We start from the raw sequence: 226,178 nt of genomic DNA, 5'->3' as shown, positions 1-226,178 counted from the left end.
TGAGTTCCGGATCGACCACCGCGGCATGGCGGCCGACCCGGATGATGGGGTGAATGGCCGGCCAGCTGTCGGCGGTTCGCCGAAGCCACGCCGCGATCGCCTCCGGCGTGCCGTCGGCGACCGTGGCGACGAGGCCCTGCGCCGTCGAGCCGTGCTCGGGGGAACCGACGCGCTGCAGCGCCTCGTTGAGCTGCTCGTCGATGAGTGCCTTCATCAGTTCGCTGCGGGAAGGGAAGTACGCGTAGAAGGTCACGCGCGTGGTGCCCGCAGCGGTCGCGATGTCGTCGACCGTGGTGGCGGCGTACCCCTTGGTCTTGAACAGCTCGAGTCCTGACTCCAGCAGCAGACGGCGCGTCATCTGCTTCTGTGCCTCACGAAGGTTCGCCATGACTGGATCCTAACGCGCCACTGTACGTCGAACGCACATACCGAATTCATGCAATACGCATTGCATTAAATTCTTACGCGCCGTAAACCGACGTGTCGCCCTTCAGGCGCTCACCGGTGGTGCCGGTGAGTCATGGGAGCAGGTCGACGGAGAGTCGTTCCCGCAGCTCAGCCACCGTGATGCCGTACGTCTCCAGGACCCGGACCCCGTCCGGGCCGGGAGCGAAGATGCCGTGGTCGGTGTAGACGAGGCTGACGCAGGCGGTGCCGGTGAGCGGGCAGGTGCATGCGGGGACGAGCTTGGGGGCGCCGTCCCGGGTGAACAGCTTCATCATCACCAGGACCTGCCGCGCTCCGACGGCGAGATCCATCGCGCCGCCCACGGCGGGGATGGCGTCGGGATCACCGGTTTGCCAGTTGGCCAGGTCACCGTGGGCCGAGACCTCGAACGCCCCGAGGACGCACACGTCCAGGTGACCGCCGCGCATCATCGCGAAGGAGTCTGCGTGGTGGAAGTACGCCGCCCCGGGCAGCTCGGTGACCGGTACCTTTCCGGCATTCGTGAGGTCGGGGTCCACCTCCTCCCCCACCGCGGCCGGGCCCATGCCGAGCATGCCGTTCTCGGTGTGCAGCACGATCCCCGCGTCCGGCGACAGGTGCTCGGCGATCCTGGTCGGCTGCCCGATGCCGAGGTTGACATAGGAACCGGACGGGATGTCCCGGGCGATGCGGGCCGCGAGTTCGTCGGTGGTGAGCGGACCCCGGTCGACATGCTCCACGGGGCCCGTGCCGGGTGTGGTGTTCGTGGCCGTCATCAGCGGGCTCCTTGCACGGTGAGTCGTCGGGCCTCGGCCCGTACGAGGCGGTCGACGTAGATGCCGGGCGTGACCACGGTCTCCGGGTCGATCTCCCCGACGGGCACGATGTCGGTGACCTGGGCGACGACCGTCGTGGCGATGGTTGTCCTGCTCACCCCTGGCTCACCTCATCCGTCACGTTCTCCAGGACCACGGCGAGGGCCTGGCCCACGCCGATGCAGATGGCCGCGACGCCCCAGCGTTCGCGCCGCGTCCGGGGCCTTGGCCAGTACGCCTGTCAGCGCGGTGGCCGCCAGGTCATCGGGGCGTACGCCGGCCAGTGCGCCGTTGAACCGGCCGAACGGTGTCCTGGCGGCCGCGTACAGGAAGGCGTCGCTCACTGGGTGACGCCTCCCGCGAGCACGGTGTCGTCCGCGCCCTCGGTGTCCGTCTCCTCGAGCCGGGCCGAGGACAGCGGGATCGGGGTGAACATCGCGGGTTCCTCGTCCGGGGCCAGCGCGGTGGGGCCGTACACCCAGTCGGTGAAGCCGTAGTCGTGGGCGTCCCGGTCGCGCATGATCGCGTTGCGCTGCAGCCGCTTCTCGCCGTCCAGGTGCCACAGGTCGCCCCACGCGCGGGCGGTGGACTGCACCCGTCGGCAGTGCTCGACGCGGACCGCCTCGTAGGAGGCGAGTACGGCGTCCCAGTCCGGTGCTCCGGCGTTCCCGGTGGACTGGCGGGCGACGTGCTGGGCGAAGACCCAGCCGTCCTCGATCGCCATGATCGCGCCCTGCGCCATGTACTGCAGCGGCGGGTGGGCGGCGTCGCCGAGCAGTGCGATCCGGCCGTGCACCCATGTCTCGATCGGGTCCCGGTCGAGCATCTGCCACCAGCGGTCCCGCCACATCAGCGGGATGCCCTTGCGCACGGTGTCGCAGGTGGCCGCGAAGGCCGCGTCCAGCTCGTCGGGCGTGCCCCAGTCATCCTTCCCGGCCAGCGCCTTCGGCGACTCGAACACGGCGACCTGGTTGAACATGTCGCCGCCGCGCAGGGCGTACTGCACGAAGTGGCAGCGCGGGCCGACATACACGGTGACGTCCTTCTCCGCGATGTCGTTGTCACGCACCTCATCGATCGGGACGGCCGCGCGATAAGCAACGTAGTCGGAGCTGACCACGTCGTCGCCGACCAGTTTGCGCCGGGCCACCGAGTGCAGGCCGTCGGCGGCGATGATCACCGGCGCCTCCTCGGTCCGGCCGTTCTCCAGGCGGATCCGGGCGCCGCCGTCGGTGTGCTCGTAGTCGATCACCGTCTGGTCGGTCAACAGCTCCACACCGACCCGCTGACAGGCGCGCAGGAAGATGCCGTGCAGGTCGCTGCGGTGGATCACCATGTACGGGAAACCGTAGCGCCGCTCCACGTCCCGCAGGTCGAGCCGGGTCAGCTCCCGGGAGTCGAGGGCGTCGCGCATCACCATGTTCTCCGGGAGCACGCCCAGCTCCTTGGCCTCGTCGAGCAGGCCGTACTCGTCGAGGATGCGAGTGCAGTTGGGCGCGATCTGGATGCCGGCGCCGACCTCGCCGAACTCCGGGGCCCGTTCGAGGACGCGCACGCGCAGCCCCTGCCGGGCGAGGGCGAACGCGGAGCTGAGGCCACCGATGCCTCCTCCCACGTTGATCACGTCGGGTTTGTCGCCGGTGGGAGGGGTCGCAGGGTTCATCGTCTTCCTCGAATCGCAGGAGTCGTCGAGTGGCAGGGGCGCCGGTGGGCGGGCGGCGTCGCGGGCCCCGGCTCGTACGTGACGGGGCAGGGCCGACCGTCACTGCGCCGGGGGGGTGTGCTCGTAGTCGATCACCGTCTGGTCGGTCAACAGCTCCACACCGACCCGCTGACAGGCGCGCAGGAAGATGCCGTGCAGGTCGCTGCGGTGGATCACCATGTACGGGAAACCGTAGCGCCGCTCCACGTCCCGCAGGTCGAGCCGGGTCAGCTCCCGGGAGTCGAGGGCGTCGCGCATCACCATGTTCTCCGGGAGCACGCCCAGCTCCTTGGCCTCGTCGAGCAGGCCGTACTCGTCGAGGATGCGAGTGCAGTTGGGCGCGATCTGGATGCCGGCGCCGACCTCGCCGAACTCCGGGGCCCGTTCGAGGACGCGCACGCGCAGCCCCTGCCGGGCGAGGGCGAACGCGGAGCTGAGGCCACCGATGCCTCCTCCCACGTTGATCACGTCGGGTTTGTCGCCGGTGGGAGGGGTCGCAGGGTTCATCGTCTTCCTCGAATCGCAGGAGTCGTCGAGTGGCAGGGGCGCCGGTGGGCGGGCGGCGTCGCGGGCCCCGGCTCGTACGTGACGGGGCAGGGCCGACCGTCACTGCGCCGGGGGGTGCCCCTATCTGTTTCGTCAACCCTGTCAGGGTCGGTTCGTGGGAGTTGGTGCTGGTTTTTGGGAACGTCCCGCGAAGCGGGACGTTCCCGGCGGATCGGGTGCCTGATGGGCAGCCCGGTGGCCGGCACGGCGGGGGTGGCCGTGCCGGTGCGCGCGTGATGGGGTCAGGAAGGTAGGGACGGTGGTGCTGTCAGGCCGCGAGGCCGATGTCGCCGGGGGTTCGTGGTTCGTAGAGGGCCCCGGTGCGGATCATCGCGTGGATGACGTTCACACGTTGGCGGGCCAGGCGGAGGATCGCTTGGGTGTGGGTCTTGCCGCGTGCGCGTTGACGGTCGTAGTAGGTGCGGGAGGAGCGGTCGGATTTGCAGCCGATCGCGGCGAACGCGGCCTGGAAGAGGGCGCGTTTGAGGAGCCGGTTGCCGCGGTGGGGTGCGTGCTCGCCACGGATGGAGGTGCCCGAGGACTTGGTGGCGGGGGCGAGTCCGGCGTAGGAGGCGAGGTGTCCTGCGGTGGGGAAGGTGGTGCCGTCGCCGATGGCGACGATCACGGCGGCGGTGGTCCTGACGCCCATGCCGGGCATGGAGGTCAGGAGGTGGAAAAGAGGGAGGGCCTCCAGCAGGGCGGCGATCTCCTGCTCGGCCTGGCGGCGCTGGGTGTGGGCGGCGGCGAGCTGGGCGGCAAGTCCGGGCACGATCAGCGCGCTGGCCTCGGTGCCGGGCACGATGACGGTCTGCTCGGCAAGCGCGTCGAAGATCTCCGCGGTGAGGTGGCGGGCCTTGCGCGAGCCGTGCGCCTTGAGCAGGGCCTCGCAGCGGGTGCGGCCCAGTTTCTTCAGCCTGGCCGGGGAGCCGTGCCGTTCAAGGAGGGCCAGGATGTAGGGGTAGCCCAGCCGGGGGCCGACCACCCGCTCCAGGGTGGGATGGATCTGGGAGAGCAGGCCGCGCAGCCGGTTGGAGGTGCGGTTGACCTCGCCGGCCAGGTCGTTGTCGTAGCCGGTGAGCATGGTCAGCTCGGCCAGCTTCTCGTCGTCGCGGTCCACCACGCGCAGGGTGTGCGGCATGGTCCGGGCGGTGTCGGCGATGACGAAGGCGTCGCGGGCGTCGGTCTTGGCTTCGCCCGGGTAGAGGTCGGCGGCCCGGCGCATCGAGAGTCCCGGCAGGTAAGCGACCCGGCAGCCGGTCGCGCGGGCCACGGTCAGTGGCAGCGCGCCGATGTTGGCGACCTGGTCCACGATCACCAGGACGGTGCCGAACTTGGCCCTGAGCTTGTCGAACAACTCCCGCAGGCGGGCCTCGGTGTTGGGCAGCTTCTTGTCGTGGACGGTCTTGCCCTGCCCGGTCAGGCCGCGGGCGTGGTGGAACTCCTTGCCCAGGTCCAGGCCGAGGAACAGACCTATGCCGGAGATATCGATGACGGTGTCGGCCATGCGCGATGCCCCTCTTCGGTCGTGCCTTTCGCATCCGTCCCGGCCGTCCCTGCGGCACCACACGCCGGCAACCACGTTACGCAGACATCCCGCCCGTGAAGCGGTCCGGCGTTGCACCGGACCAGGCAGTCGTCAGGCCCCTCATCAGCGGTCAAGCGGTGCCCCGAAGCCCGGCGGCAACACCCCCCAGGTCATCGACTTCGACAGGGGGCACACAGCCATACCGGACCCGGGGGCCAGGCGCCCCATTTCGGGGCCACAGAAAAGGTAACGGGGGACCGGCCGTCACAACCTGGACGGCCGGTCCCGGTGTGGCCCAGTGATCAGAGCCAGGGAGCCAGGGACGGCGCGGGCCCGCCGTCGGAGACTGTGAGGGCGTGGCTCCGCCCGGTGAGATAAGCCGTGATCTCGTGGAGGGCTCCGACGAGCACGGTCGGCTCGCCCTCCCCGGGGAGCTTCCAGAAGGCACCGGTGCCTGTCACCTCCAGGACCAGCGCCGGGCCGCGATCCTTGGTGCGCTTGGCGACGACGTCGTCGCAGAGCGCGGCAAGGAAGCCGGTCGGCAGGTCGGCGAAGGTCAGGCCGGTGCCCAGGTCGATCGCGTGGACGCACACCTCGCGGGAGCGCATCCAGGGCAGTTCGCTGGCGGGCACGGTGCGGCCCTGTGCCGTCACGACCGGGGACTGCCGTTGCTCGTCGCTGAGCGAGGCCGTCGACGCGGCGAGCTTCTCCGCGGAAGAACGCAGCCACGCGGTCAGTTCGGCGGCCGACATCCCGGCGCCCCGTTCGATACCGGCGGCGCGTTCCTCGGGGGAGGAGTACATCGGCGTGCGATCGCCGGTGGCGGCCCAGTGGACGAGGTTGCCCAGGGCGTCGGCGTTGGCGGCGATGTGTGCGACCAGGTGCTTGCGGGTCCAGCCGGGCAGCGTGCTCGGCGCGTCCATCCCGGTGTCACCGAGGTCCGCCGCTTGGACGAACAGGGCGGTGCCGAGCTGCGCCCAGCGGCGTGCGTCCTCGAACGTGCGGGACATCAGGCGGACTTCTCCTTGACTACACGGTTCTCCAGGCGGCCGATGCCGTCGATCTCGGCGACGACCGTCTCGCCGCCCAGCAGATAGCGCCCCGGCTTGCGGGCGTGCCCGACACCGCCCGGGGTGCCGGTGGCAATGATGTCGCCCGGATTCAGGCGCACGATCGTCGAGACGTACTCCACCAGGTGCACCGGATCGAAGAGAAGGTCGGCCGTGGAGTCGGACTGCATGACCTCACCATCCACGGTCAGCTGGACGTCGAGGGCGGGACGTACGCCGCCGGGCAGCTCATCGGGGGTGACCAGGTAGGGGCCGACCGGGGTGCTGGAGTCCCACATCTTGCCCTGCAGCCACTCACGGGTACGGAACTGCCAGTCCCGGCAGGTGATGTCGTTCAGGACGGTGAACCCGGCGATCGCCTGCTCGGCCTCCTCGCCCCGGGCGCGGCGCACGCGCTTGCCGACGACCACCGCGAGCTCCACCTCCCAGTCGAACTGGTCAGTCTCCTCCGGCCGGAGGATGTCGTCGCCGGCGCCGATCAGCGCGTCGGCGAATTTCGCGAACAGGGTGGGGTGCTCGGGCAGGTCCCGGCCCATCTCCTTGATGTGGTTGCGGTAGTTGAGTCCGACGCAGATCACCTTCGAGGGCTGCGGGACCACGGGCGCGTACTCGGCGGCGTCCGCGGCGTACGTCTCAGCGTTCTCGGCGGTGGCCGCGGCGGCGCGCTCGGCCCAGTCGTCCTGGCCCAGCAGGGTGCCCACGTCCGGGGCCCCGAGATCGACCAGGACGTCACCGTCGAGCCGGACGGCCCTGGTGGAGTCGCCGGTGCGGAGGGTGGCGAGCTTCATCGGGTGGTTCCTTCCACATGGGTACGGTCGAGCCGGAGGGCCTCGAAGATCGGGGAGTCGCTGAAGCGGAACAGGTCCAGGGCGCCGGAGTCGGAGTCGGTGGTGCCGGCCTCGGAGCGCACGGACAGCGGCTGCCAGGAGGGGACGACGAACAGGTCGCCGCGCGTCACGGTCCAGGACTTCTCCCCGACGGTGACGGTGCCGGAGCCGTCGAAGACCTGGTAGACCGACGAACCGGTCTCGCGGACCGGCGCGGTCTCGGCGCCGCGCGCGACGCGGTGCATCTCGGCGCGGATGGTGGGCAGCACGTCGGCACCGGTCGCGGGGTCGGTGAACCGAACGGCGGCGTGGCCGGGCTCGACGGCGCCGCCGAAGCCCTCCAACTCCAGGGCGAGCTGGTCGCTGAGTGCGCGGTCGGTGTACTCCCAGCGGTACGCCAGAAGGGGCGAGCCGGGGGCGGTCACACCGGCCGAGACCGGGCGCAGTCCGGGGTGTCCCCACAGCCGCTCGGCGCGCGAGCGGTCCGGGGTGATGCGTTCGGCGTCGCTGATCTCGTCGCGGCCGAACTCGAAGAACTGGGTCTCATTGGCGTACTGGAACGGGATGTCGAGACCGTCGATCCAGGCCATCGGCTCGGTGGTGGCGTTGTGGTGCGCGTGCATGTTCCACCCGGCCTGCGGCAGGAAGTCGCCGCGCCGCATGGCCACCGGATCGCCGCCGACGACCGTCCACACGCCCTCGCCCTCGACGACGAACCGGAACGCGTGCTGCGTGTGGCGGTGCTCCGGGGCGTCCTCCCCGGGCATGAGGTACTGGATGGCGGCCCACAGGGTGGGCGTGGCGAACGGCCTACCGCCCAGCGAGGGGTTGGCCAGCGCGATGGCGCGGCGCTCACCGCCACGGCCGACCGGGACAATTTCGCCGGCCTGCGCGGCCAGTGCCCGCAGCTGTTCCCAGCGCCACAGGTGCGGGACCGCGCGCGAGCGGGGATGGGCGGGCATCAGGTCACCGATCTCGGTCCACAGCGGGACGAGAAGTTCCTGTTCGAAGCCCCGGTACAGCTCCTCGAGCGCCGGGGTGACCTCGGGCTGACCCACTGCGGAAACGGCCTGCAGCCGGACGGGGAAACCCGTAGCGATGTCTTGAGTGAGGGAGGACTGAGTCACGCGCTCAGCGTGCGCCGGTTTCGCATAGAAGACATGTAGATTCTGGAGAGCAGAACCGCGACCGCCAAGCTACGGCCGCGAGGCTGGGCCGGAACGAAGATGCACCGGACGCCCAGCCGGAAAGCCGCACCAGGAGGCCCCGTGGACAAGCCGCTCAAGACGCCGCCGCCGTATCCCATCGCAAGCGTCGACCACGCCCTCAGGGCGGCGACCATGCTTCAGCTGGAGGGCGGGGCGACCGTCTCGCAGATCGCCGAGCGGCTGGGGGTCGCCCGATCCACCGCCCACCGGCTCCTGGCGATGCTCGTCTACCGGGACTTCGCCGTGCAGGACGAGAACCGCGTCTACCGGGCGGGCCCCGTCCTCGAACTGGCAGCGCACTCACAGTCGCAGGTGTCCCGGCTGCGGGTCGCCGCGCTCCCCCATCTGCGCCGACTGGTCAACCTCCTGGACGAGACCGCGAACCTCACCATCCGCACGGGGGACACGGCCCGGTTCATCGCCAGCGTCGAGAGCGGACAGGCACTGCGGGTCGGCTCCCGGGAGGGGATGGTGTTCCCGGCCCACCGCACAACCGCCGGCCTGCTCCTCCTCTCCGAACTCGACGACGCCGAACTGGCGGAGGTCTACTCCGCCGTGCGCTATCGCGACCGCCCCGCGGACCGGCCGGACCTCGCACAGCTGCGGAGCGAGCTGGAGCTCATCGGCCGCAACGGATTCGCCGTGAACCAGGAGCGCTCCGAGCGCGGACTCGTCGCCGTCGGGGTGCCGGTGCGCGACCGGGACGGGACGGCACAGGCGGGCCTGTCGGTGTCGATGCCCAGCGTGCGCTACGACCCCCACGGTCTTCGGTCGCTGATCGCCGCACTCAGCGTCGCGGCACGCGCGCTGGAGGCGGACCTGGCCGCGGCGTACTGAGCCCTGCCCGCACCGCCGCCCGCAAAAGGTGTCGCTCCGCCGAGGAAGTCCGACCCTTACGTCGAGGAAATTTCACTTAAACGACGAACATTTCATTGACGTGACGTAAAGCGAGATGCCATTCTCCCGGCACCGCGCCTGACTCCTGCTGTGCCCCTCCACCTCGAGTACGGCAGCGGCTCGCCACACCTGTCCCTACAGGACAGGCCCGCAGCGCTCGACGAGAAGCCCGTCGGCGTGCCCGGGTCCCGGCGAGAACGGTGGGCGACCGCAACGCTCACCCTCTCCTCGCTTCGGCAGTCGGCCGAAGCTGGTCCCGCCCGACGGCGGGGCACTTCACCTTCCCAGCCAGGGAGAAGCAATGACGCTCAACAACGGGACGGCGACGTCCCACGGCCCCACCGCGGGGGCAGCCCGGACACCGGGCTACGCGGGAACACTGGCTGCCGCCTGCGGCGCGGTCTTCGTGGCCCAGGTCGCGAACGCGCTGCCGGCCTCGCTCCTCGGGCTCTTCCAGGAGGACCTGCACACCCACGGGTCCCAGCTCACTTGGATCACCGCCGCGTTCATGATCGCCGTGGTCTGCTTCGAGTTCACCTTCGGCGTCCTTGGTGACCTCTTCGGACGGCGAAGGCTCGTCGCAGCCGGCACGGCCCTGGTCGCCGCAGGCAGCACCGTGGCCGCGCTCGCGCCCACCGTCCAGGTGCTGTGGATCGGCGCCGCCCTGAACGGACTGGGCGCCGGCGCCATGTTCCCCGGCTCGCTCACTGCGATCACCGCCGTCACCCGCAGCATGCGGGAACGGGCACACGCGGTGGCGCTCTGGAGCGGCTTCCTGTCCGCCGGCGCAGCGGTCTCACCCCTGCTCGGCGGCATGTTCGCCAAGATCGGGTCGTGGCGCGGTTCCTTCTGGGTACTCGTCGGACTCGCCCTGGTCAGCATGGTGCTCACCCTGGTGCTGGCCACGGAGTCGAAGGCGCCCGATGGCCGCAAGTTCGACGTACCCGGTCAGATCACCTTCGCCATCGGTCTCATCCTGGTGCTGTACGGCGCCGTCGAGGGGCCCGAGTCAGGCTGGACCACCCTTCCCGTCATGCTCGCCTTCGCCTTCGGCATATGCTTCCTCGCGGGGTTCGTCGTGGTGGAGCTGGGGGCCGAATCGCCGATCTTCGACCTGAAGCTGTTCCGCAACCGGGCCTTCACCGTGTCGTCCGTCGTCGCGGTCATCGGCATGCTCGCCTTCCTCGGCGCCTGCTTCGCGATGAGCATGTGGATGGGCCCGGTGCAGCACCAGGACCCGATCCGCGTCGCGGTCCTGTTCCTGTTCCTGCAGGGACCCGCTTTCCTGCTCATCCCAGTCGTCTCGCGGCTGCTCCACCGGGTCGCCGCATCCTGGCTGTTGACCTCTGGATTCGTCCTGATGGCGATCGGCTGCCTGCTGTTCACCCGCCTGGATGTCACCGACCCGGGACTCGGCGCGTTCGTCGCGCCCGCCCTGCTGATCGGCATCGGTTTCGCCCTGACCATCAGCTCGGTGACGGCCGTGGCGCTGAACAGCGTGCCCCTGAACTTGGCGGGCATGGCCAGCGCCACCACCAACATGCTGCGCGACCTCGGCTTCGTGCTCGGCCCGGTCGTCGTCGGCGCGGTCGCTCTCAGCAACGCGGGGTCGGCGTTCGCGGCAAACCTGTCCGGCGCGAACCTGCCGGCAGGTCAGATGGCCGCGGCACGCGAGGTCGCCGCGGCCGGAGGGCCCATCGCGGTGAACAGCCTGCCGCCCGGCGCCCCGGGATCCGCGGCGCACGGTCTGGCCCTGGACGCCCTGGGCAGCGGCTTCAGCACCGCGTTCCTGGTGTGCGGTGTGGCGGCCGCCGTCGCTGCGGCGCTGACCACCTTCGGCATGATCGGGGTCCACTCCCACCATTCAGCCGAGAACGATGTGCCCGCACCCCTGCCGCCCGGACACGACAGCAGACCGGAATCGGCCCTCACCAAATAGGCGGCCAGGCCGCAGGGCTCCCTGAGCGGACCTGCGCACGCGGCACGGCACCGGTCACGACGGCCGGTGCCCTCCACGCTCCCGACCCCCGCAGGTCCTTCCCCGCTCCGACAGGCATACCGGCGTTCGCTCTCTCGTCCCCGGCCGTACTTGGTCGGCACTGTCACGGGCCTACCTGGCCGCATCCGCCTCTTCCCCGCAGAGCCACAACCCACGAGCCAGCACGCGAGCCCGAAGAGCGCGTCGTTTCCCGCAGCAATAGCTGGGACCGGTGAGTGGCGTCTCGGCAGATCTCGTGGGTGACCGCACTACCCACCGGTGGGCGGAGGCGTCCGGGACAGGAGCGCGTTGTGCGCGTCGGCCAGCGCTTCGTCGGTCGACAGCTTCACCACCAGGCAGTGTCCGTGCTTGAACGTCGCCGCAAACGTGTTGAGCCGCAGCACCTACTCCTCGATCTCCCCGGCCCCCTGGGCGCCGCGCACATGTGCGCGGTGGTAGGGGTGGCCTCGGTGGTGCGGTGGTCGAGCTCACGGTGTGATGCCTTGAAACAGCCGCTGGTGATCAGCTGGCGGTTCCCATCAGGGGGCGCCCACAGGCGCAGGATGACGTAAGTGTCGGGCTGATCGATCTCCGCGACCAGGCGCCCGTGTCAGCCGTCGCCGTCCGCCACACCAACGCCACTTCTGGCGGCGTCCTGGCGATGACTCAACTCGACTATGTCGCCCTGTACTGGGGCGAGTCCGGCTGGAAGCTCACTCGCAAGCTGATGCCCGAGGAGCTCGCTGACAGCCGGCAGGGCCTCCTTGAAGGCTAGTGCTGTGACCGCATAGATTCGACGAGGCCGGCTGCCTGGGCGCGTGAATCCTTGCGCTCCGCGAGCAGGAACAGGACGGCACCAGCGGCGCCGAAGGCGAAGCCGACGTACATGCAGGCCCTGACCGTCTCGAAGGAGGCGTCGGCAATCCGGGCGATGCTGTTGATGAGCGTGAGGGCGTAGACGCACAGGAAGCCGTAGGCGCGAAGCCGCATCCCTGCCTGCCGCTTCCGCATCCACGGCGGCGTCCACCCTGCCAGCATCGCCACCGGGACCGGCAGCATGAGCGCCGTCGACACGGCCAGCCCAATCCAGTGGTACAGCGGATTGCCGTTCACCCCGCGCCCCCTTCATAGGCGGTCGACAGTCAAGTGACCGGTAATGACCAGCGGTTGGTGCAATTGCTGTGCGTCGCTCGATCTGTTACATAGGCTCGGCCGACATGGAAGCACCGATGTCCTTCATCCATCACCTGGGCGTGTTCGCTTCAGACTTCGAGGCGAGTGAGCGATTCTACACCGCTGCGCTGGAGCCGCTCGGAATCACCGCCGGCTATCAGGCCGATGGCGTGGCCGAGTACTGGAATCCGGCGAGTGACACACCATCGCTGTCCCTGGAGCGTGCAGAGCGCGCGCCTGCTACCACGAAAGGGATGCACATCGCGTTCACGGCAGGCAGTCGGGATGCGGTGGACGCCTTCCATGCGGCTGCGCTGGCGGCCGGAGGCACATCCCGGCACGCTCCTCGCTCATGGAGCGAATACCGCGCCTACTGTTCCTTCGTCAGCGACCCGGACGGCAACAACATCGAAGCCGTTCACAAGGAGGTCCCGTAGCGGTCCGGTCCTGGTCAGGCAGCTTCGGTAACTGGGCGTCCTCCCCAGCGGATGCCCTTCTCGCTGCGGATGCGGGCACGCTCCTTGCGCTGGGAGGCCAGCACGTCGGGATGGCGGGCATTGGCGTTGCGCCAGCGCAGGCAGCGGTGCAGGGCCCGGGTCTGCGCGGGATGGCTGCGATGGTGAGAGTTGGCCAGGGTGAACTGCCGCAGCGGGCCGAAGTGAGCCTCGATCGGATTGGCCCAGGAGGCGTAGGTCGGGGTGAAGCACAGCTCGACCTTGTTCTTCTTCGCCCAGCGCCGGATGTCCGCGCCGGTGTGCGCGGAGAGGTTGTCCAAGATGATGTAGATCGGCGCGCCGTCGGGCCGGGCGGCGCGGATCGACTTCAGCGCGGCCAAGCTGTTGGCGGTCCCCTTGCGGCGGTGGTTGACGCCCCACAGCCGGTCGTCGCCGACGGAGTAGCAGCCGTGGAAGTAGGTGACGCCGTGGATGCGACGGTAGGTCGCCGGAAGCCGGTCCGGTTTGCCCTGTTCGGCCCAGCAGGAGCCCGCAGTGGGCCGGATCCCCAGGGGCCCGAACTCGTCGAAGGCAAAGACCCGGTCCGGGAAGCGCTCCAGTACCTGCTCGATCCGGTCCAGCTTGGCGTCGCGCTCGGGGTCGGGCGACTCCTTCCAGGTCTTGGTGCGCTGGAAGGTGATGCCGCGGCGGGCGAGCAGGCAGCGTAAGGCTCGCGGCCGATGCGGATGACGCGTCCGTGCACGCGGCGCAGGTAGGCGGCGAGTTTGCGGATCGACCAGCGGGTGAAGGGCTGGCCGAGCTTGGTGGGGCGGGCAGTGGCCGTCTGGACGACGAAGTCCTCGTCGTCAGGGGTGAGCTGGCGGGGACGGCCTCCCGCCCACCGAGGGTCCAGGCAGGCCGGACCGATCTCGTTGAACCGGTGGATCACGTCCCGCACCGTGTCCTCGTCAGCTTGGACCAGCTGCGCGATCACCGGAACGCGGTTCCCGCCGGCGGACGCCAGCAGCATCACGGGCGTAACCGGTCGGCCGCCCAAGAGCCGCACCTGGGGCCGGCGCGGGATCACCCCGACGGTGCGTGTGCCCGGGTGCAGCCGTGGCCGCCTCTCGGTGGCCGGGATGCTGTGAATCAGGCCGGGCCTGCCCACCCGCCTGTGCTACCAGCTGCGTCGACACGCCGGCCGCAAGGGCGAGCGCCGCTCGCTGAGCGAGACGGACTGCATCCGCCTGCTCGACGGCGCCCACCGGGACTGCGCCAGGTCCAGTACCGGCCCGACCTTATTGACGGATGCCTTGCCGGCACTGGACTCACCCTGACGACACCACGCCTACGAGCTCAGTGACTGCCGACCTCGATCACGTAGTCGCGCTGCGCTGTCGGCTGACCGGAGCTCTGGTACGCCGTGACCGTGAACCGCGCCGCTCCCGCAGTGACCGGTGTCCCCACGATTCCGCCGGTATCGGCATTGAGTACGAGCCCCGCGGGCAAGGCCCCCGAGGTCACCGCGTATCGCGTGGTCGCCGGCGTGTTGGTCTTCACGATCGCCTCGTACAGGGCTCCCTTGGCTGCCGCGGGCAGCGGTCCGGCGTCGAGCTCCGGGGTCGGAGCGACGACGGCCTGGGGGGCGCCGACCGGCTTGCCGTCAGCGTCCAGCTCCTGCAAGGACCAGCGCTTGCCCGGCTCGACCACGCTCAGGTGCCAGTTCGTCTTCAGGTCGCGGAACCGCGCCTGCTGCTCCGCGGTGAACGCGCCCAGGTTGCGTGCCGTCTCCCATTGCTGAATGGCCTCGAGCAGCCGCGTCGTGTTCTCCCCGCCCGACTCGAGGCGGGAGACCGAGCTCTGGAAACCTGTCCCGGCGTTCAGGCCGGCGCCTCGGGCCAGCTTCCACTCCATGGTGAGCAGACTGTCCGAGCCTTTGAGGCTGATCCAGCCGAGCATGCCGGGGAGGTAGTTCGCCTGGAGGTACTTGTTGTTGGTGAACACCTGCTCCATCGAGGTGCTGCCGACTTCACCCCAGCTGGCCCGGGTCAGCGCGTCCCAGGTGTTCGAGGTCATCCGGCTGGTCTCGGAGATGAATCCGTCCTTGGCATCGATGCGCCGGAACGTCTTGTTCACGAGGTGAGCCATGCCGTAGGCGCCCCAGCCCGACTCCGATGCCGACTCCAGGCCGTCCCACGACATACCGTTGATGCCGGTGGTGTTCCAGGCGGTGGTCAGCCTGTCGCTGATCTCGTCAATGACGGCATGGCCGCCGATCGCGCCGCCGTAGCTGTTGGCCATGACTCGGGCGGTGTGGTCGCCCTCAGGGTGCGAGACCGCGACCGATCCCCATCGCGCGCGCTGCACGCCGGTCAGCTTCCACTCCTTCCCGACCTGCTCGGCCGCTCCGTAGCTGACGAACTCGTCCCCGATGCGCAAGTAGCTGTAGCTCGGTCCCGCCGCGAGCAGCGCGCCGTCGTCGAGGTACACGGTGGTGTCGCCGGCCGTCAGCGGACGGGTGAGCGAGGCGGTGCCTCCCATCGCGAGCCGGTCGTCGGCGGGCGGCGTGAGGTAGGCGTCCCGCGGGAACCAGGCCCAGTTGTAGGGCTCGTCGCCAGTGCTGATGAAGTCCGACAGGGTGTGTACGCCGAGCTGTACACCGTTCGCCTTGGCGATGTCCACGGCCGCTGCGGCCCCGGCGTCGCTCCCGCCCAGACTGGAGTCGAACTGGTAGTGGCCGCTCGACTCCCATGGGCCGTAGTTGCTGGTGAGTGAGTAGATGCGGTTCATGCCGGCCGCCTTGGCGAATCGGGCCGCCGCCGGAATGTTGCCGGTCTCCAGGTCTCCGAGCACCAGCCATGACTGGCTGCTCGCCTGGGAGGCCTTCTGCCACTGCCCGTTCAGCTTCGGGTAGGGCAGCTTCTCGCCCTTCGCGATGTTGGACAGGATCGTCGGCGTCGCCTCGGGCGAGGCTCCGAAGAGTGCGATCTTGGAACCGGCGATCCTGCCGTCGCGGCCGGGCAGCGGTCCGACCGGGATCGGATAGCCGCGTACCTTGCGGTGGCGTTCCTTGGTGTAGTCGAAGGTGAAGGCGCGCAGTACGGAACCCCAGGGGGTCACGCCTGCCGCGCTCCACTCCTCCAGGGAACCCACGCTCACATGGTCCGTATTGCGGTCGACCTCGCTCTCCCAACCCATGTCCTGGTCCTCCTGCGGCCAGGCGCCTTCGGTACGGTCGGTCAGCGGTCGGAGCCCGATGGCGAAATCGTCGTCGCGGACCACGCCCACCGATGTGCCGACCGTCTGGGAGATCGACGTGGCCAGTGGACCCCAGAGCAGGGTCTGCACATCGACGCCCTTCGGCGCGTCGACGGCGACCGCTTCGAACGTGGTGTAGCCGCCGCGACTGCTGACCAGCTTCACCTGGATCTTCCAGTGCGCGGCCTTGTTCCGGAACGTGAGCATCTGGCCACCGGGTCCGGAACGGTCAACCGTGGTCGGCCTCTGCTGCTTGCCGTCGACGACCAGGCTGACCAGGGAGGCCGCACGACCGGGCGCGAGGTGGTCGACCCCGGTCCTGACGTCCTCCAGTCCCACGACCGTCCCTGTCCTGTCGAGCTCCAGCTCCAGATAGCCGGCCTGGATCTCGATCGACGGATTCGCTCCGCCAGGTCGTGCTTGCGCCGACTGTGCGCCGACCGCGGGCAGGATGCCGGCGGTCAGCATCACGAATGCCACGGAACCGGCCGTACGCCGACGCCGTTCGGACCTTCTCCGAGGGGGCTGCGATCTGACTATGAGTTCTGAGAACCGCATGATGTTGCTCCTGTCACTCTCGACGAAAACTGCTGCACCGGCCGCTCGTGCCGGTCATCCCTTCGTGGCCCCCCCTGTCAGACCACGGACGAACTGCTTCTGGAAGGCGAGATAGAAGGCCAGGACGGGCAGGGTGGCCAACAGCATGAAGGCGAACACCGCCCCGAAGTCCTGCTGGTAGGGGCCGATGGAGCGGAAGATCCCGACCGTCACGGTGTTGCCGGCTCCGGGGCCCAGGACGAGCAGTGGGGTCAGGAAGTCGTTCCAGACCCATACCCCGAGGAAGATCAGCACGCTGGCCGACGCGGGCCGCAGCAGCGGGAAGACGACCTGCCAGAAGATCCGGAAACGGCCGGCGCCGTCGACTGCCGCGGCCTCTTCGAGTTCGCGCGGGATCGAGCGGATGAAGCCCATGAAGACGAACACGGCGAACGGCAGGTAGTACCCGACGTCGACCAGCACGGCGCCCGGCATCGAGTGCAACAGGCCGATGGCGTCGAGGATCCGCGTGATCGGAAGCATGATCACCGCGGGCGGGATCATCAGGCCGGACAGCATGACGCCGAGGACGGCACGGCTCCACCAGCGGCCCGACCGCACGAGATGGTACGCGGACATCGCGGCCAGCACGGTGGTGATGAGGATCGACGCCGCGGTCAGGGTGACGGAGTTGACGAGGCCGTACCAGAACAGCCCGTCCGGCCGGCTCAGTACGTGTTCGAGGTTGTCGAGGGTCGGCGGAAGCGGGAGCGCCAACGGCGATGTCACGACCTCGGAGCTGGGCTTGAAGACGTTGACCAGCGCCACGTAGAGCGGCATGCAGAAGACGGCCGCCACGCCGGTGGCCAACAGCGGCCGCATCCACGGCATTCGGGAGTTCACAGATTCACCTCTCGTCGTTGCAGGAGCCTGAGCACGGTCACGCTCGCGACCGAGACGACGACGAGCATGATCCCGGCCATCGCGGACGCCACTCCCGGACGTTGCTCGGAGAAGGCGGTGCGGATCACCGCGAAGGCCACGGTGGCCGTGCCGTCGGTGCCGGGGCCGCCGTTGGTGAGCACGGCAATCTGGTCGTAGACCTTGAACGAGCTGATCATCAGCATCACGGTGTTGATCGTCAGCGCGGGCGCGAGCAGCGGCCAGGTGATCGCACGGAACTGCTGCCAGGGGCCGGCGCCGTCGAGGCTCGCCGCCTCGTCGAGTTCGGCGGGGATCCCCGCGAGCCCGGCGAGGTAGACCACGACGGCAAAGCCGAGCAACTGCCAGACCATGATCCCGGAGACGGAGTAGATCGCGTACGACGGATCCGTGAGCCAGCCCGGCGGGTTCTCGACCCCCAGCGAGACGAGCGTGCTGTTCAGCAGGCCGTCGTCCGCCAGGATCGAGCGCCCGATCACCGACACCACGACAGCGGAGAGGATCACCGGTGTGAAGTAGACGCTGCGGAGCAGGCTGTAGAGCCGTCCCGGCCGGCGCAGCAGCAGGGCGATCGCGAGACCGAGCAGGTTCGTCAGCAGCACCACGATCACCGTGATCACCACGGTGTTCCACAGGGAGTGCCGGAACTCCTCGTTCCCGAGGAGGAATCCGTAGTTGTCCAGGCCGACGAACGAGGTCTCCGAGCGCGTGGCGCGCTCATCGGTCATCCCGGTGTAGAGGGTCCACAGGATGGGCGCCAGGACCATCGCGGTGAAGATCGCGAGGGTCGGCATGACGAAGACGGCGCCGGCTCCCACCGACGACCACGTCCAGGTGCGGCGCTGGTGCGGCCCACCCGCGCGCCCGGACGGGGCCGAAGTAGCCGGCGGCCGGTCGGACAGCGGCTTCCCTCCGGCGGCGTCGGTCCCCGTCCGGGCGGGCGAGGGGCGCGTCACTTCGCGAGCTCCTTGAACTTCGTGTTCAGCGTCGCGACGAACTTGTCCACGTCCGCACGGCCGTTGAGGAGATCGTTCAGTGCAGCGTCGACCTTGGGTATGAAGCCCGACGGCAGGGCCGGGACACCGCTCTCGTTTCCGAAGCTCGGCGTCACGGTTCCACCGGCCTGGGCCTTCTCGTAGAGATCGAGGGTGGTGTTGTACAGCGGCGGCAGGCCGGCCGGCGGCTTGTAGCCCTTGAGCGCCGCGAACAGGCCGTCGTACCGCGCCCCGCCGTCGGCGTTCAGCTTCGAGAACTCGATGGCCCACTGCTTGGCCTTCGCGACGTCAGGGGACTTGGCGCTCACCGACAGTCCACCGCCGGTGTACACGGGCAGGACGAGCGAGCCGTCCTGCGTGGGCATGGGGAAGGCGCCGAACTCCTTCTGCTGCGCCTTGTCCGGGGCCGCCGGGAACCACGAGCCCATCGGGTACATGGCGCCCTTGCCCTTGAGGAAGGCTTCCTGCGCCTGTGCGTAGGTGGCCGACAGGTTGTCGACGTTCTCCTTGCCCGCCAGTGCCTTCATCTTGGTCGCCGCGTTGACGAACAGCGGGTCGCTGAAGTCGGTCTTCCCCGCGGTCAGCTTGTCGAGCCACTTCGGGTCCTTGGCGTAGACCTCGTCGGCCACCAGCTGGGCGAAGGTCCATCGCGGGCCGAGGCCGTCCGGTGCACCGCCGCCGATGACGAACGGCTTGATCTGCGCCGCCTTCAGCTTGTCGACCGCGGCGAGCAGGTCGTCCCACTTCTTCGGAGGAGTGGTGATGCCCGCCTTCTCGAAGTCCGCCTTGCGGTAGTAGATCTGCCAGGTCTGCGAGTTGGTGGGCAGCTGGTAGATCCTGCCGTTGAAGCTGTTCGCGGTCGGGCTGGTCCAGTCCGCCAGTTCCTTCTCGCTGAACTGGGCGAGCTTGCCGCCCTCCGCCAGTCCGGCGGGGTCGATCGCGACCATGATGTCGGGCAGTGCGCCGGTCGAGTCGAGCTGGCGCGTGTACTCGTTGCGCTGTTCGGCGCTCGGCGCGACGAGTTTCTTGATCTTCACCCCCGGCACCTTGGCGCTGGTCCTGGCGATGATGTCGTCCCAGTAGGAGGCGGTGAGGTTGGGAGTCTCGAAGGTGAGCAGGCTCAACGTCACGTCATCGCCCGAACCGCTCCCGCCTCCGCTCCCACCTCCGTTCCCGCCACCGACGGCACAGCCGGTCAGCGCGACCAGTCCCAACGACACTGCTACCGCACCCCAGTTGGCCCGCTTGATCATGAGGCCCTCCTTGCTGGTCGAACCCACCGGGGGAGGTCGCTCGGCCAGAATTTAGATAAGTAAGTTTCTTGTCAATATTGCTGTTGCGGCGTCAATTTAGATACCGTGCCGCCGTGAGTCAAGACTTCGGTGAAACCCGGCGCAGCACGACTCCCGCAGGCCGTGCGGGCGATGCCCACCTCCTGCGCAAGCTCAATCTCTCGGCCACGGCGCGGGCCTTCCTCGACGCCGCGTCGCTGACGGTCAGCGATGTGCGTTCGATCGTCGGAGTCTCCCGCCCCACCGCCGAGGATCTGGTGGCGACGCTGCTGGACGAGGGCTTCGTCCGTGAGACGCTCGACCGCCCGAACGGCGAGCGGCCGGCGGGACGGCCGGCCCGGCGCTACGAGGTCGTGGCCGAGAACTTCGCCGTCGTCGGAGTCGACATCGGCGCCCACAAGGTGGCCGTGGTCGTCTGCGACCTGCGCGGAAACGTCCTGGCGGTGCGCAGGCGCAGCGTCGACTCCGGCATCGGGCCGGCCGGGCGCATCGGGGCGGCGGCGCGTCTGGTCGAGGCGACCGTCCGGCAGACCGGGACGAGCTGGGAACACATCCGCTCGGTGGCCTGCGGCATCACCGGCGTGGCGGCCAACGGCTCGGAGGTCAAGGACATCCGCACCGTTCCTGCGGGCCAGGACCTGGACGTCTACTCGCTCCCGGGCTTCGACAAGATCGACGTGGTGTCGGAGGTGTCGGGGCGCTTCAAGCGCGACGTGCTGGTCTCCAACGACATCCACCTCGCGGCAGTGGCCGAGCAGTGGCAGGGCGCCGCCGCCGAGGCGCGCGACCTCGTCTACATGCACGCCGGCCGCCGCCTCGGGGCCGCGATCGTCATCAACGGGCAGATCCACACCGGACGGCACGGCCTGGCGGCGTCCGTCGGTTCCATGAAAATCCTGGGGTGGGCCGACGCGATGGCGCAGCTCGACCACGAGAGCCGCAAGCTTGCGGGCTCGGCCGCCGAGGAGTCCACCAGCGACGACGTCCGGGCGCTCTTCGAAGCGGCCGCGAACGGCGACCGCACTGCGGTGCGCGCCGTCGACCGCGTCGCCGAGGCCCTCGCCCTGGGCGCCTCCATCTTGGTCCACGCCGTCGACCCCGACCTCGTCGTGCTCGGCGGCGGCCTGTCCCGCGCGGGGGACGTGCTCGCCGGTCCGTTCGAGCGGCACTTGGCCGCGACCTCCCTCAACTCGCCGGAGTTCCGCGTGTCCCTGCTCGGCGACGAGTCCGTCGCCCTCGGCGCCGCCCGGCTGGCCCTCGACGATCTCAAGGCGCGCCTGCTCGCAGTGCAGGCCTGATCCGCCCCCCTCCCACCGCACCAAGGAGTCACCGAATGATCGAGCCCGGACGCGTTGCCGTGCCCGTGCCCACCGCCCCCGTGTCCCTCTCCGGTCTCGGCGGGACCGAGACCACGACGATGGTCCTGCTGCCGAGGGCGGACGGCTTGCCCGACGTCGGGTGGGTGGGGCTTTCTCTGGCGGCGACGGACGTCCGATCCCTGACGATCCCGGCCTCGGTCGAGACCACGGCCTGGAACTCCTGGCTGATCGGCTCACCGGTCAGCGTGTTGCCAGAGCACGCGCGCGGCTACCTCGGACGGCCTGCGCTGCTCGGCCACCGGGTCGGCCCCGAAGGCCCCGGGAGCGACTGGTCCACCGCGTTCGGTCCCGGCTCGGTGCGGTGTGACGACGGCTCGCTCGTGGTCCGGGCCACCGACGAGGCAGCGGGACTCGAACTGTGCTTCGAGGCCGAAGCCGTCCCGGGGGGAGGGCTCCGCCTCCGGCACCTGTTGACCAACGTCGGTGCCGGCCCCTATGTGGTCGACGCGCTCGAGGTGGTCATCCCCGTTCCGACCGGCGCGGGCGAGATCCTCGACTTCACCGGGCGATGGGCCCGCGAGCGGCAGCCCCAGCGCCGCGCCCTCGCGGACGGGCAGTGGGTCCGGGAGCACCGCCGCGGCATGCGCATCCTCGACGGCACCGGCCTGATCGTGGTCGGTACCCCCGGCTTCGGATACGGCGACGGTGAGGTGCTCGGTGTCCACCTCGCCTGGAGTGGCAACCACCGGTATACCGTCGAGCAGCTCAGCTCCGGCGCCGCCGTCGTCCGGGCCGGCGAGTTGCTGCACCCGGGCGAGCTGGTCCTCGCCGAGGGCGAGACGTACGCGATGCCCTGGGTGCACGTGGCCGCGTCCGCGCGCGGCCTCGACGGCCTGGCGGACGCGACCCATCAGTACGTCCGGTCGCTCGCGGCCCATCCGTCCCCGCCCGCACCCGTCATGTTCAACCCGTGGGAGGCGGTCTACCTCGACCACGACCTCGACACACTGACCGCGCTGGTCGACATCTCGGCCGAACTGGGCGCCGAGCGTTTCGTGCTCGACGACGGGTGGTTCGCGGGCCGCACCTCCCTCGACGACGGCTTGGGCGACTGGACCCCGGACCCGGCGGTGTGGCCGGACGGGCTGGCACCGCTTGTGGACCGGGTGCACGAGAAGGAGATGGAGTTCGGGCTCTGGTGGGAGCCGGAGGCTGTCAACCCGAACTCCGCGGTCTACCGCGACCATCCCGACTGGATCCTGCGCACCGGCGACCGGTCGCCCGTGCTGGAACGCAACTGCTACCTGCTCGATCTCAGCCGGGAGGATGTGCGGGCACACCTGCTCGACGCCTTCGGCCGCCTGGTGGCGGCGCACCGGATCGACTTCGTCAAGTGGGACCACAACCGCGACCAGATCGACGGCGGTGACTCGCGCGGCTCCGGCCGGCCCGCGTCACGGCGGCAGACTCTTGCCTTCCGCGAGCTCCTCGACGAGCTGGCCCGCCGCCATCCCGGCATCTCGTGGGAGAGCTGCGCCTCGGGAGGCGGCAGGATCGACCTGGACGTGCTCGAGCGGGCCCAGAGCACCTGGGCCTCCGACGTCACCGATCCGCTGTCCCGCCAGCCGATCCAGCACTGGAGCGCCCAGCTCGCCCCGCTGGAGTACCTCGGCGCTCATGTCACCGCACCGGTCTCCCACCAGACCGGCCGGAGCAGCGTCCTGGACCTCCGCGCGGCCACGGCCTTCTTCGGCCAGTTCGGCATCCAGTGGGACCTCACGAAGGTGCCGACCCACGAGCTGGACCGTCTCGCGTCCTGGATCTCCCTCTACAAGCAGCACCGCGCGCTCCTGCACACGGGGCGGCTGACGCGTGTCGCACTGCCCGACGGTCTGCTCGCGCATGGAGTGGTCGCCCGGGACCGGTCGGAGGCGCTCTTCTCCTATGCCCAGCTCGATGAGATCGTGCCCGTGCCACCGCGGCTCCGTATCCCTGGACTCGACCCGGACCGGATCTACCGCGCCTCGCTCGTCGCTCCAACCGACCCGTCGGTGACCTGGGAGGTCACGGGCATCCAGGCCTCCGGCGCGGCGCTGGGAGCACTGGGGCTGCCGGGTCCTGAGCGGGCACCTCAGAGCGCGGCGCTGGTCCACCTGCGCGCCGTCTGATCCGGCATCCGTCGCCGACCCGGCCAATGACCCTGCGTCTTCCCTTCGACGAGGGCACCGGCTCATCGACCACCGAGGCGACCACCGGGACGGCGATCCCGACCGGCGACAGGACCTGGTCGACGGGCAAGACCGGATTCGGGAAGGGCCTGGTCTTTGGGACCGCCGCAACCGTCCCGGCCGTCGGGGCCCCCGCGGAACCGGTGATGACGTACTACTGCATCTGCGGAGGCAAGTTCGCTGACGTCATCATCAGCGACCTGTTCCGCTACACCCCGAACGGCTCGACGACAGCGTTGCAGGACGCCACCATGTCGCGCGGTTTCAACGGAACACTGTCGGCAGTCATCTCGTGCTGCTCCGGGGAGCCAAGGATGTCGGCATTGTGGGGTCGCCACAATGCCGCGCCTCCCGTAGAGGCATCCCCCACCGCCATGGAACCGGCACAGTCACCAGCACGGCCACTCCACCACTACGAGCCGGCGCGGGTCCCGACTACGTGGAGCCGACCCGCTCACCACAGTCAGCCGGCCAGCTGGAACCCGAGCCGCCAGGGACTGACGCACCGTCAGCAAAGTCGGCATTGGGTCAGCATTAGGTCGGCCTGGTCACCGTCGAGGAGCACAACGTCCTGGGCGGACTCGGCGGCGCGGTGGCCGAGACGCTCGGCGAACACGCGCCGGCCCGGCTGCGCCGCATCGGCATGCGGGACCGCTTCTGCACCCATGTCGGCGACCACGAGGCGCTCCTTCGCACCTACGGCATCACCGAAGAGGCAGTTGCAGCGGCGGCCCTCGAAGTGCTCGATGTCCCCTCCGCCACCGTTCCCGAGGAGTTGAACACCCCATGATTGCGGCACGACTGCCCCGTACCTACGACGTCGACCTGCTCCAGCGGGACCTGGACAGCCTGCGCGCGCTGCCGCAGGCGCCCCAGCCAGGCCCCTACCACGACGGCGAGTGGACCGGCCTGACCCTGTACGAACAAGGCGGCGGCGTCGGCGGTGAGGCCGCGCGGCTGCTGCCCTACGCGCCGACACCCGCGCTGGAACGCGCGCCCTACCTGGCCGAACTCCTGGACGGTCTCGATTGCCCCAAGCTCCTGGTGCGGCTGCTCACCCTGCCGCCCGGCGCCGACATCGGCGAGCACAACGACGCGGGATCCACCTTCCAGTTCGGCTCCCTGCGCCTGCACGTGCCCCTCGTCACGCACGACCAGGTCGTCATGGTGATCGACGGCGAGCGCATGTCCTGGAAGCCCGGCGAACTGTGGTGGGGCGACTTCTCGCGCCCACACTGGCTGCGCAACGACAGCGATTTGACGCGGGTCCACATGGTCATCGACGTCGAGATCAACGACTTCGTCCTCGGCCTCTTCCCGAGCGAACTCGTGGCGGACAAGCGAGCCACGCACAACGGCATCTCGATGTACCACCCGCCACTGCCCGCCGAACAGCGCACCGACGCCGAACTCGCCCCGTTCGCCCGTGTCTTCGAGCTGGTCCCGCAGCTGATGCCGCTGTTCGGAGGGGGCGGGAAACTGCAGGACCTGGCCCGGTCGGCGACCGCACGGTGCCGCCCCGAACAGGGGCGCCTGATCGTCACGCTCGACGGCGAGCCGTCCGTCGCCCTGGAACGGGTGGCGGAGCGCAGGTTCCGCGTCGTGGGCCAGCCGCAGGGCGTCTGAGTCGAGTACGACGACGCACGGCACCCCACCAAGGCGGACATCGTGGTACGCGGTGTTCCCGAGGACCTCTACGCCGCCCAACTCGGCTTCCAGCGAGAGTCGGTCGTACCCGAGCAGCGTTTTCCGCTCGATCTCACGGACACACCGTCAGCGGTCGGCTGATGCGACGGCGGGGGTGGGTACGATCATCGCCCCTCGGCCGTTCCTAGGAGTGTGGTGGACGAGATCACGGTGCGGCCCGCGGCCGCCGACGACTGGTGCGCGGTCGAAAAGGTCCTCGACGCCCGAGGATCGGTCAAGGGCTGCTGGTGCATGTTCTTCCGGCAGACCCCGCAGCAGCGCCGCACCGAGTGGGGGGACGGCAACCGCCGTGCCCTCGCCGATCTCGTCCGGGCCGGCGCGAGACCGGGCCTGGTCGCCTATCGTTCGGACGCTCCGGTCGGCTGGGTCTCCGTCGCCCCGCGCGAGCAGTACTCCCGCCTGGAGCGCTCCCCCGTGAGCAAGCCCGTCGACGAGCGACCCGTCTGGTCACTGGTGTGCATCTACGTCGCCAAGGAACACCGCGGCACCGGCGTCGCTCGTGCACTGGTGCGTGCCGCCGTCGAGTTCGCCGCGGAGCAGGGCGCGGACACGGTCGAGGCCTACCCGGTGGACGACACGATGGGGCCGGTACCGACCGACGCCGCCTATCACGGCCTGGTGACACTCCTGCGCTCCGAGGGATTCGACGAGGTCGCCCGGCGCAGCCCCAGACGCCCGGTGATGCGATGGAGCCCGACCGGGGACATCGCGCGAACGGACGGCACAACAGCGACGGCAGCAACAGCACGGAAAGAGAAGTGAGGACCTGACATGTCCGGTGCCCTCTTGGACAACAGCGAGAGCCGCGCATCCACCGAGTCCGACAACCGCTGGGCGCGGTGGTGCTGCTGCACTCCTGGTTCGGTCTGACCGACCACTTCCGCGGACTGTGCACCCGGCTCGCGGAGGCCTCCTTCTCCGCGGTCGCCCCCGACCTGTACGGCGGCCCGCAGACCGACGACCCGGCGCGCGCCAAGGAGTTGCGCAAGGCGCTGCGCGACGACGAGGTGCTCGAGAGGATCTCCGCCGCCGTCGACCAGGCCCAACTGCTCGCGGGCGACAAGCCGGTGGGCCTGGTCGGATTCAGCGTCGGCGGCGAGTTCGCGATCCGCACCGGTGCCGCGCGCGGCAAGGACATCGCGGCGGTGACCACGTTCTACGGCCTGTACGTGCCCGAGGACCTGGCCGGTCTCGAGGCGCCGGTGCAGGCGCACCTTGCGGGCGACGACGAGTTCGTCGAGCCCGACGAGGCAGGGGAGTTCGTCGAGCGGTCCATGACCCTCGGCAAGTCCCTGGAGCTGTACACCTACCCCGGCACCCGGCATGCCTTCAGCAACGCCACGCGGCCCGAGTCCTACGACGCCGTGGCCGCCGACCTCGCCTGGCGGCGCACGAGGGAGTTCCTCACCCGGCACCTGGTGGGGTGAGCGGGCGCGCCCGTCCGGTCACGCGGCGACGTCGCGCACCAGACCGTCGACGAGACGGTCGATGAGCGTCCCGTCCGGGTCACGGTCCGGATTGATCTCGGTGACCACCATGGCGGACGGTGCCCTTGCCGAAAACGTCATCCATTGAGGTCATGCGGCATGTCGGTACTCGTGGAGAGTGCCGCCGAGGCGATCGCGGCGGCGTATGTCGAGGCGGGCGATCTCGTCCGGATCAGTGATCGGCGTGGGCAATAGATACAGCGGGCGGGCATTCGCGATGCCCTGATGCGGCCGATGGGAGTTGTAGAACTGTTCGAACGCGCGCAAAGCGTGGAGCAGATGCCGCTGATTCCAGATCAACGTGCGGTCCAGCAGCTCGCGCCGGCGGGTCTGCACCCACCTCTCCATAATCGAGTTCATTCTCGGCATCCGGACGCCGCTGAGCACAACCTCGATGCCCCTCGATTGTGGGGTGCAGACCGTGGCGAGCAGCGGGTGCAGGGGGCGGATGCCCTTGAACCGGCCGTACTCGGCGCCCTGTTTCGCCCGGCCGTAGACCCGCTTGTGGGTGGAGTCGACATCGATGAACGCCAGCTCGTCCGAGCCCGGCAGCAAGGGGGAGTGCGCGGCCAGTGCGGCCAGGAACCGGCGGTGGACAGCGTGGAGTTGAAGGGCATGACCGTGGGTGAACGCGCGAAGGAAGGTGCCCAGCGTGGACGGGGCACGGGCACCTGCGAACACGGCCGGCATCGCCCCGTGCCGCAGGACGTGAAGGTCGTCGATGCTGTCCGCTCCCGCGGCCATGCCGCCCACAATGCTGGTGACCTTGGCGTCCGCCGCAGCCCCCGCCCCGTTCTTCGCGCTGGTCAGCTTCACCTTCTCGGCCACCAGCCGCGACAGCCCGCACCGCTCGGCCAGCCGCAGCACCGGCAGCGCCCGGCATACGCGATCAGGTTCGGGTCATCGAACGCAGCGGAGACCGCTGCCGGAGTATGGGAAACTTGCATCTACGAGGTGCCTTGCTGATTGTGCGTGCTGGAAGCGTCAGAACTCCCATCATCGCAGGTCAGCAGGCACCTCTTCTTGATTACTCATCCACAGCACGCGAGTCACTCGGTGGATCGAGGCTTAGCGCCTTGCCGCGTCAACGGCAGGGACGCAGATCCTGCTGACTGGCAGGCCGCGGTCCGCTGTTCTCAAGACGCCCCTGGACGCGCGACGGGAGGCGCGGCGAGAGTTGGCCCCCCGCTGACCTCTTCATCCCTGAGGGCCGACAGCTGTCGGCCCTCAGGCACGACCTCAAGCTTCAACACGCTGAACTTGACAGGGAATGGCCGGCGCAAGGGCCTATCACTCGGCGGGCGGCTCAAGCCAAGGCCGGTCCGAGTGCCTGGTGACGCCCGAACAAACTGCCGAGCTCTTCCGGGCGCCGGTCTCACCCCGGTGATCCTCGACAGCCTGGAGTGCACCGCGCGCTCTTCCCGGACTGGGTGCGTCCCGTTCTGCGTCTGCGCCCCACAAGGGAGTTGCTCCCTTGTGGGGCTGGTGCGGACGATGCTGGTGAGGAAGCATGGGCGTGCGCGGTACGAGTGCCGTCCGCGCAACCGATGTGTGACACGAAGAGGGCCGATGACTGACGAGCAAGGCATCCGGACGTCGATGGACGGAATCGACACGGGCACGCCGCATTCGGCGCGGGTGTGGAATTACTGGCTGGGCGGCAAGGACAACTACGAGGTGGACCGTCGGCTCGGGGCAACGATGGAGGAGCTGTACCCGCAGATCATCGAGATAGCGCGCGCCTCGCGGGCATTCCAGGCGCGAGCGGTGCGCTTTCTGGCCGGTGAGGCCGGGGTGCGCCAGTTCCTGGATCTCGGCACAGGTCTGCCGACCGCGAACGCGACGCACGAGGTCGCCCAGGACGTCGAGCCGACGGCACGCATCGTGTATGTGGACAACGACCCGATCGTCCTGGCTCACGCGCGTGCCCTGCTGACCAGCCGGCCTGAAGGGGCGACGGACTATGTGCACGCGGACCTGACGGACGCGAAGACAGTGTTGCGCGAGGCCGCCCGGACGTTGGACCTCGACCGGCCGGTGGCCGTAATGGTGCTCTCGACGCTGGGACACGTCGCCGACTCGGGCGAGGCCGCGGCGCTGCTCCGCAGCTACTTGGACGCGCTGCCCGCGGGCAGCTACTTGATGCTGTGCGACACCATCGAGACTCCGGAGACGCAGGCCGGGTCCGACGAGTACGCCAGTGGCGGCGCCATGCCGTACATCTCGCGTCCCAGGGAGGTCATGGGGACCTTCGCGGACGGACTCGAGCTGGTGGAGCCGGGCTTCGGCTCGATCAGCCTGTGGCGCCCCGAAGAGCCTGCCGTCGGCGAACCGGTCGACCAGTGGGGATTCGTGGCCGCCAAGCGGTAGCTGCCTCCGTTCTCCGAGGCCGTGGGCGCAGCCGGCAAGGCCTCTGCCCCCTCGCCGCGGCGGCCTCCCGGACGTCCTCCTCCCCGTGCTGACGTTGCCCGGCAAGAAGGCCGACGCGGTACCGGCCGCCGCCCGGTCCCGCCTGGGCGGTAGGTGCGCCACACGCCGTACATCGGACCGGTGAACGGGCCCTTGGAGTACGAGTGCTGCTCCCCGGGCCACGGGCGTAAACCGGGGCTCTGTGCGCGAATCTTGCCGCCCGTCCGCGAGAGCACGGGCAGGGTCCCGGCGATGACGGGGCGGCGATCGCCACGTCAGCGCCCGACCGGTCGCGGTCAGCAGCCCCCGCGGTCAGCCCCCCGTGGCGGGAGATCAGGTCGGCGGCCTCGATCGCGGCGACGACTCGACCACGGACGGCCAAGGACTCCCGCTCGCCAGGGGGTGCGTTGCTTCTTGAGTGATGGGTGGGTGGCTGTGGTCACGCCGCGAGGGCGAGTTGTCCCTGGTAGCGGACGGCATGGGTGTGCAGTTTGTCGAGTTCGGTGAAGTAGCGCCAGTACCGCTCGAAGTCGCCGTTGTCGATGACGGCGCGTAGGAGGAGGACCGCCTCGGCGCCGGTCAGGCTCCACCTCGCCCCGGTCACGTCCAGGCGGTCCTTGACGAGGAAGCGGCAACTCCCTTCGATCACCCCGGTCGCGATGGGCCAGCCCATGGTGAGGGCGAGGTGGTAGCGCAGGTAGGGCTCTTTGGCCTGCAGGTAGGCGGCGGTGCGGGCGACGGCGGGCAGTTGCTTCGCGTCATCGGGGCGGGTGTGCAGGTGCTGGCGCAGTGCGGCGACGACGCGGGGGCTGTGCCCGTCCAGCACGGTGCGGGCGGTCGGCGACCCAGGCCGCGCGCGCTGCGTGGCCTGGGTGGAGGTCCTCGGCGGCCCGCCACAAATATTCGATCACATGCACGATATCCACGATCGTGTCGACATGGACGCCGCGGGCGACCGCTTCCCTTGCGATGCACTCGAGTTGGTGGTTGGCGCCGTCGACCAGGACGATCCAGCGGCGCCTTCGTTCGGGGTCTCGCTGCTCGGCATGGTCGAACATGGCGGTGACGATGGCCGCGGTGGAACGCTGAAGGGAGCCTTCCAGGTGCCGGCCCCGTGCGCGCGGGCCGTGGGTGCGGGCGGCGCGTTCGGCCGCGGTGGCCGGAAGGACGTCCGCACCGGTGCGTGGGACCGGGTCGGCATCGTAGACGGCGAAGACGGTCGCCATCCGCCGGCGACCGGTGTGCTCACGACTGGACAGCTGGGCCGAGGGCGGCTGCGGGCCGTCGGCTGCAATGACGTCTTCCGGACGGGCACCCCGCCCCATTTTCCCGGCCCCGGGATGCGGCCGACAGGCCGCGGGATGACTGGCTAGAGGCCCGGGGCACTTCGCTGGGCGGATGCGAACAAGCCCAGGTCGAGAAGTACCTCAACACGAAGCCCGCGTACCCGGAGCAGTGCTCCGCGTTCGTCCGATGGGCGGTGCGCCGGCGGTACGCCCCGGCCGACATCAAGGCCCCCGCGACCCGCTGGACAGGCCCAGCCGGTCCGCACGACGAGGACGCGCGCTGGGCGGTCGCACCCTGCACGACGATTCCCTCCCGACGGCCGATCGCGTGGCCGGTCAGCAAAGGGTCAGCAAGTGTTCGATCAGACCTGGTCACAGGTGCCAACACGTGCAACTGCCGACCGCCCGAGGAACCGACCCACGGCAGGCACAACCGCGTCCCCCCGCCGTACCGGCGAAGGGACGCAGCGAAGGCACGCGACGGGGACCGTTGGGGGACACATCGCCCCAGGTCAGCGCACCCGACCCCGCGGTTTCAGTGCCACCGGCGGCAGTGCCGGCGCAGGGAGTCGGGCCCCGTCGTAGCCCTTCACCTCGCCGAAACGGGGGCCCTCCATCCAGTCCAGGCGGGCCGCCTCGATTTCCTCGTGGGAACGGCCAATGAAGTTCCACCACATGACGATCTCCTCCTCGAAGGGCTCGCCGCCGAGGAGCATGAGGCCCGCGTCGGTGTCTGCGCGCAAGGGGAGTTCGGTGCGGCCGCAGCCGAGGTAGAGCATGGAGCCCGGCAGCATGGGTACGCCGTCGACCTCGGCCTGGCCGGACATCGAGAGCACCGCGTACTCGAAGTCGGGGTCGAGCGGCAGGCGGGCCTCGGCGTCGGCGGAGAGCGACAGGTCGGCGCCGACGATCGGGGTGTACGCGGTGCCGGGCGAGGTGGCGCCGTCGAGTTCACCCAGGATCAGGGTGGCGGTGAGACCGGCGGCGGTGACGGTCGGCAGTTCGGTGTGGTGCTGGAAGTGCGGTTCGACGTGACGGTGGGCTTCCGGCAGGGCCACCCAGAGCTGGGCGCCGTGCAGAAACCTCGCGTGGGACTTCGGGCTCTCCTCGGAGTGACTGATGGCCCGGCCGGAGGTCATCAGTCCCAGCTCGCGCGGGCGGATCGTCCGGAGGCTGCCGAGGCTGTCCCGGTGCAGGACCTCACCCTCGTGCAGCCAGCTGACCGTCTGGAGGCCCATGTGCGGGTGGGGCGGCACTTGCATCCCGGGTTCGCCGGCGATGTCGTCGGGACCGTAATGATCGACAAAGGCCCATGCGCCGACCATCCGGCGGCCCAGATTGGGCAGCAGTCTGCGGACCTCGGTGGACTCACCCAGCTGGACACGGCGAGGGGTGAGAAGTTCACGTACGGGCTCGGCGACGACGAAGCCCCGTCCTCCACAGACGGAGAGTGCGGCCTGGCGATCGAGATTGCTCATGACGCTCAACCTATTCCCGTGGGGGTCCGGGGCACCGGTACCCACGCCGATTATTTAGTGGAATATTCAACCAGTGTGCCATGTTCCAGTGACTGGAGCCTGGCCGGGCGTATGGCCGGGGCAGTGGCGGGGCGGGTCCCGGAGCGATCCGGAGGCGGTCCGCGAACGAGGAGGTCAGAGGTCAAGTGAGCGACACCTATTTCGAGTTCGGTACGGCAGCCGACCGCTGGGACCGTGCGCAGATGTTCTTCGAGGCGAAGGAGTACATGACCGCGGCCCGGATCCTGGAAGGGCTCGTCGAGGAAGTACCGGAGCAGGTCTCTCCGCGGCTGTTGCTGGCGCGGGCCTACTACCACTCGGCCCGGCTCGGCAGGGCCGAGACGGAGCTGCGGGTGGTTCTGGAGCGCGACCCGGTGGAGGCATACGCCCGGCTGATGCTCGGCCGGACGCTTGAGCGCCAGGGGCGGAGTGCGGAGGCGACGGGCCATCTGCGGATGGCGGCGGCTTTCTCCGGCGACTTCAGCGTCGATGTCGACGTCGAATCCGGCAGGACCGGGCTCCAGCCGAGGTCTCTCGCCGATGACGAGTCGGCGTAATGAGGTGTCGGCTGCCATGGCCGGCGCGCACGGACGCGGTGGCTTGCCCTGTCCGGCCACGACGTCGCGTATCCGCCGCAGCGTCTTCGCGCCGCTGAACGGCGCGGGGTGGGCGATGCCCGCCCCGCGCCCCGGGGGTTTCCGGCCCAGCTCCGGAGAATTCCGCTGCCGTCCGGCCGCCCCGCGTGATAGTCCACTCGGTCATGACCGATCTTGGGACTCCCCGTCTCCGCCTCCGCCTGATGAGCCCCGCCGACGCCCTGCACGTGATGGCCGGCAAGCCGGAAGAGGGTGCCCGCTGGGCACCCGGATATCCGTCCCCCGGCGAGATGGCCGCGGCCGAGCGCTTCCTCGAAACGTGCGCGACGACAGGTGATCCCAGCCCTTACGGTTCGTACGAGATACGCCGCCGTGACGACGGCGAGGTGATCGGCGGGCTGGGATTCCACGGCGCTCCGGACGAGAACGGGCACGTCACGATCGGCTACGGGCTCGTTCCCTCGGCGCAGGGCATGGGTTACGCCTCCGAGGCGCTGCGCGCACTGCTCCGGTTCGCCCGCGAACAGGGTGTGACCTGCGTGCACGGCGACACCGATCTGGACAACGTCGCGTCCCAGCACGTCATGACAGCCGTCGGCATGCGTCTGGTAAAGGAGGACGCGTTGCTGAAGCACTACCGGATCGACTGGGAACGGCGGGCCGACACGTGACCGACCGGTCTCCGTCGTCCGGTCGTCAGTGACGCGTCGGTCAGTGGTGCGTCGGTCAGCCGGGCGCCGTGGCCGTCCGGTTCGCGCCACCGCTTGCGGCGGTGACGGCGTCGGCCTTCGACACGAGGAGCCGTTCCGTCAGGTAGCCGAAGACGAGGCCGAAGGTGGCCCAGAGAGTGGCCTGCACGGCGAGCGTGGCCAGCCGGAACTCCCACAACAGGGCCGCCGGAAAGTCCTTTCCGACCTCGTTGAACGAAGGCAGGAACGCGTACGCGAGTCCGATCACGACGACGTAGGCGGCGGATGCGGCGATCGTCGCGTTCCAGTTGCCCAGGCGCGGTGCCAGCCGCTTGCCGAGGATGACGGCGGCGACGGCCAACAGCGCGCTTAGGGCGACCATCAGGAAGAACAGGGCGGTGCGTCGGCCGATGGTGTCGGGGTTGCCGACAGCCGGTGGGTTGGCCGGATACTTCAGGAACGGCACGACGTACACGGTCAGCAGAGCCGCACCCGCGATCAGCGCGGCCGTCGCCCGTGGGCCGAATTTGCCGATCCGGCCGAGGGCGTAGCAGAAGACGAGCGCGGCGATGCCACCGATCGCCACTCCGAAGACGAGCACACCGGTGGCAAGCCCGGCGGTGGATTGCATGGTGCGGCCGACGAGTTCCTCGCCGCCGCCGTGGTCGTGGCTGTGCGCCTCTTCGAGGGCGATGGCCGCGTCCACTCGGGACTCACCGAGGAAGTACGCGACAACCAGTGCGAGGGCGCCCGCGGCGAGGCCGGCCAGCATGCCGCGGATGAGCAGGGCCCTGACAGATATGGAGTTCATGGGTTTTCCCCTGGTTCGGACGGTACGTCAGTGGCAGGGGAAACCGAGGAGGTGGCGGCCGTCGTGGACCCACTCGTGGACACCTGTGCCGGAGATGACCGAGGTGGCGCCCTGTTCGGCGCCGACGAAGTACAGCAGAACGAGCATGAGAATGCCGAAGAAGACCGCCCAAGGAGCAATGGCCTTCCCGGAGATGGGGGTGATCGCCGGTACGGCGGTGGTGGGGGCAGCAGCAGTCTGTGCCATGGCAGAACCTCCTGAGGGAACACGCGTCCCGATCGTGGTGCCTGAGGCGAAGGTGCTGGGTCTGACTTCCCGTACGGGTACGGGTACACAGTGGCGCGACCGTGCCGGATTCTCACCGGACTTCCGTCACACCTTCGTCATGTTCCTCGGACGATACCGCCTGGGAGTGGGCACGGCCAAGGTGCCGCCGCCGGAACCGGAGGGATCGGATGCCATCGTGGGCACACAGGAGGGGCCAGAGTTCAGGGAGTTGACCGGTCATGACGGTACGGGTGATGTTGATCTCACCGGCGCTCGACGTCGCGCTGCGCGAGGCGCGGTTCGACGGTGATGCTCCGCTCGACCCGGCGGGGGTCCGCCGGGCCCGCGCCGCCGCGTCGGCGGTGCCACCGGCCGGCCGGTATGTGCGCGGGCCGTCCGCACGGTGCGCCGGAACCGCCGACGCGTTGGGATTGCGCGCGGACCCCGAACTCGCGCTCCGAGGCTGGGACATGGGGCGGTGGAGCGGGCAGCGGCTGGCGGAGGTGAGCGCGAGCGAACCGGACGCGGTGTCGGCCTGGCTGACCGACCCCTCGGCGGCTGCGCACGGCGGCGAGTCGTTGCTGGAGTTCTCTGCCCGGGTCGGCCGCTGGCTGAAGTCCGTGGAGTTCGTGGAATTCCTGGACGGTGACGGGGGCGGCCGTCTGCTGGGGGTCGTCGAGCCCGCGGTGGTGCGGGCGGCGATCGTACAGGCGCTCGCTCTGCCGACGGAGGCGTTCTGGCGGCTGGATGTCGCCCCGCTGACGCTGACCGGGCTCAGCGGACGGTCCGGACGGTGGAACCTGCGCTGCGGGCAGCCGTTGTCCCCCGCTCCGGCCGGTTGACGTCACCCGGTGGCCGTCGAATCCGTGGACCGGCCGCGGAGCAAGCACCGAGGTCGGACGGACGACGAGGTCGAACACACCCCGCAGCCGGGCGACGAGTTCAGGCACGGGCACCCGACGCAACGACAGAGCCGCGGCCTCGGTATCCCCACACCCCGCAGGACGAAGGAGGATCGGTGATCCGCAGCGCGACGCGGGATCCGGTCGCGACACCGGCCGGACCCTATGCGCCGCGGTACGCCTCCAGCAGGCGCAGCCAGATCTCGCTGATCGTCGGGTAGGCGGGGACGGCGTGCCACAGTCGGTCGATGGGGACCTCGCCCGCCACCGCGATCGTCGCCGAGTGCAGCAGTTCGCCGATGCCCGGTCCCACGAAGGTGACACCGAGGAGGAACTCCCGGTCGAGGTCGACGATCATGCGCGCGTGGCCACGATAACCGTCCGCGTACAGGCCGGAGCCGGCCACCGCCGCGAGGTCGTAATCGACGGCGCGTACGCGGTGGCCGGACTCCTCTGCCTCGGCGAGGGTGAGGCCGACCGAGGCGGCCTCGGGGTCGGTGAAGACGACCTGGGGGACGGCCGCGTGGTCGGCGGTGGCCACGTGGGCGCCCCAGCGGTCGGTCTCCAGCAGCGGGACTCCCGCGGCGCGGGCGGCGATCGCGGCGCCCGCGATGCGCGCCTGGTACTTGCCCTGGTGGGTGAGGAGCGCCCGGTGGTTGACGTCGCCGACAGCGTAGAGCCAGGTGGTGCCTTCGACGAGGCAGCTGTCGTCGACGGTGAGCCAGGAGCCGGGTGTGAGGCCCACCGTCTCCAGGCCGACGTCGTCGGTGCGCGGGGCGCGGCCGGTGGCGAAGAGGATCTCGTCGGCCTCGACGCTCCCGCCGTTGTCCAGTTCCGCGACGACCGGCCCGTCCGGGACCGCACGCCGTACGGAGGTCGCCGAGACTCCGGTACGGATGTCGGCTCCCGCCTCGGTCAGCGCCCGCGCGACCAGTTCGCCCGCGAAGGGTTCCATCTTCGGGAGGAGTCCCTTGCCGCGGATCAGCATCGTCACCCGGGCGCCGAGGGCCTGCCAGACGGTGGCCATCTCCGCCCCGACGACGCCGCCTCCGACGATCACGAGGCGGCCGGGCACCTTCTTGGCGCTCGTCGCCTCCCGGCTGGTCCAGGGACGGGCCTCGTCGACGCCGGGGAGGGCGGGGACGACGGCGCGGCTGCCGGTGCAGACGGCGACGGCCTGCCGGGCGGTGAGCCGGTGCACCGTGCCGTCGGGGGCGGTGACGGAGACGGCCTTCTCGCCGGTGAGCCGGCCCCGGCCGCGGTAGATGTCCGCTCCGATGCCCTCCAGCCAGGCGACCTGTCCGTCGTCCTTCCAGTGCGAGGCGAATGCGTCGCGGCGGGCGAGGACCGCGGCCGCGTCGAGCGGTCCCTGGACGGCGTCGCCGAGGCCGGGCAAGCGGCGGGCGTCGGCACGGGCGACGACCGGCCGCAGCAGGGCCTTGCTGGGCATACAGGCCCAGTAGGAGCACTCGCCGCCGATGAGTTCCGTCTCGACGACCGCCGTGCTCAGCCCGGCGGCACGCGCCCGGTCGGCGACGTTCTCACCCACCGGACCTGCTCCGATGACCACGACGTCGTATTCGGCGTTCAGGGAAGCTGCTGTCATGGGAACAGTCTGATCGCGGGTGTGCGCGGCGGCCACATGGGCAGGCGGAATAGCGCACGTACCGGCACGGTTGTGCCGGACAGGTCCGAGCGGGCAGAGGAAGAGGTAGAAGAGTATGAGCACCGTTGAGCTCACCAAGGAAAACTTCGATCAGGTCGTCAGTGACAACGGCTTCGTCCTGATCGACTTCTGGGCTTCCTGGTGCGGCCCGTGCCGGCAGTTCGCGCCGGTCTACGACGCGGCGTCGGAGCGCCACGACGACCTGGTCTTCGCCAAGGTCGACACCGAGGCGCAGCAGGAGTTGGCGGCGGCCTTCGAGATCCGTTCCATTCCGACGCTGATGATCGTCCGGGACAATGTGGCGGTGTTCGCTCAGCCGGGGGCGCTGCCGGAGGCGGCGCTGGAGGATGTCATCGGACAGGCCAGGAAGCTGGACATGGACGAGGTCCGCAAGTCCATCGAGAACCAGCAGAAGGAGCAGAAGTAGGCTCCACGCGCGCATGAGCGGGGTGAGGGGCCCGACCGGACCGCGGACACGGACCGGTCGGGCCCTCTTTCCGTGACATCGGCGGCCTGCGCGGCCTCAGCCCGCAGCGCTGCTGTCGGCACCGTTGTCCGGGCTGCTGTCGGCGTCGTCGTCGGCGTTCTTCTCCTTGATCCGGACCGACAGGCCGTAGTCCAGTTCGGCGCCGTCGACCAGCAGGGCCTCGACCGCGTGCGTCGCCGGGTCGATGTCCGCCACGACGCCTTCACCCGAATAGCGGGGGTAACCCGATGCTCCAGTCTCGCCGGTCGCCGCCACGACCGCCGAGCGGATGGCGCCACTGCTCCCGGCGGCTTCGGTGGTCTCCTCGACGTGTTCGGGGACCAGCAGGATCTCGTAACTCTGCGGATGGCTCATGGTCATGACGCTAGGCAAGCGGCACGCGGTACGCACGTTGCCGCGCTGCCGTGCCGTGCGGACCCGGCGGCTCAGCTGGACTCGCGGTGGACCGTCCTGGCCCGCAGCAGGTCGTGGTGCTCGGGATCACCGCCCGGGTGCCGCACCAACCGGTGGACGAGATCCGCGAGCGGCTGTGCCGCGGCCATCTCCAGCCGTACGCTGCTGAGCCGGGGCCGCAGCAGCCTGCCGAGCATCAGGTCGTCGGCGCCGATCACGGCCGTCTCGCGGGGCACCTCGATGCCCGCGTCCTGAAGGGCCCGCATCAGGAGCATCGCGTAGGCGTCGTCGTACGCGAAGACCGCGTCGAGGCCCAGGGGGCGCCAGCGGGCGGCCAGCCGGTCGGCCGACTCCTCCTCGTACCGCAGCGGCAGCGGTTCGATGACGGCCCCGTGGCTCTGCGCGGCCTGCCGGGCCCCGGTCAGCCGGGGTTCGGCGAACAGGCCGAGGCCGCCTTCCTCGGGCATGATCACGCCGATGCGACGCCGGCCGCGCGCCAGCAGATGCCCGATCGCGACGCTGCCGACCTTCCGCTGGTCCATGAGCAGCGCGTGGGCGCCGTCCACCGGTCGCGGGCCGAGGGTGATGACGGCCTTGGCTCCGGCTCGTCTGAGTACGGATATGCCCTGCGGGGTGAGAGCGATCGTGCCGGGTGCGATGACGGCGACGGGACGGAGTTCGGCCCAGGCGCGGGGGGCGTCGTCGGTGTCGAGGCCGGTGCTGCCGTACTGGACCACGGTGTAGTCGAGGCGGCGCAGCCCGGTTTCCAGTTCGTGGAAGAAGCGCTGGTGGAGCGGGTCGGCCGGGAAGTTCACGGTGGGCAGCACCACCGTGCGGGTGTGCCCGGCGCGCAGGCTGCGGGCCGCCGCGTGCGGTACGTACCCCAGCTCGGCGGCAGCCTCCCTGACCCGGCGGCGGGTGGGCTCGCTGATCCGCACGGTCGCGATGTCATTCAGTACGTAGGACACGGTGGCCCGGGAGACTCCGGCGAGCCGTGCCACGTCGGCACTGGTCGGCACGGGGCCTTCGGCAGGCTGATTCGGTAACTGGCTCATGGCGCCGGGCAGTCTTCCAGACGTGTACGGCGTGGGTACGCTCCGGGTCATGGATGACTCCTCGATGGTGGGACTGCTCGGCCGGGTGACCCGAACGGTGGGGCCGGGGCTGGTCGGCGAGGTGATCGTACGGATCCGGGGCGGCGCCGAGCACTTCCTCGCACATCCTGCCTGGACCAGCGGTGCCGGCGGGGCACCGCGACAAGGGGGTGCATGCCGATGGTCATCGGCGTCACGGCGGGACTCGTACTCGCCGCCATCATTGTGTTGATCGGCCTGTTCAAGCTGATGTGGCGCGTGGCCGAGCCGAACGAAGCACTGGTCTTCTGCGGTCCATCGTGGGCGGGTTGACCGTCGAGGAGATCGTCGAGGCGGGCGCGGGTGCTTTCAGCAGCGTCGGTCACATGGTGCTGCTGAACGGGGCCGACGGGCTGCCGGACATGTTCGCGAAGGCGTTGACGATGGGGGGCACGGGCCTGGGACTGGCCCGGCACCTGCTGGCGACGATGGGGCAGGACGCCCCGGCGCAACCGCAACCGCGGGTCAACGGGGCCGAACCGGCCGTGCCGGCCGTGCAGCCGTCGCCGTCGTCGTCGCCGCGCAAGCAGCACATTCCGGTGACGGATGAACCAGACGACTCGGGCGGGCCAGGTGTCCGGTCAGGCCGGTCAGGCCGGTCAGGCCGGTCAGGCCGGTCAGGCCGGTCAGGCCGGTCAGGCCGGTCAGGCCGGTCAGGCCGGTCAGGCCGGTCAGGTGGACGATACGCCTTCCTGACCGGTCCGGGCGGCGGTGGCCGGTGCGCGCCTCTCGGCCTCGGGCGGGCACCGGCCGCCGCTCCCGGTCTCCAAGTCGAGCGACGGCAGGGCCATGTGACGGCAGGGCCATGTCGACTACGGCGGCCGGACCGGGACGGCGCGCGCGGGCGCCCGTTCCGACTGGGGCCGTGAACCTCACCCTGAACCTCCGGTAGAGCTTCAGGGTGAGACCGGAGGTGCCCGGCCCGGCGGCCGGTTCACCGGACCCGCTCCACGAAACGGGCCGTACAGGTCCTACGGTGTGGGGATGAGCATCCAGCACCGTGACCGAAGCACCGACAGCCCGGCCGGTTTCCCCGGCCGCACCGGACCCTGCGCGACCTCCGAGGCCGACCCTCGCGACGTAGGCCCGGTCCGCACCGCGTACGCCCCCGACCGGGACGGCGACCCGGACCCCGGCGAGATCGTCTGGACCTGGGTGCCGTTCGAGGAGAACGACGGGCGAGGCAAGGACCGTCCGGTTCTGGTGGTGGCCAGGGAGGCGGTGGGCACGCTGCTCGCTGTGCAGTTGTCGAGCAAGCAGCACGACGGGGACCACGAGTGGGTGGCGCTCGGGGCCGGTCCGTGGGACAGCTCGGGCCGTCCGTCGTGGGTCGATCTGGACCGGGTGCTGCGGGTGCACGAGGACGGGATGCGGCGTGAGGCGTGCGCGCTGGACCGGGACCGGTTCGACCTGGTCGTCGGCCGGCTGCGGGAGCGCTACGGCTGGAGCTGACCGCCGAACGTCCGCTCGAAGGCGGACCGGGTGGCGGAATCGGGGCTGCGGTCGAGGATGCCGAAGACGATCTGCTCGAAGTGCCCGGCGAACCTGCCGCCGTCCAGCAGCAGCGCCCGGAACACGCCGGCCACCTGCGCCGGTTCGTTGCGGAACACGCCGCAGCCCCAGGCGCCCAGCACCAGCCTGCGGTACCCGCGTACCGCCGCGACCTCCAGCACCCGCTCGGCGCGGGACGCGAGCGCGGCGGGAATGCGGTGGGCGTCCTCGGGGGTGTGGCCGCGGATGACTCCGGCATTGGGTGCCGGGGAGGTGAGGAAGCCCGCGGTGTACGGGGTGTCGAGCAGCCGCCCCCGGTCGTCCCGGAACACCGGCACCCCGGGTGAGTGAATCACCCGGTCGGTGTAGAACGCGCTGCGTTCCGCGCGGTGGTGGGCGTAGTAGTCAGGAGCGCGCAGCAGCGTGGCGTACAGCGCCGAGCCCCGGCACAGGGCCTCTTCCTGGGCCTGTGCGCCGCCCCGGTATCCGCCGCCGGGATTGCGGGCGGAGGCGTAGTTCAGGACGGCGACCTTGCCGGGCCCTTCGGCGGTCATCCGGCGCGCCGCCGCCAGGCTGCTCTCGTCGGTGACCTCGATGACCGGTGTGCGGTCGGAGTCGAGTGCGGCGACGGGCACCGGCTCGGGGCCGTACAGCCTGGTGCCCGAGAGTGCGGTGGTCAGCGCACGTTCGATGCTCACCTCACGGCCTTGTGGCGTGCGGTAGTGGCCGGCCTCGACTATGGCCTCGGTTTCTCGCGCGATGCCGCGCAGCCGGGCGCTCATCAGTACTCCCCCGTGTGGTGCATACGGGGCATGCTCGGCCCTCCAGCGGCATGGATGCAACCGGATTTCCGACGCACAGGGGCACTCTTGTGCGATCCCCCCGCACGGGTTTGGGTGGTACGGACGAACCGAGCAGAAGGAGGTCCCGGTATGTCATCCGACGCACCCTGCGACCACGGTCCGCCCGGCCAGCCCCCGCCCCTGGGCGAGGGCGAAGCCGAGGATTTACTGCGCTGCATCTGCTTCAAGACCGGGCCGCCCCGCACGGTCGGTGTCGAACTCGAATGGCTCATCCACCACCGGGATCACCCCCGTGTCCCCGTCCCCCACCACCGTCTCGACGCAGCCGCCGCCCTCCTGCGGGCCCTGCCCCTGAGCGCGGCGCTCACCTTCGAACCCGGCGGCCAGCTGGAGCTCAGCTCGCGCCCCGCCGACTCCCTGATGGCGTGCATCGATGCCACCGCCGCCGATCTCACCGCCGTACGTGACGCCCTCGACCGGATGGGACTCGCACCCGCGGGTCTCGGCGTCGATCCGTGGCATCCGCCGCGCCGTCTGCTCCACGAGCGCCGCTACGACGCCATGGAGGTCTCGTTCGACCGGTCGGGACCGGCGGGCCGCGCCATGATGTGCACCACCGCGTCCGTCCAGGTCTGTCTGGACGCCGGAGAGGAGGAACCCGGTCCGCTCGGCTACGGGCGGCGCTGGCAGCTGTCCCATCTGCTGGGCGCCGTGCTGGTCGCGGTCTTCGCCAACTCGCCCTTCCAGTACGGCTACCCGACACAGTGGCGGTCCACCCGGCAGTCGCTGTGGGCCGGACTCGATCCGTGGCGGTCCCTGGCACCGCCCGGCCATCTGCCACCTCGCGACGCCTGGGCCACGCACGTGCTGGACACCCCGGTGATGTGCATCCGGGACGACGACGGGCCGTGGGCCGTGCCGGACGGGCTGACCTTTCGCGACTGGATCCGTACCGGCGCGCCGAGACCACCGGTGCGCGCCGATCTCGACTACCACATCAGCACCCTCTTTCCGCCTGTGCGCCCGCGCGGACACCTTGAGCTGCGCATGATCGACGCGCAGCACGGCGCGGACGGATGGCTGGTGCCGCTCGCCGTCACCACCGCCCTGTTCGACGACCCAGAGGCCGCCGAGACCGTGTACCGCACCGTCAAACCGCTGGCCGAGACGGCCGGGCCGGGCCCGGCGCCACGCAATCCGCTCTGGGAGGGCGCCGCCCGCGACGGCCTGACCGATCCCGAACTGCGGGCGGCGGCCGTCACCTGTTTCGCACTCGCCCTGGAGGCGCTGCCCCGGATGGGAGCGACCACGGCCGTGCAGGAAGCGGTGGCGGACTTCAACGACCGTTTCGTCGCCCGGGGCCGATGCCCGGCCGACGATCTTCCCGCACTGCTCGCCCTCGATTCGGCCGGCGGTTCGGACCACCACTTCGAGGGGCCCCGCTCATGACCGACTCCCCCGCACCCGACGCATCCGGTCCGGGCGGTCCGAACGGGCCGGACGGGACGGACACCGAGGCGCTGCGTCGGCGCGCCCTCGCCGCGCTGCTCACCGCCCGGGAACGCACGACGCTTCTCACCGAAAGCGTGGACGACCACGAACTGACCGCCCAGCAATCGCCGTTGATGTCTCCGCTGGTCTGGGACCTCGCGCACATCGGCAATCAGGAGGAGCTGTGGCTGCTGCGCGGGGTGGCCGGGCAGGAGGCGATGCGTCCGGAGATCGACGGGCTGTACGACGCCTTCGAGCATCCGCGCGCGGCCCGCCCCTCGCTGCCGCTGCTGGCACCCGTCGAGGCCCGGGTCTACGCCGCGGAGGTACGTGACCGGGCACTGGACGTGCTCGACGGCACGGCATTGCGCGGTGACCGCCGGCTGGTGCGGGACGGGTTCGCCTTCGGCATGATCGCCCAGCACGAACAGCAGCACGACGAAACGATGTTGATCACCCATCAGTTGCGATCCGGTCCTGCGGTCCTGACCGCGCCCGTGCCGCCCTCTCCCACCGACGCGGCCGGGCTGCCCGCCGAAGTCATGGTCCCGGGCGGCCCGTTCACCATGGGGACGTCCACCGAGCCGTGGGCCCTGGACAACGAGCGCCCCGCGCATGTGCGCGATGTACCGGGCTTCTTCCTCGACACGACGCCCGTCACCTGCGGCGCGTACCAGCGATTCATCGAGGACGGCGGCTACACCGAGCGGCGCTGGTGGGCCCCCGAGGGATGGGCGATGGTCCGTGAGCACGAGCTGACCGCTCCGCTGTTCTGGCACCGGGACGCCGGTCAGTGGCTGCGCCGCCGCTTCGGAGTGACCGAGACGGTACCCGAACACGAACCGGTGCTTCATGTCAGCTGGTACGAGGCGGACGCGTACGCTCGCTGGGCCGGGCGCCGGCTGCCCTCGGAGGCGGAGTGGGAGAAGGCGGCGCGCCACGACCCGGTGTCGGGCCGTTCGCTGCGCTATCCGTGGGGCGACCAGGACCCGAGCCCCGAGCGGGCCAACCTGGGCCAGCGTCATCTGCGACCCGCGCCTGCGGGAGCGTACGCCGCGGGCCGGTCACCGCTGGGCGTACGGCAGTTGATCGGTGACGTGTGGGAGTGGACGTCGAGCGATTTCGAGCCCTATCCGGGCTTCTCGGCGTTCCCGTACCGCGAATACTCCGAAGTGTTCTTCGGACCGGCCCACAAGGTGCTGCGTGGTGGTTCGTTCGCCGTGGATCCCGTGGTGTGCCGGGGGACGTTCCGAAACTGGGACCTTCCGGTGCGGCGCCAGATCTTCTCCGGTTTCCGCACCGCGAGGGATCTCTGATGTGTCGTCATATCGCTTATCTGGGGCCTTCGGTGGCTCTCGCTGAACTGCTGACGCGACCGCCACACAGTCTGGTGCGCCAGTCCTGGGCGCCGAGGCACCAACAACACGGGACCGTCAATGCCGACGGTTTCGGCGTCGGCTGGTACGCGGACGGTGACCCGGTGCCGGGACGCTACCGGCGCGAGGGCCCCGTCTGGGGAGACCAGACGTTCGCCGATCTGGCCCGAGTGGTACGCAGTACGGCACTGCTCGCGGCGGTACGTGATGCCACCGAGGCGGGTGCGGACGGCGAGGCGGCGGCCGCGCCGTTCGCCGCCGGAGGGCTGCTGTTCAGTCACAACGGCGCGGTGCGGGACTGGCCGGATTCCCTGGCCCCGCTCGCCGCCGCGCTGCCCCCGGCCGAGCTGCTGACCCTCACCGCCCGCTGCGACTCGGCCCTGGTCTGGGCCCTCGTACGCCACCGTCTCGCCGACGGTGACGCACTGCCGCAGGCCGTCGCCGACACCGTGCAGGACGTGGCGGCCGCGGCGCCTGGATCGCGGCTCAATCTGCTGCTCATCGACGGCACCACGATCGTCGCGACGGCCTGGGGCGACACCCTGTGGTACCTCGCCGAGCCGGGGCCGGGCACGGTCGTGGCCTCGGAGCCGTACGACGACGATCCGCGCTGGCGCGCGGTCCCCGACCGGACGTTGCTGACGGCGACCCGCGCCGAAGTTCTGCTGACCCCGCTCAAGGAGCCCACGGAGTGAGTCCCTTTCTGCTGACCCGCACCCTGCCGGTGGACGCGACGGACGCGGCGCTGCGCGCCGATGTGCTGCACGGCCTGACCCGGCATCCGAAGACGCTGCCGCCCAAGTGGTTCTACGACGCGCACGGCAGCGAACTGTTCGAGGAGATCACCCGGCTTCCTGAGTACTACCCGACCCGCGCCGAGCGCGAGATCCTGATCGACCGTGCCGGGGAGATCGCGGCGGCGTCCGGGGCGCGGACCCTGATCGAGCTGGGATCGGGGTCGTCGGAGAAGACCCGGCACCTGTTGGACGCGCTGCCCGCGCTGCACAGTTACGTGCCGGTCGATGTCAGCGAGAGCGCACTGCGCGGCGCCGCCGAGGCCCTGCTCGCGTCCCGGCCGGATCTCTCCGTCCACGCGCTGATCGCCGACTTCACCGGCGGTCTCGCGCTGCCGGCTACCCCGGGGCCGCGGCTTATCGCGTTCCTCGGGGGCACGATCGGCAATCTGCTCCCCGACGAGCGATCGGTGTTCCTGAAGTCGGTGCGGTCGTTGCTCTCCCTGGGCGACGGGCTGCTGCTCGGCACGGATCTGGTGAAGGACGAGGAGGTGCTGGTCGCCGCGTACGACGATGCGGCCGGGGTGACCGCGGAGTTCAACAAGAACGTACTGAGAGTCGTCGACCGGGAGTTGGGGGCGGACTTCGACCCGGCCGACTTCGAGCACGTGGCGCTGTGGGACCCGGAACGGGAGTGGATCGAGATGCGGCTGCGGGCCCGTGCGGCGCTCACGGTGAAGATCCCGGATCTGGATCTGGTGGTGCCCTTCGAGGCCGGTGAGGAGTTGCGCACGGAGGTGTCGGCCAAGTTCCGCAAGGAGGGAGTCCGGGCCGAACTCGCCGCGGCGGGACTGCGGTTGGACCGGTGGTGGACGGATTTGGCGGACCGGTTCGCGCTGTCGCTGGCGACGGCGGTCTGAGCGGGGCGGCCCGGGGCACCCCGGGCCGGACGCCTGCCGAGATCGGCGCAGTGCCGCCTGTCCCGGCAACTGCCCTCGGTTTCATCGCAGTTCGGTGAGTGCGAGGAAGTGGCGCAGATAGCGGGGGTCGGTGCGGCGCAGCGACAGCAGCACGTACAGGTCGGCGACGTCGAAGTCGGGGTCGTACGCGGGTGCTCCGCAGACCTGGGCGCCGAGTCGCAGATAGCCGCGGAGCAGGGGCGGGAGCATGGCGAGTCCGGTGGGTACGTCCCCTCGCCCCGAGGTGGTGGGCTGCCAGAGGCGGTGGGGAGTAACCCAGTGGTCCTCGGGTGCCAGGTGCTTCTTCCGTACGGTCTCCCATGCCCCGGCCGCGGCGACGCCGCCGTCCGCCAGAGGTATCGAGCAGCAGCCGGCCAGCCAGTTGTGTCCGGTGCGTTGCATGTAGCGGGCGAGTCCGGCCCAGATCAGTGCGATCACGGCGCCGTCCCGGTGGGCCGGGTGGACGCAGGACCGCCCGACCTCGACCAGGTCGTCGCGGATCGGGCCGAGCCGCGCGAGGTCGAACTCGCTCTCCGCGTAGAGGCGCCCGGCGATCCTCGCCCGCTCGGGCGGCAGCACGCGGTAGGTGGCGACGACGTCGCCGGTGGCCTCCTCCCGTACCAGCAGATGGTCGCAGTACGCGTCGAACGCATCGCTGTCCAGACCGGGCTCGGCGCCTTCCAGCCGGGCGCCGAGCTCACCCGCGAAGACCAGATGGCGCAGACGCTGGGCCGCACGCACCTCGTCCTGGTCCACGGCGAGGGACACCCGGTAGCGCGGCAGGGCGGACGGGACGGGCTGCGCGGGAACGACGGGCGCGGTGGCGAGTGAGGTGACGGGCAACGCGTTCATGACGGTCTCCGGGGACGGATCGGCAAGGGCGGCCGCCGGGCCGTCGCTCTGCCGCGAAAACCCGGCCCCTTACTTCTTCCGTGACCGTCTGGATTCGACATGACCGCATGGGAGAGGCGGGATGTGCGAAGGCTGAATCCCCGGTGCGCCTCGGCGCGGCCCGCAGGTGTCCGACGCGCCGGGGGGCGCACCCGGTTCAACTGCCCACCGAGCCGGGACACACCCGGTTCAACTGCCTGCCGCGCCGCGGTACCGCCCGGTTCAACTGCCTGCCGCGCCACGGTACCGCCCGGTTCAACTGCCTGCCGCGCCACGGTACCGCCCGGTTCAACTGCCTGCCGCGCCGCGGTCCCGCCCGGTTCAGCTGCCTGCGAGCAGTTCGGTGATCTTCTCCGAGGCGGCCTTCGCCTCCTTCCGGGGGTCGCCGCCCTCAAGGACCGCCGTCATGTACGACTTGATCGGGTTGTCGGCCTCGACACTCGCCCACTGGGGCGAGTTGGGCGTCGCGCGCCCCTTCGTGGCGCCCCGGGCCATCGCGGCCGTGCCCTCCTGGCCCACGATGGCACGCGCGAGGTCGGGCTTGTTGGGCACGTAGCTCATGGCCTTGGCGAGTTCTTCTTGCCACTTCCGGCCGGCCAGCGCCTTGATCACGTCGATGCCCGCGGCGCGCTGTCCCGCCTTCTCGGGAACGATCAGATCGGATCCGCCGGTGAATACGGAGCCGGGGGGCTTGGCGGTCTTTCCGGGGATCGGGAAGTAGCCCAGTTTTCCCTTGAGTTCGGGGTTCAGCTGCTCGATCTGCCCGGCGGCGCCGGGCACCGAAATGATCTGTGCGACATCACCCTTGGCGAAGACCTTGGCCTGCGGGGGCTTTTCCTCGTCCGCGTTCTTGGGGCCGTCACCGAGTGCCTGGAGTTCCTTGTAGAAGCTCATGCCGCGCAGTGCGTCGGGGCTGTCCAGGGCGCCTTCCCACTCGCCGCCCCTGTCGTCGGCCAATTGGCCTCCCTCGTCCCAGATGAATCCGGAGAGGACGTACCAGTTCTGGCCCGCGAGGTAGATGCCCTGGTTGCCGTTCCGGTTCAGCTGTTCGCTGTCCGCGATCCATTCGTCGCGGGTCTTCGGCGGGGTCTTGATTCCGGCCTGTTCGAAGAGGTCCTTGTTGTAGATCACCACTCGATTGGCCGCGTACCACGGGACTCCGTACTGGACGCCGTCGACGCTGCCCGGCTCGGCGAGACCGGGCAGCCAGTCCTCGCTGCCGAGGTCGCGCACGGACTCCAGGGTGAGGTCGCGCAGCCCGCCGCTCTCCGCGTACTGGGCGACCTGGGTGTTTCCGACCTCGATGACGTCGGGGGTGTCCTTGCCCTGGAGCGCCTCGGTGACTTTCGGTCCGATGCCGGTCCAACTCTGGATCTTGAAGTCGAGCCGGACGGCCGGGTGCTCGTCCTCGTACGCCTTGGTGAAGCGCTTGAGGAAATCGGCGGACACGCTGTTCTTCATCAGCCAGATCGTGACCGTCTTGCTGTCGGACGCCTCCGAGCCCGGGACCAATCCGCATCCGCCCAGCGCACAGGTGGAAACGAGCGCGACGGCTCCGACAAGTATGCGGTTCTTCACCAGGTTCACCTTCTGCGAAACGGCACGACGAAATCCAGAACCCGGTGTGGGGGACTGCGGGCGGTGCTCGCACGGGCGTGGCTGGATTTTGGTATGGACCAATACTCCGGTCAAGACCCGCCCGCCACACACTCTGCACACCGACCCCTCGCGCACCCGGGCCAGGTGGGGCACCGTGGTAGGGACGAGAGGAGACATAAGATGTCAAATCACACCTACCGAGTTACCGAAATCGTGGGAAGTTCCCATGAGGGCGTCGACGACGCCATCCGCAGAGGCATCGCAAGAGCTTCGGAAACGTTGCACAATCTCGATTGGTTCGAGATCACGCAGGTTCGCGGAGAGATCAAAGATGGCCGAATCGAGCACTTCCAGGTGGGCCTGAAAGTGGGCTTCCGGCTCGACGAGCCGAGTTGATCCAGCGCGACCCGCCGCACGCCGGGCCGCGACCGGCCCCGCCGGATTCAGGTACGACCCTCGCGCCCCTGCGCGTCCCTGAGCGTGGGCGACGCCTGTGCCCAGCGGGCCCGGACCACGGCGAAGCCGGCCACTTCCGCCGCATCGCAGACGAGTTCGTCGTCGTCGACCAGCATCCGCACCTCACGCTCCCGGCCCAGCCGCTCCAGGACTTCCAGCTTGGTGTGCCGGGCCGGCCTGCGGTCGTCGTTGCGGCGCATGTACACCCGCCCCTGGGCAGCCCCTGTTCCACCAGCCAGGCCACGGTGTCCCGGCGGCACCGCTCGGGCCGTCCGGTGAGATACCGGACCTCGCACTCCACGGCGCTGCTCAACACCAGCCGTACGCCTTCGAGAAGCGGCGGGTCGTCGACGGCGGCTGCGAAGAAGCCGTTCCAGTCGCGCCGCCGCCCCTCCAGGAAGTGCTGCCGATGGCCGCTGTCCGCGAGCGTGCCGCCCAAGTCGAATACGGCCAGGGGCCGGTGGTCGCTTCTCACACCGCCGGCAAATCAGACGAGTGCCACCACCAGAAGAACCAGCACGACGACCACGGCCACCACCACCGCCACCCGCAGGGAGCGGCGCCGCGACCAGATCGGCAGCACCTGGGGACCCTCACGCCCGGGAAAGACGTAGAAGACGTGGTCGGGATCGTCGGGGATCGTGACCGCGGCCAAGGACATCCAACGGATGTCGACCCGCCGGGCCACCTCGCGCTGTCGTGGCACGAGGGCCGATTCGACGGCCTTGATGTGTGCCGGGTCCAGACCCTCGGGAAGCGGGTCACCGGCCGAAACCAGGGTGACCCGTTCCCACGCGTCGGCGCGTCCGGTCTGCTGCCGGACCCGCAGCGGCGGCGCCGGCTCCGGCAGCTTCAGCAGGGACCGGTCGGGCACCTGCTTGACGGATCCCGCGGTCCACAGCGTGATCAGGCCGGTGCCGTCGCACGGGGTGTGCGCCGCCGTCCGCTCGCCCTCGCAGACCGGGCAGGGCCTGAAGCCCGTGTCGTCGCACCGCGGACACTTCTTGGCGCCCCATCCCTGACATTCCGGGCAAGCGGTGCGCGGCTTACGACACTTCACGCAGGCGATCCGCCCGGCAGCCGTGTTCTCCCGCGCCGGCTCGGCCCCCGCACGATCCTTGCGGCGCTTGCCCGTGCCGTCGCACCAGGTGCAGGGATCGACGCCCTTGCAGGCCGGGCACACGGGGCCGATGTCGCAGCGCAGCTTGCCCGTGGCCCGGCACCGCGAACACGGCTGGCGCCCGCCGTCGCAGCCGCAGGGCACCGTGCGCGCCGAGCCGCGGAGCACCAGCTCCACCGTCCGTGCCGCCGCCGGATCCTTCGGCGGCTCGACGGGGTGGTCGCGCAGTTCGCCTTCATACGTGGGCCGTCCCGATGTGTCGTACGTGCCGGGCCTGGACTCCTCCCGGGTGGTACGGGTCTCCAGGCACCGGACGACGCGCAGGTCGAGCATCGGGAGCCGGGCGATGTCGGCGCCGGTCAGTCGGGGCCCCTGTCCGGGCCGGCCGATGTGCCGGGCGATCGCTTCGAGGATGTCGGCATCGGACAGTGCGTCGGCCATGACGGCGCTTCCACCTCCCGGTCAGGCGCGCCCGCGCGCCGGACGCAGCGTACGGGCGGAGCCGTCCGGCGCTCAAGAGGGCGTCGCGGGGGCATCGCACGCGCCTCACGCGGGCCGCCCCCGGACGCCGTCACCAGACGTGCACGCACACTCGCGCGCACGGATGTGTGATCATGTCCCTACGTTTCACGCAGATCGCAAAAGTTTGTACAGGATGTGCATGGAATCAAAAGCATTCGCAAAGCTATATTCAGGTTCGTGGCATCCAACGTTAACCATGTGAAGCGAATACTCCTGCGTTCAGGGAAGAGCCCCTACGACATCGTCCCTGTCGAACGCGCTCTCCATGAGGATGTTTTCGCCACCAACTCGGGCAATCTGCTCTTCAGTGACGCCGCTCACAAGATCCTGGAGACGCCACGTTCGGAGGTGGTGTCGAACGGCACCACCACCAGGGTCGCCGACGCCGACCGCATCAACAGCGAGTACGACGTCTTCGTCATCCCGCTCGCCAACGCCTTCCGGCCGTCCTTCGAGCGTCAGCTGGAGCGTCTGACCCAGCTCATCTCGAAGCTGAAGATACCCGTCGTCGTCCCGGGTGTGGGTGCCCAGACGGGCGTCGACTACACCGCGGACCGGCTGCGTCCCATGCAGTCCACGGTCTACGCGTTCGTCTCGGCCGTACTCGACCACAGCGCCTCCATCGGTGTGCGCGGGGAGTTCACCGAGCGGTATCTGCGTGACATGGGTTTTCGCGACGTGGACGTCATCGGCTGTCCCTCGATGTTCCTCAACGGCAGCAGACTCGACATCCGGGAGGACGGCCGGCCCCTCGGACCCGAGTCGCGGATCGCCGTCAACGGATCGCACGACGCCGTACGCAAGCACAAACTGGGGCAGATCATCCGTCGCACCCACGCGCACTATCCCCACCTCCGGTTCATCGGCCAGAACCTCTCCGACGCCCGTCAGCTGCACTGGCGTGACATGTCCCACCAGAACGCCTCGGTCACCGCCATCCCCACCCATCCCGACCACCCCATGTACAGGGAGGACAAGGTCCGCGTGTACATCGACCCGGTCACCTGGATGGACGACCTGCGGGGTTTCGACTTCTCCTTCGGCTCCCGCATCCACGGCAACATCGCGGCGCTGCTGGCCGGCACGCCCGCCACCGTGCTCTGCGGCGACTCCCGGACCCTGGAGCTGTGCCGCTACTTCGACATCCCGCACCGGATGCTCGCCGACGCGCCCGCCTACCTCGACCCCGCCGACCTGTACGCCGAGGCGGACTTCGGGCCGCTGACGCGCGGCCACCGGGAACGGTTCGACCGGTTCACGAACTTCCTCGACAAGAACGGCCTGGAGAACACCTTCACCCACGGCGACAGCGGCGCGGCATTCGAGACACGGATGAGCAAACTGGCCTTCCCTGCGGGCATCCGCCCCTGGGTCGGCGCCGATGCCGCCACGATGGGCGACCGCCTCAACTGGCTCCAGTCCCAGCTGACGGAGCTCACCAAGAAGAACACCCAGCTCCAGCGGAAGCTCGCGAAGGGCTCCGCGGTGCCCTCCCAGCGCTCCACGTACCAGCGGGCCCGCAGCGTCGTGGGACGTCCCATCAAGCGCGCCCTGCGCCCCTCGCGCTAGGAGCCGCCCGAAGCCGGACCGGGGCCGGGGGCTGGAGGCCGGGGCCGGGCAGACCGGCCTCCGCTGCTCCTGGCGCCTAGAATCGGGGTGTTTGTCCCCAGGCTGTCGGCCTGCCCCGATCCGTACGGAGCCCCACGCGCATGTCCACCCCCCACGATCCGTACGTCCGGGTGCGCGGCGCCCGGGAGCACAACCTCCAGGACGTCTCGGTCGACATCCCGCGCGACACCCTCACCGTGTTCACCGGGGTGTCGGGCTCCGGGAAGTCCTCCCTCGCGTTCGGCACGATCTACGCCGAGGCGCAGCGCCGCTACTTCGAGTCCGTCGCCCCGTACGCCCGCCGGCTGATCCACCAGGTCGGCGCGCCCGCGGTCGGTGAGATCACCGGGCTGCCGCCCGCCGTCTCGCTGGAGCAGCGCCGCTCGGCGCCCGGTGCCCGTTCGTCCGTGGGGACGGTCACCACGCTCTCCAACTCCCTGCGCATGCTGTTCTCGCGCGCCGGGGACTACCCGGCCGGTGCCGAACGGCTGGACTCCGACGCGTTCTCGCCGAACACCGCCGCCGGGGCGTGTCCGCAGTGCCACGGCCTCGGCCGCATCCACCGCACCACCGAGGAACTGCTCGTCCCCGACCCCTCGCTGTCGATCCGGGACGGTGCGATCGCCGCCTGGCCGGGGGCCTGGCAGGGCAAGAACCTGCGCGATGTGCTGGACGCGCTGGGCTACGACGTCGACCGTCCGTGGCGCGAGCTGGACGCCGGGGACCGGCAGTGGATCCTGTTCACCGACGAGCAGCCGGTGGTGACGGTCCATCCGGTGCGTGAGGCGGGTCGCATCCAACGCCCTTACCAGGGTACGTACATGAGCGCCCGCCGCTATGTGATGCACACCTTCGCGGACTCCAAGAGCCGCACTCTTCGGGCCAAGGCCGAGCGCTTCCTGACCAGTGCGCCCTGCCCGGTCTGCGGCGGCAGCCGGCTGCGTCCGGAGGCGATGGCGGTCACCTTCGCCGGCCGTTCGATCGCCGAACTGGCCGGGCTGCCGCTCACTTCGCTCGCCGAGGTGCTGCGCACGGCGGGCGACGGTGACACGGCGCGGGTGCTGACGACGGATCTGCTCGCCCGGATCGAGACGGTCACGGAGCTGGGTCTCGGCTATCTCAGTCTCGACCGGACCGCTCCGACGCTGTCCTCCGGCGAGTTGCAACGGCTGCGGCTCGCCACCCAGTTGCGCTCCGGTCTGTTCGGTGTCGTCTATGTGCTGGACGAGCCGTCGGCCGGTCTGCACCCGGCGGACACCGAGTCGCTGCTGGGGGTGCTCGGCCGGCTGAAGGAGGCCGGGAACTCGGTCTTCGTCGTGGAGCATCAGATGGATGTGGTGCGCCGGGCGGACTGGCTGGTCGATGTGGGGCCGCTGGCGGGTGAGCACGGGGGGCGGGTGCTGCACAGCGGGCCCCCGGCCCAACTCGCGGAGGTGGCGGAGTCGGCCACCCGGCGCTTCCTCTTCGACAACGGGCCCGCTCCGGTGCGGGAGGTGCGTGCGCCGTCGGGGTGGCTGAGGCTGAACGGGGTCGACCGCCACAATGTGCGGGGCGTGGACGCCGAGTTCCCGCTCGGGGTGTTCACGGCCGTCACCGGGGTGTCGGGGTCGGGGAAGTCGACGCTGGTGGGTCAGGTGCTGGCCGGTGTCCTCGCCGACCGGCAGGCCTCCGCCGCCGCCCATCTGCCCGCGGACCGTCCCACGCCCGAGTGTGCGTCGGCACAGGGGCTGGAGGCGGTGGATCGGCTCGTGCAAGTCGACCAGAAGCCGATCGGCCGTACCCCGAGGTCCAATCTGGCCACGTACACCGGGCTCTTCGACGTCGTCCGGAAACTGTTCACCGAGACGGACACGGCGCGTGAACGCGGCTACAAGGCCGGACGGTTCTCCTTCAACGTGGCGGGCGGACGCTGCGAGACCTGCCAGGGCGAGGGCTTCGTCTCCGTGGAACTGCTCTTCCTGCCCAGTACGTACGCGCCCTGCCCGGACTGCCACGGCGCCCGGTACAACCCGCAGACCCTGGAGGTCACCCTGCGCGGTCTCGACATCGCGCAGGTGCTGGACCTGACGGTGGAGTCGGCGGCCGGGTTCTTCGCCGGTACGCCCGCCGCCGAGCGCAGTCTGCGGACGCTGCTCGATGTCGGGCTCGGCTATCTGCGGCTCGGTCAGCCCGCCACGGAGCTGTCGGGCGGCGAGGCCCAGCGGATCAAGCTGGCCGCCGAGCTCCAGCGCACCCGCCGCGGCCACACAGTGTATCTGCTCGACGAACCGACGACAGGGCTGCATCCGGCCGATGTCGAGGTGCTGATGCGGCAGTTGCACGGGCTGGTCGACGCGGGCAGCACGGTAGTGGTCGTGGAGCACGACATGGCCGTGGTCGCGGGTGCCGACTGGGTGATCGACCTCGGGCCCGGAGGCGGCGACCGGGGTGGCCGGATCGTCGCGGTGGGGACGCCCGCAGAGGTGGCCGGGGCGGCGGACAGCCGGACCGCGGCGTACCTGGCGGCCGCCCTCAGGTCGGCCTGACAGCCAATCAGGTCCAACTGGCCCCTTTCCACGACTACGGCCCGGCGGAAACGCTCACCACCGCTGTGAACGCTTCGGCGTCCGCGGCCCCGGCACGTACAGGATCACCGTGACGGTACCTCCGGCACGCTCACCCACTCGGCCACCTTCACACTGACGGTGTCCAGTCCGGCCGGCGGTACGGGCGCCTTGGTGAACGGCGACGTCGAGACCGTTCGCTCGCTCCCTGGAGCTGTGAGAACGGCGGCGCGGTCGTCTCCAACCCGGCGTACGGCGGCGCGCACGCACTGGCAGCCGCGGCCACCGCGTCGCAGACCGGCGAGTGCACGCAGACGCTCACCCTGTCCACACACACCACGTACACGCTCAGCGGTTGGGTGCAGGGAAACTTCGGCTACCTCGGCGTACGGGGTGACGCGACGGCCGGCACCTGGGGCTCGTCGAGCAGTTGGACCAAGCAGTCGTCTCCTTCACCACCGGCTCCACGGGTGCGGTGACGGTCTGTCTGCACGCCTGGTGCGCACAGGGCACGGTCTACGGCGACGACATCTCTGTCACCTCCTGACCGGCCGGCCATCCGGAGACCTCCTGGGGAAGGGGCGATCAGCAGAGACAGTGCCGCACACTCTAGACATCCGATCTGTCATCCGATGAAATGGCCTCGCCCTCGGCGTACGTCGGCGTATCCCCTCCATCTCTCCATTAAAGAACCGATCAATGGGCCAGGAGGTCTCTCGTGACCAATGAACCCCAACCGCAGAGACGCAGCATCCTCAAGTTCGGCGGTGCCCTCGCCCTCACACCGCTGATCACTCAGCTGACCGGGGGAATCCCTGTGGGACAGGCCGTTGCCGCCGGGGCCGCCGCACCGGCGTCCGTCCAGTGGCCGACCCTGTCGCGCAAGGCGCTGAAGTATTCGATCCCCGCCAAGGACTGGCAGTCGCAGGCCCTGCCGATCGGCAACGGCCGGCTCGGCGCCATGCTCTTCGCCAACCCCTCCGAGGAGCGCGTCCAGTTCAACGAGCAGAGTCTCTGGGGTGGTGTCAACAACTACGACAACGCCCTCGCGGGCCAGCCGGACGGCGCTTTCGACACAAGCATGACCGGCTTCGGCTCGTACCGGAACTTCGGTGACGTCGTCGTCACCTTCGCTCGCCGTGCGAAGGTCACGGCCCCGGGGGGACCGTACCGGACCTCCTCGACGGAGGGTGTCGACAAGACGTACGACGGTAACTCGAGCACCAAGTGGTGCATCGAGGCGCCCGGCTCGAAGGTGCAGTGGCAGGTCGAGCTCTCCGACCCCGTCGAGGTCGCGTCCTACCGTCTGACGAGTGCCAACGACGTGCCGCAGCGCGACCCGCAGGAGTGGACGTTCTCCGGTTCCGCCGACGGCGCCACCTGGACCAGGCTGGACAGCCGCACTCTGGCGACGCCCTTCGAGAGCCGGTACCAGACGAAGGAATTCGCCTGTGCCGACACCGCGGCCTACCGCTTCTACCGGTTCGACTTCGTTCCCAAAGCAGGGGTCAGCCACTTCCAGGTGAGCGAGATCGGCCTGTCCGGCGTCGACCTCGACGGGGGCGGCTCGATGTACCTGTCATCGCCCAGCGGGCACTCCGAGGGATCCGGTCGGGCCACGGACATCTCGAGTTCGGTGGACCGCGATCCGGCCACGGTCTGGCGGGTCGACGCCGTCGCACCGGTGGTCGTCTGGCAGGCCGACCTGTCCGCCACGGCCGCCATCACCTCGTACTCGCTGACGGCGGCCCCGGACCGTCCGCACGACGACCCCCGGCGATGGGCGCTCGAGGCGTCGCAGGACGGGCAAGCCTGGGTGACCCTCGACACGCAGAACCCCGGCGCGCCCTTCGCCGGCCGCGGCGAGACCCGGACCTTCCGGATCACCAACAGCACGGCCTACCGCACCTACCGGCTCACGTTCACCCCCGGCGAGTCGTCCACCGGCTTCCAGATCGCGGAGGTCGTCCTGGAAGGCAAGGGGTTCGACACGCGCATGCAGTCCACGTTCGTCGACTACCAGCGCGCCCTGGACTTCTTCGAGGGTGTCCATGTCACCCGTTTCGGCGAGCCGGGGCGGCGCGTCCTGCGGGAGGCCTTCGCCAGCCGGTCCGCGGACGTCATGGTCTTCCGGTACACGTCGGACAGCGACCAGGGACTCTCCGGAGCGATCTCGCTGACGTCCGGACAGGATCAGGCCCCGACGACCGTCGACGCCGGCGCCCGGCGGATGGCCTTCAGCGGTGTCATGGGCAACGGCCTCAAGCACGCGTGCGCCGTCCAGGTCGTACACACCGACGGCGACTTCAGCACCGACGGGTCGGTGCTCCGGTTCACCGGCTCCAGGACCCTGACCCTGCTCCTCGACGCCCGCACCGACTACAAGCTCGACGCCGCCGCCCGGTGGCGCGGAGCCGATCCGGAACCGGTCGTCGCCGCGGCGCTCGACAAGGCGGCCGCCCGGTCCTACGACGAGATACGCGACGAGCACACCGCCGAGATGCGCGCGCTCATGAACCGCGTCTCCGTCGCCTGGGGCACCTCCGACGACGCCGTCGTCGCCCTGCCGACCAACGCCCGGCTGGCGCGTTACGCGGCGGGCGGGGAGGACCCGACCCTTGAGCAGACGATGTTCGACTTCGGCCGATACCTGCTGATCAGTTCCTCGCGCCCGAAGGGTCTGCCCGCCAACCTCCAGGGTCTGTGGAACGACAGCAACACGCCGGCGTGGGCCTCCGACTACCACACCAACATCAACGTCCAGATGAACTACTGGGGAGCCGAGGCAACGAACCTGCCGGAGTGCCACGAGGCACTCGTCGGGTTCATCAAGCAGGTGGCGGTGCCCAGCCGCGTGGCGACCCGCAACGCCTTCGGCAAGGACACGCGCGGCTGGACCGCCCGCACCAGCCAGAGCATCTTCGGCGGCAACGCATGGGAGTGGAACACCGTCGCGAGCGCCTGGTACGCGCAGCACCTTTACGAGCACTGGGCGTTCACCCAGGACTCGGTCTACCTCCGCACCGTCGCCTACCCGATGATCAAGGAGATCTGCGAGTTCTGGGAGGACAATCTCAAGGAGCGCGAGGACGGACTCCTCGTCTCGCCGAACAGCTGGTCCCCCGAGCACGGGCCGCGCGAGGACGGCGTCATGTACGACCAGCAGATCATCTGGGACCTGTTCCAGAACTACCTCGACTGCGAGGCGGCGCTCGAGGCGGATGCCGACTACCGGGCCAAGGTCATGGACATGCAGGCGCGCCTCGCGCCGAACAAGATCGGCAAGTGGGGTCAGCTGCAGGAGTGGCAGGAGGACATCGACAGCCCCAGCGACATCCACCGCCACACCTCGCACCTCTTCGCGGTCTACCCGGGCCGCCAAATCACCCCGAAGACGCCGGACTTCGCGGCCGCCGCCCTCGTCTCGCTCAAGGCACGGTGCGGCGAGAAGGAAGGCGTCCCGTTCACGGCCGCGACGGTGTCGGGCGACAGCCGCCGCTCATGGACCTGGCCCTGGCGGGCAGCCCTCTTCGCCCGCCTCGGTGACGGGCACCGCGCCCAGATCATGCTGCGCGGACTGCTGACCTACAACACTCTGCCCAACATGTTCTGCAACCACCCGCCCTTCCAGATGGACGGCAACTTCGGCATCTCGGGCGCCGTGGCGGAGATGCTCCTGCAGAGCCACGACGGCGTCATCCACCTGCTGCCCGCCCTGCCGGACGAATGGAAGGCCAAGGGTTCCTTCACCGGGCTCCGCGCCCGCGGCGGCTACGAGGTCCGCTGTGAGTGGCGCGACGGGAAGGTCACGTCCTACAGGATCGTGGCCGACCGGGCGCGGAACCAGGGGAACGTCACCGTGCGGGTGAACGGCGTCGACACGAAGGTGAAGCCGATCAAGCCCTGACGTCGGCCGTCCGCCGAACGAAGCAGCGCGGCACGGGTCGTCGGCACAGCCGGTCTCATCACCGGCTGTGCCGACCGGCATCGGAACAGGCCCTAGCGTCGGACCTTCCGGGTCGCCCGCAGCCACTCCTTGTTCATCGCCGAGATCGACGGCAGCGGAATGCCCTTCGGGCAGGCCGTGGCGCACTCCCCGGTGAGGGTGCAGCCGCCGAAGCCCTCGCTGTCCATCTGCCCGACCATGTCGAGCACCCGGGTCTCGCGCTCGGGAGCGCCCTGCGGCAGGACGCCCAGGTGGTTGACCTTCGCCGAGGTGAAGAGCATCGCGGAGCCGTTGGGGCAGGCCGCGACGCAGGCGCCGCAGCCGATGCACTCGGCGTGTTCGAAGGCGAAGTCGGCGTCCGGCTTGGGCACCGGGGTGGCGTGTGCCTCGGGGGCCGTGCCGGTGGGTGCGGAGATGTAGCCGCCCGCCTGGATGATCCGGTCGAAGGCCGAGCGGTCGACGACCAGGTCCTTGACGACCGGGAAGGCGGAGGCCCGCCAGGGCTCGATGTCGATGGTGTCGCCGTCCCGGAACGACCGCATGTGGAGCTGGCAGGTGGTGGTGCGTTCGGGGCCGTGGGCGTCGCCGTTGATGACGAGGCTGCAGGCGCCGCAGATGCCTTCGCGGCAGTCGTGGTCGAAGGCGACGGGGTCGTCGCCGGCGAGGATGAGTTCCTCGTTGAGGGTGTCGAGCATTTCCAGGAACGACATGTCCTGCGAGATGCCGTCCACTTCGTAGGTGGACATGGCGCCGGGGGCGTCGGCGTTCTTCTGGCGCCAGACGCGCAGGGTGAGCTTCATGCGTAGCTCCGCTGAGTGGGGTGGACGTACTCGAAGACGAGGTCTTCCTTGTGCAGGACGGGGGCCTCGCCGGTGCCGGAGAACTCCCAGGCGGCGGCGTACGAGAACTCCTCGTCCCGGCGGGCGGCTTCGCCGTCCGGGGTCTGTGACTCCTCGCGGAAGTGGCCTCCGCAGGACTCGGCGCGGTGCAGGGCGTCGAGGCACATGAGCTCGGCGAGCTCCAGGTAGTCGACGATGCGGTTGGCCTTCTCCAGCGACTGGTTGAACTCGTCGCCGGTGCCGGGGACCTTGATGCGGCGCCAGAACTCCTCGCGGATCTGCGGGATCCGGTCGAGCGCCTTGCGCAGCCCCTCCTCGGTGCGGGCCATGCCGCAGTACTCCCACATGAGTTCACCGATCTCGCGGTGGAAGGAGTCGGGAGTGCGGTCGCCGTCGACGGAGAGCAGCAGGTTCAGCCGGTCCTCGGTGTCGGCGACGACCTCTTCGACAGCGGGGTGCGAGGCGTCGACCTCGTCGTGGTGCGGGTTGCGGGCCAGGTAGTCGTTGATGGTCGACGGCAGGACGAAGTAGCCGTCGGCGAGGCCCTGCATCAGCGCGGAAGCGCCGAGGCGGTTGGCGCCGTGGTCGGAGAAGTTGGCCTCGCCGATGGCGAAGAGGCCGGGGATGGTGGTCTGGAGGTCGTAGTCGACCCAGAGTCCGCCCATCGTGTAGTGCACGGCCGGGTAGATCCGCATCGGGGTCTCGTACGGGTTCTCCGCGGTGATCCGCGCGTACATGTCGAAGAGGTTGCCGTACTTCTCCTCGACCTTGGCCCGGCCCATCCGCTGGATGGCCTCGGCGAAGTCGAGGTAGACGCCCTGGCCGCCGGGGCCGACGCCGCGGCCCTCGTCGCAGACGTTCTTCGCGGCGCGGGAGGCGATGTCGCGGGGCACGAGGTTGCCGAAGGCGGGGTAGATGCGCTCCAGGTAGTAGTCGCGCTCGTCCTCGGGGATCTCGTTCGCGGGGCGGTTGTCGCCCTTTGCCTTCGGGACCCAGATCCGGCCGTCGTTGCGCAGCGACTCGCTCATCAGCGTCAGCTTGGACTGGTGGTCGCCGGTGCGCGGGATGCAGGTGGGGTGGATCTGGGTGAAACACGGGTTGGCGAAGTAGGCGCCGCGGCGGTGGGCGCGCCAGATGGCGGTGGCGTTGGAGTTCATGGCGTTCGTCGACAGGTAGAAGACGTTGCCGTAACCGCCGCTGGCCAGGACGACCGCGTCGGCGAAGTAGGTGTCGATCTTCCCGGTGACGAGGTCGCGGGCGACGATGCCGCGGGCCTTGCCGTCGACGATGATCAGGTCGAGCATCTCGGTACGGGCGTGCAGTTCGACGTTGCCGGCGGCGATCTGCCTCGACAGTGCCTGGTAGGCGCCGAGGAGGAGTTGCTGTCCCGTCTGGCCGCGGGCGTAGAACGTGCGGGAGACCTGGACGCCGCCGAAGGAGCGGTTGTCGAGGAGGCCGCCGTACTCACGGGCGAAGGGGACGCCCTGGGCGACGCACTGGTCGATGATCTCGACGGAGATCTGGGCGAGCCGGTGGACGTTGGACTCGCGGGCGCGGAAGTCGCCGCCCTTGACCGTGTCGTAGAAGAGCCGGTGGACGGAGTCGCCGTCGTTGCGGTAGTTCTTCGCGGCGTTGATACCGCCCTGGGCGGCGACGGAGTGGGCGCGGCGGGGCGAGTCCTGGAAGCAGAACTGGACTACGTGGTAGCCCTGTTCGGCCAGCGTCGCACCCGCCGAGCCGCCGGCGAGACCGGTGCCGACGACGATGACGGTGTGCTTGCGCCGGTTGGCCGGGTTGACCAGCTTGGCCTGGAAGCGGCGGGTGTCCCAGCGTTCGGCGACGGGGCCGTCGGGGGCCTTGTTGTCGACGACGGGCGCGCCCGTCTCGTAGTGCGAGTAGTCGTTCATGTCAGCTCACGACTCCGGTCATCACGGCGACGGGTACGGAGATGAAGCCCACCGTCAGCACCAGGGCGAGGACGTTGGCGATGGTCTTGAGGACACGGTCACGGGTCGCGTTGCCCGCGCCGAGGGTCTGGGCGGCGCTCCAGAAGCCGTGCTGCACGTGAAGTCCGAGGGCGAGCATGGCGACGATGTAGATCGTGTTGCCATACCAGGTGGAGAAGGTGTCGACGACGTTCTGGTACGGGTGCCCGGACTGGAATCCGCCGGAGTGCACGGTGCCCGTCGTCAGGTCCAGGATGTGCCAGACGATGAACAGGGCGAGGATGATCCCGCCCCAGCGCATGGTGCGGGTGGCATAGCTGGCCCGCGGCTTCTTGTGCACGTACTTGGCGGGGCGCGCCTTGATGTCGCGCCGGCTCAGCTGGTACGCGGAGGTGGCGTGCAGCACCACGGCGGCGACGAGCACGACGCGGACGATCCACAGGGCCCACTCGTAGTGCAGGAAGGGCTCCCCCATGGTCCGCAGCCAGTGTGCGTAGTGGTTGAACTCGCCGGCCCCGAAGAAGATCTTCAGGTTGCCGATCATGTGGACAACCAAGTAGAGGAGCATGATCAGGCCACTCACGGCCATGATCGTCTTCTTGCCGACGGACGAGTCCCAGAGCGTACGCGTCATGGACGGCCGTCGGTCCGTCCGTGTTGCCAATGCCATGGACACGAAGTTAGGACCGAAGGGCCGGATCAGTCCAAGACATGGAACGGCTGATCTTCATAGGTGTTCCCTATTGTGGCCGTTATGCTGGGTGTATGCAGTTCCAGCAGCTGACGTACTTCGTGGCCGTGGCCGAGAGCCGTCACTTCACCCGCGCCGCCGAGGAGGTGCATGTCTCGCAGCCCTCGCTGTCCCAGCAGATCAGGGCGCTGGAGAACGAGCTGGGGGCGGAGCTGTTCAGCCGGGCCCGGGGCAACATCACCCTCACCGACGCGGGCGAGGCCCTGCTGCCACTGGCCCGCCGCATCCTCGCGGACGCCGACACGGCACGCCACGAGGTGCAGGAGCTGGCCCAGCTGCGCCGGGGCCGGGTCCGGCTCGGCGCGACGCCCAGCCTCTGCACCGGCCTGCTCCCCGACGTGCTGCGCGCCTTCCACGACCAGCATCCGGGGATCCAGCTGCTGCTGGAGGAGGGCGGCTCGCTGGACCTCGTACGGGAGCTGGCGCGCGGGGCTCTCGATCTCGCCCTGGTCGTGCTGCCGCTGCCCGCCGCGTCCCCCGCACTCACCACGGTCGAGCTGCTCCAGGAGGACCTGGTCGTGGTGTCGTCGGCGCGCGCGCCGCAGCCCGGCCGGGGCGGCGGCGTACGGATCGCCGACCTTCAGAACGAATCCCTCGTGATGTTCCGGCACGGCTACGACCTGCGCGAACTGACGGTGGCCGCCTGCCGGGCGGAGGGCTTCGAGCCGTCGTTCACGGTGGAGGGCGGCGAGATGGACGCGGTGCTCGGCTTCGTCCGGGCGGGGCTCGGGATCGCGGTGGTGCCCAGCATGGTCGCCACCCGGGTCGGCCACGACCTGCGGACCACGCCGCTGGCCCGTCCCGGCCTGCGGCGCACCATCGCGCTCGCGCACCGCACGGATGTGGCGCCGCCGCGCGCGGCCCGCGAGTTGCAGCGGATGCTGCTGGAGAACCGTCCGGAGCAGGTGTAGCGGGCCGCGCGACGGCCGGACGGGCTCGATCCTTCCCCGGTCGAGCCCGTCCCGCCCTCACACCGCGTCGGCCAGCAACAGCGAGTGGATCCGGTCGGGGGCGCCGGGCCGGGCGTAGTACCACCCCTGGGCCGTGTCGCACCCCAGCTCCCGCAACTGCTCCGCCTGGGCCGCGGTCTCCACGCCTTCCACCGTGACCGCGAGGTCCAGGCTGTGCGCCAGCGAGACGATGCCCTCGACGATCTTCAGATCGACCGGGTCCGCCGGATGCCGCTGCATGCCCTGTGTGAAGGAGCGGTCCAGTTTGAGCACGCTCACCGGAAGCCGGCGCAGGTTCGCCAGGTTCGAGTACCCGGTGCCGAAGTCGTCGAGCGCTATGTCGACGCCCATGTCCGCCAGTTGCCGCAGCGGCTTGAGCAGATCGTCGTCCGCGCCGATGAGGGCGGACTCCGTGACCTCCAGACACAGCGCCCCGGGTTCCAGACCCGACCGCTCCAGCACGTCGACCGTCTCGGCGACCAGCCGCGGATGATGCAACTGGGTGGGCGAGAGGTTGACATTGATCCGCAGCGGGCCGCCGTCGCTGTGCCGCTCCTGCCAGAAGTTGGCCTGGCGCACGGACTCCTCCAGCACCCAGCGGCCGAGCGGCACGATCAGCCCGGTGTGCTCGGCGAGCGCGATGAACCGGTCGGGACCGAGCACCCCGTGCTGCGGGTGGCACCAGCGCACCAGCGCCTCCGCACCGTGCACCGTGCCGTCGCCCAGGTGCACGAGGGGCTGGTACTCGATGAAGAACTCGCCGCGGTCCAGGGCGGTCGGCAGCGCGGTGGTCAGCCCGTGCCGGGTGATGGCGCGGGCGTCCGCCTCGGCATCGGCGAGCTCGAAGCGGTTGCCGCCCGCCGACTTGGCCCGGTACATGGTGATGTCGGCGCTGCGCAGCACCTCGGCGGCGCTCCGTTCGCCGGCCGGCCCTTCGACGATCCCGATGGATCCGCGTACGGTCAGCTCACGGCCGTCCAGCCGGATCGGGGTGCCGAGCACGCCGAGGATGCGGCAGGCCAGCTCGTCGACCTCCTTCTGGGTGTCGGGGCCGGTGGTCAGGGCCACGAACTCGTCGCCGCCGAGCCGCGCCACCATCTCGCCGGGCGCAGTCGCGCAGCTCTGCAACCGGTCGGCCACCTCGACCAGCAGCCGGTCCCCCGACGCGTGGCCGAGGCTGTCGTTGATCGCCTTGAAGCCGTCGAGGTCGAGGTAGCACAGGCCGAAGCGGCTGCCGTCGTCGGCGGCGAGCGCCTTCTCCAGCCGCTCGAAGAACAGCGTCCGGTTGGGCAGGCCGGTGAGCGCGTCATGGGTGGCCTCGTACCGCAGCCGCAGGTTGAGCAGCCGGCGCTCCGTGGTGTCCTCCATCAGGGCCAGCTGATACTCCGGCTGCCCCTCTGAGTCGCGCAGCAGGGACACCGTCAGATTGGTCCACAGCACCGTGCCGTCGTTGCGGTAGTACGGCTTCTCGACCCGGTAGTGCTCGCGTTCGCCGCGTACCAGCTCGTTGTAGTACTTCCACACCTGCGGCGAGTCCTCGGGGTGCACCCACTCGTTGACCTTGTGGCTGCGCACATGGTGTTCGAGCCCGCCGAACATCCGGGTGAGGGTGTCGTTGACCTCCAGCACATTGCCGTCGAGATCGGCGATCCCGATGCCGATGGCCGCGTCCTTGAAGACGGCGCGGAAGCGTGCCTCGGTGGCGTGCAGGGCCTGCTCGGCGTCCGAGCGGGCGGTGAGCGCGGAGCGGGCGATGGCCTCCTGCTCGCCGAGGGTCCGCTCGCGCAGGGCCTGGGTGAACCCGCCCGCGAGGGCGTGCTGTATCCGGGCGCAGCGGGCCCTGCTGTCCTCGGTCGACAGCACCGTCGAGCCGTTGCCGCCGCAATAGAGCACGAGGTACGAGTCGATGACGCCGAGTGTGCTGCTGAGCGCGTCCGGGTCCGTGCAGTGCGCGGCGACGAGGGCGGCGCCAACCGCGCTCGCGGGCGCCGCGTCGAAGGGCCGCGCGTGCAGGATGTCGCTGAGCCCGCGGGCCAGCGGCAGCAGATGCTGTTCGAACTCCGTGCGCGTCATGGAGGTGGCCGTCGAGGGGAAGATGGCCCGGCTCCAGATCGTGGCGAATCTCCGGAGCCGGTCCTCGGGGCCGTCGGGCTCCGTGTCGGGCGCTTTGGACGACTGGGCGGGAATGCTCACGCCTTGCGTCCCACTCCCGCGAAGCCCGAGAAGGCGAATGGATCCTCGTGCTCCGGTGCCAGGGGGGTGTCGGGGCGCCAGTTCGGCATCGACACGAGTCCGGGCTCGACCATCGTGTACCCCTCGAAGAACCGGGTGACCTCTTCGCGCGTCCGCATGACCAGGGGGTTGCGGATGTTCCGGTAGACGTCGACCGTGCCGCCCGCCTCCTGCGGGGCGAGCGGAATCCCCTCGTACGAGGCGTGGGTGACGACGATGAGGCTGCCGGGGGCGAGGGCTCCGCGCAGTTCGGCGACGGCGCTGTGCGGGTCGTCGGAGTCCTCGATGAAGTGGAGTACGGCGACGAGCAGCAGGGCCACCGGGCGGTCCAGGTCGAGCAGTCCGGTGATCTCCGGGCTCTTCACGATCGCCCGCGGGTTACGGAGGTCCGCGGCGGCGATCACCGCCCGCTCGTTTCCTTCGAGCACGACCCGGCTGTGCGTGACGGCGACGGGGTCGTGATCGACATACGCGACGCGGGCCTCCGGGTCGGCCGCCTGGGCGACTTCGTGCACATTGCCGAAAGTCGGTATTCCGGAGCCGATGTCCAGGAACTGGTTGATGCCCTCACTCACCGCGTAGCGCACGGCCCTGCGCATAAAGGCCCGATTCGCCTGCATGATCTTGGGGAGCCCCGGCATGAACTCCATGGCCTTGCGTGCCGCTTCCCGGTCCACCTCGAAATTGTGCGATCCGCCCAGATAGAAGTCGTACATGCGAGACACGCTCGGCACCGTAATGTCTATGCCTTGCGGTGCCCAGGCGGGACGCTCCATCGATGTCTCCAACAAGTCGCCACGGCGATCCGGCCATGTTCATGGTCAGTGTTGACCAGAGGCTACTGATCGTCCGCCAAGAGGGCGAGCTGAAACGGAAATTAGCCGTCCGTTATTGGTCACACACCACTGGCATGTGCAACCGTCCGGTCGCTGCGGGTGACATCGGGCGACGAAACGGTCCCGGAGAGGCACTCCGGCGTTCTCTGGCGGCACCAACCGGTTCGGCTCCCAGGGCGCCGCGTACCATGTGCCCACAAGGGCCCGGGTGTTGGGCCTGCCGGCGGTCATTGGCTCCGGTCCTTGAGTTTCCTCGGTCCCATCGAAGGTGACAAAGCCCTGGTGGCGGCACCTTTGACGGCATTCCTTGGCAATGCGGCGACGGCGGGGCGTAAATCCTCCACCACTGCGGTCAGTTGTGTCCGATGAATTCCCCGAGCCGCAAACACCCGGCACCCCAGGTCCCCACCATCAGGGGAATCCGGGCCGTCCCGGGCGTGCCCCGCGACGGGCCGGAACATGCTCCCCGTCGTGTACGGATCACTCATAGGGCGGCTCACGGCAGCCGTCGCACTTCTCTGGCTGCTGACCGCTCCGGCGCCCGCCGTGGCGGACAACTGCGCGTTTGCCTCCATCGGTGAGAGCGGTGGGAATTCGGCGGTCGCCGCGTCGGGCAACGGCCACTGTCACGCGGGCCCGGCGCCCGAGCCGACCCGACGGCCCGCGCCACCACCCCGGCCCCCTGCACCGCCACCTCCACCGCCTCCACCTCCTCCGCCGCCTCCTCCTCCGCCCCCGCCAGTACCGCCAGCACCGCCCGCACCGCCCGCACCGGAACCGGAGCCCGTGCCACCGCCCCCTTCACCCCCACCATCGCCCTCGCCCTCGCCGTCCGTACGTCCCACGCCTCCCGCGCCCCGGCCCGTGGCGCTCCCCACCTACCGCAAGCCGCCGCGCAAGGTCCCGCGGCGCGGCACCTCCCTGGTCACCCTCACCCTGCTGATCACGGCGCCCGCGGTGTTCGCCGTCGCCGTGCTGCGTCCCCGCTCCCGATGACCTCCGGAGAAACCCATGTCGGAATGGCTTGTTCTCACCCTCGCGATGGTCGCGGCCAGCGCCGTCGTCCTGACCATCGCCGTACTCAACAACCGCCGAATCGGAGAGGATGACGACCCGTCCGAGACCCCTGACGTCATCGAGTACATGACGATGATGATCGGCGTCGTCTACGCGATCGTGCTGGGCCTCGCCATCGCGGGCGTCTGGGAGGGCCGCAGCGCCGCCCAGGAATACGTACGCCAGGAGGCGCAGGCGCTGCACGAGGTGAGCGTTCGATCCGCTGTCTACCCGGCCGAGGTGCGTACGCGCATCCGCGCCGACGTCGATGCCTACGTGCACCACGTCGTCCACGACGAGTGGCGGTCGATGACCGAGCACGGCTCCCTCGACGACGAGGGGGCCCGGCTCCTCGGCCGGGTGCGCGCCGATGTCACCGACTACCACCCGAAGAACGACCATGAGGGGCAGGCATATCAGCCACTGGTCGATCAGGTCGCCGCGGTCGACGACGCCCGCAGCGGACGCGGGCAGAGCGCCGGTGCGACCATGCCGGGCGTGGTCTGGTTCGGCCTGATCACCGGGGCGCTGGTGACCGTGGGACTGATCTTCACGCTGCAGATCCGCAGAACCTTCCGCGAACTGCTGCTGGCCGGTCTCTTCAGCGTTCTGATCGCCTTTCTGCTCTTTCTGATCTGGGACTTCGACTCCCCCTTCGGCCGGGGCATCTCGGCCACCGCCGCTCCGTTCCTCGACCTGTTCCCCGGCGCGGCGGGCGGATAGCGGTCCCGCCGAAGTCTGGTCGGAGTGCGCCGCTCGGGGGAAACCCGTGCCCCGGGCGGCGCACCCCGATCGCCGGTGAAATGTGTGACTTCTAGCGTTTGGCGGGTCGAGGTGCATTTCTGACGCTTTGTGGAAAACCGTTCCGCAACTGCTCCTCGGGGAACCGGAGGAATCAACGATGCGTGCAATAGGCGTCGCACCCGTCGCCCTGCTCGGCGTCGCCGTTCTCGCCCTGACCGCTCCGGCCGCGACCGCGTGGGCCGAGACGTCGGGAGGCGCGTCGTCCGCGACCGGATACACCGTCACTCCGTCGGTGATCGTGCCGGGGAGCCAGGTCGCCCTGGTCGCCCCGGGGGTGCACAACTGCTGGCCCAGTACCTCGTTTTGGCGAACATGGGCACGATTGAGTGAACGGAGTTCCGGTCTGTAGGTGCGCGGCGAGCTGTGCGTAGTGTGTGTGACGCGATCTGGGACGCCGGGTGTGGCGTCAGCAGTCGGGGCCCCCGTATCACCAGCGTGATGGTCCGGGGCCTCCCCGTCGCCTCTGGCCACACCCACATGGCCAGGTCGTAGGAATCCCGCCCACCCGGGACGGACCGCATACCTGATATGCGTCGCCGACCGGGACGAGAAAGCGGAGGACCAGTGCGCCCAACACCGTTCGGGACGTGCCAGTGAGACAGGACTCACTCCTGCCCACTGCCCAGGAACGGTGCTCCACAACCGCCACGGTCGGCTCTGGAGCTTTCGAGACGACCGCCATCCCCAGGGACGGCAAGGAGAAGCCCCACGCACTGAGAGCAGGGCAGTGCGGCCCGTTACGCCCGTCGCCCCGGGTCCTGTTCGCAGGACTCGGGGCGACGGGCGTATCGGGCCGGTGCCACCCGTTCGCCCTTCCCCGATCGCCGTCCGGCCGTGCGGCGCCTAGGGTTCCAGGCGTCGCGACGAAGGGAGAACCATGGGCCGGGACAGTTGGCGCGCCGAGCGGACCAGGCACGTACCGTGGGGCGCCGTCGCCCTGGTGGTGCTCACCGGTCTGGCCCTGGCGCGCAACGGTGCGGACTTCTCGCTGGGCCCTCCCCGGCCGGTCGCCGCCGCCTCGGCGGACGTCCAGGGGGCAGCCGCCGGAGCAGGTGCCGCCGCCCGGCCGCACCCGGCGGGGGCGCTGCCTCCGGGCGGCGGCCGCGCACCCACCGTCGCCGGAACACCGTGATCCGGTAGTCGCCGTGCCCGGGGCGGGCCCCGCACCGGGAGCGGATAGCCTCACTGCCGTGACAGACCAGCAGCCCCACCAGTTCGAACGTGGCACAGACGGCCCAAAGGTGATCGTCTCCGGCCTCGACGGGTCCGACTCCTCCATGCGTGCCGCGGCCTACGCGGCGGGGCTCGCCCGACGGCAGGGGGCGATGCTCGCCCTCGTCTACGTCCAGCCCGTGCTGCCCGCGGGCGCCACGCTCGGAGCGCCCATAGCCGATACGACCGGCGAGGTCGCGGAGGGACTCGTGCACGAGATCCGGCAGGCGACGGAACGGATGAAGGACATATGGGATGTGCGCTGGGAGTTCCATACCTTCCACGGTGCCCCCTACAACGGGCTCGTGACGGCTGCGGACAAGCTGAAGGCCGATGCCGTCGTGGTGGGCGCGTCGGAGTCGGCCGGGCACCGGTTCATCGGTTCGGTGGCGATCCGGCTGGTGAAGGCGGGCCGTTGGCCCGTCACGGTGGTCCCGTAACCGTCGCGGAATCCTCACCTCCGCCGGACGGCACGCCGTCTTCCGCACCGACCCCGCCTGGGTCATCATGAGCGCCCGTCAGGGACAGCCGTCAGCAAAGAGGTGACTCATGGCCAGGCTCCGAGTGGGCGAGGGTGTTCTGCGCCGCAAGCCGATCGAGCAGATCGACGAGAAAGGGCCGGCGGGCGACGTCACCACTCAGCTCACCAGAACGCTCGGCTTGTGGCAGCTCACGGCGATCGGTGTGGGCGGGATCATCGGCGCGGGCATCTTCACCCTCGCCGGCACGGTGGCGAACGGCACCGCCGGGCCCGCGGTGCTCATCTCCTTCCTGATCGCGGGTGTGGCGAGCGCGGCGGCCGCGTTCAGCTACGCGGAGTTCGCGGGCCTGATCCCGAAGGCCGGCTCCGCCTACACCTACGGATACGCGGTGCTCGGCGAACTGGTGGGCTGGTTCATCGGCTGGGACCTGCTGCTGGAGTACACGGCGATCGTCGCCGTCGTCGCGATCGGCATCTCCGGCTACTTCAGCTTCCTGCTCGGGGAGTTGGGACTGGATGTGCCGAAGTGGATGCTGGGCGCGCCCGGCACCGGGGACGGCCACCGGGTGGACCTGTTCGCCGCGCTGCTCTGTCTGCTCGTGGCGTACCTGCTGACTCTCGGCATCAAGAACGCGGCCCGCTTCGAAACGATCGTGGTCGTCCTGAAGGTCCTGGTCGTTCTGCTGGTCATCGGCGTCGGCGTGTTCCACATCAACACGGCCAACTACCACCCCTTCTTCCCGTTCGGGGTGAGCGGCGCCTTCACCGGTGCGGCCACGGTGTTCTTCGCGGTGTTCGGGTACGACGCCATGTCGACGGCCGCGGAGGAGTCCAAGGACGCGCAGCGGCACATGCCCAAGGCGATCCTGTATTCGCTGGGGATCTCCATGGTGCTGTATGTGGCGGCGTGTCTGGTGCTGACGGGAATGCAGAGCTACAAGGAGATCGACCCGGAGTCCGGCTTCTCCACGGCATTCAAGTCGGTGGGGCTGAACAGGCTCGCCGATCTGATCGCGGTGGGCGCGATCATCGGCATTCTCACCGTGATGTTCACCTTCATGCTCGGTGTGACCCGGGTGTGGTTCTCGATGAGCCGCGACGGGCTGCTGCCGAAGTGGTTCGCCAAGACCCACCCGACCCGGCACGTGCCGACCCGGGTGACGTGGATCGTCGGCGCGGCCTCGGCCGTGATCGCCGGTTTCCTGCCGATCGGCGAGGCCGCCGAGCTGACGAACATCGGCATTCTGCTGGCGTTCGTGGTGGTGTGCATCGCGGTGATCGTGCTGCGTTACAAGCAGCCCGATCTGCCGCGTACGTTCCGCACGCCCGGCATGCCGTTCGTGCCGGCTCTCGGGGTGGTGTTCTCGATCTGGCTGATCACCTTCCTGCAGTGGCAGACGTGGGTGCGGTTCGTGGTGTGGTTCCTGGTCGGCCTGGTGATCTATTTCGGCTACTCGTACCGGAAGTCGGAGATGGCGAAGACACCGGAACGGGACACGGGATCCGGAACGGGCTGACCCGACGCCCGTACGGGCACCGGCACCGCACCGCCCCACGCCCGTACGGGCACGGGCACCGCCCCGCCCGTCGCTCGCCCGCCGTACGGGCGCCCTCCCCCAACCGCCCGACCGTTCACCGCACCATTCGCCGCACTGTGCGACCGCTCGTCGCACGGAGCCGCCCATCGCCTGTTCCCCGGCGCCCCGATGCGTTCGTATACGGCAGTCGGCAGCGAAGCGGCAGGGGCCTCGGCGGAGAAGGGCGTTCACGATGACCACCACGACGACCGATGAGCGGACCCTCGCGGATCTCCAGCGGGAGCACGGCCCCGCCCTGTTCCACTTCCTGCTCGGGCTGACCTTCGGCGACCGGCAGCGGGCCGAGGACCTGCTCCAGGAGACGCTGGTGCGGGCCTGGCAGCATCCGGAGGCCTTCGACGCTCCGTACGAGTCGATGCGGCCCTGGCTCTTCACCGTCGCACGGCGTCTCGCCATCGACGCGCGACGGTCCAGGCAGGCCCGGCCGGCCGAGGTCAGCGATGTCGTGCTGGAGACCGCCGCGGGTGCGCAGGACACCGCGGAAGCCGCGGTATCGGCCCTCGACGTACGCGATGCGATGCGCGCCCTCAGCCCGGAACACCGTGCCGTCCTCGTCCAGATATATTTCCGCGGGCTGAGCGTGGGCGAGACGGCGCGGGCCCTCGATATTCCGGCGGGCACCGTCAAGTCCCGGTCCTACTACGCGCTGCGCCAGCTCTCCCGCAGCCTGCCGGGCTACTCCAGCAGGTCCTCCTCGCTCAGCAGGGCGAGGAGCGCGACGGCCTCCGCGACCTCCACGTAGTCGGCCGTGCAGCCGTCGCAGGCCAGCAGATGGCGGGAGACCGCGCGGGTCTCGCGGACCGTGAGCGCGTCGAGCACATAGGCGCCGAGCAACTGCCGCACGTGCGGGCCCTCCCCGGGATCGGCGGTCATCGCATCCTCGTGTCGTGAACGGATCCGGTCGGGACGGATCCTGTCCTTCTGGCCACGCGGGGCGCGCTCCCCCGGTTCAATGCTCCGTGAAGCCCGGTGCCGAGAAGAGAAAGAGGCGAGACGGGATGCGCCCGGAACGTCAGGATGGGACCAGTGGGGGCGGGCTGCTGGTCCCGATGGCCTGGATGTATGCCGAGTACGTCGCAGACGAGCTGCTGCGGACCGGCGATCTGATGGAGCCGTCCACGCTGGAGTACCGCGCGGGCCGCGACGCGCTCGCGCTCACCATCTTCCTCTCCGACGACGGGGCGGACGCCGCCCTGCCCGCTGCCCGGCTGGACGAGCTGCGGCTGTTGACGGCGTACGGGGCGGCCTGGGCGGGCTGGGTCCGTGACCGGCTCCACGCACCGGACGCGGCGCCGGGGCCCGTGTCAGGCGCCGCGGATCCCGATCTGGTGCTGGCCCGCGCCGCCTGGCGGTGGCTGGAGGAGACCGAGCTGCTCGCGGCCGATCTCGATGCGCTCGGCCCGCCGCCCCGGGAGCCGGCGGACGGCGGGGCGGACGCGCAGGAGGCGGCCCAGGTGTGGACGCCTGCCTGGCAGCTGGGGCTCCCGCTGGGGCATCTGGCGGTCCACCTCCACTGAGCTGCGCCAGGTTCGTCCGTCAGGAACCGTGCACTCCCGCACGGTACTTGGGCAGCCGTACCGTGATCTTCATCCCGACGCCGATGCCGGTCTCGATGACGAGCCCGTAGTCGTCCCCGTACACCTGGCGCAGTCGTTCGTCGACGTTCAGCAGTCCGATTCCGGTTGATTTGCCACCCTCGCCGCGCAGGATGTGCCGCAGCCGTTCCGGGTCCATTCCGGTGCCGTCGTCCTCGATGACGACCTCGGCCTCGGAGCCGGCGTCGAGTGCGCTGATGGTGATGCGGCTGCTGGTGACGGCTCCTTCGAGGCCGTGCTTGACGGCGTTCTCGACGAGCGGCTGGAGGCAGAGGAACGGCAGGGCGACGGGCAGCACTTCGGGGGCGACCTGGAGAGTGACGGCGAGCCGTTCGCCGAAGCGGGCCCGGACCAGTGCCAGGTACTGGTCGATGGAGTGGAGTTCATCGGCGAGGGTGGTGAAGTCGCCGTGGCTGCGGAACGAGTAACGGGTGAAGTCGGCGAATTCCAGGAGGAGTTCGCGGGCCTGCTCGGGGTCGGTGCGGACGAACGAGGCGATGGCGGCGAGGGAGTTGAAGATGAAGTGCGGGGAGATCTGGGCCCGCAGCGCCCTGATCTCGGCCTCGATGAGCTGGGTGCGGGAGCGGTCGAGTTCGGCGAGTTCCAGCTGTACGCAGACCCAGCGGGCCACTTCTCCGGCCGCTCGCGCGAGCACCGCGGATTCGCGCGGGGCGTAGGCGATGAGGGTGCCGAGGACCCGGTGGTCGACGGTGAGCGGCACGGCCACGGCCCAGCGCAGCGGGCAGTCGAGGTCGTCGCAGTCGCTGGCGAAGGCGGTGTCGCGGCCGCTGGCGAGGAGATCCCGCACCTGGTCCATGACGTGCCGGCCGTGGTGTTCGCCCGCGCCGTCCCAGACGAGCACCCGGTCGCGGTCGGTGAGGCACAGGGCGTCGGTGCCGAGCAGGGAGCGGAGCCCGCGGGCGGATTTGCGGGCGCTCTCCTCGGTGAGTCCGGCGCGCAGCGGGGGCGCGGCGAGCGAGGCGGTGTGCAGGGTCTCGAAGGTGGCGTGCTCGACGGGGGTTCCGACGTCGCTGGTGCGGACGGGGCGGGCGGTGCGGCGGCCGAGCAGGAAGCCCGCGCCGAGCAACAGAAGGACGAGCAGGACGACTGCGGCGTATCCGGTTCCGGTCATCGGTGTCTCCCCGACGTCAGTGCTTCGGGCAGGTGGAAGCGGGTCATGGCGGCGTTGGTACCGGGTGGTATGCGGCCGGGCGTGGCGAGGGACACCAGGACCATGGCGAGGAAGCCGACCGGCACCGACCAGACGGCGGGCCAGGCGAGCAGGGCGTGCGGCCAGCCGGGCGGGCGTACCGCGCCGCTGACGGTGATGGCGACGGACAGGAACGCGGAGCCGCCGCCGAGCAGCAGTCCGGCGATCGCGCCGGGCGGGGTGAGCCGCCGCCACCAGATGCCGAGGACCAGCAGCGGGCAGAAGGAGGACGCGGAGACGGCGAACGCCATACCCACCGAGTCGGCCACCGGGACCCGGCTGACCAGCAGCGAACCGGCCAGCGGTACGCACATGGCGAGGACGGTGGCGAGCCGGAAGTGCCGTACCCCGCGCGACGGGAGCACGTCCTGGGTGATGACGCCCGCGACGGCCATCGTGAGGCCGGAGGCGGTCGACAGGAACGCGGCGAAGGCGCCGCCCGCGATGAGCGCGCCGAGCAGCTCCCCGCCGAGCCCGCCGATGACCCGGCCGGGCAGCAGCAGTACGGCGGCGTCCGCGTCCCCGCCGTGGATCAGCTCGGGGGCGTACAGCCTGCCCAGGGCGCCGTAGACCGGCGGCAGCAGGTAGAACACGCCGATGAGGGCGAGGACGGCGACCGTCGTGCGGCGGGCGTCGCGGCCGTTGGGGCTGGTGTAGAAGCGGACGACGACGTGGGGCAGGCCCATGGTGCCGAGGAACGTCGCGACGATCAGTCCGTAGGTGGCGTACATCGGATGGTCGGCGCGGAAGACGGAGAGCTGTTCGTCGAAGTGGACGCGGGGCCGCCCGTCGCCCTGCCAGGCGAGCACCAGGAAGATCGCGGGGACGAGGAGTGCGGTCAGTTTCAGCCAGTACTGGAAGACCTGTACGAAGGTGATGGACCGCATTCCGCCCGCGGCGACGGCGATGACGACGACGGACGCCACGAGCACGTCGCCCAGCCAGCCGGGCGCCCCGGTCAGGATCTTGAGCGTCAGTCCCGCGCCCTGGAGCTGCGGTACGAGGTAGAGCCAGCCCGCCGCGACGACGAAGACGCTCACCAGCCTGCGCACCTGCCGCGATTCCAGCCGTCCTTCGGCGAAGTCGGGCAGGGTGTACGCCCCCGAGCGGCGCAGCGGTGCGGCGACGAAGACCAGCAGCACCAGGTAGCCCGCGGTGTAGCCGACCGGGTACCAGAGCATGTCCGGGCCGTGCACGAGGACCAGGCCCGCGATGCCGAGGAAGGAGGCCGCGGAGAGGTATTCGCCGCTGATCGCCGCGGCGTTGAGGCGCGGCCGTACGGTGCGCGAGGCGACGTAGAAGTCGGAGGTGGTACGGGAGATGCGCAGCCCGAAGCCGCCGACGAGGACGGTCGCGACGACGACGGAGCCGACGGCCGCCACGGCGTACGCGCGGCTCACGGTGCGGGGCGGCCTTCCACGAGCCGGGCGAAGTCGCGTTCGTTGCGCTCGGCTCTTCGCACGTACCACCAGGCGGTCAGGGTCAGGGGCGGATAGGCGGCGAACCCGAGGACCGCCCAGACGAGCGCGGCGCTGTGCAGGGCCTCGAAGACCAGGGGCAGTGTGCCGACGACCACCGCGAGGACGACGAAGGCGGTGAGTCCGGCGCGCAGCTGGCCGCGCATCAGCGAGCGGACGTACGCGCCGCCCAGTGCGGTCTGCTCGTCGATCTCCGACTGGGTGCGGTAACGCGGCAGCGGGCGCACCCGCCGGGGCTCCCCCGTCACCACTTCGCGCCGGGGCGTTGGCTCTGCGGACATGGGCCCGGAGTGTACGCAGCACCGGACCCTCGTGGGAAGGGGTTCGGGTCCGGGTAGTCCCTGGTCAACGGCCGGTCCGGCGCATCAGCAGATCGCGCAGCGCGCGGGCGTGGCGACGGCTCACGGCGAGCTCCGCGGTGCCGACGCGCACGCTCATGCTGCCCGCGTCCAGGCGGAGTTCGTCGATCCGGCCCAGCGCGACGAGATGGCGCCGGTGGATGCGTACGAAGCCGCGGGTGCGCCAGCGTTCCTCCAGGGTGGTGAGGGGGACGCGGACGAGGTGGCTGCCGGTGGCGGTGTGCAGCCGGGCGTAGTCGCCCTGGGCCTCGGCGTAGGCGATGTCGTCGATCGGGATGAACCGGGTCACTCCGCCGAGTTCCACCGGTATCTGGTCGCCCGCGGTGTCCAGCACGGGTGCGGAGCGGTCGCCGACCTGTTCGGCCACGCGGCGGACGGCTTCGGCGAGGCGTTCGCGGCGGACCGGTTTGAGGACGTAGTCCACGGCTTTCAGGTCGAAGGCGTGGACGGCGAATCCCTCGTGCGCGGTGACGAAGACGATGAGCGGGGGTGCGGCGAACCCGGCCAGCAGCTGGGCGACGTCGAGGCCGGTGAGACCGGCCATGTGGATGTCGAGGAAGACGACGTCGATGGCGGACGGGTCGTCGGGGCCCGCCTCGACGGCACTGCCGATGCGGCGCAGTGCCTCGGTGGCCCCGGTGGCACCCTCGGCGCTGCGGATGCGGGGATCGGCGCGCAGCAGGTAGAGGAGTTCCTCCAGGGCGGGTTCTTCGTCGTCGACGGCGAGTACGCGCAGCATGGGCGGAGTGTAGAACGTGGCTGGGGGTGCCGGGCCGGAGTGCGGGGCACCCACCGGACCGGGCTACTTGAGCAGTCGGAACAGGCGGCGGTCGGCCGGCGGTTTGCCACCGGTCTGGCAGGTGGGGCAGTACTGGAGCGAGGAGTCGCTGAACGACACCTCGCGGATGGTGTCCCCGCAGACGGGGCACGCCTCGCCGGTGCGTCCGTGGACGCGCATCCCGCTCTTCTTCCCGGCCTTGAGCTCTCCGGCCCGCAGTCCGCCGGAGCGGGCGACCGCGTCGCGCAGTGTGGTGCGCAGCGCGGTAAGGGGCGGGTCGTACGTCTTGAGGACGCTGACGGCGAGCGGCAGGACGCGGTCGGTCTCCCTGCCGACGAGGTGGTCGTCGAGGAAGACCCGCAGGGCTTCGGCTTCCGGCAGCTCGGGCATGGCTCCAGACTGCCGGAAGCCTGGGCCGGTAGCCTGTCAGAGGCCGTACACGCGCTCGGCGGTGGCGGCGAGGACGCGGTGCCGCTCGTCCTCGGTGAGGGCGTCGGTCAGGGTGCGTGCCGTGTCGACGACCTCCGGGTACGTGGCGGCGAGCCGGCACACCGGCCAGTCCGAGCCGAACATCAGCCGGTCGGGCCCGAAGGCGTCGAGGACGGTGTCGGCGTACGGGCGCAGATCGCTCACGGTCCAGGAGTGCACATCGGCCTCGGTGACCAGCCCGGAGAGTTTGCACACGGTGTTGGGGCGGGCGGCGAGGGCCCGGAGGTCGTCGGCCCAGGGGTGCAGTTCACCGGTGGCGACGGGCGGTTTGCCGGCGTGGTCGAGTACGAAGGTCAGCCCGGGGAGCAGGGCGGCGGCCTGGACGGTGGCGGGCAGTTGGCGGGCCTGGACGACGAGGTCGTAGACGAGCCCCGCGTCGGCGACGGCGGCGAGTCCGCGCCGGACGTCGGGGCGCAGCAGCCATGCCGGGTCGGGTTCGCCCTGGACCTGGTGGCGGATGCCGACGAGCCGGTCGCCGCCGGGGAGTTCACGCAGCGCGGCCAGGGTGTCGGTGATGTCCGGGGCGGTGAGGTCGCACCAGCCGACGACGCCCGCGACGAGGTCGTCTGTGTGGGCGAGGGCCAGGAACTCGGGGGTTTCCGCGGGGACGGTGACGGTCTGGACGAGGACGGTGGCGTACACCCCGGCGGCGCGTGCCTCGGGCTCCAGGTCGGCGAGGGTGAAGGTGCGCCGGAGCGGGGCGAGTTCGTCGCCGGTGATCCAGTCCTGGTCGCGTACCGACAGGTCCCACACATGGTGGTGGGCGTCGACGATCCGTTGCGGGTCGCTCATGTCACAGCTCCCAGGCGACCGGGAGACCGGCATCGGCACCGTCCGAGGAGTAGTCGTGCGCAACGTCGAGCAGCTCGGCCATCCTGGCCTGCCAGGCGACGTTGACCGGGAGTTTCTCCAGTTCGGCGAGGAGTGCGGCGTAGTCCTCGCAGTCGATGACGTGGAAGAGGTCGGTGCCGCTGCGCCAGATCGTCCAGGAGGTGGCGCCCGCCGCGCGGATCGCGGTGGTGAGCTCCGCGGGGACTTCGCGGTGCGCGGCCTCGTACTCCTCGACGCGGTCGGCGCGGACCTTGGTGTGCAGGGCGATTCTCATGTCAGTGTCCGTCCTCGGTGAGCAGTCCCTCGGCGCGCAGGTCGTCCCAGAGTGCGTCCGGGATCTCGCGGCGGAGCAGGGCGGCGGCGTCGCGCACCTCGTCCGGGGAGCGGGTGCCGACGAGCACTCCGGCGACGGCCGGGTGCGCGAGCGGGTAGTGGAGGGCGGCGGCCCGCAGCGGGACGCCGTGGCCCTCGGTGACGGCCTTGATCCGCAATGCCCGGTCCAGGAGGGCCAGGGGTGCGGCCGTGTAGTCGTACCTGGCACCGGGGCGCGGGTCGGCGAGGAGCCCGGAGTTGAAGACCCCGCCGACGACGACGCTGCGGCCGCGGGCGGCGGCCTCGGGCAGCAGCTCGGTGAGGGCGGACTGGTCGAGGAGGGTGTAACGGCCCGCGCAGAGCACGACGTCGACGTCGGTGTCGCGCAGGAAGCGGGTGAGCATGGCGGTCTGGTTCATCCCGGCACCGATGGCTCCGACGACGCCCTGTGCGCGCAGCTTCTCCAGCGCCGGGTAGGCGGCGTGGAACGCAGCCTCCGCGTGGTCGTCCGGGTCGTGCAGATAGGCGATGTCGACGCGGTCGAGTCCGAGCCGTTCCAGGCTGTCCTCGATGCTGCGGCGCACGCCGTCGGCGCTGAAGTCCCAGCGGCGGCGGTGCGTGGCCGGCACGGCGAAGCCCTCGCAGAGCCCGTCGGACATGGGCTCGGTGGCGGCGCCGGCGGGCAGCGGGTCGAGCACCCGTCCCACCTTGGTGGACAGTACGTAGGAGTCGCGGGGTCTGTCGCGCAGGGCCTCGCCGAGGCGTCGTTCGGAGAGGCCGAGTCCGTAGTGCGGCGCGGTGTCGAAGTAGCGGATGCCCTCGTCCCATGCGGCGTCCACGGCGGCGGCCGCCTGCACGGGGTCGACGGCGCTGAAGAGATTGCCGATGGCGGCGGCTCCGAAGGACAGTTCAGTGACCTCGACCGTGCTGCTGCCCAGCCTGTTGCGCCGCATGCTTCCGTCGCCCTCCCTCGTGATCGCTTCCTGCACACAGCGAATATTCATCGGATCACTTGGGCACGTCAACACTTCGGGCACCACGATCTGCGGCACTTTTCCAGAGATCTGTCCGATCTATGGCTGATCCGATACGGGCCGTTCAGCCGGTCGGCAGCAGTTCGAGCAGGTGCGCCACCTCGTCGTGGGCGCAGCTGGCCAGCCGCTCCAGATCGGGCAGCGCCTTGCCGTCGGCCACCAGCCCGACCCGTACCCGGCCGCCGTACATGGACAGGGCGATGGCCAGGGACTGGCCGCGGGCCAGCGGCGCCATCGGGTAGACGGCGCGCAGCGGGCAGCCGCCGAGCGAGAGCGCCGAGCGCGGCAGGGGCACGCTGGTGACCAGGACGTCGAAGAGCATCCGGGCCGCGTTCCCGGCGATGGGCGCGCCGAAGCGGTGGGCCAGCGAGGGCAGTTGATCGGCGAGCACGGCGACCGCGCCGGCACCGCGGAAGGGCCCCGCGGACTTGTTGCGGTCCATGGCGGTGCGGACGGCACGGAGCCGTTTCCAGGGGTCGGGTTCGCGGACCGGGAGTTTGAGGAGATAGGCGGAGAGCTTGTTCCCGGTCGCGGCGGCCTGGCCCGGTCTGCGGCGGGAGACCGGCACCAGGGCACGCGGGTCCTCGGCCGGCAGCACCTCTCCGCGCTCCAGCATCCAGCGGCGCAGTGCCCCGGCGACGACCGCGAGGAGGACGTCGTTGGTCGTGCCTCCGGCGGCGCGGCGGATCCGCTGGACCGCATCGAGGTCCAGGTCGGCGGTGGCGAGCCGCCGGGTGCCGCTGGAGCTTGCGGTGAGCGCGGGCGCGCCGCGCAGATCGAGGCGGCTGGCCCGCACCATGGAGGCGCCGACTCCGAAGGCCCGGCCGAGGTCCTCGATCCGGCCCAGCGCGAGGCCGGCGACCTGGCGCGGGCCCGGCATCCAGGAGCGGGGCGGGACCACGCGCGCCCGGCGGGTGGGGATGCCGCTGCGGGCGCGGCCTGCGGCGGAGGCAATCTCGTCGAAGATACCGGCGCCGATGGCGACCGCGCGCATTCCGTCGGCGAGCGCGTGGTGGAGCTTGACGAGCACGGCGAAGGGGCCGCCGTCCGCGCCGCCGATCACGTACATCTGCCAGGGCGGCAGGCCCCGTTCGAGCGGCCGTTCCATCAGCTCGCCCGCCAGCCGGGTGGCGCCCGCCATGAATCCGTCGTCCCCGCCGCGCGACTCCGCCTCGGTCAGCCGCACCCGCGCGATGTGCCGCCGCACGTCGAAGTCCTTGTCCACGAACCAGGCGGCGCCGCCGACCGGCAGCAGTACGTCCCTGACCCGCATCCGCAGCCGTGGAATCGCGGCGGCGCGGCTGCCCAGCAGTTCCGGCACGGTCTCGGTGCTCACGCCGTGCGCCGGATCGGGTGCCGGTGAGAAGACGGCGAGCGCGCCGAGGTGCATGGGGTGGGCATCGGATTCGAGGTGCCAGAAGGCCAGGTCGAGGGGTGTCAGCAGCTCAGTGCCCAACGGATCCTCATGTCATCGAAAGACAGGACTGACGGAAGGGCAGTCAATCGCTTGCGGTCGGTTACGGTCAAGCACAGACATGTTACGTTCTGTTACTGTCGGGTAGTGCACAGCGTCTGTCGGGCCACGTCTACGGCGTCCCCTCGGGCGATTCGCTCCATCCGCTTCATTCGTTCTCCGGAATGACGAATTCGCACCACACGCACTTGCCGACGCCCCGCGACTCCACGCCCCAGAGGTCCGCCAGCCGGTCCACCAGCATCAGCCCGCGTCCGGAGACCCCGTCCTCCCCCGCGTCCCGGCGCCGGGGCAGCGCGCTGGAACGGTCCTCGACATCGACCCGCAGGCGCCGCTCGGACCCGGTGAGCACCCGGATCGTGACGATCGCCCCGCCGTCGGTGTGCATCAGGGCATTGGCGGGTCACTCTGCCATCATTTGTCCGAATCTTCGAGCGAACCCCGTACGGGTGGGGCATTCCGGCGCCAGGCGTTCGGGGGCGGTTCCCGGACCCGTGACCGGACACCGGAGGGCACCGTCCGGGAGCGCCCGGAGAGCCGCCCGCCCGGAGAGCGCAGGCCGGCAACGGTTACCGTGTTCCGTGGAGCACGGTAGGCCCAGCCGGTCGGTCTTGCCTCTACCCTGCGCCGCACCGCCCGCTTCAGCCCGTTCTAAGGACCGCAACTCCATGACCCGCCCCGTCCGCGTCGCCATAGTCGGAGCCGGCCCCGCCGGAATCTACGCTGCGGACGCTCTGCTGAAATCCGAGGCCGCACAGGATCCGGGGGTTTCGATCGACCTGTTCGAGCGGATGCCCGCCCCCTTCGGCCTGATCCGTTACGGGGTGGCCCCCGACCACCCGCGGATCAAGGGCATCGTCCAGGCACTGCACCAGGTGCTCGACAAGCCGCAGCTGCGGCTGTTCGGCAACGTCGACTACCCCTGCGACATCGACCTGGACGATCTGCGGTCCTTCTACGACGCGGTGATCTTCTCCACCGGTGCCGACGCGGACCGCGCGCTCGACATCCCCGGCAGCGGCCTGGACGGCTCCCACGGTGCGGCCGACTTCGTCTCCTGGTACGACGGACACCCCGATGTGGCGCGCACCTGGCCGCTGGAGGCGGAGAAGGTCGCCGTGCTCGGGGTGGGCAATGTGGCCCTGGACGTGGCGCGCATGCTCGCCAAGACGGCGGACGAACTGCTGCCGACCGAGATACCCGCGAACGTCTACGAGGGCCTGAAGGCCAACAAGGCCCTGGAAGTGCATGTCTTCGGGCGCCGTGGGCCAGCGCAGGCCAAGTTCAGCCCGATGGAGCTGCGGGAGCTGGACCACTCGCCGAACATCGAGGTCATCGTCAACCCCGAGGACATCGAGTACGACCAGGGCTCCATCGAAACCCGGCGCGGCAACAAGCAGGCCAACATGGTCGCCTCCACGCTGGAGAACTGGGCCATCCGCGACGTGGGCGACCGACAGCACAAGCTGTTCCTGCACTTCTTCGAGTCCCCGGCGGAGATCCTCGGCGAGGACGGCCGGGTCGTCGGTCTGCGCACCGAGCGGACCGAGTTGGACGGCACCGGGAACGTCAAGGGCACCGGACGCTTCACCGACTGGGACGTGCAGAGCGTCTACCGCGCGGTCGGCTACTACTCGCAGGAGCTCCCGAAGCTCCCGTTCGACGTGACCTCGGGCACCGTCCCGCATGCCGCGGGGCGCGTCGTCGACGGCGCGGAGCCCATGCCCTCGGCGTACGTCACGGGCTGGATCAAGCGCGGCCCGATCGGCCTGATCGGCCACACCAAGGGCGACGCCAACGAGACGGTCGCCTGCCTCCTGGAGGACCACGCCACGGGCCGGCTGGCCGTCCCGGCACAGCCCGAGCCGGAGGCCGTCACCGCGTTCCTGGAGGAGCGCGGCGTCCGCTACACCACCCGCGAGGGCTGGTACCGCCTGGACGCGCACGAGCGGGCGCTGGGCGCGGAGCAGGGGCGCGAGCGGATCAAGGTCGTGGAGCGCGACGCCATGCTGGACGCTTCCGAGCCCCGCTCCTGAAGTACACACCGATGGCCCGGTCGGCCGCCGACGGCGGCCGACCGGAAGGGCAGCTCCGTCCACCTCGGCGGAACTGCCCGGCCCGCGATTTCGCTCAACAGCCCTGCACCGCCGTGACGTTGTCCCCGAACATCCACCCCTTCGGCCCGTCCCGGTTGAGGGACCAGGCCATCAGGCCCTTGAGACTGTTGCCGTAGTGGTTCCACGCCTGTGCGACCTGACCGGTGCCCATGTGGCCGCCTCCGGCGCCGGGTTGAGCCAAAAGTCCCGGAACCTGCTTGTCGCAGGGGACCTTGATGGTGGACACCATGTGGTGGACACTGCCCGGTGCGCTGATCGCCGGTCTGCTCGTCCATGCGATCGGGTCGGCGGGGTCCGGCGGCGGTCTGGTGCGGCTCGTGCTCGCCGGTGCGGTGCTCTCCGCCGTACTGACGGCGTTCATCCAGGCGGTGACGCCGAGCCGGCCGAAGGTCTTCGACAGCTACCGGTACTGGGTCGTCGGCGCGCTCGGCGGCCGGGACTTCGACGTCTTCTGGTCGGTCCTGCCGTTCGCGGTGTCCGGTCTGCTGATTGCGGCCCTGCTGGGGCCTGGCCTCAACACGCTCGCACTCGACGACTCGACCGCGGCGTCCCTCGGCGAATCCGGCCCTGGCGCGGGCGGGCGGGCTGCTCTCGGCCACGCTGCTGAGCGCTGCGGCGACGGCGGCCGTCGGCCCGATCGCCTTCGTCGGGCTGGCCGCTGCGCATGTGGTACGCGCCCTGACCGGTGTCGACTTCCGTATGCAGATCCTTTTCTCGGCGCCGGCCGGTCCCGCGCTGCTGCTCCTCGCGGATCTCTGCGCCCAGCAACTGCCGCTCTTCGACAACCTGCCCGTCGGCATCAACACGATGGCCATCGGGGGCGCGTACCTCGGCTGGCTGCTGGTACGGGAGTGGCGCCGGGGAGTCCTGTGAGTCCCTACGGGGCTGCCGCCCGCCGCTGAAGCATCTGAACGGGCCACGTTGCCACGGCCTCCCTTGAACGCGTTCAAGGGAGGCCGTAGAGTCGTCGCCAAACATACTTGAACACGTTCAAGTCGGGGGCTCGATGTCTGTACTGGTCAATCTGATCGTCATGCTGGGCATGTTGGTGGTGGTCCCCGCGGGGCTACGGCTGGCCGGTGCTTGCGAACTGGACCGGATGCGACGGCTGTGGCCGCTCTTCGCCGTGCCCGGCGCCGTGGCCCTGTGGCTGCCGCGCGGCGTGCCCGCCACCGCCCTGGCGTCCTGCTACGCACTCGGGGCCGTACTCCTCGCCCTGCACGCCCCACCACGGCTGTTCCGCAACCTCGCGACGTCCCGAATCCACGCCGTGACACCCGCCGAGGTCGCCCTGCTCACTGCCCTGGTCACCCCGTCGATCGCCGCCACCGCACTGGTCGCCGAACGCTCGGGGCACCCGCTCTTCGGCTTCGGGCTCGGCATCCTCGCGCTGACCGTGCCGCACTTCCACTTCGCCGGATTCGCCGCCGCCCTGGTCGCGGGACTCGTCGCGCGGGTCGCCGACAGCACCGCGGGAAGGTTCGCCGCGCTGAGCGTGCCGCTGGGCACCCTGCTCGTCCTGATCGGCTACTTCATCGGGGACCGGGCCGAACTGGCCGGAGCGGTGGTGCTGACCGCGGGCATGTGGACCATTGCCCTGCTCACCTGGCACTCGGTCCGCGCCGGGCAGCAGGACCCCATCACCCGGCTGCTGCTCGCCACCTCGTCCGCCGTACTCGCGGTCACCATGGTGCTCGCACTGAGCTGGGCGCTCGGCGAGGCCACCGGGCTCCCGCACCCCACACTGACCTGGATGGCCGCCACCCACGGCCTCGGCAACGCACTGGGCTTCGCACTCTGCTCGGTGCTCGCCTGGCGAAGGCTCCAGAACCCCACCGATCACGAAGGCAGGACCGTATGAGCGCCCTCACCTACCCCGAGGTCGGAGCCACCCGCCTCGGGCCGCTCCCCGACGGATACCACCACCTCCACCACCGGACCCGGGTCGGACGCGGCCGGGCCGACCTGGCGGCGGCGGGCACGGCGGTCACCGGCTGGCGCATGCATCGCACCAGCGGGGCCCGGGTCCGCGCGTCGGCGGGCCGCGCCGAGGCCGGGGTCTCCGTACGGGTGTCGCTGGGCGTCGGCCCGTTCCGGTTCACCGCGCCCTGCCGGGTCGTCTGGGCCGCCTACGAGGACGACCGCATCGGATTCGCCTACGGGACCGAGGTCCGACACCCGGAACGCGGCGAGGAGTCCTTCGTCGTGGATCTGGCGGACGACGGGACGGTGTGGTTCACCGTCATGGCGTTCAGCCGCCCGGCCGCCTGGTACGCGCGCCTGGCCGGCCCCGTCGTACCGGTGCTCCAGCTCTGGTACGCCCGCAGGCTCGGCACCACACTGCGCCGCATCGTCGCCGAAGGCAGGAACAAGCCCGTCTGACCGGCACGAGCCGTCTGACCGGAACGAGCCCGTCTGAAGGGCTGATCCGGGCCACCGGGCCGATACTGGAAGTGATGGACTGGTTCACCGCAGACGGGTACTGGCTCAGTCGGCTGATCTTCCAGCGGGCTCTCGCCGGCGTCTATCTCTTCGCCTTCCTCACCGCCGTGCTCCAGTTCCGGGCGCTGATCGGTGAACGCGGCATGCTGCCCGTGCCCGACTTCCTGCGGCGCACGGACTGGCGCAGCGCGCCCGGCCTCTTCCGGCTCCACTACTCCGACCGGTTCTTCGCGTTCGTCTCCTGGACCGGCTGCGCCCTCGCCGTCGCCCTGCTCGCGGGGGTGGACTCGTACGTTCCGCTCTGGGCGGCGATGCTGCTCTGGGTGCTGCCCTGGGCGCTCTATCTCTCGATCGTCCAGGTCGGCCAGACCTGGTACAGCTTCGGCTGGGAGTCGTTGCTGCTGGAGACCGGCTTCCTCGCCGTGTTCCTCGGCAACGTGCACACTGCTCCGCCGGTGCTGGTGCTGTGGCTGTTGCGCTGGGTGCTGTTCCGGGTGGAGTTCGGCGCCGGGATGATCAAGATCCGGGGCGACGAGTGCTGGCGCAAGCTGACGTGTCTGTACTACCACCACGAGACCCAGCCGATGCCGGGTCCGCTGAGCTGGTTCTTCCACCGGCTGCCGAAGCCCGTCCACCGGGTCGAGGTGGCGGCCAACCATGTCACCCAACTCCTGGTGCCGGTGCTCCTCTTCACTCCGCAGCCGGTGGCGAGCGCGGCCGCGGGACTGATGATCGTCACCCAGTTGTGGCTGGTCCTGTCGGGGAACTTCGCCTGGCTGAACTGGGTGACGATCACCCTTGCCCTGTCCGCCGTCGACTGGTCGTTGTTCACCGAACCGCCGGCGCAGTCGGCGCCGCCCCTCTGGTACGAGATCGTCGTCATCGCCGTCACCGCGCTGGTGGTGCTCCTCAGCTACCGCCCGGCGCGCAATCTGGTCTCCCGCCGCCAGGTGATGAACCGCTCGTTCGACCCGCTGCACCTGGTCAACACCTACGGCGCGTTCGGCAGCATCAGCCGGGTCCGGCTGGAGGTCGTGGTCGAGGGCACGGACGAGCCGGTGCTCCACGAGGGCACGGTCTGGCGGGAGTACGGCTTCCGCGGCAAGCCGGGCGATCCGCGCCGGCTGCCCCGCCAGTTCGCCCCGTACCATCTGCGGCTCGACTGGCTGATGTGGTTCGCGGCGCTCTCCCCCGCTTACGCGGGCCCCTGGTTCGGCCAGTTCGTGGAACGGCTGCTGGAGAACGACCGGGACACGCTGCGGCTGCTGCGTCACAACCCGTTCCCGGACGTCCCGCCCACGCATGTCCGCGCCAGGGTGTACCGCTACCGGTTCACGACCTGGCGCGAACTGCGGGCCACCGGACGCTGGTGGCACCGCACCTACGTGCGGGACTTCATGCCTCCCGTCTCGCTCGGCCCTGCCTGGCTCAGCCCGACCAGGCGACCTTGAACACCCAGGCGTGCTGCCCGGTCCTGCGCGCCGCCGCCGGTACGTCGATCACCAGCGAGCCGCCCGTGGTGCGCCGGCCGAGCGGCCGGCCGTGGCCGAGCAGGGTGACCCGGTCACCGCTGCGGATCGGCACGGGAGCCTCGACGGTGAGGGTCTGCCGAGGACCGGGGCCGAGGCTGTGCCGTCGGCGTAGTGGACCGGAACGAAACTCCTTTCCCTCAACCATCCGATGACTGGTCGGAGTTGCGGTCGGGACCGCACGATCAGCCGGAGGAAACGGACCGGGTCCTCATTTGGACTCCTCGCGGGCCCGCAGCAGTTTGGTGATCTGTCTGACGAGTTCGTCGTCGCTGGTCACGGCCTTGCCGGAGACCAGGGCACCGAGGCGCTCCGCGGTCTGGAAGTCGTAGGCGCGTTCCACCTCCGACCCGGGAACGCTGGCGTACTCGTCCTCGGCACGGAATCCGACGGTCAGCTGGACCACCTTCGCGATGAGCCAGGTGAGGATGAAGGAGAACGCGATCACGGAGACGATCGCGACGAGCTGCTTGCCCAGCAGTCCCCAGCCGCCGCCGTGGAACAGCCCCTTCTTGCCGCTGATCCGAGCGGTGGCGAAGAGGCCGACCATGATCAGTCCGACCAGTCCGCCGCCGCCTGGCCACCGCGGCCGGGTATCTGCTGCTCAGCGTCGGCGCGGGGGTCGGGCTCTCGTTCGCCGGGGCCGCGGTGGCGCAGGCGGTGTTCTGACCGGCAAACGCCCCGAAACGGCCGGACTCCGGCCCACCCGTCGAGGGGTGGGCCGGAGTCCGGGTGTGAAGGCGAGAAGCGCTCAGTCGATGCCGGGCAGGATGTGCGGCTCGGCGAGGTCGTCCTCGTACCCGGCCAGCCGGATCGGTGCGGACCTGGCCCACACCTCGATGTTCAGGAGCTTCTCGGGACCGCGGGCCCGCTCTCCGTGGCTTTCGGCCGGTCGTTTCTCGTGCTTCGTCAGTTCTGGTGTTGTCACCGCGCACTCCTTTGTGTCGCGTAGCCCCGGGCGTCACCGACGCCCCGGTCTCCCAACCGGGCGTCGACCACCCGCGAGGGCAGGGGCAGGAACAGTTCGGTCGCGGTGGCGCCGGATACGGGGCGGGACGGCGACTCGGTTGACAAGCCTGTCCCAGGACGGCCGAGGAGGGTTTTTGGACTCCCCGGTGACATCTGTTCGCATCAGAGTATCCAGATGAGCGCGTTCCCGCTCGATGGAACGTGCACCATGGGTCACTTTCAGCCACCTGGTACGGAAAAGACCCGGCCAGGAACGCTGCCCAGGCCGGGTCCACGGCGCCGCACGCGACGGCGCGACCGATGGCGGCGCCCCCACGGGGCGGCCGGTCGGCTACCAGTTGGCGGGCGCGTAGTCCTTGAGGAAGCAGCCGTACAGGTCCTCGCCCTCCTCGCCGCGCACGATCGGGTCGTAGACGCGGGCGGCGCCGTCGACCAGGTCGAGCGGGGCGTGGAAGCCCTCCTCGGCAAGGCGGATCTTGTCGGGGTGCGGCCGCTCGTCGGTGATCCAGCCGGTGTCGACGGCCGTCATCAGGATGCCGTCCTTCTGGAACATCTCCTGGGCGCTGGTGCGGGTGAGCATGTTCAGCGCGGCCTTGGCCATGTTGGTGTGCGGGTGGCCCGCGCCCTTGTAGCCGCGGCTGAACACCCCTTCCATCGCGGACACGTTGACCACGTAGGAGCGCTTGGCGGCGGTCGCGGCCATCGCCGGGCGGAGTCTGCTGATCAGGATGAACGGCGCGGTGGAGTTGCAGAGTTGGACCTCCAGCAGCTCGATCGGTTCGACCTCCTCGACCGTCTGGATCCAGCTGTTGGTGTCATGCAGGTCGGGCACGAGACCGCCCGCGTCGATCGCCGTTCCCGCGGCGATCCGCTCCAGCGAGGCGGACCCGGTGACCAGCGCGAGCTCGGTGACGTCCTGCGCGGACAGACTCTCCTTGCGGGCGGCCGGGAGAGCCGCGACGCGGTCGACGGTGCCGCTGCCGAAGGTGCCGATGACCTCGGCGGCGGGCAGCTCGCCCGCCGGAAGCGGGGCGGACTCGGCGTTGACCAGTTCGCTGTACGCGTTCGCGGAGCGGCGCACCGTCTGCGCCGCGTTGTTGATCAGGATGTCCAGCGGGCCCTCGGCCGCGACCGAGTCGGCGAGCGCGACGACCTGCGCGGGGTCACGCAGATCGATGCCGACGATCTTCAGCCGGTGGATCCACTCGTCGCTGTCCGGCATCGCCTTGAAGCGGCGGATCGCGTCGTTGGGGAAGCGGGTGGTGATGGTGGTGTGCGCGCCGTCGCGCAGCAGCCGCAGCGCGATGTACATGCCGATCTTCGCGCGGCCGCCGGTGAGGAGCGCGCGCCGGCCTGTGAGGTCGGTGCGGGCATCGCGGCGCGAACGGTTCTCCTTGGCGCACTGCGGGCAGAGCTGGTGGTAGAACGCGTCGACCTCGACGTACCGGGTCTTGCAGATGTAGCAGGAGCGGGGGCGCTGGAGGACACCCGCGATCTCGGCACGGGCCGAGGACGACGGGAGGACCCCCTGGGTCTCGTCGTCGATGCGGTCGGCCGAGCCGGTCGCGGTCGCCTCGGTGACGGTCTTGTCGTGCGCGGTCTTGGCGGCGCGGCGCTCCTGACGGCGGCGCTGCTTCACGGTCCGGTAGATCCCGGCCGTGGCGCGGCGCACCGCGATGGCGTCGGGGTGGTCGATGTCGATGGTGTCGAGTTCGTCGAGCACGCTCAGGCAGACGGCCAGCCGCTCCGGGTCGATACCGGGACCGAACCCCTCAGTACCGGAAGCGAGCTCCGGGCTGTCCTCTGTCACCGTCATTGCCGTTCCTCTGTCGCTTGTCCCTCGTGGCGCCGACCGCCGTACCTGCTCCTGCCGGGCCGAACGCCCCGGTCAAGTCTGCCATGCACGGGATGCTGCTCCGTTCGTGTGATGTCCCTCGCGCTGACGCGCGTGGAGCGGAGCCGCTACGCCCCGACGGCTCCTCCACGGTTCGGTCACATATGCTTCCCTGCGATACGGCCGGGGTTGGGCCGTGCGGTCCGTACAAGGGGGTGGACAGTGGCCGAGCTCCCGGCGGGCAGCTCTCCCGCCCGCGTCGCCCTGCGCCCGGACACCGTCCCCGTACAGAACGGGCCCGCGACGGCCGGCAACGAGTCCGCGAGCGAGAACGGCGCCGGCAACGAGTCCGGCGGCGAAACCGGCCATGGTTCGGTGTGGAAGGTCGACGCCGTGATCCTGCTGGTCGAGGACGACGCCGGTGACGCCCTCCTCGTCGAGGAGATGCTCGCGGACAGCGAGCTGGATTCCGCGCTGACCTGGTGCAGGACGCTCGCGGAGGCGCGCCGGTTCCTGGCCGGCTGCCGGACCCCGTGCTGCGTACTGCTCGATCTGCATCTGCCCGATGTGTACGGCCTGGACGCCGTGACCCGGATCGTCGAGTCGGCGCCGGATGCGGCCATCGTGGTGCTGACGGGCAGGGCCGAGGCCGATACGGGCCTGTCGGCCGTGGCGACCGGCGCCCAGGACTACCTCGTCAAGGGACGGCTCGATCCGGAGGCGCTGGGCCGCTCGGTCCGTTACGCCCTCCAGCGCAAGCAGGTCGAGCAGGCCGCGGCGGCGCTGCGCGCCAACCGGCTGATGGCGCGGGAGAACGCCCGCCTCGAACGCGGGCTGCTGCCCGTGCCCCTGCTGCACGACGACTCCTTCGAAGCGGTGGCCCGGTACGCGCCGGGCCGGGCGCACGCCCTGCTCAGCGGTGACTTCTACGACGTGGTGCAGACCTCCGACGGCACGGTGCACGCGGTGATCGGCGATGTGTCGGGGCACGGGGCCGCGGAGGCGGCGCTGGGTGTCTGTCTGCGGGTGGCCTGGCGCACGGCGGTACTGTGCGCGACCGGCCGGCTCGAACAGGTCCGGCTGCTGGAGGAGATCCTGGTCGCCGAACGCTCCGACCCGCATGTCTTCGCCACCGTCACATCACTGTCCTTCTCCCCGGACCGGCGCCGGGTGCAGGTGGTGCGGGCCGGTCACCCCGGGCTGTTGCTGCGCAGCGGCGACCGGGTGAGCTGGGTCGAGCCCGAGCCGGGGATCGCCCTGGGACTGCTGCCGGGGACGGGACGGTGGAGCGTCTCGGAGCTGCCCCTGCCCGACGACGGCCGGATCGTCCTCTTCACGGACGGCCTCTTCGAGGGGCGTACGGGGCCGGGCTCCCGGCTCGGCGAGGACGGGCTGCTCGCCCTGGCCCGCAGGCACGGGGCGCTGTCGGCCCGCGCGTTCGTGGACACCCTGGTCGACGAGGCCGCCGAGGCGGCGTCCCCGTACGGCGGTCTCGCCGACGACGTGGCCGTGCTCCATCTGGGCTGGGGCCGAAAGACGCCGCGATGAGCGGCCGGGACGCATCGCGGGAGTCCGGGTACGGCCTGATCTCGCGGCTGTCCGTGCAGAACTGGGTCCATCTGATCCTCGCCGTCTTCCTGCTGGTCGTCTGCGCGGGCCTGGCCGTCGGGGGCCTGGTCCTGTCCCGGATATCCGACCACACCACCGAACTGGTGGACCGCATCCAGCCCGCCCGCTCCTCGTCGTTCCAGTTGCAGAACGCGCTGCTGGAGCAGGAGACCGGGGTCCGCGGATTCGCGCTCACCGGCGACTCGACCTTCCTGCGGCCGTACGAGGCGGGGATGCGGGACGAGAAGCGGCGGATGGCCCGCGTACGTGCCCTCGTCGGGGACGAACAGCCCTTCGCCCGCGATCTCGACCGGATCGCCGCGGCCTCCCGGGAATGGCGCAGCGGGCATGCCGAGCCGCTCGTCGCCGCGGTCCGCCGGGGCGGCCCGGCGTCCGATTCCTCGGCCCCGATCCGGCAGAGCACGGACGAATTCGACACCCTGCGCCGCCTGTACACGGCTCAGCAAGCGCATCTCGACCTGGCACGCGACCAGGCCCGCACCGATCTGAGCAACGCCCGCACCACCCGTGACCAGGTGCTCATCTCGCTGGTCGTGGGCTTTCTGCTCGCGGTGGGCTCGCTGAGTCTGCTGCTGCACCGGATGGTGGGCCGGCCGCTGGGCCGGCTGACCGCCGCCTCCGAGACGGTCAGCTCGGGGGCGTTCCGCAAGCGGATCGAGGTCGACGGGCCGTCCGATGTGCGGGCGGTGGCGGCAGCCGTGGAGGACATGCGCCGCCGCATCGTCGAGGAGCTCGCCGAGTCCCGGGAACGCGAGACGCTGCTGGCGGAACAGACGGGGGAACTACGCCGGTCCAATGCCGAGCTGGAGCAGTTCGCCTATGTCGCCTCGCACGATCTGCAGGAACCGCTGCGCAAGGTCGCCTCGTTCTGCGGCCTGCTGGAGAAACGATACGGCGCGGAGCTCGACGACCGGGCGCGGCAGTACATCGACTACGCGGTCGACGGCGCCGGGCGGATGCAGGTACTGATCAACGATCTGCTCACCTTCTCCCGCATGGGAAGGGTGCACGACCGGTGGAAGCCGGTCGACCTGGACCGGTCCCTGGACCGCGCGCTGGCCGATCTCGCGCTGGTCGTCGAGGAGTCCGGTGCCACGGTCGTACGGGAGGTCCCGCTGCCCTCGCTGACCGGGGACGCCACGGCGCTGTCCATGGTCTGGCAGAACCTGATCGGCAACGCGGTGAAGTTCCGCCGCCCCGACGTGCCGTGCCGGATCACGGTGGGCTGTGTGCGGGAGGGCGACGACTGGCACTTCCGGGTGGCGGACAACGGCATCGGTATCGCGCCGGAGTTCTCGCAGAAGGTCTTCGTCATCTTCCAGCGTCTGCACGGCCGGGAGGAGTACGAGGGAACGGGCATCGGTCTGGCCCTGTGCCGGAAGATCGTGGAGTTCCACGGGGGCCGGATCTGGCTGGATCCGGAGACCGCCGAGGGGACCTGCATCCGGTTCACACTGCCGGTCGCCCCCGCCGCACCCGCGCACATCGTGGCGCGGCCGCCCGGCCCGGATCCCGCCGTCGAAGGGCCCGGGCATGGTTGAGATCTGCCGGATTCTCCCCGGAGTGGGACCGTTCGTCGCGGGTAGGCGAACGTCGAGAAGCTGTCATCGAACACCCCTGCGTCGCCCTGGCTGGAGCACATGAACGAACAGGTCACCTCGCGACCGGCCGACCGCCCCTGCCCGGACCGGTCCACGGAGGTTCTGCACAGCGCCGAGGTGTTCGACGGCGAACCCGGCTGCATCGCGCAGGCCCGGGACCTCGCCGACCGCTTTCTGGTCCGGCTGGCCGCCGAGTGGCTCGCGGTGTTCGGCGAGCACACCCGCAGCGATCTGATGCTGGCCGTGAGCGAACTCGTCACCAACGCGGACCGCTACAGCCAGGGCCCGTACCTGCTGGAACTGGAGGGCACCGCGGAGCGCGTCAGCGTCACGGTGTACGACAGCAGCACGGCCCTCCCGCTGTTCTACTCACCCGACCCGGCGCGCCCCGGCGGCCACGGCATGGAAATCGTCGTGGCCCTGTGCGACCGGCTGACCGCCGAGCGCGTACCCGTGGGCAAGCGCATCCGGGCCGAGTTCGGCTTGAGCACCTGACCTGTGGGGCTGGCGGGACGCCGCCCGCCCCACGACCACGGTCGGCCACCCGAACCTCGATCGGGCAGCGACTTCATGCCCGACCCGACCGGCGCAACTTCCCCGTGCTCCGGGAACGATTCACACGGATCGGGCATCTAACTCCAAGTCCCATGGACACGGACAGACACCTCACGCCTCATCCCCACCGGAACAAGGGGTGCATCCCGCATGCAGATGTCCAAGCCGGTCGCACCCACGGCGCCCACGAATCCGGGCCTCAAGCGGGAAATCGGGCTGATCGGTCTCATCTGGACCTCGGAAGGGTCCATCATCGGGTCCGGCTGGCTGTTCGGTGCGCTGCTCGCCGCGCAGGCGGCCGGCACGGCGGCGCTCATCTCCTGGGGCATCGGGGCGCTCGCCATCATCGTGCTGGCGTTCGTGCACGCCGAACTGGGGGCCATGTACCCGGTCGCGGGCGGCACCGCCCGTTTTCCGCACTATGCCTTCGGCAGTGCCGCCGGCGCGTCCTTCGGATGGTTCTCGTGGCTGCAGGCCGTGACCGTGGCGCCGATCGAGGTCATGGCGTCGCTGAACTATCTCAGCGTCCACGCCCCCTGGGTGCAGACCGGCAAGAATCACCTGACGCCCGCGGGGTACGGGCTGGCCATCGCGTTCATGGCGTTCTTCGTCGTCGTCAATTTCCTCGGCATCAAATGGCTCGCACACACCAACAGCGTGGCGACGTGGTGGAAGGTGGCCATCCCCGTCTTCACCATCATCGTGCTGGCCGCCACCACCTTTCACGGCAGCAACTTCGGCTACCAGGGCTTCGCCCCCTTCGGCGCCAAGGGTGTGCTCTCCGCCATCAGCACCAGCGGCATCATCTTCGCGCTGCTCGGCTTCGAGCAGGCCGACCAGTTGGCGGGCGAGAGCCGTAATCCGGCCCGGGACATCCCGCGGGCGGTCATCGGCTCCATCCTCATCGGCGTCCTCGTCTATGTGGCGCTTCAGGTGGTCTTCATCGCCGCCCTGCCGCACAGCGCGTTCGTCCACGGCTGGGCCGACCTCTCCTTCAGCGGAAAGGCCGGCCCGTTCGCCGGGCTCGCCACCTCCGTCGGGCTCGGCTGGCTCGCCACGCTGCTGTACATCGACGCGGTCGTGTCGCCGTCCAGTACGGGCCTGATCTACACCACCGCCACCTCTCGGGTCTCCTACGGCCTGTCCCGCAACGGCTACGTCCCGGCGGTCTTCGAGCGCACCACCAGACGCGGCGTGCCGTGGTTCAGCCTGCTCTTCGCGTTCGTGGTCGGGCTCATCGTGTTCCTGCCGTTCCCCACGTGGCAGAAGCTGGTCGGTTTCGTCACGTCCGCGAGTGTGCTGATGTACGCGGGGGCACCGCTCGCCTTCGGGTGCCTGCGCAAGCAGGACCCGGACCGGCCTCGTCCGTACCGGTTGCCCGGCGGGATGTTCTGGGCGCCCGTGGCCTTCATCATCTCGAACCTGATCATCTATTGGGCGGGCTGGGACACCCTGTGGCGGCTCGGCGTGGCCATCGTGCTGGGCTATCTGCTGCTCGGCGGCTCCGCGTTGCTCAGGCTCAACCCCAGGGTGCCGCACATGGACTGGTGGTCCGCGCAATGGCTGCCGGTGTACCTCGTGGGCATGGGGCTGATCTCCTGGCAAGGCGGATTCTGCAGCACGGGCCCGGCGTCCAAGGCGTCCTGCGGTGCGACGGACGTCCTTCCGCTGTGGTGGGACATCTCGCTCATCGCGACGTTCAGCCTGGTGATCTACTTCTGGGCCCAGGCCGTCCGGCTCCCGGACGCGGAGACCCAGGAGTACATCGGCGCCGTCGAGGTGGTGCCCGGCGGGTGACCCCGCCCTGCGCCCGGCTCCGGCGCGTCCGGGTGTCAGCGTTCGCAGGTGCTCAGCCACAGATCGTCCGGGGCGGTGTGCCGCGGGTCCCGGTGCAGGGCATCGGGCGACTCGGAGTCCTCAGGAGGGAGGACTACCGTCGGTAGGAGGACCCCGGGACCGCTCCCGTACTACCAAGGCAGTACGACGGATCGCCCCCTCAAGGACGACGACGCGGCCGCTTCGGAGGGACATCGTGGTGTACATGAGTTCCCTTGCGCTGTCCGTGCTTCTGTCACTGGTCTCCGCGGTCGCCTACGCGGCCGGGGCGATCGTCCAGGAGCGCGTGGCCGCGGCCGGCGACGGCCGCTCGCTCGCGCCCTTACGCAACCGCGTCTGGTGGGCGGCCGTGGCGCTGAACGGGGTGGGTGCGGTGCTGCATGTCGTGGCGCTGGCCTACGGTCCGCTCAGTCTCGTCCAGCCGCTCGGTGCGCTGACCATCGTCTTCGCCCTGCCGATGGCGGCGCTCTTCGTACGACGCCGGGCAGGGGCCACCGCATGGCGCGGCGCGATCATGGCGACCGTCGGTCTGGCGGGCTTGCTCGCGCTTACCGGGGACGGCGAGTCGCAGTCGCTGAGCGGCCCGGATCAGCTGATGCTCGCCGGGGTGACGTTCGGTGGGGTCGCTGCGCTCTTCCTGGTCTCCAAGGGATTCCACAGGCCGGTGGTGCGGAGCGTGATCGTGGCAGGGGCGGCGGGGGTGGCTTTCGGGATCGCCTCGGTGTTCACGAAGACGGTGGCGGTGCAGTGGACGTCCGGCGACGCGGGGGCCGGAATGCCGGCGCTGCTGGCGATCGCCGCGTTCGCGGCCGCCGGGCTGCTGCTGTCCCAGATCGCTTACCGGGGTGCCGGACTGACCGCGCCGCTGGCCACGGTGACCGTGGTGAACCCGGTGATAGCCGCGGCCGTCGGCATCACCATGTTCGACGAGGAGTTCCGGCACGGTACGGCGGGCACCATGCTCGCGCTGGCATGCGGGGTGGTCGCCGCGGGCGGGCTGATCCTGCTCACGACGGAGCGGCTGGGTGCGGAGCACCTCGCCGGGCGGAGCGCGGGAAGCGAGCAGCCGGTCGTTGCGGGGGACGGGATGGACGGGATGGACGGGATCGACGGGACGGGCGCGGCGAGCGCGGCGGGCCCGGACGGGGGGCCGGGCGTCGACGGGGAGCCGCGCGCCGACGGCGCCGCGGAACCGGCGGCCGCTCTCCGTCGGCCGGTTGGGACGCGGACGGCTGTCGCTCCTCCCGAGCCCGCCGCTGCCGCACCGGCGGCGACGTCCGCGAGGCCCGCCGCGGCCGACGAAGCCGTCGCGGAGGCCTTCTCGGCGGCCCGTGCGCTGCCCCTGCTCAGGCCGTTGAAGCGTCGGCTCGGACAGGTGGAGTTCGGGCCCGGGCTGCCGTCGCACACCCGTCCCGCCCGGCGGGACGGCGTGCCCTCCACGGGGTCCGGCGCAGCCGATGACGCCGCCGGACCGCCGGCGGCCGTTCAGACGCTGACGCCGCCCGCCCTGAGGTAGGCCAGCGGGTCGATGTCGGAGCCGTAGCCGGGGCCGGTGCGGATCTCGAAGTGCAGGTGCGGACCCGTGACGTTCCCGGTTGAGCCCGAGCGGGCAATCCGCTGGCCTGCAAAGACGTGCCGGCCCTCGCGCACGTGAAGCGCGGACAGGTGCGCGTACTGGCTGTACTTCCCGTTGCTGTGCCGGATGACGATCTGGTATCCGTATGCTCCGCCCCAGCCCGCCGAGACGACCGTGCCGGAGTCGACCGCCTTCACGGACGTGCCGGTCGGAACGGGGAAGTCGACACCGGTGTGGTAGCCGCTGGCCCAGGAACCGGCCTGGTGGTACGGCGTACCGATGCCCGCCGCGACCGGCGCGACGAGGCCGGCGTGCTTCTCCGCCCGCTCCTGCTGGTGGCTCTCGGTCTTCTTCGGGTGGGACTTCGGCTTCGCGGTCTGGTGCTGCGGCTTCGCTGCTTGGTGCTGGGGTTTCGCCGCTTCGTGCTGGGGTTTCGCCGCTTCGTGCTGGGGTTTCGCCGCTTGGTGTGGGGACGTGGCCGCTCGCTGCTTCGGCTTGGCCGTCCAATGCTGGGGCTTTGCCTCGTCGTGCGGTGCGGTCGGCGCTTTCGGCTTCGTCGTCGACTTCGGCTTCGTCGCCGCGGTCGCGCCCGCCTTGGCATCCGTTCTCGGTGCCCGGGCCGCGTCGAGGCCCAGACGCTGCCCGGGAAAGATGAGATCCGGGTCGTCCCCCACGACCGTGCGGTTCGTCGCGTACAGGTGCTGCCAGCCGCCCCGTACGTGCTCGGTCGCCGCGATCGCGGAGAGCGAGTCGCCCGGGGCAACGGTGTACGACTCGCGCTTGCCGGGCACGGTGGTCGGTGTGGCGGGCGTGGACGTCCGCTTCGTCTCCGGCTTTCCGGCGGCGGCCTGCCGCGGCGTTTTCACCTGACTGGTCCGCGCGGACTGGGCGTTGATGTCGGGGGCGTTCCCGCCACTCGTCAGCCCCACCCGCGTCGAGCAGCCCGGCCAGGCGCCGGGCCCCTGCCCTTCGAGCACCTTCTCCGCAACCGCTATCTGCTGGTCCTTGGTCGCGAGATCGGCGCGCGGGGCGTAGACCGTGCCGCCGTAGGCCGCCCAGGTCGACCGGGTGAACTGCAGGCCACCGAAGTAGCCGTTGCCGCTGTTGATGTGCCAGTTGCCGGTGGACTCACAGGCGGCGACCTTCTCCCAGACGTCCGTCGACGCGGCGCCCGCCGAGGCTGCCGCGACGAGCGGGAGAGCGATGCCCGCGCCGCCGGCGGTGACCGTGAGCGAGGCGCGGTTGAGCCGGCTGGGCTGATATCTGCGGTGCCGTCCGTTCGCGGCCATGACTTGGCTCCCCCACAGGCAGTTGGACACGTCGCAAGCGCCCAACTTATGGGCAGGCAAAGGGCGATGACAAGAGAGCGAAAACCGGCCCACCCCTCACGGACGGCCCGGACGGCCTGAACAGCACAGCCGCCGCAATGCGTGTCCGTGCACTCGTCAACCCTCGTACCGTCCCGGGCGCGGACGGAGCCATCCGGCCCATGCCGGACAGCCGTCACCCCGCCCCGTACCGATACTGAAGATCCGGCATCCCCGAGCAGATTGCAGAGCACACAGATGAGCAGCACCGCGCAGATCGGCGTCACGGGACTCGCGGTCATGGGCCGTAACCTCGCCCGCAACTTCGCCCGCAACGGCTTCACCGTCGCCGTGCACAACCGGACGACCGCGAAGACGGACGCCCTGGTGGAGGAGTTCGGCGACGAGGGTTCCTTCGTGGCCGCGCGTACTGCGGAGCAGTTCGTCGCGGCGCTGGAACGCCCGCGGCGGCTGGTCGTCATGGTGAAGGCGGGCGATCCGACGGATGCCGTGATCCAGGAGTTCGCGCCGCTCCTGGAGGAGGGCGATGTCATCATCGACGGCGGCAACGCGCACTTCGAGGACACCCGCCGCCGCGAGCGGGAACTGCGCGAGCGCGGCATCCACTTCGTGGGCGTCGGCATCTCGGGCGGCGAGGAGGGCGCGCTGAACGGGCCGAGCATCATGCCGGGCGGCTCGTCCCGGTCGTACGAATCGCTCGGGCCGTTGCTGGAGAAGATTGCCGCGAAGGCGAAGGACGGCGCCCCGTGCACCACCCACATCGGTCCCGACGGGGCCGGGCACTTCGTGAAGATGGTCCACAACGGCATCGAGTACGCGGACATGCAGCTGATCGCGGAGGCGTACGACCTGCTGCGCAAGGTGGCGGGCTACTCCCCCACGAAGATCGCCGAGACGTTCCGCGGCTGGAACACCGGCCGCCTCGACTCCTATCTGATCGAGATCACGGCGGAGGTGCTCGCCCACACCGACGCGGCCACCGGAAAGCCCTTCGTCGACATCGTGCAGGACCGGGCCGAGCAGAAGGGCACGGGACGCTGGACGGTGCAGATCGCGCTGGATCTGGGGGTGCCGGTCTCCGGCATCGCGGAGGCCGTCTTCGCCCGCTCGCTGTCCGGCCACGCGGATCTGCGCGAGGCGGCGAAGGACCTGGCGGGCCCGTCGCCCGCGGTGCTCGACGAACCGGCCGCCGCGGCCTTCGCCGACCGGGTGGAGCAGGCGCTGTACGCGTCCAAGATCGTCTCGTACACGCAGGGTTTCCACCAGATCCGGGCGGGCAGCGAGGCGTACGGCTGGAACATCGACCTCGGCGCGGTGGCGGCGATCTGGCGGGCCGGGTGCATCATCCGGGCCGCGTTCCTGGACCGGATCCGGGCGGCCTACGACACCCGCCCCGACCTGCTGAGCCTGCTCTCGGACGAGCAGTTCGCCACAGAGATCGGCGCGGCCCAGGACGACTGGCGCGCGGTGGTCGCCGAGGCGGTGCGGCAGGGCGTGCCGACGCCGGGTTTCGCGGCCGCGCTCTCCTACTACGACGGACTGCGCGCGGACCGGCTGCCCGCAGCGCTGACCCAGGGGCAGCGCGACTTCTTCGGCGCACACACGTATCGGCGCACGGACCGCGAGGGCTCTTTCCATACGCTCTGGGGCGGTGACCGGTCCGAGGTCGAAACCGGCTGATGCACGGGACGCCGCCGGGCGCTCCCACCCACAGCGGCGGGCGGCGTCCGGGAACCCTCCGCCGGTGCGCCGGTGCGCGGCATCCGGGTACCCTCCGCCGATGCGCCGGTGCGCGGCATCCGGGAACCCTCCGCCAATGCGCCGGTGCGCGGGGCGGACGGCTCATACACCTGCCGCGGCCGACCGGGCTGCCCGGCTCATCGTCGCCCGGTCGGGTGACCCGGGGTGCGGCGTCGTCGTACGTGTGCGTAAGTAGCAGCGGGCCTTCTTGTCGTGGCCCTCTTGTCGTCCCACCCGCGAGCCCGCTGCACTTCCGTACCGCTGACGCCCCATGGAGCTCCCGTATGCCTGACGCCATGCCGGAACCGGTCGCGGCCCAGCCCGTCGTCGCGCCGTTGACCAGCGCCGCGCTGATCCTGGTCGCCACGATCGAGCCCGGTGGTGAGCCCGTCGTCCGAGCGGTGCTGCCGGACCTGGCGGCGATCGCCCGTTCCATCGGGTTCCGGTTCCCGGGCGCCGGACTGGTCACGGTGACCTCCTTCGGCTCCGACGCCTGGGACCGGCTGTTCGCGGGGCCGCGTCCGGCGGGGCTCCACCCGTTCCAGGAACTGCACGGTGCCCGCCACCGGGCGCCCGCCACGCCGGGCGATCTGCTGTTCCACATCCGGGCCGAGCGGATGGACGTCTGTTACGAGTGGGCGGCCCAGCTCCTCGACCGGCTCGGCACGGCGGTGAAGGTGGTGGACGAGACACAGGGGTTCCGCTACTTCGACCACCGGGACCTGCTCGGCTTCGTCGACGGCACGGAGAACCCCGTGGGAGCGGACGCACGGTCGGCGGCCCTGGTCGGCGCGGAGGATCCGGAGTTCGCGGGCGGCAGCTATGTCATCGTGCAGAAGTATCTGCACGACCTCACGTCCTGGAACGCGCTGAGCACCGAGGCCCAGGAGCGCGTCATCGGCCGTACGAAGTTCGCCGACATCGAGCTCTCCGACGACGTGAAACCCGCCGACTCGCACGTCGCCCTCAACACGATCACCGAACCGGACGGCACCTCGCGCGAGATCCTGCGGGCCAATATGCCGTTCGGCAGCTTCGAGCAGGGCGAGTTCGGCACGTACTTCATCGGTTACGCCGCCGATCCGGGCGTCACCGAGCAGATGCTCCGCAACATGTTCCTCGGCAATCCGCCCGGCACGTACGACCGCATCCTCGACTTCTCCACGGCGGTCACCGGCACCCTCTTCTACACCCCCCGCGCCGACTTCTTCGACGCCCCGCCGCCGTCGCCCGCCATGACCGCGGCCGAGGCCCTGCCGGAGCCGGCGTCCGCGCCCGCGGTGACGCAGGCCCCGGTCCCGGTCCGGTCGGACGACGGCTCGCTGCGCATCGGCAGCCTGCAAGAAAGCGCCCAGTGATGAACAACCTCCACCGCGAACTCGCCCCCGTCACGGAAGCAGCCTGGGACCAGATCGAAGAAGAGGCTCGGCGCACCTTCAGCCGCCATCTGGCGGGCCGCCGTGTCGTCGACGTCACCGGGCCGGACGGCCCCGGACTGGCGGCGATCGGCGACGGCCATCTGCGCGAGATCGACCCGCCCACGCCGGACGTGATCGCCCGGGCCCGCACTTCGGTGCCCGTCATCGACTGGCGGGTGCCGTTCACGGTGACCCGTTCGGCCGTGGACGACGTCGAGCGCGGCTGCGACAACAGCGACTGGCAGCCCGTCAAGGACGCGGCCCGCACCTGTGCGTTCGCCGAGGACATGGCAATCATCGACGGGTACGCCTCCGCCGGCATCACCGGGCTCCGGGACGGCTCCTCGCACAGCCCGCTGCCGCTGCCGGCCGACGCCCGTGACTATCCGGCCACCGTCAGCCAGGCACTGACCCAGCTGCGGCTGGCCGGGGTCGACGGCCCGTACCGGCTGCTGCTCGGCGCCGACGCCTTCACCGAGGCGACGGAAACCTCCGACCACGGATACCCGGTGGCCACTCACCTGGCCCGCCTCCTCGACGACCAGATCCTGTGGGCGCCCGCCGTCACGGGCGGCGTTCTGCTGTCCACCCGGGGCGGCGACTTCGAACTGCGCCTGGGCCAGGATCTGTCGATCGGCTATCAGGACCACGACGCGACCAGCATCCGGCTCTACTTCCATCAGGCGTTCACCTTCCGGATGCTGACGCCGGAGGCCGTGATCCCGATCATCGCCTGACAGCCGCGACGGTCCGGGTGAACCGGCTGGCGCGTCGAACCACGGACAGAACTCGGCCGCCGATGTCACGGCACGGATGGACGGCGCGCCCTGGGGCGCGCCGTCCGAGGGGCCGGAGCCCGCGAGACGGACCGGGCGGTCAGCCGGTCGGGTGAGGTGACGGCTCCGGTTCCGGTACCGGCTCGGGGTTCGGGGTGGGCGGCTGCGGAATCGGATCCGGCGCCGGGCCGGGCGGGACGGGTCCGGGCGGCGGAGGCGGCGGCTCCGGCAGCGGCGACGGCGGCTCGGGCATCGGTCCGGGCGTGGGCGCCGGTGGGACGGGGTCGGGGTACGGGTTGGTCATCGAAGGCCTCCGAGCGGTTCGGGGTGGATCTCCTTCCACCGTCCCCCGGAGGGGCTGCCCGCGCCTGGTGAGTCCATGCCTACGGGTTCCGGATGATCTGTCCGGGTGCACCGTCCCCGCGCCGGTTCAGCGCGCGGCGGCGGCTGCCGCGGCCGCGAGACCCGTCCGGGGGCTGGCGAGTACCGGGATCCGGGTGATCGTACGGGTGCCCGCATCGGCCATGGACGCCTGCGCGAGCACGATCACATCGGCGTCCGTCACCGCGTCGGCCGCCGCCGCGACCAGATCCAGGAAGCCGTCGCGGTCCCCGGCCTCGAAGCGCGCCCAGGCCCCCTCGACCAGGACGCAGCGGATCTCGACGGGCCGGTCCGCCGCCTCTTCGGTGAGCAGGGCGAGGGTCGGCGCCAGGGTGTCGCCGAGCGCCGCGAGGACCACCACGCGATCGCGTGCCGCGGCAGCGGCCGCCATGGGACGGTCGACACGAAGCACCGGGACTCCGACCGTCGCCGCGGCCGACTCCGCGACCCCGCCGATCGTCGAACACGTGCAGAGCACAGCGGACGCGCCCTCGGCGACGACACCCGCGAGCAGCGCCCGGATCTCGTCCGACACCGCTTCCGGGCCCTCGTCCCTGGCCCGGGCGAGCAGGTCCTCGGACACGAGATGACGCAGGGCGAGTCCGGGATGATCCGCGTCCCGGAGCGCGTCGAAGACCGGGACGTGGACCGGGGAGGTGTGCAGCAGTGCGAGTGTCATCGACCGAACGTACAACTCCCCGGCCCCGATCGGATCAACGGCCGAGTGGATCCGTACAGCCCGCCGGTGCGGGTCACTTCAGCTCGGGGTGGGACGTGAGCTGCGCCTTCGCCCGCTCCACCAGTTCGGCCGGCGCCTCGGGAGCCTGGTCGGGGTGACGCTCCGCCCACTTCGCGGCGTACGGGCAGAGCGGGACGACAGGGACACCCTCACGGCCCGCCATGGCATAGAACTCCTGGACGAGGGCACCCGCGATGCCCTTGCCCTCGTGGCCGGGCTCGACGACGGTGTGCACGGCGACAAGCGCGGCGGGATCGCCGTCCATCACGAAGTACGCGATGACTCCGGCGGCCTTGCCGTTCTCGTACGCGAGGAGGTTGCCGCTCGCGCGGTCGTCGCGGATGTCGAGTTGGATCCGACTGGTCTGTTCTGCCATGACGGGTGCTCCCTCGATGGTCGAGCCCGGTCAGCGCGCCACGGGGACGGCGTGCGGGCTCCGTTCGGTGGCGGTGCCGGGTACGGGCTCGGAGGCGTCGGCGCCGAGCGCGACGATCCGGTTGTCGGCGTCGACATGCACGATACGCGGGCTCAGGCCGCGCGCCTCGGCGTCGTCGACCTGGGCGTAACTGATCAGGATGACCAGGTCACCGGGGTGGACGAGGTGGGCGGCGGCGCCGTTGATGCCGATGACACCGGAGCCGCGTTCACCCTCGATGACGTACGTCTCCAGGCGGGCACCGTTGTCGATGTCGACGATGTGCACGAGCTCGCCGGGCAGAAGATCCGCGGCTTCCATGAGTGCGGCATCCACGGTGACGGAACCGACGTAGTGCAGGTCGGCCTGGGTCACGGTGGCACGGTGGATCTTGGACTTGAACATGGTACGAAGCATGAAGAAGCTCCCATTTTATCTGCTCCCTGCCTGCTTTGTGCAGGTCAAGGGCGGTGCCCGCAGCGTACAACCATTCGCATATTCGGTCAGCTGTCGCCGGGCGCCTCAGGACTCACACTGACCCTTTGCTGACTTTTCTGATGCCCAATCATGCCGAGATCGAACTGACCCATGCCCTCGGTTCCGATCACAAGAGGGGTCGCAAGGCAAGCACCTACTTGCCATGCAGTCGCGCTTCTGCCTGTCACAGCATCCGTAACCCGTCTCACGGCGTTTCCCGCGACCTCACCGGTGCGACCGAGGGCGGAACTCGCCCAATTCGGCATACCACGGTGGTTGTTGCGATGCTACCACTGCTCGTCGAGCGTGTCCCATACACTGCCCCTCGTACGCGCTCATCGGGGTTGCACCGTCGACAAGTGGGTCGGTGTATGTGCTCATTGAGGTTCTCCAATTCGACTGTGATCGCCGGGTCCACGATGCCTAACAGCCGACACGTGGGTGAAGCAGCAGTGCGGGGGGTGCCTCTCTCGGCACTGCCGTCACGACGATGGCGTTCGATGTCACCCCGTTGGCGACTCTCACGAGCAGCGGTGGTGCGTTCATCGCCGTCCTCAGCGCGGGCATGAACGTGCTCAACCACGTGAAGCGCAACATGTAGCGCCTTCAGGGGCGGCCCGCTGGAAAGCGGGCCGCCCCTGTCTGCAGCATGCGCCACAGGCCGCGGCGAGCCTGCTGTCGCTCTCTTTGAAGCCGTGGGCCTGCAACCTCAGCTGGATGTTGCTCTCGGTGATCTCGTTCTTCGGCGAACCGGTTGACGGTAACCGGAGATCACTGCTGGAATCACTCTGCGTACACGCGGCGGGTGAGAAGAGAGACACATGGCGGCACTGGACAACGTGAAGCTCAAGGACGTACTCGCGGATGTCGCGTCCGGGGCGTTACAACTGCCCGACTTCCAACGGAACTGGAAGTGGGACGACGACCGAATCAGGGCCATCATCGCGACAGTGACGCTGGACTATCCGCTCGGCGTGGTGATGACGCTGCAGACGGGCGGTGCCACCCGCTTCCGCTCCCGCACACTCACCGGGGCCCGCCCCGAGGGCGATCCGAAGGCGGACCTCCTGCTGCTGGACGGACAGCAGCGCCTCACCTCCCTCTTCCAGGCACTGTGGCTGGACGCCCCGGTGGAGACGTCCGACTCTCGCAGCAAGCCCATCGAGCGCTGGTACTACGTCGACATCGAGAAGGCCGTCGGACCGTCCGCCGACCGCGACGAGGCGATCCTGTCCGTCCCGGCGGACAAGGTCCTCCGCACCGACTTCAACCGCACGGTGGTACTGGACCTGAGGACCCAGGAGGCCGAGTGCACGGCGGGGCTCTTCCCGCTGCACCTCGTCTTCGACGCCCAGCGCGTCAACCAGTGGAAGAAGGGCTACATCAAGGCGGACGAGGAACGGAACTGGGACCGCTGGGGCCAGTTCGACGACTTGGTCCTCCAGCAGGCCCGCGCCTTCCAGGTCCCGATGATCCGGCTGGCCGCCTCGACCTCCATGGACGCCGTCTGCGCGGTGTTCGAGCGCGTCAACACCGGCGGCGTGCCCTTGAACGTCTTCGAACTGCTCACCGCCACCTACGCCGGCGACCCCGAATACGTGGAACGGACCGGCGACTACTACCAGCTTCCCGAGGTGTGGCGGGAGATCAAGCAGGCGCTGGCTTCCAAGTACCCGGTCTTCGGCCGACTGGACAGCGGCCTGGAGAACGGCCTGAGCAGCATCGACTTCCTGCAGGCCATCGCCCTGGTACGCACCTGGGAACGCAAGGAGGCGGGTGTCGGGGCCGCGGTGTCCTGCAAGCGGCGCGACCTGCTGGACCTCCCGCTGGCCGACTTCGTCCGCCTGGCGCCCGAACTGGCCGAAGCCTTCGCCTGGGTGGGCGATTTCCTGGAGCGGCAGTGCATCGTCCGGCACAACGACCTTCCGTACAAGACGCAGCTCGTCCCGCTCGCGGCCGTGCGCGCCATCCTCGGCGACGAAACCGAGGGCCTGGGCCCGGAGGAGAAGATCGAGCAGTGGTACTGGTGCGGGGTACTGGGTGAGATGTACGGCGGCTCGACCGAGACACGCTTCACTCGGGACGTCGAACAGCTCGTCGACTGGATCCGGCGGGAGGACCGCTCGCCCGACACGGTTGCGGACGCCTTCTTCTTCGCCGAGCGGCTCGACAGCCTCACGACCCGCAACAGCGCCGCCTACAAGGGAATCTACGCGCTGCTGATCAAGCAGGGTGCGGTCGACTGGCACTACACGGACGCCTCACTCAGCCCGGGCCGGCTCGACGAGTACAGCGTGGACGTCCGGCAGATCTTCCCCAAGGCCTGGTTCCGCCGGGGCAACAGCCAGGGTCTGCCGACGAACTCGATCGTGAACAAGACCCCGCTGTCCTACCGTGCCACGATGGACATGTTGGGAGCGCCCTCGTCCTACCTTCCCACCCTGATCGCCGCCTCCGACATGCGCCCCGAGTGGTTCGACGACGTGGTCGCCACCCACCTGATCGATCCGGAGTCGCTGCGCGAGAGCGACTACAAGCGCTTCTACACCGACCGTTCCCGGCAGTTGCAGGACCTGGTGCAGTCCGCCATGGGCAAGCGCACCATGCTCCGTGATCTGTCGGAGGGCGAGGCGTGATGACCACCAGGCCCAGCGAGAAGGATCTCGCAGCGCTCAAGGGCAGCACCGTGCCCGTGCAGGGAATCCTCGACCTGTTCCAGGTACGGGTCCGCGATCACCGCACTGTGCACCTGATCTCGCAGGCGCTGACGGACTCGGGACTGACGACGCTGCCAGACTTCGCCGTCTGCGGACTGCGCAGCAGTGTCGACGTGGTCCCCATCGCCTCCGTCCCCTCGCAGACCGGGCTCGTCGAGAGCGAGGCCGGAGAGGAGGCGGACGAGTCCCTCCCCTCGCTTCCCCAGCGACTGCTGCTCGGTGACATCCCGTCGGCCAAGCAAGGCGTGCGCGGCGTCACCCTCGGAAACTCCCTGGCACACGCCACCTTCCTGATGCGCACCGAGAGTTTCTCCCAGGTGCCGGTGACCACCGGCATGGCGCAGATCCACGGCGTGGTCACCTGGGGTTCGGTGGCCAGGATGTACGAGGCGGGCAAGACCGCCACGCTGGAGAACGCAATGGAGAAGGACTCCCTGCCGGTCGCGGACTCGCGTCAGGAACTCTTCGCCGCCCTCCCGGTGGTCAAGGAGCACGGTTACTTGCTCGTGCGCGGCGACGACGGCTGCCTGTCGGGCATCGTCACCGCCGCGGACGTCACGGAGCGCTTCGAGGGATCGGCGCGGCCCTTCTTCATCGTGGGGGAGATCGAGTCCCTGCTGCGCCGCTGTCTGGGCGCGGCCCTGGACGAGGAGTCCGTCAAAGCGGTCCAGACGAACAAGAAGCCTGAACACCGCACCGGCCAGGTGTCGGACCTGATGTTCGGCGACTACCTGAGGCTCCTGGACGGCGACCAGACGAAGCGGTCGCTCGCCGATCGCGCCGATCTCAACTGGGAGGCCCTGAAGTGGCCGAACATGCCCCGGGAGCAGTTCATCGGCCGTCTGAAGCGGGTGAAGGACATCCGTAACCGGATCGCCCACTTCGACGAGAAGCCGCTCCCGGCACAGATGATCGAGGAGCTGACCGCCTTCGCCGCGCTGCTGCGGGCATTCGTCTCCTGATCGCGCGGTCCTCGCCTGACCATCCGGCTCACGACGGGTGCATGATCTCCGCCCACACGGTCTTCGTGTGGGCGTCTCGCGTCTGGCAGCCCCACTTGTCGGCATATGCAGCGACGAGGAGCAGGCCCCGGCCCGTCTCCGCCTCCAGCGCGTCGGGGCCGGTGGGCGACGTGGCTGCCGCCTTCGGGAGGCGTTCCGGGCGAGTGTCCGCGACCTCGATACGGACACCGCCCGGGAGTCGTGCCAGCCACAGCCGGAAGTCCCGGCCGGGCAACCGGCCGTGCGTGATCGCGTTCGCCGCCATTTCCGCCGTGACGGCCACGGCGGCGTGCGAGGGCTCCGAGTCGTACGGGATTCCCCAGGCGGCAAGCCGTTCAGCGGTGAGGCGGCGGGCGAGTCGGGCACTACGTCTGGTGCTGCTGAGACGGATGGTGAACTGCTCGGTGGAGGCGGAGGGTTCGAGGGCGGTGTCTGCCAGTTTCATGCGGTGACCGTCTCGTCACAGCCACCGTTCTTGCCAGGTCGGAGGGTGGTAGCCAATCACTGGTACGGCTCCGGTACGGGTTTGTACGGCTGTTGTACGGGTCCGCACCGCGCATCGGTTGAACCGAGGCGTCGTTGAGCAGGTCGCACCAGCACTGTGGCAGATCAGGGGGCGACATGGGCAGGGCAGCAGAGCGCACGTGCCAGACCACGGGCGGACGCAGGCCGGAGAAGGAACGGCCGGCCGTGTGGAGCGCCTACGGCAAGCTGCTGCGCCTGTTCCGCGAACGGGCGGGGCTGACGCAGCAGGGGCTCGCGGACGCGATCGGGTACTCGGTGGAGCAGGTGGCTTCGGTGGAGCAGGGGCGGCGGCCTGCGAAGGTCTCCTTCACCCAGGCGTCGGAACAAGTGTTGGAAGCGGGTGGCGCTCTCCGAGTTCTCCAAGATGACGTGGACCGTGCAAAGCTCCCCCTGTTCTTCCAGGACTTCGCGCTGCTGGAGTCCGAGGCCGTCAGTCGCTTCTCCTACGATCCTCTGCTGATTCCCGGCCTGCTTCAGACCCAGCAGTATGCGGAGTCCCTGATTGAAGCGCATTTCCCGCCGCTGGACGAAGAGACCATCGAGCAGCGAGTAGCAGCCCGGTTGTCCCGACAGGCGCTGCTGACGCGCAAGAACCCTCCCATCGTCTTCGTGTTCGTCGTGGAAGAGGCTGCGGTACGACGCATGGTGCGCAGCGTCGACGTGATGCGCGGACAGTTGGAGCACCTGTTGCAGTGCTCGGCCATGCGTAACGTCGAACTGCAGATCATGCCCACGGCTCAGGGCGCGCACAGTGGGTTGAACGGCGGGATGGTCCTGCTGGAGTCCGCCGACCGCAAGCAGTACGTCTATGTCGAGACCCAGGACATTGTCAGCGTCAGGTCAGACCGCCACGAGGTGAGCGAGTTCTGGCTGCGATATGGAATGCTGCGGACGCAGGCCCTCAGCACCGAGGAGTCCTCACGCCTTGTCGAGCGCATGGTAGGGGAGCTATGAGCACTGACCCGCACGCCAACCAGTTCGGTGAACTCGCTTGGTTCAGGAGCAGCTACAGCGGAACGAGTGGCGGCGACTGCGTAGAGGTCGCCACCACATCCGCCACCGTTCACATCCGGGACTCGAAGAGGCCCTTGGCGGCCTCACTCACTTTCTCCGCAGAGCAATGGAGCGCGTTCGCCGCCTACGCCAGGCAGGCATGAGCGAGCGAACCGCCTCACCTCTACCGCAGCTCGAACTGGTCCCTCAGCAGGGCCGTGTGCAGCCGAAGCGTGCGGCCGTCGGGGAGGGTTTCCAGGACCTGGACTCCGTCGTAGTTGAGAAGCTGCCGCAGGACGGCCGCGAAGCCGTCGCCCCGCGTGGGCGGCAGGCCGACGCGCTGGGCGAGGGCGGTGACCGGGAGGGTGCCCGCGCCGACGACGGTCGCGAGTGCCTTCCTGATCTGTTCCTGCGGCGGCTTGCGGGCCAGGAGTCCGAGCTGGGCCAGGTAGGTCTCAGGCCGCGGCCGCGGCGCCGTCGCCGAACAGGGCGGTGCGCCGGGTGCCGGGCTCGGCGGCGAGGCCGTGACGCAGCAGGACGGCGATGTCGAGCCGGACCGGCTCGTCGTCCGTGCGGTCCGGCGGGTACGGGGCGTCATCGTTCATGGCGGGGCCTCGGGTGTCTTGTCTCATCCGACTGGTCCGCTGCGGCTCAGTTGACGGTGACGGTGTAGGTGATGCGCTCGGGGGCCTGGGAGGGGGCGGTCGCCCCCGTGGTCGGGGTGGCGGAGGGTCCGGTCGTAGCGGGGGGCAGGGTGGAGGTGTTGCCCTGGCAGGTGGTGAAAGTGCAGTGCAGCAGCGTGAACCGGGTGGTCCCCTTGCCCTTGGCCTCGAAGGTGAAGGTGAGCCGGCCGCCGGCACCGGCCACCGGCTCGTCACCGGAGTCCGACGCGTAGTCCTGGCCGCGGCTGACCAGCACCGAGCTGTCGGGCTCGGGGGCGACCAAGTACCAGTACTCGCGGGTGGAGGCGTTCTGGTCGACGGTGAGCGTGAAGCGCTCGCCCGGCTCGGCAGTGATGCTGGTGTCCTTCACCGGGTGGCTCGTCGGGCGGCTCGCGGTGCTTGTGGCGCCGCCGGCCGGTTCGTCGGTGCCTGAGCCGCAGGCCGTGGCGAGAGCGAGGAGCGCGGCCGCCGCGATCGCGGCACCGCCCCTGCTACCGAGGAAGATAGACGCTGTACGCGTTGGGGAGATCACTGTTGGAAGCCTTGCCCATGTGGCCGTTGATGAAGTCGTCCTCGCTGACCCAGGTGGCCTGGCCTCAGGGGTTGTACACCTGAAGCATGTCACCCTCCTGGGCGATGATGGTCATCGCGTGGGCACCCTCCTTGCCCGAGACGTCGACCGGCACCGGCTGCCCCTGCGCCACCGACTTCTCGACTTCGATGAAGACCGCCCTGCGGTCGTCGGCGCTGTTGAGGTCCTGGCGCTGGTAGTCACTGCCGGTGGCACTACCGACGGCGGTGTCGTTGATCCGTTCCTGCCCCTCGGGCCCCATGCCGCCCCAGTTCTCATCTGGGTCACGGCCCGCCCGGCGGCGTTCACCGCGTCAGAGGCGAGGACGCCCGTGTCGCCGACCCGCACCTCCGCAATTCCCTTGCGGCCCACCCAATCACATGTCATCCGCCACACACCTCCTCCGCATCACCCGCCCCACGGCACGCCTGGACGCTCATCCCGGCCCAGGCGATCGGCTGCAACTCTGCGTAGGCGTGCAGCGCGTACGAGCCGACGCCGCGGGCCCACCCGCTCGTCCTCAAACCCCGAATTGACGCCTCCACGTTGCGGTCGGCCGTGTTCACGCCGACGCCGCCCGCCCGCCCGCCCGCCCGCCCGCAGCCACCGGGCCACGCAGAGGGGCGGGTCGAGCCATCGCCCATCCGGGGCGGTGCCGGAGCCAGACCCTGCAGTGCGCACCGAATCCCGCCTGATCGACGACGGACGGCTGTCCCCCAGGGCGACACCCCGATCACATGTTTCTGATGGCCGGTCAACTCTGCGATAAGGCAATCGAAAAGGCGCCGGTCGACAAATCGACGCCTATCGGCGGTGCAGCGGATGCCAGTCGTCTCCCGTTCCACGAGCGTTCAACCAGCTGTCCGTCCCTTTGTTGTGTGCGGTCCCTATGTTTCCTGAGGGTTTTGGAAGAAGGGACTCATGGACACACTCCTCGCGATCCGAGCTTGCGGGATCACCAAGTCTTTCGGCGACGTCGTCGCTCTCGACGGCATCGATCTGGATGTGACGCAGGGGCAGATTCACGGCTTGGTCGGACCGAACGGCGCCGGCAAGACGACATTGCTGGGCCTCCTGCTGGGCCTGGCCGTCGCCGACAGCGGTCGCCTCGAGATCCTGGGTACGCCCGTCGGGCGCGCGCTCGCCGTTCCCGACGGTGTCGCCGGCTTCGTGGACGGGCCTGGTCTCTACCCCTCGCTCACCGCCAGGCAGAACCTTGCCGCGCTGGCCGCTCTTCGTGGCTACGACGCGCGGACAACGGGGATCGACGACGTGCTCGACCAGGTCGGGCTCGCCGAAGTCGCCGATGACCGTGCCCGCGGCTTCTCCCTGGGCATGCGTCAGCGGCTCGGGCTCGCCGCCGCCCTGCTCACCAAGCCCCGGCTGCTGGTGCTCGACGAGCCTTCCAATGGCCTCGACCCGGCCGGCAAAAAGAACGTCCACGGTGTCCTCAACCGGCTCGCGACGGAGGGAACCAGCGTCGTGCTCTCGAGCCACCGCATGGACGACCTCGAGGCAATGTGCTCCGAGGTCACCATCGTCGCCACCGGACGGGTCGTCTTCTCCGGCCCGCTGAGCAAGCTGGCCGCCGAGAACCGCGAACTCGACTACCGGCTGCTCACCTCCGACCCGCAGGCCGCCCGCCGACTGGCTGCCGACACGGCCGGGATCCGCGTCGTCGACGCCGGGGCACGGCACGACGCCGAGGTGCTCGTCGTGCGCGCTCTGGTGCCCGCCCTCGACGAACTGGTGGTGCGGCTCGTGCACGCGGGCATCGCGGTGCGCGAGCTCGCACCCGTGGTGTCGCCGCTCGAGGCCGCGTTCCTCACCCTCACCGAGCAGCAGCAGGAGGCCGGCCGATGACCGCGACCATCGCCGACGACCATGTCGCCAGTGCCCGCCCAGTCTCGGTGGCGCGCGGCTACCGCTTCGAACTGGTCAAACTGGTCTCGCAATGGCGGATCCGCTTGCTGGTCCTCGCCTGCTGGATCGCGCCGGCTCTCTTCGTCGCCGCGGTGAGCCAGCAGAGCACGCTCCCCACCGACACCCTCTTCGGTCGCTGGATGCACGCCACGGGGTGGGCCGGACCGCTGGTGATGCTCGGTTTCGCGGGCATCTGGGCGCTCCCGCTGCTGACCTCGCTGGTGGCCGGCGACGTGTTCGCCTCCGAGGACCGGCTCGGCACCTGGCGCCACCTGCTCGTGGCGGTCCGGTCGCCCAGTCGGATCTTCGCCGCGAAGGCACTGGCCAGCCTCACCGTCATCCTGCTGCTCGTGGCCGGGCTGGCCTGTTCCAGCGTGGCCGGCGGGGTCGTGGCGGTCGGCAACCACCCGCTGGTCGGCCTCGACGGCCACCTGCTGACACCGGCGGACGCCGCGGGGAAGGTCCTGCTCGCTTGGGTCTGCGTGCTCGCCCCGACCCTGGCCCTCGCCGCGATCGGACTACTCGGGTCCGTCATGCTGGGGCGGTCCCCGATGGGACTGCTGCTGCCCGCGCTCGTCGCGCTCGCGATGCAGCTCGCCCAGATGCTGCCACTGCCCGTCGCCGTGCGCCTCGCCCTGCCCGGCTACGCCTTCATCGCCTGGAACGGTCTGTTCACCAGCCCGGCACAGCTCGGCCCGCTCCTGATCGGCATCGTGGTCAGCCTGGTGTGGGCCGTGACCGCGACCGCGCTGGCCTACCTGCTTTTCCTGCGGCGCGACTTCACCAACCCGGCCTACGACGGCTCGGGTCGCCGCGCGGTCACCGCCGGAGTCCTGCCGCTGGTCGGACTGGGCGCCCTCACCGTCGCGGTGGTCGCCGTGGCGACCCCGTCGATGGGCTCGGGAATCGAGCAGGACAAGGTCCAGCGGTCGGTCGCCACTGCCTTCGCGCACCTTTACCGCATGCAGACCAAGCAGCTCAACCGCCCCGCCGTCACCGAGGCGCAGCTGCGGGCCACGGCGGTGTGCAACAAGGGCGGCGGCCAGGTCGCCCCCGAGGGGCCGGGCAACGACTGGCGCTGCGTCGTCACCTGGCATCTTCCCGGCGTCAAGGCCACAGGGACGGCCATCTACCAGCTCGACGTCACCGCAGACGGGCGGTTCGTCGCCGATGGCGACGGACCGAAGGAAGTCAACGGCTACTTCCTGGTGCGGACCCCGATCGGGGACGCACCGAACCCGCTATGGCAGTTCGACGGCAACGTCGAACTGCTCTCCACCACCCCGAAGGGATAGTTCATGCAGGTAACACGGCAGCGTCGGATCAACGAGAAGGCTCAGATCAGCCTTTTCGGTAGGCGCGTCGGCCGCCGGACCACTCTGGTAACGGCGGGCATCGCTGTCGCCCTCGCCGTCACGGGCACCGCTGTTGCCCAGACGCACCAGTTCGGTACCCAGCAGGTCGGCCAGGTCACCGCTAACGGCCAGGTTGTCTCCGCCGACCAGTACATCGCCCCGTATGGCAGCCGCACCGTCATCAACGACGGCAAGATCATGTCGTCCTCGGTCAGCCCGGACGGCACCCACCTCGCGGCCTCGGTCACCGATGGTGGGATGGCGCTGGTCGTCATGGACCTCAAGACCGGGCAGGTGAAGCAGCGCGTCGGCAACAACGCGGCGGCGGACCTGCGCATCAGCGGCAACGACGTGGGCCAGGAAGGCCCCACGTACTCGCCCGACGGTTCGCACCTGTGGCTGGGCCAGACCGACGGCTACACCAAGTTCACCGTGAACCCGGACGGCAGCGTCGCCAACCCGACGTCCATCAAGATCCCGGCCGACGGCTCCAAGCGCGCACTGGTGGGTGCGGCGGTGTTCTCGGCCGACGGCTCCACCGTGTACTCCGCGGTCAACGGCCAGAACCGGGTGGTCGCCATCGACGCGGCGACCGGGACCATCAAGCAGAGCTGGACCGTGGGCAACGCCCCCCGTGGCATCGCCATGGTCGGCAACAAGCTCTACGTCAGCAACGAGGGCGGGCGTCCGGCCAAGGCCGGCGACACCACGATGAACTCCTACGGCACCCAGGTGCCGGCCGACCCGGACACCGGTGCCACCACCACCGGCACGGTCAGCGTCATCGACCTGGCGGACCCGTCCGCCGCCGTCGGGAGCATCGACGTCGGTCTGCACCCGACCGCGGTGTACGCCAAGAACGGGGCGGTGTTCGTCACCAACACCGCCGACAACGACGTGTCGGTCATCAACACCGCCAACGACAAGGTCGTGCAGACCATCGCCACCCGGCCGTGGCCGGAGGCGTCGGTGGGCTACGAGCCCAACGCGGTGACGCTCACCGACGACGGTCGCCTGCTGGTGACGCTCGGCCGCGCCAACGCGGTCGCCGTCTACCGGTACACCTCCCCGCAGGAGCCGGCCGGCTACGTCGGCCTGCTCCCGACGGACTACTTCCCCGCGGAGATCACCACCGTCGGCAAGAACGTGATCGTCTCCAACACCCGTGGTATCGACGCCCGTCGCCCCACCAACAAGGCCGGGCACGGCACCCACGACACGACGTCGAGCCTGACGCAGTTCACGCTGCCGGACGACGGCGTCATCAAGTCCGAGACCGGCAAGGTCTTCACCCAAAACGGCTGGCACGGCGGCTCGGTCACCCGGGGCACGGGCGACGCGAAGCCGGTGCCGGTCCCGGTGAAGCTCGGCGACCCCTCGACGATCAAGCACGTCTTCCTGCTCGTCAAGGAGAACCGGACCTACGACCAGGTCTTCGGTGACATGCCGGAGGGCAACGGCGACCCGTCGCTCGCCCAGTTCGGCGAGAACGTGACTCCGAACCAGCACGCGCTGGCCAAGCAGTTCGGGCTGTACGACAACACGTACGACATCGGCACGAACTCCGCCGAGGGCCACAACTGGCTGATGCAGGCCGACAACCCGGAGTACACCGAGTCCTCGGCCGGTGAGTACAAGCGCAGCTACGACACCCAGGACGACGCTCTCGGCCACCAGAAGTCCGGCTTCATCTGGACCAGTGCGCAGGCGGCCGGAAAGACCGTGCGGGACTTCGGCCAGTTCCAGTCGTTCGAGAGCAAGCCGGCCGGCGCGAACTGGCAGAACTTGTACTGCGACGCCAAGAACATGGACGCGACCGGGCAGAAGACCGCCTACCCCATACAAACGGGCTCGGCGATCCCGTCGCTCAACAAGGTGTCGGTTCCCGGCTTCCCGAAGTTCGACATGGACGTCCCGGACGTCTACAAGTACGAGATCTGGAAGCAGGACTTCGAGAAGAACGGTCCGGCGAACCTGAACATGTTCTGGTTCTCCAACGACCACACCGGTGGTCCGACGAACTCGGCCGCCGCGGTCGCGGACAACGACCTCGCGGTCGGCAAGATGGTTGACCAGATCTCGCACAGCAAGTACTGGAAGGACTCGGCGATCTTCGTCGTCGAGGACGACTCCCAGAACGGCCTCGACCACGTCGACGGCCACCGTGCCCCGGTCCAGATCATCAGCCCCTGGGCGCAGCACGGCAAGGTCGACAGCCGCTACTACTCGCAGATCACAATGATGCGGACCATCGAGCAGATCCTCGGGATCCACCCGATGAACCAGAAGGACAGCGCGGCCAGCCCGATGCGTGGGGCGTTCACCCAGAACGCGGACTTCACGCCGTTCAAGGCGCTGCCCAACCGGACCTCGCTGACCGATGGTCTGAAGACCCCGCCTGCCTGCGGCCTGGACACCCCGGCGCCGCAGAACCCCAGTGCGGCGGCCGCGCCGTCGGCGAAGGTGCCGACGGACAAGCAGGCGCTCGCGGCGAAGTGGGACAACTGGAAGTCGCACCAGCGGCTGACCGGGCCCCACGCGGTGCCCGACTTCGCGAACCCCGCGCAGATGAACCACCTCACGTGGTACCAGACGCACGAGTGGTCGAAGCCGTACCCCGGCGAGGACAAGATCTTCGCGCCGAATGACGTGCCCGGCGCCTACATCCCGTCGTCGGAGAACGACGGCTGACGCTGCCTGATCTCGTCAAGGGGCCCCTGGTCGACGTCACCGCTGACCAGGGGCCCCCTCTGTCCCCTGTGTGGCAAATAAAGGAGCTGGACCGTCGATGTCCGACCGAGCGGATTTCCAGTGCTGTGCCCGCATGGGTCTACCGGTTCGGGCGGCCAAGGAGAATGGCTTTCAGGCCGGCGAACCGGTGCCTCGGGATCAGCTTTCGGCGATTCTCGAAGATGCGGCCACCTGGGAGTATCCCGAAGACGGCAACTGGATTGGCGCCGAACCGCGGCCATCCCCGGCTGCGCATGCGGCACGCCCCCTTCGTGGTCGACCGGGCCGCGCACGACCCATTGCTGCGGCACACTCGGGTCGTCGTCGAGGAGCTCGGCCTGTCCGAGGAGCACGAGACGACGCTGTGGAACTACCTGACGTACGCGGCGGCGTCGATGATCAACGCGCCGGAATTTGCGCTCCACAGCCCGGATTCCGTTCATAGAACGCCGATTTCCGGTCACAATCCGGTCAAGCCCGCTTCACCATCACTGACCCCACCGCATCCGGTCTGACAACATCACCAGGGGGTCTGGCAAGGGTGACAACTGAGGCTTGGGGGAAGCCGAGTGAGGAAGCACGGGGGGCGTTTCGGGGGGCGTTCGGGGCGTGCGACGCTCGTCCTGGCGAGGGCGCGGGCGCATCGCCCGCTGATCACCGCTGCGCTCGTCACCGTCCTGCTGACCACGTCGGTGCTGGCGGCCCTGGCCGCGTACTCGACCGCGATCGGCGACGCGGCCCTACGCCACTCGCTGGCCGAACCGCGCAACACCGCCGATGCGGCGCTGGTCGTCAAGGCCGAGGTGGCGGCCGATCGTCGCCGGGCCACCGATACCGCCGTACGCGACGGAGCTCGCCGCACCTTCGACGGGCTGCCGGTGACCGTGCGGACGCTGGTGCGCTCCGGCCCGTACGCCCTACCCGCAACCACCCGGGCCGCAGCCACCCGGCCCGGTGACAAGCCCGACCTCACGCACTTCGCGGCGCTCGACTCCACGCAGGTGCGGCTCAGCGGGGGGCGTCTGCCACGCGCGGGCGCGCCGGACGTCGAGGTGGCGATGCCCGAGACCGCCGCGCGGCGGCTGCGGCTGGCGCCGGGCGCCCGCCTCACCGTCACCGACCGGCTCGACGGGCCGCCCGTGCGGATCCTCGTCACCGGCGTGTACCGGCCCGCCGAACCGGCCTCCCCCTACTGGCTGTTGGACGAACTGGGCGGTCGGGGCGTACGGACGGCCGCCTTCACCACCTACGGCCCCCTGCTGACGACGCCCTCCGTCGTCACCGGCGGCCGGGTGAGCGACGGAGGGTCGGCGTGGCTCGCCTCCGCCGACTTCGCCCGCCTCACCGCCGACCGCATCGGCGCCCTGCGCACCTCCGCGCGCACCGGGCCGGCCGCCCTGCGCAAACTGTCCACCGGGGACGACAGCAAGGGCGGTACCGTCGGCAAAACGACCGCGAGTACCGCCCTCCCCGAGGTCCTCGACCGGGTCGAGCGCTCCCTGCTCGTCTCCCGCTCCACCCTCCTGATCGTCGCCCTCCAGCTCGCCCTGCTCGCGACCTGCGCGCTGCTGCTCGTGGCCCGGCTGCTCGCCGCCGAACGCACCGGCGAGACCCAGCTGCTGCGCGCCCGTGGCGCCTCCCGCGCCGCCCTCGCCGGCCTCGCCGCCCGGGAGGCGCTGCTGCTGGCCGGGCCCGCGCTGCTGATCGCCCCGCTGCTGGCAGGCCCGCTGGTCCGGCTGCTGGCCGGGCAGGGGGCGCTGGCCCGGCTCGGACTGGAGCTGGAGGTGCCGGCCGGCGGACAGCTCGGGGTGTGGCTGACGGCGGTCGGCGTGGCGCTGGGGTGCGCGCTGGCGGTGGCCCTGCCGGCGGTCGCGCCGACCGGGTTCCGCACGTCCCGCGCCCGCGCCCTGCCCGCTCCGCTGCGGGCCGGGGCGGACCTGGGGCTGGTGGCGGTGGCCGGGGTCGCCTACTGGCAGCTGGACCGCCGCACGTCGGGCGCGGTGAGTGCGGACACGACCGGCGCCCTGGGCATCGACCCACTGCTGGTCGCCGCGCCCGCCCTCGCGCTGCTGGCCGGCGCGGTCCTGACGCTGCGTCTGCTGCCGTTGGCCGCCCGGCTCGCCGAGCGCCGGGCGACGGGCGGGCGGGGGCTGGCCGCGGCGCTGGCCGGCTGGCAGCTCAGCCGCCGCCCGGGGCGCGGCGCCGGCCCCGTACTGCTGCTCGTCCTGGCCGTCGCGCTCGGCGTACTGGCGATCGGCCAGAGCTCCTCCTGGGAGCGCTCGCAGGAGGACCAGGCCGACTTCGCGGCGGGCGCGCCGGTGCGCGTACTGGGCGCCGGCAGCGGCGAGTTGGGCCGCACTCAGGATTACGCGGCCGTGCCCCACGTGCGCGAGGCAGTCCCCGCCGTGCGGACGACCCTGCCGCTGTCCGGCGGCCGCACGACGACGGTGCTGACGCTGGACACCGCGCACGCGGCGGACACCGTCCTGCTGCGCCCCGACCTGGCGCCCGCCCCGATGAAGCGGCTGCTGGCGGGGCTGGGTCCGTCGGGTGAGTCGGCGGGCGCTCGCGTGCCCGCCGGGGCGACCCGGCTGACGCTGACGGCGACCCTGCTCAGTTCGGTGCGGGGGACAAAGAGCGCGGCGGCCGTGACCCAGACGCTGGAAGACGACCACGGCGTCCCCTACCCGTTGCCGTCCGGCGACCTCCCCGCCGACGGGCGCCCGCACGCGCTGTCCATCGAACTGCCGAGTGGTCACGGACCATTGACGCTCACCGGAGTACAGCTCGTGCTGCCCATGCCGTCCTACCACGCCGAACAGCACACCCTGACCCTCGACGCCCTGACCGCGGCAACCGCCGCCGGCACGGCACAGCGAGTGTCCCTGCCGACGTCCTGGACGGCGGCCTCCGGCACCAACGGGCAGGACTCGGCCGACCCCCGAACCTCGCCGACCCGCGCGCGCGTCCGTCCCGCCGCACACCCGACCGTGGTGTACGGCACGGGCTACGTCCCGTCCGACCAGCCCTGGCTCAGCCCGTCAATGACACTGCGCATGCAGGTGACACAGCCCAGGACCACCGCGGTGGCCGCCCTCGTCACCGACCGCTTCCTCGCCTCCGCCGGCGCCCGCCCCGGTCAGACGATGGACATCGCCTTCCAGGGGCAGAACGTGCCGGTGCGGATCGTGCGCGCCGTACGGCAGCTGCCGACGGCCCAGGGCGGGGAGGGAGACGGCGACGGCGGCGCCGTGCTCCTCGATCTGCACGCCGTGAACCGGGTCCTCCAGGCGCGCTACGGGGCCGCCCTCGCGCCCACCGAGTGGTGGTTGCGGCCGGACTCGCCCTCGAACAGCGCGGCTGTCGCCACCGCTCTGCGCGCCCGGCCCGACCTCGATCCCTGGCAGATCGTCGTGCGCGACGAGATCGCCGCCGAGCTGCGCGACGACCCGTTCGGGGCGGGTCCGGAGGCCGCGTTCACCGCGGCGGCCGGGGCGGCGGCGGTGCTGGCCGCGCTCGGGTTCGCGGTGAGCGCGGCCGGGGCACTGCGGGAGCGGAACGCCGAGTTCGCGATCCTGCGTGCCCTGGGCGCCCCACGCCGCCGGCTGGCCCGGGCCGTCGCCGCCGAGCACGGCGTCCTGGTCGCGCTGGCACTGGCCGTGGGCACGGGCCTGGGCATCGCCCTGACCCGCGCGGTGCTGCCGCTCATCGTCCTGACCGGCGAGGCCACCCGCCCGGTGCCGGATCTGCTGGTGGAACTGCCGCCGCTGCGGGTGGCCGCCCTGCTGACGGCCGTGGCCGCCGTCCCGGTCGTCGTCGTGGCGCTGCTGGCGGTGCGACAGGCCGATCCGGTGCAGGTACTGCGGGAGGGGGAGTGACGTGGTGATCCCGTTCAGGCGTGTGAAAAGTACCGCCGCCCCCTGGGTCCGCACCCGTCTGCGATCGGCCCCCGGCGCCTCTCTCGCCCTCGCGCTGCTGGTGGCGGTGACCGCCTGCCTGGCCGCCGCGTTCCCGCGCGCGCTGGAGCGGTACGAGGACGCGGGCCTGCGCCGCTCCGTCGAACAGGTGTCCCACTCCCGGAGCGTCGTCAGTCTGTTCGCCCCGGCGCCCCTGCCGGACCTGCCGCAGGACCAGCGCGAGCAAGCACTGCGCCCCGCCACCGTGAAGCGCCAGTACGACAGCATCCTCGGCACGGTCCGGCGCCCCTTCGTCCCCGACCTCAGCCAGTCGTCGTACGGCGTGACCACTTCCGTCAACCAGGAGGTGCCCGAGCCCTGGCTGCCCCGGCCGAGCGGGCTGCCCGCCCGGGTCGCCCTCGTCGCGCAGGCGGGCCTGGCCGACCACGCCCGGCTGAGCGAGGGCCGTCTGCCACGCGCGTCCGGCACGGTCACCGCGACGACGCCCGAGGTGGAGGCGGCGGTCAGCACGGAGACCGCCAAGAGCCTGCGCATCAAGGTGGGGTCGGTCCTGCACGTCCCCGGCGCGGGTCGGGACGCGCTCGCCGTCCGGGTCACCGGCATCGTCGCCCCGCACGACCGGGACGGCGCCTACTGGGCGACGGACACCCTGCTGCGCACGCCCGCGCTGATGCGGATATCGCCCTCCGACCCGGACTCGCCCCGGTACTGGCTCGGTGCCCTGCTGCTGCCGTCCGAGGCCGCCCCCGCGCTCCTGGGCATCGAGGGACTGCCCTATCGCTACTGGCGGCTGGCCCCCGACCCGAACACCCTGCACCACCGTGACCTGGGCGCGCTCAAGTCCTCGCTCGCCGCCCTGGAGTCGGGCCCTGGCCTCCAGCAGCTGCGCACGGCCATCGACCCCCTCATGGACGCCCAAACCGACCTCGACGACGTGCTCGCCTCCTACTCCCGCCTGCACTCCGGCGTCTCTGCGCTGATCTCGGTCGCGGCGTTCGGTAGCGGTACGGTCGCCGCCGTCGTCCTGGCGATGGCGGGCGGCCTGACCGCCGAGCGCCGCCGCACCGAACTGGCCCTGCTGCGCGCCCGCGGCGCCTCGCTGCCGGGCCTCGCCGCCCGCCTGCTCGCGGAGACGGCAGTGGTCGCCGTCCCGGCCGGGGCGCTCGGCCTGGCCGTGGCGGTGTGGGCCCTCCCCGGCGCCCGGGCCCTGCCCGCCGTACTGGCCGCCCTCGCGGTCACGGTCGTCGCCTGCGCCGCCCTCCCCCTGCGCGCGGCGGCCGCCCACCGGCTAGTCCGCATCCCCGCGCTCCGCCAGGACGTGACGTCCGTACGACCGTCCCGGCGACGTACGGTCGCGGAGCTGACTCTGGTGACGGTGGCCGCCGGCGCGGTGGTGACCCTGCGCCGGCAGGGCACGTCCGGCGGGTCCGGCGATCAGCTGATCTCGGCGGCGCCCGTGCTGGTGGGGGTGATCGCCGCGCTGCTGCTGGTCCGCCTCTACCCCCTTCCCCTGCGTGGCATGGCCGGCCCGGCCGGGCGACTGCGCGGTGTGGTGAGCCATCTGTCCCTGGCCCGGGCCGGTCGCAGTTCCGCGTCCGCGGTGCTGCCGCTGCTCGCCCTGCTCACCGCCCTCACCACGGCCTCGTTCGGCGGCTCGGTCCTGGCGGGCATCGCCGAGGCCCGGGACCACTCGGCGCTCCTCGCCGTCGGGGCCGACGCCCGGCTGGAGTCGATGGTGGATTCCCTGCCCGCGGGGCTGACCGACCGGGTGCGCCGGGTCTCCGGCGTGCGGGGCGTGGCGGCGGTGAGCGTCGCGTACCGGGCGAAGCCGAACGACGGGCGCCAGGAGGTGCCGCTGGTGGGCGTGGATCCCGGCGGCTACGCGGAGCTGACGAGGCGGACGGGGCTCGGTGCCTTCTCCGAAGGAGTGTTGAAGAAGGGCCGGGGCGGCCTGGGGACCGGCGCCGTGCTGCCCGCCGTGGCCTCCCCGAGCGTGGCGGACGCCCACGGCTCGGCTCCGTTCCCCGTCGGCATGGAGGACGGCAGCAGTGTCACCGTCCGCATCGTCCTCGTCCGGGACGTCACTCCGGCCGTGATGGGCGCCGACTTCCTGGTGGTGGACCGCGCCGGCCTCGGCGCCACGGCGGCCAGGCCGACGACGCTGTTGGTGACGGGCCCGGAAGCGGACGGCCGTGCCCTTCGCGAGGCGGCCGGAGACGCGGCCTCGGTCCGCCTCCGCGCCGACGAGAGAGCCCGGTACGTCGACTCCCCCCTCCAGTCCGGCGTGGAGCACCTCTACACGGCGACGGTGGCGGCAGGCGCCGGATACGCCGTGCTCGCGCTGCTCCTGTCACTCCTGCGCGCCGCTCCCGAGCGCATCGCGCTGCTCGCCCGCCTCCGCACCATGGGCCTCACCCGTCCGCAGGGCCGCCGTCTGCTCGTCCTGGAGTCCCTGCCCCAGGCCGTGCTCGCCGCGGCGGGCGGCGTCCTGACCGGCTGGGCCGCGATCCGCCTGCTTTCCCCCGGCATGGACCTGACCGCAGTGGCCCTACCGCCCTCGGTCGCTGCCCTGGAGCAGACCCCGCTGCACACCGACGCCTGGTCGCTGACGGTGCCGGCGCTGGCCGTGGTGGCTGTGACGGTGGGAATCGCCGGCGTACAGGCGTGGTGGGCGGGGAGGAGAGGAGCGGTGCGGGAGTTGAGAGCAGGTGACACGAAGTGAGAAGGGCAGCGCACCCCGTCCCCGGCGGCCCCGGCGACAAAGCCCGGCGGCCTCGGCGCCAGACCCTGGGGGCTCCGGCGCCTCCGGTCACGGCACCAGACCCCAGGGGCTCCGGTGGTTCCGGCGACTTTGGCCCCTGACCCCGGCGGACTCGGCGGCCCCGGCCCCAGGCCTTGGCGGTTTCGGTGGCCCTGGCCCCACCCTGGCGGCCCTCGGCCGCACGCGGCAGCCCCGGCGCGCACCCGGCCGGCCGCGCCCCCCATTGACCAAGGAGCCCGATGACGACGAATCCCACCCTCGCCGAACTGGCCGACAAGGCGACCGCCACCCGCGCTCGGCCCGCCTACGGCCACGACGCCCTCATCACCTGCGACCGTCTGGTCCGTATCTTCTCGGCGGACGGCGTGGAGGTGCAGGCCCTCCAGGGCCTCGACCTGCTCGTCCGCGAAGGCGAACTCATGGCCCTGGTGGGCGCCTCGGGCAGCGGCAAGTCCACCCTGATGAACATCCTGGCCGGCCTGGACACCCCCACCGCCGGGGCGGCCCAGGTGGCCGGCCACAACCTGCTGGCCATGACCGCGAAGGACCGTCTGCACTACCGGCGAAAGGTGGTCGGCTTTATCTGGCAGCAGACCTCCCGCAACCTGCTGCCGTATCTCACCGCGGCCCAGAACGTCGCCCTGCCCCTCCAGCTGGCGGGCGGGCGACGCCGCTCCCGGGCCCGCGCCGAACGTGCCCTGGAACTGATGGAGTTGCTCCAGGTCGCCGACTGCCGGGATCGCCGCCCGCATGAGATGTCCGGCGGTCAGCAGCAGCGGGTCGCGATCGCCGTCGCCCTCGCCTGCGACCCGGCGGTGCTGCTCGCCGACGAACCCACCGGCGAGCTCGACTCCCACACCGCCCAGCAGATCTTCGCCGCCTTCCGCACGGCGAACGAGGAGCTGGGCACCACAATCGTCATCGTCACCCATGACCGCGCCGTGGCCACCGAGGTTCGCCGCACGGTCGCCATCCGCGACGGCCGCACCTCCACGGAGGTCCTGCGCCGCAGCGAGGTCGACGAGACCACCGGCCACGAGACGCTGGTGGCCCGCGAGTACGCGATGCTCGACCGGGCCGGCCGCCTCCAGCTGCCCTCCGAGTACACGAGGGCGCTGGGCATGCGCGACCGGGTGGCGCTGGATCTGGAGGAGGACCACATCACCGTATGGCCGGACGACAGCGGGCACAGCTGATCGCCGGCCGTGACCGAACAGCAGGTGCGCCGGCCGCTCGCCACATCAACGCGCCTTGGCGACGGCTCGGCCTACTCCCCCGTCCCGTCCCATATCTCCCCATCGCGCAGTTCCAGCACCCGGTCGGCCAGGTCGAGCAGCGTCGCGTCATGCGTGGCCACCAGGGCGGTGACCTGTTCGCTGCGCACGACCGCCCGTAGCAGTTCCATCACGGCATGGCCGGTCTCCGCGTCCAGCTGGCCGGTGGGCTCGTCGGCGATCAGCAACGAGGGGTTGTTGGCCAGGGCGCGGGCGATGGCGACCCGCTGCTGTTGGCCGCCGGAGAGCTCGCCGGGCCGCTGGGCCGCGTGGTCGGCGAGGCCCACCAGGGACAGCAGCAGCTCGACTCGCTCCTCGCGCTCCCGTACGTCGGCCCGGCGCATGCGCATCGGCACGCCCACGTTCTCCGCGGCCGTCAGGATCGGGATGAGGCCGAAGGACTGGAAGACGAAGCCGATCCGGTCCCGGCGCAGCGCCAGCAGGCCGTCCTCGCCGAGCTCCGACAGATCCAGGCCCTCCACGGTGACCCGGCCCCGGTCCAGCGCATCGAGCCCTCCGACGATGTTCAGCAGGGTGGTCTTCCCGGAGCCCGAGCGCCCCTTGAGCGCAACGAGCTGACCGCGGGGGATGTCGAAGGAGACGCCGCGCAGGGCATGGACGGCGGCGGCTCCCTGACCGTACGACTTGTGGACGTTCTCGACGCGCACCATGGTCCCTGTGACGACCTGGCTCATGTGTCCTCCCTTGATTCCCCGTGGGCCGGGCGTCAGTATCGCGGCCTTCCGCCCGGCCCTCAATGCTTCTACGGCCCTTCACCCAACGCGGGAACCGATCTCTGATGGGAGATGCATCGGCCGATGCCACGGAGTTCCGCCGGTGCCCCATGTCCTCCGAAGGCCCCGAAAGGGGTGTCGCCCGCCGACTCCAGCGCTCAGCGCCCCGTTCATGTGCGGGTGACGGCTGTGGTGGTACGAAAAGGCCCCGCAAGACGCTGTGATGCCACCCCCGACCACCTGTTACTCCATGGCGCGACCCTGCCCTCCCGGGGGTCAGAACCAGCCACCGTCGACCTGGATGGTACGGCCGGTGACGAACGAGGCATCGTCCGATACCAGGAACGAGACCACCGCGGCGATTTCGGAGGGCTGGGCCATCCGCCCGAGCGAACTGGCGGTGCGAATGAGGTCGTGGAAATCAGTGTCGACGTCGGGATGGACGTAGTGGGAAGCCGCGTGAGCGGACATGTCGGTGACGGTTCCCCCGGGCGCGATGGCATTGATGGTGATGCCGCGCCGGCCGAGTTCGGGGCTGAGGTTGAGCGCGATGCATTCGACGGCGGCCTTACTCGACGCGTAAAGGGCGTGGTAGAAAACCGCCTTGTGGGCACTCTGCGATGACGTCAGTACGATCCTCCCTCCCTCGCCCATATGCCGTACCGCGTTCTGTACGGCGAAGAACTGGGCTCGTGTGTTGGTGGCGAAGACACGGTCGAAGTCGGCGGGGGTGACGTCGTCCAGCTTGCCGAAGTACTCAATTCCTGCGTTGCTGACGAGAATGTCCAGTCCACCAAGAGCCTCGGCGGCCTGATCGGCCAGCCGCCGGATCTCGTCCGGATCGCTGACGTCCGCCTTGATCGCGACCACGCGGCGGCCGTCGGCGGTGATCTCGGCGGTGAGTGCTTCGGCCGCGTCGCCGCTGCTCCGGTAGTTGATCGCCACGTCGGCTCCGTCAGCGGCGAGCCTGCGGGCCACAGCCGCGCCGATCCCTCGTGCGCCGCCGGTGACCAGGGCCTTCCTGCCTGTCAGCTTTCCGCTCATCGGTCCTTTCTCCTCCACGGGAATCCGGCGGTCATGCCGCATGCGGGTAACACGGTTCCAGAACTCACGGCAGCAGATGACTTTCCTCGCCCCAGTGGGCACGTCCTGGTTCCCCGCTGGGCCGTCTCCACCAGAATCGCCCCGGCCTGTGCGCCGACGCCACTCGGAGCGAAGTCCGGCCCCGAGGGGCACACCTGCCACGCCGGCACCGGTTCACCCCCCTCAGGCCAGGGCAACCCGTCCGCATTCGACGCGCGAGTACACCGCGCCGACAGAAACGTTCAGCCCCGCCGACCGGAGCGCCGGGTGACCCGCCCCGTCAAGCTCGATCTGCTACCTGTGCGGAAGGGCCGTGGGGTTGCTGAGGTGCGTTCACCGATTCCTTGTCCGGGTTTCGCCGACTGTGTCCAAAAGCGATGGAGCGTCCATCGTGCGCGTGCGTTCCCCTGCGTAGCGAGGGATCACTGCACCCCGTGCGGCCGGAACTGGATACTGATTCGCCCTCCCGCGACCCTCGCGGTCTTGGGGATGGCGTGCTCCCAGTTCCGCTGGCAGGATCCGCCCATCACGATCAGGTCGCCGTGTCCGAGTGGCCGCCGGACGACATCGCCGCCACGGCACGGGCGCAGCAGCAGGTCCCTGGGCGCCCCTACGGAGAGGATGGCGACCATCGTGTCCTCGCGGGCCCCCCGGCCGATGCGGTCGCCGTGCCAGGCCACGCTGTCGCGCCCGTCGCGGTAGTGGCACAGGCCTGCCGTCGTGAAGGGTTCGCCGAGTTCGGCGGCGTAGTGTGCGGAGAGCGCCTGCCGCGCCTCGTCGAGGACGGGGTGCGGCAGCGGTTCACCGGCGCGGTAGAAGGCGAGCAGGCGCGGCACGTCCACGACCCGCTCGTACATCTGTCGTCGTTCGGCCTTCCAGGGAACGTCCGTGGCCAGCTGTTCGAACAGGGCGTCGGCGCCACTCACCCAGCCCGGCAGGAGGTCGACCCAGGCGCCGTCGCCGAGCTCTGTTCTGCGGAGCCCATGCAGTGGGCGTAGACGCACGTCGTCGCTCTGATCGAACAGGGACCCCTGGAGCTGGTGCGATGCCATGTATGCAGCGTACCTCGCATTCGAACATCTGCACTATTAGGATGGTGCTGCGGGCGCCGGTGTTACTTGACGATCTCCAGCACTGCCATCATGCCCGCGTCCTCGTGGTTGAGGATGTGGCAGTGATAGACGGTCTTGCCGGTGTAGTTCCTGAAGCGGATCCGGACGACGAGCTGCCCCTTGGCGGGCACGCTCGCCGTGTCCTGCAGGCCGTGGCCGTGGTGCGGTCGGCCGTTGATGCTCATCAACTGGAATTTGTTGACGTGCACGTGGAACGAGTGTTCTTCGTTGCTGTTGTTGCGCACGGTCCACTCCTCGACCGTGTTCAGCTTGGACCGGATGTCCACACGGTTCGGGTCGAACTGTTTGCCGTTGATGTAGTCCTTGCTGCCGTCCTTGTTCTCGGAGAACACGACGGTGCGCCGGGCGGCTCAGGTCCACGACCGGCGCGAAGGCCGAGGGCAGGGCCACCGGTTGCGCGGAAGGTCCTTCGGACACCAAGGTCGCCAGGGTCGCCTGCGGGAACTTGTTACCGGCCCGCCCGGTGTTGTACGGGAGCGTCTGCAGCTGGGTACGGCCGGCCGGACCGCCTTGCACGAGCACGTCGAAGCGGGCGCCCGCCGCGAGGAGGAGCGAGTCGGCCGTCCGTACCGTTGCGTCGCCGGACTGACTGCTGACCGGCCGAGGTCGAAGCCCGGGTGTTGCCGGGCCGGCGCCTGGACGACAGCCTCGGCCGGACGGGCTCACTCGTCCGGGGTCGTCGGGCCTCTGATCGTGGTGGCCCAAGCGTGCCCTGCTCCTCTTGCCGTCGGTCATCCGCCGGCCATGGCCTCGCGGGCGGCCTGTCGCGTACTTCTGTCGTGATGGGGAACAACTCCTCTACGAGAGGTCGGCAGAACCTCGTGACCGCACGAGCCGACGCGCTCGGGCCATGTCCATCGCACGCCGAGTCCCACGGGCTCATGCGTACTGCCCGTGGTCGCGCCGGGGCACCGCGGGCAGTAACGTCAAACGGCCGCGTCCGAGGGCGGGACCAGGAGTCGGTGTCCCGCCCCGTCAGTCGTCGTACACGGTGAAGAAACCGCCGTCCGGGTCGCGGATGACGAAGGCGTCCTGCGCGGAACCGGCGAGTGAGGGAACCGGTGAGGATTCGCCCCCGGCGTCGATGGCGGCCGCGGCGGCTTTTTTGCTGTCCTGGACGTGGAAGTCGACCATCCACCGGGGCCTGATCTTCGGGTCCGGGGCCGTTTCGATGCCTCCGCCTCGCAGGGTGGCGACGGTGTGTCCCTCGAGCTGGACAAGGACGTGGTCCTGCGCGTAATCGACCGTGCAGCCGCCGGACGGTTGGGCCCAGTCGAAGACCTCGGCGTAGAAGATGGCGGCCTCGAACGCGTGGCGGGTCTGCAGGTCGAGCCGCGCGGGGGCGCTGCCCCGCCCCACCGACCAGGCCAGGGCCGGGCCGTCCCAGAAACCGAAGATGGCCCCGTCACGGTCGGCGGCGAGAGCGGCGCGCCCCGCGCCGAGCTTCAGCGGACCGATCGCAAGCGTGGCGCCGCGTTCCCGGACCCGGTCGGCCGTCTCGTCGGCGTCGCGGACGGCGAAGTACGGGGTCCAGACGGCGGGAGGGCCGCCGGGTGAACAGGCTCCGATTCCGGCGACGGGTTCGCCGTGCGCCATGGCGACGGAGAAGTTGCGCCCGAGGGTACTGGCACCGAATTCCCAGTCCATGACCTCGGTGTAGAAGGACTGCGCCGCATGCAGATCGCGTGCCATCAGGTTCACCCAGCAGGGCGCCCCGGCGACCGGCGTGATCCGTTCGAGGGCCGGCATTCGATGCTCCTTCCGGTGAACCAGTCGTCCAGGTGATGGGTGGCGAGGCGGCGCCGGGTCTTCAGGCTCAGGTGGTGTGGCCGCTCAGCAGGTCACGGACGCGGCATCTGCTCGACCCGGGCGTGTTCGGCGAGTTCCTCGGCCGTCGGCCCTTCGCCGTCGCGGACATCTTTGCGAACCGTCGGATACAGGTGCATCTCCTCGGCCACCGAGTGCCGCACCAGCTCCGCCGTCAGCCGGTTCGCCGGCACACGCCGCTGCGGGTGATCGACCGGCTGCACCTCGATCCGGGCGAAGAACTCCTCCACCTCACGACGATCGGCCGCGAGCTCAGAAATCACGTTGCCGCCGTGAACCATTACGGTCCCTTTCTCGGGTCAGGTTCATCGCCCCTCGGCGCGGGGTGCGGGTACTTCGGCCCTTTCCCGTGTCCCGTGACCGACCGTGCGTCTTCGCCACGCGGCCGACCAGGGGCCGTGGAGGACGATCGGCAGGTCGGTCCTATGACCTCACCGTGTACCCGGCGGAACATCACCGCACTCCGGAGCCGCTGTGTCCACGCCCGATCCCGCATCGCCCGCCCGCACGCCGGAGCCACCGGCTCGACCCCTGTCGACATCCTGTCGACGTCACCGAGTGCCGGGAACCGCCCGCCGTCTCGCCCGCACCGAGAACATCGTCACCGCCTCGATCTGCCCATGCGCTTCAGCTCCATCCGGTTGTAAAATGTCGTCCAAAGGATGACAAATGCGATGTCATGCGGATGATGACGCGCAAAGGAGGAGCGATGGCGCGGGCAGTGGGCATTGACCTGGGAACGACGAACTCCGTGGTGTCCGCGCTCGAAGCCGGCGAGCCGACGGTCATCTCGAACACCGAGGGCGCGCGGACCACTCCGTCGGTGGTCGCGTTCGCGAAGAACGGCGAGGTGCTGGTCGGCGAGGTCGCGAAGCGGCAGGCGGTGACGAACGTCGAGCGCACGGCGCGGTCGGTCAAGCGGCACATGGGGGATCCGCATTGGCGTTTCCCCGAGTCCGGCGACATCGACGGCAAGCGGTACACCGCGCAGGAAATCTCCGCCCGGGTGCTGCAGAAGCTGAAGCGGGATGCCGAGGCCCATCTCGGGGAGGACGTCACCGACGCGGTGATCACCGTCCCGGCGTACTTCAACGACGCTCAGCGCACCGCGACCAAGGAGGCCGGACAGATCGCGGGCCTGAAAGTGTTGCGGATCATCAACGAACCGACGTCCGCCGCGCTGGCCTACGGCCTGGACAAGGAGAACGACCAGACGATCCTCGTGTTCGACCTCGGTGGCGGCACGTTCGACGTATCGCTGCTGGAGATCGGCGAGGGCCTGGTGGAGGTGAAGGCGACCAACGGTGACACCCACCTCGGTGGTGACGACTGGGACCAGCAGGTCGTCGACCATCTGGTGAAGCAGTTCAAGAACGGCTACGGCGTCGACCTGTCCAAGGACAAGATGGCGCTCCAGCGTCTGCGCGAGGCTGCGGAGAAGGCGAAGGTCGAGCTGTCGTCGGCGACCGAGACGTCGATCAACCTGCCCTACATTTCGGCGTCGGCCGAGGGCCCGCTGCATCTGGACGAGAAGCTGACGCGTGCACAGTTCGAGCAGCTCACGGCGCCTCTGCTGGAGCGCTGCAAGGGTCCGTTCCACAACGCGGTCAAGGATGCCGGGATCAAGGTGTCGGACATCGACCATGTGATTCTGGTGGGCGGTTCGACGCGGATGCCCGCGGTGACCGAGCTGGTGAGGGAGCTGACCGGCAAGGACCCGCACAAGGGTGTGAACCCGGACGAGGTCGTCGCGATCGGTGCCTCGCTCCAGGCCGGTGTCCTCAAGGGCGAGGTCAAGGACGTCCTGCTGCTCGACGTCACCCCGCTGTCCCTCGGTATCGAGACCAAGGGCGGCATCATGACGAAGCTCATCGAGCGCAACACCACGATCCCGACCAAGCGTTCCGAGATCTTCACGACGGCCGAGGACAATCAGCCGTCCGTCCAGATCCAGGTCTACCAGGGCGAGCGTGAGATCGCGGCGTACAACAAGAAGCTCGGCATGTTCGAGCTGACCGGCCTGCCGCCGGCCCCGCGCGGCGTCCCGCAGATCGAGGTCGCGTTCGACATCGACGCGAACGGCATCATGCACGTCACCGCCAAGGACCTCGGCACCGGCAAGGAACAGAAGATGACCGTCACCGGCGGCTCCTCGCTGCCCAGGGACGACATCGACCGCATGGTGCGCGAGGCCGAGCAGTACGCGGAGGAGGACCACCGCCGCCGCGAGGCCGCCGAGACCCGCAACCAGGCGGAGGGTCTGGTCTACCAGACCGAGCAACTGCTGCGGGACAACGCGGACAAGATCCCGGCGGATGTGCGTTCCGAGACCGAGGCCGCCCTGGCCGAGGTCAAGGAGAAGCTCAAGGGCGACGACACCGCCGAGATCCGTACCGCCACCGAGAAGGCGGCGGCGGCCGCTCAGCGGATCGGTACCGCCCTGTACGCGCAGGCGCAGGGCGGCCAGTCCACTGGAGGCGGTACGGCCGGCGGTGGCACGCCCGGAGGCACGGACACCGGTGAGGAGGAGGTCGTCGACGCGGAGATCGTCGACGACGAGCAGAAGGGAGACACCGGATGAACAAGAACCCGCACCTTCGGCATCAGGGCGAGCGGCCACTTGTGCTGGTGCGTGACTGGCGCGGGCCCGCCCCGGTCACCCTCCCGCCCCGGCACCGCCCGGACGCGGGGCCCGATCGGGCGGAAGCGGAAGCCGAAGGTGCACGGCTGGACGAGGCACGACCGCATGATGCACGACTGCACGAAGCACGACTGCGTGAACAGATCGCGGAGTTGACCGCGGACCTGCAGCGACTGAAAGCCGAATACGACAACTACCGCAAACGGGTGCGCCGCGACCGCCTGGCGATACGGGAGATCGCCGTGGTCAATGTCCTCACCGGTCTGCTTCCGGTCCTGGATGTCGTGGAGGAGGTCCACCGGCAGGGCGACGACCACGGCGCAGCGGCGGTTCTCTCCGGCACGCTCCAGGACGGGCTCGCGGCGCTGGGCCTGCGGACCGTCGGTGCGGCGGGTGAACCCTTCGACCCCCACACCCATGAGGCGATCACGTACTGCGCCTGCGGCGTGGCCCATGAGGCCGTCTGCACCGAGGTGCTGCGGCACGGCTACCGGGTCGGCGACCACCTCCTGAGACCGGCCCAGGTGGCGGTGACGGGGCCCGACTCCGCCGCGTAGCACCGCGCGTCGGCAAATGAAAGGAGCGCTCGGTATGACCCAAGCGGAATCCTTCGACGCCGACAACGACGCACCCGACGCACCCGACGCACCCGACGCACAATTGGAGCAGCCGACCGGCGTACTGGACGCGGTCCGTGTGGCGGTGGTGGCACTGGACGCCGCCGGACGGATCGTGTTGTGGGGCCCGCGGGCCGAGGAACTGTTCGGCTACTCCGCGCCGGAGGTACGGGGCCGGAACGCGGCACAACTGCTGGTCCATGAGCCGTACATGGACCTGGTGACCGGCAAGTGCCGGCAGATGGTGGAGACCGGCGAGGACTGGGCCGGTGTCTTTCCCGTCCGGCACAAGGACGGCGGTACGCGGCCGGTCGAATTTCGCTGCGCACGACTACCGGTGGGACAGGGGGAGTTCTACACGCTGGGCATCGTCACGGACGCGTCGAAGCTGCGTGAGGTGAAACGGGACGTGGCGTTGTCCACGCAGCTGATCGACCAGTCGCCGAGCGGGTTGGAGGTGCTGGACACCGATCTACGGTACGTAGCCGTCAATCCGGCGATGGAACGGATGCACGGCCTGTCCGCGAAGGAGCACCTCGGCCGGGGTTTCCGCGAGGTCCTGCCCTCCGTCAGTGTCGACGCGTCCGAGGCGGCGGTCAGGGAGGTGCTCAGGACCGGAATCCCGCAAGTCGACAAGTACACCATTGGCCGCACCCCGGCCGACCCCGACACCGACCGTGCCTGGTCCGTCTCCGTCTACCGACTGGAGGATCCCCATGGTGAGGTGCTGGGTGTCGCCACGTCGGTGGTGGAGGTCACCGATCGGTACGGCGCGATCACAGCGGCGGCCCAGGCCCGGCAGCGCCTGGCCCTGATCGCCGAGGGCTCCGCCCGTATCGGCACCAGCCTGGAGATGGAACAGACGGCCCGTGAGCTGGCCGAGGTCGCGGTGCCCGAACTCGCCGACATCGCGGTCGTGGACGTACTCGACTCCGCCTTGGACGACCGCCGCCCAGCGACGCCTGCCCACGGCCCGGTGGTCTTCCGCACCCTCGCCGTGGAGGCCGGCTGCCTCACCGAGGCGGACCGCGCCGTGGGGAGGGCCGACGACCTGGTCAGCTACGACGCCGACCGGCTGCCCACCCGGTGCGTACGGACCGGCAGCCCCGTCATCGTGAAACACGTCGAAGAGTGGGATCTGGCGCGCATCGCCCGCGACGCCGGATCCGCCGCCGTCCTGGCCAGCGCCGGTATCCATTCGTATCTGGCGATACCGCTGGCCACCCGGGGCGGGGCGTTCGGCGTCCTGGGCCTGATGCGCGGCCGCAATCCCGCTCCCTTCACCGAGGACGACGTCACTCTGGCGGGCGAGTTGGCCGGCCGGACCGCGGTGTCCCTCGACAACGCACGCCTCTACCAGAGCGTCCGCAACACCGCGGTGACGCTCCAGCGCAGCCTGCTGCCGCAGCCGGCGCCGCCCGAACTGCTGGAGGTCGCCACCCGTTACGAGCCGGCCGGAACCTCCACGGAGGTCGGCGGCGACTGGTTCGACGTCATTCCCCTCGCGGGGGACAGGACCGCGCTCGTGGTGGGCGACGTGATGGGCAGCGGCATCGACGCGGCCGCCGCGATGGGCCGTCTGCGCACCGCCACCGCCACTCTGGCAGGCCTGGACCTGCCGCCCGCCGAGGTGTTGCGCCACCTCGACAGGATCACCGCGGGTCTGGATCCGTACATCGCCACCTGCATCTACGCCGAGTACGACCCGCACCACGACCGGTGCCGCATCGCCGCGGCCGGACACCTGCCCCCCGCCCTGAGACGCACCGGTCAGCGCCCCGAGCTGCTCGATCTGCCCACGGGTACGCCTCTCGGGGTCGGTGGCGTCCCCTTCGAGGCGGTTACCGTCCCTCTGTACCCCGGCGATCAACTGGTCCTCTACACCGATGGGTTGGTCGAAACACGCCGCGTGGCCATCGACGAGCGTCTGAACGTCCTCCTCGACGTGCTAGACGGCCCCGACCGCCCGTTGGACGAAACCTGCGACCGGCTCCTGGACACGCTGCGCGATCCGGACGATCACGACGACGTGGCCATACTCATCGCCCGGCCCCGACCGCGCCCCTGACGAAACGGCCGGAGGGACCGAGCCGACCGCCACGCGCACAAGGTCGCCCGAGCGACACCGACCAGACATTCATGATCGCTTCACCGGTAAGTCGGTCGGGACCGGGCGGCTCCCTCCCTGGGGTGCCGTCCGGTCCCTGTCCTGTCGGGTGGTCAGGTCGTGTCGGGGTCGATCACGGCCCGGCCCTTGGCGCGCCTGCCGACGACGGCCGCAGCCGAGACCGCGCTGCCCGCGAAGGCGAGGGCGACCATCCATGGTTTGTTGAAGACGTGCCGGGTGGCGTGGTCGACGGAGTACCGGCCGGGTCCGATCAGGCCGATCGCCGCGGCGGTGAAGCCGAGGAAGGCCGGGTACTCGTAGCCGCCCCCCTGGGCGAAGAATCCGGCGGGCGCGTGGACGGCCACGGCACCCGCCATGGCCCCGGCCGCGGCCGCACCGGCCGCCGGGGTGGCGAGGCCGAGTGCCAGCAGTGCGCCGCCGCCCGCCTCGCCGAGCCCGGCGGCGACCGCGCTGTGCTTCGGCGGGTGAAAGCCCATGGCCTCCATCGCTGCGGTGGTTCCTTCGACGCCTCCGCCGCCGAACCAGCCGGCCAGCTTCTGGGTACCGTGCGCGGCCAGTACCGCGCCGGTGCCGACGCGCAGGACGAGCAGACCGAGGTCACGCCGGTAGAGGCAGGCCATGGAGTCTCCGCGGGGGTTCGGGGCCGAGTGGGGCAGGGGCCCGGGGCCGCGCCTGGACCCGGGCACGCCACCCGATGCGCCGTGGCGGGCGGGTGCCGCGGTTCCACTCTCCGTGACGCGACCCGCCGACGTGTCCCGGTGTTACGCCGTCCGGGGGACGCCGCACGCGCGGCTCTGCGACGAACGCCATTGTGCAACTTGTTGCACAATGGCGTTCGACTCGTCTACAACTGGCGCAACGACACTGCGTGAGGAGCCGCCGCATGAGCCCGTACCCGAATCTGCTGAGCCCGCTCGACCTCGGGTTCACCACTCTCCCCAACCGGGTACTGATGGGTTCGATGCACATCGGTCTGGAGGAGGTCGAGCGCGGCTTCGAGCGGATGGCCGCCTTCTACGCGGAACGTGCGCGGGGCGGCGTCGGCCTGATGGTCACCGGCGGGATCGCCCCGAACGCCCAAGCCTGCTCCTTTCCCGGTGGCGCCAAGATGACCACCGAGGCGGAGGCCGAGCAGCATGCGCGGGTCACCGCCGCCGTGCATGAGGCGGGCGGCCGGATCGCCATGCAGATCCTGCATTTCGGCCGGTACGCGCACCATCCCGATCTGGTCGCGCCCAGCGCGATCCAGGCGCCGATCAGCGCCTTCACTCCGCACGCTCTTGACGACGACGAGGTCGAGGAGACCATCGAGGACTTCGTGAGGGCCGCCGAGCTGGCGCGGCGTGCCGGGTACGACGGTGTCGAGATCATGGGCTCCGAGGGCTATCTGATCAACGAGTTCATCGCCGCTGCCACCAATCGGCGCACCGACCGCTGGGGCGGCTCGTACGAGAACCGCATCCGGTTCCCCGTCGAGATCGTGCGCCGGGTCCGTGAGCGGGTCGGCAGCGATTTCATCCTGATCTACCGGCTCTCCATGCTGGATCTGGTGCCCGGGGGTTCTTCGCTGGAGGAGGTCGTGCGGCTCGCCCGCGAGATCGAATCCGCCGGCGCGACGATCATCAATACGGGGATCGGCTGGCACGAGGCCCGTATCCCCACCATCGCCACCTCCGTGCCGCGCGGCGCCTACACCTGGGTCACCGAGCGGGTGCGCGGTGCCGTCTGCGTACCGCTGGTGACGAGCAACCGCATCAACACACCCGAGGTCGCCGAGGAGATCCTCGCGTCGGGCCGGGCGGACATGGTGTCGATGGCCCGGCCGTTCCTCGCCGACCCGGACTTCGTCGTCAAGGCGGCCGAGGGCCGTGCCGACGCGATCAACACCTGCATCGGCTGCAACCAGGCCTGCCTGGACCACGTCTTCAGCGGCCGGGTCACCTCCTGTCTGGTCAATCCGCGCGCCTGCCACGAGACCGAGCTCTCCCTGTCACCGACCCGTACCGTCAAGCGGGTCGCGGTCGTGGGCGCCGGACCGGCCGGTCTCGCGTGCGCCGTTGCGGCGTCCGAGCGCGGGCACGAGGTGACCCTCTTCGACGCGGCCGAGGAGATCGGCGGCCAGCTGAACGTGGCGCGCCGGGTTCCCGGCAAGGAGGAGTTCAACGAGACGCTGCGCTACTTCCGTACCCGGCTGGCGGAGGAGAACGTCGAGCTGCGGCTCGGCACGCGGGCCACGGTGGATGTCCTCGCAGACTTCGACGAGGTCGTCCTCGCCACCGGTGTCACGCCCCGCTCCCCCGCGATACCGGGCCTGGACCACCCCAGCGTGATCAGCTACCTCGACGTCCTGCGCGACGGGGCGCAGGTCGGTGACCGGGTCGCGATCATCGGGGCGGGCGGGATCGGTTTCGACGTCGCCGAATTCCTGACCGACTCGGGTGATGCGGCGAGCCTCGACCCCGAGGTGTTCTTCCGGCAGTGGGGCGTCGACACCGGCTACCGCGACCGGGGTGGTCTTCGCGCCCCGGAGCGTCCGAAGACGCCGCGCACCGTCCACCTGATCCAGCGCAAGACCGGCAAGGTCGGTGCGGGGCTGGGGAAGACGACCGGCTGGATCCACCGCACGGAGCTGCGGCACCGCGGCGTGACGATGATCGCGGGCGCCGCCTACGACCGGATCGACGACGACGGACTGCACCTCACGGTCGACGGCGAACAGCATCTCCTGCCGGTCGACACGGTGGTGCTCTGCGCGGGCCAGGAACCGCGCCGCGAGCTCCACGAGGAGCTGCTCGCGGCGGGCCGTCCTGCCCATCTGATCGGCGGCGCCGATGTGGCCGCCGAACTGGATGCCAAGCGCGCGATCCGCCAGGGCACGGAGCTCGCGGCTTCGCTGTGACGGACCGGTGAACCCCGGCCCCGGGGGTTCACCGCCCCCGCCCGGCCCCTGCGACACGGGGCCACTGCCCGGCCGTCCCTAGGATGCACCCCATGTCACTGCCGCACGCGATCCTCACCGCCCTGCTGGAAAAGCCGTCGTCGGGGCTGGAGCTGACCCGCAGGTTCGACCGGTCGATCGGCTATTTCTGGTCCGCCACGCATCAGCAGATCTACCGCGAGCTGGGGAAGCTGGAGCAGGCCGGGCAGATCCGGGTACTGCCCTCGAAGCAGCCCGCCCGTGGGCAGAAGAAGGAGTACGAGGTACTGCCCGCGGGCCGGGAGGCGCTGTCCGCATGGGTGGCCCGCTCGGAGGACCCCAAGCAGATCCGGGATCCGCTGCTGCTGCGCATGCGAGCTGCAGCGGTCGTCGGCGCGCCCGGGCTGAACGCGGAGCTCCACCGGCATCTGGGGCTGCACCGTCGCCAGTTGGCGGAGTACCTGGAGATCGAGCAGCGGGACTTCCCTCCTGAGCGGAACTCCGAGGAGGACCGGCTGCGGCATCTGGTGCTGCGTGGCGGCATCGATCTGGAGAACTTCTGGATCGGCTGGCTGACGCGGGCACTGGCCGAGGCCGAAGAGCCGAGCCCGCCGGGCGGTTGAGGCCGGCACCGCCGGTCCGGCGGGTGAGCAGCGGGTGTTCGCACACCTCGGGTCAGCGGGGGGTTGTTTTTGTACGTGACACTTCGGCCATCGAACGTCACGTCTTCGCGCAACGCCTCAGTGCCAGGCGTCGCCTCCACGCCTCACGGCCCGCCCACCGGGGTCCGGACCGATTCCGGGTGCGGCGTCGGCTGGCCCAACGGCCGCCGGCTCCCGATCACGACCCGTGTCGGTGAACCGGTTTCCCGCTCGGGCTGAGTAGCTCGCGGACGAGGGGCGGTCGGGCAGAACTGTCCGGCTCCCGATCTGCGGGCTCGCTACCGGCGTACCTCATCCGGTGCCCCTTTGCTGACGAAGCGGTGTCGCGGCGGGCACGGTCCAGCCCATGCCATATCGATACGGAAGTGTACCGATACGCGAACGTATCGGTACATGTACGTTTCGGTACACTGGCGTATCGATGGACTCGTCGCAGAGTCGCTGAGAGGGAAAGCACATGTCGCCGCAGGAAGCCGCACAAGAACAGGTGCACTCGCCACGCCGCTCGAAGATCACGCCTGAGCGGACGCAGGAGCTCTACGCGGCCGTGCTCGACATCCTGAGAGAGTGCGGCTACGAGGCCCTCACCATGGAGGGCGTCGCCTCGCGGACGCGCTGCGGCAAGTCCACGCTCTACCGGCAGTGGGGCTCGAAGCCCGAGCTGGTCGTGGCGGCGCTGCACGGCACGCGGCGGGTGCCGCTGCCGGAGATCGACACCGGCACACTGGCGGGGGATCTGCGTGAGGCAGCCCGGGCGATCGGTACGACCGCACTCCGCGACACCCCGCTGATGCACGCGCTCAGCCATGCCGCACTGCAGAGCCCCGAGCTGCTGTGCGCGCTGCGCGAGGCACTGATCGTGCCGGAGATGGCGGCGATCGAAGCGATGGTCCGGCGCGGCGCGGCGCGCGGCGAGATTCCGGCGGACACTCCGGCCACGGAGTTCGTCTCGGTGCAACTGCTGGGCGTGATGCGCGCCAGGCCGCTGCTGGAGGGGCAGTACGCGGACGAGGCATATCTCACTCGCTTCGTGGAGGGCGCCATCCTTCCCGCACTTGGACTGGACGCGCCCGCGTCGTAGTCCCGAGAAACGTGGGTCGCCGTCCGAGCGGATGACGACGGCCCGCTCGCGCCGCACCGTGGGGACGGGGGCGGCGCACCACCCGGGCGGCCGGTGACTCCTTCGGGAGCCGCCGGCCGTCCGGGTTTCGTCACCGCCTCGATCCCAAAGTGGACGGCGGCAGCCGCCTGCAGCCAGGGTCAGCGGTGACGGGTGATGCCGCGGTGGGGCGCCGAGGCCGCGCGACGCGCAAGCGATCATTCTCGTCCCCTTGACGATATTGACGGACTCCCCTTATCGTCCCCGTGACGAGAAGAGGGGGATCCGGCATGGCCGACATCACCAGGCGCTTCGGCTGGCGCCATCTGCGCTCCGCACCCACCGCCCACATCCGCCACCACAAGCGCGGCCGACTCGCCCACGACGGACCCGGACTGAGCTTCTGGTACCGGTCACTGACCGCCACGCTCTCCGAAGTTCCGGTCAGCGACCGCGAGTTGGCGATGGCCTTCCACGCCCGTACGTCCGACTTCCAGGACGTCACCGTGCAGGCCACCGTGACGTACCGGATCAGTGACCCGGCCGAGGCCGCCGCCCGCATCGACTTCTCCGTGGCCCCGGACACCGGGGTCTGGCGCGGCGCGCCGCTGGAGCAGATCGCCACGCTGCTCACCGAGACCGCCCAGCAGCACACGCTGGACGTGCTGGCCCGGACGACGCTGGCCGAGGCACTGGTCGACGGTGTCGCATCGGTACGTCACCGGGTCGCGACGGGGCTCGACGCCGAACCCCGGCTGCCCGCCACCGGCATCGACGTGGTCGCGGTGCGGGTCGTCGCCATCCGCCCCGAGGCCGAGGTGGAGCGGGCCCTGCGCACCCCCGCCCGTGAACAGATCCAGCAGGAGGCCGACCGGGCCACCTATGAGCGCCGCGCGGTGGCCGTGGAGCGGGAACGGGCCATCGCCGAGAACGAGTTGGCCAGCCAGATCGAACTGGCGCGCCGCGAGGAGCAGTTGGTCGAGCAGCGCGGCACCAACGCCCGTCGCGAGGCCGAGGAGAACGCGGCGGCCGACGGGGTGCGCGCCGAGGCCGAGGCGGCCCGCAATGTGCGGCTGGCCCGGGCCGAGGCCGAAGCGGCACGCCAGGTCGGCGCCGCACGCGCGGAGTCCCAGGCGGCCTGGCTGCGGGTGCACGGCGACGTGGACGCCGCGACCCTGCACGCCCTGGCAGCGACCAGCCTGGCCGAGAACCTGCCGCGCATCGACAGCCTCACCGTCTCCCCCGACGTCCTCACGGGCCTGCTCGGCAAACTCGGCCGGCCCGCCCCGGATCCCCGGGCATGAGCCTCGCCCCGCGCGCGGTCCTGGTCCACCGCACCACGGAGTACGAGGAGTTGCTGGCGCGGCACGGCACCCACGGCCAGGCCGCTTTCGTCCTCTCCAGCCGCGGCCGGTCCATCGACGAGGTGGCCAGGCGCCACCGGCACACCCGGCAGGCGCTCGCCGATATCGCGGCAGCCGTACCGCTCCAGTGGCGGCAGTCGCGGGTGGAGCGCGCCGATCTCGACCGTTTCCTGTTCGCGCCGGAGGATGTCGTGGTCGTCGTCGGACAGGACGGGCTGGTCGCCAACGCCGCCAAGTATCTGTCCGGCCAGCCCGTCGTCGGCATCGATACCGACCCCGGACGCAATCCGGGCGTACTCGTACGCCACCGCCCGTCCGACGCGGCCGCCCTGCTCCGGGCAGCCGCGTCCCCCGCCGGCGCGGCGGACGAACTCACCATGGTCGAGGCCGTCGCCGACGACACCCAGCGCCTCCTCGCCCTCAACGAGATCTATCTCGGCCCGCCCGGCCACCAGACCGCCCGCTACCGGCTCGGCCCCGACCGACCCGATGACGCCCCCGCCGAGCCGCAGGCCTCGTCCGGCGTCCTGGTCGGCACGGGCACCGGCGCCACGGGCTGGCTCCGCTCACTGTGGCAGGAACGCCACAGCACCCTGCGGCTCCCGGCCCCGACCGACCCGCGACTGCTCTGGTTCGTCCGCGAGGCCTGGCCGTCGCCCACGACCGGCACCTCGCTGGTAGCGGGCGAACTGGGGCACGGACAAGGGCTGAAGCTCGCCGTCGAGTCCGACCGGCTGGTGGCCTTCGGCGATGGAATGGAGGCGGACGCGCTGGAACTGACCTGGGGCCAGACCGTACGGCTCGGCATCTCGGCGACCTCGCTGCGGCTGGCCGTCTGACGGCCGAAGCGGAAGTTGAGGCAGCCGTGACGTCCGCCGTGGGAGGGCGCCATGACGACGGCCACCGCGGCAGCGGACCGGCCCTGTGGTGTCGAGCACCCTCCGACACGCGTGCTGTCCGTCTCGGCCACCGGAGACGAACCGGACGCAACCCGCAACCCGCGACCCGCGACCCGCGACCCGCCAACGGGACACCCCCTCAGGGCGTACCACTGCCCTGCCGGCTACCACCCGCGCGCCGGCTCACCATCATCATGATGAGGCCGGTCAGCAGAAGCACGCTGCCGGCCAGGGTCCCCCACTGGCGGATGTCAGGGTCGCTGAGCACCCAGAAGAAGACCTGTTGCCAGCACAGGGCGAAGGCACCCACCAACTGGCCCCAGCCGTAGAGGCGGGGGCGGTGGACCGGCCGCCGGTTCGTGGGGAGCACCCAGCCACGCGTAATCCCCGCCACGCCGGACGCGGCGATGAGCAACGCCAGCAGAACAACAGGTACGGCGACGTAGAGCTTCACGGTCCCTCCCTGCGCACCGGACCCTCACCGGACGCCCGCGTGATCATGACACCCACCGCGCTACGCGTCCACACTCTTCCCCGCGATCCTCATGACCGGCCGGACAGGTCCTGGTCGATCCGATGGCCGCCGCGCCGGGCGACGGCGAGAGCCGATTCCGGCGCTGGTGATCGCGGCACGGCGCTGGCCCCCTGCATAATCGTCCTTTGTCCGAAAGTCCGGCGGCAGGGACCGGCCGACCCCCAGGGCTACTGACGGGTCAGCGGCGTCGGCCTGATGCGCCGGAGCACACGTGGAGCTGCGATGAGCCTTGATTCCTTACCCCGAGACCCGAGTACCGAGGGCATGCGGGACATCCCCGCCGGGGAGATCGTCCTGCGGGACGAGGGCACGAGGACGAACTGGAAGGTCGAGGTCGGGGCCTTCCGGCTGGCGCCGTATCCCGTGACCCATGAGCTGTATCGCGCGGTACGGGGCGAGGCGCCCGTGGGCTCGGCGGGGGCGCGGACGCCGGTGACGGAGGTCTCCTGGAAGGACGCCGTTCAGTTCTGCAATCTGCTCTCGCGGGCGACGGGGCTCGCACCCTGCTACTCGGTCGGTGACGACGCCGACGGGCAGGACGTGGTCTGCGACTGGGCGGCCGACGGCTACCGCCTCCCGTCCGAGGCGGAGTGGGAGTACGCGTGCCGGGCCGGGACCTCCGGCGACCGCTACGGAGAGCTGGACGAGATCGCCTGGCACCGCGGGAACTCCGGCGGAGCGGTGCACGACGTCGCGACCAGGGCGCCGAACGCGTGGGGTCTCTACGACATGATCGGCAACGTGTGGGAGTGGTGCTGGGACGTCTACGATCCCGCGGTCTACGGCCCGTACCGCGTGTTCCGTGGTGGAGGCGGCTATGACCGCCCCCGCGGATGCCGGGCCTCCTGCCGCCGCAAGAGTCACCCGACCTTCCGCATCGACGACCTCGGATTCCGGCTCGCCCGGTCCCGGTGAGCGGGGCGGCGCCGACGGTGTGCGCTAGCGGCCCTGGGCACCTGCGGTGAAGGTGACCGGCAGGTGTTCGGGGCCGCGCAGCCCGCCCGGCCGCCACCGCAGTTCCTCGGGCGGCACGGCCAGGGTGAGGCGGGGCAGCCGGCGCAGGGCGGTGCCGATGGCGATCTGGCCCTCCAGCCGGGCCAGCGGCGCACCCAGGCAGTAGTGGATGCCGTGCCCGAAGGCGAGGTGGGCGTTGTCCTGCCGGGTGATGTCGAGGCGGTCGGGCTCGGGGAAGCGTTCCGGGTCGCGGTCGGCGATGGCCGAGGCCACCAGCACGGTCGCGCCGCGCGGGATGTCCACCCCGGCGATGGTGACGTCCTCGCGCGCGAACCGGGCGATGCCGGGGTTGACCGGTCCGTCGTAGCGCAGGAACTCCTCGATCGCGCCCGGCAGCAGCGCCGGATCGTCGCGCAGCATCCTCAGCTGGCCGGGGTGGACGAGCAGTGCGGCGATGCCGCTGCCGATCAGGTTGACCGTGGTGATGTATCCGGCGACGAGCAGCAGGAAGGCCATGGCGATCAGTTCGTTCTCGTCCAGCCGCTGCTCCTCGTCCCGGGCGACGATCAGCGCGCCGAGCAGGTCGTCACCGGGGTGGGCCCGCTTGGTCTCCAGGAGTCCGGTCAGGTAGGCGCGCATGTGTCGCCACGCTGCGTCCACCCGGTCGCGGTCCGGTGGTTCGGCCCCCTGGAGGATCATGTCGTCGGTCCACCGCTGAAAGTCGTGCCGGTCGGTCACGGGCACCCCGAGCAATTCGCTGATCACGGTGACCGGGAGCGGCAGCGCGAAGCTCTCGACGAGGTCGGCACGGCCGGCCGGCACGATCTCGTCGAGCAGTCGGTCGGCGATCTCCTGGACCCGGGGCCGCAACTCCGCCACGCGGTGCGCGGTGAACGCCTTGGAGACCAGGCGGCGCAGGCGGGTGTGGTCGGGCGGGTCGGTACGCAGCATGTTGCGCAGCACGGACTCCCGGTCGGCGGCGGGCAGCCGCTCGATGAGCCGGGGATCCGACGCATCGCGGACGTCGCTGCTCAGCTGCGGGTGGGACAGCGCCATGAGACCGTCTTCGTACCGCGTGACCACCCAGGCTTCCAGCCCTCCCGCGATGACGGCGCGCCGTACCGGGCCGCCCTCGCGCAGTTGCCGGTACAGCGGAAAGGGATCCGCCACGAAGGCCGGGTCCGCATAGGGCAGGAGGACCGGTTGCTGACTCATCATGCCTCCCATGGGGCATCGCACCTCTTCGTACGTGTTTGAGCTGTTAAAGGTGATACACCCCAGCGTAGGGGTGCGGGGGTGCCATCGGAGGGACGACGGCCCGAGCCCCACTCAGCGGGTCGTGTATGGCGGTCCGTCGATCGGGATCGTCCTCGGACAGCGCCCCGGAGCAACCGTTCCTGCTCCGCGAGGCCGGCCACCATGCGCGCGAAGGCATCGGCCGCCCGCTCGTCGAGTTCCTTCAGTGGCATGCCGGGTGTCCCGGGCGAAGGTCTCGCGGAAGTTGACGTAACCCATCTGCATCACGGCCGTCCTGATTGGGGGCCGCCACCGTGTCCGCACCTTCCTGGCCGCCGTGAGCACCGTCGGCGGCAGCGTCACCTTCGGCCCGCACCACCGGCGTGAGCCTGGATGCCGCCCGAATGCCATTGACCCTGCGGTGGCCGGCCCACCGACCGCCGCGCTGCCCGGACTTCGGCAGATGAGGCTTCAGTCGGGCCCACTCCTCATGCGTTAAATCACCCCACCCCATGCTCATGCCAACGCCCCGAAGTCACGACGGTCACATGATCCGCCGGACAGTGCCTGATGAGCACCGCGGCGTGACGCCCCTGGCTCAGGCTCACCGACCGCACTGCGACCACCGCGCCGGTACGCCGCGCAAGGCGATCCACCGGATCAGTCCCTCGGAGCGAGAGCGCATCCCAAAAACCGACCAACTAGTCGATACACGCCCTGGACTGCGTTGAACGTGAACTGCGCGGAGCCAAACTCTCGATCCGGCAGCCGATGCTGCGGCCGCGATCGGTTCGATCACGCCAAGGTTCAGCAACAGAGTCATCTGATAACTTAAGCGCAAAATCGCAGGCCCGGACGGAGGTACGAGGGGCAGGTCCAACCCTTACCCGGTCAAGGGCACCCCTCAGATCACGATGTTGCAACTGCACAAGCTGGAGCGCTACAAGGACGATCAGGGAAACGAGGTCGTCTACGACGGCGAGATCCGTGAGACCAAGATCGATATCCGGTTCAAGGGGTCGAACAACAGACTCGTCATCAGCCCCAAGGCAGACATCAAGGACCTGCTCGTCACCTTCTCGGGAGACAACGGTCAGATCGAGATCGAGCAGACTACGAAGAAGCGTGCAGGTCTCCGCTTCGAACTGCGCTGCGGGCACGAGTCCCGGATCTGGATCGGCGAGAACGTGGGCTGCGCCGGCCGCGCATTCATCTCCGCCGTCGAAGGCGTGTCGGTGACGATCGGTGCCGACGTGATGTTCGCCAAGAACATCGAGGTGCGCGGCGACGACACCCACCCGATCTTCGACGTGCACACCGAGAAGCGCGTGAACCCGTCCCAGTCGATCGTCGTGGGCGAGCACGTCTGGATCGCGAAGCACGCGGTCGTGATGGGCGGCGTCACCATCGGCAACGGCTCGGTGATCGGCTTCCGCAGCATCGTCACGTCGAACATTCCCAACAACTGCATCGCGGTGGGAGCGCCGGCGCGGGTGGTGCGGCGGGACATCGCCTGGGAGCGTCCCGAGGTCGTTCCTCGCCGCCCGAATGAGCTGTATCCGCGCAAGGGCGAGAAATCCCCGCAGTACTGGAATCCCACCGATGACGACGCGGTTTCGGAGAAACCGGTGGTGCGGCCGCAGCCCAAGGCTCAGCAGCGGCGGCTGGTCCGGTACCTTCCGGCCTCGGTGCGGCGGCTGGCGAGGAAACTCCGATCCTCCTGAACTGCCCACGTTCTGCGGTTCGGTGACATTACGTCAAATTGCCTCGGGCACGGACTTTCGTCCGCGCCCGAGGCAATTTGCGTCCTGGCGATTTCCGTAGATCCGTGTCGGTGGCGCGCCGACGCGGAGTTCGCTAAAGGCCCGGGGCGCTGGACTCCAGATGGGTCACCATGCGGTTCAGCCCGGTCGGCAGATCGACCACCGGGCTCCAGCCGAGTGCAGCAAGCCGTGCGCTGTCCAAACCCTGCTTCTTCGTCAGGCTGTAGGAGCGCGCGTCGGACTCATTGGTGAACCGGAGTTGCTGCCCGCGCTCCGGGCGCACCTCGGTGAACAGCTCCGCCAGCCGCCGGATCGAGACCAGACCGGACGGGTCCGCGACGTTGTAGGCCACCTGGTCACCGCAGAGCAGCGCATAGAACAGCCCCGCGATGGCGTCGGCCACGTAGGTGTAGGTCCGTACGCCGGAACCGTCGCTGTTGAGCACGATGTCCTTGCCGGCCACCACGTTCGCCGCGAAGTCGGCCTGCACTCGCCCGTCGTCGAGCGCCATCCCCGGCCCGTAGACGTGACCGAACCTGACGACGCGGCTGTCGACGCCGTACTGCGCCTGGTAGGTCGCGCAGATCGTCTCCGCGGCGCGCTTTCCCTCGGCGTAGCAGGCCCGCGGGTTGAGGATGTCGAAGCCGCCATAGCTCTGCTCATCGATGAGCTCGGTCTCCGGGGGCTGGGCACCGTAGACCTCCGCCGAGGACATCAGCAGGAATCCGCGGCTGGCCTTCGCCACACAGAGGTCGAGCAGGTTAAAGGTGCCCAGCAGGTTCGCCTTGATCGTCATGACCGGCTGGCTGCCGTGCAGAACGGGCCGCGCGGCGCTCGCCCCGTGGATCACATAGTCGACGGGGCCGGGCAGTTCGAGCGGAGTCGCCACGTCCTGGACAACGAGGTGGAAGTCCGGGCGGTCGAGCACGTCCGCGAGCAGCCGTCTGGCCTTCTCCTCGTTCCGCACCAGACCGTGCACGGTGATGCCCGCGCCGTGCCGGTCGTTCAGTGCGAGCAGGGTGTAGACGACGTACGACGGCAGCATGCCGCTCGCGCCGGTGACCAGCACGGTGCGGCCGGAAAGCTCACTCCACGGCAGGTCACGGTCAAGGATCTCATCGAGGTCATGCGCCACGACCGGGCTGGAGACGGTGGACACTGAAATCACACACCTACGATCTGCTGGTTCTCAAGGATCTCGAAGAACGTCCGGCACAGGTAGAAGTCCTCGGCCGTCGTGATCTTGATGTTCGAGCGGGGGCCGACCACCCGGTAGATCTTGCGACCGTACCGGTGCATGAGGGAGCACGAGTCGATGGTGTCGTGCTCGTCCTCCGCGACCGCCCGGTCGTACAGCGAGAGGATCTCGCCGAGCCGGAAACTCTGCGGGGCCTGGGCAGCGTATATGTGGTCGCGCGGGATCACGTCGTCGATGTGCTCGTACTCACTCGACACCACGGTCTCGTTGAACTTGGTGCAGGTGATGGCCGAGCCGTGCTCCCGGACCGTCTCGATGTTGGCGCTGATCAACTTCGCGTCAATCAGCGGCCGCACGCCGTCATGGATCAGCACGACGGTGTCATCGGGGCAGTCCGCGGCGACCGTCTCGAGGGCTTTGTGCCGCGACTCCTGACCGGTCCGGCCGCCGTCGATGATCCACTTGACCTTCTGGATCTCGTACCGCTTCAGCAACTTCACCATGTGCTCGCGGTACTCGGCGAGTATCGCAATGGCGATGCTGTCTATCTCGGGGTGCGCCTCGAAGTGCTCAAGGGTGTGGATGATGATCGGCTTGCCGTGGACCTCCAGGAACTGCTTCGGGAGGGCGCGGGTGTTCATCCTCGACCCGATGCCGCCGGCGAAAAGCAACGCAACGTTCATAACTCATTCCTCTGACTGGTCGCTGAGCGGCTGGTCGCCCACCGTCGTGTCGTCCGGGACGGGATCGAGCCACCGGTGCTGGCCGCCCGTCTCCCTGCCACCGCGATCTCCGACCACCAGCCAATCGATCACGCGGTCCGCCGAGTTGGTGTCGACGTAGTCGAAGTTCTCCCGCCGGAACTCCTCGACCTTCGAGATGTCGAAGTCCTCGTCCTGCAGAGCCTTGAGCATCTCGTCGAAGGTCACGCAGATCTTGCCGGGGGCGACGGTGTCGTAGTCGCGGTGGAATCCGCGGATCACCGAATACGTGTCCTTGTCGTACGCGTAGAACAGGATCGGCTTGTCGAGCAGCGTGTACTCGTAGATGACCGACGAGTAGTCGGTGACGAGCACGTCGGTCACATGCAGCAGATCGTTGGTGTCGGGGAACGACGCGAAGTTCATCAGCCGGTCCGAGTACTCGGCGGGGATCGGCGGGGGCTCCTCGATGAAGTGGTGCATCCGGAAGAGCACGACGTACTTGTCGCCGCAGACCTCGTGGAGCTTCCCGAAGTCGATGCGGTCGTAGTCGTAGTGCGCGTCTCCTATGCTCTTCCCGCGAAAGGTCGGCGCGAACAGCACGATCTTCTTGCCCCGGAGTTGCGGGTATGAGGCGAAGAAGTCGTCAGTGACCTTCCGGGAACGCTCCTTGTCGAGGAACGTGTCGATGCGGGGCAGGCCGGTCGGCACGACCGCCGACTCCTCGATGCCGAACGCCTCGGCGTACACCGGCACAAGATGCTTGGACCCGGTGATGACATAGGTGTACTTGCGGTGGGCGTTGGACAGCTTCGGCGAACCGTACTTTCCGAACCGGCTGTAGCCGACCGCCTTGAAGCCGCTTCCGGCGTGCCAGAGCTGGATGATCTTGGTCTCCGGCGAAATGCTCAGGTTTCCGAGAAGCCCGAAGTAGTCGTCCATCAGCACGGTGTCCGACGTCGCGAGCTGGTAGATGAGACGAAACGTGCTCCACTTGTTCGCCGTGGCGGGTACCCGGAACGAGCGGCGGAACGTGTACTTCTTGTCGAGGCCCCGCTCGATCATCCGGTCGTGGACACGCGCCAGGTTGCCGCCGAGGGCGGTGCGCATTTCGGAGGCGAACAGAATCCGGTTGCCGCGCGGCGGATTCAGGCGGCGCGCGGCCCAGTAGAAGCGGTTGGCGATCTTGCGGCGCCGGGCCCGCGGCAGCACCTTCAGCGATATTCGCTTGCCGAGCGGCTTCTTCACCGCGTTCTTGCTCGGCCCCGCGCTGCGGAACAACTGGTACGTCCGCATAAGGAACTCGGGGTTCTCGTCGTCGTCCGAAATCCCGAACGCGATCACGTAGACGGAGCGGTTGCGGTCGTAGAGGAAGGTGCGGGAGTCGACGTCGAGCCGGTCCGCGGCATTGAGGTCGAAGGTGGCGGCAGGAAGTCGCTCATCACCGGCCACCGGGACGATCCGCCACGTACCGTTGGGCACCTGGCGCCGGTTCTCAAAGTTGGTGACGTTGATCTCCAAGCGGTGCTGTCCGGCGTCAATTTGCCGAGAGTTCACCGGGAATTCGCGCTCGTTGTCAACAATCAGGAACCGGAGAGTACTAGCATCTCCAGTGAAGCCCGAGACCGTCACAACAAGAGTAAGGTGCACACGCTCCCAGGAAATCGCCGCTATTGAGCAATCCGCCATCGTCGTCCTTCCGTTCGTGAACCGTCGTGCCTTCTATGAGGCGTGCGCGACGGCTACGGAGCCTGCCAGCGCCAGGTGTGACGGTGATCGGAGCATAGTGTACCGAGCACCTCAGCCTGAGACGGCGTCCTATGTGGTGACGGCTCGTTGGGCTGTTGATGGGGCGGGGTACGTGGGGTTGGCTTGTTCCGGACGGGCTTTGGGAGATCGCGAAGCCGTTGAGTCCGCCGTCGAAGGGTGCGTCCGCAGGGTGGCGTGACACGGGACACAGGGCACGCCTGACGAGACACTGTTCGCCGCCATCATCTACGTACTGGTGAGCGGATGCGCCTGGCGGGCCCTGCCGCCGTGTTTCGGGATCTCGAAGTCCACCGCGCACCGGCGCTTCGTCATCCGGGCCAGAGCCGGTGTCCGGGGCCAACTGCACGAGGCCATCCTCGACCGTATCGACTCCCGTCTCCAAACGCCGCAAGTCCCTCTCATCGAGGAAATCCGTCCGGCGATCGCCGAACGCATCCTCGCCGTCGGCCCCGACCCTGACGCGCGGCTCTTCACCGGCTCCCGCGGCGGGCGCATCTCCACCGCCGTCCTACGGGACGCAACCCACGGGGACGAGGTGGTCACCTCACTCGGCCACGAACACCTGCGCCGCCACGACCTCCGCCACACAGGACTCATCTGGTTCGCCGACGCCGCCGTCCCCGCCCGCGTCCTGCGCAAAATCGCCGGACACGGCTCCCGGCGCCGCTAGACCCCGTGGTCCCCAACTGGTCCCCAAGAAACACGGAAAGGCGGTACCGAATTTCTCCGATACCGCCTGCGACCTGCGAAAACACAAGTCGGGACGACAGGATTTGAACCTGCGACCCCTTGACCCCCAGTCAAGTGCGCTACCAAGCTGCGCCACGTCCCGATGCGATTCCTCCCGGTGTTCCCGGGCGGCCTCGCAGGACAAACATTACCTCACTCCGCGGACCGGATCGACGCCCATGCCTGGTGGGCGCGGTTTGCCAGGGATTCGGCGCCGCACGCGGTGGCCAGTTTGTGGGCCCTGGCGAGTTCGCGCGGGGAACGGATCGCGATGCCGTAGTCGACAAGGGCCAGGGCGTGTTCGTACGCGGACGGGGACGCCTCCAGATGGCGGACCGACTCGGCGAGCAGATGCGTCGCGTCCTCGGGGCGGGCGAACAGGGCGACACAGCGCAGGGCCTCGCCGATCGCGGTGTCCGTACCGAAGCGTTCGGCATGTGCCCGGGCCGAGGCGGCGAGTTGGGCGGCGCGGTCCGGGGCCTCCTCGGCCAGGACGCGGGCGAGGTCTCCCGCCCAGGGAGCCCAAACGCCGTTGAACCTGCCGCGGGGTTCGAGGGCCTGGCCAGCCGCTTCGAGTTCGGTGACCGCTTCCTTCGTACGGTCTTCGGCCAGCAGCAGCCGGCCGCGAACGCACGGGGCGTCGGGCAGCACCATCGCGCTGGGGTAGGGCGAGCCGAAGTCGTAGCGGTCGGCGATCTGGCGGGCCTCGGTGACCCGGCCGCGGGCGACCAGGGTGTCGATGAGCAGACAGGCCGCGTCCCAGTGGACGGGCAGTCCGCTGCCGACACGGTCGGCGAGGCGCAGTCCTTCGCGGAGGAAGCCCTCCGCCTCGGCGAGCCGGCCTCGACGGCGGTGGACCAGCCCGAGCAGGGTGTGCGCGAACGCCAGGTGCGCACCGCTCCAGCCGGAGATCTCGAAGGCGCGGACGGCCTCGCCGAACAGTTCCTCGGCCCGGTCGAGCTGGTCGGTGAAGGCGTAGGTGATGCCGACGAGCGTGGGGAGTTCGAAGCCCCACTCGGTATCGGTCCAGCCGAGCCCGCGTGCGGGATGGCCGTCGACCAGAGCGCGTTCGCAGAGGTCGACGACGAGCTGGGAGTTCTCGCCGCGCATCATGGCGTCGAAGGCGCGGATGGTGAGCAGGGCGCGTTCGGCGTTGTCACGGCCGGACAGGTGGTCGGCGTTCCGGGCGAGCCGGTCGGAACGGGCGGGGCCGTTGTCCTCGGACGCCTGCATGCCCTCCCAGAGGAAGTGGGCGGCCTGGAGCCGCATCAGGCCGGGGCCCGGGGCGGTGCGCGCGGCCTCGGCGGCGAGGGCACGTGCCGCTTCCTTCAGCTGGTTGTTGTGGGAATGCGCGGCGGCGAGCCGGTAGGTGGCGTCGACGCGCTGGTCGTCGGAGAGCCCGGGCATGTCGAGGGCGGCGCGCAGATGCTGGACGGTGGTGGCGGGCGAGCTGAGGAGGGTGGCGCAGCCCAGTTCGTACAGCAGGGTGGCCTTGACGCGTTGGCCCGGTGGTTCTTCCAGGGCGCGTTCGAGACAGCGGCGGGCGGCTTCCGGGGCACCGACCGCGAGGTGTTGTCCGGCTGCTTCGCGGAGTTGTCCGACCAGTTCCTGGTCGTTGTCCGGGTGCACTTCGAGGAGGTGGCGGGAGGCCGCCGCGGGGCCGAGTCCCGCGCGGGTGATCGCCCACGCCGCCCGGCCGTGGAAGGCGGTGCGGGTGGCCGGCGGGATGGAGCGGTACACCGCCGTGGCGATCAGCGGGTGGACGAACTCCAGCGGGTCGAAGCCGGTGACGATACGGGCCTCGCGCAGCCGCGCCGTGCAGTCGGCGGCCTCGGCGGGGCTCATTCCGGCGAGGGTTGCGGCGAGATCCTGCGAGATGTCCGTACCGAGGACGGCGGCGGCCCAGGCGAACCGGGTGGCGTTGGTGCCGAGCCGTTCGAGCCGGGCGACGAGGCCGCTGCCGCGGGCGGCCGCGCCGAGTTCGCGCAGCAGTCCGGCCGACTCCTCCAGCGGCACCAGTCCGCGGTCCTGGACCGTGGCGACGAGTTCGACCGCCTCGTAGGGATTGCCTCCGGTGACGGCCCACACCTCGCGGCAGAACGGGTCGTCGGCGTGTTCGCCGAGGGCCGCGCGGACCAGTACCGCGGTGGCGTCCGGGGTGAGGGCGCGCAGGGCCACCCGGACCTGGGAGGGGTTGGCGCCGCCCGGTCCGCTCTCCTCCTGCCGCGCCGCCAGTTCCTCCGGGCGGTGGGCCTGGACGACCAGGACGGGCAGTTCGCCGAGGCGGGCGGTGAACGAGGCGAGCCAGGCGAGGGATTCGCCGTCCGCCCAGTGCGCGTCGTCGATGACGAGCAGCAGCGGACGGTGGCTCAGCCGGGACGCGAGCCGGGAGACGACGAAGTCGAGGCCGTCCCGTACACCTTGCGGATCCGGCTGGGGACCGCTCGGTTCGGCGAGTCCGAGTGCGGGCGCGGCGATCTCGTACCAGGGCCCGAACAGGGTTCGCACCTCGTCGGGCGGGAACTGGTCGAGGGCCGGCTGCAGCAGTTGGCGTACGACGTGGAACGGCACGGATGTGACCGTTTCGCCGCCGCGTGCCGACCAGACCGTGCAGCGGCCGGCAGCCATCGCCCGGATCTCGGCGAGCAGCGCCGTTTTGCCGATGCCCGCCTCGCCGCTGAAGATCAGCAGCCCGCCGACCGCCTGGGCGCCGCACAGGGCGGCCACGGCGTGTGCGGCAGCGGCGAGTTCCGGTTCGCGCTCGTACAGCGGCCGGTACTGCTTCACCCCTACCCTCCCCAAAGTGGTGCAGATGCCTGTCGACACTAGTCGGGCGCGGGGGTCCACGGACAGTGGTTCAGGCGGTTCGCCGCAGGTGCGGGGCACAATCGAGGGGTGGACGAGACTCGCAGGGACCGCGACGCGGAGGGCCGGGCGCGCAACGCGCGTCCCCGTGACGGGCTGGGTCGCCCGCTGCCGTACGGGACACCGGGAGTGGAGCGGCAGCCGGAGGGAGTGGTCCGCACCCCCGAGGAGACCTTGCGGGAGGCGCAGCGGCTGCTGGACGCGGGGATGCCCTTCCACGCACACGAGGTGTTCGAGGACGCGTGGAAGTCGGGGCCGGTGGCGGAACGGGAGTTGTGGCGCGGACTCGCACAGCTGGCCGTCGGGCTGACGCATGCGGCCCGGGGCAACGCGACGGGCGGGGCCCGGCTGTTGCGGCGGGGCGCGGCGGCGCTCACGGCGTTCGGTGCCACCCGGCCCCATGGGATCGGGGTCGACGGGTTGATCGACTGGGCCGGGGAACTGGCGGCGCGGGTGGAGGAGCCCCGAGGCGGGAGCGCGGCCGGCGGACCGGGCGCAGACGACGGTGGCGGAAGTGCGGCCGGCGGACCGGCGCCCGGAGTTCGGAACGTCGACGCGGCCGAAGAGGCGCCCCGTCTGCGGCCCGGGGACGGGTAGGGCCGGTCCGCCGGACGAGGGCCCTCGACCCCGGCGCCAGGGGCGGTGGGGCGTGGGGCAGACTCGGTGCGGTGAGAAAGATCTATGTCATCGGCATCGGCGCGGGCGACCCCGACCATCTGACCTTGCAGGCCGTCAAGGCGCTGAACAGGGCGGATGCGTTCTTCATCCTCGACAAGGGTGAGGAGAAGTCCGATCTGACCGGGCTGCGGCGGGACATCCTCGATGTGCACGTGGAGAACACCGCGTACCGGCTCGTCGAGGCGCGGGATCCGGAGCGGGACCGCAGGACGTCGGACTACTCACCCGCGGTCGACGACTGGCGCAGGCGCCGCGCGGATCTGTACGAGCGGTTCATCGCGGAGGATCTCGGCGAGGACGAGTGCGGGGCGTTCCTGGTGTGGGGCGATCCCGCGCTGTACGACTCCACGCTCGGCATCCTCGAAGAGATCCTCGACCGGGGTGCGGTCGCCTTCGACCACGAGGTGGTTCCCGGGATCAGCAGCATCTCCGCGCTGCTGGCCAAGCACCGGACGGGGCTGAACCGGGTGGCGCGTCCGGTCCAGATCACGACGGGCCGGCGGCTGGCCGAGAGCTGGCCCGAGGGGGTCGACGACGTGGTGGTGATGCTCGACGCGCGACAGGCGTTCACCCGCCATCTCGACCAGGACCTCTTCATCTACTGGGGTGCGTACGTGGGGACCGAGGACGAGATCCTGGTCTCCGGTCGCCTCGCCGAGGTGTCGGACCGGATCGAGGAGCTGCGGGCCGAGGCGCGCGCCCGCAAGGGCTGGATCATGGATACGTATCTGCTGCGTCGCGACTGAACCAGCCTTCCCGGCCCAGCAGTTGGAGCGCGGACGGCACGTCGTGCACGACGGGCACACCGGTGGGCGGTGGCGGGCGGCGGACCACGACCACGGGGAGACCGAGGTTCCTGGCCGCGGTGAGTTTCGCCGCGGTGGCGGGGCCTCCGCTGTCCTTGGTGACGAGGACGTCGATGGCGTGGTCGCGCAGCAGCGCCGTCTCTCCGTCGACGGTGTACGGGCCGCGGTCGAGGAGTACGTCGGTGTGCCGGGGCAGCGGGGGCTCGGGGGGTTCCACGGACCGTACGAGGAAGTGGAGCAGGTCCGCTCCGGGTGCGGTGGCGAAGGCGGCCACGCCCAGGCGGCCGGTGGTGAGGAAGATCCGGCGGCCCAGCGCGGGCAGTCGCAGGGCGGCGTGCGCGAGGTCGTCGGCCGGGTGCCAGCGGTCGCCGGGGCCCGCCGTCCAGCCCGAACGGCGCAGCGCGAACAGCGGGATACCGGTGGCCTTCGCTGCCGTGGCGGCGTTGGCGCTGATGGTGTCGGCGAACGGGTGGGTGGCGTCGACGACGGTGTCCACGCCGTGGGCACGCAGCCAGTCGGCGAGGCCCTCGGGGCCGCCGAAGCCACCGACGCGCACGTCGCCGGCGGGCATCCGGGGCCGGACGACCCGGCCGGCCAGCGAGGTGGTGACGCGCGTCGTCGCGGCGCCGCCGGGCCCGGTCAGCTCGGCGGCGAGCTGTCGGGCTTCGGTCGTTCCGCCGAGGATCAGGAGGTGGCCGGGCATGCCCCGAACCTACGTCACCGCCTCCGTCCCCACGTACGTCACTTTCGCCACCGGACGTACGGAGCGGCGAACAGGGCCGCCCGCAGCCATTACGATCCGGCGTCATGAGCACTTCTGACCAGGACCAGGCCGTGGACACCCCGATAGCCGCTCCCGAACCCGCTCCCGAGGCGACTGCCAAGACGGCTTCCACGGCGACTGCCAAGACGGCTTCCGAGACGGCTTCCGGGGCCGAGGGCGATACCGATGCCGATGCCGTCGTCGCGGAGACCGCCTCCGAGACCGCCTCCGAAGCCGCGCCCGCGGCAGTTCCGGAGACCGCCCCCGAGGCCGATGAGCGGAGGTTGACGCCGCGTCAGGCGAGACGGCTGCGCATCGTACTCTCATCGGTCGGCATGGCGGCGATGGCGGTCGTCCTCGCACTGCGGATCGCCAGCCGGTCGTCCGTGCTGGTGGTCGGGGTGTACGGGCTCGCGCTGATCCTGTGCGGGATCGTGATCGAGCTCAGCAGGAACGGCCGTACGCGGCTGGGCAGTTGGCTGCTGGGGATCGGCCTGCTGGCGGCAGTAGGTTCCGACTGGCTGCTGATTCCCTGACGGATTCCCTGACGCATTCCCTGACGTACGGTCAGCGCACCGCGATCCGCACGGTCGCACCGTGCGGATCGACCCGGTCGAGCCAGTCGGCCCGCAGGTGGTCGGGGATCCAGTCGCCGGTGAAGACGACGGTGTCGCAGCGCAGGGTGGTCGTCCGGCCGTCGTGGTGCCGCAGTTCCACTCCGGTGAGCCGGTCACGGCCGGTCCGGGCGGTGACGGTGGCGTGGGTGAGGAGCGGGGTGCCGGCCCGGGACCGGGTCGGGGCCGTGAGGCGGGAGGGCGGCTGGTGGTTCGTCGCGCGCCGTTCGTACAGCACGCCGTCGGCGTACGGGAACGCCCGCGAGCAGGCAGAGATCGAGGAAGGCATCGTCTGACCCCACCCCGCCCACGCCTTGTTCCCAGTCCTTCCCGGTCGCAGCGAGCCGCTGTCGGGGAGGGCTGAGGTGTGTGCGGTGGCGGTACGGAACGCCGCGTGCGGTCAGCGCAGCAGCAGCTGGAGTCCGCCGAGGACGGTCGCGCCGATCACCAGCCGCTCGAAGAGCTTCTGGTTGATGCGGTCCACGCACGCGCGGCCGATGTAGGCGCCGGGGAGGACGAACAACAGCATGCAGGCGTCCAGCAGCAGCGACTGTGCGTCGATGAGGCCCAGGCCCACGCTGAACGGCACCTTGGACGTGTTGACGATGAGGAAGAACCACGCCGACGTCCCCAGGAAGCCGAGCTTCCGGAAGCCGGCGGAAAGCAGATAGAGCGACATGACGGGACCGCCCGCATTGGCGACCATGGTGGTGAAGCCGCCCAGCACCCCGTACGAGCCGGCCTTGATCCTGCCGCTCACCGAGGGTTCACCGGGCTCCTCGGACTCCTCTGCGCCCGTGGCGGCCGGCCTCCGCCGCCAGATGGTGACACCTGCCATGAACAGCAGGATCGCGCCGATCGATGTCCGTACGGCCGCGTCGTCGGCCCACATCATGAAGGCGGTTCCAGCCACCACGCCGCCGGCCACGGCGGGGAAGAGCCGCAGCAGAGTCGGCCAGTGGGCGTGCCGCCGGTAGATGAGAACGGCGAGTACATCGCCTGCGATGAGGATCGGGAGCAGTACTCCGGTGGACTCGCGGGCCGGGAGTACGGCCGCGAAGACCGCCAGACTGATCGTATTGGCGCCGCTGACGGCCGACTTCGAGAAGCCGACGAGTGCGGATGCCGCGGCGAGCGCGGCCAGTTGCCAGAGTGTGAGGGTGTCCATGCCAGAAACAGATGGTAGGCCCACGTGTTTCCGAGGCTGCGACCCGCCCTCCCCCAGGAAGCCACCTTTACCTTCTTGATCTCCATACGCCCCCTCCTTTCCAATCCCGGTCTCAAGTTCGTTGACGTCAGGTGCTGTTGCGCAAGGCCGACAAGAGTGCCTCCTGGGATCTGTGGGGCGTACGGAACGGTTCCCGCGCCTGTACAAGGGAGAGGTGATCGCTATGCTGCGCCCCAAGCGCTCACAGGAAGCGTTCAAACGCACAACGCGCGGCGGTACGGCGAGGGGGCCACAGCGATGCGGGAGCCGGTGGAGATCAGGCGGCAGCGAATCCTGGCGGTGTTGGAGTCGCGCGGCGCCGTCAAGGTCAGTGCGCTCGCGGCCGAACTGGACGTCTCGGTGGTCACGGTGCGGCGGGACGTCGAGGAACTGGCCCGGGTCGGGCGGCTGCGGCGCGGACACGGGGTGGCCCGGCCGTTGGGAGAGGCGCAGCCGGCCACCGCGGTCCCGGCGCCGCGGGCCGACGAACCCGCCGGGACCACCGGCGGGGCGGTCGCCCTGGTCGTCCCGGACCGGCACACGTACCTGTACGAGACGTTGCACGGTGCCCGGACCGTCCTGGAGGAGTCCGGGATACGGATCGCGCTGCACATCGCGCACCAGTCGGCCGGCGCGGAACGCGCGCTGGTGGAACGGGCCCTGGCGGACGGGGCGCGCGGGCTGCTGATCGCGCCCCGCTGGCGCAACGCGCGCTCGGAGGAGCTGGATTACGGCTGGCTGGCGGACGTGGGGGTGCCGACGGTGCTGATGGAACGGCGCCCCCGGCCCGGCAGCGCGCTGCACGCCCTGGATTCCGTCTGTTCCGATCACTGGTACGGGACGCATCTGGCCGTGGAGCATCTGGTGTCGCTGGGGCACCGGCGCATCGTGCTGGCCGCCCGCGACGACAGTCCGACGGCACGCAGCATCCGTGCGGCGTTCGCCGAGATCGCCGCGGCCCGTCCGGAGGTGGAGGACTGGACGGTCGTGCTGAGCTCCCCGGACGCGGTGCCCGGCCCCGCCCCCGACGCGCCGGCTGCGGGCGCCGCCGTCCCGTCCGACGCCCGCACCGCCCTCGACCTCGCCGCTCTCCTGCGGGAGAGGGGCGCGACGGCGGCCGTGCTGCACGGCGACGTGGACGCGCTGATGCTGGTGCAGCGGCTGGCGGAGAGCGGTGTCGACGTGCCGCGGGACTGCTCGGTGGTGGCGTACGACGACGTGGTCGCGGCCCTCGGCAGCACACCGCTGACGGCGGTGGCGCCACCGAAGGCGGAGATCGGGCGGGTTGCCGCCGAGCTGCTGCTCCACCGGCTGTCCGGGGCCGCCGGAGCGAGCGGTCCGGTGCGCCGGACGGAGCTGCTGCCCACGCTCGAGGTGCGCGGATCGGCGCAGGGGCCGACCCCCGCCACCGAGTGAGCGTTTGATCGCTTTGATTTTCTTCTTAGCGATCTATTGACCCGAACCGATCAGCCGATCATGATTCCCGATGACCCGATTCAGGAGCCGTGGGAGGCGCACATGCCCGGTCGACAGAGCCGTCGATCCGTGCTCGCCACGATCGCCGCCCCGCCTCTGACAGGCGCGCTCAGCGCGAGCCGATGCTGCTCGGCCAGGCCACACCGGTGATCAACTCCCGGTTCTCGCCCAGCATGTACATCTACGACGCGGCGTTCACCCGTAACAACTACGGTCTCGCCGCGGCCGCCTCGATGGTCCTGCTCATCTGCACGATCGCTCTCTCCTACGGGGTCACCCGTTGGACGAACCGGGCCGGCGCCCCCGAGGAGGACGCCCGATGAGTGCCACGAGCACGATCCGCAGCACCGCCGCCCCGCGGCCCCGGCTCCTCGGCCGCTGCGTCGTCACCGGCGCTGCCCGCCGCGCACCCGCTCCGGGAGTGCGACAACGCATTGATCACCCCACACCTCGCAGGCTCCCAGGGCAACGAATGGCGGCGACTGGTAGATCTGGCGATCGCCGAGACCGGCCGCTGGGCCGCGGGGGACGGATTCGCCCATCCCGTACTACGCGAAAGGCCGGCATTCCTCGCATGACCGCACCCCACCTGACCTCTCCCCTCGAACTCCCCGCCGACGACCGGGCGCTGAGCCCGTACACCGGCTACACCCGGGCGCACTGGGAGGCCGCGGCCGACGGGCTGCTCAAGGCCGCCTGGAAGTGGGCCACTCCGGGCGGCGCGCTGCTGGACCTGCCGGGCAGGCCGTCCGCGTCCGGGGTGCGTTCCGACGGTCTGGAGGGGTACGCGCGTACGTTCCTCGCCGCCGCCTTCCGGGTGGCCGGCGCGGACGGCAAGGACCCGCACGGCTGGCTCGACCGGTACGCCGACGGCCTCACGGCCGGCACCCGTACGCCCGGCCGGGACGATGCCGAGTCGTGGCCGCTGATCCGCGACCACACCGTCTTGGCCCTGTACTCGTGAAGCTGCCGTTACCCGTCATGTAGCAGAACGTGATGCTGTTGGGGTGCGGTTCTGCGCTTCCCGTCCAGTTGAGACCGGTGATCGCCACGATGTGGAGATCCAAGTGGGTTGAGGCGCGGAGGCATTCGGTGCGGCAGGAATGGGAGCCAGAGGACCTGATCGAGGTCTGGACGCTTCTTGAGGACGAAGTTGTGCGCCTGCGGAACAAAACTGGGGCGAATCGGCTGGGCTTCGCCCTGTTGCTGAAGTTCTTCGAGGTCGAGGCACGGTTCCCGGAGAATGCAGGAGAAGTTCCGGCGCCTGCGGTGGCGTACGTGGCCCAGCAGGTGAAGGTGCCGGCCGAGGACTGGGCCGCGTACGACTGGCAGGGCCGGGCGATCACTCGGCACCGCACGGAGATCCGTACGGCTTTCGGGTTCCGGGCGGGCACCGAGGAGGATCAGGAGCGGCTGGCGGAGTGGCTGGCCGCGGAGCTGTGCCCGGTGGAGCTCTCGCGTGAGCGTCTGATGGCGGCGGTGGTGGCCCGGTGCCGCAATGACCACATCGAGCCACCTGCCCCAGCGAAGGTGCAGCGGCTGGTGGGCCGGGCGGTCACGGACTTCGAGGCCCAATTCTGCCGCAGCAGGGTGGAGCGGATCTCGCACGCGACGCGCTCCCGGCTGGAGGACCTGGTCGTCGGCAGCGGGGACGAGACGGGCGAGGGCGCAGTGTCGGGCGGCGGGCGGTCGCACTTCGCCGAGTTGAAGACCGATCCGGGGGCGCCGGGGCTGGAGCTGGACGACGACGGGCAGGAGTGAGTATCAGGAGCTGACCAGGCCCGACCGTGACCGGTGTTCAGGTATCGCTTCGGCGGCAGAACTTCGCCTGAAGGAGATCGGTGAAGATTCCGATGGGGTCGTCCCAAGCGCCATTGCTCCAGTCGCCGTTGACGTTGGTGATGACCATCTGTTCGCCATCGCGAGCGCCGTAGGCGTAGGACCACGATCCGAAGAGCGCACCCCCCATGCCCCAGACCGTTTCCCCGCAGGGCAGTCTCACTGAGGAAACGCCGAGGCCGTAGGCGGCGTTGGAAATCCAGTCGCGGGCGGGCACGGTGGCGAACATGTCGCGTTGTTGGTCCGGTGGCAGTATCCGGCCCCCCAGCAGGGCGCTGAAGAACCGGTTGAGGTCCCCGGCGGTGGAGATCATGCCGCCGGCTGCCCAGAACATGGATGAATCGAGCTCGGTCGCGTCGTGGACCGGCGCGCCGGGGTCGGTCTGGAACAGCTTCGTGTAGTGCCGGGAGTGTGGCCCGTGGATCGTCGGGTCGCTGCCGTGCGGCAGGTACGTGCCAGCCAGGCCGAGTGGGCGGGAGATCCGCTCCGTGATCTCCTCGGCGAGCGCGCGGCCGGTAGCCCGTTCGATGATCATGCCTGCGAGGACGTAGTTGGTGTTGGAGTACGCCCAGCCCGAACCCGGTGTGAAGGTGGGTGCATGGGACATCGCGATCTGCACCAGTGACTCGGGCGGGTGTGTCTCGTAACGGTTCAGTGCTTCCTGGTCATCGGTGTAGTTGAAGATCCCGCTGGTGTGGTTGAGCAGCATCCTGATGTTCGCCCTGGCACCGTCGTGGTGATGGCCATGGACCACGCCGGGCAGCCACTGTTCCGCGGTGTCATCCAGGCTCAGTCTGCCTTCCGCCGCCAGCTGCATCACGACGGTGGCCACGAACGTCTTGCTGATGCTGCCGATGCGGAACCGGTCCTGCTGTGAACGCTTGCGGCCGGTTCGGGTGTCGGCCACTCCTGCGGTCCCGAACCACTGCCGGTCGCCGTCGTAAACCTCAGCAAGAATGCCGGGAAGGCCGCCGTGAGTCACGGCATGCTGAAGTAAGCGCTGAATCGCCTCGTAGCCCTCGGCCCCTGCCGGCGCGGACTCAGAATTCGCGCCCCCTGCTTTGACCGGTTCGGCGCCCGGTCGGCCGCTGTCTGTATGAGCGGTGTGTCGATGCATGTGATCCTCCTTGTCGTGTGTGACCCGTAAGTGACCGTCGGCCCCTCTCCACAGCGTGATTCACTGACACACCGGCTCTCACCAGGGGCTTAGCGCCCAGCGCACCGTGCGGTCCATCGCGCACGCCTACAGGACCTACTGCGCATCCCGGCAAGGGCACGGCCGCGGGGTGAACTGGCCGTGTCAGGTTGTTTCCAGTGGTCACTGATCCTGGCTGTTGAGCGTCTGCCGTACGCGGTCCGCCAACTCGGCCTGATCGATACCTGCCAAGGCGAGAGCACGGGGCACGGTGCCGACTTGAGCCTGCAGGATCCCGAGCAGTAAATGCGCTGACCGCAGGTCCTTCTTGCGGGCGGAGGCGAAGCTCCGATCCAGTGCGAGTCTGGCGGACGCACCCATCTTGGGCTGCTGGGAAACGAGGCTCGGCCTGGGAAGGTCATAGGCGGCCGGAGAAACTCCAACCATGCTCAGGCTGTGCTCGAACTCTCGATCCAGTGCATCGCGGACAGCAGCGTGATCGAGCCCGGCCGAGGCCAGGACCTGCTGTGCGGCAGTCCCCTGATCGGCGGCGAGCGACAGCAGGAGATGGTGCGCGTCGATCGTCGCCGACCCGTCCTCGTGGGCTTCGTGCATCGCCCGCACGATGACCGCCTGCAGGTACTTGTCAAACGCGCTCATCGCCGCGCCTCCTCAGCTTGACTCCGGCGGCGATGAGCCGCTTGGCGTGCTTCTTGTGGACGGCCTGGCGGGTGACACCGAGCGCCTCGGAGACTTTCGGCCAACTCCAGCCCGCTCGCATGGCCTGCTCGACAGCAGCGTCCTCCAGTTGATCGGCAAGGCGTCGCAGCGCCACGACAGCCGCCAGGGCGTCAGCGGGCTCTTGAGGAAGGGAATTCTTGCCGACGGACATGCAAGCAACTGTAGTTGACTAATAGAGATAGTCAACCCACGTTGCTAATAACTGAGACAGGGTGCGGTGATCCATCGGAGGCTCGTGATCACGCGCCCCTCTGTCGCCAAACGATGGCACCCTCAAGTGATCAACGCACCACCCACGGATCAACGCCGTTGCGTTTAGCTTCGGCGGCGGGTCGCGAGCCCGTGTTCGAGGAACGCGATCTCGGCATGGAAGCTGTAGGTCTGCGTGGTCGCGGGGTGTTGTCCGACGTTCGGTCCGTACTTGCTGGTGGGGTTCTTGCGGGTGCGGGCTTTGATCCGCAACCTGCGTCGGGTGGGTAGGAGTGCGTCCAGCGCGGCTCGGCCGATCGCGCCGAGGAGGTCGCCGGAGGTGGCGGGCAGAATGTTGCCGGCAGTGGTGACCAGGTCGGCGGCCGTGCGGTGGAGCACGGTGAAGCTGATCCGGTCCATGTCCAGGCCCGGACGGGTGAAGGCCGCGTCGGCGGCGGCGCGGATGAGTGTCTGGTAGGTGGCCAGCAGGGCGTAGACCTCCTAGTCGATGCCGTCCAGGCTGCGGGAGCGCAGGATGCGGCCGTGGCGCTGCAGCGGCGAGGCCCCTATCCGTCGCCGTGCGCGGGACAGTGAGGAAACGGCAGGCCACACCAGGGGCAGCCCCTGAAGTCCGGCCACGAGCATGCACGGCTGGGAGACGCGGGACGAGGTACGGGCCCCGCAGGGCACGGCGTACACGCGCTGGGCGGTGCTGCCCCGGCTGTCCGCGGCCGCGGAGGGCACGGTGGTGTTCGTGGCGCTCGCCTCGCTGACCGCGGAGGCCGACGCGGCGCCACTCGACGCGGTGGTGAGCGGGGTTCAGGTGGACGGGAACTCGGTGGACGTCCGCTGGGCGCAGGACGCGGCGACGACACGTATCGGCTTCGCACCGACGGTGACGGTCACGCACGGCTGAGCACCGGGGTCGCGCGACCGGGAGGTCGCGCGACCCCGCCCCGCCCCTACGCGTCGGTCCGGATCACCACCACCAGAGTGCGCGGACCGTGCACACCCTCCACTCGTTCCAGCTCGATGTCGGACGTGGCCGAGGGGCCGCTGATCAGCGTCGTCGGCCGCTCGGGCACCAGCCGGGCCACCGCCTCCGGTACACCGACCTGGACGCTCGACAGGTCGACGACGCACACATGCAGATCGGGGACGAGGGACAGGGCCCGCCGCCCCTGGTCGGGCGAGCCGTCCAGGAAGATCGTGCCGGTCTCGGCGCAGCTGACGGCCGAGGCGGTGACGACGCCGTCCAGGGCGTCTAGCCGGGGCGCCGGGATGGTGTCGGAGTCCTGCTGGACCTCACCGTCGTACGCGCCGAGCCACGCCGGGTCGAGTCCGGCCGGCACCCCGATCCGCCGGGCGCCGCGCTCCCGCAGCACTTCGGCGACGGTCACAGCCGTGCGGTCGGCGGTGCAGGTGTGGACGTGTGCCTTGTAGTCGACGAGCCGGTCGGTGAAGAGGGCCAGCCGTTCGTCGTCGGGGAGGGTACGGCCGGTGCGGTAGGCACGCGGGACGGTGGTGTCCGGAGTGGGGGCGAGGGCCAGGGCGTCCTTGATCCTGCCCAGTACCGTGTCGCGAGCGGTCGTCACTTCTCCTCCTTCTTGTTCGTCTCGTGCTTCTTGTTCTTCTCGTGCTCGTCGGCGGCGGCCCGCATCGTCGCGGCGCCCTCGGCCGACGCCAGCCAGGAGCGGAAGGTCTGCTTCGGCGGGGCGGCGGTGTCGCGGCTGTCGCTCCAGCCGTTGAACGGCGGCGGCAGATGCGAGATCTTCCCGTCCCGCCCGGCGACGACGCGACCGATCGCCGCCCCCTTCTGTGCGGCCGTGAACAGCTTCGGCCGCTTCATCACTCCGGCCGCCGCCTTCATGGCCAGCTTCTCCGCCGTCATGCCGGACTGCTCGGTGTGCTGGTGGCGCAGCTCGACCAGCAGCGACGGAATGTCGATCTTGACCGGGCAGGCGTCGAAGCAGGCGCCGCAGAGGCTGGAGGCGTACGGCAGCGAGCTGTTGGGGTCGTCCTTGGCCGCGTGCATCCCGGCGAGCTGCGGGGTGAGGACCGCACCGATCGGTCCGGGGTACGTCGATCCGTACGCATGGCCGCCCGCCCGTTCGTACACCGGGCAGACGTTGAGGCAGGCCGAGCAACGGATGCAGTTGAGGGCCTCGCGCCCGATCCGGTCGGCGAGCGCCGCGGTGCGTCCGTTGTCGAGCAGGACCAGGTGGAAGTCCTGCGGTCCGTCGCCGGGTGTCACCCCGGTCCACATCGAGGTGTACGGGTTCATCCGCTCGCCGGTGGAGGAGCGCGGCAGCAACTGCAGGAAGACTTCCAGGTCCTGGTGGCGCGGCAGCACCTTCTCGATGCCCATGACGGTGATCAGGGTGTCGGGCATCGTCAGACACATGCGGCCGTTGCCCTCGGACTCGACGACACAGAGGGTGCCGGTCTCGGCGATGCCGAAGTTGGCGCCGGAGACCGCCACCTTGGTCGTCATGAACTTCTCGCGCAGATAGGCGCGGGCCGCGGCGGCGAGATGCGCGGGGACGTTGTCGAGGCCCGGGTCGACGCCCGGGATCTCCTTGAGGAAGATCTGCCGGATCTCGTCGCGGTTGCGGTGGATCGCGGGCACCAGGATGTGCGACGGCTTGTCGTGCGCGAGCTGCACGATCAGTTCGGCCAGGTCCGTCTCGTACGGGGTGATGCCGACCGATTCGAGATACTCGTTGAGGCCGATCTCCTGGGTGGCCATCGACTTGACCTTGATGACGTCGCTGCTGCCCGTCGCCTTGACGAGCCGGGTGACGATCTCGTTGGCCTCGACTCCGTCGCGCGCCCAGTGGACGGTGCCGCCGCGCTCGGTGACCTTCCGCTCCAGTTGTTCCAGGAGTTCGGGCAGCCGGTTCATGGTGTCGGTCTTGATGGCCGAGCCGGCGTCGCGCAGCTCTTCCCAGTCGGGCAGTTCGCCGGTGACATTCAGGCGTTTGGCGCGGATCGTGTGGGTGGCCCTGCCGAGATTGCGGCGCAGTTGTTCATTGCGCAGTTCATCGTGGGCGGCGGCGGGGAACGTCCGGTCGCCGCGCAGATTTCCCGTTCCGTACGGGGAACGGGGCGGGGTCGCGGGCATGCCGAGGAAGGTGCTGCTCATCGGACGGCCTCCGTCGGGACGTACGGCGAGGTGCGGGTGGAGGAGAGGATCTGTGCGAGGTGCAGGGTGCGGGTGCCCGAGGAGATACGGGAGAGTCCGCCGCCGATGTGCATCAGACAGGACGAGTCGCCCGCGGTGCAGACCTCGGCTCCGGTGGTGGCGATGTTGCGCATCTTGTCCTGGAGCATCGCCGTCGACGTCTCGGCGTTCTTGACGGCGAAGGTGCCGCCGAACCCGCAGCAGGCATCGGCCTCGGGGAGTTCGACGAGGTCGATGGAGTCGACGGCGCGGAGCAGCTTCAGCGGCTTCTCACCGACGCGGAGCATGCGCAGGGAGTGACAGGTGGGGTGGTACGTGACGCGGTGCGGGAAGTACGCGCCGACATCGGTGACGTCCAGGACGTCGACGAGGAGCTCCGACAGCTCGTACGTCTTGGCCTTGACGGTGGCGACACCCGCGCGCAGCGCCGCGTCCCCGTACCGCTCAGCGACGATCTCGTGCTGATGCCGGACCGAGCCCGCGCACGATCCGGACGGCATGACGACGGCGTCGATCGACGCGTCGCCGAACTGCTCGGCGAAGTTCCGCACCAGGGGCACCGGTTCGCGCTGGTATCCGGTGTTGACGTGCATCTGACCGCAACAGGTCTGCCCGGGCGGGAACACCACGTCGTGGCCCAGTCGGGCGAGCAGGACCGCGGTCGATTTCACCGCCTCGGGGAAGAGCGTGTCTCCCAGACAGGTGGCGAAGAGTCCGATGCGCATGGGTCTCTCCGATCGATTCTCCATTTAATGGTCTGACCATACTAGCCTCGGTCCGGAACATGAAGGCTGCGACACCACGAGCCGATACATACAGGCATGCACCTGACAAGATCTGCGCCACGCACCCCAGGCCCCGGCCCAACCGGCCGGAGCCCGCGCCCATCTGTCAGGAATCCCCTCGCGCGCGGTCGGAGTTCTCGTCGACCAGCGTGCCGTGGAGGCTTCGGATGTGCCGCTCGACGAGATCTGCGGCCTTCACGCCCTCGCCGGCGCGTACCAGCCTCAGCAGCTCGGTGTGCTCCGCGTTGAGCGCGGCGGCCGTGGCCGGCCAGCCCTCGGCCTCCTCCAGCGCCCGCAGGATCAGCGGGCGCACCGACTCACGGACGGCGGAGGTGAGCGTGGAGGTCAGTTCATTGCCGGAGCTGCGGGCGATGTTCACATGGAACCGGGTGTCCAGGTCGTTGAACTCCGACACCCCGACATCCGGCTCCCCCATGTGCACGACCAGCGCCTCCGCCTCGTCGAGGTCCTCCGCCGTGGCGTGCCGCGCGGCCGCCTCGAAGCTCGACCTCTCCAGCACGACGCGCGCTTCCAGAACGTCATGGAGGCTGTAGCTGCCGAGGGCGAAGTGCAGACGCAGCAGTCTACCGAGGGCGTCGTCCGGATTGCGCACGATCCGCGCCCCGGCATCCGGCCCCCGGCCCGGCTGCGCGACCAGCACACCGATGGTCTCCAGCACCCGCAGCGCCTCGCGCAGCGCGGACCGGCTGACCCCGAGCACCGGCGCGAGCTCCCGCTCGGGCGGCAATCGGTCGCCCGCCCTGAGCTCACCGGAGGACACCCGTTCCTCAATGCTCTGGAGCACGAGCTCATGCGTACGGGACTGCCGTACGGGTTGCCATTCGACGGGCATCCGTCACCCCCTGCCTCGGCCGGAATCGTCCGGTTGCCGTCGCTTCTACTTCCCGATCTCCAACTATGTCACACACCACATATGGTCGGACCAAAGGATGGATCGGTCAGTCGCCGAACGACCCGTGGCGGCCCGCACCGCCCCCGAAGCGGTCGGCACCCGCCTGCGTCTCTCCCGCGGTGAGCGGCACCAGGCCGTGGTGGTACTCCGCAGCCAGGGCGTCCAGCTCGCTCAGGCCGTGCTGCTCGCGCACCGAGAGCCGGTCGTGGCGCAGGCACAGTTGCGGGAACGCACCGATTTCCCGGGCCAGTTGCTCCGCCGCGCGCCGAGCCTCACCGGTCGGAACGATCCGGTTGGCGAGCCCCATGGCGTACGCCTCCGGGGCCGGGACGGGGCGCCCGGTGAGGATCATGTCCATGGCCCGGCTCTCGCCGATCAGGCGCGGCAGCCGTACGGTTCCGCCGTCGACCAGCGGCACTCCCCAGCGGCGGCAGAACACCCCGAACACCGCGTCGTCCTCGGCCACCCGCAGATCGCACCAGACGGCCAGCTCCAGCCCCCGGCCACCGCGTGACCCGAGACCGCCGCGATGACGGGCTTGCTCAGGCTCATCCGGGTCGGCCCCATCGGCCCGTCGCCCTCGGGCAGGACCTTGTTGCCGCGTTCCGTACCGATGCTCTTCAGGTCGGCACCGGCACAGAACGTACCGCCCTCGCCCCACAGCACGGCGACGGCCGCATCGGCGTCGGCATCGAACTCGCGGAAGGCGTCCGCGAGTCGGGCGGCAGTCGGGCCGTCCACGGCGTTACGGACCCCGGGCCGGCTGAGGATCACCGTGAACACGGGGCGGTCACGCTCGATCCGTACCCCTGGATTCCCACTCATCGTTCGCCCTCCCACAGGGGGTTGGCGTAGCCGGGTCGAAGCCGCCGAGGACTACCGCCGCGCCGCAGCGCACCACGTGCGGCAGCCCGATGCGATCACCCGGGAGGCATCCGGCCCGGCCGATGGATTCATCTGATTCTCAGGCAACTGTTCTACTCTGAGCCGCGTGACCCAGACGAGCCCGCCCGGCTGGCATCCAGACCCCGGGTATACAGGAATTGGCCCCCTTCACGAGCGCTGGTGGGACGGCACCCGGTGGACCGACCACCTCCGCCTGCCGCCCGCCGCGGTCCGGCGCCGCCGGCTGCGCATCGGCATCGGCGTCACCGCCGGTGTCGTGGTGCTCGCCGCCGTCGCAGGCGGCCTCTTTCTGCTGTCCGACGATTCCTCCGGCTCGGCGAAGGACGCCGCCCCGGCTCCGTCCACCGCACCTTCCGGCGCGCCCGGCCGCGGGCCGGGAGCGCCCGGAGGCGGTGGCCGCGGGGGCGGCGGCGAGAGCGGGGCTCCCGAGCAGCGGCTGCCGGGGACCGAGGACGGCTACGCCACGGACCTGTCCAGTGGCATCAGCCTCCCGGTGCCTGACGGGTGGACGGGCAACTCGGGGGTCGCGGGCGCGGGTGTGAGCACCGGTGAGTACCCCTGCCCCGGCGACACGTCCGAGCAGTGCGTGCGGGGCGGCGTGTTCTCCATGCCGGCGAAGGCCCTGAAGCTCGACACCACGACGGCGAAGGCCACGGCGGCGAAGGACATCTCCGCCAACGCGACGGAGTCCTACGGCGAAAAGATCTACGGAGGCATCACCTCGCACCAGGAGCTCAGGTCCGGGCCCGTCACCGTGGCCGGACAGCAGGGCTATCTAGTGCGCTGGAAGGTGGTGACGAAGAACGGCGACGACGGGTACGTCCAGTCGCTGGCCTTCCCGTCCCCCCGTTCCAAGGACGTGATGGTCGTCGTCCGTTCCGGCTTCGACATCAACTCCAAGGCGCCGAAGCTCTCCGTCATGGACGACATCACCAAGGGCATCAAGGCCGCATCGAGAACGGGCTCCGGTCCGGGCACCACCGCATAGGAGCGTGGCGGACGACCGCGTCCGCGGGGCGGGCGCCCAGCACCGGTGTGAGTACGAGAGGACGACCGGACTGAGTACGTCGTCCGATTCCTCACCGGGCCGTCGCTGGTCGAATGACACCCATGGCTCCTGACGCGTCTCCCCGCCCCCGCATGCAGCACGTCACCGCCGCCGGTACGGCCCTGGCCGTGACTTTGGCGCCGCTGGTGGTCGGCGTGCTGCTGGCCAAGACCATGGCGACGGACCCGATGACACCGGTCAACGCGATGGTCACCAGGGGCGGGCAGCCCGCGCCGCTCTCGCCCGCGCAGTGGCGCAGACGCGGCAGGCACGCGCTGCGCCGGTGGAAGGGCCCGCTGAACGCCTGCAAGCACCCGGGTGCACTGGTGGTGCGGCGATGCCCCCGGGTGCGCCCTCCGCGGCTGCCTTCTGCCCCATAAGGACGCTGCCGACGTCCTCGACGTCCAGCGGCACCGTCGCCACGACCGGGTCGGCGCGCGCGAAGGAAGCGTCGGCCGGGAAAACCCGGTGACCTGCCCGCACCCGGTTCACTACACTCGCCACGAATCGCCCGCTGCGCCACCGTCGCGGCGCGCACCGTGACAAGTGAGGGGAGACGGCCATGCGTTACCACACCGCCGTCGTCGTCCCCCCGTCGCGGTACGAGGTGATCCTGGTGTCTTCGTGCGTCCGGTGCCCGCTGCGCGGCCGGTACCGGATCTCCGTGACGAACAACTGAGCCTCTTTCCAAAGGTGTTGGGCCGCCGGTGCGGCCGGGCACCGATGCGGTGTGCCGCATCAGGGGTTCACGCGTGGCCTGACCGCAGGCCGGTTCGTCCGGGAATCGCGCCGCCCCGCATCCGGATCATCCCGAAGGGCCATGGGCCGTGCGTACCGAACTGCACCGTCAACTCACCAGTCCGCTGACCGGCGTTCGCAATCTGGGCATCCTCGCCCACGTCGATGCCGGCAAGACCACCGTCACCGAACGGATCCTCTACCTCACCGGCACCACCTACAAGCGGGGCGAGGTCCATGACGGTACGACCGTCACCGACTTCGATCCGCAGGAACGCGACCGCGGCATCACCATCTTCGCCGCGGCGGTGAGTTGTGACTGGGACGGTCACCGGATCAACCTGATCGACACCCCGGGCCACGTCGACTTCTCCGACGAGGTGGAGCGCTCGCTGCGGGTGCTCGACGGCGCGATCGCGGTGTTCGACGCCGTGGCGGGGGTCGAGCCGCAGAGCGAGTCGGTGTGGCGGCAGGCCGATCGGCACGGGGTGCCGCGCATCGCCTTCGTCAACAAGCTGGACCGTGCCGGTGCCGACCTCGACGCGGCGGTCGCGTCGATACGGGAGAGGCTGCACACGGTCCCGCTGGTGGTGCGGCTGCCCATCGGGACGGAGGACGGGTTCACCGGAGTGGTGGATCTGTTGCGCATGCGGTCGCTGGTCTGGGCCGACGGCCGTGGCGCGTGCGAGGAGGGGGAGGTGCCGGACGACCTGCGGGAAGAGGCACTTCGGCGCCGTCGGCTGCTGGCGGAGACCGTGGCGGAACTCCATCCGGTGGCGTTGGAGGAGTTCTGTGCGGAGTCGACGGTCTGGGCAGGGACGCTGGCCGCCGCGCTGCGCGACCTGACCCGTACCGGTGAGGGTGTCGTGGTGCTGTGCGGTTCGGCCTACCGCAACCGCGGGATCGAGCCGCTGCTGGAGGCCGTTGTGGCCTATCTGCCCTCGCCGCTGGATGTGCCGGCGGTACGCGGCACCCTGGACGGCGCGGAGCAGGAGCGGCCCGCCGACCCGGCCGCGCCGTTCGCCGCGCTGGTGTTCAAGGTGAACTCGACCGCGACGGGGCGGCTGACGTACCTGCGTGTGTACTCGGGAACGATCCGGAAGGGGGACGCGGTGCTGGACGTGGGCGCGCGGCGCAACGAGCGGATCGGCCGGATCCTGCGGGTCCGGGCCGGGCAGCACTCGGACGTGGACCGGGCGGTGGCCGGGGACATCGTCGCGGTGATCGGGCTCAAGGCGGCACGTGCCGGGGCGACGCTGTGCGCACCGGCGGCGCCCCTGGTTCTCGAACCGCCCTCCGTGGCCGATCCGGTCGTCTCCGTTGCGGTCGAGGCCCGCAGGAGCATCGACACCGACCGGTTGGTGTCGGCGCTGGCGCGGCTGGTCGAGGAGGATCCTTCGCTGACGGTCCGGACCGACCCCGAGACGGGTCAGACGGTGCTGTCGGGAATGGGGGAACTGCATCTGGAGGTCGCGGTGGAGAAGATCCGTCGTGCTCACGGGCTGGAGGTCGGCGTCGGCCGGCCGCAGGTGGCCTACCGGGAGACGGTCGTCCGTGGCGTGTCCGGACTGGTGTACCGGCATGTCAAGCAGGACGGCGGCGCCGGGCAGTTCGCTCATGTCGTCGTCGACGTGGAGCCGTTGGAGGCCGCCGGTGACCACGATGCCGGCGGCGGGGCGGACTTCGTGTTCCGGTCGTCCGTCGTCGGGGGCCGGGTGCCGCAGGAGTACGTACGGGCGGTCGAGGCCGGCTGCCGGGATGCCCTGACCGAGGGCCCGCTCGGCGGTCATCCGGTGACCGGGCTGCGGGTCACGCTGACCGACGGGGCGACCCACTCCAAGGACTCCTCGGAGATGGCGTTCCGGACGGTCGGCCGGCTCGCGCTCCGTGAGGCGCTGCGCAACAGCGCGATGGTGCTGCTGGAGCCGGTGGTGGAGGTCACCGTCACCGTGCCCGACGACGCCGTGGGCGGGGTGCTCGGCGACCTGGCGGCACGGCGCGGCCGGGTCTCGGGCTCGACCGTGCGGGCCGGCACGTCGGTGGTCACCGCGACCGTGCCGCTGGCGGAGCTCTTCGGCTACGCGACCCGGCTGCGCAGCCGGACGCAGGGCCGGGGAACCTTCACCACCCGGGCCACCGGTTACGCCCCGGCACCGGCCGCGGTGCCGCACGGGCCGACGGGCCGGTAGCCCCGGGGCGCGGCCCCGTCCGTACGCGGGCGGGGCCGCGTCACGCACGCGCCCCGACGGTTCGCGCCGACCGGCACTGCCCACCGCCGAAGCAACGCGGTCAGTGGCGGTGGCGGGTGGCGGTGGGAGTGCTGCCGGATACCGATCGGAATCGGTCGCCGCCCCACCGCCGCCCCGCCTGCCGGGACGCCGGACCGGACGTTCCCGCCGGGATCAGACCAGCGGGGCCGGGTAGGTCGGGTACTCCACGCCGGACACGTGCTGGACGACACGGATGACCTGGCAGGAGTAGCCGAACTCGTTGTCGTACCACAGGTAGAGGATCGCGTTGTCGCCGTCGACCTTGGTGGCGCCCGCATCGACGATCGAGGCGTGCCGCGAGCCGATGAAGTCGCTCGACACCGCGTCGGGGGCGGTGGTGAAGTCGATCTGGCGCTTGAGCGGCGAGGTCAGCGACACATTGCGGAGGTAGTCGAGGACCTCTTCGCGGGTGGCCTCGCGGCCGAGCCGCAGGCTGAGGATCGCGATCGAGACGTCCGGCACCGGGACGCGGATCGAGCTGCCGGTGATCGGCGCCTCGAGTTCGGGCAGCGCCTTGGCGACGGCGGACGCGGCACCGGTCTCGGTGATGACCATGTTGAGCGGCGCCGAGCGGCCACGCCGGTCGGCCTTGTGGTAATTGTCCAGCAGGTTCTGGTCGTTGGTGAACGAGTGGACGGTCTCCACGTGGCCGCGGAGCACGCCGTACTCGTCCGCCATCGCCTTCAGCGGCGGGACGATCGCGTTGGTGGTGCAGGAGGCGCAGGACAGGATCTGCTCGTCCGGCTTGATCGCGTCGTGGTTGACGCCGTGCACGATGTTGGGGACGTCGCCCTTGCCCGGAGCGGTCAGGACGACCTTGTCGATGCCGGGGCGCAGGTGCTGCGACAGGCCCTCGCGGTCGCGCCACTTGCCGGTGTTGTCGATGAGGATGGCGTTCTTGATGCCGTACGCCGTGTAGTCGACCTCCGACGGGTCGTTGGCGTAGATCACCTTGATCTCGTTGCCGTTGGCGACGATGGTGCTGTTCGCCTCGTCGACGGTGATCGTGCCCTGGAACTGGCCGTGGATCGAGTCGCGGCGCAGCAGCGAGGCACGCTTGACGAGGTCCTCGTCGGCCCGGCCGCCGCCCCCGCGGACGACGATGGCGCGCAGCCGCAGCCCGTTGCCGGAACCGGCCTTCTCGATGAGCAGCCGGGCGACGAGGCGGCCGATGCGGCCGAAGCCGTACAGGACGACGTCGCGGCCCTGGGGGCGTTCGATCTTGTTCGCACCCGTGGCACCTGCGACGGCCTCGGCGGTGAACTCCTCGACCGAGAGACCGCGGTCATCGGTCTTGAAGGTCGCGGCGAGCATGCCGATGTCGATCTGGGAGGGGCCGAGATCCAGCGTGGTGAGTGCCTGCAGGAAGGGCATGGTCTCGGTGACCGAGAGCTCCTCACCGGCGATCTGCCGGGCGAATCGGTGGGTCTTGAGGATGCTGACCACCGACTTGTTCACCAGGGAGCGGCTGTGCAGCAGGACCGTCACGTCCCGCTCCCGGTGCATCTTCCCGATGATCGGGATCATCGACTCCGCGATCTCCTCGCGGTGGTTCCAATTGGTGAACGAGTCGTCATTGACAGTCACAGATTTATCTTTCGAGCTAGGCGGCGCTCATATGCTAACCCGCCGCCTTTTTGATCAATCAAACGGTGCCTTCCGAGCGGGAAGCGGCATGAATACGTTCACTTTTGGGTTGATTTGATCCGGTCTCGGATCGTCAGGTGAGCGGTCCCTCCTGGACCCGCGTCGCCGCCCACGGCGCGGCCTGTTCCAGTTGCGCGGCCAGGGAGAGCAGGAGCCCCTCGCCCCCGAGGTCGGCGGCGAACTGGACGCCCAGCGGCAGCCCGTCGCCGTCCCGGCCGAGCGGGACGGACATCGCGGGCATGCCGGTGACGTTGTGGACGCTGGTGAACGCGGAGTAGACCGAGGCGTGTTCGTAGATCGATTCCGGCCGGCCGGTGTCGAGCGTGCCGAGCCGGGGCATCGGCCGGGCGAGCGTCGGGCTCAGCAGTACGTCGTACCTCGTGAACTCGGCGCCGACCGCCCAGCCGATCTCCTGCATGCGCCCGAGGGCCCGGCTGACGTCCGCGGCGGTGAGGGCCTGGTAGCTGTCGTAGAGCACCCGCGTGAACGGTTCGAGGTCGTCGTCGGCCAGCGGCCGGCCGAGCTGTTCGAGGCGGGCGTCGATCTGGGCCACCAGGCCGCTGCCCATCAGGACGGCCGAGGCACCGGCGACGTCCGCCGGCCGGTAGGCGGCCGTCGCCTCCTCGACCTCGTGCCCGAGGCTCTCGCACAGCCGGGCCGCCGCGATCGCGGCGGCGGCCGACTCCGGATGCACCTCGGGACCATCCGGCAGGGCGGTGACCAGCGCGATCCGCAGACGTCCGGGCCCCCGCCGCGCCAGGGCGGCGAAGGAGTCGGCGGGCGTGGGGGCGGCGTAGGCGTCCCCCGGGAGCGGTCCCGCCGCGATGTCCAGGAGCAGGGCGCTGTCCCGCACCGTGGTGGTGACGGCGTGATGCGCGGAGACCAGCCCCGACAGCGTGGTGGGCCGCGGCGCGGGGGACACCCGGCCGCGGCTGGGCTTGAGACCGAACAGACCGCAGGCCGCCGACGGGATGCGGATGGACCCTCCGCCGTCGCTCGCGTGCGCGACGGGGACCATCCCCGAGGCCACCGCGGCGGCCGACCCGCCGCTGGAGCCGCCCGGCGAGTGTGTGGTGCTCCACGGATTGCGGGTCGGGCCGAACAGCGCCGGCTCGGTACTGGCATTGAGCCCCAGTTCGGGGGTGTTCGTGGTGCCGAGCACGACCATCCCGGCGCGCCGGTAGCGGGCCACCAGCTCGCTGTCGCGGGCGGCGAGGCCCTCGGCGAAGAGGCGGCTGCCGCCGGTCGAGGGCAGGCCGGCGACGTCCGTGCCGAGATCCTTGATCAGGACCGGTACGCCGCGCAGTGGCCCGTCGGGCAACCCCGCGTCGACCTCCTCCAGGGCCTGGTCGAACCGGGTGTGGATCACCGCGTTGTACTCGGGGTTGAGCCGCTCGATGCGGGCGATCGCGTCCTCCACCACGGCGCGGGCGTCCACCTCACCGCTCCTGACCGCCGCTGCGGTCCCCACGGCGTCCCGACTGCCGGTCATCGGCCCCTCCTCAGCTGTGTTGTCCGAGCTCTCGCGCTCGCTGGTCAGGACGCCCGTCCCCGGGCGGCGCGCCTCACGACACGTAACCGGCGGGCCGGCCCCAGTCCTGACGCCGGGTGGTGCTGCGGTCGACCAGGACGCAGCGGGTGCCGGTGAAGTTGGTCGGCATGCACTTGTTGCAGTGGATGCACAGGGACGGGGTGGTGGCGTCGGCCTGGATCCGGTTCACCAGGTCGGGCTCCCGCAGCAGTGCCCGGGCCATCGCCACGAACTCGAAGCCCTCCCGCATCGCGAGGTCCATGACCGGCTTGCCGGTGATCCCGCCGAGCAGGATCATCGGCAGTTTCACCGCGGCCCGGATCTGGCGGGCGTCCTCCAGCAGATAGGCGTCGGTGTAGGGGTAGCTGCGCAGCTTCTGCTTGCCGACCAGCTTGACGCCGAGCTTGATCGGCTGCGGCATGACGTCGGCGAACTCCTTGAGCGGTGCGTCGCCCTTGAAGAGGTACATCGGGTTGAGCAGCGAGCTGCCTGCGGTCATCTCCAGGGCGTCGACGGTGCCGTCCTGTTCGAGCCACTGGGCCACCGGGATCGCCTCGTCGAGCCAGAACCCGCCGGGCACGCCGTCGTCCATGTTCATCTTGGCGATGATCGCGATGCGGTCGCCGACCGCGTCGCGGACCGCCCGCATGATCTCCCGGGCGAACCGGGCGCGGTTCTCCAGGTTGCCGCCGTAGGTGTCCGTGCGCTTGTTGATCCGGGGGCTGAGGAACGAACTGGCCAGGTAGTTGTGGCCCAGGTGCACCTCGACGGCGTCGAAACCGGCCTGGATGGCGCGGCGGGCGGCCTCGGCGTGGGCCTCGGTGATGCGCGCGATGTCGTCGAGCGTCGTCTCCTTGGCCCAGCTCAGCGTCGTGGCGTGGAAGTGCTTCGTCGGTGCCAGGGCCGGCAGCCCGTTCCCCTTGGGGCTGGCGACGGGACCGCCGTGGCCGATCTGGGCCGAGACCGCGGCGCCCTCGGCGTGCACCGCGTCGGTGAGCTTGCGCAGGCCGGGCATCGCCTCGTCGGTCCAGTGGATCTGGTGCCGGTCGGTGCGTCCTTCCCGGGCGACCGCGCAGTAGGCCACGGTCGTCATGCCGACGCCGCCGCGGGCGTAGGCGACGTGGAAGTCCACCAGGTCCCGCGTTACCAGGGACTTGTGGCTGAGACCTTCGTACGTCGCGGCCTTGATGATCCGGTTGCGCAGCTGGACCGGCCCCAAGGTTGCGGGGGCGAGGACCTCGGGGGCCTCGGGGGTCTCGGTGTTCGTCACTTGGTGTTCCTCCTCGACTCGACGTGGTGGCAGGCGACCCGGTGCCCGGGCCCGATCTCCCGCAGCCGGGGCACCTCGTCCGCGCACTGCCCGGTGGCGAGCGGACACCGGGTGCGGAACCGGCAGCCCGATGGCGGGTCGAGCGGCGAGGGCAGCTCGGCCGCCGCATTCACCTCGACCGCGTCGCCGGTGTGGGCGCTGCGCTGGGCCTGCGGAAGGGACGCGAGCAGAAGGCGCGTGTAGGGGTGGACGGCTTCCAGGTGCATTCCGTCCGACGGCAGGACCTCGCACGTCCTGCCGAGGTACATCACCATCACCCGGTCGCTGATGTTCTTCACGACGGACACGTCGTGGGCGATGAACACCATGCTCAGACCGTGGTTCCGGGTGGTCGTCTCCAGCAGGTTGAGGATCTGGGCCTGCACGGACACGTCCAGGCTGGAGACGGGTTCGTCGCAGATCAGGACCTCCGGGTCCAGCATCAGCGCGCGGGCGATGCACACCCGCTGGCACTGTCCGCCGGAGAGCTCGTGGGGTCGGCGGTCCCGCACGGTCTCCGGGTCCAGTCCGACGGCCCGCAGCGCCTCGTCGACCCTGGTGTCCTTGTCGGAGCCGTCGTGTCCCCAGATGGCGGGGCCCTCCCACACCAGGTCCTTCACCTTCCGGCGCGGGTTCAGCGCGGAAACCGGGTCCTGCATGATGATCTGCATCCGGGCCCGTGCCTTGCGCAGTTCCTCCGGCCGGAGCCCGCCGAGCCGGACGTCACCGAGGCTGACGGTGCCCGAATCGGGGGGCGGGAGCTGGATCAGGGCGCGGCCGACGGTGGATTTGCCGCAGCCGGACTCGCCGAGGATCCCCAGCGTCTCCCCCGCCGCCAGTTCGAGGCTGACCCCGGAGACGGCATGCACCTTCTGGCCACCGCCGACGGGGAACTCCACGACCAGGTTCTCGGCGGTGAGCGCGCGCCGCCGCGGCGTCTTCGCGACGGCACCGTTCGCGGTCATACCGTGGCCTCCTCGGCAGTGGCCACACCCAGCGGGTAGTGGCAGGCGACGACGCCGGCGCCGTCGGTGCTTTTGTGCGGGACGAGTTCGGGGGCCTCGTCCGCGCACCGGTCGGTGGCGAAGTCGCACCGGGCGGCGAAGCGGCAGCCGGCCGGCGGACACAACAGGTTCGGGGGCCGGCCCTCGATGGTCGGCAGCAGCGTGTGCGGGGGGGTGTCCAGCTGCGGGATCGAGGCGATCAGGGCCTGGCTGTACGGGTGCCGGGGGCTGTCGAACACCGACGTGGTGTCGGAGTGCTCGACGATGCGGCCGGCGTACATCACCGCGACCCGGTCCGCCCGTCCGGCGACGGTGCCGAGGTCGTGGCTGATCAGGATCGTCGCCATGCTCAGCTGCTCGCCGAGCGCCTGCAGCAGATCGAGGATCTGCTTCTGGACCGTGACGTCGAGCGCCGTGGTCGGCTCGTCGGCGATGAGCAGGCGCGGAGCGCAGGCCAGCGCCATCGCGATGACGACCCGCTGCCGCATGCCGCCCGAGAGTTCGTGCGGGTACTGCCCCGCCCGCCGGGACGGTTCGGGGATGCCGACCTGCCGGAGCAGGTCGACGGCCCGGTCCCGGGCCTCGGCGCGGCTCAGGCCGAGGTGGAGGCGCACGCTCTCGGACAGGTGCGTGCCGACCTTCTTCACCGGGTTCAGCGATGTCATCGGGTCCTGGAAGACCATGGCCACCTCGGTGCCCCACAGACCGCGCCGCTGCTGCGGCGTGAGCGCGTGGACGTCCTTGCCGCCGATGAGCACGGATCCGGAGACCGAAGTGCCGGGCCCGTTGCTGATCAGGCCCATGACGGTGCGTCCGAGGACGGACTTGCCCGATCCGGACTCCCCGACGATGCCGAGGGTCTCCCCCGGGGACAGGGACAGTGAGACGCCGTCCACGGCCCGCATCTCTCCGCGCGGGGTGTGGAAGACCGTGCGCAGGTCGGTGACGTCGAGCAGGGGTGGGGTGGTCACAGCTTCACGCTCCGGGGGTCCCACCGCCGGCGAGCCTTCTCACCGACGATGTTGAAGGCGAAAACGGTGAGGAACAGGAAGGCCCCGGGCACCAGCACGATGTGCGGATGGTCCTCGAAGACGTGCCCCTCACCCTCGGCGATCATGTTTCCCCAGGTCGGCTCGGGCGGCTGGATGCCCAGTCCGAGGAAGCTGAGGGATGCCTCGGCGACGATCAGTACCGAGATCATCACGATGGCCAGGGACATGATCGGCAGCAGTACGTTGGGCAGCAGCTCGCGCACCATGATCCGCGAATGCTTCGCGCCCATCGCGCGGGCCGCGATCACGAACTCCCTGTTGGTGTAGGCCACCGTGGTGGCGCGGCTGAGCCGCACCATGCCCGGGACGGTGAGCAGGGCCAGGGAGAGCGCGACGTTGCGCAGGCTCGGCTCCAGCACGGTCGCCAGCGCGATGAGCAGGATGAGCGGGGGCACGGCGAGCAGCGAGTTCGTCGCGATGCCGACCACCCGGTCCACCGTCTTCTGGAAGTAGCCGGCCACCAGCCCGATCACGGCGCCGACGACGGTTCCGACGAGGACCGCGGACAGGGAGATGAGCAGCGAGGACCGGGCGCCGTAGAGGGACCGGGCGAGCAGGTCGAGCCCGAAGCCGTTGGTGCCGAGCGGGTGGGGTCCGGTGAACGTCGGGGGCGCGAAGGTCGGTTCGGTGACGGTGGCCGCCACGTCCCGGTCCTCGGCGAGCGGCAGCCAGGGGCTGAGGAGGATCGCCAGGCCGAGCAGCACGAGCCAGCTCGCGGCGGACCAGAACAACACGTCGAATCCGGGCCCGGCCCAGGCCTTGCCCAGGCGTGAGACACCGTTCAGCAGGAGGCCGATGCCTGCCAGCGCCAGCGCCGCCTTCACGGGTGCGATCAGTGTGGTGGTCGTGGCGCCGAACACCGTCAGGCCGAGGCCGATGACGACGAGCACCACCGCGGTCAGCAGGGGCAGCGGGAAGGCGGTCCGCGTGCGCGGAGCGATGTCAGACATGGACACGTCGCGTCCTCGGGTCGAGATAGCCGTAGGAGAAGTCGATTCCGGCGTTGATCACCACGTAGATGGCTGCGATGACGAGTACGGCGCCCTGCACCATCGGGTAGTCCCCCTGGTTCGCGGCGTTGACCACGAGGGACCCCATGCCGGGCAGGGAGAAGAGGTACTCCACGATCACGGTGCTGCCGATCAGCCGGCCCAGGCTCAGGCCGAGCAGAGTCACCAGGGAGAACGACGAGGGACGCAGGGCGTCGGAGACCAGGATGCGCAGCGGCGCCATCCCCTTGGCCCGGGCCGCGAGGATGTACTCCTCGCGCAGTGTGACGATCAGGTCCCCGCGCAGGACCCGGGTAAACATCGCGAGCTCCGCCAGGGCGACGGTCAGTGCCGGGAGGAAGGCGTGGTGCAGATTGCCCAGCAGGTCCCCGTCGCCCAGCCGCACCCATTCGGACCGCGGGAACCAGCCGAGCGAGGTGACCATCACCAGGACCAGCAGGAGTCCGGCCAGGAAGCTGGGCACCGACAGCACGCCGAACGTGCCGGCGCTGATGATCCGGTCGGCCCGGCCGCCTTCGCGGTAGGCCGACCACATGGCCAGCGGGACGGCGATGACGAGCGCGATCAGCAGCCCCAGCACCGCGATCTCGACGCTCACGGGCAGCGCGGAGATCACCCGGGAGGCCACCTCGCTCTGCGGCGGTACGACCGACCGGCCCAGGTCTCCGTGGAGGACACCGCCCAGCCAGTCGAAGTAGCGGGTGAGGAGCGGCTGGTCGAGGCCGAGCTCATGGCGCAGATCGGCGTAGGCCGAGGGCGGGTGCCCGGCTCCGAGAATGTCGACCGCGGGGTCACCGGGCAGCAGGGTCACCAGGGAGAAGACCCCGATGCTCACAATGAGCAGTACGCCCACCAGCTCGGCGGCCCTCAGCGCCAGCCTGTACACCGCGGCGAGACTCATGCTTCCTCCTGATCTGCGTGGTGCCTGCGGACGGACCGATGAGAGCCGCTCCGCATCGAGGTGACGCTAAAAGCGTCCCGGTGACCGGGCAGGGACGCGTCCCGGTGACCGGGACGCTGTGACCGTCGCCCGGTCACGGACCGTGTGCCGGGCCCGGTCCGGCCGTCGTCGGCGGGTGCATCGGTGGTGCGGGCGGGCCGGAAGGCCGTCGTGGCCTCGCGGCGGCCCGCCCGCCGCCGGGGTGTGGGGATCACTTGCTGATCCAGGCCTCTCCGAACAGCGCCATGTACTCCTCGGTCGGCACGATGCCGTGCACGTTCTTGCCCCAGGCCGTGAACCCCGCGCTGGCGCCCAGATTCGCCAGCGGCACCGTCTCGTTGACGAGGGTCTGGATGCCGTCGAGGGCCTTCTGTGTCTGCTCGTCGGTCACCGCGGCGTGCAGCTCCGCGAGCAGTGCGTCCATCTTCGGTTCGGCGTAGCCTCCGGGGTTCCCGAAGCTCTTCGAGTTCAGGGCGCTCTGGAGGCGGTGGTACGGGTTGCCCTCGGAGACGCTGAGTGCGCCGCGGCTGAGGTCGAAGTCGTGGTCGACGTAGGTCTTCTTCACCCGGTCCGCGATCGAGGCCTCGAGGTCGAGCTTCACGGTGAACCCGACGCGTTCGAGCATGGCCTTGAGGGTGACCGCCTTGGCCCGGGAGACGGGGTCGGTGCCGTCCATGTAGCTGACGGCGCCGTCGAAGCCGTCCTTCTTCGCCTCCGTCACGAGCTTCTTCGCCTCGTCGAGGTCGACGCCGAGGGGCTTGACCGTCGAGTGCCACTGCGACTCGGGCGGGAACAACTCCTTGCCCGGAAGGCCCTTGCCCTTGTAGCTCCGCTGGGCGTCGAGTTGCGGGTCGAGGGCCAGGGCGATCGCCTTGCGCACCCGGACGTCGTGCCCCGGGCTGCCCGCACGGCTGTTGATGTTGATCACATTGCCCATGGCGGTCAGCGTCAACTCGCCCGGGTGGCCCTGCTTGACGGCCTTGTCGACCACGTCGGGGCCGCGCATGTAGGTCACGTCCGCGGTGCCGTCGTTGAGGGCGTCGAGCTTGGCCTCGTCCGACTGCGGCCAGTAGAACCGGAGCGCGTCGAGGTGCGGCCTGCCCTTCCAGTACTTCGTGTTGGCCTTGAGGACCATCTCCTCCTGGGGCGCGTACCGGTCGAGCGTGAAGGGACCGGCGCCGATCGGCTTGAACTCCTTGCCCGCGTAGGCGGCCGGGGCCACGATCATGCCGGCGGCCTGGGCGAGCATCGCGGGGAACTTGGCCCAGGAGGTGCGCATGGTGAAGACCACGGTGAGGTCGTCGGTCGCCTTCATCCCCGCGATGTTCGGCGCGAGCAGCGCGGTGTCCGCGCCCTTGTTCGTCTGGTACCAGGTGATGCTGTCGACGACGGCTTTCGCGTTCAGCGGCGTGCCGTCGGAGAAATTGACGCCCTTGCGGAGCTTGAGCGTCCAGGTCGTGGCGTCCTTGTTGCTCTCCAGCGACTGGGCGAGCCAGGGCTCGTACTTCTTCGTCTCGGTGTTGTAGCGCACCAGCACGTCGTAGACGGCCGCCATCGCGGAGCCGCCCGAAGCACCCGTGGCATAGGTGACCGCCGGGCTGAGACTGCGGGCCTCGGCGTAGTCGGCGAAGTTCAGCGTGCCACCGCGGACCGGCTTCCCCGCGTCGGGCTGCTTGCCGATGAGCCCGAACTGGTAACGGCCGCGCTCGGCTGCCGTGTTCTTGCCGCTGCCACTGTCGCTGTCGTCAGAGGACGCGCACGCCGAAGTGAGCATCGCTCCGGCAATCAGGGCGACCGCGAGGCGGGTGCGAACCCGTGGTGCTCGCTTCATTTCTTCCTCCAGTTTTCGGGTGGAGCGGAGAGCGGGGAGCGGATCGGGGTGGGGGTGGAGTGGGGGGGAGGCTACGGTTCGCGAAATCCGCCCGACGTGACGCATCCCACTCACCGGGAACCGTCGGAAGCGGCGCTGCCGACACACCGGAATCAGCGGTTCCGGTGTGTCGGCTCGCGGGTGTCGCCGGAGCTCGGTCCGGTCGGCCCGTGGGCCCGGGTCAGCCGTCGAGTTCGATGTCGACGCGCGCGACGGTCCCGCCCCGGAACGGGTTGATCACCGGGTAATCGCCGACCGGGGAACCGGTGTTGGGGCCGATGTCGAAGGTCTCGTCGATGGAGAAGACGGCCGGTGGGGTCGCGACGACGCGGCCGTCCTCGGCCGTCTTCCCGTCGACCACGAGGCCGATCGTGGCGCCCCGGCCGCGTCCGCCCCCGTCGTACCGCAGGACCACCTCGACCTGGTGCCGCCCGGGCGCCAACGGCGTTCCGGTGAGCACGAGTTCGGCGATCTCGAAGGTGCGGTAGGTCAGCACCGGCCGACCGGCCGGGTCGAGCCACAGGGCCCAGCCCGCGGCGCGCCCGCCCATCGAGGCGACGACTCCTTGCGCGGTGCCCTCCCCCACGTCCAGGACGGCGCGCAGGTGCCAGGAGCGACCCACCATGCGCGGGGCCTGGCTCTCCGGGATTCCGACGGTGCCGGCGTGGAAGGTGAAGCTGGTACGGTCCTCGACCAGGTTGGGCATCGGGGTGCGCGAGACCCGGGCGTCGTGGAGGGGCAGGATCCCGACCCGTTCGGCGTGCTCGGAGAAGAGCGCGGTCAGTTCGGCCAGCCGCTCGGGTTCCTGTTGCGCGAGGTCGTGCGCCTGGCTGAAGTCGGAGCGCAGGTCGTAGAGCTCCCATTCGTCGTCCTCGAACGGCCGGGGCGTCCCGGGGCGGCCCACCGTCCACGGCACCCCGCCGGGGTGGGCCGAGGCCATCCAGCCCCGGTGGTAGATCGACCGGTGCCCGTTGACCTCGAAGTACTGCGTCTCGTGCCGTTCGGGTGCCTCGGGGTCGGCGAAGGAGTAGGCCAGGCTGGTGCCGTCCATCGGCAGCTGGGCCACCCCGTCCACCGTGTCGGGCTGGGCGATCCCGGCGAGTTCGAGGATCTTCGGTGCCAGATCGTTGACGTGGGTGAACTGCTCGCGGACGGCTCCGCGGTCGGTGATGCCGGCGGGCCAGGTGAGCACCATCGGGTTGCGGGTGCCGCCGAGGTGGGAGGCGATCTGCTTCATCCACTGGAAGGGCGCGGTCATCGCCCACGCCCACCCGGCGGGGTACTGCGCGTAGGAGTCCGGGCCGCCGATCCGGTCGATCCCGGCGACCTGGGCCCGGGTGGACTCCTGCATCCCCTGGAGCGCCCCCATGTAGTTGATGCTGCCCGGCAGGCCGCCCTCGGCGCTGCTGCCGTTGTCGCCGACGACGTAGCAGAACAGGGTGTTCTCGAACTCGCCGCTCGCCTTGAGTTCGTCGACCAGGCGGCCGATGTGGACGTCGGTGTGTTCGAGGAACCCGGCGTAGACCTCCATCAGCCGGGCGGCGACGGTCCGTTCGTCCTCGGACACGTCCGCCCAGGCCGGGATCTCGACCGGGCGGGGCGTGAGGCAGGTGTCGGCGGGCAGGATGCCGGCCGCCTTCTGCCGGGCCGGGGTCGCCTCCCGCATCGCGTCCCAGCCCTCGTCGAAGCGGCCGCGGTACTTCTCGCTCCATGCGCCCGGGACGTGCAGCGGCGCATGGGTCGCGCCCGGCGCCAGGTAGAGGAAGAACGGCCGGCCGGGCGTCATCGTCCGCTGCATGCGGATCCAGCTGATCGACCGGTCGACGAGGTCCTCGGTGAGGTGGTAGTCCGGCCGGTCCGGGCGCTCGACGGGCGCCGTGCCCTCGTACAGCGTCGGCTCGAACTGGTGGGTCTCGCCGCCGAGGAACCCGTAGAACGTGTCGAAGCCCTGCCCGGTCGGCCACCGGGTGAACGGCCCGGCTTGGGAGGACTCCCAGGCCGGTGCCAGGTGCCACTTGCCGACGCAGGCGGTGCTGTAGCCGTTCTCCTGCAAAGTGCGGGCCACCGTGGCGGTCTCGGCCCGCAGCACTCCTTTGTACGCCGGGTGGTCGAAGGCCGAGTTGAGCACGGTGCCGACGCCTGTCACATGCGGGTCACGGCCGGTCAGCAGGGACGCGCGGGTCGGCGAGCAGATGGCGGTGGTGTGGAAGCGGTTGTAGCGCAGTCCGTCGTCGGCCAGTGCGTCGAGCGTCGGGGTGTCGACCGGGCCGCCGAAGGTCCCGGGGGCGCCGAAGCCCACGTCGTCGAGGAGGACGACGACGACATTCGGGCGGGGGCTCATTCCGCCCCTTCAGCGGCACGCACCCAGCGGGCGCCGACCCTGAGGTTCACCTGGGCCATCAGCGAGGGCTCGGCCTCGGCCCGCGCCTCCAGCACCTCTCGGTAGCAGGTCCGGGCGGCCTCGTCGGACCGGTCGGCGAGGAAGGCCCACTCCGCGACGTGGCAGGCCAGTCGCGGGTCCGTGGAGGCCAGCTCCCGGGCCCGCGCCACGAGTGCCGCCACTCCGCCGGCCAGCCGCGCCACCTCGGTGGCCTGCGCGTCCTGGGAGGAAGGCAGCAGGTGCGAGGGGTAGCCGTCCCACCAGCCGGAGTAGCGGCGGATGACGTTGCGGCAGATGAACTCCGGCTTGTCGTAGATCGCGGGCAGCCGGGGGTGGTTGCGCAGGTCCTCGGGGATCTCCAGGGTGGCCACGATCTCGTCGGGCAGGACGCCGTCGTTGAGCCCGGTAAGGGTGTGGTCGACGATGATCCGCAGGTAGCGGGCGAGCGAGGTGAGCTCGTCGGCGACGGCTTCCGTCCCGGTGGCCGGGTCACCGTGGCCGGGGATGATCACCGAGGGGCGCAGCGCGGCCATCTCCTCGGCCGCGTCGGCCCATTCCTCGGCGTACCGCTGGACCTTCTTGGGGTTGCCGGCGTTGGGAAGGTAGCCGGTGATCAGGTCGCCGGCGGCGATGACGCCGCGCTCGGGGGCCCACACCCAGGCGGCGTCGTCGGTCTCGCCCTTGCCATGGCGTACGACGAACTGCTCGCCGCCGACGGTCAGTTCGAGGCGGTCGTCGAACAGCCGGGTGGGCCAGACGAAGTCCTCGCGGGCGTCGGGCCAGGCCTTGCCGGCCGCGCCGGGCTGCTGGCCGTTGATCCGGGCGTTCAGGCCCGACGTCTTGATGTAGCGCTCGAAGTGGGCGGGCAGCGCGCGGTGCGCGACGATCCGGGGACGCTCTCCGGCGTCGAGGAACGCCCACAGGCCGAAGGCGTGGTCGCTGTGCCCGTGGGTGTAGACCACGGTGTGCAGCGGCTTGTCGCTGACCGAACGCACCGCCTTCAGCAGCGCCGGTCCGTCGCCGGCGCACCCGCAGTCGACGAGGAGGAGGCCCTCGTCCGTCTCGAACAGCGCGACGTTCACCATGCCGGGCTGGATGAACCACGTGCGCGGGGCGACCTCGACGACACGGGGCTCGAACCCCGATCCCTGGGAGCGGTCGAAGATGCGCCTCGCCTGTTCGGGGCTGAAGAGACCGAACGCGGCCCGGGCCGCGGCCTGTTGGTTCTCGGGGAACGTGAGTGTCATGAAGTCGTCCGTTCGCGGGAAAGGGAGCTTCCTTCGTGCGGGCGCACATTAAGGCGCATGCCTTAACGTGGTCAACGATCCGTCCCACTCACCGGAGGACCCCGTGGCAGACCCCAGCGCGAATACCCGCGCCCTCCTCATCGACGTCGCCGAGCGCCTCTTCGCCGAGCGCGGGATCGACGCCGTCTCCCTGCGGACCGTGGGCGTGGAGGCGGGTCAGCGCAACAAGTCGGCGGCGCAGTACCACTTCGGTTCCCGGCAGGGCCTGCTCGACGCCATCATCGCGGCGCGCTCGGCGCCGGTGGACGCGCGGCGGGCCGAGCTCGTGGCACGGGCGCGGGGCGCCACGCCCCCGCCGGACCTGCGGACCCTGGTCACCCTGCTCGTCCAGCCGCTGGCCGAGACCATCGAGGGCACCGGGGGAAGCACGTACTACCTGCGCTTCCTGGCGCGGGCCCTCGACGAGCCGTCCGTGCGCGCGGCCTGGCGCGACACCGCCACCACCCCCGCCTCGGTCCATCTCGTGCACCGCCGGATCCATGCCCTGCTCGGGGATCTCCCCCGCGACGACGTCGAGCGCCGCCTGGAGTGGTCCGCGATGGTCAGCCTGCGCCTGCTCGCGGAGCACGAGCGCCGTCACCACGACGGCGGGTCGCAACCCGGGGCGCTCGCCCGGACCGTGCGGGAACTGGTGGAGATGCAGGTCGCTCTGCTCCGGTGCCCGACCGGGCCGTCTTCAGCAGTTCCCGCATAGTCGTGTCGAGGTGTCCCAGTGACCGGAACCACACGGGCGACGGAGGCCGGACTCTGGCCGACACTGGCCCGACCGCGATCCCAGTGGAGTCCCGATGCCCCCGGAGGAGTCCCCGATGACCAGCGACACCGACGCCCTCGCCGTGATGGCCGGGCTCACCGGCCCCGGTTGCCGGTTCGAACTCGCCGAGGACGACGTCCTGGGCACCCGTCTCCCGGTCTTCACCCATCGCCACCGTGCGCTGCACGAGGTGCTCCACGAGTCCGTCCGGTTCGCCGACCGGGAGTACGTCGTCACGGCGGACCGAAGGCTGACGTTCGCCGAGCACGCCGCCCAGGTGGCCTCGCTGGCACGGGTGCTGCGCGAGGAGCACGGCGTCGCCAAGGGCGACCGGGTCGCCATCGCCGCCGCCAACTCGGTCGAGTGGATCCAGACGTTCTGGGCCACCGCGTCGATCGGCGCCGTGGTGGTCGGTTTCAACGCCTGGTGGTCGGCGCGCGAGCTGGAGTACGGCGTCGGGCACGCGGCCCCCTCCCTGGTCGTGGCCGACGCCAAGCGGGCCGCCCTGCTCGCCGGGGTCGAGGTGCCCGTGCTCTCGGTCACAAAGGACATCTCCCGCTTCGCCGCCGCGTACGACGACGAGCCGCTGCCCTCCGTGGACGTCACCGAGGACGACCCGGCCGTCATCCTCTACACCTCCGGCACGTCCGGCCGTCCCAAGGGCGCGGTCCACACCCACCGCAACCTGTTGTCCGTCGTGGAGTTCCACCGGCTGAACGACGCCCTGCTGACGGCGTTCGGCGAGCCGCTGGACCCGATGGACCGTGTCCATCTGCTCGCCCTGCCGCTGTTCCACATCGCCGGCCTGCACAATCTGGTCGTGCCGCGCCTGGCGACGGGCAGCAAGATCGCCCTGTACGAAGGCGCCTTCGACGCGGATGCCGTGCTGCGCATGGTGGAGCGTGAGCGGATCACGAACTGGGGCGCCGTCCCCACGATGGCCAACCGGCTCCTGGAACACGGCGACGTCAGCGCGTACGACACGTCCTCGCTGACCGCGTTCTCGCTGGCCTCCGCACCCTCCTCGACCCGGTTCAAGGAGCGGCTGCGCAAGCAACTGCCGTTCGCGAAGGACTCGCTCGTGGACAGTTACGGCCTGACGGAGTCCTGTACCGCGATCGCCGTGGCCACCTCCCAGGATCTCGCGGAGGCACCCGGATCGCTCGGCCGGCCGGTCACCGGTGTCCAGTTGGAGATCCGCGACCCCCTCGGCGAAGCGCTTCCCGAGGGGGAGGAGGGCGAGGTGTGCGTCCGCAGCGCCTTCAACATGCTGGGGTACTGGGGCGACGAGGAGGCCACCGGGAACGCGATCGGCGAGGACCGCTGGCTGCGCACCGGCGACATCGGCTGCCTGCGGGATGGGCGGCTGTATCTGACCACGCGCCGCTCCGACCTGATCATCCGCGGTGGGGAGAACGTCTACCCCGCCGAGATCGAGGGGGTGCTGAGCGCGTACCCCGACGTCTTGGAGTGCATCGTGCTCGGCGCCCCGCACCCCGACCTGGGCCAGGAAGTGGCGGCCGTCGTGGTGACGAGGGCCGGGTCCGCGGTCACCGAGGAGGCCCTGCGCGCGTACGCCGCCGGCGAGCTGGCCTACTTCAAGGTCCCGACGCGCTGGCGGCTCACCACCGAGAGCCTGCCCCGCAACGCGACGGGCAAGGTGTTCCGCGCGTCCGTGCGGCCCTGACCCGGCCGGCTCCGGCGTCGGGGTCGGCCCGCCGTCCCGGTCCCGCACGGTCCGGGGCGGCGGGGGGCCTCGGCGACGTGGGCGCTCAGAACACCGACGGTCCGCGCAGCGTCGCCTCGGCTCCGCCGTCGGTGTAGAGCACCTGTCCGGTGATGTGGGTGTTCTCGGCCGAGGCCAGGAACGCCACCGCCCGGGCCACGGCCTCGGGTTCCATGTAGCCGCCCAGCGGCATCGGGACGGCGGTGTCCATCGCCCGCTTCATCGCCGGATCGTCGAAGAGTCCCGCGCTCATCGGAGTGAGCACCACGCCGGGGGCCACCACGTTCACCGGGATTCCGGCATCGGCCCACCCTTCGGCGACGGCGGTGCGCCGGGCCCACTGGGCCAGTGCCGACTTCGACGAGGGGTAGAGCCGCCGCTCCCGCCCGTCCGCGATCGCTGCCCGGGTGTGAACCAGGGCGGTCTCCTCGTCGTCGGCGAGGCAGGCCGCCACGACGGCCGGGTCCGCCGGCTGGGTGCCGGAGATGGACCCGATCAGCACCACGCGCGGGGCCGATGATGCGGCGAGGGCGGGCCGCAGGGCCGTCACGAACCCGGTGCTGCCGAAGTAGTTCACGGTCACCATGGCCTCGCCGGGCACCGAGGTGCCGGCGCAGGTGACCACGGCGTCCACGACTCCGCCGGCCGCCCGAGCCGCGGCCTCGGCCGCCGCGGCGCGGCCGTCCGGCGTGGCCAGGTCGGCCGCGATCTCCGCACCCCGCAGGTCGACCCCGATCACACGGTCGCCCCGCGCCCGTAGCAGTGCGGCGAGGGCCGCTCCGATCCCGGAGCCGGCTCCGGTCACGACGACGCAGCGGGTCATGGCATCTCCTCACATCGAAAGATCGCAGGCTCGGACGTGCGGACCGCCGTCCGACCGGAGCCCGGCGCGGGCCGGACCGGACGGACGGTCTGGACCGGACGGACGGTCTGGACCGGACGGACCGGACGGACCGTTCGTCCGGGACTCGGGTCCGCATCCGACGCTACGGGGAGCGTGCGGGAGGCCGGGGCGGCCGTTCCCAGTGACCGGGAAGCCGGCGGGACGGCGGGACGACGGCGGACGTCTCCCGCCCACCGGGACGAGGCCCGCCCGGTTCCCGCCTCACCGGTTTGGATGTGAGCTCCCGTACCGTACGAAAGAGGTGCCCATGCGACTCGGAATCACCAGTCCCGTCGTCACGGCCGTCCCCGGCGCCCACTCCCCCTGGGAGCGCACCGCCGGCATCGAGGAGCTCGGGGCGATCGCCGAGGCCGCGGACCGCTTCGGCTTTCACCACCTGACCTGTTCCGAGCACGTGGCCGTCCCCACCGGCATCGCCGAGCAGCGCGGGGGGACCTACTGGGACCCGCTCGCCACCTTCGGCTACCTCGCCGCCCGCACCAGCCGCATCCGGTTCGCCACCCAGGTCCTGGTGCTCGGCTACCACCATCCGCTGGCCATCGCGAAGCGCTACGGCACGCTCGACCGGATCTCGGGCGGCCGCCTCGTCCTGGGGCTCGGTGTCGGCAGCCTGGAGGAGGAGTTCGCCCTTCTCGGCGCGGCCTTCGAGGGCCGGGGCGCGATCGCGGACGACGCCATCGCGGCGCTGCGGGCCGGTCTGTCGCAGCGCGAACCGGCTTACCACGGCAAGCACTTCGACTTCGAGGGCTTCATGGTGGAGCCGCATGCCGTGCAGGAGCGGGTGCCGCTGTGGATCGGTGGCCGCACACCGCGTTCGCTGCGCCGTGCCACGACGTACGGCGATGGCTGGGTCCCCTTCGGGCTCCCGCTGGAGAAACTGCGGGAGATGGTCGACGCGGCCGATCTGCCCGAGGGCTTCGAGGTCGTCCTCAGCGCCGGCCGTCCGCTCGATCCGGCCGGGGACGGGGAGCATACGGCGCTGGCGCTGCGGAAGGTCGCCGAGGCCGGCGCCACGCTGGTGAGCGTCTCCCTCGCCGCCGAGTCGGCGGCCCATTACGTCGAGCAGGTCGAGGCGCTGGCCGCGATCGCCGCCGATCTCACCTGAACTCCGCGGATCTCCGCCCCCGTTCCGACAGGAGAAACATGATGGATGACCGGATCGCCGCGCTCGAGGCACGGCTGCGGCAGTTGGAGGACGAGCGGGAGATCGCCCGCCTGATGGCGTCGTACGGGCCGCTCGTCGACAGCGGGGCGGCGGACGAGGTCGCCGCGCTCTGGGAGCCGGACGGCGTGTACGACATCGACGAGGTCTACCTCGCCGGTCAGGAGCAGATCCGGGCGATGGTGCGTTCCGATGCCCACCGGAGCTGGATCCGAGGAGGGTGCGCGCACGTGGTGGGGCCCCCGCACGTCACGGTCGACGGCGACGAGGCGGTCGCGGTGTGCCACTCGCTGATGGTCGTGCACGAGGAGGGCCGGTACATCGTCCGCCGGGCCACGGCCAACCACTGGCAGCTGCGGCGCACCGGGACCGGCTGGCGGGTCACCATCCGCACCAACCGCATCCTCGACGGGCGCCCCGACTCCCCCGAACTGCTGAACAACGGCGTGCGGGGCGAGAAGGCACGCGGCTGAGCGGACGCGTCGTTGCCGTCACCGGATCCGGTGACGGCAACGACGCGTCGTGGACCCCGTGATCCGGACGAGAGGTCCCGCAGCGCGGTGGTACCCGTCCGGCCGGACGGGTACCACCGCGCTGTGACACGGACGGTGTGTCAGCGCGCCCCGTACACCGGCTGCGGGGGCTCGGAGTCGGCGAGCAGCTTGAGCGCCGCCTCCCCCGCCTCCGCCGGCGTCCAGCGGGCTCCCTTGTCCGCGGTGGGCCCCGGCCGCCAGCCCTCCATGACGGTGATCCGGCCGGCCTCGGCCTCGAAGACCCGGCCGCTCACCCCGGCGGACGCGGCGGAGCCCAGCCAGACGGCGAGGGGGGAGACGTTCTCCGGGGCCATGGCGTCGAATCCGCTGTCCTCGGGGGCCGCCATGGTTTCGGCGAAGGTCTGCTCGGTCATCCGGGTCCGGGCGGCCGGGGCGATGGCGTTGACCTGGACGCCGTAGCGGCCCATCTCGGCCGCGGCGACCAGCGTCAGACCGATGATCCCTGCCTTGGCGGCGGAGTAGTTGCCCTGTCCGACGCTGCCCAGGAGACCTGCCCCGGAGCTGGTGTTGACGACCCGCGCCTCGGGCGTACGGCCGGCCTTCGCCTCGGCGCGCCAGTGCGCGGCGGCGTGCTTGAGCGGCAGGAAGTGGCCCTTGAGGTGGACGCGCATCACCGCGTCCCAGTCGTCGTCGTCCAGGTTGACGAGCATGCGGTCGCGCAGGAATCCGGCGTTGTTGACGAGGGTGTCGAGGCGGCCGAAGGCATCGAGGGCGGTGGCGATCAGTGAGGCCGCGCCCTCGGTGGTGGTGATGTCGCCGCCGTGTGCCACCGCCTCGCCGCCGAGTGCGCGGATCTCCTCGACGACCTGCTGGGCGGGCCCGGTGGCCCCTCCGGTGCCGTCGAGGCCCACTCCGAGGTCGTTGACGACGACCTTGGCGCCCTCGGCGGCGTGTGCGAGGGCGTGCGCGCGCCCGAGCCCGCGGCCCGCCCCGGTGATGACGGCGACGCGTCCCGTGCACAGTCCGGTCATGGGTGTGTGTCCTTTCGGTGAGCGAATCCAGTGCCCCTCCCGGCAAGCTTTGCCGGTCACCGCAGTTGGTCTGCGGCCAGAACCCGCCGGCCGGTGTCGGAAGCGGCGCATCCGGTCGGTTCGGCGATCGCTGCCCATGGACATCTCCCGCCGCACGCCGATCACTGCTAGCTTGCAACCTAACAAACGCTTGGTGGAAAGGTAGCTGATCTGCTCATGGGTGTCTCCACCTCCGCCCCGGAAGAGGGCATCGCCCTCATCTCCGTGGACTACCCCCCGGTCAACGCCCTCCCCGTACAGGGCTGGTACGACCTGGCCGCCGCGGTACGCGCCGCGGGGGCCGATCCGAAGGTGCGATGCGTGGTGCTCCGCGCCACGGGCCGCGGCTTCAACGCCGGCGTCGACATCAAGGAGATGCAGCGCGCGACCGGCCACGACGCCCTCATCGGCGCCAACCGCGGCTGCTACGAGGCGTTCGCCGCGGTCTACGACTGCGAGGTCCCCGTGGTCGCCGCCGTGCACGGCTTCTGCCTGGGCGGCGGCATCGGCCTGGTCGGCAACGCGGACGCCATCGTCGCCAGCGACGACGCGACCTTCGGCCTGCCCGAGCTGGACCGCGGCGCGCTCGGCGCGGCCACCCACCTGGCCCGGCTGGTCCCCCAGCACCTGATGCGGGCCCTGTACTACACCTCGCGGACCGCCACCGCGCAGGAGCTGCACCAGCACGGCTCCGTGTGGCGGGTCGTACCGCGCGAGCAACTGCCGGACGCGGCGCTGGAGCTGGCCCGCGAGATCGCCGCCAAGGACGGGACGCTGATCCGCTTCGCCAAGGCCGCGATCAACGGCATCGACCCGGTCGACGTACGCCGCAGCTACCGCTTCGAGCAGGGCTTCACCTTCGAGGCCAACCTCAGCGGCGTGGCCGACCGCGTCCGCGACACCTTCGGCACGGAACAGGAGCAACAGTCGTGAGCAGGGACAAGACCATGACCGCCGACGAGGTCGTCGGCCGGCTGGAGAGCGGCATGACGATCGGCATCGGCGGCTGGGGTTCCCGGCGCAAGCCGATGGCGCTGGTGCGCGCGCTGCTGCGCTCGGACGTCACCGACCTGACCGTCGTCTCCTACGGCGGTCCGGACGTCGGGCTGCTCGCCGCCGCCGGACGGATCCGCAAGCTGATCGCCGCCTTCGCCACGCTCGACTCCATCCCCCTCGAACCTCACTTCGGTGCGGCCCGGCAGCGGGGTGCGTTCGAGATGGTGGAGCTGGACGAGGCCATGTTCATGTGGGGGCTGACCGCCGCCACGCAGCGACTGCCCTTCATGCCGGTGCGGGCGGGGCTCGCCTCGGACGTGATGCGTGTCAACCCGCGGCTGCGGACGGTCACTTCACCGTACGAGGACGGCGAGGAGTTCGTCGCGGTCCCGGCACTGCGGCTGGACGCCGCGCTCGTCCACCTCAACCGCGCCGATGTGCACGGCAACGCCCAGTACCTCGGCCCCGACCCGTACTTCGACGACCTGTTCTGCGAGGCCGCCGACACCGCGTACGTCTCCTGCGAGCAAATCGTGGACACCGCGGAGCTGCTCAAGGCGAACGGACCGCAGACGCTGCTGGTCAAGCGGGCGTTCGTGAACGGTGTCGTCGAGACCCCGAACGGCGCGCACTTCACGTCGTGCGTGCCCGACCACGACCGCGACGAGACGTTCCAACGGGCCTATGCCCAGGCCGCCCGCGACCCCGAGGCGTGGCAGGCGTTCACCGAGCGGTTCCTGTCCGGGGACGAGGCCGCGTACCAGGCCGCGGTGGCGGCGTTCCACGAGGAGGAAAAGTGAACGGCAGCACAGGGACGACGACGGCGACGCGGGCCGAATACTGCGTGGTGGCCTGCGCCGAGGCATGGCGGGACGCGGGCGAGGTCCTGGCCAGCCCGATGGGGACCGTCCCCACGATCGGGGCCCGGCTGGCGAAGCTCACCTTCTCCCCCGATCTGCTGCTGACCGACGGCGAGGCGCTGCTCATCGGCGACGTGCCGGCGGTCGGTGCGAAGTCCGAGGTGGCGGAGGGGTGGCTGCCGTACCGTCAGCATCTGACCATGACCGCCACGGGACGGCGGCTCGTGATGATGGGCGCGACCCAGATCGACCGCCACGGCAACCAGAACATCTCCTGCATCGGCGACTGGGCCGCCCCCAAGCGGCAGCTGCTGGGGGTGCGCGGCGCCCCGCTCAACACCCTGAACAACCCGACGAGTTACTGGATCCCCAGGCACTCGGCGCGGGTGTTCGTCGAGCGGGTCGACATGGTCTGCGGCGTCGGCTACGACCGCGCCGCCGCGGCCGGCCCTGCCGCGGCCCGGTACCACCGCATCCCGGACGTCATCAGCAACCTGGGCGTCTTCGACTTCGAGACCCCGGACCGCACGATGCGGCTGCGCTCCCTGCACCCCGGCGTCACGGCCGAAGAGGTCGCCGAGGCCACCGGCTTCGCGCTCACGATCCCCGACGAGGTGCCGTACACCCGCGAGCCCACCGCCGCGGAGCTGCGGCTGATCCGCGAGGTCATCGACCCGAAGGGCGTGCGCGAGCGCGAGGTCCCAGCATGAGCGGCGCCGGCATCACCACCCCCTTCACCGAACTGGTCGGCGTGACCCACCCCATCGTGCAGACCGGGATGGGGTGGGTCGCGGGTCCCCGCCTGGTCACGGCGGCCGCCGAAGCGGGCGCGCTCGGGATCCTCGCCTCCGCCACGATGACCGTCGAACAGCTCCGCTCCGCCGTCCGCGAGGTCACCTCACGCACGGACGCGCCGTTCGGCGTCAACCTGCGGGCGGACGCGGGGGACGCTGCCGAGCGGGTACGGATCATCATCGACGAGGGCGTCAAGGTCGCCTCGTTCGCGCTGGCGCCCTCCCGTGAACTGATCGCGCGGCTGAAGGACGCCGGGGTGGTGGTCATCCCGTCCATCGGCGCCAGAAGGCATGCGGAGAAGGTCGCCGCGTGGGGCGCCGACGCGGTGGTGGTGCAGGGCGGCGAGGGGGGCGGCCACACCGGGAGCGTCGCGACCACCGTCCTGCTCCCCCAGGTCGTCGACGCGGTGGACATCCCGGTCGTCGCGGCGGGCGGCTTCCACGACGGCCGCGGTCTGGTCGCCGCGCTGTCCTACGGCGCGGCCGGGATCGCCATGGGCACCCGCTTCCTGCTCACCTCCGACAGCACCGTGCCCGCGGCGGTCAAGGCGAAGTACCTGGCCGCGGCAGTGACGGACGTGACCGTCACCACCGCCGTGGACGGCCTGCCGCACCGGATGCTGCGCACCGAAATGGTGGACGCGCTGGAACGCTCGGGACGGGCCGCCGCGCTGCTGCGGGCGGTCCGGCACGCCACGGCCTTCAAGAAGGAATCGGGCCTGGGCTGGGCGCGGATGATCCGCGACGGCCTGGCGATGAAGCACGGCAAGGAACTGACCTGGAGCCAGGTCCTGCTGGCCGCCAACACCCCGATGCTGCTCAAGGCCTCGATGGTCGACGGGCGCACCGATCTCGGGGTGATGGCCTCCGGCCAGGTCGCGGGGCTGATCGACGATCTGCCGTCGTGCGCCGAACTCGTCGACCGCATCATGGCCGAGGCGGACGCCACGCTCCGCGGTCTGCCCCTTCCCCTGCCACGCTGAGAACGAGCACGGCGAAGCGCGAGTGCCCGCGGCCTTGACGGCCGCGGGCACTCGCGCTTCGGTGCGCCGGACATCCGGACGACGCCGTGCGGGGTGCGGCGTCCCGGACCGGGAGCCGCACCCCGCACGGATGCTTGTCTGACGATACGTCAGAGACGTTCGATGATGGTGACGTTGGCCTGGCCGCCGCCCTCGCACATGGTCTGCAGGCCGTACCGGCCGCCGGTGCGGTCGAGTTCGTGCAGCAGCGTGGTCATCAGCTTGGTGCCGGTGGCGCCCAGGGGGTGGCCGAGGGCGATGGCGCCGCCGTTGACGTTGACCTTCTCCGGGTCGGCTCCGGTCTCCTTCAGCCAAGCCAGGACGACCGAGGCGAACGCCTCGTTGATCTCGACCAGGTCGATGTCGTCGAGGGAGAGTCCGGTCTTCTTCAGCGCGTACGCCGTCGCCGGGATCGGCGCGGACAGCATCCGGATCGGATCCTCGCCGCGCACCGAGAGGTGGTGGATACGGGCCCGCGGGGTCAGGCCGTGCTCGCGGACGGCCCGTTCGGAGGCGATGAGCATCGCGGCGGCCCCGTCCGAGACCTGCGAGGAGACGGCGGCGGTCAGCCGGCCGCCCTCGACCAGCGGCTTCAGGCCGGCCATCTTCTCCAGCGAGGTGTCCCGGCGCGGGCCCTCGTCGCTCGTCACGTCGCCGTAGGCGACGATCTCCCGGTCGAAGCGGCCCTCGTCGATGGCCCGGATCGCCCGCTGGTGCGAGCGCAGCGCGAACTCCTCCATCTGCTCCCGGGTGATGCCCCACTTCGCGGCGATCAGCTCGGCGCCGTGGAACTGGTTGACCGGCTGGTCGCCGTAGCGCGCCCGCCAGCCCGCGGAGCCGGCGTACGGCCCCTCGGTGAGTCCGAGCGGTTCGGCGGCCTGGCGGCTGGCGAAGGCGATCGGGATCTGCGACATGTTCTGGGTGCCGCCGGCGACGACCAGGTCCTGGGTGCCGGAGAGCACCCCCTGGGCCGCGAAGTGCACGGCCTGCTGGGAGGAACCGCACTGCCGGTCCACGGTGACGCCCGGCACCTCCTCCGGCAGCCCGGCGGCCAGCCAGCAGGTGCGGGCGATGTCCCCGGCCTGCGGGCCGACGGTGTCCAGGCAGCCGAAGACGACGTCCTCGACGGCCGCCGGGTCGATGCCCGTGCGCTCGACGAGCGCGGTGAGCACGTGTGCTCCCAGGTCGGCCGGGTGCGCGGCGGCGAGCCCGCCGTTGCGCCTGCCTACCGGGGTGCGGACTGCTTCGACGATATAGGCCTCGGCCATGACTGCTCCTTGTTCTGTGTTCACAGTGACATGTCAGTCCCGCAGGGCGATGCCCTCCAGCACCATGGACAGGTACTGGCGGGCGATCTCCTCGGGGCTGTGCTGTCCGCCCGGCCGGTACCACGACGCGGCGACCCAGACGGTGTCGCGCACGAAGCGGTAGGTGAGCCGGATGTCCAGATCGGCACGGAAGATCTCGGCGGCGACGCCGCGTTCCAGGGTTGCCAGCCACGCCTTCTCGAATTTCACCTGCGAGTCGGCGAGATAGTGGAATCGTGGCTGGGAGGAGAGGTGCTTGGACTCCTTCTGGTAGATGTCGACCGCGGCACGGTGCCGGTCGATCTCCCGGAAGGATTCGGTGACGAGGGCCTCGATGGTCTCCCGCGGGCCGAGTCCGGCGGCGAGTACGGCGTCGTACCCGGCCCACAGCTCGTCCAGGAAGGTGGAGAGGATCTCGTCGAGCATCGACTCCTTGGAGTCGAAGTGGTAGTAGAGGCTTCCCGCGAGCATTCCGGCGGCGTCGGCGATCTTGCGGACGGTGGTGGCGTTGTATCCCTGTGCGGCGAACACCTCGGCGGCGGTGGCCAGGAGTTCGCTGTGCCGCTCGGGGGACGGGCTCATCGTGGTCTTCTCGCCTTTGCCGGGCGCGCTGCGCTTCGGTATCCGGTCAACACTCGTCACGCCCGCTGGCTGCTGACCGAGACCGTCTCGCCCGTCATGTACGAGGAGTAGCCACTGGCCAGGAAGACGATCACGTTGGCGACCTCCCAGGGCTCGGCATAGCGGCCGAACGCCTCGCGCTCGGTGAGCTCGGCCAGCAGTTCGGGGGTGGTCACCTTCACCAGGTGCGGGTGCATCGCGAGGCTCGGCGCGACGGCGTTGACGCGCACGCCGTACTCGGCGGCCTCGACGGCCGCGCAGCGGGTGAGCGCCATCACGCCGGCCTTGGCGGCGGCGTAGTGCGCCTGGCCGCGCTGGGCGCGCCAGCCGATCACCGAGGCGTTGTTGACGACGACGCCCCCGCGCTCCCGCTCCTTCATCCGTCGCAGCGCGGCGCGGGTGCAGCGGAAGGTGCCGTTCAGGGTGACGTCGAGAACCGTGGACCACTGCTCGTCGGTCATCTCGACCAGGTCTGCGGTGCCGCCGAGTCCGGCGTTGTTGACGACGATGTCGAGTTGGCCGTGCTGCTCCTGAGCGAGGTCGAAGAGGGCCGCGACCTGTTGTTCGTCGGTGACGTCGCACGGCAGTGCGGCGACCCGGTCGGCGCCGAACTCCTCGGCGAGCGCTTCGGCGCTCTCCTTCAGCCGGCGCGCATGGGCGTCGCCGATGACGATCCGGGCGCCCTCCTCCAGGAATCTGCGGGCGGTGGCCCCGCCGATGCCCGCACCGGCGGCGGCGGTGATGACGGCGGTGCGGCCGTCGAGCAGTGCGTGGCCGGGCACGTAGGGCGGCGATGTGGTCATGGGCGGGCCTCCTTGGGCAGGCCGAGGACGCGCTCGGCGATGATGTTGCGCTGGATCTCGTTGGAGCCGGCGTAGATGGTGTCGGAGCGGGAGAAGAGGAACAGCCGCTGCCAGTCGGTGAGGTCGTACGGCTGACCGGCGGCCAGCATGCCGTCGGCGCCGCAGACGTCCATGGCGAGCTCGCCCAGTTCCCGGTGCCAGGTCGCCCAGAAGATCTTGCCGATGGACGCCTCGGGGCCGGGGGCGCCCGCGGCGACCTGGTCGAGCATCCGCAGGGCGTTGCAGCGGATGGTCTCCAGACCGACCCAGGCGCGGGCGAGCCGGTCGCGGATCAGCGGGTCGTCGGCCGCGCCGTTGCGCCGGGCCAGTTCGATGAGGGACTCCAGTTCGCGGCGGAAGCCGACCTGCTGGCCGAGGGTGGAGACCCCGCGCTCGAAGCCGAGGGTGGCCATGGCCACCTTCCAGCCCTCTCCGGGGGCGCCGACGACGTGTCCGGCGCGGGTGCGCGCACCGTCGAAGAACACCTCGTTGAACTCCGAGGTGCCGGTCAGCTGGTTGATCGGCCGGATCTCGACGCCGGGCTGGTCCAGCGGCACCAGGAGGTAGGACAGGCCCTGGTGGCGGGTCGATCCGGCTTCGGTGCGGGCGACGACGAAGCACCAGTCGGACTCGTGGGCCAGTGAGGTCCAGATCTTCTGCCCGGTGACGACCCAATCCTCGCCGTCCCGCTCGGCGCGGGTCCGTACGTTCGCCAGGTCGGAACCGGCGTCCGGCTCGCTGTATCCCTGGCACCACAGCTCCCGGGCTTCCACGATCGGTGGCAGGAACCGCTCCTGCTGCTTGGGCGTGCCGAAGGCGATGAGGGTGGGGCCGAGCAGTTGTTCCCCGATGTGGCCCACCCGGGCGGGGGCGTCGGCCAAGGCGTACTCCTCGTGGAAGGCCACCTGTTGCTCCAGGGTCGCGCCCCGGCCGCCGTACTCCTTCGGCCAGCCCACGCACGTCCAGCCCTCGGCCGCCATGTGCCGTTCCCAGGCGAGCCGTTCGGCGAATGCCTCGTGCTCCCGGCCCGGGCCGCCACGGCCACGCAGGCCCGCGAACTTCCCTGTGAGGTGGGCGGCCAGCCAGTTGCGGAACTCGGTACGGAACTCCTCGACGCTGCTCATGGCCGTACGGTAGTCTACCAAACACTTGTTAGGGAAGGAGGGGGCCCGATGACCGCTGCCCACGACGAACCGGTGCGCTACGAGAGGCAAGGCCCGGTCGCGACCGTCACCATGAACCGGCCCGACTACCGCAACGCCCAGAACTCCGCGATGACCTACGCCCTGGACCGGGCCTTCTACCGCGCCGCCGACGACGACGAGGTCAAGGTCGTCGTCCTGGCCGGAGCGGGGAAGCACTTCTCCGCGGGCCACGACATCGGCACGCCGGAACGGGACGCCCACCTGCCGTTCGACCGCAAGACCGGACTGTGGTGGGACCACTCGGACAAGGCCGGGGCCGAAAGCCGCTTCGCCCGCGAGTCCGAGGTCTACCTGGGCATGTGCCGCCGCTGGCGCGAACTGCCCAAGCCGGTCATCGCCTCGGTGCAGGGCGCCTGCGTCGCGGGGGGCCTGATGCTCGCCTGGGTCTGCGACCTGATCATCGCCTCCGACGACGCGTTCTTCGCCGACCCGGTGGTCCGCATGGGCATCCCGGGCGTCGAGTACTTCGCGCACCCCTGGGTGATGCCGCCGCGCATCGCCAAGGAGTTCCTGTACACCGGCGACCGGATGAGCGCCCAGCGGGCGTACGAGGTCGGCATGGTCAACCGCGTTGTCCCGCGCGCCGAACTGACCGAACGCGTCACGGAGTTGGCGACCCGGATCGCCGAGATGCCGCGCATGGGGCTCGCCCTGACCAAGCGCGCGGTCAACCAGGCCGAGGACCTGCAGGGTCTGCACACCGGCATGGACTCGGTCTTCGGACTGCACCACCTCGCACACGCGCACAACGCCGAGACCGCCCCCGACGCGCTGGGCGGCATGGACATCCGCGCGATGAAGAAGGCGGGATCCTGATGGACCTCGATTTCACCGAGCAGGAGGACGCCTTCCGCGCCGAGGCCAGGGCCTGGCTCGCCGCGCACGTCCTCGGCACCCCGCTGCCCTCCCTGGAGACCGCCGAAGGCTTCACCGCCCACCGGCAGTGGGAACGCACCCTCTTCACGGACCGCTGGTCGGTGGTCTCCTGGCCCGAGGAGTACGGCGGACGCGGCAGTTCGATCCTTCGATGGCTGATCTTCGAGGAGGAGTACTACGCGGCCGGCGCGCCCGGCCGGGTCAGCCAGAACGGCATCAACCTGCTCGCCCCCACCCTCTTCGAGCACGGTACGCAGGAGCAGCGCACCCGCATCCTGCCCCGCATGGCGAGCGGCGAGGTCATCTGGGCCCAGGCCTGGTCCGAGCCGGAGTCCGGCTCCGACCTCGCCTCCCTGAGCTCGACGGCCGTGCGCACCGACGGCGGCTGGCTGCTAAACGGCCAGAAGACCTGGTCCTCGCGGGCCGCCTTCGCCGACCGGGCCTTCGGCCTCTTCCGCAGCGACCCTGATGCCGGCAGGCCGCACCAGGGCTTGACGTATCTGATGTTCCCGCTGGACGCCGACGGCGTGACCGTACGGCCCATCGGTCGGCTCGACGGCAAGCCCGCCTTCGCCGAGCTCTTCCTCGACGACGTGTTCGTGCCCGACGAGGACGTCATCGGCGAGCCCGGGCAGGGCTGGCGGGTGGCGATGAGCACCGCGGGCAACGAGCGCGGCCTGACCCTGCGCAGCCCCGGCCGCTTCACCGCGGCCGCCGACCGCCTGACCGCGCTGTGGCGGGAGCGGGCCGATCCCGCCGACACGGCTCTGCGCGACCGGGTCGCCGATGCGGTGATCGGCGCCCGCGCCTACCAGCTGTTCACCTACGCGGGCGCCTCGCGCCTGGCCGAAGAGGGGGGCGGGCCCGCAGGGCCCTCGAGCAAGGGTGGTGGTGGGCGACGGGCGGGATCGATCGGCGCCGAGTCCAGCCTCAACAAGATCTTCTGGTCCGAGCTCGACATCGCCCTGCACGAAACCGCCCTGGACCTCCTCGGTCCGTACGGCGAGCTGGCCGACGGCGCCAAGGAGGCGCCCGGACACGGCAGTTGGGCCGAGGGCTACACCTTCTCCCTCGCCGGGCCGATCTACGCCGGCACGAACGAGATCCAGCGCGACATCATCGCCGAGCGGCTGCTCGGCCTGCCGAAGGGACGCCGGTGATGCGGTTCCTCCTGGACGACGAACAGCGGGAGTTCGCCCGCACCCTGGACGGAATGCTCGGCTCGTACGACACCACGGGTGCCGTACGGGCCTGGGCGTCCGGCGACCACGGACCCGGGCGCGCGCTGTGGGACCGGCTCGCGCAGGCCGGGGTCTTCGCCCTCGCCGTACCGGAGCAGCACGACGGCCTCGGCCCGCTCCCGCTCGAACTGGCCGTCGCCTTCACCGAACTGGGACGGCACGCCGTCCCCGGACCGCTTGTCGAGACCGTCGCCGCCGCCGCGCTCCTGGACCGGCTCGGCGACGAGGCCGCTGCCGCCGATTGGCTGCCCGTGATCGCCTCCGGCAAGACGGTCGCCTCGCTCTGCCTGCTCTCCCCCGACAGCCCCTACGCCCTGGACGCCGATGCCGCCGACGCCGTCTTCGTCGTGGACGGCGACACCCTGCGCCTGGCGGAGTCGGCGGGCCCCGTCCAGCCGTCCGCCGACCCGGCCCGACGGCCGGCCCGGCCGGTCGGCACAGCCGTGCTGGCGCGGGGGCCCGAGGTCGTCGCCGCGGCCGCGCACGCCGCCGATATCGCGGCGCTGGCCACGGCCGCCCAGGCCCTCGGGCTCGGCCGCGCCCTGCTGGCGCGCACGGTCGAATACGTCCGCCAGCGCACCCAGTTCGGGGTGGCCATCGGTTCCTTCCAGGCGGTGAAGCACCGGCTGGCGGACACCCTCCTCGCCCTCGAATTCGCCCAGCCGCTGGTCCACTCGGCCGCCCTGGCCCTGGCCTCCGGCCGGGCGTCGGCCCGCGAGATCGCGGCGGCCAAGGTCACGGCGGGCGAGGCCGCGTACGCCGCGTCCCGCACGGCCCTGCAACTGCACGGCGCCCTCGGCTACACCGACGAACTCGACCTGTCGTTGTGGATCCGCAAGGCCCGCCCCCTGCGCGATGCCTGGGGCACTCCCGCCGCTTGCCGGGCCCGCGTTCTTCAGGGAGCAGACATATGAGACTGACGGCGGAACAGGAGGAACTGCGGTCCGCCGTACGGTCGTTGCTCGCGCGTTACGAGGGTGCGACGGCCTGGCGTCCGCTGACCGGGCAGATCGGCGTCGCGGGGCTCGCCGTCCCCGAGGAGTACGGCGGCGCGGGCTGCGGAGCGGCGGAAGTCCACGTCGTGATGGAGGAGTTGGGGCGGGAGCTGAGCCCGGTCCCCTGTCTCGGCTCCGCGGTGCTCGCGGTGCAGGCGCTGCTCGCCTCCGGTGACGCGGCGGCCTGCACCCGGTTGCTGCCGCGGCTCGCCGAGGGCCGCGCGGTGGGGACGCTGGCGTGGGCCGAGCAGGGTTCCTGGGACCCGGCGGCGATCCGGGCCGGGGCCGTCGCAGGCCCCGGCGACGGCGACGGCGGCACCTGGCGGATCACCGGAACCAAGGAGCACGTGCTGGACGGCGTCGAGGCCGATGTGCTGCTCGTGGCGGCCCGCACGGCGGCCGGGGTCTCGCTCTTCGAGGTAGCCGTGGACGGTGCGGGAGTACGCCGCGAGGCGGTGGTGGCGATGGACCTGACGCGGCCACAGGCGCGCGTGGTCCTCGACGGCGCCGAGGGCCGGCTCATCGGCACCGACGGCGAGGGCGACCGGGTGCTGCGGCACGTACTGGACCTGGCCTGCGCGGCGCTCGCCGCGGAGCAGGTCGGCGCGGCCGAACGCTGTCTCGAACTCACGGTCGCGTATGCCAAGGACCGTGTCCAGTTCGGCCGGCCCATCGGTTCCTTCCAGGCGGTGAAGCACCGGCTCGCTGACGCGTACGTGCTGGTGGAGTCGGCGCGCTCGGCCGCACTCGGCGCGGCCTTCGCGGCCGTCGAGGGCTCGTCGGAGCTGAGCCGGTCGGCGGCCGTCGCCAAGTCCGCCTGCTCGGAGGCGTTCTCCGCGGTGGCGGGCGAGATGATCCAGCTGCACGGCGGTATCGGCATCACCTGGGAACACACCGCGCACCGCTACTTCAAACGCGCGCACGGCTCCGGCCGGCTCTTCGGCCCGCCGTCGTGGCACCGGGGCCGGCTCGCCACCGGCCTGGGGCTGACCGCGGCGTGACCGGCCGGGCACAAGCCCGGTCACCCGGGTCCGTGGTTCCAGCCACGGATTCCAGTAAGACCGACCGGCAAATGGGGGGCGGGAGAAGGAGCGGGGCTGGGTGCGTGCAGCTGCAAGGCGGAGGATTGAGGCAGATGGGGTCTCCCCTGCTCGAGCGAAGCCGAGAGCTTGGGGAAGGAGCGTTGGTGATTGACGACAACGCCGCAGATGCGCGTGCCCGGCCCCGCGACGCCGCCCCCCATTTGCCGGTCGGTCTAAGACCGACCGGAGCCTGACAGAAGGCGGGAACATGGACAGAAACAACCCGATGGACTTCACCGGACGAGTCGTGGTGGTCACCGGGGGTACCAAGGGCATCGGTGCGGCGATCGCCGAGGCGTTCCTCGGCGCGGGCGCGGATGTGGTCGTCTGCGGCCGCGACGAGCCGGGGTCGCTGCCCGGCGCGAACAGCCGGCACGCCGTGTTCCTCCCGGCCGATGTCCGCGACCCCGCGGCGGCGGCGCGGCTCGTCGACGGCACCGTGGACCGCTTCGGCCGGCTGGACGTCCTCGTGAACAACGCGGGCGGCTCTCCCGACGCCCAAGCGGCCACGGTCTCGCCGCGGTTCGTCGAGAAGATCGTCGCCCTCAATCTGCTGGCCCCGTTCTACGTGGCCCAGGCCGCCAACCGGGTCATGCGGACCCAGAGCGGTGGTGGCTCGGTCATCAACATCGGCAGTGTCTCCGCCCACGACCCGCAGCCCGGCACGGCCGCCTACTCCGCCGCCAAGGCCGGTCTGCTCACCCTGACCAGGGCACTGGCCCTGGAGTGGGCGCCGAAGGTGCGGGTCAACCACATCACCACCGGCCTGATCCGCACGGAGAGCGCCGCGGCCGTCTACGGCGAGGACGGCGGGGCCGCGGTGGCGCGGGTCGTCCCGATGGAGCGGATGGCCGTCCCGCAGGATGTCGCGGGCGCCTGTCTGTACCTCGCCGGTGGCCTCGCCTCCTACGTCAACGGCGCGGACCTGGCGGTGCACGGCGGCGGCGAGTTCCCTTCCCGCTATCTCGCCGTGAAGTCCGGCGAGACACGGTGAGGCCGGGCGGACGGGCCGGTTGAGGTCTGTGTGCGGGCCCCTCGGGGGCCCGCACGGAAACGGCCGCGCGGGTGCCGCGCGGCCGTTTCCCTTTTCCGTCTCGCCGTGACTGGACTTTCCGTCTCGCCGTGACCGGACTTTCCGTCTCGCCGTGACCGGACATTCCGTCTCGCCGTGACGCGACGAGGCGCCCCCGCCGGAGTCCGGCAGCGGCGCCTCGTCGGCTCAGACCAGGTTGTCCTCGACGGTGAGCCCGAAAGCGCCGCGGCCGTACATCGCCAGCGCCCGTTCGACGTCGTTGGCCACGTGCACACTGCCTGCGTGGGCGTCCCGCCAGGCGCGTTCGATGGGGTTGCCCCGGCGCAGCGAGTTGCCGCCCGCCGTCTTGAACAGCAGGTCCATCGCGGCGACGGCCCGCTCGGTGCCCCGCACCTGGTCCCGGCGCGTGCGCAGGCGCAGTTCCACGGGGATCTCTCCCCCCTCCGCCGCCAGGGCGGACAGCTCGCGCAGGTTGCGGTCCATCTGCAGCAGCGTCGCGTCGAGGTCGGAGGCCGCCCGCGCGATCGCGACCTGGGCGAAGGGGTCCTCGATGAACCTGCCGCCGCCCAGGCTGAGCCGGACCCGCTCCTTCATCAAGGAGATGTACGAGTCGTAGCCGCTGGCCACCGCGCCGATGACCGGAGCGGTGATCGCACTGGTGAAGACGGCCGCGAACGGCAGCCGGTACAGCGGCCCGGGGTTGACCTTCTGGCCGGGCCCCTTCAGCTGCGCCTGCTCATAGTTGCGGATCACGCGGTGGGCCGGGACGAACACCGGCTCCACGACGATGTCGTTGCTGGCGGTGCCCCGCAGCCCCACCACGTCCCAGACGTCCTCGATCCGGTAGTCGCAGCGAGGTACCAGCACCGTCATGAAGTCGACGGGACGGCCCTGCGCACCGACGACCAGGGCCCCCAGCAGCGCCCATCCGGCGTGCCCGCAGCCGGAGGAGAAACTCCACCGGCCGGAGAGCCGGTAGCCGCCGTCGACCGGGGTCAGCCGGCCCACGGGCGCGTAGGCCGACGAGACCAGGGTGTCCTGGTCCTCGCCCCACACCTCGTCCTGCGCCTGCCGGTCGAACAGTGCCAGCTGCCAGGGGTGCACGCCCAGCACCGAGGCCACCCAGCCGGTCGAGCAGCAGACGGCGGAGATCGCCCGGACCACTTCGTAGAAGTCCACCGGGTCGCCCTCCAGCCCGCCGTACCGCCGGGGCTGGAGCATCCGCAAGACGCCGGCGTCGACGAGTTCGCGGATCGTCTTCTCAGGCACCTGCCCCGATTCGTCGGTGGTCTGCGCCCGCTCCGCGATCGCGGGGAGCAGTGCGCGTACCGACTCCAGAACCTCGTTGCCCATCGTGCAGTCCTCCATGTCCGTGCGTCATCATGTGCTCTGGAGCCCGGCCTTGTGGACCTTGCCGGAGGCGTTGCGCGGGAACTCCTGGAGCACGACGACCTCGCGCGGGACCTTGAAGTTCGCCAGCCTGTCGCGGCAGAAGCCGATCAGCTCGGCGGCTGCGGCGTCCGCGCCCGGCCGCAGGGTCACATAGGCCCGTCCGACCTCGCCCAGCCGGTCGTCCGGGACGCCGACGACCGCGGCCTCGGCGACGGCGTCGTGCCGGCTGAGCACCTGCTCGATCTCCGCCGGGTAGACGTTGAAGCCTCCGACGGTGAACATGTCCTTCGACCGGCCGGTGATGGTCAGGTTGCCGCGCTCGTCGACGCGTCCCACGTCACCGGTGGCCAGCCAGCCGTCCGGGTCGACGGTCCCGGCGCTCGCCCCAGGATCGTCGAGGTAGCCGAGCATGACGTTGTAACCGCGCACCAGGACCTCGCCGTCCTGTCCCTCGGGCACGGTCCGGCCTTCGCCGTCGACGACGGCCAGTTCCACGCCGTCGATCGGCCGGCCGGCGGTCAGGGCCACGGTCTCGTCGTCGTCCTCGACGGCGCACGCGGTCACGGTGCCGCAGCACTCGGTCAGGCCGTACGCGGTGAGTACGACGGGAAACAGTTCGGCCCTCATCCGCTGCACCAGGGCGATCGGCACCACGGCGGAGCCCGTCACGGCCAGGCGCAGGGAGCTCAGGTCGTACCGGGTCCGATCCGGCGCGTCCAGGATCGAGGTGTAGATCGTGGGCGGGCCCGGCAGGACGGTGACGCGCTCCGCCTCGATGGCGGTCATCGCCTTCGACACGTCGAACACGGCTTGCAGGACCATCGTCGCGCCCTGCAGCAGACAGGCCAGGACCCCTGCCTTGTAGCCGAAGCAGTGGAACAGCGGGTTGATGATCAGGTAGCGGTCGTCGCCGGTGACTCCGGTCCGGCCGCACCAGGCCCGGTAGGTCGAGAGATTCTGCTGATGGCTCGTCAGCACGCCCTTGGGTCTGCCGGTCGTCCCGGAGGTGAACAGCAGATCCGACACGTCGTCGGGCCGTACGGACGCCCACCGGGCGACCGCCTCGTCCTCCGGGACCCGGCTGCCGAGCTCCACGAAGGCCGCCCACGGCCGCGCGGCGGAATCCGCCGGACCGCCGAGCGTGACCACGTCGACGAGATCGGGCAGCCCCGGGACCGGGGTCTCCCCGGTGGCGTCCGCGCCGAGCATGGCCAGGTAGTCGTTGCCCAGGAAGCCGTTCTCGACCAGCAGGAGCCGCGCCCGGCTCTTCTCGAGCACCCCGCGCGCCTCGTCGCCCTTGTACCGCGTGTTGACGGGTACCAGGATCGCGCCGGCACCGGCGACGGCGAGGGCGGCCACCACCCAGCGGTGGCTGTTGGGCGCCCACAGGGCGATCCGGTCGCCGCGCCGGACGCCGAGCGCCAGCAACGACCTCGTGGCCGCCAGGGCCTCGTGGCGCAGCTGCGCGTAGGTCAGCCGCACCTCGTCGTCCACGACCGCTTCCGTCCGCGGACAGGTGGTCGCGGCGAGGTCCAGTGCGCCGGGAATCGTCAGCGGGCCCCTCATGAGCTCGGGAGCAGGCGCCGGGACGCCTCGTGGGCGCCGCGTACGAGTCCGGCGCGGGGGAAGCCGCTGCGCTTCTCGGCCGCCGCCTGGTTGCCGCCGGCGACCCACACGGGTCCGTCGGCGAGATGGGCCAGGCCCTCCTCCGCGACGTCGTCGGGTTCGGCCACCCGCAGTCCGGGCAGGTCCATGCGCAGGCCGGCCCGTTCCATCGCGGGGGTGCGGGTCACGCCGAGGACCAGTTCGAGGACGTGCACGCCGTACGGCTCCAGCTCCAGCCAGAGCCCCTCGGCGAAGACCCGGCTGAACGCTTTCGCGGCTGAGTAGATGCTGATCTGTGCCTGGCCGAGGTAGCCGGAGAGCGAGCCGACGAGCATGATGCCGCCCCGGCCGCGCTCCTTCATGCTCGCGCCGAAGTGGTGCGAGAGGGCGAGCTGGGCGGTGATGTTGAGGTCGATCACGCCCTGGACCCGGTCGAGGTCGCTGCTCACGAACTCGTGGCCGTAGCTGTTGGCGCCCGCGTTGAAGATCAGCAGTCCGACCTCGACGTCATCGGTCGCCTTGCGGATCGATGCCAGTGCGCCGGGGTCGAGGAGGTCGAGTTCGAGGGTGCGCACCTCGACACCCTTGGCGCGGACCTCGTCGGCGGTCTGCCGCAGCGGTCCCGGCTTGCGTGCGACGAGGACCAGGTTGATTCCGGCGTCGGCGAGCCGGTGCGCGAAGGAGGCCCCCACGCCCTCGGATCCTCCGGCGACGACCGCCCACGGCCCGTACACGCTCTTGTCGATCATCGGCTTCCTTCCTGCCCGGCGCGACGGCCGTCCTTCGGAACGCGGTGTGCCGGGACGATAGGCCGGGGCACCGGGGGCGCGGCTGTCGCGATCCCACTGGTCGGGATCTTCCTCGGGTGGGGGCTGCTCGCGGCCGGCAGCGGGCCGGTGCCGCGATCCGGTCAGTCCGTCTGCTGCCGGGCGATGTCCTCGGCCGCCAGGTAGGCGAAGACCATCGCCGATCCGATCGGCACCCCCGGCCCCGGGTAGACCGAGCCGCTCACGGACGCCATGGTGTTGCCCGCCGCGTAGAGGCCCGGGACGACGTCGCCGTCGGGTGTCGTCACCCGGGCCCGGTCGTCGGTGGTCAGGCCGCCCTTGGTACCGAGGTCGCCCAGGACGACGGGAACGGCGTGGAACGGCCCCTTCTCCAGCGGCACGAGGCTGGGGTTCGGGCCCTCCCCCGTCGCGAAGAAGCGGTCGTAGGCGTCTTCCCCGCGGTGGAAGTCCTCGTCCTTGCCCGCCGCCGCGAACGCGTTGAACCGTTCGACCGTCGCGATGAGTTCGGCCGCGGGGACGCCGATCTGCTCCGCCAGGCCGGCCAGGGTGTCGGCCTTCTTCCACACGCCGCTGTCCAGGTAGGGCCGGGCGTCGGTGGGGTTCGCGCTGACGAAACCGGGCGGCAGCCCTTCCGTCGTGCCGTCGTAGATCCAGTAGCAGGGCAGCTGGACTCCGGCGGCCTCCTGGGCGAGCAGCGCGCGGCCCATCTGGTCGTAGGGCAGTGACTCGTTGGCGAACCGGCGTCCTTCGGCGTTGACGAAGATGCCGCTCGTCGCGCCGAGGGTGAAGGCCGCCGACGATTCGTCCAGCACCACGCTGGGGCACCACCAGCACTCGCTCAGCAGGTCGGTGCCCGCGCCGGCCGAGATGCCCGCCCGCAGCGCGTCGCCGGTGTTGGCTCCCACCGGTCCCATGGTCCATCGGGCGTCCCGGGGAGCCTGGTGCGTCCGGCGCAGTTCGTCGCTGCCCTCGAAGCCGCCGGCGGCGAGGATGACGCCCGCACGGGCCCGGATACGCAGCCGGCGGCCGTCTCGCAGTGCGTGGACGCCGACGACCCGGCCGTTCTCCTGGATCAGTCCGTTAAGGGCGGTGCTGTGGCTCAGCCGCACCCGCGGCGTCTCCCGCAGGGCCAGCAGGAAGCGTCCGACCAGGGCCTGTCCGCCCACCAGGCGGGTCCTGGGCACATCGGTGCCCAGGCGGTCGGCGGCCCATGAGGGGCGCAGGACGTCCACCAGGTCACCGAGGTCCTCGGCGTCGATGTCCTCCGGCACGATGGAGCGTCCGAGGTCGAACCTTCCCGGGGCGTCGTAGTAGTCCGGGAACGCCGCGTAGCAAAAGCGCAGATGACGGTTGCCCTCCAGGAGGGCGACCAGCTCCGCGCAGTGGCCGACGTACGACTCCTGCAGCGACGCCCTCGTGCGCTCGCCGACCGTGGCCCGCAGGTAGGTGAGCCCCTGCTGCGCGCTGTCGTCGAGTCCGGACCGCTGTTGCGCCTGGTTGCCCGGCAGCCACAGGGAGGCGCCGGAGTAGGCGGTGGTGCCGCCGAAGAGCGGCGTCTTCTCGATGAGCAGCGTGTCCAGCCCACGGGCCGCGGCCGTGTAGGCGCCCGTCAGGCCGCCGCCTCCCGAACCGGCCACGAGGACGTCGCACTCGTCGTCCCATCCTTCTTCGGCTGGGGGTGTGCTGCCTGCGGCAATGGACATGGGTGCCTCCCGCGCGGTGGTCGCTGTGCCGGTCAGCGTAGGAAGACGTGCCGTCTCCCCGGGGAACGAGGTCCCGTTCACCGGGAGGAAACCGGCCCGGCGTCCGTTTCGCCGCACGGAACGCGCCCCGCGTGCCCCGGAGCTGTCGGTGCGCGGTGGGCGCGCGGTCGCACTGAGCGGGACTGTCCAGCACCCTTCCCCGCCCCTTGCCGCGTATCCTCGGACGTCGTTCCTGTATACGACCGGTCAGGGGGAGAAGTGCCGAGAATCGCCGAGGCCAGGGCAGGTGCCGAGCCCAGTTCTCCCGGTCAGCGGGCGCGTCAGCTGCGCATCCTCCGGGCGGCCGCGGAGCTCGCCGCCGAGCAGGATCTGGACCGGGTGCAGATGCATGAGGTGGCCAAGGCCGCCGGAGTGGCGATCGGTACGCTCTACCGCTACTTCCCGTCGAAGACCCACCTGTTCACGGCGGTCATGGCCGAGCAGATCGAAGGCTTCGGCGCACGGCTGCCCGAGCGCGGCGCCGACTCCTCTCCGGTGGACGCCGTCTTCGAGACGCTGGCCAGTGCCACTCACAACCTGTTGCGCCATCCGACGCTCGCCACCGCGATGATCCAGTCGGCGAACTCCGCGAGCGCCGCGACGGTCACCGATGTGACGCGCGTCGACATCGGCTTCCGCGACCTCATGCTGAAGGCGTGGGGGGTGGAGCATCCCGCGGAGCAGCACCTCACCCGCGTCCGGCTGCTGACGCTGCTCTGGTACGGCGTCCTGCAGTCGCGGCTCAACGAGCGGATCTCCGCGGCCGACGCGGAGTCCGACGTGCGCATGGCGTGCGAGCTGCTGCTCGCGCCCGGCCCCACGCCCCTGGAGACGCGCTCCGGCTGATCCGTACCGGTGCGTGCGGAGCGCGCCGGTGCTGGGCAGCGCGAAGCGGGGGCCGTCCCCTTCCCGGGGACGGCCCCCGCTTCGCGCTGCCCAGCGAGGCGTCAGTTCGCGGCTGCCACGTTCTCGACCCCGGTGGTGTCGAGCTGGGCGACGCTGAAGGCCGCGTAGTTGTGGTACGGGTCGCGCCCGCTGAAATACGGCGTCAGCTGGGACTCGAGCTCCTCCGGGGTGAAGGCCCCGTCGGCCGCGGTGAACTTCCGTTCCACGGTGGGGGCCGCCATCAGGGCCACCATGTCGCCGTAGACGACGAACACCTGCCCGTTGATCTCTTCCGCGGCGGGCGAGGCCAGGTAGCTCACGAACGTCCCGACCCGCTCGGGGGCGAGGATGTCCAGCCCGTCGTCGGCATTGGCTCCGGCGCCGAAGACGCCCGCCGTCATACCGGTGCGGGCACGCGGACAGATCGCGTTGGCGCGCACGCCGTAACGGGACAGCCCTTGGGCGGTGGCCAGGGTCAGCGCGGTGATGCCGGCCTTCGCCGCGGAGTAGTTCGGCTGGCCCGGGGCCCCGAAGAGGAACGCCTCGGAGGAGGTGTTGACCACCCGCCCGTAGACGGGGCCGCCGGCCGCCTTGGCGGCCGCCCGCCAGTGCGCCGCCGCCGCGCGCGAGACGGCGGCGTGCCCCTTGAGGTGGACGCGGATGACGTCGTCCCAGTCGGACTCGGTGAGGTTGAAGAGCATCTTGTCGCGCAGCACACCCGCGTTGTTGACGAGGATGTCCAGGCTGCCGAAGCTCTCCACCGCGGCCCGCACCAGACTGTCGCCCATGGACCATTCGCCGACGTCGCCGGTCACCGCGACGGCCTCGCGGCCCAGGGCCTTGATCTCCGCGACGACCTCCTCGGCGGCCGGCCCCACGTCGTTCACCACCACGTTGGCGCCCCGGGCCGCGAGCGCCAGCGCCTCGCTCCTGCCCAGGCCGGCGCCGGCGCCGGTGACGACGGCGGTACGCCCCGCCAGGCTGCTCGTCGAGCTCATGCTGCCTCATTCCTCTCGTGCGACCTGCATTCCGAGAGCCCGAAACTAGTATGAATTCTAGTTCTGCCCGGCAAGGCGTCCCGCTGAGTGGAGCGGGACCGTCGCTATGAGAAGCGGACCGACACCGAGCCCAGTCCGGCGAACTCGGCCCGGAAGTCGTCCCCGGGCCGCACGTCGACCGCCCGGGTGCAGGAGCCGGGCAGAACGATGTGACCGGCCTCCAGTCGGACGCCGAACGACGCCACCTTGCGGGCCAGCCAGGCGACGGCCTCGGTCGGATCTCCGAGCACCGCGCTGGTGTTGCCGCGCGCGATCTCCTCGCCGCCCCGGTACAGCACGGCACCGATGTCGGTGAGGTCCAGCTCGCGCGGGGCGACCCGGGCGGCGCCCAGGATCACCCCCGCCGAGGAGGCGTTGTCGGCGATGGTATCCGCGAGCCCGATCTTCCAGTCCTGGATCCGGCTGTCGATGAGTTCGATGCTCGCGACGACGTACTCCGTCGCGGCGAGGACGTCCTCGCCCGTGCACCCCTCACCGGGGAGGCTCTCGCCGAGTACGTAGCCGATCTCGACCTCGATCCGGGGGAAGCAGTAGCGGCCGGTGTCCACGGGGGACTCTTGCGACAGCACCATGTCCGAGAGCAGATGGCCGTAGTCCGGCTCGTCGACCCCCATCATCTGTTGCATGACCTTCGAGGAGAGCCCCACCTTGTGGCCGCTCACGGTGACCCCGGTCGCCAACTGCCTGCGGATGTTCGCCAGTTGGATCTCGTAGGCGTCAATCACGTCGATCCCGGGGAACGTCTCGGTCAGCGGGGCCACGGGTACCCGGTCCCGCTGCGCCGCCCACAACAGGTCTGCGGCTTCGGCGCGCTGCGAGGGCTCAAGCATCGTGGTCTTCCTCCTGGATCGGGGGTCCGCCGGTCGGGCGGGTGGAACGGAAACGGATACGGCCACCGGAGATCGCCGTACGTTCGTGTGCCGACGTCTCGAACCGCAGGCCGTCGCCGTCCTGCCATCCGTGGACGTCGAGCCGTTCGCCCGGGAACACCGGCGCGGCGAACCGGGCTTCGAGCTCCACCACGTCGGCCGGGTGGGCTCCCAGCGTCTCGGCCACGGGAAGGGTGACCGCGGCGAGCGTGCACAGACCGTGCAGGAACGGCCGGGGCATGCCCGCGGCCCGGGCGGCCTCGGGGTCGATGTGCATGTGGTGCCGGTCGCCGAGCAGCCGGTAGAGCGCGGCCTGGTCGGGGTGCGTGGTCACGGACAGCCGCTGGTCGGCGGGTTTCTCCGGCCGTTTCGGGGCGCCGGCACCCCGGTCGCCGCCGAAGCCGCCGCAGCCGGGGGCGAACAGCGACCACGTCGCCACGAAGCACTCGCTCGCCACCTCGACGTCGAAGACGGCGGCGGAACCCTTGTCCCACACCTCGGCGACCCGGGCCGTCATCGCCACCTCGCCGCTTCTCGCCAGCGGCGCCAGCACCCTCAGCCGCTGGGCTCCGTGGACGGCGGTCCTGATGTCGAAGGCGCCCAGCGCGCCGAGGGCGTCGGGAGCCCACTGCGCCAGCGTCAGCGCGAACGTGGGCAACACCCGCAGCCGTTCCTCGAAAACCAGGTCGAGGTCGCTCGCCCGCGCTCCGACCGCGAGCGCGTACAGGATCGCGTCGCGTTCGGTGTAGGAGACGGTACGGGTGCCGAGATCGCGGCCGCGCCACGGGGAGTTGGTCATCGGTCGACTCCCAGGACGAGTCCGCTGGTAGGTACCCCGGTCCCCGCGGTGACGAGGACGTTACCGACGCCGTCGGGCTGGTTCACGGAGGTGCCGCGGATTAGCCGGACGCCCTCCGCGATGCCATTCATGCCGTGCAGATAGGCCTCGCCGAGCTGACCGCCGTGGGTGTTCACCGGCAGCCGGCCGCCGATCTCCAGGTTCCCCTCCGCGATGAAGTCCTTGGCCTCGCCCGTGCCGCAGAAGCCGAGCTCCTCCAGCTGCGGCAGCACCAGCGGGGTGAAGTGGTCGTACAGGATCGCGGCGTCGATGTCCTCGGGCCCGAGGCCGCTCTGCGCGTACAACTGCCGCCCGACCAGGCCCATTTCCGGGATGCCGCTGATCGTCGGCCGGTAGTAGCTGGTCATCATGTGCTGGTCGGCTCCCAGTCCCTGGGCCGCGGCGCGGATCACCGCGGGCGGGTGGGGCAGGTCGCGGGCCCGCTCCGCCGACACGACCACCAGGGCCTGGCCGCCGTCGGTCTCCTGGCAGCAGTCCAGCAGGCGCAGCGGTTCGGCGATCCAGCGCGAGTTCTGGTGATCCTCCAGGGTGATGGGCCGCCCGTGGAACCAGGCGGCGGGATTGTTCGCGGCGTGCTTGCGGTCGACGACGGCGACACGGCCGAAGTCCTCGCTGGTGGCTCCGTATTCGTGCATGTACCGGCGGGCGAACATGGCGACCCACTGGGCGGGTGTGCTCAGTCCGAACGGGGTCATCCAGGCGTACGCGGCGCGGTCGGCGGTGGTGTCCATCGGCCGGTCGGCCTGCCCGAGTCCGTACCGTTCGCCGGAGCGCTCGTTGAAGGCCCGGTAACAGACGACCACCTCCGCGGCGCCCGTGGCGACGGCCATGGCCGCCTGCTGCACGGTGCCGCAGCCGGCGCCGCCGCCGTAGCCGATGCGGGAAAAAAACGTCAGCTCCCCCATACCGGTGTTGCGGGCCAGGTGGATCTCGGAGTTGGTCTCGGCGGTGAAGGTGACCAGGCCGTCGACGTCGGACGGCTTGAGCCCGGCGTCGGCGAGGGCGGCGAGCACGGCCTCGCAGGCCAGTTGGAGTTCGCTGCGCCCGGAGGACTTGGAGAACTCGGTGGCCCCGATGCCCACCACGGCGGCGGCACCGGTCAGGGCGCTGACGGTCATCGGGTCCCCGCCCCCTTCGGCAGTTGCACGGTCACCGTGCCGGAGACATGGGTGCCCAGGCTGTTGGTGCCGCGCACGGAGATCTCCAGTCCGCGGTCCTCGTCGGTCCTGGCCGTGACCGTGCCGGTGAGCACCATCGTGTCGCCGGGATAGTTGGGCGCGCCGAGCCGGATCCGGATCGCCTTGACGACCGCGGCCGGGCCGGCCCATCCCGTGATGTACCGGTCGACCAGCCCGTTGCTGGTCAGGATGTTCATGAAGATGTCCTTCGAGCCGCGCTGCCGCGCCAGTTCGGGGTCGTGGTGCACGTCCTGGTAGTCGCGGCTCGCGAGCGCGGTGGCGACGATGAGCGTGCGGGTCAGCGGGATCGACAGCTCGGGGAGCGTGTCGCCGACGGCCACCTCTTCGAACGTCCGGGTGGCCGACGTCGTCCGCGTGGCCGGTGGTGTGCTTCCGGCGGGTGCCGTCATGAGGCCACCGCCTCGCGGGCCAGGAGCGCGCCGAGCCGGGAGAGGTCGGCGCCTGCTCCGCCCAGGGTGGTCGAGATCTGTTTGCCCCACAGGAAGTGGCGGTGCACCGGATAGTCGGTGTCCACGCCGATGCCGCCGTGCACGTGCTGGACGCGGTGGACGACGTTCAGCCCGCCCTCGGTGGCCCACCACTTGGCGACCAGCACTGCCCGGGCCGCGCCTTCGCCGTCGTCGAGCGCGGTCACCGCCTGCCACAGCGTCACCCGCATCGCCTCGATGTCGATCCAGCAGTCGGCGAGCTGGTGCTGCACGGCCTGGAAGGTGGCCAGCGGACGGCCGAACTGCCGGCGCTCGCCCAGATAGCCCGCGGCGTGCCGCAGCGCGCCCTCGGCGACCCCGAGCTGTACGGCGGCCAGCGCGACGGCGGCGCGTTCGACGGTCCACTCCACGGTTCCGGTGCCCGGGGCCCCGACCGCCTCGGCGAGCGCACCGTCGAGCGTGAGCTGCCCGGCAAGGTCGTGGCTGGTGGTCTCGGCGTGCTCCCAGGTGACCCCGGCGGCGTCCGCGGCGACGAGGAAGAGACCGGTGCCCGCTTCGGTCGTGGCGGTGACGAGCACCTGCCCGGCGCCCGCGGGCGAGGGCACCACGGCCTTGGTGCCGCTGAGCCGCCAGTCGTCCCCGTCGGCCGTGGCGGTCGTCAGCGGTGCGAGCGGATCGGCCGGGCCGAACTCCTCCAGCGCGAGCGTCGGCCGGGCAGTGCCGTCGGCCACGACCGGCAGGAGCGCACCGCGCTGCCGCTCGGAGCCGTGCGCGTCGACCGCGAGGGCGGCGACGACGGCCGGCCAGATCGGGACAGGTGCCACGCACCGCCCCTGCTCCGCCAGCAGGACGCACAGCGCGGCCGTCCCGAGGCCGGCGCCGCCGGCCTCCTCGGGCAGGGCCGTGCCGAGCAGCCCGGCAGCGGCCAGGTCGGCCCAGAGCTTACGGTCGACACGGGTCCCGGACGTCTCGATCTCGCGCAGCCGCTCGGGGGTGGCCCGGTCGGTGAAGATCTCACGTGCCAGGTCCCGGACTGCTTCGAGCTCTTCTCCCAGCGAGAAATCCACTAGTGGTCCTCCGTCGCGACAGGCCGGAACACCGGCAGTGAAAGGTCGGGGTCGGCGTCCAGCCAGTCGAGGACGACGGGCATGTCGATGGCCACGTCCTCGGGCGCGATGCCGGCCAGGTTGGTGATGAGCCGGGTTCCCTCGGCCAGTTCGACGACCGCGACGACCATCGGGAACGCGAAGGCCGGATGCCGCGGGTGGTGGTTCACCGTGAAGCTGTAGACGTGCCCGCGCCCCGATGCCTCGACGGTGTCCCAGTCCAGGGAGTTGCACTGCGGGCAGCAGGGCCCCGGCGGATGGCGCAGGGTCGCGCAGGAGAAACAGCGCTGGATCAGCAGACGGTGCTCCTTGGCCGCCTCGAACCAGAAGGCGTTGTCCCGGTTGACGGCGGGCCGTGGCCGCAGTGCCGCCGGCTCCCGCTGCGACGCCGCGGCCGCCTCCTGCTTCTGCTCCTGCTTCTGCTCCTGCTTCTGCTTCTGCTTCTGCTCGTGCTCCTGCTGCGACTCCGCCGGACGGAACCGCAGGGTGCGCCAGCGCTGGGTGGCGACCGGCTGCCCGTCCTGGTCCCGGTAGGTCTTCATGGTGGTGACGAACCGTCCGACGCCGAGCCCGGTCCGCTTCTCCGGTGAGATCGACTCGACCACCTCCTGCACGCCGACGTGGTCCCCCGGCGCCAGTTCGCGCAGGAACTCCAGCTCGGAGTCGGTCGCCACCACGGAGGTGTAACCGCCCGCGTCCAGCAGCTCGACCAGCTCGTCGAACCCGCTGGACCCACCCGGCGGCGCCGTCGTGGCGGCGTAGCCCCGCATCGTCCACGCCTGGACCATCGATGCCGGGGCCACCACACCGGCGCGTCCCGTGGCGCGGGCCGCCTCGTCGTCGACGTACACCGGGTTGTCGTCCCCCATCGCCTCCGCCCAGTGCCGGATCAACGGCCGGTTGACGGGGTCCTGGCCCGGGGCGAGCGGCTTCAGTTCGCGGCCGACGAAGGCCCGCAGCTGCTCCTCGTACTCCTCGTTCACGCGCCACGCCCCTTGCGGGGAAGGCCCAGACCCTGGGTGGCGACCATGTCGCGGAGGACTTCGTTGACGCCGCCGCCGAAGGTGTTCACGATGCCCTGACGCGAGAGCTGCTCCACCTGTCCGGCCAGTACCGCGCCCGGCGACTCGGGCCGGATGCGTCCCGCCGCTCCCAGGATCTGGGTCAGGCTCCGCTGTACCTCGATGTGGGTCTCGGTGCCGTACGTCTTTGCCGCCCCGGCCTCGGCCCCGGTCAGGGTGCCCTGGGCGACCGCGCCGGTCATCTTCCAGTTCATCAGCCGCATCGCCTCCAGCCGGGCGTAGGTGCGTGCGAACTCCTGGCGGACCCACGGCAGTTCGATGGTGCCATTGGCCTTGGCCCACTCCAGGACCCGCTCCCACAGCTGGATCATCCGGCCCCCCAGCGCCGCCAGGCCGATGCGCTCGTGGTTGAGCTGCGCCGTGATCAGCCGCCAGCCGCCGTTCACCTCGCCCACCACCTCGGTGGCCGGCACCCGGACACCGCTGTAGTAGGTGGCGGTGACGACCATGCCGCCCACGGTCCGGATGGGGCTCCAGGAGAACCCCTCGGCGTCGGTCGGGACGACCAGGATCGAGATGCCCTGGTGCTTGGGGGCGTCGGCGTCGGTCCGGACGGCCAGCCAGATGTGGTCGGCGGTGTTGGCACCACTGGTGAAGATCTTGCTGCCGTCGACGACGAAGCCGTCGCCGTCACGGACGGCCCGCGTCGTCAGCGACGCCAGGTCCGTGCCCGCCTCGGGCTCCGTGTAGCCGATCGCGAAGACGATTTCGCCGGAGAGGATGCCCGGCAGGAAGCGTTCCTTGTGCTCTTGCGACCCGTACGCCATGAGCGTGGGGCCGACCGTGTTCACGGTGACGAACGGGAACGGGAGACCGGCCCGCTGGACCTCGTCGAAGAACACGTACTGTTCCTCGATCGAGCGGCCCTGGCCCCCGTACTCCTTCGGCCAGCCGATGCCGAGCCAGCCGTCGGAGCCGAGCCGTTTGACCACCTCGCGGAAGCGGTCCCCGCCGACGCCCTCCTCGCCGACCCGGCGGCGCTCCTCCTCGGGCATCAGGCCCGAGAAGTACCTGCGCAACTCCTTGCGCAGCTCGCGCTGTGCGGCACTCTCGCGCAGTTGCATGTGGTTCTCCTGTCGTTGTCGCCGACGGGCGTGGTCAGGGAAGGAAGCGCGCGCGCCCGTTGGCGAGGAACTCGCCGCGCAGTGCCGTCTTGTCCTCGTCGGTCATGGGTACGTAGTCCGGCTCCCCGCGTCCGGCCCAGCGGTAGACCGGGTCCTTTGTGCGCCAGCCCTGAAGCTGCATCTCCTTCTTGCGGAGCTTGTTGGAGCCCGTGCTCGGGAGGGCGTGGGAGACCCGGACGAAGCGCGGTGCGCCCTTGGTGCCGAGGTCCTCCTGCCGGGACAGGAACTCCGGCAGGCGCAGGTCCTCGAAGCGTGTGCCCTCGGGGATCTCGACCGCGGCCATCACCTGGTCGCCGGAGCGGGGGTCGGGCACGCCGAAGACTCCGGCGGCGACGATGGCCGGGTGTCTGCGCAGGATCCGTTCGGTCAGCAACGCCGAGGTGTTCTCCCCGTCGACACGGATCCAGTCGCCGGAACGGCCCGCGAAGTAGAACCAGCCGGACTCGTCGACGTATCCGAGGTCACCGGTCCAGTACCAGCCGTGGCGTACGCGTTCGGCGTTCGCGGCGTCGTTCTTGTAGTAGCCCTCGAACCTGGCGGCGCCCTCGGTGTCGACGATCTCCCCGATGGCCTCTTCCGGGTTCTTCACCCTGCCGTGCTCGTCGAGGACGGCGGGCGGGCACTGCTCGCGGGTCTCCGGGTGGACGATCCTGACGCTCTCGCGGGCGGGCACGCCGAGCGCCCCCACCGGGCCGCCGGGTGCCTGTTTGAGCATGCCGCCGCCCTCACTGGAACCGTAGCCCTCGATGAGCCGGCATCCGAAGCGGCGCAGGAAGGCGGCCTGGTCCTCCGGGGACGCTTCCGTGCCGAAGGCGTGGGTCAGCCGGTTGTCGCCGTCGTCGCCCTGCTCGGGTGTCGCCAGGACGTAGCCGATCGCCTTGCCGACGTACGTGAAGAAGGTGGCTCCGAAGTGCTTGACGTCCGGGAGGAAGCCGGAGGCCGAGAACTTGGGGGTGAGGGCGATGGTGGCACCGGCGGTCAGGGCGGGAGCCCACAGCATCATCAGCGCGTTCCCGTGGAACAGCGGCATGGCGCAGTAGCAGATGGCATCGCGGCCGATGTCGTACTTGGCGCAGTTGGCGCCGGCGAGCGCGGTCAGTCGGCCCTGCGAGCAGATCGCCGCCTTGGATGCGCCCGTCGTACCGGAGGTGAACAGCAGCAGCATCCGGGTGTCCGCGGTGACGGCCGGGTCCTGGACCGGGTCGGCGGCGTACGCGGCCGCCTGCTGCGCGTAGCCCGGCTCGTCGACGATCAGGACCCGGTCACGGTCCACGCCGGTGTCGAGGCCGTCGAGCAGTGCGAGGCCCGCACGGTCGGTGACGAGCAGCCCGCAGTCGGCGTGCCGCACCTCCTGTTCGAGCTGGGCGCCGCGGCGGGTGGAGTTGATGCCGACGACGGTCGCGCCGCTGAGGGCGCCGCCGCCCAGCCAGAAGATGAACTCGGGCACGTTGTCCAGCAGTACACCGATGTGGAACGGCCCCTCGGTGCGGAGCGACCTGGCCCAGGATGCGCGCGCCGCGCTCTCCCGGACGACCTCGTCCCAGGTCCAGCTGCGCTCGCGGGTGCGCAGACCCACGTGGTCGTCCCCGGCCCTGGCGAGCAGCAGGTCGGCAATCGTCTCGTGTGGCAACGTCGGTCCCTCTCACCCGTTGACCGGGGTTTCCCGCTGTCGGTGCGGGCGTCGGCGCGTGCAGATGTGCGCGCCGGGACGCCCGCCGTGAATGGTGATGCGCTGATGCCTCGATGGGCGTGGCACGACGGAGAGTTCGCGCGGTCCTGACCCGTCGGCCGGTCCTCGTTCCGGTCCTCCGCCGGCGCACCGGTCAAGGTGCTGACCGCGACGTTAGCCGGGAGGGTTTCCCCTGGTGCGGGCGGTCCCGCTGACCGGGAGGCGCAGGGTCCGTCCGGCACCCCGGGGGGAACGAGCGGTACGTCAGTCGAAGTTGGCCTGGCCGCCGTCGAGTGGCACGGTCGCGCCGGTGAGATAGCGGGCGTCCGGTCCGCAGAGCATCACCACGGCCCGTCCGATGTCCTGCTCGCAGTCGCCGACGTGGCCGAGCGGGATGGACTCGCAGAACGCGGCGGCCTCCTCCGGGTTGGCGGTCTGCCATTTCTCGTACGCGGGCGAAACGGCGTGCGGTGCCACCGCGTTGACGCGGATGTTGTCGGGCCCCCACTCGCAGGCGGCGCTGCGGGTCAGGGAGCGGACGGCCACCTTGGCGGCGGCGTACGCGCCGTAGTTGCGCAGATCCCAGCGGACCATGGCCGAGGTGACCAGGTTGACGACGACGCCGCCGCCCCGTCGTTTCAGATGGGGGTGGGCGGCCTTCATGAAGGCGAAGGTCGCGAAGGGGCCGCTGTGGAAGCCCTTGCGGAACTGCGCGTCGCTCATCGACAGCAGCGGGCCGTAGGCGCCCGTGTACGCGTTGTTGACCAGGATGTCGATGCCGCCGAACCGGTTGGCGACCGCGTCCACCACCCCGGGGACGCGGTCGGTGTCGCTCACGTCGCAGACGAACGGTTCGGCCCGGACGCCGCGGGCCCGCAGCAGTTCGCAGGTGGCTTCGAGCTTCTGCGGTGTCCGCCCGAGGACGGCGATCGATGCGCCCTCGGCGGCGAGCGCGAGGGCGATGCCCTGCCCCACTCCTTGTCCGGCCCCGGTGACGACCGCGACCTTGCTCTCAAGACTTCCCACCGGACTGCCTCTCTTCGTGTGCGGGTGTGCTCCGGCTCTTCGTGTGCGGGTGTGCGCCGGCCGGGCGTTCAGCGCGGGCGGGCCAGGTGCTTGGCGATGAACAGGCCCTCCGCGCTCACGCAGTCCCGGCCGCCGGCCGAGATGGTCCCGACGGTGCGGATCTTCGCGCCGTCCACATGGACCTGGCGGCCGGTGACCGTCAGCGGTTCGAACAGCGGGGTGGGGCGGTGGTAGCGCAGGGTGAGTTCCGCCGTCATGCCGGAGGGGCCGCCCCAGTGGTTCGCGACGCCGAGGGTGTGGTCCAGGAGCAGCGCCGAGATGCCGCCGTGCACATGCCCGGGCGGCCCCTGGTAGGGCAGGCCGAGGGTGACGGTGCCCTCGATGGCGCCGTCGTCCCGGCCGTACAGCTTCAGCGGGGGCGCGAGGGCGTTCTCGGGGCCGGTGACCGGGTCGTGCCTGGTCACCCCCTCGCCGTTCCACATGTCGACCAGGCGCTCCTCGCGGGCGGGAGCGTGCTCCGCCAGGTGGTCCGCGACCGCGTGGAGCTGCTTGGCGACGCACGACATGTCGGCGTCCGACCGGTCGCCGGCCAGCAGCAACGCGGCGATCACCCGGCGGGCCGCGGCGACGGCCGCGTCCAGTCCGGTGTCGTGGGCCTCGGCCACCAGCGGCGGCCGTGCGGCGGTCTCACCGTCGGTACGGGTGTCGGTTCCGGTGCTCATGAGGTGACCTTCGCCGTCGCGTGGGTGAGTACCGGGGCGTTGTCGCGTTCGGGGCAGGTGGAGTGCAGCACCAGTCCCTCTCCTTCTCGCCACACCGAGGTGCGGATGGTCTCGCCCGGGAACAGTGAGCCCGCGAATCGTATGGAGAAGCCGTTCAGCCGCGTGACGTCACCGTCGAGCACTCCGTCGACGAGCGCCTTGCAGACGATTCCGTACGAGGCCAGCCCGTGCAGGATCGGCCGGTCGAAGCCCGCCGTCCGGGCGAACTCGGGGTCGGCGTGGAGCGGGTTGAGGTCTCCGTTGAGCCGGTACAGCAGCGCCTGCTGCGGGGTGGTGGGCGTTTCGAGCACGATGTCGGCCGGGCGCTCCGGCGCCGCCCAGGAGGTCTCCGGTCCGGGCTCTCCCCCGAAGCCGCCCTCCCCGCGGGCCCAGATCTGCGTGGTGGTGGTCCACAGCGGCTCGCCCTGCGGGTCGGCCGCGGCGGACTCCAGCACGATCACCGCCGCCTTCCCCTTGTCCCACACCTCGGCGACCCGCGAGGTGACCGTGGCCGAGCCCGAGGCCGGCAGCGGCCGGTGGATCTCAAGTCCCTGGCCCGCGTGGAGGATCGAGCGGAGGTCGGTCTCGATGCCGGGCATGTTCACGGACATCGTGGGCACCTCTCCGGCCGAGATGCCGGAGCCGGCCACCAGGGCGAAGGTGGGCAGCACCTGGAGGCCGCGCTCGAAGGTCAGGTGCAGTTCCGGGTCGGTGGCGGCGTCCGAACCGGCCCCGAGGCTGAGGTGGTACAGGAGCACGTCGCGGGTGCTCCAGCTGATCTCGCGCACGGACGGGTCCGCGCTCAGCGCCTTGTGGCGGTCGATGGGCATGGTGGTTCTTCCTTCACGAGGGGTTTCGGCCCGGTGGCGCGGCCGGCCCGGCCGGCCGCGCCGGGGTCGCGTCTTCAGGCACGCTTCGGGGTGGGCCTGGGGTCGCGGTCCAGGCCCAGCAGGCGTTCGCCGATGATGTTCAGCTGGACTTCCGTCGTACCGCCCGCGATCGACAGACAGCGGGAGTTGAGGAACATCCAGGTGGCGTCGTGACGCCGGCCCTCGCCGGTCAGCGCGGCGCTGCCCTGCCAGTCCATGGCGGTCTCCCAGACCTGCTGCTGATGCTCGACGCCGAGCAGTTTGGCGATGCTGGCCTCCGCGCCCGGCTGCTGGCCGGAGACCGAGCGCAGCGTGGTGCGCAGGCCGAGCAGGCCGCCGGACTGCGCGTCGCAGAGGATGCCGCCGAGGGTGGTGAGCCGTTCGTCGTCCATCTCGTGGGGGGCTGCGGCGGCGATGTCGAGCAGCGCCTCGCCGGACCCCAGCGACGAGTCGTGGGAGAGGGCGACCCGTTCGTTGGCGAGCGTGGTGCGGGCGAGTTTCCAGCCGTCGCCCGGCTGTGCGACGAGCATGTCGTCGGGGACGAACACGTCGTCGAGGAAGATCTCGTTGAACTCCGACTCGCCGGTGATCTGCCGCAGCGGGCGGATGTCCAGGCCGGGGGCGGTCATGTCGAGCAGGAAGTACGACAGTCCCTTGTGCTGGGGTGCGGCGGCGTCGGTCCGGGCCAGCAGGATGCCCCAGTGGGCGTCGCGGGCCATGGAGGTCCACACCTTCTGTCCGGTGATCCGCCAGCCGCCGTCGGTCTTCTCCGCACGGGTGCTCACGGACGCGAGGTCGGAACCGGCTCCGGGCTCGCTGAAGAGCTGGCACCAGACGATGTCGCCGCGCAGGGTCGGCGCGAGGAACCTCTCCTGCTGGGCGGCGTTGCCGTGGGCGATGATGGTGGGGACGACCCAGCCGCCGATGATCATGTCGACGGGGGTCAGGTCCGCCGCGCGGATCTCCTCCGCGATGACCAGCTGGGTCACGGCGTCGGCGCCCTTCCCCCAGGGTGCGGGCAGGTGCGGTGCGGTGTAGCCGTGGTCGGCGAGGTGGACGAGCCGTTCCCTGCCTTCCAGGGCGGCCGCGGAGCTCAGTTCGGCGCGGATGCCGGCGCGTATCTCCTCGGCCTCGGGCGGCAGTTCGACGCCGAGATCGCGGCGGGCGCCGTCCAGGGTGAGCCGGGCCACCCGGCGGCGCCACCGGGCGGTCGGGCCGAGGGTGAGGCGCAGGGTCTGGACCCGGCGCAGCCAGAGGTGGGCGTCGTGCTCCCAGGTGAAGCCGATGCCGCCGAGGACCTGGATGGCGTCCTTCGTGGTGGTGAACGCCGCTTCGACGCTGGTCGCTCCGGCGACGGCGGCGGCGAGGGACGCCTCCGCCGGGTCCTGGACTGCGCCCGGTTCGCCGGCGCGGGCGGCGTCCCAGGCACAGGCGCGGGCCTGTTCGGCGAGCGCGAGCATCCGTGCGCAGCGGTGCTTGACGCCCTGGAACTGGCCGATGGGGCGGCCGAACTGCTCGCGCACCCGGGCGTATTCGGCCGAGACGGCGACGGCCCGGTCGGCGATGCCGGAGGCCTCCGCCGCGAACAGGACAGCGGCCAGGTCGAGCGGGAGCTGCTGCTCGACCGCCAGTACGTCGGTGGCCGGGACCGCCGTGTTCCGCAGGCGCACCCGGGACGGGCGGCGGGCCAGGTCGTGGCCGGCCACGTCGGTGGTGTCCGCGAAGGCGCGCGGGAGCACGAACCACGTCGTGCGGTCGCCGTCGCGGGCGGGCAGCACGAACAGGTCGGCGAGGTGGCCGCCGATGACGAGTTCGGACTCGCCGGAGACCGTCGCGGCGCCGTCGTCGCCGCGGGAGAGCGTGAGGCTGCCGGCGCCCAGGCCCACCGCGCCGATCGTGGTGCCGTCGGCGAGATGGGCCAGATGTGTCCGGTGTCCTGCCCGGTGCAGGACCGCGGCGGCGAGCGTCGTGGGCAGGAAGGGGCCCGGGGCCATGGCCCGGCCCAGTTCCTCGACGACGACGGCGAGTTCGAGGAGCCCGTAGCCGGCACCGCCCGCGTCCTCGGGCAGGTGCAGGCCGAGCAGCCCCTGTCCGGCGAGGGTCTGCCAGAACGACGGGAGCATCTCCTGCTCGGCGCTCACGGCCTTGCGGACGACGTCCTGGGTGATGTGCCGGTTCCCGAACGTGCGTACGGTGTCGCGCAGGTCGCGGTGCTCTTCGGTCAGTCCGATGGTCATGGCGGTCCCTCAGATCCGTTCGATGATCGTCGCCGTCGAGTGCGCGCCGCCGGCGCACATGGTGATCAGCGCGGTGGACTTGTCACTGCGCTCCAGCTCGTGGAGGGCCTGGGTGATCAGCCGGGCACCGGTCGAGCCCACCGCGTGGCCGAGGGCGATCGCACCCCCGTTGACGTTCACC

The 226,178-nt window shown here is 70.5% G+C and carries 199 protein-coding genes, 1 tRNA gene and 18 pseudogenes (2 of these 218 only partly in view); 97 read left to right on the top strand and 121 right to left on the bottom strand.

Annotated elements, in window-relative coordinates:
* From OH735_RS34840 to OH735_RS34795, 10 genes and pseudogenes are all read right to left on the bottom strand, one after another.
* A protein-coding gene (locus tag OH735_RS34840; protein ID WP_406385624.1) for a TetR/AcrR family transcriptional regulator crosses the window boundary here: on the bottom strand, window positions 1-388 show its 5' portion. It extends 221 nt beyond the left edge of the window; 388 of the gene's 609 nt are visible here — the first part of the coding sequence; it begins with the start codon at window positions 386-388; its stop codon lies beyond the left edge, outside the window.
* A 130-nt stretch (window positions 389-518) separates the two neighbouring features.
* Window positions 519-1,202, bottom strand: a complete 684-nt coding sequence (locus tag OH735_RS34835) for a 3-oxoacid CoA-transferase subunit B (RefSeq protein WP_406385623.1) — start codon at window positions 1,200-1,202, stop codon at window positions 519-521.
* Window positions 1,202-1,348 (bottom strand): annotated as a pseudogene (locus OH735_RS34830) (CoA-transferase); the annotation flags it as partial. The pseudogene OH735_RS34830 and the gene OH735_RS34835, both read right to left, overlap by 1 nt.
* A 111-nt stretch (window positions 1,349-1,459) precedes the next feature.
* Window positions 1,460-1,585 (bottom strand): annotated as a pseudogene (locus OH735_RS34825) (3-oxoadipyl-CoA thiolase); the annotation flags it as partial.
* Window positions 1,582-2,904, bottom strand: coding sequence for an FAD-dependent monooxygenase (locus OH735_RS34820; RefSeq protein WP_406385622.1), 1,323 nt, complete (start codon window positions 2,902-2,904; stop codon window positions 1,582-1,584). The pseudogene OH735_RS34825 and the gene OH735_RS34820, both read right to left, overlap by 4 nt.
* A 114-nt stretch (window positions 2,905-3,018) precedes the next feature.
* Window positions 3,019-3,450: pseudogene (locus tag OH735_RS34815) on the bottom strand (FAD-dependent oxidoreductase); the annotation flags it as partial.
* Between the two features lie 307 nt (window positions 3,451-3,757).
* Window positions 3,758-4,993: an IS110 family transposase gene (locus tag OH735_RS34810; RefSeq protein ID WP_406378948.1), complete on the bottom strand. Its 1,236-nt coding sequence runs from the start codon at window positions 4,991-4,993 to the stop codon at window positions 3,758-3,760.
* 323 nt (window positions 4,994-5,316) lie between these two features.
* Complete coding sequence (locus OH735_RS34805) at window positions 5,317-6,024, bottom strand: maleylpyruvate isomerase family mycothiol-dependent enzyme (protein ID WP_406385621.1); 708 nt, start codon at window positions 6,022-6,024, stop codon at window positions 5,317-5,319.
* Complete coding sequence (locus tag OH735_RS34800) at window positions 6,024-6,872, bottom strand: fumarylacetoacetate hydrolase family protein (protein ID WP_406385620.1); 849 nt, start codon at window positions 6,870-6,872, stop codon at window positions 6,024-6,026. Before OH735_RS34800 ends, OH735_RS34805 begins: the two co-directional genes overlap by 1 nt.
* A complete protein-coding gene (locus OH735_RS34795) occupies window positions 6,869-8,038 on the bottom strand; it encodes a cupin domain-containing protein (protein ID WP_406385619.1) in 1,170 nt (389 codons plus the stop codon). Before OH735_RS34795 ends, OH735_RS34800 begins: the two co-directional genes overlap by 4 nt.
* Before the next feature lie 141 nt (window positions 8,039-8,179).
* Here OH735_RS34795 and OH735_RS34790 point away from each other — a divergent pair, with 141 nt between their 5' ends.
* Both OH735_RS34790 and OH735_RS34785 read left to right on the top strand, forming a co-directional pair.
* Window positions 8,180-8,956 (top strand): IclR family transcriptional regulator, encoded by a 777-nt coding sequence (locus OH735_RS34790; RefSeq protein WP_406385618.1) that lies wholly within the window; start codon window positions 8,180-8,182, stop codon window positions 8,954-8,956.
* A 361-nt stretch (window positions 8,957-9,317) separates the two neighbouring features.
* On the top strand, window positions 9,318-10,955 hold the full coding sequence (locus OH735_RS34785) for an MFS transporter (RefSeq protein ID WP_406385617.1): 1,638 nt from the start codon (window positions 9,318-9,320) through the stop codon (window positions 10,953-10,955).
* A gap of 308 nt (window positions 10,956-11,263) precedes the next feature.
* Here the strand turns inward: OH735_RS34785 and OH735_RS34780 are convergent, their stop codons facing one another.
* Complete coding sequence (locus OH735_RS34780) at window positions 11,264-11,398, bottom strand: hypothetical protein (protein WP_406385616.1); 135 nt, start codon at window positions 11,396-11,398, stop codon at window positions 11,264-11,266.
* Between the two features lie 203 nt (window positions 11,399-11,601).
* Here OH735_RS34780 and OH735_RS34775 point away from each other — a divergent pair, with 203 nt between their 5' ends.
* On the top strand, window positions 11,602-11,769 hold the full coding sequence (locus OH735_RS34775) for a hypothetical protein (protein ID WP_406385615.1): 168 nt from the start codon (window positions 11,602-11,604) through the stop codon (window positions 11,767-11,769).
* Here the strand turns inward: OH735_RS34775 and OH735_RS34770 are convergent.
* Entirely contained in the window at window positions 11,766-12,107 is a 342-nt protein-coding gene (locus OH735_RS34770) for a hypothetical protein (RefSeq protein WP_406385614.1), read from the bottom strand. The genes OH735_RS34775 and OH735_RS34770 overlap by 4 nt on opposite strands.
* Before the next feature lie 104 nt (window positions 12,108-12,211).
* Between OH735_RS34770 and OH735_RS34765 the strand changes: the two genes are divergently transcribed.
* Window positions 12,212-12,604 (top strand): VOC family protein, encoded by a 393-nt coding sequence (locus tag OH735_RS34765; protein WP_406385613.1) that lies wholly within the window; start codon window positions 12,212-12,214, stop codon window positions 12,602-12,604.
* A gap of 14 nt (window positions 12,605-12,618) precedes the next feature.
* Here OH735_RS34765 and OH735_RS34760 read toward each other — a convergent pair.
* From OH735_RS34760 to OH735_RS34740, 5 genes and pseudogenes are all read right to left on the bottom strand, one after another.
* A pseudogene (locus OH735_RS34760) lies at window positions 12,619-13,631 on the bottom strand (IS630 family transposase).
* 326 nt (window positions 13,632-13,957) lie between these two features.
* Entirely contained in the window at window positions 13,958-16,339 is a 2,382-nt protein-coding gene (locus OH735_RS34755) for an Ig domain-containing protein (RefSeq protein ID WP_406385612.1), read from the bottom strand.
* A gap of 132 nt (window positions 16,340-16,471) precedes the next feature.
* Window positions 16,472-17,299, bottom strand: a complete 828-nt coding sequence (locus OH735_RS34750) for a carbohydrate ABC transporter permease (RefSeq protein WP_123465598.1) — start codon at window positions 17,297-17,299, stop codon at window positions 16,472-16,474.
* Entirely contained in the window at window positions 17,296-18,105 is an 810-nt protein-coding gene (locus OH735_RS34745; RefSeq protein WP_406386864.1) for a carbohydrate ABC transporter permease, read from the bottom strand. Before OH735_RS34745 ends, OH735_RS34750 begins: the two co-directional genes overlap by 4 nt.
* Window positions 18,106-18,290: 185 nt before the next feature.
* Window positions 18,291-19,586, bottom strand: a complete 1,296-nt coding sequence (locus OH735_RS34740; protein ID WP_406385611.1) for an ABC transporter substrate-binding protein — start codon at window positions 19,584-19,586, stop codon at window positions 18,291-18,293.
* Window positions 19,587-19,699: 113 nt separating this feature from the next.
* Here OH735_RS34740 and OH735_RS34735 point away from each other — a divergent pair, with 113 nt between their 5' ends.
* The 6 genes from OH735_RS34735 (at window position 19,700) to OH735_RS34710 (ending at window position 26,306) form a co-directional block, all read left to right on the top strand.
* Window positions 19,700-20,923: an ROK family protein gene (locus tag OH735_RS34735; RefSeq protein ID WP_406385610.1), complete on the top strand. Its 1,224-nt coding sequence runs from the start codon at window positions 19,700-19,702 to the stop codon at window positions 20,921-20,923.
* Window positions 20,924-20,958: 35 nt separating this feature from the next.
* Window positions 20,959-23,112: an alpha-galactosidase gene (locus tag OH735_RS34730; protein ID WP_406385609.1), complete on the top strand. Its 2,154-nt coding sequence runs from the start codon at window positions 20,959-20,961 to the stop codon at window positions 23,110-23,112.
* A 604-nt stretch (window positions 23,113-23,716) separates the two neighbouring features.
* On the top strand, window positions 23,717-23,962 hold the full coding sequence (locus OH735_RS34725) for a transketolase C-terminal domain-containing protein (RefSeq protein ID WP_406386863.1): 246 nt from the start codon (window positions 23,717-23,719) through the stop codon (window positions 23,960-23,962).
* A complete protein-coding gene (locus tag OH735_RS34720) occupies window positions 23,959-24,798 on the top strand; it encodes an aspartyl/asparaginyl beta-hydroxylase domain-containing protein (protein ID WP_406385608.1) in 840 nt (279 codons plus the stop codon). The genes OH735_RS34725 and OH735_RS34720 overlap by 4 nt, the downstream gene beginning before the upstream one ends.
* A gap of 216 nt (window positions 24,799-25,014) precedes the next feature.
* The gene (locus OH735_RS34715; RefSeq protein WP_406385607.1) at window positions 25,015-25,641 is read left to right on the top strand and encodes a GNAT family N-acetyltransferase; all 627 of its coding nucleotides are present in this window, start codon (window positions 25,015-25,017) and stop codon (window positions 25,639-25,641) included.
* Between the two features lie 77 nt (window positions 25,642-25,718).
* A complete protein-coding gene (locus tag OH735_RS34710; protein WP_406385606.1) occupies window positions 25,719-26,306 on the top strand; it encodes a dienelactone hydrolase family protein in 588 nt (195 codons plus the stop codon).
* Between the two features lie 18 nt (window positions 26,307-26,324).
* Here OH735_RS34710 and OH735_RS34705 read toward each other — a convergent pair whose 3' ends face one another.
* Both OH735_RS34705 and OH735_RS34700 read right to left on the bottom strand, forming a co-directional pair.
* Window positions 26,325-26,447 (bottom strand): hypothetical protein, encoded by a 123-nt coding sequence (locus OH735_RS34705; RefSeq protein ID WP_406385605.1) that lies wholly within the window; start codon window positions 26,445-26,447, stop codon window positions 26,325-26,327.
* A 9-nt stretch (window positions 26,448-26,456) separates the two neighbouring features.
* Window positions 26,457-27,233: an integrase core domain-containing protein gene (locus OH735_RS34700; RefSeq protein WP_406385604.1), complete on the bottom strand. Its 777-nt coding sequence runs from the start codon at window positions 27,231-27,233 to the stop codon at window positions 26,457-26,459.
* 702 nt (window positions 27,234-27,935) lie between these two features.
* Between OH735_RS34700 and OH735_RS34695 the strand changes: the two genes are divergently transcribed.
* The gene (locus tag OH735_RS34695) at window positions 27,936-28,736 is read left to right on the top strand and encodes an SAM-dependent methyltransferase (protein WP_406385603.1); all 801 of its coding nucleotides are present in this window, start codon (window positions 27,936-27,938) and stop codon (window positions 28,734-28,736) included.
* Between the two features lie 478 nt (window positions 28,737-29,214).
* Here OH735_RS34695 and OH735_RS34690 read toward each other — a convergent pair whose 3' ends face one another.
* Entirely contained in the window at window positions 29,215-29,601 is a 387-nt protein-coding gene (locus OH735_RS34690) for a hypothetical protein (RefSeq protein ID WP_406385602.1), read from the bottom strand.
* Between the two features lie 85 nt (window positions 29,602-29,686).
* On the opposite strand from OH735_RS34690, the gene OH735_RS34685 reads away from it, so the two are divergent.
* Window positions 29,687-30,148, top strand: coding sequence for a hypothetical protein (locus OH735_RS34685; RefSeq protein WP_406385601.1), 462 nt, complete (start codon window positions 29,687-29,689; stop codon window positions 30,146-30,148).
* 425 nt (window positions 30,149-30,573) lie between these two features.
* Here the strand turns inward: OH735_RS34685 and OH735_RS34680 are convergent, their stop codons facing one another.
* Window positions 30,574-31,539, bottom strand: coding sequence for a pirin family protein (locus tag OH735_RS34680; RefSeq protein ID WP_406385600.1), 966 nt, complete (start codon window positions 31,537-31,539; stop codon window positions 30,574-30,576).
* 185 nt (window positions 31,540-31,724) lie between these two features.
* Here OH735_RS34680 and OH735_RS34675 point away from each other — a divergent pair, with 185 nt between their 5' ends.
* Together OH735_RS34675 and OH735_RS34670 are read left to right on the top strand one after the other, a co-directional pair.
* Entirely contained in the window at window positions 31,725-32,135 is a 411-nt protein-coding gene (locus OH735_RS34675; RefSeq protein WP_406385599.1) for a tetratricopeptide repeat protein, read from the top strand.
* Window positions 32,136-32,338: 203 nt separating this feature from the next.
* Window positions 32,339-32,845, top strand: coding sequence for a GNAT family N-acetyltransferase (locus OH735_RS34670; RefSeq protein WP_406385598.1), 507 nt, complete (start codon window positions 32,339-32,341; stop codon window positions 32,843-32,845).
* 55 nt (window positions 32,846-32,900) lie between these two features.
* Here the strand turns inward: OH735_RS34670 and OH735_RS34665 are convergent, their stop codons facing one another.
* Window positions 32,901-33,674, bottom strand: coding sequence for a CbtA family protein (locus tag OH735_RS34665; RefSeq protein WP_406385597.1), 774 nt, complete (start codon window positions 33,672-33,674; stop codon window positions 32,901-32,903).
* Between the two features lie 27 nt (window positions 33,675-33,701).
* A complete protein-coding gene (locus tag OH735_RS34660) occupies window positions 33,702-33,920 on the bottom strand; it encodes a CbtB domain-containing protein (RefSeq protein ID WP_406385596.1) in 219 nt (72 codons plus the stop codon).
* Window positions 33,921-34,180: 260 nt separating this feature from the next.
* On the opposite strand from OH735_RS34660, the gene OH735_RS34655 reads away from it, so the two are divergent.
* Window positions 34,181-34,783 carry a histidine phosphatase family protein gene (locus OH735_RS34655; protein ID WP_406385595.1) on the top strand — a complete coding sequence of 201 codons (603 nt, stop codon included), beginning with the start codon at window positions 34,181-34,183 and terminating at the stop codon, window positions 34,781-34,783.
* Between the two features lie 223 nt (window positions 34,784-35,006).
* Here the strand turns inward: OH735_RS34655 and OH735_RS34650 are convergent, their stop codons facing one another.
* Window positions 35,007-36,449, bottom strand: coding sequence for a dihydrolipoyl dehydrogenase family protein (locus OH735_RS34650; RefSeq protein ID WP_406385594.1), 1,443 nt, complete (start codon window positions 36,447-36,449; stop codon window positions 35,007-35,009).
* A gap of 115 nt (window positions 36,450-36,564) precedes the next feature.
* Here OH735_RS34650 and trxA point away from each other — a divergent pair, with 115 nt between their 5' ends.
* A complete protein-coding gene (trxA, locus tag OH735_RS34645; protein ID WP_406385593.1) occupies window positions 36,565-36,936 on the top strand; it encodes a thioredoxin in 372 nt (123 codons plus the stop codon).
* A 96-nt stretch (window positions 36,937-37,032) separates the two neighbouring features.
* On the opposite strand, the gene OH735_RS34640 is transcribed toward trxA, so the two are convergent.
* Both OH735_RS34640 and OH735_RS34635 read right to left on the bottom strand, forming a co-directional pair.
* Window positions 37,033-37,350 (bottom strand): hypothetical protein, encoded by a 318-nt coding sequence (locus tag OH735_RS34640; RefSeq protein WP_406385592.1) that lies wholly within the window; start codon window positions 37,348-37,350, stop codon window positions 37,033-37,035.
* A gap of 71 nt (window positions 37,351-37,421) precedes the next feature.
* On the bottom strand, window positions 37,422-38,444 hold the full coding sequence (locus OH735_RS34635; RefSeq protein WP_406385591.1) for a LacI family DNA-binding transcriptional regulator: 1,023 nt from the start codon (window positions 38,442-38,444) through the stop codon (window positions 37,422-37,424).
* Window positions 38,445-38,657: 213 nt separating this feature from the next.
* Between OH735_RS34635 and OH735_RS34630 the strand changes: the two genes are divergently transcribed.
* The 3 genes from OH735_RS34630 (at window position 38,658) to OH735_RS34620 (ending at window position 39,974) form a co-directional block, all read left to right on the top strand.
* On the top strand, window positions 38,658-38,795 hold the full coding sequence (locus OH735_RS34630; protein ID WP_406386983.1) for a hypothetical protein: 138 nt from the start codon (window positions 38,658-38,660) through the stop codon (window positions 38,793-38,795).
* A 273-nt stretch (window positions 38,796-39,068) separates the two neighbouring features.
* A complete protein-coding gene (locus OH735_RS34625) occupies window positions 39,069-39,218 on the top strand; it encodes a hypothetical protein (protein ID WP_406385590.1) in 150 nt (49 codons plus the stop codon).
* A 288-nt stretch (window positions 39,219-39,506) separates the two neighbouring features.
* Window positions 39,507-39,974 carry a type II toxin-antitoxin system PemK/MazF family toxin gene (locus OH735_RS34620; protein ID WP_406385589.1) on the top strand — a complete coding sequence of 156 codons (468 nt, stop codon included), beginning with the start codon at window positions 39,507-39,509 and terminating at the stop codon, window positions 39,972-39,974.
* Here the strand turns inward: OH735_RS34620 and OH735_RS34615 are convergent.
* On the bottom strand, window positions 39,959-40,795 hold the full coding sequence (locus OH735_RS34615) for a TIGR02452 family protein (RefSeq protein WP_406385588.1): 837 nt from the start codon (window positions 40,793-40,795) through the stop codon (window positions 39,959-39,961). The two genes, OH735_RS34620 and OH735_RS34615, sit on opposite strands and share 16 nt — an antisense overlap.
* 150 nt (window positions 40,796-40,945) lie before the next feature.
* On the opposite strand from OH735_RS34615, the gene egtA reads away from it, so the two are divergent.
* The 4 genes from egtA to egtD are packed head-to-tail and all read left to right on the top strand — an operon-like array spanning window position 40,946 to window position 45,337.
* Complete coding sequence (gene egtA / locus OH735_RS34610) at window positions 40,946-42,265, top strand: ergothioneine biosynthesis glutamate--cysteine ligase EgtA (RefSeq protein WP_406385587.1); 1,320 nt, start codon at window positions 40,946-40,948, stop codon at window positions 42,263-42,265.
* Window positions 42,262-43,623: an ergothioneine biosynthesis protein EgtB gene (gene egtB, locus OH735_RS34605; RefSeq protein ID WP_406385586.1), complete on the top strand. Its 1,362-nt coding sequence runs from the start codon at window positions 42,262-42,264 to the stop codon at window positions 43,621-43,623. The genes egtA and egtB overlap by 4 nt, the downstream gene beginning before the upstream one ends.
* Window positions 43,623-44,378, top strand: coding sequence for an ergothioneine biosynthesis protein EgtC (egtC, locus tag OH735_RS34600; RefSeq protein WP_406385585.1), 756 nt, complete (start codon window positions 43,623-43,625; stop codon window positions 44,376-44,378). Before egtB ends, egtC begins: the two co-directional genes overlap by 1 nt.
* Window positions 44,375-45,337 carry an L-histidine N(alpha)-methyltransferase gene (gene egtD / locus OH735_RS34595; protein ID WP_406385584.1) on the top strand — a complete coding sequence of 321 codons (963 nt, stop codon included), beginning with the start codon at window positions 44,375-44,377 and terminating at the stop codon, window positions 45,335-45,337. The genes egtC and egtD overlap by 4 nt, the downstream gene beginning before the upstream one ends.
* 81 nt (window positions 45,338-45,418) lie before the next feature.
* On the opposite strand, the gene OH735_RS34590 is transcribed toward egtD, so the two are convergent.
* Window positions 45,419-46,228, bottom strand: a complete 810-nt coding sequence (locus OH735_RS34590; protein ID WP_406385583.1) for a GNAT family N-acetyltransferase — start codon at window positions 46,226-46,228, stop codon at window positions 45,419-45,421.
* Between the two features lie 360 nt (window positions 46,229-46,588).
* Window positions 46,589-47,845, bottom strand: a complete 1,257-nt coding sequence (locus tag OH735_RS34585; protein WP_406385582.1) for an extracellular solute-binding protein — start codon at window positions 47,843-47,845, stop codon at window positions 46,589-46,591.
* 201 nt (window positions 47,846-48,046) lie between these two features.
* Here OH735_RS34585 and OH735_RS34580 point away from each other — a divergent pair, with 201 nt between their 5' ends.
* Window positions 48,047-48,262 (top strand): dodecin, encoded by a 216-nt coding sequence (locus OH735_RS34580; RefSeq protein WP_266750802.1) that lies wholly within the window; start codon window positions 48,047-48,049, stop codon window positions 48,260-48,262.
* 47 nt (window positions 48,263-48,309) lie between these two features.
* Here OH735_RS34580 and OH735_RS34575 read toward each other — a convergent pair.
* Window positions 48,310-48,797 (bottom strand): annotated as a pseudogene (locus OH735_RS34575) (hypothetical protein).
* A 12-nt stretch (window positions 48,798-48,809) separates the two neighbouring features.
* Window positions 48,810-49,883: a hypothetical protein gene (locus OH735_RS34570; protein ID WP_406385581.1), complete on the bottom strand. Its 1,074-nt coding sequence runs from the start codon at window positions 49,881-49,883 to the stop codon at window positions 48,810-48,812.
* Between the two features lie 258 nt (window positions 49,884-50,141).
* Between OH735_RS34570 and OH735_RS34565 the strand changes: the two genes are divergently transcribed.
* The 3 genes from OH735_RS34565 (at window position 50,142) to OH735_RS34555 (ending at window position 58,022) form a co-directional block, all read left to right on the top strand.
* Window positions 50,142-51,533 carry a polysaccharide pyruvyl transferase family protein gene (locus tag OH735_RS34565; RefSeq protein ID WP_406385580.1) on the top strand — a complete coding sequence of 464 codons (1,392 nt, stop codon included), beginning with the start codon at window positions 50,142-50,144 and terminating at the stop codon, window positions 51,531-51,533.
* Window positions 51,534-51,673: 140 nt separating this feature from the next.
* Window positions 51,674-54,097: an excinuclease ABC subunit UvrA gene (gene uvrA / locus OH735_RS34560; RefSeq protein WP_406385579.1), complete on the top strand. Its 2,424-nt coding sequence runs from the start codon at window positions 51,674-51,676 to the stop codon at window positions 54,095-54,097.
* 736 nt (window positions 54,098-54,833) lie between these two features.
* Window positions 54,834-58,022, top strand: coding sequence for a glycosyl hydrolase family 95 catalytic domain-containing protein (locus tag OH735_RS34555; protein ID WP_406385578.1), 3,189 nt, complete (start codon window positions 54,834-54,836; stop codon window positions 58,020-58,022).
* A gap of 92 nt (window positions 58,023-58,114) precedes the next feature.
* Here the strand turns inward: OH735_RS34555 and OH735_RS34550 are convergent, their stop codons facing one another.
* The 3 genes from OH735_RS34550 to OH735_RS34540 are packed head-to-tail and all read right to left on the bottom strand — an operon-like array spanning window position 58,115 to window position 61,516.
* On the bottom strand, window positions 58,115-58,861 hold the full coding sequence (locus OH735_RS34550) for a succinate dehydrogenase/fumarate reductase iron-sulfur subunit (protein ID WP_406385577.1): 747 nt from the start codon (window positions 58,859-58,861) through the stop codon (window positions 58,115-58,117).
* On the bottom strand, window positions 58,858-60,807 hold the full coding sequence (locus OH735_RS34545; RefSeq protein WP_406385576.1) for a fumarate reductase/succinate dehydrogenase flavoprotein subunit: 1,950 nt from the start codon (window positions 60,805-60,807) through the stop codon (window positions 58,858-58,860). Before OH735_RS34545 ends, OH735_RS34550 begins: the two co-directional genes overlap by 4 nt.
* A 1-nt stretch (window position 60,808) precedes the next feature.
* Window positions 60,809-61,516 carry a succinate dehydrogenase gene (locus tag OH735_RS34540; RefSeq protein ID WP_406385575.1) on the bottom strand — a complete coding sequence of 236 codons (708 nt, stop codon included), beginning with the start codon at window positions 61,514-61,516 and terminating at the stop codon, window positions 60,809-60,811.
* A 95-nt stretch (window positions 61,517-61,611) separates the two neighbouring features.
* Here OH735_RS34540 and OH735_RS34535 point away from each other — a divergent pair, with 95 nt between their 5' ends.
* Window positions 61,612-62,508: a LysR family transcriptional regulator gene (locus OH735_RS34535; RefSeq protein ID WP_406385574.1), complete on the top strand. Its 897-nt coding sequence runs from the start codon at window positions 61,612-61,614 to the stop codon at window positions 62,506-62,508.
* 57 nt (window positions 62,509-62,565) lie between these two features.
* Here OH735_RS34535 and OH735_RS34530 read toward each other — a convergent pair whose 3' ends face one another.
* Both OH735_RS34530 and OH735_RS34525 read right to left on the bottom strand, forming a co-directional pair.
* Window positions 62,566-64,740, bottom strand: coding sequence for a putative bifunctional diguanylate cyclase/phosphodiesterase (locus tag OH735_RS34530; protein WP_406385573.1), 2,175 nt, complete (start codon window positions 64,738-64,740; stop codon window positions 62,566-62,568).
* Window positions 64,737-65,555 carry an SAM-dependent methyltransferase gene (locus OH735_RS34525; protein WP_406385572.1) on the bottom strand — a complete coding sequence of 273 codons (819 nt, stop codon included), beginning with the start codon at window positions 65,553-65,555 and terminating at the stop codon, window positions 64,737-64,739. The genes OH735_RS34530 and OH735_RS34525 overlap by 4 nt, the downstream gene beginning before the upstream one ends.
* 924 nt (window positions 65,556-66,479) lie before the next feature.
* Here OH735_RS34525 and OH735_RS34520 point away from each other — a divergent pair.
* The 7 genes and pseudogenes from OH735_RS34520 (at window position 66,480) to OH735_RS34490 (ending at window position 71,508) form a co-directional block, all read left to right on the top strand.
* Complete coding sequence (locus OH735_RS34520) at window positions 66,480-66,611, top strand: hypothetical protein (protein WP_351827172.1); 132 nt, start codon at window positions 66,480-66,482, stop codon at window positions 66,609-66,611.
* 15 nt (window positions 66,612-66,626) lie between these two features.
* The gene (locus tag OH735_RS34515) at window positions 66,627-67,394 is read left to right on the top strand and encodes a hypothetical protein (RefSeq protein ID WP_406385571.1); all 768 of its coding nucleotides are present in this window, start codon (window positions 66,627-66,629) and stop codon (window positions 67,392-67,394) included.
* Between the two features lie 178 nt (window positions 67,395-67,572).
* Entirely contained in the window at window positions 67,573-67,824 is a 252-nt protein-coding gene (locus tag OH735_RS34510; protein WP_406385570.1) for a hypothetical protein, read from the top strand.
* A 528-nt stretch (window positions 67,825-68,352) separates the two neighbouring features.
* Window positions 68,353-68,535: pseudogene (locus tag OH735_RS34505) on the top strand (class F sortase); the annotation flags it as partial.
* A 130-nt stretch (window positions 68,536-68,665) separates the two neighbouring features.
* On the top strand, window positions 68,666-69,127 hold the full coding sequence (locus tag OH735_RS34500) for a universal stress protein (RefSeq protein WP_406385569.1): 462 nt from the start codon (window positions 68,666-68,668) through the stop codon (window positions 69,125-69,127).
* A 109-nt stretch (window positions 69,128-69,236) separates the two neighbouring features.
* On the top strand, window positions 69,237-70,685 hold the full coding sequence (locus tag OH735_RS34495) for an amino acid permease (RefSeq protein WP_406385568.1): 1,449 nt from the start codon (window positions 69,237-69,239) through the stop codon (window positions 70,683-70,685).
* A 253-nt stretch (window positions 70,686-70,938) separates the two neighbouring features.
* Window positions 70,939-71,508, top strand: a complete 570-nt coding sequence (locus OH735_RS34490) for a sigma-70 family RNA polymerase sigma factor (RefSeq protein ID WP_406385567.1) — start codon at window positions 70,939-70,941, stop codon at window positions 71,506-71,508.
* Here the strand turns inward: OH735_RS34490 and OH735_RS34485 are convergent.
* The gene (locus tag OH735_RS34485; RefSeq protein WP_406385566.1) at window positions 71,442-71,639 is read right to left on the bottom strand and encodes a zf-HC2 domain-containing protein; all 198 of its coding nucleotides are present in this window, start codon (window positions 71,637-71,639) and stop codon (window positions 71,442-71,444) included. The genes OH735_RS34490 and OH735_RS34485 overlap by 67 nt on opposite strands.
* Window positions 71,640-71,764: 125 nt before the next feature.
* On the opposite strand from OH735_RS34485, the gene OH735_RS34480 reads away from it, so the two are divergent.
* Window positions 71,765-72,283, top strand: coding sequence for a hypothetical protein (locus OH735_RS34480; protein ID WP_406385565.1), 519 nt, complete (start codon window positions 71,765-71,767; stop codon window positions 72,281-72,283).
* Window positions 72,284-72,302: 19 nt separating this feature from the next.
* Here the strand turns inward: OH735_RS34480 and OH735_RS34475 are convergent, their stop codons facing one another.
* The 10 genes and pseudogenes from OH735_RS34475 to OH735_RS34430 form a co-directional block, all read right to left on the bottom strand.
* Window positions 72,303-73,493 (bottom strand): sensor histidine kinase, encoded by a 1,191-nt coding sequence (locus tag OH735_RS34475; RefSeq protein WP_406385564.1) that lies wholly within the window; start codon window positions 73,491-73,493, stop codon window positions 72,303-72,305.
* Window positions 73,490-74,971, bottom strand: coding sequence for a cation acetate symporter (locus tag OH735_RS34470; RefSeq protein ID WP_406385563.1), 1,482 nt, complete (start codon window positions 74,969-74,971; stop codon window positions 73,490-73,492). The genes OH735_RS34475 and OH735_RS34470 overlap by 4 nt, the downstream gene beginning before the upstream one ends.
* A complete protein-coding gene (locus OH735_RS34465; RefSeq protein ID WP_406385562.1) occupies window positions 74,968-75,330 on the bottom strand; it encodes a hypothetical protein in 363 nt (120 codons plus the stop codon). Before OH735_RS34465 ends, OH735_RS34470 begins: the two co-directional genes overlap by 4 nt.
* A gap of 64 nt (window positions 75,331-75,394) precedes the next feature.
* Complete coding sequence (locus tag OH735_RS34460; protein ID WP_384459805.1) at window positions 75,395-76,147, bottom strand: LytR/AlgR family response regulator transcription factor; 753 nt, start codon at window positions 76,145-76,147, stop codon at window positions 75,395-75,397.
* A 63-nt stretch (window positions 76,148-76,210) separates the two neighbouring features.
* Window positions 76,211-76,576: a zinc finger domain-containing protein gene (locus OH735_RS34455; protein ID WP_406385561.1), complete on the bottom strand. Its 366-nt coding sequence runs from the start codon at window positions 76,574-76,576 to the stop codon at window positions 76,211-76,213.
* 36 nt (window positions 76,577-76,612) lie between these two features.
* Window positions 76,613-77,467, bottom strand: coding sequence for an amidohydrolase family protein (locus OH735_RS34450; RefSeq protein WP_406385560.1), 855 nt, complete (start codon window positions 77,465-77,467; stop codon window positions 76,613-76,615).
* 1 nt (window position 77,468) lies between these two features.
* Window positions 77,469-77,780: an L-rhamnose mutarotase gene (locus tag OH735_RS34445; RefSeq protein WP_406385559.1), complete on the bottom strand. Its 312-nt coding sequence runs from the start codon at window positions 77,778-77,780 to the stop codon at window positions 77,469-77,471.
* 1 nt (window position 77,781) lies between these two features.
* Complete coding sequence (locus OH735_RS34440; protein ID WP_406385558.1) at window positions 77,782-78,771, bottom strand: aldo/keto reductase; 990 nt, start codon at window positions 78,769-78,771, stop codon at window positions 77,782-77,784.
* Window positions 78,772-78,916: 145 nt separating this feature from the next.
* Window positions 78,917-80,308 (bottom strand): wax ester/triacylglycerol synthase family O-acyltransferase, encoded by a 1,392-nt coding sequence (locus OH735_RS34435; RefSeq protein WP_406385557.1) that lies wholly within the window; start codon window positions 80,306-80,308, stop codon window positions 78,917-78,919.
* 166 nt (window positions 80,309-80,474) lie between these two features.
* Window positions 80,475-80,723 (bottom strand): annotated as a pseudogene (locus tag OH735_RS34430) (ATP-binding protein); the annotation flags it as partial.
* Between the two features lie 271 nt (window positions 80,724-80,994).
* Between OH735_RS34430 and OH735_RS34425 the strand changes: the two are divergent.
* Window positions 80,995-82,362 (top strand): FAD-dependent oxidoreductase, encoded by a 1,368-nt coding sequence (locus tag OH735_RS34425; RefSeq protein ID WP_406385556.1) that lies wholly within the window; start codon window positions 80,995-80,997, stop codon window positions 82,360-82,362.
* A 94-nt stretch (window positions 82,363-82,456) separates the two neighbouring features.
* Here OH735_RS34425 and OH735_RS34420 read toward each other — a convergent pair.
* A pseudogene (locus OH735_RS34420) lies at window positions 82,457-82,666 on the bottom strand (chitinase); the annotation flags it as partial.
* Between OH735_RS34420 and OH735_RS34415 the strand changes: the two are divergent.
* The 4 genes and pseudogenes from OH735_RS34415 to OH735_RS34400 all read left to right on the top strand — a co-directional run.
* A pseudogene (locus tag OH735_RS34415) lies at window positions 82,665-83,316 on the top strand (iron chelate uptake ABC transporter family permease subunit); the annotation flags it as partial. The pseudogenes OH735_RS34420 and OH735_RS34415 overlap by 2 nt on opposite strands.
* Window positions 83,317-83,449: 133 nt before the next feature.
* Window positions 83,450-84,304 carry a YndJ family protein gene (locus OH735_RS34410; protein ID WP_406385555.1) on the top strand — a complete coding sequence of 285 codons (855 nt, stop codon included), beginning with the start codon at window positions 83,450-83,452 and terminating at the stop codon, window positions 84,302-84,304.
* A complete protein-coding gene (locus OH735_RS34405; protein WP_406385554.1) occupies window positions 84,301-84,825 on the top strand; it encodes a DUF1990 family protein in 525 nt (174 codons plus the stop codon). The genes OH735_RS34410 and OH735_RS34405 overlap by 4 nt, the downstream gene beginning before the upstream one ends.
* 74 nt (window positions 84,826-84,899) lie before the next feature.
* Window positions 84,900-86,336: a lipase maturation factor family protein gene (locus OH735_RS34400; RefSeq protein ID WP_406385553.1), complete on the top strand. Its 1,437-nt coding sequence runs from the start codon at window positions 84,900-84,902 to the stop codon at window positions 86,334-86,336.
* Here OH735_RS34400 and OH735_RS34395 read toward each other — a convergent pair.
* The 4 genes and pseudogenes from OH735_RS34395 to OH735_RS34380 all read right to left on the bottom strand — a co-directional run bounded on the left by OH735_RS34395 (window position 86,314) and on the right by OH735_RS34380 (window position 89,199).
* On the bottom strand, window positions 86,314-86,562 hold the full coding sequence (locus OH735_RS34395) for a hypothetical protein (protein WP_406385552.1): 249 nt from the start codon (window positions 86,560-86,562) through the stop codon (window positions 86,314-86,316). The two genes, OH735_RS34400 and OH735_RS34395, sit on opposite strands and share 23 nt — an antisense overlap.
* A gap of 63 nt (window positions 86,563-86,625) precedes the next feature.
* Window positions 86,626-86,991, bottom strand: a pseudogene (locus tag OH735_RS34390) (ammonia channel protein); the annotation flags it as partial.
* Window positions 86,992-87,165: 174 nt separating this feature from the next.
* Window positions 87,166-87,342: a hypothetical protein gene (locus tag OH735_RS34385; protein ID WP_406385551.1), complete on the bottom strand. Its 177-nt coding sequence runs from the start codon at window positions 87,340-87,342 to the stop codon at window positions 87,166-87,168.
* Window positions 87,343-87,714: 372 nt separating this feature from the next.
* Complete coding sequence (locus tag OH735_RS34380; RefSeq protein ID WP_406385550.1) at window positions 87,715-89,199, bottom strand: SDR family NAD(P)-dependent oxidoreductase; 1,485 nt, start codon at window positions 89,197-89,199, stop codon at window positions 87,715-87,717.
* A gap of 393 nt (window positions 89,200-89,592) precedes the next feature.
* Between OH735_RS34380 and OH735_RS34375 the strand changes: the two genes are divergently transcribed.
* From OH735_RS34375 to OH735_RS34355, 5 genes are all read left to right on the top strand, one after another.
* Complete coding sequence (locus tag OH735_RS34375; RefSeq protein ID WP_406386861.1) at window positions 89,593-90,765, top strand: PP2C family protein-serine/threonine phosphatase; 1,173 nt, start codon at window positions 89,593-89,595, stop codon at window positions 90,763-90,765.
* A complete protein-coding gene (locus OH735_RS34370; protein WP_406385549.1) occupies window positions 90,762-92,387 on the top strand; it encodes an ATP-binding protein in 1,626 nt (541 codons plus the stop codon). Before OH735_RS34375 ends, OH735_RS34370 begins: the two co-directional genes overlap by 4 nt.
* Window positions 92,388-92,486: 99 nt before the next feature.
* Window positions 92,487-92,942 carry an ATP-binding protein gene (locus OH735_RS34365; protein ID WP_406385548.1) on the top strand — a complete coding sequence of 152 codons (456 nt, stop codon included), beginning with the start codon at window positions 92,487-92,489 and terminating at the stop codon, window positions 92,940-92,942.
* A 210-nt stretch (window positions 92,943-93,152) separates the two neighbouring features.
* Complete coding sequence (locus tag OH735_RS34360; RefSeq protein WP_406385547.1) at window positions 93,153-94,799, top strand: APC family permease; 1,647 nt, start codon at window positions 93,153-93,155, stop codon at window positions 94,797-94,799.
* 244 nt (window positions 94,800-95,043) lie between these two features.
* Complete coding sequence (locus OH735_RS34355) at window positions 95,044-96,354, top strand: DMT family transporter (protein WP_406385546.1); 1,311 nt, start codon at window positions 95,044-95,046, stop codon at window positions 96,352-96,354.
* Here OH735_RS34355 and OH735_RS34350 read toward each other — a convergent pair.
* Entirely contained in the window at window positions 96,324-97,703 is a 1,380-nt protein-coding gene (locus OH735_RS34350) for a transglycosylase family protein (protein WP_406385545.1), read from the bottom strand. The two genes, OH735_RS34355 and OH735_RS34350, sit on opposite strands and share 31 nt — an antisense overlap.
* A 276-nt stretch (window positions 97,704-97,979) precedes the next feature.
* Here OH735_RS34350 and gndA point away from each other — a divergent pair, with 276 nt between their 5' ends.
* The 3 genes from gndA (at window position 97,980) to OH735_RS34335 (ending at window position 101,637) form a co-directional block, all read left to right on the top strand.
* The gene (gndA, locus tag OH735_RS34345; RefSeq protein WP_406385544.1) at window positions 97,980-99,422 is read left to right on the top strand and encodes an NADP-dependent phosphogluconate dehydrogenase; all 1,443 of its coding nucleotides are present in this window, start codon (window positions 97,980-97,982) and stop codon (window positions 99,420-99,422) included.
* A 344-nt stretch (window positions 99,423-99,766) separates the two neighbouring features.
* Window positions 99,767-100,840 carry a Dyp-type peroxidase gene (locus OH735_RS34340; protein ID WP_406385543.1) on the top strand — a complete coding sequence of 358 codons (1,074 nt, stop codon included), beginning with the start codon at window positions 99,767-99,769 and terminating at the stop codon, window positions 100,838-100,840.
* A complete protein-coding gene (locus OH735_RS34335) occupies window positions 100,840-101,637 on the top strand; it encodes a family 1 encapsulin nanocompartment shell protein (protein ID WP_406385542.1) in 798 nt (265 codons plus the stop codon). The genes OH735_RS34340 and OH735_RS34335 overlap by 1 nt, the downstream gene beginning before the upstream one ends.
* Window positions 101,638-102,106: 469 nt before the next feature.
* On the opposite strand, the gene OH735_RS34330 is transcribed toward OH735_RS34335, so the two are convergent.
* The 3 genes from OH735_RS34330 to panD all read right to left on the bottom strand — a co-directional run bounded on the left by OH735_RS34330 (window position 102,107) and on the right by panD (window position 103,628).
* Window positions 102,107-102,736, bottom strand: coding sequence for an arylsulfatase (locus OH735_RS34330; protein ID WP_406385541.1), 630 nt, complete (start codon window positions 102,734-102,736; stop codon window positions 102,107-102,109).
* Window positions 102,737-102,809: 73 nt separating this feature from the next.
* Window positions 102,810-103,172, bottom strand: a complete 363-nt coding sequence (locus tag OH735_RS34325; protein ID WP_406385540.1) for a GNAT family N-acetyltransferase — start codon at window positions 103,170-103,172, stop codon at window positions 102,810-102,812.
* A gap of 30 nt (window positions 103,173-103,202) precedes the next feature.
* Window positions 103,203-103,628, bottom strand: coding sequence for an aspartate 1-decarboxylase (gene panD / locus OH735_RS34320; protein ID WP_406385539.1), 426 nt, complete (start codon window positions 103,626-103,628; stop codon window positions 103,203-103,205).
* A gap of 881 nt (window positions 103,629-104,509) precedes the next feature.
* Between panD and OH735_RS34315 the strand changes: the two genes are divergently transcribed.
* Window positions 104,510-106,324, top strand: coding sequence for a DUF262 domain-containing protein (locus OH735_RS34315; RefSeq protein WP_406385538.1), 1,815 nt, complete (start codon window positions 104,510-104,512; stop codon window positions 106,322-106,324).
* Entirely contained in the window at window positions 106,324-107,367 is a 1,044-nt protein-coding gene (locus tag OH735_RS34310; protein WP_406385537.1) for a CBS domain-containing protein, read from the top strand. Before OH735_RS34315 ends, OH735_RS34310 begins: the two co-directional genes overlap by 1 nt.
* A gap of 28 nt (window positions 107,368-107,395) precedes the next feature.
* Here the strand turns inward: OH735_RS34310 and OH735_RS34305 are convergent, their stop codons facing one another.
* Window positions 107,396-107,851, bottom strand: a complete 456-nt coding sequence (locus OH735_RS34305; protein WP_406385536.1) for an ATP-binding protein — start codon at window positions 107,849-107,851, stop codon at window positions 107,396-107,398.
* Window positions 107,852-108,027: 176 nt separating this feature from the next.
* On the opposite strand from OH735_RS34305, the gene OH735_RS34300 reads away from it, so the two are divergent.
* Both OH735_RS34300 and OH735_RS34295 read left to right on the top strand, forming a co-directional pair.
* A complete protein-coding gene (locus OH735_RS34300) occupies window positions 108,028-108,885 on the top strand; it encodes a Scr1 family TA system antitoxin-like transcriptional regulator (protein ID WP_406385535.1) in 858 nt (285 codons plus the stop codon).
* Window positions 108,882-109,088: a DUF397 domain-containing protein gene (locus tag OH735_RS34295; RefSeq protein WP_406385534.1), complete on the top strand. Its 207-nt coding sequence runs from the start codon at window positions 108,882-108,884 to the stop codon at window positions 109,086-109,088. Before OH735_RS34300 ends, OH735_RS34295 begins: the two co-directional genes overlap by 4 nt.
* A 20-nt stretch (window positions 109,089-109,108) precedes the next feature.
* On the opposite strand, the pseudogene OH735_RS34290 reads toward OH735_RS34295, so the two are convergent.
* From OH735_RS34290 to OH735_RS34280, 3 genes and pseudogenes are all read right to left on the bottom strand, one after another.
* Window positions 109,109-109,381, bottom strand: a pseudogene (locus OH735_RS34290) (hypothetical protein); the annotation flags it as partial.
* 194 nt (window positions 109,382-109,575) lie between these two features.
* A complete protein-coding gene (locus OH735_RS34285; protein ID WP_406385533.1) occupies window positions 109,576-110,118 on the bottom strand; it encodes a protease inhibitor I42 family protein in 543 nt (180 codons plus the stop codon).
* A 64-nt stretch (window positions 110,119-110,182) separates the two neighbouring features.
* Window positions 110,183-110,419, bottom strand: a complete 237-nt coding sequence (locus OH735_RS34280; RefSeq protein ID WP_406385532.1) for a hypothetical protein — start codon at window positions 110,417-110,419, stop codon at window positions 110,183-110,185.
* A 659-nt stretch (window positions 110,420-111,078) separates the two neighbouring features.
* Between OH735_RS34280 and OH735_RS34275 the strand changes: the two genes are divergently transcribed.
* The 7 genes and pseudogenes from OH735_RS34275 (at window position 111,079) to OH735_RS34245 (ending at window position 124,039) form a co-directional block, all read left to right on the top strand.
* Complete coding sequence (locus OH735_RS34275; RefSeq protein WP_406385531.1) at window positions 111,079-112,020, top strand: ABC transporter ATP-binding protein; 942 nt, start codon at window positions 111,079-111,081, stop codon at window positions 112,018-112,020.
* Entirely contained in the window at window positions 112,017-113,375 is a 1,359-nt protein-coding gene (locus OH735_RS34270) for an ABC transporter permease (protein ID WP_406385530.1), read from the top strand. Before OH735_RS34275 ends, OH735_RS34270 begins: the two co-directional genes overlap by 4 nt.
* A 3-nt stretch (window positions 113,376-113,378) precedes the next feature.
* Window positions 113,379-116,126: an alkaline phosphatase family protein gene (locus OH735_RS34265; protein WP_406385529.1), complete on the top strand. Its 2,748-nt coding sequence runs from the start codon at window positions 113,379-113,381 to the stop codon at window positions 116,124-116,126.
* 254 nt (window positions 116,127-116,380) lie between these two features.
* Window positions 116,381-116,575: pseudogene (locus OH735_RS34260) on the top strand (globin); the annotation flags it as partial.
* Between the two features lie 159 nt (window positions 116,576-116,734).
* Window positions 116,735-120,043 (top strand): FtsX-like permease family protein, encoded by a 3,309-nt coding sequence (locus tag OH735_RS34255; protein ID WP_406385528.1) that lies wholly within the window; start codon window positions 116,735-116,737, stop codon window positions 120,041-120,043.
* A gap of 22 nt (window positions 120,044-120,065) precedes the next feature.
* Window positions 120,066-122,804, top strand: a complete 2,739-nt coding sequence (locus OH735_RS34250; RefSeq protein WP_406385527.1) for an FtsX-like permease family protein — start codon at window positions 120,066-120,068, stop codon at window positions 122,802-122,804.
* A 278-nt stretch (window positions 122,805-123,082) separates the two neighbouring features.
* Entirely contained in the window at window positions 123,083-124,039 is a 957-nt protein-coding gene (locus OH735_RS34245; RefSeq protein ID WP_406385526.1) for an ABC transporter ATP-binding protein, read from the top strand.
* A 71-nt stretch (window positions 124,040-124,110) separates the two neighbouring features.
* Here the strand turns inward: OH735_RS34245 and OH735_RS34240 are convergent, their stop codons facing one another.
* The 6 genes from OH735_RS34240 to OH735_RS34215 all read right to left on the bottom strand — a co-directional run bounded on the left by OH735_RS34240 (window position 124,111) and on the right by OH735_RS34215 (window position 129,175).
* Window positions 124,111-124,812: an ABC transporter ATP-binding protein gene (locus OH735_RS34240; protein ID WP_406385525.1), complete on the bottom strand. Its 702-nt coding sequence runs from the start codon at window positions 124,810-124,812 to the stop codon at window positions 124,111-124,113.
* Between the two features lie 315 nt (window positions 124,813-125,127).
* Complete coding sequence (locus tag OH735_RS34235) at window positions 125,128-125,895, bottom strand: SDR family NAD(P)-dependent oxidoreductase (RefSeq protein ID WP_406385524.1); 768 nt, start codon at window positions 125,893-125,895, stop codon at window positions 125,128-125,130.
* Between the two features lie 461 nt (window positions 125,896-126,356).
* Window positions 126,357-126,986, bottom strand: a complete 630-nt coding sequence (locus tag OH735_RS34230) for an alpha-ketoglutarate-dependent dioxygenase AlkB (RefSeq protein WP_406385523.1) — start codon at window positions 126,984-126,986, stop codon at window positions 126,357-126,359.
* Window positions 126,987-127,048: 62 nt separating this feature from the next.
* Complete coding sequence (locus OH735_RS34225) at window positions 127,049-127,399, bottom strand: multicopper oxidase domain-containing protein (protein ID WP_406385522.1); 351 nt, start codon at window positions 127,397-127,399, stop codon at window positions 127,049-127,051.
* Window positions 127,400-128,042: 643 nt separating this feature from the next.
* Window positions 128,043-128,816: a VOC family protein gene (locus OH735_RS34220; protein WP_406385521.1), complete on the bottom strand. Its 774-nt coding sequence runs from the start codon at window positions 128,814-128,816 to the stop codon at window positions 128,043-128,045.
* Between the two features lie 92 nt (window positions 128,817-128,908).
* A complete protein-coding gene (locus tag OH735_RS34215) occupies window positions 128,909-129,175 on the bottom strand; it encodes a hemerythrin domain-containing protein (RefSeq protein WP_406385520.1) in 267 nt (88 codons plus the stop codon).
* A gap of 428 nt (window positions 129,176-129,603) precedes the next feature.
* Between OH735_RS34215 and dnaK the strand changes: the two genes are divergently transcribed.
* Genes dnaK through OH735_RS34200 form a run of 3 tightly spaced genes read left to right on the top strand, consistent with a single transcriptional unit; the run spans window position 129,604 to window position 134,220 of the window.
* Window positions 129,604-131,475, top strand: a complete 1,872-nt coding sequence (dnaK, locus tag OH735_RS34210; protein ID WP_406385519.1) for a molecular chaperone DnaK — start codon at window positions 129,604-129,606, stop codon at window positions 131,473-131,475.
* Window positions 131,472-132,092: a nucleotide exchange factor GrpE gene (gene grpE, locus OH735_RS34205; RefSeq protein WP_406385518.1), complete on the top strand. Its 621-nt coding sequence runs from the start codon at window positions 131,472-131,474 to the stop codon at window positions 132,090-132,092. Before dnaK ends, grpE begins: the two co-directional genes overlap by 4 nt.
* 34 nt (window positions 132,093-132,126) lie before the next feature.
* Entirely contained in the window at window positions 132,127-134,220 is a 2,094-nt protein-coding gene (locus OH735_RS34200) for a SpoIIE family protein phosphatase (protein ID WP_406385517.1), read from the top strand.
* A gap of 152 nt (window positions 134,221-134,372) precedes the next feature.
* Here the strand turns inward: OH735_RS34200 and OH735_RS34195 are convergent, their stop codons facing one another.
* On the bottom strand, window positions 134,373-134,900 hold the full coding sequence (locus tag OH735_RS34195) for a DoxX family protein (protein WP_406385516.1): 528 nt from the start codon (window positions 134,898-134,900) through the stop codon (window positions 134,373-134,375).
* 263 nt (window positions 134,901-135,163) lie between these two features.
* Here OH735_RS34195 and OH735_RS34190 point away from each other — a divergent pair, with 263 nt between their 5' ends.
* From OH735_RS34190 to OH735_RS34170, 5 genes are all read left to right on the top strand, one after another.
* Entirely contained in the window at window positions 135,164-137,179 is a 2,016-nt protein-coding gene (locus OH735_RS34190) for an FAD-dependent oxidoreductase (protein ID WP_406385515.1), read from the top strand.
* Window positions 137,180-137,271: 92 nt separating this feature from the next.
* Window positions 137,272-137,820, top strand: a complete 549-nt coding sequence (locus OH735_RS34185; protein ID WP_406385514.1) for a PadR family transcriptional regulator — start codon at window positions 137,272-137,274, stop codon at window positions 137,818-137,820.
* A gap of 496 nt (window positions 137,821-138,316) precedes the next feature.
* A complete protein-coding gene (locus tag OH735_RS34180; protein WP_406385513.1) occupies window positions 138,317-138,940 on the top strand; it encodes a TetR/AcrR family transcriptional regulator in 624 nt (207 codons plus the stop codon).
* A gap of 308 nt (window positions 138,941-139,248) precedes the next feature.
* Window positions 139,249-140,262 (top strand): SPFH domain-containing protein, encoded by a 1,014-nt coding sequence (locus OH735_RS34175; protein WP_406385512.1) that lies wholly within the window; start codon window positions 139,249-139,251, stop codon window positions 140,260-140,262.
* The gene (locus OH735_RS34170) at window positions 140,259-141,161 is read left to right on the top strand and encodes a hypothetical protein (RefSeq protein ID WP_406385511.1); all 903 of its coding nucleotides are present in this window, start codon (window positions 140,259-140,261) and stop codon (window positions 141,159-141,161) included. The genes OH735_RS34175 and OH735_RS34170 overlap by 4 nt, the downstream gene beginning before the upstream one ends.
* A 199-nt stretch (window positions 141,162-141,360) precedes the next feature.
* On the opposite strand, the gene OH735_RS34165 is transcribed toward OH735_RS34170, so the two are convergent.
* Window positions 141,361-141,675, bottom strand: a complete 315-nt coding sequence (locus OH735_RS34165) for a hypothetical protein (protein WP_406385510.1) — start codon at window positions 141,673-141,675, stop codon at window positions 141,361-141,363.
* Between the two features lie 345 nt (window positions 141,676-142,020).
* Here OH735_RS34165 and OH735_RS34160 point away from each other — a divergent pair, with 345 nt between their 5' ends.
* Entirely contained in the window at window positions 142,021-142,671 is a 651-nt protein-coding gene (locus OH735_RS34160; protein ID WP_406385509.1) for a formylglycine-generating enzyme family protein, read from the top strand.
* Window positions 142,672-142,695: 24 nt separating this feature from the next.
* Here OH735_RS34160 and OH735_RS34155 read toward each other — a convergent pair whose 3' ends face one another.
* Complete coding sequence (locus OH735_RS34155; protein WP_406385508.1) at window positions 142,696-143,925, bottom strand: cytochrome P450; 1,230 nt, start codon at window positions 143,923-143,925, stop codon at window positions 142,696-142,698.
* A gap of 424 nt (window positions 143,926-144,349) precedes the next feature.
* A pseudogene (locus tag OH735_RS34150) lies at window positions 144,350-144,460 on the bottom strand (transposase); the annotation flags it as partial.
* A gap of 400 nt (window positions 144,461-144,860) precedes the next feature.
* On the opposite strand from OH735_RS34150, the gene OH735_RS34145 reads away from it, so the two are divergent.
* A complete protein-coding gene (locus OH735_RS34145; protein WP_406385507.1) occupies window positions 144,861-145,670 on the top strand; it encodes an acyltransferase in 810 nt (269 codons plus the stop codon).
* Between the two features lie 133 nt (window positions 145,671-145,803).
* Here OH735_RS34145 and OH735_RS34140 read toward each other — a convergent pair whose 3' ends face one another.
* The 3 genes from OH735_RS34140 to OH735_RS34130 are packed head-to-tail and all read right to left on the bottom strand — an operon-like array spanning window position 145,804 to window position 149,129.
* On the bottom strand, window positions 145,804-146,877 hold the full coding sequence (locus OH735_RS34140) for an NAD-dependent epimerase/dehydratase family protein (RefSeq protein WP_406385506.1): 1,074 nt from the start codon (window positions 146,875-146,877) through the stop codon (window positions 145,804-145,806).
* The gene (locus OH735_RS34135) at window positions 146,874-147,590 is read right to left on the bottom strand and encodes a 2-C-methyl-D-erythritol 4-phosphate cytidylyltransferase (RefSeq protein ID WP_406385505.1); all 717 of its coding nucleotides are present in this window, start codon (window positions 147,588-147,590) and stop codon (window positions 146,874-146,876) included. Before OH735_RS34135 ends, OH735_RS34140 begins: the two co-directional genes overlap by 4 nt.
* A 3-nt stretch (window positions 147,591-147,593) precedes the next feature.
* The gene (locus OH735_RS34130; RefSeq protein WP_406385504.1) at window positions 147,594-149,129 is read right to left on the bottom strand and encodes a CDP-glycerol glycerophosphotransferase family protein; all 1,536 of its coding nucleotides are present in this window, start codon (window positions 149,127-149,129) and stop codon (window positions 147,594-147,596) included.
* 326 nt (window positions 149,130-149,455) lie between these two features.
* Here OH735_RS34130 and OH735_RS34125 point away from each other — a divergent pair.
* Window positions 149,456-149,749, top strand: a pseudogene (locus tag OH735_RS34125) (transposase); the annotation flags it as partial.
* Between the two features lie 387 nt (window positions 149,750-150,136).
* Here the strand turns inward: OH735_RS34125 and OH735_RS34120 are convergent.
* A tRNA-Pro gene (locus OH735_RS34120) sits at window positions 150,137-150,210 on the bottom strand.
* A 50-nt stretch (window positions 150,211-150,260) separates the two neighbouring features.
* Window positions 150,261-152,894, bottom strand: a complete 2,634-nt coding sequence (locus OH735_RS34115) for an ATP-binding protein (protein ID WP_406385503.1) — start codon at window positions 152,892-152,894, stop codon at window positions 150,261-150,263.
* A 108-nt stretch (window positions 152,895-153,002) separates the two neighbouring features.
* On the opposite strand from OH735_RS34115, the gene OH735_RS34110 reads away from it, so the two are divergent.
* Window positions 153,003-153,569: a DUF309 domain-containing protein gene (locus OH735_RS34110; RefSeq protein WP_406385502.1), complete on the top strand. Its 567-nt coding sequence runs from the start codon at window positions 153,003-153,005 to the stop codon at window positions 153,567-153,569.
* Between the two features lie 71 nt (window positions 153,570-153,640).
* Window positions 153,641-154,396, top strand: a complete 756-nt coding sequence (cobF, locus tag OH735_RS34105) for a precorrin-6A synthase (deacetylating) (RefSeq protein ID WP_406385501.1) — start codon at window positions 153,641-153,643, stop codon at window positions 154,394-154,396.
* On the opposite strand, the gene OH735_RS34100 is transcribed toward cobF, so the two are convergent.
* Entirely contained in the window at window positions 154,365-155,159 is a 795-nt protein-coding gene (locus OH735_RS34100; protein ID WP_406385500.1) for a cobalt-precorrin-6A reductase, read from the bottom strand. The genes cobF and OH735_RS34100 overlap by 32 nt on opposite strands.
* 104 nt (window positions 155,160-155,263) lie before the next feature.
* Here OH735_RS34100 and OH735_RS34095 point away from each other — a divergent pair, with 104 nt between their 5' ends.
* On the top strand, window positions 155,264-155,755 hold the full coding sequence (locus tag OH735_RS34095; RefSeq protein ID WP_406385499.1) for a hypothetical protein: 492 nt from the start codon (window positions 155,264-155,266) through the stop codon (window positions 155,753-155,755).
* 31 nt (window positions 155,756-155,786) lie between these two features.
* Here OH735_RS34095 and OH735_RS34090 read toward each other — a convergent pair whose 3' ends face one another.
* Entirely contained in the window at window positions 155,787-156,122 is a 336-nt protein-coding gene (locus tag OH735_RS34090; RefSeq protein ID WP_406386981.1) for a hypothetical protein, read from the bottom strand.
* Window positions 156,123-156,233: 111 nt separating this feature from the next.
* On the bottom strand, window positions 156,234-157,001 hold the full coding sequence (locus OH735_RS34085; RefSeq protein WP_406385498.1) for a sulfite exporter TauE/SafE family protein: 768 nt from the start codon (window positions 156,999-157,001) through the stop codon (window positions 156,234-156,236).
* Between the two features lie 297 nt (window positions 157,002-157,298).
* On the opposite strand from OH735_RS34085, the gene OH735_RS34080 reads away from it, so the two are divergent.
* From OH735_RS34080 to OH735_RS34060, 5 genes and pseudogenes are all read left to right on the top strand, one after another.
* Window positions 157,299-158,456 carry a substrate-binding domain-containing protein gene (locus OH735_RS34080; protein WP_406385497.1) on the top strand — a complete coding sequence of 386 codons (1,158 nt, stop codon included), beginning with the start codon at window positions 157,299-157,301 and terminating at the stop codon, window positions 158,454-158,456.
* Window positions 158,457-158,632: 176 nt separating this feature from the next.
* A pseudogene (locus OH735_RS34075) lies at window positions 158,633-158,839 on the top strand (sugar ABC transporter permease); the annotation flags it as partial.
* Between the two features lie 72 nt (window positions 158,840-158,911).
* A pseudogene (locus OH735_RS34070) lies at window positions 158,912-159,094 on the top strand (hydroxyacid dehydrogenase); the annotation flags it as partial.
* A pseudogene (locus OH735_RS34065) lies at window positions 159,091-159,462 on the top strand (DUF2264 domain-containing protein); the annotation flags it as partial. The pseudogenes OH735_RS34070 and OH735_RS34065, both read left to right, overlap by 4 nt.
* Before the next feature lie 146 nt (window positions 159,463-159,608).
* Complete coding sequence (locus tag OH735_RS34060) at window positions 159,609-160,277, top strand: DUF4158 domain-containing protein (RefSeq protein ID WP_406385496.1); 669 nt, start codon at window positions 159,609-159,611, stop codon at window positions 160,275-160,277.
* A gap of 37 nt (window positions 160,278-160,314) precedes the next feature.
* Here the strand turns inward: OH735_RS34060 and OH735_RS34055 are convergent, their stop codons facing one another.
* The 4 genes from OH735_RS34055 to OH735_RS34040 form a co-directional block, all read right to left on the bottom strand.
* A complete protein-coding gene (locus OH735_RS34055) occupies window positions 160,315-161,472 on the bottom strand; it encodes a serine hydrolase domain-containing protein (RefSeq protein ID WP_406385495.1) in 1,158 nt (385 codons plus the stop codon).
* A 201-nt stretch (window positions 161,473-161,673) separates the two neighbouring features.
* Window positions 161,674-162,150 (bottom strand): Clp protease N-terminal domain-containing protein, encoded by a 477-nt coding sequence (locus OH735_RS34050; RefSeq protein WP_406385494.1) that lies wholly within the window; start codon window positions 162,148-162,150, stop codon window positions 161,674-161,676.
* Entirely contained in the window at window positions 162,137-162,382 is a 246-nt protein-coding gene (locus OH735_RS34045; RefSeq protein ID WP_382883954.1) for a hypothetical protein, read from the bottom strand. The genes OH735_RS34050 and OH735_RS34045 overlap by 14 nt, the downstream gene beginning before the upstream one ends.
* Before the next feature lie 164 nt (window positions 162,383-162,546).
* Window positions 162,547-162,840 carry a hypothetical protein gene (locus tag OH735_RS34040; protein ID WP_406385493.1) on the bottom strand — a complete coding sequence of 98 codons (294 nt, stop codon included), beginning with the start codon at window positions 162,838-162,840 and terminating at the stop codon, window positions 162,547-162,549.
* Window positions 162,841-163,063: 223 nt separating this feature from the next.
* Here OH735_RS34040 and OH735_RS34035 point away from each other — a divergent pair, with 223 nt between their 5' ends.
* The gene (locus OH735_RS34035) at window positions 163,064-163,336 is read left to right on the top strand and encodes a hypothetical protein (protein WP_406385492.1); all 273 of its coding nucleotides are present in this window, start codon (window positions 163,064-163,066) and stop codon (window positions 163,334-163,336) included.
* A 46-nt stretch (window positions 163,337-163,382) separates the two neighbouring features.
* Here the strand turns inward: OH735_RS34035 and OH735_RS34030 are convergent, their stop codons facing one another.
* From OH735_RS34030 to OH735_RS34010, 5 genes and pseudogenes are all read right to left on the bottom strand, one after another.
* Entirely contained in the window at window positions 163,383-164,015 is a 633-nt protein-coding gene (locus OH735_RS34030; RefSeq protein ID WP_406385491.1) for a lactate utilization protein C, read from the bottom strand.
* Window positions 164,012-165,565 (bottom strand): lactate utilization protein B, encoded by a 1,554-nt coding sequence (locus tag OH735_RS34025; protein WP_406385490.1) that lies wholly within the window; start codon window positions 165,563-165,565, stop codon window positions 164,012-164,014. Before OH735_RS34025 ends, OH735_RS34030 begins: the two co-directional genes overlap by 4 nt.
* The gene (locus OH735_RS34020; protein ID WP_406385489.1) at window positions 165,562-166,329 is read right to left on the bottom strand and encodes a (Fe-S)-binding protein; all 768 of its coding nucleotides are present in this window, start codon (window positions 166,327-166,329) and stop codon (window positions 165,562-165,564) included. The genes OH735_RS34025 and OH735_RS34020 overlap by 4 nt, the downstream gene beginning before the upstream one ends.
* A gap of 166 nt (window positions 166,330-166,495) precedes the next feature.
* Complete coding sequence (locus OH735_RS34015; protein ID WP_406385488.1) at window positions 166,496-167,242, bottom strand: FadR/GntR family transcriptional regulator; 747 nt, start codon at window positions 167,240-167,242, stop codon at window positions 166,496-166,498.
* 106 nt (window positions 167,243-167,348) lie between these two features.
* A pseudogene (locus OH735_RS34010) lies at window positions 167,349-168,127 on the bottom strand (crotonase/enoyl-CoA hydratase family protein).
* Between the two features lie 166 nt (window positions 168,128-168,293).
* Here OH735_RS34010 and OH735_RS34005 point away from each other — a divergent pair.
* The 3 genes from OH735_RS34005 (at window position 168,294) to fusA (ending at window position 172,183) form a co-directional block, all read left to right on the top strand.
* The gene (locus tag OH735_RS34005; RefSeq protein ID WP_406385487.1) at window positions 168,294-169,196 is read left to right on the top strand and encodes a DUF2510 domain-containing protein; all 903 of its coding nucleotides are present in this window, start codon (window positions 168,294-168,296) and stop codon (window positions 169,194-169,196) included.
* A 122-nt stretch (window positions 169,197-169,318) separates the two neighbouring features.
* Window positions 169,319-169,636, top strand: a complete 318-nt coding sequence (locus OH735_RS34000) for a hypothetical protein (protein ID WP_406385486.1) — start codon at window positions 169,319-169,321, stop codon at window positions 169,634-169,636.
* 447 nt (window positions 169,637-170,083) lie between these two features.
* Window positions 170,084-172,183, top strand: coding sequence for an elongation factor G (fusA, locus tag OH735_RS33995; RefSeq protein ID WP_406385485.1), 2,100 nt, complete (start codon window positions 170,084-170,086; stop codon window positions 172,181-172,183).
* Between the two features lie 213 nt (window positions 172,184-172,396).
* Here fusA and OH735_RS33990 read toward each other — a convergent pair whose 3' ends face one another.
* From OH735_RS33990 to OH735_RS33945, 10 genes are all read right to left on the bottom strand, one after another.
* Window positions 172,397-173,851 carry a glyceraldehyde-3-phosphate dehydrogenase gene (locus OH735_RS33990; RefSeq protein ID WP_406385484.1) on the bottom strand — a complete coding sequence of 485 codons (1,455 nt, stop codon included), beginning with the start codon at window positions 173,849-173,851 and terminating at the stop codon, window positions 172,397-172,399.
* Between the two features lie 133 nt (window positions 173,852-173,984).
* Complete coding sequence (locus tag OH735_RS33985) at window positions 173,985-175,403, bottom strand: amidase (protein WP_406385483.1); 1,419 nt, start codon at window positions 175,401-175,403, stop codon at window positions 173,985-173,987.
* Between the two features lie 73 nt (window positions 175,404-175,476).
* Complete coding sequence (locus OH735_RS33980) at window positions 175,477-176,712, bottom strand: NADH:flavin oxidoreductase (RefSeq protein ID WP_406385482.1); 1,236 nt, start codon at window positions 176,710-176,712, stop codon at window positions 175,477-175,479.
* Window positions 176,709-177,716: an ABC transporter ATP-binding protein gene (locus OH735_RS33975; RefSeq protein ID WP_406385481.1), complete on the bottom strand. Its 1,008-nt coding sequence runs from the start codon at window positions 177,714-177,716 to the stop codon at window positions 176,709-176,711. The genes OH735_RS33980 and OH735_RS33975 overlap by 4 nt, the downstream gene beginning before the upstream one ends.
* The gene (locus OH735_RS33970) at window positions 177,713-178,726 is read right to left on the bottom strand and encodes an ABC transporter ATP-binding protein (RefSeq protein WP_406385480.1); all 1,014 of its coding nucleotides are present in this window, start codon (window positions 178,724-178,726) and stop codon (window positions 177,713-177,715) included. The genes OH735_RS33975 and OH735_RS33970 overlap by 4 nt, the downstream gene beginning before the upstream one ends.
* Window positions 178,723-179,757 (bottom strand): ABC transporter permease, encoded by a 1,035-nt coding sequence (locus OH735_RS33965; RefSeq protein ID WP_406385479.1) that lies wholly within the window; start codon window positions 179,755-179,757, stop codon window positions 178,723-178,725. Before OH735_RS33965 ends, OH735_RS33970 begins: the two co-directional genes overlap by 4 nt.
* On the bottom strand, window positions 179,750-180,718 hold the full coding sequence (locus OH735_RS33960; RefSeq protein ID WP_406385478.1) for an ABC transporter permease: 969 nt from the start codon (window positions 180,716-180,718) through the stop codon (window positions 179,750-179,752). The genes OH735_RS33965 and OH735_RS33960 overlap by 8 nt, the downstream gene beginning before the upstream one ends.
* Window positions 180,719-180,968: 250 nt before the next feature.
* Complete coding sequence (locus OH735_RS33955) at window positions 180,969-182,588, bottom strand: ABC transporter substrate-binding protein (protein ID WP_406385477.1); 1,620 nt, start codon at window positions 182,586-182,588, stop codon at window positions 180,969-180,971.
* 220 nt (window positions 182,589-182,808) lie between these two features.
* Entirely contained in the window at window positions 182,809-184,968 is a 2,160-nt protein-coding gene (locus tag OH735_RS33950) for an arylsulfatase (RefSeq protein ID WP_406385476.1), read from the bottom strand.
* Window positions 184,965-186,254 carry an alkyl sulfatase dimerization domain-containing protein gene (locus OH735_RS33945; RefSeq protein WP_406385475.1) on the bottom strand — a complete coding sequence of 430 codons (1,290 nt, stop codon included), beginning with the start codon at window positions 186,252-186,254 and terminating at the stop codon, window positions 184,965-184,967. Before OH735_RS33945 ends, OH735_RS33950 begins: the two co-directional genes overlap by 4 nt.
* A 103-nt stretch (window positions 186,255-186,357) precedes the next feature.
* Here OH735_RS33945 and OH735_RS33940 point away from each other — a divergent pair, with 103 nt between their 5' ends.
* Both OH735_RS33940 and OH735_RS33935 read left to right on the top strand, forming a co-directional pair.
* Window positions 186,358-187,008 carry a TetR/AcrR family transcriptional regulator gene (locus tag OH735_RS33940; RefSeq protein ID WP_406385474.1) on the top strand — a complete coding sequence of 217 codons (651 nt, stop codon included), beginning with the start codon at window positions 186,358-186,360 and terminating at the stop codon, window positions 187,006-187,008.
* Window positions 187,009-187,123: 115 nt separating this feature from the next.
* Window positions 187,124-188,755, top strand: coding sequence for a class I adenylate-forming enzyme family protein (locus tag OH735_RS33935; RefSeq protein ID WP_406385473.1), 1,632 nt, complete (start codon window positions 187,124-187,126; stop codon window positions 188,753-188,755).
* A gap of 85 nt (window positions 188,756-188,840) precedes the next feature.
* On the opposite strand, the gene OH735_RS33930 is transcribed toward OH735_RS33935, so the two are convergent.
* Window positions 188,841-189,617: an SDR family oxidoreductase gene (locus OH735_RS33930; RefSeq protein ID WP_406385472.1), complete on the bottom strand. Its 777-nt coding sequence runs from the start codon at window positions 189,615-189,617 to the stop codon at window positions 188,841-188,843.
* A 328-nt stretch (window positions 189,618-189,945) separates the two neighbouring features.
* Here OH735_RS33930 and OH735_RS33925 point away from each other — a divergent pair, with 328 nt between their 5' ends.
* Window positions 189,946-190,803, top strand: coding sequence for a TIGR03619 family F420-dependent LLM class oxidoreductase (locus OH735_RS33925; RefSeq protein ID WP_406385471.1), 858 nt, complete (start codon window positions 189,946-189,948; stop codon window positions 190,801-190,803).
* 38 nt (window positions 190,804-190,841) lie between these two features.
* Window positions 190,842-191,333: a nuclear transport factor 2 family protein gene (locus OH735_RS33920; RefSeq protein WP_406385470.1), complete on the top strand. Its 492-nt coding sequence runs from the start codon at window positions 190,842-190,844 to the stop codon at window positions 191,331-191,333.
* A gap of 140 nt (window positions 191,334-191,473) precedes the next feature.
* Here OH735_RS33920 and OH735_RS33915 read toward each other — a convergent pair whose 3' ends face one another.
* On the bottom strand, window positions 191,474-192,385 hold the full coding sequence (locus OH735_RS33915) for an SDR family oxidoreductase (protein WP_406385469.1): 912 nt from the start codon (window positions 192,383-192,385) through the stop codon (window positions 191,474-191,476).
* Between the two features lie 216 nt (window positions 192,386-192,601).
* Here OH735_RS33915 and OH735_RS33910 point away from each other — a divergent pair, with 216 nt between their 5' ends.
* Genes OH735_RS33910 through OH735_RS33895 form a run of 4 tightly spaced genes read left to right on the top strand, consistent with a single transcriptional unit; the run spans window position 192,602 to window position 196,057 of the window.
* Window positions 192,602-193,357: an enoyl-CoA hydratase family protein gene (locus OH735_RS33910; protein ID WP_406385468.1), complete on the top strand. Its 756-nt coding sequence runs from the start codon at window positions 192,602-192,604 to the stop codon at window positions 193,355-193,357.
* A 14-nt stretch (window positions 193,358-193,371) separates the two neighbouring features.
* Window positions 193,372-194,220 (top strand): CoA transferase subunit A, encoded by an 849-nt coding sequence (locus tag OH735_RS33905; protein WP_406386860.1) that lies wholly within the window; start codon window positions 193,372-193,374, stop codon window positions 194,218-194,220.
* Window positions 194,217-194,990: a CoA-transferase subunit beta gene (locus OH735_RS33900; protein WP_406385467.1), complete on the top strand. Its 774-nt coding sequence runs from the start codon at window positions 194,217-194,219 to the stop codon at window positions 194,988-194,990. The genes OH735_RS33905 and OH735_RS33900 overlap by 4 nt, the downstream gene beginning before the upstream one ends.
* Complete coding sequence (locus tag OH735_RS33895; RefSeq protein WP_406385466.1) at window positions 194,987-196,057, top strand: NAD(P)H-dependent flavin oxidoreductase; 1,071 nt, start codon at window positions 194,987-194,989, stop codon at window positions 196,055-196,057. The genes OH735_RS33900 and OH735_RS33895 overlap by 4 nt, the downstream gene beginning before the upstream one ends.
* Window positions 196,058-196,206: 149 nt before the next feature.
* On the opposite strand, the gene OH735_RS33890 is transcribed toward OH735_RS33895, so the two are convergent.
* The 4 genes from OH735_RS33890 to OH735_RS33875 are packed head-to-tail and all read right to left on the bottom strand — an operon-like array spanning window position 196,207 to window position 199,990.
* Window positions 196,207-197,364, bottom strand: coding sequence for an acetyl-CoA C-acetyltransferase (locus tag OH735_RS33890; protein ID WP_376345456.1), 1,158 nt, complete (start codon window positions 197,362-197,364; stop codon window positions 196,207-196,209).
* Window positions 197,365-197,397: 33 nt separating this feature from the next.
* On the bottom strand, window positions 197,398-197,985 hold the full coding sequence (locus tag OH735_RS33885; protein WP_406386859.1) for a TetR/AcrR family transcriptional regulator: 588 nt from the start codon (window positions 197,983-197,985) through the stop codon (window positions 197,398-197,400).
* 56 nt (window positions 197,986-198,041) lie between these two features.
* On the bottom strand, window positions 198,042-198,827 hold the full coding sequence (locus OH735_RS33880; protein WP_406385465.1) for an SDR family oxidoreductase: 786 nt from the start codon (window positions 198,825-198,827) through the stop codon (window positions 198,042-198,044).
* The gene (locus tag OH735_RS33875; RefSeq protein WP_406385464.1) at window positions 198,824-199,990 is read right to left on the bottom strand and encodes an acyl-CoA dehydrogenase family protein; all 1,167 of its coding nucleotides are present in this window, start codon (window positions 199,988-199,990) and stop codon (window positions 198,824-198,826) included. The genes OH735_RS33880 and OH735_RS33875 overlap by 4 nt, the downstream gene beginning before the upstream one ends.
* 48 nt (window positions 199,991-200,038) lie before the next feature.
* Between OH735_RS33875 and OH735_RS33870 the strand changes: the two genes are divergently transcribed.
* The 5 genes from OH735_RS33870 (at window position 200,039) to OH735_RS33850 (ending at window position 205,259) form a co-directional block, all read left to right on the top strand.
* A complete protein-coding gene (locus OH735_RS33870) occupies window positions 200,039-200,887 on the top strand; it encodes an enoyl-CoA hydratase (RefSeq protein WP_406385463.1) in 849 nt (282 codons plus the stop codon).
* Complete coding sequence (locus tag OH735_RS33865) at window positions 200,887-202,107, top strand: acyl-CoA dehydrogenase family protein (protein WP_406385462.1); 1,221 nt, start codon at window positions 200,887-200,889, stop codon at window positions 202,105-202,107. Before OH735_RS33870 ends, OH735_RS33865 begins: the two co-directional genes overlap by 1 nt.
* Complete coding sequence (locus OH735_RS33860) at window positions 202,107-203,102, top strand: acyl-CoA dehydrogenase family protein (RefSeq protein ID WP_406385461.1); 996 nt, start codon at window positions 202,107-202,109, stop codon at window positions 203,100-203,102. The genes OH735_RS33865 and OH735_RS33860 overlap by 1 nt, the downstream gene beginning before the upstream one ends.
* Entirely contained in the window at window positions 203,099-204,184 is a 1,086-nt protein-coding gene (locus tag OH735_RS33855; protein ID WP_406385460.1) for an acyl-CoA dehydrogenase family protein, read from the top strand. Before OH735_RS33860 ends, OH735_RS33855 begins: the two co-directional genes overlap by 4 nt.
* A 289-nt stretch (window positions 204,185-204,473) precedes the next feature.
* On the top strand, window positions 204,474-205,259 hold the full coding sequence (locus tag OH735_RS33850) for an SDR family oxidoreductase (protein ID WP_406385459.1): 786 nt from the start codon (window positions 204,474-204,476) through the stop codon (window positions 205,257-205,259).
* 225 nt (window positions 205,260-205,484) lie between these two features.
* Here OH735_RS33850 and hsaA read toward each other — a convergent pair whose 3' ends face one another.
* The 4 genes from hsaA to OH735_RS33830 all read right to left on the bottom strand — a co-directional run bounded on the left by hsaA (window position 205,485) and on the right by OH735_RS33830 (window position 210,786).
* Window positions 205,485-206,651 carry a 3-hydroxy-9,10-secoandrosta-1,3,5(10)-triene-9,17-dione monooxygenase oxygenase subunit gene (gene hsaA, locus OH735_RS33845; RefSeq protein WP_406385458.1) on the bottom strand — a complete coding sequence of 389 codons (1,167 nt, stop codon included), beginning with the start codon at window positions 206,649-206,651 and terminating at the stop codon, window positions 205,485-205,487.
* A gap of 27 nt (window positions 206,652-206,678) precedes the next feature.
* The gene (locus OH735_RS33840) at window positions 206,679-208,256 is read right to left on the bottom strand and encodes a FadD3 family acyl-CoA ligase (RefSeq protein WP_406385457.1); all 1,578 of its coding nucleotides are present in this window, start codon (window positions 208,254-208,256) and stop codon (window positions 206,679-206,681) included.
* The gene (locus tag OH735_RS33835; protein ID WP_406385456.1) at window positions 208,253-209,044 is read right to left on the bottom strand and encodes an SDR family NAD(P)-dependent oxidoreductase; all 792 of its coding nucleotides are present in this window, start codon (window positions 209,042-209,044) and stop codon (window positions 208,253-208,255) included. Before OH735_RS33835 ends, OH735_RS33840 begins: the two co-directional genes overlap by 4 nt.
* Before the next feature lie 161 nt (window positions 209,045-209,205).
* Window positions 209,206-210,786 carry an FAD-binding protein gene (locus OH735_RS33830; RefSeq protein ID WP_406385455.1) on the bottom strand — a complete coding sequence of 527 codons (1,581 nt, stop codon included), beginning with the start codon at window positions 210,784-210,786 and terminating at the stop codon, window positions 209,206-209,208.
* Window positions 210,787-211,044: 258 nt separating this feature from the next.
* On the opposite strand from OH735_RS33830, the gene OH735_RS33825 reads away from it, so the two are divergent.
* Entirely contained in the window at window positions 211,045-211,671 is a 627-nt protein-coding gene (locus OH735_RS33825; protein WP_406385454.1) for a TetR family transcriptional regulator, read from the top strand.
* A gap of 101 nt (window positions 211,672-211,772) precedes the next feature.
* Here the strand turns inward: OH735_RS33825 and OH735_RS33820 are convergent, their stop codons facing one another.
* The 14 genes from OH735_RS33820 to OH735_RS33755 form a co-directional block, all read right to left on the bottom strand.
* On the bottom strand, window positions 211,773-212,708 hold the full coding sequence (locus tag OH735_RS33820; protein WP_406385453.1) for a 3-oxoacyl-ACP reductase: 936 nt from the start codon (window positions 212,706-212,708) through the stop codon (window positions 211,773-211,775).
* A gap of 104 nt (window positions 212,709-212,812) precedes the next feature.
* On the bottom strand, window positions 212,813-213,598 hold the full coding sequence (locus tag OH735_RS33815; protein ID WP_406385452.1) for a 2-keto-4-pentenoate hydratase: 786 nt from the start codon (window positions 213,596-213,598) through the stop codon (window positions 212,813-212,815).
* Window positions 213,591-214,436: a MaoC/PaaZ C-terminal domain-containing protein gene (locus OH735_RS33810; RefSeq protein ID WP_406385451.1), complete on the bottom strand. Its 846-nt coding sequence runs from the start codon at window positions 214,434-214,436 to the stop codon at window positions 213,591-213,593. Before OH735_RS33810 ends, OH735_RS33815 begins: the two co-directional genes overlap by 8 nt.
* Complete coding sequence (locus tag OH735_RS33805; protein ID WP_406385450.1) at window positions 214,433-215,614, bottom strand: lipid-transfer protein; 1,182 nt, start codon at window positions 215,612-215,614, stop codon at window positions 214,433-214,435. The genes OH735_RS33810 and OH735_RS33805 overlap by 4 nt, the downstream gene beginning before the upstream one ends.
* Window positions 215,611-216,084 (bottom strand): MaoC family dehydratase, encoded by a 474-nt coding sequence (locus OH735_RS33800; protein ID WP_406385449.1) that lies wholly within the window; start codon window positions 216,082-216,084, stop codon window positions 215,611-215,613. The genes OH735_RS33805 and OH735_RS33800 overlap by 4 nt, the downstream gene beginning before the upstream one ends.
* Entirely contained in the window at window positions 216,081-217,190 is a 1,110-nt protein-coding gene (locus OH735_RS33795) for an acyl-CoA dehydrogenase family protein (RefSeq protein ID WP_406385448.1), read from the bottom strand. Before OH735_RS33795 ends, OH735_RS33800 begins: the two co-directional genes overlap by 4 nt.
* Window positions 217,190-218,212: a bifunctional MaoC family dehydratase N-terminal/OB-fold nucleic acid binding domain-containing protein gene (locus OH735_RS33790; RefSeq protein ID WP_406385447.1), complete on the bottom strand. Its 1,023-nt coding sequence runs from the start codon at window positions 218,210-218,212 to the stop codon at window positions 217,190-217,192. Before OH735_RS33790 ends, OH735_RS33795 begins: the two co-directional genes overlap by 1 nt.
* Window positions 218,209-219,375 (bottom strand): acyl-CoA dehydrogenase family protein, encoded by a 1,167-nt coding sequence (locus OH735_RS33785; RefSeq protein WP_406385446.1) that lies wholly within the window; start codon window positions 219,373-219,375, stop codon window positions 218,209-218,211. The genes OH735_RS33790 and OH735_RS33785 overlap by 4 nt, the downstream gene beginning before the upstream one ends.
* 34 nt (window positions 219,376-219,409) lie before the next feature.
* A complete protein-coding gene (locus OH735_RS33780) occupies window positions 219,410-221,065 on the bottom strand; it encodes an AMP-binding protein (RefSeq protein WP_406385445.1) in 1,656 nt (551 codons plus the stop codon).
* A gap of 303 nt (window positions 221,066-221,368) precedes the next feature.
* Window positions 221,369-222,130, bottom strand: coding sequence for an SDR family NAD(P)-dependent oxidoreductase (locus tag OH735_RS33775; RefSeq protein ID WP_406385444.1), 762 nt, complete (start codon window positions 222,128-222,130; stop codon window positions 221,369-221,371).
* Window positions 222,131-222,198: 68 nt separating this feature from the next.
* Entirely contained in the window at window positions 222,199-222,852 is a 654-nt protein-coding gene (locus OH735_RS33770) for a PaaI family thioesterase (protein ID WP_406385443.1), read from the bottom strand.
* Entirely contained in the window at window positions 222,849-223,721 is an 873-nt protein-coding gene (locus tag OH735_RS33765) for a MaoC/PaaZ C-terminal domain-containing protein (RefSeq protein WP_406385442.1), read from the bottom strand. Before OH735_RS33765 ends, OH735_RS33770 begins: the two co-directional genes overlap by 4 nt.
* A 74-nt stretch (window positions 223,722-223,795) precedes the next feature.
* On the bottom strand, window positions 223,796-225,997 hold the full coding sequence (locus OH735_RS33760) for an acyl-CoA dehydrogenase (protein ID WP_406385441.1): 2,202 nt from the start codon (window positions 225,995-225,997) through the stop codon (window positions 223,796-223,798).
* A 9-nt stretch (window positions 225,998-226,006) separates the two neighbouring features.
* Window positions 226,007-226,178 carry the 3' portion of a steroid 3-ketoacyl-CoA thiolase gene (locus OH735_RS33755; RefSeq protein WP_406385440.1) on the bottom strand. The gene runs 989 nt beyond the window's last position, so 172 of the gene's 1,161 nt are visible here — the last part of the coding sequence; the start codon falls outside the window, past its right edge; its stop codon occupies window positions 226,007-226,009.

This window comes from Streptomyces sp. NBC_01618 (genome assembly GCF_045209435.1).
Taxonomy (GTDB): domain Bacteria; phylum Actinomycetota; class Actinomycetes; order Streptomycetales; family Streptomycetaceae; genus Streptomyces.
The sequence above is the reverse complement of the archived record's forward strand: the minus strand, read 5'-3'. Positions and strand labels throughout refer to the sequence as shown.

Coding starts and splice junctions, on each gene's coding strand:
- OH735_RS34535 (WP_406385574.1), top strand. CDS start 61,612: ATGCAGTTCCAGCAGCTGACGTACTTCGTGGCCGTGGCCGAGAGCCGT.
- OH735_RS34145 (WP_406385507.1), top strand. CDS start 144,861: ATGTTGCAACTGCACAAGCTGGAGCGCTACAAGGACGATCAGGGAAAC.
- OH735_RS34160 (WP_406385509.1), top strand. CDS start 142,021: ATGCGGGACATCCCCGCCGGGGAGATCGTCCTGCGGGACGAGGGCACG.
- OH735_RS34545 (WP_406385576.1), bottom strand. CDS start 60,807: ATGAACGACTACTCGCACTACGAGACGGGCGCGCCCGTCGTCGACAAC.
- OH735_RS34580 (WP_266750802.1), top strand. CDS start 48,047: ATGTCAAATCACACCTACCGAGTTACCGAAATCGTGGGAAGTTCCCAT.
- OH735_RS34660 (WP_406385596.1), bottom strand. CDS start 33,920: ATGGCACAGACTGCTGCTGCCCCCACCACCGCCGTACCGGCGATCACC.
- OH735_RS34055 (WP_406385495.1), bottom strand. CDS start 161,472: ATGCATCGACACACCGCTCATACAGACAGCGGCCGACCGGGCGCCGAA.
- OH735_RS34445 (WP_406385559.1), bottom strand. CDS start 77,780: ATGAGAATCGCCCTGCACACCAAGGTCCGCGCCGACCGCGTCGAGGAG.
- OH735_RS34485 (WP_406385566.1), bottom strand. CDS start 71,639: ATGACCGCCGATCCCGGGGAGGGCCCGCACGTGCGGCAGTTGCTCGGC.
- OH735_RS34020 (WP_406385489.1), bottom strand. CDS start 166,329: ATGCGCATCGGACTCTTCGCCACCTGTCTGGGAGACACGCTCTTCCCC.
- OH735_RS33785 (WP_406385446.1), bottom strand. CDS start 219,375: ATGCAACTGCGCGAGAGTGCCGCACAGCGCGAGCTGCGCAAGGAGTTG.
- OH735_RS33810 (WP_406385451.1), bottom strand. CDS start 214,436: ATGACCAACTCCCCGTGGCGCGGCCGCGATCTCGGCACCCGTACCGTC.
- OH735_RS34040 (WP_406385493.1), bottom strand. CDS start 162,840: ATGGACCGGATCAGCTTCACCGTGCTCCACCGCACGGCCGCCGACCTG.
- OH735_RS34340 (WP_406385543.1), top strand. CDS start 99,767: ATGCCTGACGCCATGCCGGAACCGGTCGCGGCCCAGCCCGTCGTCGCG.
- OH735_RS34615 (WP_406385588.1), bottom strand. CDS start 40,795: ATGAGCGCCCGGCTGCGCGGCATCGCGCGAGAAACCGAGGCCATAGTC.
- OH735_RS34200 (WP_406385517.1), top strand. CDS start 132,127: ATGACCCAAGCGGAATCCTTCGACGCCGACAACGACGCACCCGACGCA.
- OH735_RS34315 (WP_406385538.1), top strand. CDS start 104,510: ATGGCGGCACTGGACAACGTGAAGCTCAAGGACGTACTCGCGGATGTC.
- OH735_RS34695 (WP_406385603.1), top strand. CDS start 27,936: ATGACTGACGAGCAAGGCATCCGGACGTCGATGGACGGAATCGACACG.
- OH735_RS34640 (WP_406385592.1), bottom strand. CDS start 37,350: ATGAGCCATCCGCAGAGTTACGAGATCCTGCTGGTCCCCGAACACGTC.
- OH735_RS33835 (WP_406385456.1), bottom strand. CDS start 209,044: ATGATCGACAAGAGCGTGTACGGGCCGTGGGCGGTCGTCGCCGGAGGA.
- OH735_RS34240 (WP_406385525.1), bottom strand. CDS start 124,812: ATGAGCCAGGTCGTCACAGGGACCATGGTGCGCGTCGAGAACGTCCAC.
- OH735_RS34515 (WP_406385571.1), top strand. CDS start 66,627: ATGTCGGAATGGCTTGTTCTCACCCTCGCGATGGTCGCGGCCAGCGCC.
- OH735_RS34275 (WP_406385531.1), top strand. CDS start 111,079: ATGGACACACTCCTCGCGATCCGAGCTTGCGGGATCACCAAGTCTTTC.
- OH735_RS34440 (WP_406385558.1), bottom strand. CDS start 78,771: ATGCGGCGCAACAGGCTGGGCAGCAGCACGGTCGAGGTCACTGAACTG.
- OH735_RS34450 (WP_406385560.1), bottom strand. CDS start 77,467: ATGAGCGACCCGCAACGGATCGTCGACGCCCACCACCATGTGTGGGAC.
- hsaA (WP_406385458.1), bottom strand. CDS start 206,651: ATGGGCAACGAGGTTCTGGAGTCGGTACGCGCACTGCTCCCCGCGATC.
- OH735_RS34310 (WP_406385537.1), top strand. CDS start 106,324: ATGACCACCAGGCCCAGCGAGAAGGATCTCGCAGCGCTCAAGGGCAGC.
- OH735_RS34190 (WP_406385515.1), top strand. CDS start 135,164: ATGAGCCCGTACCCGAATCTGCTGAGCCCGCTCGACCTCGGGTTCACC.
- OH735_RS34280 (WP_406385532.1), bottom strand. CDS start 110,419: ATGGGGCCCGAGGGGCAGGAACGGATCAACGACACCGCCGTCGGTAGT.
- OH735_RS34050 (WP_406385494.1), bottom strand. CDS start 162,150: ATGAGCGCGTTTGACAAGTACCTGCAGGCGGTCATCGTGCGGGCGATG.
- OH735_RS33965 (WP_406385479.1), bottom strand. CDS start 179,757: ATGTCTGACATCGCTCCGCGCACGCGGACCGCCTTCCCGCTGCCCCTG.
- OH735_RS34635 (WP_406385591.1), bottom strand. CDS start 38,444: ATGAGCCAGTTACCGAATCAGCCTGCCGAAGGCCCCGTGCCGACCAGT.
- OH735_RS33910 (WP_406385468.1), top strand. CDS start 192,602: ATGGGTGTCTCCACCTCCGCCCCGGAAGAGGGCATCGCCCTCATCTCC.
- OH735_RS34455 (WP_406385561.1), bottom strand. CDS start 76,576: ATGCCCGAGCTGCCGGAAGCCGAAGCCCTGCGGGTCTTCCTCGACGAC.
- OH735_RS33765 (WP_406385442.1), bottom strand. CDS start 223,721: ATGCCCATCGACCGCCACAAGGCGCTGAGCGCGGACCCGTCCGTGCGC.
- OH735_RS33770 (WP_406385443.1), bottom strand. CDS start 222,852: ATGAGCACCGGAACCGACACCCGTACCGACGGTGAGACCGCCGCACGG.
- OH735_RS34490 (WP_406385567.1), top strand. CDS start 70,939: ATGACCACCACGACGACCGATGAGCGGACCCTCGCGGATCTCCAGCGG.
- OH735_RS34185 (WP_406385514.1), top strand. CDS start 137,272: ATGTCACTGCCGCACGCGATCCTCACCGCCCTGCTGGAAAAGCCGTCG.
- OH735_RS34685 (WP_406385601.1), top strand. CDS start 29,687: ATGCACGATATCCACGATCGTGTCGACATGGACGCCGCGGGCGACCGC.
- OH735_RS33820 (WP_406385453.1), bottom strand. CDS start 212,708: ATGAGCTCGACGAGCAGCCTGGCGGGGCGTACCGCCGTCGTCACCGGC.
- OH735_RS34330 (WP_406385541.1), bottom strand. CDS start 102,736: ATGACACTCGCACTGCTGCACACCTCCCCGGTCCACGTCCCGGTCTTC.
- OH735_RS34720 (WP_406385608.1), top strand. CDS start 23,959: ATGATTGCGGCACGACTGCCCCGTACCTACGACGTCGACCTGCTCCAG.
- OH735_RS33870 (WP_406385463.1), top strand. CDS start 200,039: ATGACCGCTGCCCACGACGAACCGGTGCGCTACGAGAGGCAAGGCCCG.
- OH735_RS33850 (WP_406385459.1), top strand. CDS start 204,474: ATGGACAGAAACAACCCGATGGACTTCACCGGACGAGTCGTGGTGGTC.
- OH735_RS34155 (WP_406385508.1), bottom strand. CDS start 143,925: ATGAGTCAGCAACCGGTCCTCCTGCCCTATGCGGACCCGGCCTTCGTG.
- OH735_RS34425 (WP_406385556.1), top strand. CDS start 80,995: ATGACCCGCCCCGTCCGCGTCGCCATAGTCGGAGCCGGCCCCGCCGGA.
- OH735_RS33830 (WP_406385455.1), bottom strand. CDS start 210,786: ATGTCCATTGCCGCAGGCAGCACACCCCCAGCCGAAGAAGGATGGGAC.
- OH735_RS34000 (WP_406385486.1), top strand. CDS start 169,319: ATGGCTCCTGACGCGTCTCCCCGCCCCCGCATGCAGCACGTCACCGCC.
- grpE (WP_406385518.1), top strand. CDS start 131,472: ATGAACAAGAACCCGCACCTTCGGCATCAGGGCGAGCGGCCACTTGTG.
- OH735_RS34230 (WP_406385523.1), bottom strand. CDS start 126,986: ATGGCATCGCACCAGCTCCAGGGGTCCCTGTTCGATCAGAGCGACGAC.
- OH735_RS33855 (WP_406385460.1), top strand. CDS start 203,099: ATGAGACTGACGGCGGAACAGGAGGAACTGCGGTCCGCCGTACGGTCG.
- OH735_RS34410 (WP_406385555.1), top strand. CDS start 83,450: ATGTCTGTACTGGTCAATCTGATCGTCATGCTGGGCATGTTGGTGGTG.
- OH735_RS34100 (WP_406385500.1), bottom strand. CDS start 155,159: ATGCCCGGCCACCTCCTGATCCTCGGCGGAACGACCGAAGCCCGACAG.
- OH735_RS34630 (WP_406386983.1), top strand. CDS start 38,658: ATGCCGATGGTCATCGGCGTCACGGCGGGACTCGTACTCGCCGCCATC.
- OH735_RS34650 (WP_406385594.1), bottom strand. CDS start 36,449: ATGACAGCAGCTTCCCTGAACGCCGAATACGACGTCGTGGTCATCGGA.
- OH735_RS34295 (WP_406385534.1), top strand. CDS start 108,882: ATGAGCACTGACCCGCACGCCAACCAGTTCGGTGAACTCGCTTGGTTC.
- OH735_RS34370 (WP_406385549.1), top strand. CDS start 90,762: ATGAGCGGCCGGGACGCATCGCGGGAGTCCGGGTACGGCCTGATCTCG.
- OH735_RS34080 (WP_406385497.1), top strand. CDS start 157,299: ATGCGGGAGCCGGTGGAGATCAGGCGGCAGCGAATCCTGGCGGTGTTG.
- OH735_RS34800 (WP_406385620.1), bottom strand. CDS start 6,872: ATGAAGCTCGCCACCCTCCGCACCGGCGACTCCACCAGGGCCGTCCGG.
- OH735_RS34135 (WP_406385505.1), bottom strand. CDS start 147,590: ATGAACGTTGCGTTGCTTTTCGCCGGCGGCATCGGGTCGAGGATGAAC.
- OH735_RS33885 (WP_406386859.1), bottom strand. CDS start 197,985: ATGAGCCCGTCCCCCGAGCGGCACAGCGAACTCCTGGCCACCGCCGCC.
- OH735_RS33805 (WP_406385450.1), bottom strand. CDS start 215,614: ATGACCGTCAGCGCCCTGACCGGTGCCGCCGCCGTGGTGGGCATCGGG.
- OH735_RS34035 (WP_406385492.1), top strand. CDS start 163,064: ATGCACGGCTGGGAGACGCGGGACGAGGTACGGGCCCCGCAGGGCACG.
- OH735_RS34745 (WP_406386864.1), bottom strand. CDS start 18,105: ATGGTCCTGGCGCCCATCCTGTGGACCCTCTACACCGGGATGACCGAT.
- OH735_RS33985 (WP_406385483.1), bottom strand. CDS start 175,403: ATGACCGGCAGTCGGGACGCCGTGGGGACCGCAGCGGCGGTCAGGAGC.
- OH735_RS34095 (WP_406385499.1), top strand. CDS start 155,264: ATGAGCACTTCTGACCAGGACCAGGCCGTGGACACCCCGATAGCCGCT.
- egtB (WP_406385586.1), top strand. CDS start 42,262: ATGACCGACTCCCCCGCACCCGACGCATCCGGTCCGGGCGGTCCGAAC.
- gndA (WP_406385544.1), top strand. CDS start 97,980: ATGAGCAGCACCGCGCAGATCGGCGTCACGGGACTCGCGGTCATGGGC.
- OH735_RS34805 (WP_406385621.1), bottom strand. CDS start 6,024: ATGTCCCGCACGTTCGAGGACGCACGCCGCTGGGCGCAGCTCGGCACC.
- OH735_RS34175 (WP_406385512.1), top strand. CDS start 139,249: ATGGCCGACATCACCAGGCGCTTCGGCTGGCGCCATCTGCGCTCCGCA.
- OH735_RS34670 (WP_406385598.1), top strand. CDS start 32,339: ATGACCGATCTTGGGACTCCCCGTCTCCGCCTCCGCCTGATGAGCCCC.
- OH735_RS33865 (WP_406385462.1), top strand. CDS start 200,887: ATGGACCTCGATTTCACCGAGCAGGAGGACGCCTTCCGCGCCGAGGCC.
- OH735_RS34215 (WP_406385520.1), bottom strand. CDS start 129,175: ATGGTTCACGGCGGCAACGTGATTTCTGAGCTCGCGGCCGATCGTCGT.
- OH735_RS33975 (WP_406385481.1), bottom strand. CDS start 177,716: ATGACCGCGAACGGTGCCGTCGCGAAGACGCCGCGGCGGCGCGCGCTC.
- OH735_RS33880 (WP_406385465.1), bottom strand. CDS start 198,827: ATGACCACATCGCCGCCCTACGTGCCCGGCCACGCACTGCTCGACGGC.
- OH735_RS34235 (WP_406385524.1), bottom strand. CDS start 125,895: ATGAGCGGAAAGCTGACAGGCAGGAAGGCCCTGGTCACCGGCGGCGCA.
- OH735_RS33930 (WP_406385472.1), bottom strand. CDS start 189,617: ATGACCCGCTGCGTCGTCGTGACCGGAGCCGGCTCCGGGATCGGAGCG.
- OH735_RS33950 (WP_406385476.1), bottom strand. CDS start 184,968: ATGAGCCCCCGCCCGAATGTCGTCGTCGTCCTCCTCGACGACGTGGGC.
- OH735_RS34465 (WP_406385562.1), bottom strand. CDS start 75,330: ATGTCCGCAGAGCCAACGCCCCGGCGCGAAGTGGTGACGGGGGAGCCC.
- OH735_RS34025 (WP_406385490.1), bottom strand. CDS start 165,565: ATGAGCAGCACCTTCCTCGGCATGCCCGCGACCCCGCCCCGTTCCCCG.
- OH735_RS33875 (WP_406385464.1), bottom strand. CDS start 199,990: ATGAGCAGCGTCGAGGAGTTCCGTACCGAGTTCCGCAACTGGCTGGCC.
- OH735_RS33905 (WP_406386860.1), top strand. CDS start 193,372: ATGACCGCCGACGAGGTCGTCGGCCGGCTGGAGAGCGGCATGACGATC.
- OH735_RS34810 (WP_406378948.1), bottom strand. CDS start 4,993: ATGGCCGACACCGTCATCGATATCTCCGGCATAGGTCTGTTCCTCGGC.
- OH735_RS34570 (WP_406385581.1), bottom strand. CDS start 49,883: ATGGCCGACGCACTGTCCGATGCCGACATCCTCGAAGCGATCGCCCGG.
- OH735_RS34590 (WP_406385583.1), bottom strand. CDS start 46,228: ATGAACGCGTTGCCCGTCACCTCACTCGCCACCGCGCCCGTCGTTCCC.
- OH735_RS34045 (WP_382883954.1), bottom strand. CDS start 162,382: ATGTCCGTCGGCAAGAATTCCCTTCCTCAAGAGCCCGCTGACGCCCTG.
- OH735_RS33920 (WP_406385470.1), top strand. CDS start 190,842: ATGATGGATGACCGGATCGCCGCGCTCGAGGCACGGCTGCGGCAGTTG.
- OH735_RS33840 (WP_406385457.1), bottom strand. CDS start 208,256: ATGAGGGGCCCGCTGACGATTCCCGGCGCACTGGACCTCGCCGCGACC.
- OH735_RS33815 (WP_406385452.1), bottom strand. CDS start 213,598: ATGCTTGAGCCCTCGCAGCGCGCCGAAGCCGCAGACCTGTTGTGGGCG.
- OH735_RS33960 (WP_406385478.1), bottom strand. CDS start 180,718: ATGAGTCTCGCCGCGGTGTACAGGCTGGCGCTGAGGGCCGCCGAGCTG.
- OH735_RS34090 (WP_406386981.1), bottom strand. CDS start 156,122: ATGCCTTCCTCGATCTCTGCCTGCTCGCGGGCGTTCCCGTACGCCGAC.
- OH735_RS34460 (WP_384459805.1), bottom strand. CDS start 76,147: ATGCTGCGCGTACTCGCCGTCGACGACGAAGAACCCGCCCTGGAGGAA.
- OH735_RS34325 (WP_406385540.1), bottom strand. CDS start 103,172: ATGGCAGAACAGACCAGTCGGATCCAACTCGACATCCGCGACGACCGC.
- OH735_RS33935 (WP_406385473.1), top strand. CDS start 187,124: ATGACCAGCGACACCGACGCCCTCGCCGTGATGGCCGGGCTCACCGGC.
- OH735_RS34085 (WP_406385498.1), bottom strand. CDS start 157,001: ATGGACACCCTCACACTCTGGCAACTGGCCGCGCTCGCCGCGGCATCC.
- OH735_RS33945 (WP_406385475.1), bottom strand. CDS start 186,254: ATGACACTCACGTTCCCCGAGAACCAACAGGCCGCGGCCCGGGCCGCG.
- OH735_RS34355 (WP_406385546.1), top strand. CDS start 95,044: ATGAGTTCCCTTGCGCTGTCCGTGCTTCTGTCACTGGTCTCCGCGGTC.
- OH735_RS33890 (WP_376345456.1), bottom strand. CDS start 197,364: ATGGCCGAGGCCTATATCGTCGAAGCAGTCCGCACCCCGGTAGGCAGG.
- OH735_RS33955 (WP_406385477.1), bottom strand. CDS start 182,588: ATGAAGCGAGCACCACGGGTTCGCACCCGCCTCGCGGTCGCCCTGATT.
- OH735_RS34525 (WP_406385572.1), bottom strand. CDS start 65,555: ATGGAGCGTCCCGCCTGGGCACCGCAAGGCATAGACATTACGGTGCCG.
- OH735_RS34300 (WP_406385535.1), top strand. CDS start 108,028: ATGGGCAGGGCAGCAGAGCGCACGTGCCAGACCACGGGCGGACGCAGG.
- OH735_RS34380 (WP_406385550.1), bottom strand. CDS start 89,199: ATGACGGTGACAGAGGACAGCCCGGAGCTCGCTTCCGGTACTGAGGGG.
- OH735_RS34015 (WP_406385488.1), bottom strand. CDS start 167,242: ATGCCCGTCGAATGGCAACCCGTACGGCAGTCCCGTACGCATGAGCTC.
- OH735_RS33860 (WP_406385461.1), top strand. CDS start 202,107: ATGCGGTTCCTCCTGGACGACGAACAGCGGGAGTTCGCCCGCACCCTG.
- OH735_RS33760 (WP_406385441.1), bottom strand. CDS start 225,997: ATGACCATCGGACTGACCGAAGAGCACCGCGACCTGCGCGACACCGTA.
- OH735_RS34655 (WP_406385595.1), top strand. CDS start 34,181: ATGACGGTACGGGTGATGTTGATCTCACCGGCGCTCGACGTCGCGCTG.
- OH735_RS34335 (WP_406385542.1), top strand. CDS start 100,840: ATGAACAACCTCCACCGCGAACTCGCCCCCGTCACGGAAGCAGCCTGG.
- OH735_RS34265 (WP_406385529.1), top strand. CDS start 113,379: ATGCAGGTAACACGGCAGCGTCGGATCAACGAGAAGGCTCAGATCAGC.
- OH735_RS34765 (WP_406385613.1), top strand. CDS start 12,212: ATGGAAGCACCGATGTCCTTCATCCATCACCTGGGCGTGTTCGCTTCA.
- OH735_RS34495 (WP_406385568.1), top strand. CDS start 69,237: ATGGCCAGGCTCCGAGTGGGCGAGGGTGTTCTGCGCCGCAAGCCGATC.
- OH735_RS33895 (WP_406385466.1), top strand. CDS start 194,987: ATGAGCGGCGCCGGCATCACCACCCCCTTCACCGAACTGGTCGGCGTG.
- trxA (WP_406385593.1), top strand. CDS start 36,565: ATGAGCACCGTTGAGCTCACCAAGGAAAACTTCGATCAGGTCGTCAGT.
- OH735_RS34480 (WP_406385565.1), top strand. CDS start 71,765: ATGCGCCCGGAACGTCAGGATGGGACCAGTGGGGGCGGGCTGCTGGTC.
- OH735_RS34400 (WP_406385553.1), top strand. CDS start 84,900: ATGGACTGGTTCACCGCAGACGGGTACTGGCTCAGTCGGCTGATCTTC.
- OH735_RS34510 (WP_406385570.1), top strand. CDS start 67,573: ATGCGTGCAATAGGCGTCGCACCCGTCGCCCTGCTCGGCGTCGCCGTT.
- OH735_RS34835 (WP_406385623.1), bottom strand. CDS start 1,202: ATGACGGCCACGAACACCACACCCGGCACGGGCCCCGTGGAGCATGTC.
- OH735_RS33800 (WP_406385449.1), bottom strand. CDS start 216,084: ATGACGGCACCCGCCGGAAGCACACCACCGGCCACGCGGACGACGTCG.
- OH735_RS34820 (WP_406385622.1), bottom strand. CDS start 2,904: ATGAACCCTGCGACCCCTCCCACCGGCGACAAACCCGACGTGATCAAC.
- egtC (WP_406385585.1), top strand. CDS start 43,623: ATGTGTCGTCATATCGCTTATCTGGGGCCTTCGGTGGCTCTCGCTGAA.
- uvrA (WP_406385579.1), top strand. CDS start 51,674: ATGTCCACCCCCCACGATCCGTACGTCCGGGTGCGCGGCGCCCGGGAG.
- OH735_RS34195 (WP_406385516.1), bottom strand. CDS start 134,900: ATGGCCTGCCTCTACCGGCGTGACCTCGGTCTGCTCGTCCTGCGCGTC.
- OH735_RS34785 (WP_406385617.1), top strand. CDS start 9,318: ATGACGCTCAACAACGGGACGGCGACGTCCCACGGCCCCACCGCGGGG.
- OH735_RS34180 (WP_406385513.1), top strand. CDS start 138,317: ATGTCGCCGCAGGAAGCCGCACAAGAACAGGTGCACTCGCCACGCCGC.
- OH735_RS34305 (WP_406385536.1), bottom strand. CDS start 107,851: ATGAAACTGGCAGACACCGCCCTCGAACCCTCCGCCTCCACCGAGCAG.
- OH735_RS34395 (WP_406385552.1), bottom strand. CDS start 86,562: ATGGTTGAGGGAAAGGAGTTTCGTTCCGGTCCACTACGCCGACGGCAC.
- OH735_RS34730 (WP_406385609.1), top strand. CDS start 20,959: ATGATCGAGCCCGGACGCGTTGCCGTGCCCGTGCCCACCGCCCCCGTG.
- OH735_RS34360 (WP_406385547.1), top strand. CDS start 93,153: ATGCAGATGTCCAAGCCGGTCGCACCCACGGCGCCCACGAATCCGGGC.
- OH735_RS33925 (WP_406385471.1), top strand. CDS start 189,946: ATGCGACTCGGAATCACCAGTCCCGTCGTCACGGCCGTCCCCGGCGCC.
- OH735_RS34350 (WP_406385545.1), bottom strand. CDS start 97,703: ATGGCCGCGAACGGACGGCACCGCAGATATCAGCCCAGCCGGCTCAAC.
- panD (WP_406385539.1), bottom strand. CDS start 103,628: ATGCTTCGTACCATGTTCAAGTCCAAGATCCACCGTGCCACCGTGACC.
- OH735_RS34170 (WP_406385511.1), top strand. CDS start 140,259: ATGAGCCTCGCCCCGCGCGCGGTCCTGGTCCACCGCACCACGGAGTAC.
- OH735_RS34405 (WP_406385554.1), top strand. CDS start 84,301: ATGAGCGCCCTCACCTACCCCGAGGTCGGAGCCACCCGCCTCGGGCCG.
- dnaK (WP_406385519.1), top strand. CDS start 129,604: ATGGCGCGGGCAGTGGGCATTGACCTGGGAACGACGAACTCCGTGGTG.
- OH735_RS34475 (WP_406385564.1), bottom strand. CDS start 73,493: ATGACCGGAACCGGATACGCCGCAGTCGTCCTGCTCGTCCTTCTGTTG.
- OH735_RS34705 (WP_406385605.1), bottom strand. CDS start 26,447: ATGACGTTTTCGGCAAGGGCACCGTCCGCCATGGTGGTCACCGAGATC.
- OH735_RS34680 (WP_406385600.1), bottom strand. CDS start 31,539: ATGAGCAATCTCGATCGCCAGGCCGCACTCTCCGTCTGTGGAGGACGG.
- OH735_RS34665 (WP_406385597.1), bottom strand. CDS start 33,674: ATGAACTCCATATCTGTCAGGGCCCTGCTCATCCGCGGCATGCTGGCC.
- OH735_RS33915 (WP_406385469.1), bottom strand. CDS start 192,385: ATGACCGGACTGTGCACGGGACGCGTCGCCGTCATCACCGGGGCGGGC.
- OH735_RS34365 (WP_406385548.1), top strand. CDS start 92,487: ATGAACGAACAGGTCACCTCGCGACCGGCCGACCGCCCCTGCCCGGAC.
- egtA (WP_406385587.1), top strand. CDS start 40,946: ATGTCATCCGACGCACCCTGCGACCACGGTCCGCCCGGCCAGCCCCCG.
- OH735_RS34270 (WP_406385530.1), top strand. CDS start 112,017: ATGACCGCGACCATCGCCGACGACCATGTCGCCAGTGCCCGCCCAGTC.
- OH735_RS34620 (WP_406385589.1), top strand. CDS start 39,507: ATGAGCATCCAGCACCGTGACCGAAGCACCGACAGCCCGGCCGGTTTC.
- OH735_RS34245 (WP_406385526.1), top strand. CDS start 123,083: ATGACGACGAATCCCACCCTCGCCGAACTGGCCGACAAGGCGACCGCC.
- OH735_RS34740 (WP_406385611.1), bottom strand. CDS start 19,586: ATGATCAAGCGGGCCAACTGGGGTGCGGTAGCAGTGTCGTTGGGACTG.
- OH735_RS34540 (WP_406385575.1), bottom strand. CDS start 61,516: ATGGCATTGGCAACACGGACGGACCGACGGCCGTCCATGACGCGTACG.
- OH735_RS34625 (WP_406385590.1), top strand. CDS start 39,069: ATGAACCAGACGACTCGGGCGGGCCAGGTGTCCGGTCAGGCCGGTCAG.
- OH735_RS34220 (WP_406385521.1), bottom strand. CDS start 128,816: ATGCCGGCCCTCGAACGGATCACGCCGGTCGCCGGGGCGCCCTGCTGG.
- OH735_RS34550 (WP_406385577.1), bottom strand. CDS start 58,861: ATGAAGCTCACCCTGCGCGTCTGGCGCCAGAAGAACGCCGACGCCCCC.